We start from the raw sequence: 226,095 nt of genomic DNA, 5'->3' as shown, positions 1-226,095 counted from the left end.
CCATGCCGCCGAGGGTGTCGACGTTGAGCCGCGGGTCGTCGCTGACGCCGGAGGTGACCGAGGCGAGCGTGACGATCGGGGTGGCCAGCGCGCCGAAGGCGACCGGGGCGGTGTTGGCGATCAGGGCCACGGCGGCCGCCTTGATGGGCTGGAAGCCCAGCGCCATCAGCATCACCACGGTGATCGCGACGGGGGTGCCGAAGCCGGCGAGCGCCTCGAGCAGGGCGCCGAAGCAGAAGGCGATGATGATCGCCTGGATCCGCTGGTCGGGGCTGACCTTCTCGAAGGAGCGGCGCAGCACGTCGAAGTGCCCCGACGCGACGGTGAGGTTGTAGACCCAGATCGCGTTGATGACGATCCACAGGATCGGGAAGAACCCGAACGCCGCGCCCTCGGTGCCGGCGAGCAGCGCCTGGCCGACCGGCATCTCGAACAGCGCGATGGCGATGACCAGGGCCACGCCCAGGGAGATCAGGCCGGCGACCCACGCCTTGAGGCGCAGTCCGCCCAGGAGGACGAACAGGGTGACGAGGGGGACGGCGGCGCACAGGGCGGAGAGGCCCAAGGACCCGCCGACCGGTGAGAGATCCTGCTGGAACATGTCTTCTCCCGAAGGATGTGGGGGGCTGGGACGAGCGTCGTGCGGGTGCTGCTGGGGTGGTGCCTAGGGGGTCGTCGTGGGGGCGAACACGGACGCCGGGGCGCCCTGGATGGAGGCGTCGAGGACCTCGATGGTGTGGGCCATCCCCATCGGGTGGCCGGCGCGCTCGATCGCCGAGGTGACCTGCATCAGGCAGCCCGGGTTGGCGGTGACCAGCACCTGCGCCCCGGTCCGCACGATGTTGGCGGCCTTGCGGTCCCCGAGCTCGCGGGCGGGCTCGGGGTTGAGGATGTTGTAGATGCCGGCCGAGCCGCAGCAGATCTCCGCCTCGGCGATCTCCTTCAGCTCCAGGCCCGGGATCGCGTCGAGCAGCTGGCGCGGCTCGGAGCGCACGCCCTGGGCGTGGGCGAGGTGGCAGGCGTCGTGATAGGCGACCGTCATCTCCAGCGGGTGGCGCGGGGCCACCGGGCCGAGCTCGACCAGGATCTCCGAGACGTCGCGGACCCGCTCGGCGAAGCCGGCGGCGCGCTCGGCGTACGCCGGGTCGTCGGCGAGCAGCGCGGCGTACTCCTTCATCGTGGAGCCGCAGCCCGCGGCGTTGACCACGACCCGCTCCACGCCGGAGTCCTCGAAGGCGTCGACCAGCCTGCGGGCGAAGTCCTGGGCCTCGGGCTCGCGGCCGTTGTGCGCCGACAGCGCGCCGCAGCAGCCCTGCGAGGCGGGGACGACGACGTCGCAGCCCTCGGCCCGCAGCACCCGCGCGGTCGCGGAGTTGACCCCGGGGAAGAACGCTCCCTGGACGCAGCCGACGAGCATGCCGACGGTCATCCGCCGCTCCCCCGTCGCCCGGATGTACTCCGGCAGCGGCTGCGGCGCGCCCAGCTTCGGGGCCAGGCCCTCCATCGCGGCCAGCTGCGGGGCGAGCCGCTCCAGCAGGCCGGTGCGCCGCAGCGCGCGGTCGAGGCCGGTCCTCTGCACCAGCCGCAGCGGGCCGCGCACCAGCTTGAGCCGCTGGGGGTGCGGGAACAGCGAGAAGATCAGGCCGCGCAGCGCCCTGTCGGACGCGCTGCGCTGGTGGCGGCGCTCGACCTGGTTGCGGGTCTGCTCGATGAGGGTGTCGTACTGCACCCCCGACGGGCAGGCGGTCACGCAGGCCATGCAGCCCAGGCAGGCGTCGATGTGGGAGACGAGCTCGTCGTTCATGGGCTCGCCCTCGAGCCCCTCCTTCATCAGGTAGATGCGCCCGCGCGGGCTGTCCATCTCCTCGCCCCACAGGACGTACGTCGGGCAGGTCGGCAGGCAGAAGCCGCAGTGAACACAGTCGCCGATGAGGGCGGCGTCCGGCGGGCTCTGGTCGTCGAAGGCGCCGCCGGGGGCCGGGGTGCCCCAGTCGATCGCCCCCGCGTCGTGGCCGTCGCGGGTGCTGGGCTCGACGACCGCGCCCATCTCGCCGAGGGTGCCGCCCGTGCTGCTGCCGGACCCGGCGTCGCGGTGCTGGCTGGTGTCGGTCATGGTCAGAGGCCTCCCACGAAGCGTCCCGGCGCGAGCCGGTGGTCAGGGTCGAACTGGTCCTTCACGCGGCGCATCAGGTCCAGCGCCGGCACCGGGCCCCACACGTCGACGGCCGCCTTGACCGCGGCGGGGGCGTCGACGACGACCGCCGCGCCGCCCCGGCGGGTGCAGACCTCGCGGAGCCGCGCCAGCAGCGCCGCGACCTCCGCGGCCGGGGTGGCGGCGGGGAGCGCGGCGTACACCACGCCCGAGCCGGCAGAGCCGCGCAGCCGCGCCGGGGTGCCGGCCACGGCCGCGAGCACGTCGGCGAGGCCGGAGAGCTCGAAGCTCAGCTTGAGCGCTGTCTCGCGCTCGTCGCCGGCCACCCCCGTCGTCCAGGGGTACGCCGCGCCGCCGGCGGGCGGCTCGTCGGACTCCGACGACGCGGTGCCGAGCAGCTCGCGGGTGCTGGCCGCGCGACCGGCGACGCCGTCCTCGCGGCCCTCGAGCAGCACCGAGACCGTGCCGGCGCCGTCGGCCCACTCGACCTCGACGGCGGCCGGGACGACCTGGGCGTGGACGACCGACTGCGAGACCGCGAGCGCCTGCGCCGGGTCGGCGACCGGGACGCTGACCCAGCGGGACGCGGCGGGCACGGGGTGCAGCCGGAAGGTGGCGTCGACGACGACGCCCAGCGTGCCCATCGAGCCGATGAGCAGCTTGCCGAGGTCGTAGCCCGCGACGTTCTTGACCACCCGGCCACCGGCCTTGGCCACGACGCCGTCGGCGCGCACCATCGTGACCCCGATGAGCAGGTCGCGGGCGGTGCCGATGGCGGTGCGGCGGGGGCCGCTGGTGTTGGTGGCCAGCATCCCGCCCACGGTCGTGCCGGGGACGGTCTCGTCCAGGGCCAGCCGCTGGCCGCCCTGGGCCGCCACGCGCTGCACCTCGGCGAGCGGTGCGCCCGCCTGGGCGGCGACGATGAGGTCGCCGGCGGCGTGGTCGAGCACCTGGTCGAGCCCGCTCAGGTCGAGCAGCACGTCGGCGCGGCGAGGGGCGCTGCCCCACGACAGCTTGGTGCCGTTGCCGCGCGGCACCACGGCCAGGCCGTGGGCGGCGCAGGCCCGCAGCACCGCGGCCACCTGGTCGGTGTCGGTGGGGCGCGCCACCAGGCCCGTGGGGACGCCGTCGACCGCGTCCTGCGGACCGGCGTCGTCGACGCCGGCGCAGGCCGAGGAGACGGCCTCGCGGGCGGTGGTCCCGAGGGTGGCGACCATCAGAAGACCTCCGCCAGGCCGGCCTGCTGGAGCGGGTGGGCGCCCTTGTGGCGGCCGGGCACCTCGCCGCACAGCCGCGGGGTCGGGAACACCTTGCCGGGGTTGGAGATGCCCGCCGGGTCGAAGGCGCAGCGGACCAGCTGCATGGTGTCGAGGTCCTCGTCGGTGTACATCCGCGGCATGTACTTCGCCTTGTCCATGCCCACGCCGTGCTCGCCCGTGATGGAGCCGCCGTGCTCGATGCACAGGTCGAGGATGGCGCCGCTGACCTGCTCGGCCGCCTCCCCCGCGCCCTCGACCGCGTCGTCGAAGAGCACCAGCGGGTGCAGGTTGCCGTCGCCCGCGTGGAAGACGTTGGCCACCCGGACGCCCGAGGAGCTGGAGAGCTCGGCGATGGCGCGCAGCACCTCCGGCAGCGCGGTGCGCGGGATGACGCCGTCCTGGACGATGTAGTCGGGGCTGATCCGGCCCACGGCCGCGAAGGCGGACTTGCGGCCCTTCCAGATCAGCGCGCGGTCGACGGCGTCGGTGGCCAGCCGCTGCTCGAAGGAGCCGTTCTCCCGGCACAGCCGCTCGACCTCGGCGTACTCCTCCTCGACCTCGACGGACGCGCCGTCGAGCTCGATGACGAGCACCGCGCCGGCACCGTCGGGGTAGTTGCAGTGCACGGCCGCCTCGGCCGCCTCGATGGCCAGCGCGTCCATCATCTCGATCGCGGCCGGCACGATGCCGGCGGAGATGATCGCCGAGGTCGCCGCGCCCGCCTGGTCGGTCGACTCGAAGCCGACCAGGATGGTGCGCACCTCCTCGGGCAGCCGGACCAGCCGCACGGTGGTGGCGGTGACGATGCCCAGGGTGCCCTCGGAGCCGACGACCGCGCCGAGCAGGTCGTAGCCCGGGGCGTCGGGGGCGGCGCCACCGAGCGCCACGGTGTCGCCGTCGGGGGTGATCAGCTCGGCGCCGAGCACGTGGTTGGTGGTGAAGCCGTACTTCAGGCAGTGGGCGCCGCCGGAGTTCTCCGCGACGTTGCCGCCGATCGAGCAGATCTGCTGGCTCGACGGGTCCGGGGCGTAGTAGTAGCCGTGCGGCGTCGCCGCCCGGGTCACGTCGAGGTTGATCACGCCCGGCTCGACCACGGCGCGCTGGTCCTCGCGGCGCACCTCGCGGATGGTGCGCATCCGCGAGGTCACGAGCAGCACGCCGTCGGCGTGGGGCAGGGCGCCGCCGGACAGGCCGGTGCCGGACCCCCGCGCGACGTAGGGCACCCGGTGCTCGGCGCACACCCTCACCAGGGCGGCGAGCTGGTCGGCGTCCTCCGGGATCACGACCAGCGCGGGCGTGACGCGGTAGTGGGCCAGGCCGTCGCACTCGTAGGTGCGCAGCCGGGTCCGGTCGGTGATGACGCCCGACTCGGGGACCAGCCGGCGCGCCAGCGCGGCCACGGCGGCGATGCCCGCCTCGTTGCGGGTGGGGCCCGCGGGCGCGTCGCTGCCCGTGCCCGCCGTGCCCGTCGTCGCCGTGCCCGCCGTCGTCGCCGTCATCCTCGTCTCCTCAGTCCACCTGGGCCGTGAGGCCGGCGGCCTCGATGCCGGCCACGGCCGCGGCCTCGTCGTTGTCGGAGGTGTCGCCGGTGACGCCCACGGCGCCCACCAGGTCACCGCCCTCGTCGCGCACCAGCACCCCGCCGGGGACCGGCACCAGGGTGCCGCCCACGGCCGCGGTGACCGCGCCGATGAAGTAGGCCTGCTGCTCGGCGCGGGCCATGATCGAGCGCGAGCCCATGCCGAGCGAGAGCGCGCCGTAGGCCTTGCCGAAGCCGATCTCGAAGCGCTTCATCGAGGCGCCGTCCTCGCGCTCGACGGCGACGACGTGGCCGCCGGCGTCGAGGACCACGACGGTCAGCGGCTTGAAGCCCGCCGAGCTGCCGTGGGCGCGGGCGGCGGCGATGATGCTGCGGGCGGTGTCCAGGTCGAGCGCGGTCATCGGGCGGTCCCCTCGTCGGTGCCGGACGTGCCGGCGTGGTCGTGGGCCTTCCTGGCGGCCCGCTGGCGGTGCAGGATCGGCTCGGTGTAGCCGCTGGGCTGGGCGAGCCCGTCGAGGACCAGGGCGTGGGCGGCGGCGAAGGCCTCGCCGTCGAAGCCCGGGGCCATCGCGACGTACGTCGGGTCGCCGGCGTTCTGCTCGTCGACGACGCCGGCCATCCGGCGCAGCGTCTCCTCGACCTGCTCGCGGGAGACGACGCCGTGGTGCAGCCAGTTGGCGACGTGCTGGGCGGAGATCCGGCAGGTGGCGCGGTCCTCCATGAGCGGCTCGCCGGTGATGTCGGGGACCTTGGAGCACCCGACGCCCGCGTCGACCCAGCGCACGACGTAGCCGAGCAGGCTCTGCAGGTTGTTGTCGATCTCGGCCTGGCGGTCCTCCTCGCTCCACGAGGCGGGGTCGCCGAGCGGCACCTGCAGCAGGTCCTCGCGGCCGCGGCGGCGCCCGGCGGACCGGAGCTCCTCCTGGCGGGCGCGGACGTCGACCTGGTGGTAGTGCAGCGCGTGCACGGTCGCCGCGGTCGGCGAGGGCACCCAGGCGCAGCTGGCGCCGGCCTGGGGGTGGCCGATCTTGGTCTCGAGCATGTCCGCGAGGCTGTCGGGCGCGGCCCACATGCCCTTGCCGATCTGGGCACGGCCGAGCAGCCCGCACTCCAGGCCGATGTCGACGTTGAGGTCCTCGTAGGCCTTGATCCAGGTCTCGGACTTCATGTCGGCCTTGCGCACGACCGGGCCGGCCTGCATCGAGGTGTGGATCTCGTCGCCGGTGCGGTCGAGGAAGCCGGTGTTGATGAAGGCCACCCGCTCGCTGGCCTCGCCGATGCACGCCTTGAGGTTGAGGGTGGTGCGGCGCTCCTCGTCCATGATCCCGACCTTGATGCTGAGCCGGGCCAGCCCGAGCAGCTCCTCGACGCGGCCGAAGAGCTCGACCGCGAAGGCGACCTCCTCGGGGCCGTGCATCTTGGGCTTCACGACGTACATCGAGCCGGTGCGGGAGTTGTCGAGCTCGGAGTCGCCGCGCAGCGCCTTGACGCTGCCGAGGCCGGTCATGATCGCGTCGAGGACGCCCTCGGGCACCTCCTGGCCGTCGAGCAGGACCGCGTCGGTGGTCATCAGGTGGCCGACCTGGCGGATGAACAGCAGCGAGCGGCCGCGCAGCACGACCTCCTCGCCGGTCGGGCCGGTGTAGGTGCGGTCGGGGTTCATCGCGCGGGTGAAGGTCGTGCCGCCCTTGGTGACCTCCTCCGACAGGGTGCCGTCCATGAGCCGCATCCAGTTGCGGTAGCCGAGCACCTTGTCCTCGGCGTCGACGGCGGCGACGGAGTCCTCGAGGTCCATGATCGTGGAGACCGCCGACTCGAGCAGCAGGTCCTTGACCCCGGCGCGGTCGGTCGAGCCGATGCTGTCCTCGGGGTCGACCTGGATCTCGACGTGCAGGTGGTGGTGGACCAGCAGCACGCCCTCGGGGTGCTCGCGCGAGCCGCGGTGGCCGACGTGCTGGGCGGGGTCGGCGAGCCGGACGACCTGGCCGTCGACGGTGACCGCCACGCCCTCGTCGTCCACGGCGTACGCCGTCGCGTCGGCGTGGGAGCCCGACGCCAGCGGGAAGTGGGCGTCGAGGAACTCCCGGCCGCGACGGATGACCTCGTCGCCGCGAGCCCGGTTGTAGCCCTCGCCCGGCGCCAGGTCGCCCTCGTGGGGGACCACGTCGGTGCCGTAGAGGGCGTCGTAGAGCGAGCCCCAGCGGGCGTTGACCGCGTTGGTGGCGAAGCGAGCGTTGAGCAGCGGGACCACCAGCTGCGGGCCGGCGATCTCGGCGACCTCGGCGTCGACGCCGGAGGTGGTCACCGACACCTCCGCGGGCTCGTCGAGCAGGTAGCCGATCTCGCGCAGGAACGCCGTGTAGGCCTCGGCGTCGGGGGTGCCGGGGTGCGCGCGGTGCCAGTCGTCGAGCTGCGACTGGATCTCCTCGCGGCGGGCCAGGAGCGCGGCGTTGCGCGGCGCGAGGTCGCGCACCAGGGCGCCGACGCCGTCCCAGAAGGCCTGGGGGTCCAGGCCGGTGCCGGGCAGCGCCTCCTCCTCGACGAACCGGTGGAGGCGTTCGGCGACCTCGAGTCCGCCGGTCTGCACGCGCTGGTCCATGCCACTCCCTTGCTCGACTGCGGGGTCTCGGTCGTGGGTCTTGACACATTTCCACATCGTGGAAAGATCACCCACTGATAATGGAAACTAGGCAGTGACGGCGCTCGTGTCAACCGTCACACGACCTCAGGACCTCTCTATGCCCCACCAGCGCGAGGACAAGCACCCCGACCAGCGGTCGGGCGGCGTGCAGTCCGTCCACCGGTCGCTCGACCTGCTCGAGACGGTCGCCGCGCGCGGCGGGACGCTCACGATCGGCGAGATCGCGGCCGCGACCGGCGTACCCCTGCCGACGACGCACCGGCTGCTGCGCACCCTGGTCGACCGGGGCTACATGCGGCAGCTGCCGGACCGGCGGTACGCGCTCGGGTTCCGGGTGGTGCCGCTCGGGGCGGCGGCCAGCTCGATGGTGGGGGCCGGCGCCGAGCGGCTGCTGGCGCGGCTCGTGGACGCGCTCGGCGAGACCGCCAACCTGGCCATGCTCGACGGCGACATGGTCGCCTACGTGGCGCAGGTGCCGGGGCGGCACGCGATGCGCATGTTCACCGAGGTCGGGCGGCGGGTGCAGCCGCACTGCACCGCGGTCGGCAAGGCGATCCTCGCCGACTCCCCCGAGGTCGAGGTGCGGGCGCTGCTGGGGCGCACCGGGCTGGTGCGCCACACCGACCGCACCCTCACCGACCCCGAGGCGTACCTGGCCGCGCTCGAGCAGGTGCGGGCGCAGGGCTACGCCCTCGACGAGGGCGAGCAGGAGGTGGGGGTGCGCTGCGTGGCGGTCGCGCTGCCGCTGCGGCCCGGGTCGGCGCCGGTGCGGCTGGCGCTGTCGATCTCGGGGCCGGCGCCCCGGATGAGCGACGACCTGGTCGCCGAGGCGGTCCCGCTGCTGCGGCGCACGGCCGCCACGCTCGCCGACGACGTCGGCTGACCCTCGCGGGGGTCAGGAACCGGGCGGGACGCTCGCGTCGATCTGCTGGGCGAGGTAGCCCTGGACGCCGACGCGCTTGATGGCCTCGAGCTGCGCCTCGAACCACTCGGCGTGCTGCTCCTCGTCGCGGACGTACTCCTCGAAGACGGCGGCGGTGCCGTGGTCACCGAGGTCGTGGCACTCCTGGGCCGCGGCGTTGAACTGCTTGACGGCCGCCTTCTCGCTCTCGTAGGCGAGCGCGAGCATCTCCTCGGCGGTCTCGCCCACGGTGATGTTGCCCAGGCGCTGCAGGTTGGGGTGGCCCTCGAAGAGCAGGATGCGGTTGATGATCGCGTCCGCGTCCTTCATCTCGTCGATGGACAGGGCGTAGAACACCTTGCCCAGCTTCGGCAGGCCCCAGTTGTCGAGCATCCGGGCGTGCAGGAAGTAGGTGTTGGTCACGGTGAGCTCGAAGGTGAGCGCCTCGTTGAGGAGCTCCACCACGCGCGGGCTAACTGGCTGCAACGTCCACCTCCGGGTTGGTGACGACCTCCGCAGCCGCCTGGGCCAGATGGTCGCACACCACGCGACGCACCGCGAAGACGCACGACCCGCACTGCTGCCCGGCGCCCGTGGAGCGGCAGACCTGGGACACGGTGCGGGCGCCCGCGTCGACGGCCCGCTTGACGTCACGGTCGCCCACGACCGCGCAATGGCAGAAGATCACGGGGGCTCCTGGGGCGGGCGGTCGGCGGGCGGGCGAGCGGTCGGGCAGTGACGATGCGGCGATGCGTAGGTAAGGCTTGCCTAAGCATGCCACGACGTCAACCGGCTGTCCGCGTGATCCCGCACTCGGGCACCCCGCGGCGCCGTCCCCGGCCCTGTGAGACGGTCCGTGCATGGGAACGGTGCTGGTGGTCGGCGGGGTCAACCAGGACGTCACGGTGCGCGCACCCGTGCGTCCGGGCGGCGGGGAGACGGTGGTCGGCGACGGCCCCCAGGTCTCGGGCGGCGGCAAGGGCGCCAACCAGGCGGCAGCCGCGGCGTACGCCGGTGCGCGGGTGCTGCTGTGCGCCGTGGTCGGCGACGACGCAGCCGGTCGCGAGCAGCTGGCGCAGCTGCAGGCCGCCCGCGTGGACACCTCGCGGGTGCGCCGCGACCCCACCACCGCGACCGGCACCGCGCTGATCGTGCTCACCCCCGACGGCGAGAACTCCATCGTGGTCGGGGCCGGCGCCAACGCCCTGCTCTCGGGCGACGACGTGCGCGCGGCCCTGACCGACGGGTCCGGCGAGGCGGGCTCCCCCGCGGTCGACGTCGTCCTGGGCCAGAACGAGCCCGGCGCGGAGCCGGTCGACGCCGCGGCCCGCGAGGCCGTGGCGCGCGGGGTGCGGTTCGTGCTCAACCCCGCCCCGACCGCGGGCCTGCACCCGGACACCCTCGCCGCGGCCGACCCGCTGGTGGTCAACGAGCACGAGGCGGCCGACCTGCTCCGCGAGCACGGCGCGGACCTCGCCGCCCACGCCCCCGCCGCCGACCTGGCGCGGCCGCTGGCCGAGCGGCTGGGCTGCCGCTCGGTGGTGGTGTCCCTGGGCTCCCAGGGCGCCGTCGTGGTGACCGGCCGCACCGAGCTGCGGGTCTCGTCCCCGCGCGTCGCGGCCGTCGACACCACCGGGGCCGGGGACGTCCTGGTCGGCACCATCGCCGCGATGCTCGCCGACGGCACCCCCCTGGCCGAGGCGGTCACCGAGGCCTGCAGCGCCGCCGCCGAGGCGGTCACGAGCGAGGGGGCCCGGGGCTACCTGGGCTGAGGCGGCCCGGCCGGTCCCGGCGCCAGGTCAGCGCCGGCGCTGGGCGCGGCGCTCCTCGGCCTCGCGCCACCGGCGGCGCTGGTCCTCGTCGCGCAGCTCCAGCCGCGGCACCGGCACCGGGCGGCGCTCCTCGTCGAGGGCGACCATCGTGAAGTAGCAGCTGTTGGTGTGCCGGCGGCTCAGCTGGCGGACGTCCTCGGTGGTGACGCGGATGCCGACCTCCATCGAGGTGGTGCCGGTGTAGTTGACCGACGCGTCGAAGGTGACCAGCTCCCCGATGTGCACCGGCTCGCGGAAGGTGACGCGGTCCACCGACAGCGTGACGACGTACTGGCGGGCCCAGCGGCTGGCGCAGGTGAAGGCGACCTGGTCGAGGATCTTGAGGATGGTGCCGCCGTGCACGTCGCCGGAGAAGTTTGGCCATGTCCGGCGTCATCAGCAGCGTCATCGACAGCCGGTGGCGCTCGTGCTCGGGGACCGGCCCGAGCGGGTCGTGGGGCTGGTGCCCGTCCGGGCGGTGCTCCTGGTGCTGGTCCACGGCGGGGCCTCCTCGCGCGCCGGCGCACCCCCGGAACACACCGGGCGCCGGTCAGTAGTGGGTGATGCGCAGGCTCCGCATCTTGGCGTAGAGCGTCGTCCGGGAGATCCCGAGCGTGCGGGCCGTGCGCAGCTTGTTGCCGCCGTGCTCGCGCAGCGCCCCGATGATGGCGTCGCGCTCGGCCCGCTCGATCGGGGCGAGCTGGTGCGCCCGCTCCCGGGCGCGGTACTGCTCGGGCAGGTCGTCGATGGTGATCGCGCCGGTCGAGCGCTGCTGGGAGGCGTGGCGCACGACGGCGCGCAGCTCGCGCAGGTTGCCCGGCCACGAGTGGCGCGACAGCGCCGCCAGCGCGCTCGGCGTCAGGTGCAGCGAGCGGGGTGCACCGAGGTCGACCAGCATGGCCGCGACCAGGGCCGGGAGCTCGGTGAGCCGGGCCGAGAGGGGCGGCAGCTCCTCGCGGCGCAGGCACTCGGCGGCGAGGCCGGCGACCCGGCCCTCGAGGTGGTCGACCGGGCCCGAGACCAGCACCAGCCGGGGTGGCACCTGGAGCGCCACGTGGGAGGCGACCAGCTCGACGAGGTCGGGCGGCAGCAGGTCGACGCCGTCGATGCACAGCGTGCCCTGACCGGCGCGCACCATCGAGGCGAAGTCGCGCACCCACGCCTCGGGGCCGTCGAGCATGGCCGCGGCGGCGGTGAGCACCGAGACCGGCTCCTCGGCCAGCTGCCGCGCCCGGGTGCTGCGGCCGGTGCCGGGGGCTCCTGCCACGAGCACCGGGGCGTCGATGTCGACCGGGGGTCGCGCCACGGGCAGCGCCGCCGGCCGGGGCCGGGGCAGCGCGGGCTCGAGGTGGAGCAGCATCCCGCTGCGCGCCCCGGTGACCCGCTCGGCGCGCACCACCACGTCGGTGCCGCTGGCCAGGGTGAGGTCGATGGCGGTGCTGCGGCCGCGGGCCAGGTCGAGGCCGATCATCCGCAGCAGCGCGGTGTCGGTGGAGCCCAGCAGGTCGAGGGCCGCCTGGTTGCTCATCATCAGGTCCTCCCCGACGGCCACCACCGGGCGCCGCCGCGCGGAGGCGAGCTGGAAGGCCAGCAGCAGCTCCTTCTCGGAGATCCGGCTGCCGTCGAGCAACCGCTGCTCGATGTCGGCGACGGCGCGGGCCACGAGCGGCGGCAGCAGCGGGCTGGCGCGGTCGACGAGCGCGGTGATGTCGAGGACGCCCTCGATCCGCTTCGTCGTCGGGTGCACGATCGGGTGGCCGTAGCAGCTGAAGCGCTTGAGCGGCACGGCGTAGTGCTCCTCGCCGTGCACCGACAGCGCGCGCCGCGTCTCCAGGACCGTGCCGAGCGCGTTGGTGCCGACCGACTCCTCCAGCAGGTTGACGCCGAGGTCGACGCCCAGCTCGTCGAGGGCCGAGGCGGCCGCCCGGTCGCCGCACCAGCGCTGGGCGACCTGGCCCTCGCGGTCGACCAGCAGCGTGCAGAACATGGTCTCGCGCAGCCGCTCGTTGAGGTCGTCGAGCACCGGCGTGGCCGCGGCCAGCAGCGGCGAGGTCAGGTCGACGTCGCCGGGCCGCAGCCGCTCCAGCGCCGACTCCGGCTGCACCCCGGCCAGGCTGGCACGACGCCAGGACGCGGCGATGGGGTCGCGCAACGCGGTCGGGACGCCCGGCACCGCACCGGTGGAGCCGGTCGAGAGCGTCGTCATCGGGCCTCCGCAGCGAGTGGTCCACGTCACACTACCGACCACTGTCCAGTCCGCGATTGTCCAGTTCTTGAACAGTCGGCCCCCCGTCGGCGGTGTGAGTGTGGCGGGCGTCACGTAGTCCCCGCGACCCCACAGCAAGGAGCCCAGGTGAAGACCAAGGCAGCAGTCGTGATCGAGGCCGGCAAGCGCATCGAGATCGAGGAGCTCGACCTCGACAAGCCCCAGGAGGGCGAGGTCCTGATCCGCTACACCTACGCCGGGCTGTGCCACTCCGACGTCCACGTCGCCCACGGCGACCTCGAGGCGCGGCTGCCCATGGTGCTGGGCCACGAGGGCGCGGGCATCATCGAGGAGGTCGGTCCCGGCGTCACCCGCGTCAAGCCCGGCGACCACGTGGTGTGCTCCTTCATCCCCAACTGCGGCACCTGTCGCTACTGCGCCAACGGCCAGCAGTCCATCTGCGACATGGGCGCCACGATCCTCGAGGGCTACCTGCCCGGCGAGCGGTTCCCGATCACCGGTCCGCGCGGCCAGTACGGCGCCATGTGCATGCTCGGCACCTTCAGCCAGTACGGCGTGATCCACCAGAACTCCTGCGTCAAGGTCGACGACGACCTGCCCCTCGACAAGGCCGTGCTCGTCGGCTGCGGCGTCCCCACCGGGTGGGGCTCGGCCGTCAACACCGCCGAGGTCAAGGCCGGCCAGACCGTGGTCGTCATGGGTGTCGGCGGCATCGGCATCAACGCCGTCCAGGGCGCGGCGCTCTCCGGCGCCAAGAACGTCATCGCCATCGACCCGCTGGCCAACAAGCGCGAGAAGGCCATGGAGCTCGGCGCCACCCACGCCTTCGCCAGCGCCGGCGAGGCCATGGAGACGATCACCAACCTGACCCGCGGCCAGATGGCCGACTCGGCGATCCTCACCCCCGGCCTGATGACCAGCGAGATCGTGAGCGACGGCTTCAACTCCGTCGGCAAGGGCGGCGTGGTCGTGCTGACCGGCCTCAACAAGATCGAGGAGGCCAACATCCAGCTGTCCGGCTCGGTGATGACCCTCTACCGCAAGCAGCTGCGCGGCAGCCTGTTCGGCGACTGCAACCCCACCACCGACATCCCGCGGATCCTCGGGCTCTACCAGTCGGGCGACATCAAGCTCGACGAGATCATCACCAACACCTACACGCTCGAGCAGGTCAACGAGGGCTACGACGACCTCCTGGCCGGCAAGAACGTCCGCGGCATCGTGATCCACGAGCACTGAGCCGGACCCGCACGCCAGCACGACCCGTCCGTCCGACCCCGGGTGCCCACCACCCGGGGTCGGTCCTTCCCCGACGTGAGGACCACCACGTGACCGCACCCGCGGCCGTCACCGATCCCGACCGCCCCGGCGGCACCGAGCCCGTCGTCGACCCCGCCGTCGACCCCGTCGTCGACCGGGCCCGCGAGACCGAGCTGCTGGAGGCGGCGCTGCGGGCCGGCGCCCACGTCGTCCTCGAGGGCCCGCCCGGCACCGGCAAGTCGACGCTGCTGCGCGCCCTGGCCGGCCGCCGCTCCTCGGCGCTGGTGCTGGTCGAGGGCAACGCCGAGCTCACCCCGGCCCGGCTGGTCGGCCACTTCGACCCCGCGATGGTGCTCGAGCGCGGCTACGACCCCGCCGTGTTCGTCGACGGCCCGCTGCTGACCGCGATGCGCGGAGCCGGGCTGCTCTACCTCGAGGAGCTCAACCGGGTGCCGGAGGAGACCCTCAACGTGCTGCTCACCGTGATGAGCGAGCGCGAGATCTCGGTGCCGCGGCTCGGCACCGTCCGGGCCGCCCCCGGGTTCGGCATCGTCGCCGCGATGAACCCGTACGACGCGGTCGGCACCGCCCGCGTCTCGAGCGCCGTCTACGACCGCACCTGCCGGATCGTCATGGGCTACCAGTCGGCCGAGTCCGAGACCGCGATCCTCACCCAGCGGGCGCCGGTCGCCTCGCCCGAGTGGGCGGCGCAGGTCGTGGCCCTGGTCCGGGCCACCCGGGAGCACCCGGAGCTGCGGGTCGGCTCGTCGGTCCGCGGCACCATCGACCTGGCCGGCATGGTGCACGAGCTGGCCCGCTCGCGCGGCGTGTCCCCGACGCACTGGCGCACCGGCCTCGACGCCGCCCTGGTGGCGCTCAGCGGCCGGGTCAAGGTCGACGAGTCGTCGAACCGGACGCCGGAGGAGGTCGTGGAGGAGCTGTACGTCGCGACCTTCGGCGCCGAGCCGGCCGCCGACGCGGACCCCACCGGCGAGCGGTCGCAGGAGGCCCCGGGGGAAGCCTGAGCCCGCCCCCCGCCGGGGCGGGCTCACCCCAGCAGCCCGACGCGCCGCAGCCCTCGCGCCGCGGCCGTCCGCAGCGCACCACCGGGCGACCCGAGCTGGCCCGCCACGCCCGCTTCGAGGAGCTCTCGCCGGAGGTCGGCGAGCTGGACACCGAGGCCGTCCGCGACGCCGTCGCGGACGACGCCGACGAGGTGCTGCCGCTGCTGATGCTGATGTCGACGGCGACCGACCCGGCGCTGCGCGCCAAGGTGCAGTCGCTGGTGCCGCGCCTCGTGCTGGAGCGCGCCCGCGCCGGCACCCGCGGCGGGCAGGGCGCCGGCAAGCTGCGCCGCGTCCCCGCCGACCGCGGCGGCGACCTCGACGTGGACGCCTCGCTGGAGGCGATCAGCCGGGCCCGGGGCGAGCAGCGCCCGCCGGGGATGGACGAGCTCACCGCCACGACCTGGCACCGGCCCAGCACCGCCCTGTGCCTGCTGGTCGACCGCTCGGGGTCGATGGACGGCTCCCGCCTGGTGACGGCCGCGATGGCTGCCGCCGCCTGCGCGCTGCGCTCCGAGGGCGAGCTGTCGGTGATCGCCTTCGACCGCACCCCCGAGGTGCTGCTCGACCTGCACGCCCCCAGCCCGCCGCTGCGCACCGTGCAGCGCGTGCTCGGCCTGCGCGGCCACGGCATGACGTCCATGGACGCCGCCTTCCGCGCCGCCCGCACCCAGCTCGAGGGCGCCCGCGCCCACCGCCGGATCACCATCGTGCTGTCCGACTGCCGCGCCACCGACGAGGTCGACCCCGTCCCCGCCGCCCGCGCCCTCCACGAGCTGGTCGTCATCGCCCCCGCCAGCGACGACGACGAGGCCCGCCGGGTCGCCCGCGAGGCCGGGGCCCGGATGGCCCCCATCGAGTCCGTCGACGACCTCCCCCGGCTGCTCGACCAGCTGCTCGGGCACTGAGGGTCCGGACGGCTCGCCAGCCCGGGCTACCGGCCCCGGCGCACCACCCGCACGGCGAGGCCGCGGGGCTCGCGCAGGCGCAGCGCCCCGGCCCACAGGCCGGCACCGTAGGCGAGGTCGTCGAGGCGGCGGGCGACGAGCGTGGTGAGCGGACCGGCGCGGCGCACGACGTCGCGGTGGACGACCAGGTCGACCGCGACCGCCGTGCCGAGCGCCCGGCGTCCGGACGGGGAGGCGAGCGCCAGCACGCCCAGCGGCCACCAGTGGCGCAGCAGCAGGGCCGACTCCTGGCGCACCGCCCACCCGAGGCCGCGGACGGCGACCGAGCGGGCCAGGGCCGGACGCTCGGGGGCCGCGGGCAGCGAGGTGCCGAGCTGGTGGACGGCGCGGGCCAGGCCGAGCGCGACCACCGGCAGCGACCAGCGGCGCCGCAGCAGCACCGCCGCGCCGGCGGCCGCCATCGCCGGGGAGAGCACGGCCACGGCGCCGAGCGAGCCGTGCCGGGCGGCGAGGTCGGCGCCGCCGGTGCCGTAGAGGTACTTGCGGCCCAGCCAGTCGCGCACCGTCGACCGGGCGTCGTGCAGCGCGGTCTCGCCCGCCTCGTAGCGCACCACCGCGCCCGAGCCGACCAGGCGCCAGACCAGGTCCACGTCCTCCCCGACCCGCATCTGCTCGGAGAAGCCGTCGCCCAGCGCGGCCGTGCGCCCCACCAGGCAGGCGCTCGGCAGCCACGCGACCGCGGCGCCGGGCCGGACCGAGCAGCTGCGCGAGCCCAGCGCCAGGGAGGAGGACTGCTCGTCGTAGCGCTCGAACCACCGCGGCGGCACCGACCGGGCCCGGCTGCGCACCAGCGGTCCCACCAGCGCCACCCGCGGGTCGGCGCAGTGGCGGGCCAGGCGCAGCAGCACGGCGGCGTCGACCTGGACGTCGGAGTCGACGAACCCGACGTGGGTCGTCGCGACCTCGCGCAGGCCGGCGTTGCGGGCCCCGGCCGGACCGAGGTTGACCGGCAGCGCCAGCACCCGGGCGCCGTGGGCACGGGCCACCCGGGCCACCGCCGCGGGGTCGTGCGAGGCGTCGTCGACCACGACGACGTCGAGCCCGGCGAGCGGGGCCAGGGTGCGGGCCAGCTGCTCGGCCCGGTCGCGCACCGGCACCACGACGGTCAGCTCGTGGGCCGGCACCCGCACGTCGTCGAGCACGGGGTCGGCCAGGTTGGCGTCGAGCAGCCGGCGCGCCAGCTGCTCGGAGACCACGTCGGCCACTTCGACCCGGTCGGCGACGAGCAGCAGGCGGGCCCGCGCGGAGAGCCGCACGGCGCGCAGCGGCGATCCCCCGAGCAGCAGCGCCCCGCCCCCGGCCCGGCGGACGTCGTCGCGCACGGCGACCGTGAAGCCGGGCGGCAGCGGGCCGGCAGCACCCCGCGCCGCGTCACCGGGGAGCGGCTCGGCGCTCATCCGCCGAAGCCGCCGTCGGCGCTGACCACGCTGCCGTTGAGCGCGGCGCCGGCCGGCGAGCAGCAGAACGCGATCGTCTCGGCCAGCTCCTCGGGCCGCAGCGGGCGGCGCAGCAGCTGGTGGGCGGCGAGGTCGTCGGTGGTGGCGTCGTACAGCTCGGCCGTGGCCCGCAGCATCGCCGTGTCGGTGGACCCCGGCGAGACCGCGACCGCCGTGACGCCGGTGCCGACGAGGTCGGCCGCGAGGCCGCGCACGATGCCGACCACGGCGTGCTTGGCGGCGTTGTAGGCCGCCATCCGGAACAGCCCGTGCGCGCCGGCCGCCGAGGCCACCGCCACGAAGCGCGCGCCCGCGGGGTCGGGGCCGGCCAGCATCGCCGGCACCGCCGCCGCCGCGGTGTGCCACACGCCCTTGGCGTCGACCTCCCACAGCAGGTCGAGCTCGGCGTCCGGGGTCTCCCACAGCGGCCGGCCGCCGGCGACGACCCCGGCGCAGGCGACGGCCACGTCGAGGCGTCCCCACCGCTCCACGGCCCGCGCCACCGCCCGCTCGAGGGCGGCGCGGTCGCGGACGTCGGCGACCACCGCCTCGACCTCGGGGTACGCCGCGGCCACGCGCTCGAGGTCCGCCACCCCCGGCAGGGGGTACGCCGCGTGGCCCGGCCCGGCGTCGGGACCGGCGCAGGCGTCGAGCGCCAGCACGGCGTACCCCTCGGCCGCGAGCCGGTGGGTCGTGGCCGCCCCGATCCCGCGCGCGGCGCCGGTGACCAGCGCGACCCTCACGCCGGGCTCACCGGGCGGCCCCGGTCTCGACGGGCGCGAGGACTGCCAGCACCCGGGCGGCCATCGCGTCGAGCAGCTGCGCGCCCTCGGCGGCGCTGGCGCCGGTCGGGTCGCCGAGGACGCCGTTGGCCGAGACCGCGGCGGTGCCGCCGGCCCGCAGCCGCGGGAGCAGCTCGGCGGCGCTGCCGAGCGCACCGGGCTCGGCCCGGTCGAGGCGCACGGAGGCGGGTGCGAGGTGGAGCAGCAGCGAGGTCTCGGTGCGGCCGGCGTGCAGGTCCGCGCCCGCGACGGCGCACGGCACCCAGGCGACGTCGTGCTGCTCGGCGACCAGCTGGGCGACGGCCGCGCGCACCGCGTCGAGGTTGCCGCCGTGGCCGTTGACCAGCACGACCCGGCCCGCCCAGGTGCGCAGCGAGCGGACCAGCTCGACCAGGACGACGCGCAGCGCCTCGGTGCCGATCGAGGTGGTGCCGGCGAACGACTGGTGCTCGCCGCTGGCCCCGAAGGCGACGACGGGCGCGAGCACCACGTCGTGCGGCGCCAGCGCGGCCGCCCGTGCGGCGACCGCCTCGGCGACCACGGCGTCGGTGTCGAGCGGCAGGTGCGGGCCGTGCTGCTCCAGGGCGCCGACCGGCACCAGCACGGTCGCGCCCCGCGGCACCTCGGGCCAGGTCAGCTCGGCCAGGCGCACCGGACCCGCCTCACCAGCACGGCCTCACGAGGAGGCGGGGACGCCGAGCGGGCGGTGGAAGCCCTCGGGCACCACCAGCAGCTCGGGGCCGAGCTCGTCGATCGACTGCACGCCCATGCCGAGCAGGGCCGAGTCGATGCCCGAGCGCAGCACGTCGAGGACGTTCTCGACGCCGGCCTGCCCGTTGGCCGCGAGGCCCCACAGGTAGGCGCGGCCGATCATCACGGCCCGCGCCCCCATCGCGAGGGCCTTGACCACGTCGGAGCCGCGGCGGATGCCGCCGTCCATGACCACCTCGACCTGACCGCCGACCGCGTCGGCGACCGGCTTGAGCACCCGGATGCTGGCGGGGGTGCCGTCGAGGTTGTTGCCGCCGTGGTTGGAGACCGAGATCGCCGCGACGCCGCAGTCGACGGCACGCAGCGCGTCGTCGACGCGGCACACGCCCTTGAGCATGAACGGCCGGCCGGAGATCTGGTCCCAGGTCTCGCGCATCCAGGCGACGTCGTCCCACGAGGGCGGCGGCGTGGTCATCCACTCGTAGTAGGCGCCGAAGAAGGTCGGCGCCGGTCCCCCGTCGGGCGGGCTGAGGTTGGGCGCGGTCAGGTCCGGGATGGTGCCCGTGCGGCCGAACTGCCACAGCCACCTCGGCCGGAGCGCCACCTGCGGCGCCATCCGCACCATGGTCTTGAGGTCGACCTTCTCGGGGATCTCCGGGCTGCCCCAGTCGCGGCCCATCGAGAACGACCAGTCGAGGGTGGCGATGAGTCCCTGGGCGCCGGCGGCGTGGGCGCGCTGCATCCGCTGCACCATGGTGTCGCGGTCGCCGGTCCAGTACATCTGGAAGAAGGTCTGCGGGTTGGCCGCCACCACCTCCTCCACGGACTTGGAGGCGAAGTTGGACAGCCCGATGACCGTGCCCCGGGCGGCGGCGGCGCGGGCGACCGCGACCTCCCCGTCGGGGTGGACGGCCTGGACGCCGGTGGGGCTCATGATGACCGGCAGCGAGATCTCCTGGCCCATGACCGAGGTCGCCATCGTCCGGTCGGCCCGGTGGCCCGCGACGTGGGGCGCCAGCCCGAGCTCGGTGAACGCGGCCTGGTTGTCGGCGATCGTCTGGCCGCGCTCGGACCCGGCCACCAGGGCGCCGTAGACCGGCTTGGGCAGCCGCTTGCGGGCGCGCTCCTGGGCGACGGCGACGGCCTCGAACCAGGGGTTCTGCTTCCAGGGGTTCTCGATCCTGGAGAAGATCGCGGGGGTCGCCACCTCAGTGTCCCCCGCAGCCGCAGCCACCCGAGGGCACCACCGGGGCCACGACCGGGGTCGCCCCACCGAGCGGGGACGGGTCGAAGCCGGCCAGCGGGCTCTCGGCGCACGCGCTCACCGGCGGCGTGCGCTGGAGCGTGAGCATCACCGGCTCGTTGCGGGTCGGCGTCGAGCGGGAGTGGTCCTGGCTGGCGGCCGGGATGCTGCGCTCGCCGGCCAGCGCCAGCTCGCCGTTGCCCTTGACGCACTCCGGGTCGGGGCCGTCGAGCGGCAGGCCGGTGAAGAACTTCGCGGCCATGCACCCGCCGCGGCAGGCGTCGTACGCCGAGCACGACGCGCACGCCCCGCCGGTCTGCGGCGAGCGCAGCTCGGTGAACAGCGCGGAGTCCTGCCACACCCGCCGGAAGCCGCCCTCGTCGAGCAGGTTGCCGGCGAGGAACTGGTCGTGGATGGCGAAGGGGCAGGCGTAGACGTCGCCGATCGGGTCGATCAGGCACACCACCCGCCCGGCGCCGCACAGGTTGAGCCCGGGCAGGGCCTCGCCGAAGGCGGCGAGGTGGAAGAAGGAGTCGCCGGTCAGCACGCCCTCGCCGTGGGCCACCAGCCAGTCGTAGAGCACGCGCTGCTGCTCCGGGAGGGGGTGCAGCTCGTCCCACACGTCGGCGCCGCGGCCCGAGGGGCGCAGCCGGGTGAGCCGCAGCGTGGCGCCGAAGCGGTCGGCGAGGGCCTTGAAGTCGTCGAGCTGGCCGATGTTCTGCCGGGTGCAGACGACCGAGATCTTGGCGTCGGTGAAGCCCGCCTCCTGCAGGTTGGTCAGGGCGGTGAGCGCGGTGTCGTAGGAGCCGGGCCCGCGGACGTAGTCGTTGACCTCCGCGGTCGCGCCGTCGAGCGAGATCTGGACGTCGACGTAGCCCGCGCACGCCGGGCCGGCGAGGAAGGCCGCCCGCTCGGGGGTCAGCCGCACGCCGTTGGTGGAGAACTTCACGCCGACCTGGTGGTTGACGGCGTACTCCAGCAGGTGCCAGAAGTCGGGCCGGATGGTCGGCTCGCCGCCGCCGATGTTGACGTAGAAGACCTGCATCCGCTGGAGCTCGTCGATGACCGCCTCGGCCTGCGCGGTGCTCAGCTCGCGGGGGTCGCGCTTGCCCGAGGACGACAGGCAGTGGGCGCAGGCGAGGTTGCAGGCGTACGTCAGCTCCCAGGTCAGGCAGATGGGGGCGTCGAGGCCCAGCTCGAACTGCTCCACCAGGGTGCCGCCCTGCGGGCGCGCCGGGGCGCTCGCGCGCTCCGCGGGCCGGGTCGGGGTGAGGGTCATGCGAGCGCTCCTGCGTCGTGTCGGGGGCGGATCGTGTCGGTCGTGGCGAGGCCGCGCAGCGCCTCGGCGTACGCCTCGTGCTGGGAGTCGGGGATGCCGGCGGCGACGAGCGCGGAGCGGACGTCGGCGGCGTCGCCGAGGCCCCGGACCACTGCCACCAGCTCGGGCCGCTTGAGGAAGGTCAGCTTGCGGTTGCCGAAGTGGTAGGCCAGCGCACCGAAGGGCTCGGGGCGCAGCGCCACCGACGGTGACAGGGTCCAGGGCTCGTCGAGCATCAGTAGACGCCGCACATGCCGTCGATCGAGACCTCCTCGATGAGGCTCTCCGAGGTCAGCTCCTCGGCGGGGGTCGCGACGGACGTCGGGGCGGCGAGGTCGGTCTGGGGCTGCTCGGGTGCCATGGGTCCTCCTGGGGACGTAGCGCCCGGACCCCGTGCCCGGGCTGTGGTGCGCGCCACACTATTGGCACCAAGTGCCGAAAGTAACCCCTCCGGTCGGGTAGATTCCCCCCCGTCATGGTGGAGCGTCCGACGGTGCGAAGCGCTGCCCTCGGGCGGCCGGAGGCCACCACCCACGCCGCCATCGAGCAGGCCGCCTTCCGCCTCTTCGGGCGCCACGGCTTCGACCGCACCACCCTCGACATGATCGCCGCCGAGGTGGGCGTCGGGCGTCGCACGCTGTTCCGCTACTACGCCTCGAAGAACGACATCCCGTGGGGCCGCTTCGACCACACCCTGGCGGGGTTCCGCGAGGTCCTGGCCCGGATGCCGCCCGACCTCGAGGTCCACGCGGCGGTCCACCGGGCCGTGCTGCAGTTCAACGAGTTCCCCGCCGACTCCCGCCCCACGCACCGCGAGCGGATGCAGCTGATCCTCGGCACCCCGGAGCTCCAGGCCCACTCGGTGCTGCGGTACGCCGAGTGGCGCGAGGTCATCGCCGACTACGTCGCGGCCCGCCACGACCTGCCCGCGGGGAGCCTGCTGCCCCGCGTGGTGAGCCAGGTCTCGCTCGCGCTCGCGCTGGCGGCGTACGACGCGTGGCTGGCCGACCCGGACGCCGACCTGCAGGCGCTGCTCGACGAGTCCATGGGCCTGCTGCGGCGCCACCTCGGCTGAAGTTCACCCCACGGGGGGTGAGCGCCGTCGGGGTCGAGGGCGTAGTGTCGAGGACGTTGCACCGGGTTCTAGCCCCTAGACGGACAGTCGTTCAGCTGTCACAGGGCCCCTTGCGAGGCGCCACGCGCGCCACCTCTTCGCTGCAGCCACTCGGCGAGACCACACGCTACGAACGGTGGTGAGCCCAGCATGACTTCACTCCAGGACCGACCTTCCGAGACCTTCCCCCTCGTCTCCGTCCCGATGGACGCCAGCTCGCTCGACGAGCGCCCCCTGACCCCCTCGGAGGAGCGCCGCCGCGACCGGGCGGACGAGACCGCCGCACTGTTCTCCGAGGCCGCGGCGACCTCCGACCCCGAGGTCGAGCGCCGCCTGCTCGACCGCATCGTGGTGCTCAACCTCGGGCTCGCCACGGCCGTGGTCGCCCGCTTCCGCTCGCGCGGGATCCCGACCGACGACCTCCTCCAGGTGGCGCGGCTCGCGCTGGTCAAGGCCAGCCGACGCTTCGACCGCTCCACCGGCAGCGAGTTCGTCAGCTTCGCGGTGCCGACGATCCGTGGCGAGGTCAAGCGGCACTTCCGCGACGCCGGCTGGATGGTGCGCCCGCCGCGGCGCGTCCAGGAGCTGCAGGCGCGGATCTCCCCGGCCCGCAACGAGCTCGCCAACAGCCTGGGCCGCGACCCGGAGCCCCGCGAGCTCGCCTCGGCGCTCGAGGTCGACCTGCGCGACGTCACCGAGGCGATGAGCGCCCACGGCTGCTTCGTGCCCGCCTCGCTCGACGTGCCGGTGGGCGAGGACGCCTCGGTCCCGCTGGGCGACGTGCTCAGCTCCGAGAGCTCCGACCAGCCCGCCGCCGAGGCGCGGGTGCTGCTCGGCCCCCTGGTCCGCCAGCTCGGCGACCGGGACCGCCGCGTCCTCCAGCTGCGGTTCTTCGACGGGCTCACCCAGCGCGAGATCGCCGACGACATCGGTGTCACGCAGATGCAGGTCTCCCGACTGCTCGCCCGCATCCTCGGCGAGCTCCGCACCGGCATCGGCGACATGGACGCCCCCGACGCGGCACCCACCGCACCGCCGGCCCCCGGCGCCTGAGCCCCCTCCCGTCCTGACGCTCGTGTCTGGCATGATGAGAATGATTCTCATCTAGCCGACAGGAGCGTCATGCCGTCCCTCCCCGACCGCCGACCCGTCACCCTGCTGAGCGGCGTCTCGCCCGAGTCCCTCGCCGCGACCATGGTGAGCCTGCTGTGGGACCGACCGCGGTCGGTGGCCGTGCAGCACCACCTCGACGTCGACGCCCAGCGCCTGACCCGGACCGTCAGCGACGCCCAGAGCGTGGTGGAGCGGGTCGAGGTCGACCTCGAGCACGCGTGCGTCAGCTGCGCGGTGACCGAGGACGTCGTCCCGACCCTGGTGCGGCTCGCCGCGAGCGGGCGGTGGGACTGCGTCATCGCCCACCTGCCCGTCGGCGCCCCCGCCGCGGCCGTGTGCCACCTGCTCGAGACCGACGCCGACGCCGCCCGCGTGGTGCGCGTCGCATCCGTCCTGGCCTGCGTCGAGGGATCCGCCGTGGTCGACGACCTGCTCGGCGACGACCTGCTGCGCGAGCGCGGCCTGGCCTCGTCGGCCGACGACAGCCGCGGCGTCGGCGAGGTCGCGTGCGCCCAGGTGGAGCACGCCGACCACGTGGTGGTCACCGGCCCGGTCCAGGACGGCGGCGCCGACCTGCTCGCGGCGCTGCGGCGCCCCGGCGTGCCCGTCGTGCTGGGTCCCGAGCGGCTCCCCGGCGACCTGCTGGTGCGCCACGACCACCACCACGCCGCCACCCTCGGGTGGGTCGACCTGCACCGCGACGTGGTCGCGCCCCACGGCTCGGGGCGGGCGTGGACCCGCGACCTGGTCTCGGACCGGGCCTTCCACCCCGAGCGGCTGCTGCTCCACCTCGACCGCCTCGGTGGTGGGCGGCACCGCTCCCGGGGCTGGTTCTGGCTGCCGACCCGGCCCGGGCGCCGGCTGGCGTGGGACGGCTCGGGCGGGCAGCTGAGCGTGGGCGACCACGGCACGTGGGGCCGCGGCGGCCCGCGCACCCGGCTGCTGCTCACCGGTGTGGGCACGCCGCCCGACCACCTCGAGCAGGCCTTCGAGGACCTCCTGGTGGGACCCGCCGACAGCGCCGGGACCACCCCGTGGGCCGGCCGGTCCGGCGACGGGTTCGAGCCGTGGCTGGGGCCGGTGCGCCGGGTGGCCTGACCCGGCCCGCCGGCGAGGGCCACGTGAGGCTCAGGGCCGGTCGGGTACGACAGGGGGGTGCCTGACTCCTCCCCCTCCTCCCCCGACCAGACGGCCTCGGCCGCCTCCGCCCACGAGCAGCTGCCTCCCCACGTGATGGTCCTGTTCGGCGCGACCGGCGACCTGGCCGCCCGCAAGCTGTTCCCCGGCTTCTACCACCTCGCCGCGGCCGGCCGGATGCCCTCGGACTACCGCGTCATCGGCAGCGGGAGGCACTCCCCCGGCGACGACGAGGAGTTCCGCCAGCAGGTCCGCGAGGGCCTCGAGGACACCGTCGACGACCTCGACGAGCAGGTGGCCGCCGACCTGCTCGAGCGGATCTCCTTCCAGACCTCCGACTCCGACGACGGCAGCGAGCTGGCCGACCGGGTCCGCGAGGCCGAGGAGCAGCTCGGCGACGACGTGCGCCGCCTGGTCTACCTCTCGGTGCCGCCCGCGGCGATGCAGGACATGGTCGCGATGCTCGGACGCGAGCAGCTGACCGAGCGCGCCCGGCTGGTGCTGGAGAAGCCGTTCGGCCTCGACCTGGAGAGCGCCCGCAGCCTGGACGCCGCGCTCAAGGACGTCGTCGACGAGGACCAGGTCTTCAGGATCGACCACTTCCTCGGCAAGGAGGCGGTGCAGAACATCCTGGCGCTGCGCTTCGCCAACGGCCTCTTCGAGCCGGCCTGGGACAGCCGCTCCATCGCCTCGGTCCAGATCGACGTGCCCGAGGACCTCGGCATGGAGGGGCGCGGCAGCTTCTACGAGTCGACCGGCTGCCTGCGCGACATGATCTCGACGCACCTGTGCCAGCTGCTCGGCTTCGTGGCGCTGGAGGACCCGGGCAGCTTCGAGGAGGGCGCCGTGCGCGACGCCAAGCACGCGGTCTTCGAGGCGATGCGCCCGCTCGACCCCGAGCGCGTGGTCTTCGGCCAGTACGACGGCTACCGCGACGAGGACGACGTCGACGCGGACTCCGAGGTGGAGACCTTCGTGGCCATCGAGGCCTTCGTGGACAACGACCGCTGGCGCGACGTGCCGTTCTACCTGCGCACCGGCAAGCGGCTGGCACGCAGCGACCGCGTCATCACGCTCCGCTTCCGCGGGTCCGACTGCACCCTGTTCGACGACGAGCCCACCCGCCGGCCGCCGAACGACCTGGTCATCGAGCTGACCGACGACCCCAAGGTGCACGTCGAGCTGCGCGCCAAGAAGCCCGGTCCCGACATGGACCTGGTCGAGGCCGTGATGCACCTCGACGTCGGCGACGCCGCCCCCGAGGCCACCCCGCTGGAGGCCTACGAGCGGCTGCTGCTCGACGTGATGCGCGGCGACCAGACGCTGTTCACCCGCGCCGACGAGGTCGACCGGCTGTGGCAGGTCTGCGAGCCGGTGCTGCAGTCGCCCCCGCAGGTGCAGTCCTACGCCCCCGGCTCCTGGGGCCCGGAGGCCGCGCTGGAGATGCCGACCGGCGGGTGGCAGCTGCGTGGCTGAGCCCGACGAGCCGTCGCAGGAGGAGGCGCCGGGCTTCCTGCCGATCGCGCAGCACGGGCTGATCGGCGACCTGCGCACCTGCGCGCTGGTGGGGTCCGAGGGCACCATCGACTGGTTCTGCGCGACCCGCTTCGACTCGCCCAGCGTCTTCGGCAGCCTGCTCGACCCCGGGCGCGGCGGCTCCTGGCGGCTCGGGCCGAGCGTGCCCGACGCGCGGACCAGCCAGTTCTACTTCCCCGACAGCACCATCCTGGTGACGCGCTTCATGACCGAGCGCGGGGTCGCCGAGGTCCACGACTTCATGCCGGTGCTGCGCGCGGGCGACCCCGACCACCGGCAGCGGATCGTGCGCCGGGTGACGGCGGTCCGCGGCTCCACCGAGCTGACGATGTCGCTGGCCGCCCGGCCCGACTACGGCCGGGTCCACCCCGAGACCGAGGCGACCGAGCACGGCGTGCTCATCACCGGCGGCGACCTGCGGCTGGGCCTGACGGCCTCGGTCCCGCTCGACCTCGTCGACGGGGAGGTCTCGGCCGAGCTGCGCCTCGACCAGGGCCAGGAGGCGCTGTTCGTCCTCGAGGTGCTCGCGCCCGACCAGCCGGTGGCCTCGGCCGACGAGGTGGACAGCGACGACCTGTTCGCCCGCACCGCGGCGTTCTGGCGGGGCTGGATCGCCCGGTCGACGTACACCGGACGCTGGCGCGAGACGGTCAACCGCTCCGCGCTCACCCTCAAGCTGCTCACCCACGAGCCCAGCGGCGCGATCATCGCCTCGCCGACCACGAGCCTGCCGGAATCGATCGGCGGCGAGCGCAACTGGGACTACCGCTACGTGTGGATCCGCGACGCGGCGTTCAGCCTCTACGCGCTGCTGCGACTGGGGTTCACCGAGGAGGCCGCGGCGTTCATGCGCTGGCTCTCCGAGCGGATGGCCCACCCGCCCGAGGACGGCGGCTCCAGCGAGGACCTGGGCCCGCTGCGGGTGCTCTACGACATCGACGGCCACGTCCCCCACGAGTCGGAGCTGGAGCACCTGCGCGGCTACCGCGACTCGCGTCCGGTCCGGATCGGCAACGGCGCGGTGGACCAGCTGCAGCTCGACATCTACGGCGAGCTGATCGACTCGGTCTACCTGTTCAACAAGTACGGCGAGGGGATCAGCGCCGACGCCTGGAGCGACCTGACCCGGGCGCTGGAGTGGCTGATGGACCACTGGAGCCGCCCCGACGCCGGGATGTGGGAGGTCCGCGACGACCCGCGCCACCACACCACCTCGCTCCTCATGAGCTGGGTCGCCATCGAGCGGATGATGCGCACCGCCCGGCAGCGCGGCCTGCCCGGCGAGCTGGCCCGCTGGGCCGACGTCCGTGACGAGATCTACCAGCGGATCATGACCGAGCACTGGGACGACGAGGTGGGCGCGTTCATGCAGGCGCGCGGCTCCGACACCCTCGACGCCGGCGTGCTGCTGATGCCGATGGTCAAGTTCGTGGCCCCCAACGACCCGCGCTTCGTCTCCACCCTGGCCGCGGTCGAGGAGCGCCTGGTCTCCGACAGCCTGGTCTTCCGCTACGACGTCGAGGCCTCCCCCGACGGCCTCGACGGCACCGAGGGCACGTTCTCGCTCTGCTCGTTCTGGTACGTCGAGGCGCTGACCCGCGTCGGCCGCCTCGAGGACGCCCGCCTGGCCCTGGAGAAGATGTTCACCTACGCCAACCACCTCGGCCTCTACGCCGAGCAGATCGGCCTCGCCGGCGAGCAGCTCGGCAACTTCCCCCAGGCCTTCACCCACCTGTCGCTCATCTCCGCCGCCCTCAACCTGGACCGGGAGCTGGGGTAGGCGGGGCTGCCGGGGCCGCCGGTCTCCTCCTTTCGTCCACCGCCCTAGTCGCGGTGCCCCTTGAGCCGCCGGGAGAAGGCCTGCTCGACCTCGCGGGTGGCCTGGCGCTCGGCCAGGGCGTGGCGCTTGTCCCAGGTCTTCTTGCCGCGGGCCAGGGCGATCTCGACCTTGGCGCGCCCGCCGGAGAAGTAGAGCGACAGCGGGACCAGGGTGAGGCCGGGCTCGGCGAGGCGGCGCTCGATGCGGGAGATCTCGGTGCGGTGCAGCAGCAGCTTGCGCTTGCGGCGGACGGTGTGGTTGGTCCAGGTGCCCTGGGCGTACTGCGGGATGTGGACCTGGTGCAGCCACACCTCGCCGTCCTCGAGGTCGGCGAAGCCGTCGACCAGCGAGGCGCGTCCGGCACGCAGCGCCTTGACCTCGGTGCCCATCAGCACCAGGCCGGCCTCCCAGGTGTCCTCGAGGTGGTAGTCGTGCCGCGCCTTGCGGTTGCGGGCGACGACCAGCTCCTCCTCGCGCTTCTTCACCGGACCATGATGACGCTCAGGCGCCCTGCTCCGCGATCCGTTTGATCGCCGCGAGGGTCACCGGGATCCCGGAGAGCGCGGCGTCGGTGCGGTCCTGGACCTGGGCGTCGGCCTGGTCGGCGTACTTCTCGCGGAAGAACGCCAGGCCGGCGGGCAGGAAGTCCCACGACTCGGTCAGCAGCGTGCCGTCGTCGCCGTGGTCGAGGGTGAACCCCCAGCGCACGTAGCCCTCCCCGACGAGCCAGGCGAACTCGCGGCCCCGGGCCGCGGCGACGACCTGCGAGCGGGTCTCCCAGGTGCGCGTCGGGGTCACGTTGCGGCCGGTGAACCAGGCACCGACGGTCGCGGGGCGCGTCTCGTCGTCCCACCAGCAGGCCTGGCAGATCGGGCTCCACTCGCCGGTGCGGGTGACGTCGCTGACGAGGTCGTAGAGGTCCTCGGCCGAGGCGTGGACGACGATGGACTGCTGGTGGTGCAGCGGGGCGGGTGAGGTGGTCTGCTCGGACACGGGCACCAGCCTGGCAGACGCCCCGGAGCGCTGTCAGCGGTGCTGGCGCCTGCTGCCGCCGTGCCAGTCCTCCTGCTGGCCGACCTCGTCGACCGCGACCCCGAGCCCGGCCAGCTGCGGCCGTTCGCGCAGGCTGCGCTTGAGCTCGGCGAACCCCGCGAACCGGGCCAGGCCCACGACGTGGTCCCACAGCTCGACGGCCGCGTCCTCGTCGGGCAGCCGGCTGATGACCGGTCCGAAGAACGCCGCGCCGTGGGGCGGGTCGACCTGCAGGATCGGGGTGCCGACGTCCCTGCCGGTGAGCGCCAGCGCCTCGTCGGTCTCCGCCTGGAGGGCGGCGTCGCGGGACTCGTCGTCGAGGGCGTCGGCCAGCTCGGCCGGCAGGTCGCACGACGCGAGCACCGGGGCCAGGAAGTCGCGGGTGCCCCGCGCGTCGAGCTGGTGCGCGGCGTCGGTCCACGAGCCGTCGTGCGGGGTGTCGAAGATCGCCGCGCCGAGAGCGGCGTACAGCCTGCCCAGGGCCTCGCCGCCGTGCTCCTCGCGGGTGCGGGCGGCGACGCGGAGCAGCCGCAGGCCGGCGGTGTGCCCCGCGGCGTACTCCGGCGGGAACTGCGCGTCGTAGTCCACCGCCCGGTTGAGCAGGCGCAGCGAGATCAGCCGCCACTCGACCACCAGCGGGTCGCCGGCCGGCTCGCGCTGCCGCTGCACCACCCGCACCCACTGGCTGGTCATCCAGGCGAAGGGGCACACGGGGTCGAACCAGAAGCGGAGGTCGGCGTCGCTCACGCCGCGACCGTACGCCGCCGCAGCCCGGCGCCGACCGCCCGGAGGTGGGTGAAGCCGGCGCGGTAGGCCTCACGGGCGGTCACCTCGGCGTACGGCACCCCGGCGTCCTCGCAGAAGCGGCGCACCACGGGCTGGGCGTGCCGGAGGCTGGCGCGCGGCATGCTCGGGAACAGGTGGTGCTCGATCTGGTAGTTCAGCCCGCCCAGCGCCACGTCGACGAACCAGCCGCCGTGGATGTTGCGCGAGGTCAGCACCTGGCGCAGCAGCGGGTCGGCGGCCTGCTCGGGCCCGAGCACGGGCATCCCCTTGTGGCCGGGCGCGAACGACAGGCCGAGATAGATCCCCTGCAGGCTCTTGTGGAGCGCCGCGAAGGCCAGCGCCTGCGGCCAGGTGAGCGTGGTGACCAGCAGCGCGACGTAGCCGCCGAGGTGCAGCGCGAGCAGCACGGCCTCGGCGGCCCGGTCGCGCAGGTCGGGCTGGAAGACCCGCCGCACGCTGTGCACGTGCAGCGCCACCGCCTCGCCCAGCAGCATCGGCACGAACAGCAGCGCCTGGTGGGCGGTGACCCAGCCCGCCAGGCCACGACGCTCGTCGGCCTGCTCGGCGGTCCACACCAGCGCACCGACGGCGACGTCGGGGTCGGTCGCGAGGTCGTTGGGGTGCGCGTGGTGGGCGTTGTGCTTGGCCACCCACCAGCCGTAGCTCAGCCCCGCCAGGCCGTTGCCGACCAGGACGCCCAGCACCCGGGTGGGCACCCGGCCGCGCGTGACCTGGCGGTGGCCGACGTCGTGGCCCAGGAAGCCGAACTGGGTGGAGACCACCGCCAGCACGGGGGCCAGGAGCAGCAGCCACCAGGAGTCGCGCCAGGTGAGCATGGCCGCGACCACCAGGGCCGCCACCAGCAGCGCCGTGCCACCGGCCAGGGCGTAGAAGCGGCGCCGTGGGGCCAGCAGCCCCAGGGACCGGATCTCGCGTGCCAGCCCGGCGTAGCCGGCCGTCTCTGCTCGGGCTGTCGTCATGACGGCCACCTCTCGTGGCACCCGCCTGCGCCACGTCCTGCTGGACCGGGCCGAGGGGGGTGTCCTCACCACGGTACGCCGCGGCACGGCCGGCCTGCCAGGATCGGACGATGAGCGACTCCCCGCCCCCCGACGTCGTCGGCCTCGGCTCCTACCCCACCCCGGTCGAGCGGGCACCGCGCCTGGCGGCCGCCCTGGGCCTGGAGCCCGACGACCTGGTGGTCAAGCGTGACGACCTGCTCGGACTCGGGGCCGGCGGCAACAAGGTCCGCAAGCTCGAGCGCACCGTGGCAGTGGCGCTGCGACGGGGCGCGACCAGCCTGGTCACCACCGGCGCCGCCCAGAGCAACCACGCCCGGCTGACCGCCGCGGCCGGCGCCCGGCTCGGCCTCGGGGTCGAGCTGGTGCTCGCGGGCGACGAGCCGCCGCACGTCGCGGGCAACCTGCTCCTCGACCGGCTGCTCGGGGCCCGCCTGCACTGGGCCGGCGCGGTCGACACCCCGGGGCTCGAGCGGCTGGCGGCGCAGCGGGTGGCCGACCTGGCGTCCGCGGGCACCGTCGCCGAGCTGATCCCCTACGGCGGCTCCAACGCCGTGGGCGCCGCGGCGTACGCCGACGCGGGCCGCGAGCTGCTCGCCCAGGTGCCCGACGTGGCGCACGTGGTGGTCGCGGTCGGGTCGGGCGGCACCCAGGCCGGCCTGGTCGCCGGCCTCGGGACCGGACGCGTGCTGGGCGTCGACACCGGCGCCACGGCCGACCCCGTCGAGCGGGTCACCGGGCTGGTCCGCGAGCTGGGCGCCGACCCGACGGGGCTGCGGCTGCGGCTGGACCAGGTGGGCCAGGGCTACTCGACCTTCCCCGAGCCGGTGCGCGACGCGCTCGTGCTGGCCGCGCGCACGGAGGGACTGGTGCTCGACCCCGTCTACACCGGCCGGGCGCTCGCGGGGCTGGCGGCGGCCGTGCGCGACGGCGACGTGCGGCCCGGCGAGCGCACCGTGCTGCTCCACACCGGCGGCCTGCCCGGGCTCTTCGGGTCGGCGTCGGCGCCCGGGTGGGCGGCGGGGCTCGCCCCGGGGACCGGGTCGCGGGGCTGACCCTCAGCCCGCGACGTACGCCGCCAGGTGCTGCCCGGTGAGCGTCGACCGGTCGGCCACCAGCTGGGCCGGCGTGCCCTCGAAGACGACCCGGCCGCCGTCGTGGCCGGCGCCCGGACCGAGGTCGACGACCCAGTCGGCGTGGGCCATCACGGCCTGGTGGTGCTCGATCACCACGACCGAGCGGCCGGAGTCGACCAGCCGGTCGAGCAGGCCCAGCAGCTGCTCGACGTCGGCGAGGTGGAGACCCGTGGTGGGCTCGTCGAGCACGTAGACCTCGCCCTTCTCGGCCATCTGGGTGGCCAGCTTGATCCGCTGCCGCTCGCCGCCGGAGAGCGTGGAGAGCGGCTGGCCCAGGGTGAGGTAGCCCAGGCCCACGTCGGCCAGGCGTCGCAGCACCGCGTGGGCGGCGGGCGTGCGCGCCTCGCCCTCGGCGAAGAACGCCTCGGCACGGCTGACCGACATCGCGAGCACGTCGGCGATGTTCTCCCCGCCGAGGGTGTGCTCCAGGACGGCGGCCTGGAACCGGCGGCCCTCGCACTCCTCGCAGGTCGACTCGACGGTGTCCATGATGCCGAGCTCGGTGAAGATGACACCGGCGCCGTTGCAGGCCGGGCAGGCTCCCTCGGAGTTGGAGCTGAACAGCGCCGGCTTGACGCCGTTGGCCTTGGCGAAGGCCTTGCGGATCGGCTCCAGCAGCCCGGTGTAGGTCGCGGGGTTGCTGCGCCGCGAGCCCCGGATGGCGCCCTGGTCGACCACGACGACGCCGTCGCGGCCAGCGAGGTGACCGTGGACCAGCGAGCTCTTGCCGGAGCCGGCCACCCCGGTGACGGCGCACAGCACGCCGAGCGGCACGTCGACGTCGACGTCGCGCAGGTTGTGCTCGCGGGCACCGCGGACCTCGAGCACGCCGGTCGGCGTGCGGACGGACTCCTTGAGGCGGGCTCGGTCGTCGAGGTGGCGACCGGTGACGGTGTCGCTGGCCCGCAGCCCGGCCACGTCGCCCTGGTAGGTGACCTGGCCGCCCGCGGTGCCCGCCCCGGGCCCGAGGTCGACCACGTGGTCGGCGATCGCGATGGTCTCGGGCTTGTGCTCGACGACGAGCACGGTGTTGCCCTTGTCGCGCAGCTGGAGCAGCAGGGAGTTCATCCGCTCGATGTCGTGGGGGTGCAGCCCGATGGTCGGCTCGTCGAAGACGTAGGTCACGTCGGTCAGCGACGACCCGAGGTGGCGGATCATCTTGGTCCGCTGCGACTCGCCGCCCGAGAGCGTCCCCGACGACCGGTCCAGCGAGAGGTAGCCGAGCCCGATCTCCACGAAGGAGTCGAGCAGGTGCCGCAGGCCACCGAGCAGCGGCGCCACCGACGGCTCGTCGAGGTCGCGCAGCCAGGCGGCCAGGTCGCTGATCTGCATGGCGCACAGCTCGGCGATGTTGCGGCCCCCCACCCGGGAGGCGAGCGCCTCCCGGGAGAGCCGGGTGCCGCCGCAGTCGGGGCAGGCGGTGAAGGTGACCGCCCGCTCGACGAAGCGGCGCACGTGCGGCTGCATCGACTCGACGTCCTTGGTCAGGGTGGTCTTCTGCAGCTTGGTCAGCACGCCCTCGTAGGTGAGGTTGATGCCCTCGACCTTGATCTTGGTGGGCTCGGCACGCAGCAGCTTCTCGAGCTCGGCGGGCGTGAACTCCCCGACCGGCTTGTCCATCGGCAGCCCGGCGCCGGCGAAGATCCGGCCGTACCAGCCGTCCATGCTGTAGCCCGGCACCGTCAGGGCGCCGTCGGCCAGGCTCCTGGAGGCGTCGAAGATCGCGGTCAGGTCGATGTCGGTGACCGCGCCCGTGCCCTCGCAGCGCGGGCACATGCCGCCCTGGTAGACCGCGTCCTTGACCACCGTCTTCTGCTGGGTGCCGCCCTTCTCGGTCCTCATCACCCCGCTCGCGACGCGGGTCGGCACGTTGAAGGAGTACGCCGTCGGCGGGCCGACGTGGGGCTGCCCGAGCCGGCTGAAGAGGATCCGCAGCATCGCGTTGGCGTCGGTCGCGGTGCCGACCGTCGAGCGCGGGTTGGCGCCCATCCGCTCCTGGTCGACGATGATCGCCGTCGTCAGCCCGTCGAGCAGGTCGACCTCGGGGCGGGCCAGGGAGGGCATGAACCCCTGCAGGAAGGCGCTGTAGGTCTCGTTGATGAGGCGCTGGGACTCCGCGGCGATGGTCGCGAACACCAGCGAGCTCTTGCCCGACCCGGAGACGCCGGTGAAGGCCGTCAACCGCCGCTTGGGGATCTCGACGTCGACGTCGCGCAGGTTGTGCACGCGTGCGCCCTGGACCCGGATCAGGTCGTGGTGGTCGGCGGGGTGCTCGCTCACAGCCGCTCCAGCATCGTCACCAGGGTGGCGTGGTCGAGCCCGCCCTGGCCGAAGCCGGCCAGGGTCTCCAGCGGCATCGAGCCGATGACGGTCACCATCTGGGCGTCGGTGAGGATCCCGCCCCCGCCCGGCGCGGAGGCGGTCACCTCCTCGAGCAGCGCCCGGCCGCGCTCGTCGGCCAGCCACTCGTGCAGGCTCGACCACCCCGTGAGCGGCGGGGCCACCGAGGGGGCGTCGAGGTGGAGCGTCTCGGCGTGGGGCAGGTCGCGCGAGGAGGTGCCGACCCGCAGCACGAACTCGCCGGCCTCGACGGCCCAGCGCCCGAGCACCTCGGACCAGAACGAGAACGCACGGGCGTCCAGCCGCAGCCGGGCGGTCGCGGACTCCCCCGGGCCGAGGTGGACGCGCGCGAAGGCCCGCAGCTCCCGGTCGGGTCGCGCCACCGACGCCTCGACGTCCTCGACGTAGAGCTGCACGACCTCGGCGCCCGGACGGCTGCCCGTGTTGGTCACCTCCACGGCGACCTCGACGGCGAGGTCGCCCCCGGCGACCGAGCCGGTGACCTCGACCGCGGGGCGCCCCAGCGCGAAGGTCGTGTAGGAGAGGCCGAAGCCGAAGGGGTGGCTGACCTCCTGGTCGCGGTGGTCGTAGCCGCGGTAGCCGACGAAGACGCCCTCGCCGTAGACCACCCGCTGGGAGTCGCCCGGGAAGGACAGGTAGGACGGGTTGTCCTCCAGGCGCAGCGGCACGGTCTCGGCGAGCTTGCCGCCGGGCGTGGCCCGCCCGAGCAGCAGGTCGGCCGCGCCCCCGCCGGAGGCCTGTCCTCCCAGCCAGCACTCCAGGACCGCCCCGGCCAGGTGCTCCCAGGTCGAGAGCCGCACGACCGACCCGTTGGACAGCAGCACCACCACCCGGTCGTGGACCGCGGCGACGGCCTCGAGCAGCGCGAGCTGGGCCGGGGGCAGGTCGAGGTGGGTGCGGTCGAAGCCCTCGGACTCCGCGGCCGCCGGCAGGCCCAGGCTCAGCACGACGGTGTCGGCGTCCCGGGCCAGGGCCACCGCCTCCTGCACCAGCGCGGTGTCGGGCTGCTCGTCGTCGAGCCGGAAGCCGGCCGCGTGGCGGACCTCGACGCCCTCCGGGACCAGGGCGACCAGCTCGTCGAGCAGGGTGTCGACCCGGGTCGGGGCCACCTGCGAGCTGCCGGCGCCCTGGTAGCGCGGGTCGGTGGCGAACGCACCGACGACGGCGAGCGTGGTGCCGGCCGCGGGCTCCAGCGGCAGCAGGTCGCCGTCGTTCTTGAGCAGCACCGCGGCGGCGGCCGCCGCCCGACGGGCCAGGGCGTGGTGGCGGTCGACGGCCTGGGGCTCCGAGGCGTCGCTGCCGTGCTCGTCGAGGGTCGGCTGCGCCCTCGCGACCAGCTCGAGCACGCGTCGCACGCCCCGGTCCAGGACCTCGCGCGGGAGCGCCCCCGAGGCCAGCGCCTCGAGCACGGCGGTGTCGCTGTGGCCGTGCTGCGGCGGCATCTCGAGGTCGAGCCCCGCGGCGAGCGCGGCGACGCGGTCGTGGACCGCGCCCCAGTCGGAGACCACCAGGCCCTCGAAGCCCCACTCGCCGCGCAGCACCTCGGTGAGCAGCCACGGGTGCTGGGAGGCGTGCACCCCGTTGACGCGGTTGTAGGAGCACATCACCGTCCAGGGCTGGGCGGCGGTGACGACGCGCTCGAACGCCGGGAGGTAGATCTCGCGCAGGGTGCGCTCGTCGACCTCGGCCGAGACCCGCACCCGGTCGTCCTCCTGGTTGTTGGCCGCGTAGTGCTTGAGCGAGGTGCCGACGCCACCCTCCTGGACCGCGCGCACCATCGCCAGGGCGAGCTCGCCGGCGAGGTGGGGGTCCTCGGAGAAGTACTCGAAGTTGCGCCCGCACAGCGGGGAGCGCTTGATGTTGACCCCCGGCCCGAGCACGACCGACACGCCCTGCTCGCGCGCCTCGTGCGCCAGCGCGTGCCCGACCTCGGCCACCAGCTCGGGGTCCCACGACGACGCCAGGCCGGCCGCCGGCGGGAAGCAGGTGGCGGGCAGGCTGCCGCCGATGCCGGCGTGGTCGCTCTCCGCGGGCTGCATCCGCAGGCCGTGGGGGCCGTCGGCCACCATGATCGCGGGCAGGCCCAGCCGGGGCACGGCGGCGGTGTGCCAGAAGTCGCCCCCCAGCACGAGCGAGGCCTTCTCCTGGTCCGTCAGGTCGCGGAGCAGGGCGTCGACGTCGAGCGCGGGCATGGGTGCCTCCAGGTGCCGGGACGGGGGGTCGACGCCCACCATGCCCCACCGCGCGGCGACGCGCCGGGGACCGAGACGCGCGATGCCCGGTCTGTCACCATGTGCTCCGATCGGTCGAGGCAGGAGGTGGCAGTGCGCAGGTGGTGGGCCCGTCGGCGCCGGGCGGGACGGGTGACGGAGGTCGCCGAGCTGCGTCGCCGGCTGCAGCACTACGAGGCGCTGTTCGCCGACAACCCGCACGCGACCTTCACCCTCGACGCCACCGGCACCTTCGTGGAGGCCAACGAGGTCACCCAGGAGATCAGCGGCTACCCGCTGGAGCAGCTGCGACGGCTCAGCTTCGACCGGCTGCTGCCCGCGGACGTCGTGCCGGACGCCGCGAAGGCGTTCGCGGACGCCTGGTCGCGCGAGCCCCAGAAGGTGCACACGGCGATGCGGACCCGCACCGGCGAGGTGCTCGACCTCAACGTCGCGCTGGTGCCGGTCGTGGTCGACGGCGAGGTGGTGGCCGTGCACGGCGTCGCGGAGGACATGACGGTCGAGACCGGGATGCGGCGCGACCTCGAGGCGGCGCGGCGCACGGCCGAGCAGGCCGACCAGGCCAAGTCGATGTTCCTGGCCAACATGAGCCACGAGGTCCGCACCCCGCTGACCAGCATCCTGGGCAACAGCGAGCTGCTGGCCGACAGCGACCTCGACGACGACCAGCGCCGGCGCCTCGAGGTGGTGCAGCGCTCGGCACTGCAGCTGCTGCGCCTGGTCAACGACATCCTCGACGTCTCGCGGCTCGAGGCCGGCAAGCTGACCGTGACCGCCGAGCCGATGTCGGTGCCGGCGCTGGTCGAGGAGGTCCTGGTGTGGGCGGCGCCGGCCGCCGACCGGGCCGGCCTCGAGCTGGTCGGCGAGGTCGAGCCCGACGCGCCGCACCGGCTGCGGGCCGACCCGCTGCGGGTCACCCAGGTGCTGACCAACCTGGTCGGCAACGCCGTGAAGTTCACCGAGGCCGGCAGCGTGCGGCTGCTGGTCTCGCGCGCGGTCACGACCTCGGGCGAGCCGGCCGTCCGGTTCGTGGTCGCCGACACCGGCCCCGGCATCGACGACGGCCAGCTCGAGTCGCTCTTCGAGTCCTTCACCCAGGCCGACCCCACCCAGACCCGGCGCCACGGCGGGGCGGGCCTCGGCCTCGCGATCTGCCGCGAGCTCGTCGAGCTGCTCGGCGGCCGGCTCGAGGCGAGCAGCACCCCCGGGGTCGGCAGCCGCTTCGGGGTGACGCTCCCGCTCGACGCGGCCCCGTCGCGGGGCATGCTGGAGCGGTGATCGAGCTCCCCGGCTTCACCGTCCACGACGTCGACGTCCCCGCTCCCGACCTGGAGCCGGACGCCACCGTCCGGGTCCGGGCGCAGGTGGGGGGCTCCGGACCGCCGGTGCTGCTGCTGCACGGCTACCCGCAGACCCACGCGATGTGGCACCGGGTCGCCCCGGCCCTGGCCGAGCACCACACGGTCGTGGCCGCCGACCTGCGGGGGTACGGCGACTCCGCCAAGCCGCCCGGCGGGGGCGACCACGCGGCGTACTCCAAGCGGGCGATGGCCGCCGACCAGGCCGGCCTGATGGCGGCCCTGGGCCACGAGCGGTTCGCCGTGGTGGGCCACGACCGGGGCGCCCGCGTCGCACACCGGCTCTGCCTCGACCACCCCGCGCGCGTGACCCGGGCGGCGGTGCTCGACGTGGTGCCGACCCGGCACGTCTTCGGACACGTCGACCGGGCGCTCGCGCAGACCTACGAGCACTGGTTCTTCCTCAGCCAGGAGGGCGACCTGCCCGAGCGGATGATCGGCGCGGACCCCGCCCTCTACCTGCGCACCAAGCTGGGGCGCTGGTCGGCGGACCCGGACGCGTTCGGCGAGCGGGCCGTGGAGGAGTACGTCCGCTGCTTCTCCTCCCCCGAGGCGGTGCACGCGACCTGCGAGGACTACCGCGCGGCGGCCACCATCGACCTCGAGCACGACGAGGTCGACGCCCTCGCGGGCCACCGCGTCACCGCCCCGCTGCTCGCGCTGTGGGGTGCGCGCGGCTTCGTCGGCTCGGCGTACGACGTGCTGGGGGTGTGGCGGGCCTACGCCGACGACGTGCAGGGCGAGGCGCTCGACTGCGGCCACTTCCTCCCCGAGGAGGCGCCCGGGGCGACGACCGCGGCCCTGCTGGGGTTCCTGGCGGGCCGCTGATCACCCGGACGTCCGGGTAATCAGTCACTTGACGCGTGTTGCAACGGACGTCAGGTAGCTGGAAAGGACGTCCAGTGGCTCAGGCCGCCGCGCGCTCCTCGAGGGCGTCGGTGAGCAGGGCGACCAGGGCCTCGAGCTGTACGTCGACCGAGGTGGCGACGTCCTCGCCGGCGCCGTCGAGCGCGCGGGCGGCGAGGCCGGCCTTGCGGTCGATGACCTCGGCGATGCGGGTGTCGATGGTCTGGGTCGCGATGATGCGCCACGCCGTGACGGGCTCGGCCTGGCCGATGCGGTGCACCCGGTCGATCGCCTGGGTCTGCTCGGCGTCGGTCCACGACAGCTCCGCGAGCACCAGGTTGGAGGCGACCTGCAGGTTCAGCCCGACGCCGGCGGCGGTCAGCGAGCACACCACCACCTTGACCTCGGGGTCGTTGACGAAGGAGTCGATCTGCTCCTGGCGGTGCTTGGTGCTCTGGTCGCCGCGGATCGAGGTGTAGCGCAGGCCACGCTTGTCGAACAGCTCCTCGGCGGTGTCCATGACGTCGACGTGCTTGGCGAAGAACACCACCTTGCCGACGCTGCGGGCCAGCTGGGCGGCGTAGTCGGCCGCCAGCCCGGCCTTGGCCTGGCCGATGCGGCGCAGCATGCCGAAGACGTTCTCGCCGGTCTTGGTCGAGGAGTCCTCGCGCTCCCAGCCGGCGACGCGGCGGACCAGCTCGCGGTCGATGCCCTCGAGCACCGGCCCCGAGCTGCGGGTGGCCATGGCGCTGTCGTAGCGGTGCACCAGCCGACGGGCCAGCTCGCGCTCGGCGGCGCGGATCGAGCGTCCGGCCTCGTCGTCGAGCTCGACCGGCAGGTCGGCCACGCGGCGGGCGGGGATGTCGGCGGCGACGTCGACCTTGCGGCGGCGCACGATGCCGAGGTCGATGACGCTCTGCCGGGCCGCGGGGTAGAAGCCCGGGTCCTGGGGCGTCATCCCGGTCTCCTCGAGCGCCTCCATGAGGTCGCCCAGCGGGACCTTGTCGTTGATCCAGCCGAGGAACTCCCAGATCGCCTGGAAGTCCTCGATGTCGTTGATCAGCGGCGTGCCGGTCAGCGCCATCAGCAGCGGCGCGCCGGCCCGGGCCCGGATCTTCTCCGAGAGGTGGAGCACGTGCTGGGAGCGCTGCGACTGCTTGTTCTTGATGAAGTGCGCCTCGTCGACCACCATGCCGCGGAAGCCGAAGTCGCCGAGCCAGCCGACGTGGCGGTCGAGCACCTCGTAGTTGACGACGACGATGTCGGCGAAGCCGTCGACGCCGTGGCCGTCGCCGTGGATCACGGTGGCCGGGCGCTGCGGCGTCCACAGCCCGGCCTCGCGGGCCCAGTTGGTCTTGACGACGTTGGGCACCACGACCAGCAGCGGGAACGCGTCGGCGGCCTGGGCGGCCAGCAGCGCCTGCGCGGTCTTGCCCAGGCCCGGCTCGTCGGCCAGCAGGAAGGTGCGGTGGCCGGCGGCGGCCGAGGCGACCAGCTGCGCCTGGTGGGGCATCAGCTCGAGGCCGTCGGGCGCCTTGAAGGCGCCGGGGTCGGTCTCGAGGTCGGGCAGCGGCATGCAGGCGGCGGCGCCGGGGCCGGCGTACTCGAAGGAGCGGAACAGCGGGCCGAGCAGCTCCCAGCCGGAGAGCCGGCGCGCCTTGGCGCGGACCTGGCGGGCGTGGGTGAAGTCGGGGACGAGGAAGGGGTTGGCGAGCTGGCGCGAGATCACCGACTGCGGCACCACCTGGCGCTGCGTGGTCGGCAGGGCGTCCTCGACGACCTCGGTCTCGGCCTCCTCGGGAGCCTCGAGGCCGGCCTCCTCGAGCATCTCGCGCTTGAGGATCTTGGCCGACTCGGAGATCTCGGCGTGCTCGTCGAGCAGGGTGAACAGCGTGCTGTCGCGGGCAGCGGTGGTGGCCAGGATGGTCGCGATGCCGTCGAGGCGCTTGAGCTGCTCGGCGCGACGGGAGTCGTTGAGGGTGTTGTCCTGCTTGACGCGGGTGCGCTCGTCGCGGGCGAGCAGCGCGACGACCTGGAACTTCGTGCGGACCGACGGCATCACCGAGCCCTTGCCGACGGCGTTCTCGACCTCGCGGACCGTGCGCGCGAGCACCGGGATGATGCCCTCGTTGTCGCCCGGACGCACGCGGCGTCGCTGGCCGTTCCCCCCGCGCCTCGCGCCGGACTGGCGCTGGCCTCCTCGAGCCACAGGCTCCTCCTCCGTGTGCCCGTCACCGGCGCCGTCCCGGAGGACGTGGCGCCGGTCGTCGGACAGCGATCGTCCACCCCTGCTGGTCGGTCCGAACGGCCACGCCCGCGTTGGTCGGGCCTGGCGCGTGACTCCCGGGTCAGGCCGGGAACGGCCACGTCCGGGTGGGACCACGGCCGAGAGCTACGGCCGCTACGCCGTCATGCTACCCGCACCGGTGCTCGGACGCTTGGCGATGCCGCCTACCGTCGAGCAGTGACCGAAGCCGACCCGTCCCCCGTCCCCTCCACCCCCACCCGCGAGACCACCGCCGACACCGGCGGCACCGCCCTGGTCGTGGGCGCGACCGGCATCGCCGGCGGCGCGCTGTGCCGGCTGCTCGTCGCCCGGGGCTGGGAGGTCCTGGGCCTGTCCCGCAGCGGCCGCGAGCTGCCCGGGGTGCGCCCCGTGCAGGCCGACCTGACCGACGCGCGGTCCCTGCGCGACGCGCTCGCCGGGCACCGACCCACCCACGTCTTCGTCACCGCGTGGGCGCGCCAGGACTCCGAGGAGGAGAACATCCGCGTCAACGGCGCCATGGTGCGCGACGTCCTCGAGGCCGTGCGGCCCGCGGACGGCGAGGCCGCGTCGGTGCGCCACGTGGCGCTGCTGACCGGGCTCAAGCACTACCTCGGCCCGTTCGAGGCCTACGGCCAGGGCGAGGTGCCGGACACGCCGTTCCACGAGGACGAGGACCGCCTGCCCTACCCGAACTTCTACTACGCGCAGGAGGACGAGCTGTTCGCCGCCGCCGAGCGCGACGGCTTCACCTGGAGCGTGCACCGGGCGCACACCATCATCGGCTCGGCGCTGGGCAACGCGATGAACATGGGCCAGACCCTGGCGGCGTACGCCGCGATCTGCCGCGAGCTCGACCGGCCCTTCGTGTTCCCCGGCTCGCAGACCCAGTGGAACGGCGTCACCGACATGACCGACGCCGACCTGCTCGCCGAGCAGCTGCACTGGGCGGCCACCGACCCGGCCGCGGCGGACACGGCGTTCAACGTCGCCAACGGCGACGTCTTCCGCTGGCGCTGGCTGTGGCCCCGGCTCGCCGAGCGCCTCGGCGTGCGTCCCGAGGGCTTCGAGGGCGAGCCGCGCCCGCTCGAGGAGCAGATGGCCGACGCCGCCCCGACCTGGCGCACCGTGGCCGAGCGCGAGGGCCTCGCCGAGGCCGACCTCGACCGGGTCGCCTCCTGGTGGCACACCGACGGCGACCTCGGCCGCGACATGGAGTGCCTGACCGACCTGGCCCGCAGCCGACGGGCCGGGTTCACCGGCCACCGGGTCACCCTCGACGCCTTCCTCGACCTGTTCGACCGGCTCGAGGCCGACGGCGTCGTCCCGGCGCCCCGCACGTCGGCGCCGGTGGCAGGCTGAGCCCATGGCCTCCTCGCTGCTGATGTCGCGCCGCGACCTCGACTTCCTGCTCCACGACTGGCTGGGCGTCGAGCGCCTGGTCGAGCGGGAGCGGTACGCCGAGCACGACCGCGAGACCTTCGACGCCGTCCTCGACCTGGCCGAGCAGCTGGCGACCGAGCACTTCGCGCCGCTCAACCGGGAGGCCGACACCCACGAGCCCCACGTCGGCGAGGACGGGCGCGTCGTGCAGCCCGCGTCGGTGAAGGCCGCGCTGGCGGCGTACACCGCCTCGGGGCTGCCGACCAGCGTCTTCGACGCCGAGCTCGGCGGCATGCAGCTGCCGTTCGTGGTGCACCAGGCGGCGTCGAGCTGGTTCCAGGCGGCCAGCATCGGGGCCTTCGCCTACCCGTTCCTGGCCGAGGGCAACGCCAACCTGCTGGCGACGTACGGCACGCCGGAGCAGGTCGCGACGTACGCCGAGCCGGTGGTGGCGGGCCGCTGGTACGGCACCATGGCGCTCTCCGAGCCCCAGGCGGGGTCCTCGCTCGGCGACATCACCACCCGTGCCGTGCGGCAGGACGACGGCAGCTACCGGGTCACCGGCACCAAGATGTGGATCTCCGGCGGCGACCACGAGCTGGCCGAGAACATCGTCCACCTGGTGCTGGCCAAGACCCCGGACGCGGCGCCCGGCACCAAGGGCATCTCGCTGTTCATCGTGCCCAAGTGGCTCCCCGCCGACGACGGGTCGGTCGGCGAGCGCAACGACGTGGCGCTGGTGGGGCTCAACCACAAGATGGGCTACCGCGCCACCACGAACACGCTGCTCAACTTCGGCGAGGGCCTCGCCACCCCGGGCGGCCGGGCCGGTGCGGTCGGCCACCTCGTGGGCGAGGAGGGTCGCGGCCTGACCTACATGTTCCACATGATGAACGAGGCGCGCGTCAGCGTCGGCGCCGGTGCGATGGCGCTCGGCTACACGGGCTACCTGCACTCGCTGGAGTACGCCCGCGTGCGCACCCAGGGCCGCCCGCTCGACCGCAAGGACCCCACGACCCCACCGGTGGCGCTCGTCGAGCACGCCGACGTCCGGCGGATGCTGCTGGCGCAGAAGTCGTACGTCGAGGGCGCGCTCGCGCTGGTGCTGTTCTGCGCCCACCTCGTCGACGAGTCGCGGACCCACCCCGACGCCGACGCCGCCCGCGAGGCCGAGCAGCTGCTCTCGCTGCTCACCCCCATCGCGAAGTCGTGGCCCTCGCAGTGGTGCCTGGCCGCCAACGACCTCGCGATCCAGGTGCACGGCGGCTACGGCTACACCCGCGACCACCCGGTCGAGCAGCTCTACCGCGACAACCGGCTCAACCCGATCCACGAGGGCACCCACGGCATCCAGGCGCTCGACCTGCTCGGCCGCAAGGTCGTCGAGGGCGGTGGCCGCTCGCTCGGCGTGCTCGGCGCCCGGATCGCGACCACCGTCGAGGCGGCCCGGGCCGCCGGCGGCGAGCCCGCGGCGTACGCCTCGGCGCTGGGGGGCACCTGGGACGAGCTGGTCCGGGTGACCGGCGTGCTGTGGGAGAAGGGCGACCCGGCGCTCGCGCTGGCCAACGCCACGGCGTACCTCGAGGCGTTCGGGCACGTCGTCGTGGCGTGGCTGTGGCTCGAGCAGCTGGTCGCGGTCGGCTCCGCGCAGGGCAGGTTCCCCGACGGCAAGCGGGCCGCGGCGAGGTACTTCTACGCCGTGGAGCTGCCGCGCACCGGGCCGGTGCTGGCCCTGCTCGCCTCTCTCGACACCACCACGCTCGACCTCGACCCCGACGTGCTCTGACCGCCACGGGCCGCGTGGCGGCACCTCGCCAGCGCGGGGAGCCGTCCGCGGGTTCCGCTACCGGCGCGTCCGCCCTAGTCTCCGAAACAGGTGCCGATGACAACCATCGGCGCCCCGGACCTCGGGGGGACGAGATGGGTGGAGCAGCAGCACGCACGGCACGGTGGGTCGCGGTGGCCCTGGTCGCGGGGGCCGGCACGCTCGGCGCGGCCACGCCCGCCTCGGCGGCCCCGGGCGTGTGCGCCGGCGTCAGCGGGTGCCGGGTGGTGAGGTCGGCCGACGTCGACGGCAACGGCACCGCCGACCAGATCGGCGTCGTGCGCAAGGGCGGCTCGGGCGCTGACCAGGGCACCGTCACGGTGCGGGTCCGCACCCGGCCCGGCACGATCGTGAAGGCCACCCGCACCCTCACCAGCTGGAGCGGACCCGTGTGGCAGGGCAGCGCCACCCTCGACGAGCGCACGGGCAAGGACCTCGTCGTCGGGTTCACCCAGGGCGCGCACGCCGAGTTCTTCCGGGTGCTCACGTTCAGGGGCGGCAAGCTCGTCACGCTGCCCGCCCCCGGCGGCGGCACCTGGACCGTCGACGGCGCCCTGATGGACGACGTCGGCTGGGCCCGCAGCACGGACGACCCCCGCGGCCTGGTCCGCGCCCGCGTCGCCGAGCGCGACGCCGACGGCGTCATGCAGGGCACCGTGACCACGTGGCGGCACTCGTCGTCCGGCTGGAAGAGGGGCGCCGTCAAGAAGTACCCCGACATGACCGACGAGGCGGCCGGCGCCTTCGCCGGGTGGAAGGTCGCGGGGCTGCCGCGGTTCTGACCTGCTGCGGGGCGCGGCGCCGCGTCCCGGGGGCGTCCGGGGTCGTCCCGGGGCGCTCGGGGCAGGACGTCATGCGAGACGGCCGCCCCGACGACCACCTCGTACGACGCACGCCCCAGCCGTGGGACGTCATGCGAAGTGGGGGTCCAAGCCCACGATTCGCATGACGTCGCGCCGGGCCGAGGAAGACGTCATGCGAGCTGGCTGCTCTGACGACCACCTCGTACGACGTCGCGCCGGCTCGGGGCAGGACGTCATGCGAGACGGCCGCCCCGACGACCACCTCGTACGACGCACGCCCCAGCCGTGGGACGTCATGCGAAGTGGGGGTCCAAGCCCACGATTCGCATGACGTCGCGCCGGGCCGAGGAGGACGTCATGCGAGCTGGCTGCTCTGACGACCGCGTTGGATGACGTTGCGGCGTCGCGAGGCGGGAGGTCATGCGAGCTGGCCGCCCCGACGACCACCTCGTACGACGTCCGCCGCCCAGCCGCGGGACGCCATGCGAAGTGGGGGCCCAAGGCCACCATCCGCATGACGTTGCGTCACCCCTACAGCGCGTGGGCGACGAGCCGCTCGTAGACCGGCACCGCCCGGACGTACGCCGCGTGGAGGCGCGGCTGGTCGGGGCCGGGGGCGGGCGGGGGCGGGCGGAGCTCGCCGAAGCCGGTGGTGCGGGTGGTGGAGCCGTGCCACTCGCCCCACAGCTCCCACTCGGGGCGCATGCCGGGCTCCCAGGTGAGGGCGTCGGGGTCGGGCTCGAGGCCCATGGCGTCGCACCAGCGGCCGACGACGGCGGCGGGGTCGGCGCAGAGCCGGTCGGCGTCGACGACGACGAGGGGCTGGCCGAGGGACTCGACGATGTCGGCGGCCTCGTCGAGGTGGGGCCAGCCGGTCTCCTCCTCGGTGAAGTCGGGCCAGTGGCGTGCCAGCGAGGGCAGCGTGGCGGCCGGGTCGCGCACGAGGAAGCAGTTGCGGAAGCGGGCCAGCAGGTCGGGGCCGAGCAGCTCGACGGCCTGGTAGGCCATGTCCTTGACGAAGACGGGCCGCTCGCGAGCGGCGTCCTCGATCTCCTCGAGGATCTCCAGCGCCGCGCTGTGGGGCATCTCGGAGTCGTAGCGCTGCGAGCGCCGGTCGGGACCGTAGTAGTAGGCCCGCGAGAACGGCTCGTCGAGGACGGTGTGGTCGCCGCGCTCGCTCACCATGCGCTCGAACGACGTCGAGACGGAGCGGGGGACGGACCACAGGACCGTGATCGGGTGGCTCATCGGCGCACTCCTCGGGGGTCGGAGGCCCGCAGCGTGCCCAGGTGCGCCGAGCGGAAACCCGCGTGCGGGCTCAGGCGGGGGTGTCCTCCACCACGCGGCCGGCGGTGCGGCGTCCGCCCCAGCGCGCGACCTCGGCCGCGAGGTCGAGCCGCTCGGTGGTCGCGGAGTGCGCGAGCTCGCCCCAGTCGGCGCGGGGCAGCATCCACATGACCTCGAACTCGTTGCCGTCGGGGTCGACGCCGTAGATGCTCTTGGTGGCCCCGTGGCTGGACTCCCCGGTGCAGGCCCCCAGGCCGACCAGCGTGGTGCGGGCCTCCTCGAGGTCCTCGACCGTGTCGACCTGCCAGGCCAGGTGGTAGAGCCCCACCGTCCCGGGCTGTCGGGGCGGGGCGTCGGCCCCGACCCCGAACAGACCCAGGTCGTGGTGGTTCTCCGAGCGCGGCATCCGCAGGAACGCCGCGTCGGCCCGAGGCTCGCGGGCGACCACCTCCACGCCGAACGCCGCGGTGTAGAACTCCAGCGCCCGCTCCAGGTCGGAGACGAAGAGCACCGCGTGGTTCAGGCGTACGACGGGGACGGCCATGTCACTCCTCCTGGGAGCCTCGTGCAGGGGTGGTGGGACGGGCCCGCGAGGGCCGCGGGGTGAGTCAGGCGGACTTGATCGCGGAGACGTCGAACTCGAGCTTGATCTTCTCGGAGACGAGCACGCCACCGGTCTCGAGCGCGGCGTTCCAGGTGAGGCCGAAGTCCTTGCGGTTGATGGTGGTCGCGCCCTCGAAGCCGATGCGGGTGTTGCCGAACGGGTCGACGGCCGAGCCGGTGGACTCGAAGTCGATCGAGAGGGGCTGCGAGACGCCCTTGATGGTGAGGTCGCCGGCCAGGCGCCACACGTCGTCCTCGACGCGCTCGACCGAGGTGGTGACGAAGGTGATCTCGGGGTTGGCGTCGGCGTCGAAGAAGTCGCCCGAGCGCAGGTGGCCGTCGCGGTCGGCGGAGCCGGTGTCGATGCTGGCGGTCTTGATGACGACCTTGGCGTGGGAGGCCGACGGGTTGGCGGTGTCGACGTGGGCGGTGCCCTCGAAGTCGCCGAACGAGCCGCGGACGGTGGTGACCATCGCGTGGCGGGCGGAGAAGCCGATGCGGCTGTGGCTGGGGTCGATCGTGTACTCGCCCGAGATGTCGGACAGGTGCGTGGTCGGCGCGTCGAAGACGGCGGACGCGGCGCCACCGGTGCCGGTGACCTCGGGGGTGGTGTCGGACTTGTCGGAACGGTTGAACAGACCCATGACGAGCTCCTGTGCGAGGTAGGTGTGCAGTTGAGACTTCAACTACAGGACTCATCCTACGCGCAACATTTGAAATGTCAAGTGTCGATCCGGAGCGGGTCCGCCCGCGGCGCGCCACCGCCGAGCACGCTGCCGACCTGCTCCCCCGCCAGCACGCGGTACGGCGCCGCCGAGGTGGTCGCGCTGCGCTCCAGAGCCCGCCGCAGCCGGTCGTCCCCGCCCGCCACGAGCAGCAGGTTGCCCGGGCGGCGGCCCTTCAGCGTCGCGGGCTCGGCGCTCACGAGGACCTCGGCGAAGCAGGTGCGCAGCCCGGCCAGCACGTCGCGGGCCAGCGCGAAGGGGGCCCGGTCGGCCACGTTGGCGAGCAGCACCCCACCGACCCCCAGCACCCGGGCGTACGCCGCCGCCGCCTCGGCGCTGACCAGGTCCTCGGGCATCTCGCCGTCGCGGTAGGCGTCGAGCACCACCACGTCGACGGCGTCGTCGCGCACGGCCTCCAGGCCCTCGCGCCCGGCCACCGGACGGACCCGGATGCCGCTCCGTCGCGGCAGCGGGAGCTCCTCGCGGATCCGGGCGGTGAGGGCCTCGTCGGGCTCGAGCACCACCTGCCACGACGTCGGCCGCGTGGCGGCCACGTAGCGCGGCAGCGTCAGGCCGGCTCCCCCGACGTGGAGCACCCGCACGGGCCGGCCCGGCTCGCCCACCGCGTCCAGGACGTCGCCCATCCGCCGCACGTAGTCGAAGACGAGCCGCGTGGGGTCGCCGAGGTCGACGCACGACTGGTCGCGCCCCCCGACCCGCACCACGAACGCCCCCTCGCGCTCGGTCGGCAGGATCTCCACGTCGGCGTCGCCCATGCCCCCATCCTCCGGCACCGCTGGTCCAGTTCCTCTCCGCCCGGAGAACGTAGGATCCCGGCGTGCCCACCCCACCCGGACGCGCCGGGGCCGCCACCCGCTGGCTGCAGGCCCGCAGCCCCCTGGGCCTCGTGCTGGCCGTGCTGCTCCTCGACGCCACGCTGGCGCCGTCGCTGCTGGCCCGCACGTGGGTCTTCCAGGGCGTCCTGAGCGGGGTCGGCCTGGCCGTGGGGTACGCCGTCGGCGCGCTGCTGACGGCTGCCGGGACCCGGTTGCTGCGGCTGGTCGGGTGGGACCCGCCGCGGCTGGGCGCCCGGCCCCGGCTGGTGCTGGTCGTGGTGCTGCTCGGGGTGGCCGTCGTGGGCATCGCCCGCGCGGCCGGCCAGCACCGCTGGACCTGGGAGCGCCTGGGCTACACGCCCACCCTCACCGCCACGGCGTACGCCGGTGCGCTGGGCCTGGCCCTGGCCACCCTGCTCGTGCTGCTGGCGGTGGCGTGGCTGGTGCGCCTGCTGCACCGCCGCGTCACCGCCCTGGGGGCGCGCTGGCTGCCCGCCTCGGTGGCCGGCGTGCTCGCCCTCGTGGTGGTCGCGTGGGGACTGCTGGCGGCCAGCAGCACGTGGGTCCTCGACCGCACGCTGGAGGGGATGAACGACACCTTCGCGGCCCAGGACCTCCAGGTGCGCAGCAGCACCCAGGCCCCGGCCGCGGGGTCGCTGCGCTCGGGGGCTCCCGGATCGCTGGTCGACTGGGCCGAGGTCGGCCACCAGGGGCGCCGCTTCCTCAGCGGCGGGCCGACCGTCGAGGAGCTCGCGTCGCTGGCGCCCGATCCCGACGCGGTCCGCGAGCCGGTGCGGGTCTTCGTGGGCCGCTCCAGCGCCGACGACGTCGCCGGCCGGGTGCGGCTCGCGCTGGCCGAGATGGACCGCCTCGACGCGTGGGACCGCTCCGCGGTGCTGGTCGTGGTGCCGACCGGCACCGGGTGGGTCAACGAGCAGGTCGTCTCCCCGCCCGAGCACCTCCTCGACGGCGACGTCGCGACCGTCGCCGTGCAGTACTCCCACCTGCCGAGCCCGATGGCCTACCTCGCCGAGCACGAGGGCGCCGGCGAGACCGGTCGCCAGCTCGTGGGCGCGGTCCGCGCCCGCCTCGACGCCCTGCCGGCGGATCGGCGACCCGCGCTGCTGGTGGCGGGCGAGAGCCTGGGGAGCCACGGCGCCTCCGAGGCGTTCGCCGACCTCGACGACCTCGTGGCCCGCACCCGCGCCAGCCTGTGGATCGGGCCCCCGGAGTTCGTCCACCTGCGCCGCGAGGCCGAGCGCGAGCGCCGACCGGGCTCGACGCAGGTGCGCCCCGTGGTCGGCGACGGGCGCGACCTCGTCTTCGCCAACCGCCGCTCCGACCTCGAGGGCACCCGCCCCCGCGCGGTCTTCCTGCAGCAGGCCGACGACCCGATCGTGTGGTGGGACGCCCCGACCCTGTGGCAGCGGCCCGACTGGCTCGCGGAGCCCCTGGACCCGGCGGTCAACCCCGCCATGAGCTGGTGGCCCGCGGCGACCTTCCTCAACCTCACGGTGGACATGGCGGTCGGCAACGACTTCGACGAGGACCACGGCCACCTCTACGGCACCCAGCCGCTGGACGCCTGGGTCGCGATGCTCCACCCGGCCGGCTGGGACGCCGACCGCGTCGAGCAGCTGCGCGAGCGCCTGGCCCGGCTCTCCCGCTGAGCGGCGGACCGCCACGGTGCGGTCAGGCCGTGGCGAGGACCGCCTCGACCTCGCGGTCGGCGTACGCCGCCAGCGGGTCGTCGTGGCGCAGCCACAGGCTGCTCAGCACGCCGGCGCAGACGTGGACCAGCATCGCGGCGCTCACCTCGAGCGGGCGGCCACCGGTGACCTCGCCGTCCTCGAGCGCCTCGTCGAGGTGGGTCAGGGTGTACTCGCGCAGCTGGGTGACGCGCTCCCGGACCAGCGCCCGCACCCGGTCATCGGCGGCCAGCACGTCGGTGAGCCCGCTGAGGATCAGCCGGCTGGTCAGCAGCTCGGGGTCGTCGCCGACGAGGTCGGCGTACAGCAGCCGCAGCGCCGCGAGCCCGCGGGCCTCGCGGTAGCCGCGCAGCGTGAGGTGACCACTCAGCTGCAGCGCGGCGTCGACCACGAGCTGGTGGACGAGGTCGTCCTTGTCGGAGAAGTAGTGGCGGATGGCGCCGTGGGCGTAGCCGCAGCGCTCGGCCAGGTCGCGCATCCGGAGCGCGTCGAAGCCGCCCTCGGCCACCATCGCGCGGGCCTCCAGCAGGATCTCGCTGCGTCGCTTGTCGTGGTCCACGCGTCTGGGCACGCCGTGCTCCTCTCGTCCCCCCGGGCAGTCCCGGGGCGGGGCAGGGACCATGGTGCGGCCGGGGCCCCGGATCTCGGTACCCAGGGGGCGGCCTTCTCACGTGCAGGACAACCTCCCGGTCACCTCACGCGGCGCACCGGGGATGATGGGCGCCGAGACGAAGGAGCCCCCGTGACCGAGTTCGACCCCAGCGAGGACGGCATGAAGTCCTTCCTCGACCACATCGGCGCCCGCGTGAAGTCGGCCGTGGACGACGTGGTGGCCCACACCATCGACGAGGACCTCGAGACGGCCGTGAGCACGCTGCACGCCGTCCTCAACACCATCCCCGGGCTGGAGTTCGACCGCGCCTGGGCCCAGGAGGCCGTGGAGACGCTGCGGCGCGGCGACCCGCTGGAGATCCAGATCGGCTAGTCGGCGAGCCGCCGGGCGACCGTCAGCCACACGTCGGGGTCCAGGCCGAGCCCGAGGTGGGTCGAGCCCACCTCGACGTGGTCGACCCGCGGCGAGGCGTGGTCCACGCACGCCTGCCACGCGACCACCCCGTCGCGGCGGCTCAGCACCGCGGTGACGGGCACCCGCACCGGCCGGTCTCGGTCCAGGGCCCGGCCCTGCCGGGTGATGCGCTCGAGCTCGCGACGCGGGTAGGCGCGCGCGAGGGCGGTGTAGCGGGGGCCGCCGACGACCGGCGAGCCGTAGGTGACGACGCGGCGCACGGCCTCGGGCTCGCGGCGCGCGACCTCCCGGGCGATGACCCCGCCGAGGCTCCACCCGACCAGCGACACCGGGCCCTGCTCCTCGGCGATCGCCAGCACACGCGTGGCGACCCGGTCGGTGTCGCGCTCGGGGCTGCCGCCGTTGGTGCCCAGCCCCCACGAGCGGGCGTCGTACCCCAACCAGCGCAGGTAGGTGCGCAACCCCCAGGCCGTCGCCTCCGGCGCCCGCCAGCCGGGCAGGTCGATGACGACGTGGCCGTCGCCCCGGGGGGCGGTCGCGAGGCGCGGCAGGGCGGCGGGCAGGCGCAGCGCGGCGGCCGGGCCCAGCAGCTCGCCGAGCCCGAGGCGGTGCGACGGCGGCCCGGTGGGGCGCGCCAGGAGGGCGACGGGGCGTGCCCGCGAGGTGAGGCCGGTCTGGGCCAGCGCGCTGCGCGCCCGGGCGAGGGAGGACATCTGACGAGACTACGGATGCGTCGGCTACCGGCGGGTACGGTCGCCCCATGAGCAGCAGCAGCGTGCAGGGCAAGGTCGTCGTCGTCACCGGTGCCGGCAGCGGCATCGGCCGCGAGCTGGCCGTCGAGCTGAGCCGTCGGGGAGCCCGCGTGTCGGGCTGCGACGTGGACGAGGCGGGGCTGAAGGAGACCGCCACCCGCACCCGCGGCGAGCTCCACACCGCCGTGGTCGACATGGGCGACCGCGAGGCCGTCACGGCGTACGCCGCGGAGGTCGCCGCCCACTTCGGCGTCGTCCACCAGGTGTTCAACAACGCCGGCATCGCCTTCAACTCCTCGGTGCTCGACAGCGAGTGGTCCGACTACGAGCGGGTGCTGCGGGTCAACCTCAACGGCGTCATCCACGGCACCCAGGCGTTCCTGCCCCACCTGCTCGCCTCCGGCGACGGCCACGTCGTCAACGTCTCCAGCCTCAACGGCTACCTCGCCCAGCCCGGGCTGTCGCACTACTGCGCCGCCAAGTTCGCCGTGCGCGGCTTCACCGAGACGCTGCGCTCGGAGATGCTGCTGGAGGGGCACCCGGTCAAGGTGAGCGTCGTCCACCCGGGCGGCGTCGCGACGGCCATCTCCTCCAACGCCCTGGAGTGGGCCCGCGCCACCGGCCGCGAGATCACCCCGGCCCACGAGGCCCGGCAGCGCACCTACACCGAGAAGCTGCTCAAGCTCCCCGCCGACAAGGCGGCCCGGATCATCGTCGACGGCGTCGAGAAGGGCCGCGCCCGGATCCGGGTCGGCAACGACGCCATCGCCGTCGACCGCCTGGTCCGCCTCGCCCCCGCGACCGCGACCAGGGTCGCGGTGATGCTCGAGCGCCGGCTGCTCAGGAGCGAGCAGCAGGCCTAGGAGCCGGCGCGCTCGGCGACCCGGGCGGCCACGCCCGCGTCGGTGCAGAACCCCGCGCCGCTGCGCTTGAGGCACAGCAGCCCCACCAGCTCACCCGTGTCCGTGACGACGGCGCGGCGACGCTGGCCCGCCGCCCGCATCTCGTCGTGCGCCGCGTCCAGCGCGACGTCCGGCGCAACGGTGCGTCCGGCCGTCGTGGCCACCGCGAGGGCGGGGCCGTCGTGCGGCGCGGGCGCCAGGTCCTCGCGCGTCACCGTCCCGAGCAGCCGGCCGTCCTCGACGAGCAGCAGCAGGTGGACGTGGGTGTCGACCAGGATGTCGCGCGCATCGGCCAGGGTGGTGCCGCGTCCGTGGACGTGGGGCCGCGTGACCATCGCGTCGGCCACGCGGCGCCCCGCGAAGGGGGCGTTGCCCGTGCTGGTCACGCCACCCCCTCGAGCGGTGCGGCTCCCCATGAGCCCACGCCGCCATCGTGCCAGGCCGGCCCGGGCAGGCTCAGCCGGGCGGCCCCGGCGGGGTCCTCGCCTCCTCCATGACGTCGAAGCGCAGCGTCCGGGCGGGGGGCGCCAGCGACGGTCCTCGCCGGCGCTCCAGCCAGAGCACCGGTCGTCCGTGGAGGTCACGGGCCAGCGACCAGCGCCGGGTGAGCTCGATGCCGTTGCTGGGCACGGCGAGCGGGGCGACCTGGTGGCGCTCGAGCCCCTCGGGCGGCTGCAGGACGAGGGCCTGCGGGGCCGGCATCAACGTCGGCCGCTGCCGGGTCAGGTCGGCGAGGCGGCGCTGCACGAGCCGGCGCGGACCCTCCTCGTCCAGGGTGTACGGCGTCCACCAGGGTCCGATGCCCTGCGCGGGGACGTAGGCGTACTCCTTCGCCTCGCGGCTGTCGCCGGACGGCGCACCCTCGTTGAACGCCGGGCCGGTCGGCCGGTCCACGACGCGCGAGTCGACGTCGCGGCCGTCGACCACCCGCTCCACCGCCCACAGCAGGTTGGACTGCTCGTCCAGACCGAGCTGCACCCGCTCCACCGGCGCGCTCTCCAGCGGCAGCTCCGCGACGTGCCAGAGCACCAGCTCCTCGGGCGCGAGGCCGGCGTCGCCCGGCGTCACCGGGTCGACCGCGAACAGCGTCCAGTCCTCCGGCGGCCGCAGCCCGGCGTGCACCGTCTCGTCGTACGAGCGCCCGAAGGAGTCGCGCACCTGCAGCGACTCGATGGCCACCACGTGCCCGGCTGCGGCCAGCACCGGGAGGAGGAACCAGTCGTCGCCGTGGGAGAAGATCAGGTCGGTCAGCAGCGCCGTGGCGGCGTGCGCGCTGTCCGGTGGGTAGCCGCCGAGGTCGACGTCGGCGTTCTCGATCTGCCACCACCGCGTGTTCGGTGCCCCGGGATAGCCGAGCGGGGTCGGGATCGCCTCCCGCTCCTCCCCCACCTCCAGGGCGACGGGCGGGCCGGCGTCCACGGAGTGCCAGTCCAGCCGGCCGCCGCGGTGCCGGCGCACGGTCAGCGCCTGGCCGGACGCGCTGAACGACCTCGCCTCCGTCTGGTCGTAGAGCAGCTGCTCGCCGTCCCAGTCGGGCGTGCTGTCCGGTGGGACGTCCTCCGGGAACGCGTCGGGCGCCAGGCCCAGGGCGACTCGCGCGCGCCACACCAGCAGGCCGTCGGGGGCACCCTCGAACTGCTCGTACGGCGGCGGTGGACGACGCAGCAGCAGGGCGGGGTCGAGCGCCAGACCGAGGAAGCGACGCCCGATCCGCACCCGCCGTCCCATCGTCCACCAGTCGTCGACCTCGGACTCCACGATCGCCTCGGCCGGGACCTCGACCGGGTCGAAGCGGGGGTCGGCGGCGGCGATCGGTCGCTGCCGCAGCCGGTAGTCGACCCACACCGGCGAGGAGGCGTTCTCGCCCTGGTGCTCGCCCATCTGCCACTGCCGCGCCAGGAACCACACGGGGTCCTGCACGGCTGCGGCGAAGCCCTCGGCCAGGTTGCGCTCGTGCGGACGCGGCTCCAGGCGCAGGTGGGCGGTGACGGTCATCGACGCTCCTCAGGTCGTGAACAGCGGGTAGGGCTCGAGCCGGACCCGGGACGGGCCCGACGACTGCAGCCAGGTCGTCGGGGCGAGCGACTGCAGCTCGCCCAGGTCCTCCAGGTGCGCGGTCCGGGCGTGGGCCAGCTCGCGGGTCTCGACCAGGACCTGCAGCAGCAGGTCCTCCTCGAGGCGCTGCCGCACCACCGGGGGCACGGCGAGCAGGATCGCCTGCGGTGCCCGAGCGGCAGGCGCGTTGAAGCCGAAGGCGGCCGACGTGCTGCGCTGCGGCATCGGGACCGCCTCGGAGAAGCTGTCCACCAGGCCGACGGCGACGCGTTCGCCGGCCCACGCGCCGGGAGTGCCGTAGGCCGCGACGAAGCGCCGGTCCACCTCCAGGTCGGTGACCGAGGCCGAGGACCGGGTCGCGAGGTTGGCAGCCACGGTCGCGGTCAGGAACGGGTCGCCGGGCGCGCTCGACCAGGCGTCCAGGGGCGTGTCGAGGCCGAGCTGCAGCGCCTCCAGCCGGGCCAGCGCGGGGCGTACGGCGGCGACGACCGTCAGCCAGGACTCGTCGAGGTCCTCTGTCGCCCCGACCTCGAGCGCGGTGTCACCGATCAACGACGTCCGGCTCCAGCTGGCCGTGATGCCGAGCGTGCCGTCGGGCAGGGCGAGGTCGGCCAGCGCCCCGGCGAGGGTGGGCACGCCGTCGGGGTGCTGCACGCGCTTGCGGTCCTCGTGGTCGTCGAGCGGCGCGCCGAGGTCGGCGACCGGGGCCAGGTCGGCCGGCTGCGGGGCGTCGTCGAGCCGCTTCTGCAGCACGTCGGCGACCGCTGCGGCCAGGTCGGGCGCCGGGGTCGCGTCGGGGGACGGGGGCCGGTCGAGCAGTGCGGCCCAGAGCGCGTCGGCGTCGGCGCGCCGGCTGACCGGCGTGATGCCCCAGGCCAGCGCCCGGCGCAGCAGTCCCGGCCGCGAGACGTCGTCGGACGCGCGCAGGGCCGCGACCAGGTCGCGGCCGGCGACGTGCAGCGCGGCGTAGCGGTCGGCCAGCTCCTGGTAGACCTCGGCGTCGATCGCCTGCTGCGCCACGGGGTCCTGCACGACGTCGCGTCCTGCGGCGGGCCGGTTGCCGAGCGCAGCGGCGAGGTGCTGCGTGCGCAGGTGCTCGCCCGGCGGCGTCACCTCCGGGTCGACGACGCCGACCGCGAGGCGCACCCGGCGGTGCAGGGCGTCGACGTCGAGCGCGGTCACCTCCTCCGGCGTCGCCCCGAGCGTGCCCACGTCGGCCAGCCCGAGCAGGGCGCCGTGCGCATCGGTGACCACCCACAGCCGCAGATCGGCCGGCACCGCCTCCTGGACGCTGCTGTCGGCGGGCGCCGCGAGGTGGTCGCGGACCAGGGTGACCACGTCCTCCGGCGGCATCGCGGCCAGCGTCGCCGGGAGCACCTCCAGCTCGACGCGGTGCACGCGCCCGAGCTCGGCTCCCGCGGCGTCGACGACGAGCCACTCCCGGTTGTGGTCCTCGACCAGCACCGGCTCCGGCAGGTCGAGGTGGCGGCGCACCAGCTCGGCCAGGAGCTCCTCCGACAGCGCGAGCGTGTCGGTCGGGGTCAGCCGCAGGTCGGCCAGCGTCACCTGTCCGACGGCCGAGGAGTCGTCGCGGTTGCTGACCCGCCAGGTCCACGCGTCGCCGACGACGTCCTCCACGAAGGCGGCCAGCGACGGGTCCGCGAGCCGGACCGGCCCGGCGTCGAGCGGGACGTCGTCGAGGTCGACGTGCGGCACGGTCGCGAGCACCAGGCTCTGCACCTGGTAGCCCGACGGCGGCGTGCGCAGGAACTCGAAGGTGGGCGGCCGCGAGAAGCCGGCGGCCGCGTCCATCGTCTCCGCCGCCCGGTCCACCTGCCGCCCGACCAGCTGCACCACGCCGTCGGCCACCAGCAGGTCGCCGTAGGTGTCGAGGGCGTCGTGCAGCGTCTGCAGGGCCCTGGTCTGGTCGGCGTCGAGCGGGAAGGCGGGGTCGCCCGCGAGCAACCCGGCCAGGGCGTCGATGCCGTTGCAGACCTCGTGCGGGTCGCGGCGGTCGGGGCGCATGGCGTAGGTCGGGCTGGTGCGCAACGCCTTCACCTGCTGGTGGTTCCCCACCACGTGCTCGACGTGCCGCCCGACGATCTCGTAGACGTGGAAGCCGAGCCGGACCTCGTCGGCGATCTCCTCGGCCAGCCGCGCCCTGGCCGAGCTGATGTCCATCTGCCACGGGTTGCGGCCGCCCTCGCTGGTGGCCGCCTCGCGCTCCGAGGAGAGGAACTTGTCGCGGAGGACGACGGCCGCGAGCGTCTGGTCGTACGACGGGGTGTGCAGCCGTCCCGCGCCGGTCGGACCGGGCTCACCGAGGAACGGCCCGTCCACCCACCCGTAGGCGCCGAGCCGGTGGGCGTGCCGGTCGCTGCTGCTGTGCGCCTGCAGCCGCTGCCAGGCGAAGCCGGTGACCCACGGGTCGATCCGGTGCGCGGAGCTGTCGATCGTGGCCCGCAGCGCACGCTCGAGCTGGAGCCGTCGCGCGTCGGGGATCGTGAGGACGAAGCGCTCCTCGCCGGTGTCGGGGTCGCGGTCCTCCACGTTCCAGTCCGGCTGGTCGAGCTCGGAGGTGATCGCGCGCGTGGCCTCGACCTGGCCGCGCAGCACCCGCAGCGCCTCGTCGCCGCCGACCTGGCCGCGCATCCAGTCGGCGTCGATCTGCATCGCGTGCGTCAGCAGCCGGATCAGCAGGCTGTCGGGCAGCGACCGCAGCTGCCACTCGCTGCCGCGCTCGAGCACCCACCAGGTCGCGAACACCTCGCTCAGGTCCATCGGCCGGTCGGCGTCGAGCAGCAGCGACAGGAACCGGGTGATCCGGACGCGGCCGCCGACCTCGCGGTTCTGCACGCGGTGCAGGGTGCGCCGCGGCCGCACCAGCGGGAGCCGGCTGCGCCGGGAGTGGCCGTTGGTGAGGTAGGTCGTCCCCGGCACCGTGCCCACCAGGTCGATCACCCGGCCGTAGAGCGTGCGGGCCAGGTCGCCGAACTCCGCCAGGGCGTCGGGGCCGAGCTGGTAGGGCGTCGCCCACGCCTCCACCGGCAGGAACGACCGCTGGGAGTAGCTGCGGCTCGACGCCTCCCGGCTGAGCAGCTCCATGAACCGCTCGGTGCTCGCGCCGACGACGTTGCCGTCCCGGCGTGCGGCGGCCGCCCACTCGCCGCGCAGCGCGGCCAGCGCCTTCGCCATGCCGTCCTCGACCGCGAGCTGCTCCCCGCTCTGGGCCGGGTCGGCCGCCTGCCACAGCGACAACGCGGTCGTCGGCAGCAGGCCGTAGGGCTGGTCGCCGATCCGCAGCGGCATCAGCGGACCCTCCGGGGCGAACCGCGCCTCCGTCAGCACGACGGTCGGGTCCTCCGGATCACGGTGCAGCACGTCGCGGATGTCGGCCGGCGACGGCACCCCGTCGTCGACGGGCGGGAAGGCCCACCGGTTGACGCGGAAGGCGTCGTCGGGCCTCTCCCACAGGTCGGCCAGCCAGTGCCCGAGCAACGGCGGCCAGAGCGCCTGCGCCATCCGCTTGCTGTCCTGGGTGTCGTCGGGGACGCCGGCACCGGGGAAGGACGGCAGCACGCCGTTCGACCCCGTGAGGTGCTGCTCGATCGTGCGTCCGACGGTGTCGTCGCGCGTGCCTGCGAGCCGGGCCCGCGCCACCGAGCGCCAGCCGTCGGCGTCGAGCGCGAGGTCGGCCGCGGGCGCGCCGTGCACGGTGTTGGTGGGCGCGCCCAGCCGGAGCACGCCGAGCTCGCCGGCGTCGACCTGCGCCCGCAGGTGCTCGTCGGGGGTGTCGTCGCCGAGGCCCAGCACGAACAGCGCGTCCAGCGACTCCGGCGTGACGCCGACGTCGAGCAGCCACTCGCCGCCGAGGCCCACCGCCACGGCCGTGGTCCACGAGGACCACCAGGCCTCGCGCGCGGTGTCGGCCTGGTCGGGCAGCGCGATCACCAGCGCGTCGGGGTCGATCGTGGCGTCCGGGTCCATCGGCAGCCGACCGACCGGGAGCCGGTCCTGGTCGCGGGTGACGGCCCAGACGGTCAGCTGCGCGGGCAGCCCCCCGATCCGGTTGGGCTGCGGCGCCTCCGGCATGCCGGCGGGCGGCTCGACGACGAGGGCGTCGCCGTCCACCACCGGCTCGAGCACGGTCAGCAGCCAGGCCGCCCGCTCGGGTGCGACCTGCCGGCAGAGCTGGGCCCACGCGACCCCGGCGGCGTCGGAGTCGAGCCAGGCCGGGTCGAACGCACCCGGTCGGCGCGCGGCGGCCCAGAACCTCCGGACGCCCGCGAGCTCACCGGCGCTGACGTGGGCGTCGTCGCGGCGCACCGAGGCCTCGTCGGGCACGACCCGCAGCGACAGCTTCCACCGGTCGGGGTCGTCGTTGAGCTCCGTCGCGGGCCCGTCGAAGAGCGTCTCGAGCCGCAGCGGCAGCAGCACGCCGACGTCGTCGAGGGGATAGACCCGGTCGCCCTCCAGCCAGTCCGCCAGCGCTGCGTGCACCAGCTCGGTCACCACCGCCTCGTCGCCGTCGACCGCCTCGCGCACCCGGTCGAGGTAGCCGACCGGGGCGGGCCCGGGCCCCGAGCCGAGCGCCTCGACGGCCGAGGCCTGCGCCTCGTCGAGCAGCGGCGCACCTCCCAGCGCCGCCGTCACCGGATCGCCCCCGACAGCCGCCAGCAGCGACCCGGCCACCTCGCTGGTGCGCCACAGCCAGTCGGCCGTGACCACCAGCAGGGTGCGGTCCGCCACGGCCCAGCCATCGGTGGCGAGGGCCTCCCGCTCCCGCTCGAGACGCCCCCGGGACGCGTCGGGCGGCAGGGCGGCGAGGGCCTCGGCGACGCGCGGCGCCCGCAGGTCGCGATAGGTGAAGGTCATCCGGCCAGCCCCGCGTCCTCGAGCGCCTGGCCGCTGATCGCGACCCGGGTCGGCTGGTCGAGCGCGGTCCTCGCGACGGTCGCGGCGCTCGTGGTGTCGAGCGGCTGGTCGTTGCGGAAGCGCAGCTCGGCGGGCGGCTCGTCCAGCACCAGCCAGTACTGCTCCAGCGTGCTGGGCGTGACGTCGAAGGTGAAGAAGGTGAGCTCCGGCGTCAACGTCCCGGTGAAGACCGGGCCGACGTGCTCGCGGTCCCTGCGCCAGGCCTCGGGATCCGGGGTGCCCGGCGGCATGTCCAGCTGCGGCGGCGACGTCAGGCGCTCGGTGAGGACGGCGTCGTCCGTGTCGTCCTCGACCAGGTAGACCAGCGTGGACGGGTAGCGCCGGAACAGGTCGCTGCGGAAGACGACCACCAGCCGGCTGCCGTCCGGGTTGGCGGGGTCGTGCGGCTTGATCGTCTGGTGGCTCAGCGCACCCACCGGGTCGTCGGGCGCCGTGGCCCACTCGGCGAGCGGCTCGATGTCGGCCGAGCGCTGCTGCGTCGTGTGGTCGACCTGGCCCCAGAACATCCGCAGCGGCGTGCAGGTGCGCGCGACCGCGAGGTCGCGCCAGCGCATCTCGCTCATGAACTGCGTGTTGATCCCCACCATGAAGGCGTCGACGAACGTCGGGTTGGTCTGCAGGGCGGTGACGGAGTCCTGGTCGAGCGAGTCCGCCCCCGGCAGCAGCCACTCCCGGTCGTGCTGCTGGAGCAGGCTCCAGGTCGGGAAGTCGAGCCCGATCGGGAACTCGGTCGGCACCAGCGTCGAGCAGTCCACGCCGACCAGCCGGCTGCACAGCCGCACCTTGGCCGGCGGTCGCGGCCCGCGCGGGTCGACCGCCTGCGACACGATGCCGGACAGGCCGACCAGGTCGATCGGGCGCACGGTCTCGGTGTCCGGGCCCGGCGAGTGGTCGACGATGACCTCGCACGGGAAGCCGCGTCGGCGCTGACCGACCAGCTCGCGGCAGCGGCGACCGGCCATGCAGTGCCGGATCGCGTCCCGGACCAGGTCGTCCAGCTGCTCGCGCGCGCCGTCGTCGGACAGCACCTGCCCGAGGAACGCGAACAGGTCGTTGCCGGTCTGGCCGCCGATCCACGTCAGCATGCCGCTGGCGCTGCAGGGCAGGTCGCGCTCGCGCATCCGGGCCTCGAGCCGGTCCTGCAGCTCGGCGAACAGCGGCTCGGCCAGGTCCCGGCGCAGCTGGACCGGGTCCTCGCCGCTGCGGACGCCGTCGCGGTACTTCGCACGGAAGTCGTCGAGCAGCTGGTCGAGCTCGGCCATCACCTCCTCGAGCCACGTGTCGTCGATCTCGAAGAGCTCCTCGATCGTCGGCAGGCCGAGCTGCGCGGCGACGGCGTCGACGTGCGGCACGCCGTCGGGCGCGCGGTCGGCCGGCTGGTCGGGCTGGTTGGCCCACGCCAGCGCCCCCGTGCGGTCGACGCCACCCCCGGCGAGGTGGCGGGTGGTCGCCGTGCGGTCGCGGAGCAGTCGGTGCGCGGCGCTGGAGAACTGGCCCGGCACCAGCGGGCTGGTGTCGGAGGTGACCCGGTCGAGCACGGTGCCGCCGCCGGCCGCGGGCATCCGGGCGGTCATCGGGCCGAGCAGCGCGAGGCGTGCGTGCGGGTCGGTCGGCAGCCGCCGGTCCCAGAGCCGACCGCCGGCCAGCAGCCCCAGGGCCAGGAATCCGATCCGCTGTCCGGCCTCGCGGAGCGCGCCCGCCTGAGCGACGGCCGCGTCCATCAGCGCCTCCTGCGCCTCGACGCCCATCTGGACCCCGAGGCCGGTGCTGCCGCGGAACCGCGGGTCGTCGTTGAGGTCGTGCGGCCAGCCGACGGGAGCGTCGTCGGGCTCGGGCAGCCAGGGACGGCCGTAGTGCGGCAGCCCGATGGTGCCCTCGATCTCGTCGTCGAGCAGGTCGAGGTCGCTGGTGACGGCGGCGAGCAGGTCGGGCTGCACCGTCTCGGGCTGCTGCAGGGAGGTGATCGCACCGCGGACCTCCAGCGTGGCGTCGATGTCGACGCCGTCGGCGGGGACCTGGCGCCGGTAGTGCAGCCGGGCCTTGCCGACGTCGTGCGCCGGCGGCACCGTCAGGGCAGCGGCCAGGGTCTCGAAGTCGCCGGCCTCCGCGGTCCAGAACCGCCAGCTGTGGAAGGCCGGCAGGCTGCCGCGGGCGCCGGGCTGCAGCACTCCCGCCGCGGTCCACATCGGCTGCCCGGCGTCGTCGAACGTCGGCACCAGGACGGCGACGTGCTCCCGCTGCGGCTGCAGGCCGACGGGCTTCCCGTCCGCGCCCGGCTCGGTCCCGCGCGGCGACACGATCCGGGCGATGGTCTCCCCGGAGCCGGCCTGCTGGGTGTGCGCCCAGCGGTAGGACTGGGCCAGGTCGTGCGCGACCAGCACGCTCGGCTCGACGCGGGTGACCGTGCCGCCCTCGACGACCAGCTCCTCGACGGTGCCGACCAGGAGCGCCAGCCACGGGGCGAGCCGGTCGCCGGCGGCCAGGACCGGGCTGTAGCGCCAGGGCAGGTCCGGGTCGCGCAGGTCGAGGTGCACGAGCTTGGTGGTCTCGGCGTCGCGGACGTACGGCGCCGGCGCCATGTGCCTGATCGCGCCCGGCTTGAGGCCGCCGACGTCGGCCGCGGCCATCAGCGTGAAGGGCGCGTCGCCCGTGGCGGCCTGCCCGGTGTCGGTGTCGGTGAGGGTCAGCGCGAGCTTGCCGGCGAGCCGCGGGCCGACCCGCGTCGCCCGGTCGAAGACCTCGTTGCGCTGCCAGCTCGCGAAGTGCAGCTGGTCGTCGGCCATCAGACCACCCCGCTCAGGTCGAGCGCCGGCACGGCGGCGGCGACGCTGACACCGCCGTGACGCCGGGTGGCGGCGAAGGCCTGCGCCTCGTTGAGCTGCACGGCGACCGGTCCGCCGCCCTGCGCGGCGTGCACGTCGAAGGTCTCCTGCTTCACGGCGACCTCGGCCGGTCCGGGGGTGAGCACGGCGCCGGCCGCTCGCTCGCCGAGCAGGGCGGCCAGCGCCGCACCGACGTACATCGTGCTCACGATCGGGATCTTCGTCCGCACCGGCAGCGTGACCAGGTGGAGCGTGATCGCGGTCGACTCCACCGTGCTGCGGCGGACGTCGAGCGCACCGACCCGCAGGCCGGACTGCTGCTCCACGAAGCGGCTGGTGTTGAGCGCCTCGGAGTCGCCCATCTCCAGGTAGGTGCCGACCCCGAACCAGTCGCGCTCGGGCGTCTCCAGCCCGGCGCCGAGGCCAGAGGTGATCTGCAGCGTGTGCCAGCCGTCGAGGACGACGCCCTCGACCTTCTGGATCGCCAGCGCGAGGGGTGCGCGCTTCTGCTCCCAGACCAGCTGGCCGACCGGCGAGACGAGCGTGGCGGTGCCGTCCTGGGGCGCGAGGACGACGGCCGGGTCCTCGCCCTCCATGCGCAGGTTGTCCGGGGCGCTGAGCTCCTGGCGGAGGTGGTCGGGCAGGTTCGGGATCGTCACGACGTGCTCGGGCGGGTTGCTGCTGAGCTCGAGGGTGACGTTGCCGGACACCTTGACGAACAGCAGCCGCACGCTGGCGCGGGCCTTGAGCACCAGCGGTCCCGGGCCGCTGAGCTCGCCGCTGACGTGCACGCTGCACAGCGAGACGCCGGCGACCTCGACGTCGAAGCCGGCGTCGACGGAGGCCACGAACCAGAACGGCTTGAACTGGATCAGCGCGTCGAAGCCGAACCAGCCATGCGCGGAGATCGGGCCGATCTCGATGCCGGCCTCGGTGCGCGATCCGAGCTGGAAGGTGGTGGAGGTGATCGCGAGGTACATCTCCTGCTTGAGCCAGACCGGGCCGAGCGAGACCGAGACGCCGACCCGCGCGACCTGGGGCAGCTCCATCGCCCCGGGGTGGAACGACGGGTGGAAGCCGCCGACGGTGAACAGGAAGTAGCCGTTGGCGCCGTAGGAGATCCGCAGCGCCACGCCTCCGGTGATCCGGAAGATGCCGAGCACGTGGGAGTTGACGAGCGCGGCGTCGAAGAAGACCAGCGACTTCGTCAGGTCGACGCCGCCGACGAAGTCCATCCGCAGGTAGACCAGCGCGAACTCCTCCGAGCCCAGCACCAGTCGCGCCGACCCGGCCAGGAAGATCTTCCGCGGCCCCGGCAGCTCGATGAAGACGCCCAGGTCGAGCTTGAGGATCGAGGCCCAGTTGAGCTGCAGCGTCGGGCCGACCAGGAAGACGCCGGCCTCGTCGGGGAAGAACCGCGCCATGTCGCCGAGCAGCTTGGGCGCGTTCTTCATCGGGTCGTCGTTGAACAGCACGTCGCCGGCGGCCCCGCTCGCGAGCCGCTCTCGCAGCACGTCGGTGTCGGCCCGGCGGTTGACGCCGACCAGGCCGCCGAACCCCGAGATCGCGAAGCCGAGGCCGAGCTGCACGCCGGGCAGCGGCAGTCGGATGCCGATCAGGACGACGACCGACGGGTCGCCGCTGGGCAGCGCCTCGTAGAGGCCGTAGGCGAACGCGCCCACACCGAGGATCTTCAGCTGCAGACCGCCGGCGAACTCCCGGTCGCTGATGATCTGGAGGAAGCCGCCGCCGTCGACGGGACCGGCGTCCAGGCTGAGCCCGATCCCCTGCGGAGGGAGCAGGCCGCCGGTGCCGGTGGTCCAGCGCCCGATCCAGGCGCCAGCGCCGTCCATCACCGCGGACAGCGGGCCGAGCTCCGCGCTGGCGCTGTAGCGGAAGAGCACCCGGAACAGCAGCCGGCCACCGTCGAGGGCGACGTCGAGGTGCGTGACCACCTGGTCGAGCTCCACCCCCGCGCCCGCGCCGCCGATGCGCAGGTCGATCGGCGTCGCGAACTCCATGCTGAGCCCGATCCCGGCGCCGACGTCGGACTGGCCGGTGAGTCCCTGGCCCTGGGCGTAGGTCACGCGCACGTCGGAGCGGAACCGCAGCACCGCGGGGACGTCGAGGCCGAAGCTGATGAAGCCCAGGAAGTCGGGCTCGAGCACGAACTCGATGCCGTCGAGGGCGACGACCACGTCGAACAACGGGCCGCTGGTCCGCAGCTGCAGCCCGAACCGGACCGCCCGGACCGCGAGGTGGGTGCCGGCGACGTCGCCGACCAGCAGTGCGTCGGCGTCGGCCGGCTGCTTGCCGACGAATAGCCCGAGCTCCGCGCGGGGCACGGCCAGGTCGAGGTGGTCGGCGTCGAAGCGGAGCCGGTGGTGCTGGTCGCCGGTGCCGACCGGCACGAAGGACAGCACCCAGCCGCCGCCGAGGTCGACCTGCTCGGCCGCGAGCGCGGCGACGTCCACGAGGTGCAGGTCGATGGCGAGGTCCCGCAGCCGGTCGTACGCGTCCGGGCCGTCGAGCGTGATCGACCCCGCGGTGCCCTCCGGCGCCGCCGGTCCGGCCGCGGCCTCGAAGTCGTCGAGGTCGAAGTCGTCGGGGATCGGCAGCGGCAGTCGGACCGGCGAGTTCACCAGGGTGTCGACCAGGGCGAGCAGCTCGTCGGAGCTGATGCCCGGCGTGCCGTCGAGAGGCAGGCCGGCGAACCCCTGCTGGCGGTACTCCAGCTCGAGCAGTGCCTGCGGGGAGCTGACGAGCAGCAGCACCAGCACCTGCAGCGCCTTGACGTCCTCGAGCTTCTGCACCTTGCCCAGCAGCAGCCCCAGCGCCGTGCTCCCGGGGTCGGAGAGCAGGTCGTCGAGCCTGTCCCTGCGGATCCGGAAGGCCGACGGAACCGTCGTGTCGCCCGGGTCCCACTCGACCTCGACCACCCCGACCAGCGTCAGCGTCTCGGCCAGGCGCGGCAGCGTCATCTGGACCGCGCGCACCACCAGGGTGTCGCGGAGCCGCTCGTCACCGACGAGCGCGCGGAGCTGGGCGACCCACCGGTCGATGCCGGCACCACTGGGGTCGACGCTGACCGCGGTCAGCTGGTCGATCCGCGGGCCGAAGGTGGCGATGAGGGCCGGGGGCGGCGGGTCGCCCTCGAGGCACCGCTTCAGCAGGTCCGTGACGGACTGGAGGACGTTGGCCACCCCGCTCACCCCTCACGGAACGCTGCGGCGCGGTCGCGTCTCGCAATGCGCCTGCTCGCGCACTATCGACCCGTCTCACATGCTGGCGCAAGGCCGGGATAGCCCACCCCGCGGGCGGGTGGGTGACCAAGTCGGGCATGTCCGGACCTCACGCCCCGACGAGGTGGGGACCGGGCCTGGCACCGCCGAGGCGGGTCGCCGAGACTCGCGGGATGAGCGCCGAGGAAGCGACGACCCGGCTCCGCAGCGAACGGGCACGCGTCCTGCTGCTGGCGGGCTCGCTGCTCTCGATCGAGCTGCTCGCGGGGATGCAGCGCTACCTCTCGCAGACCGTGCTCCCGCTGATGGCCGCCGACCTCGACGGCCGTGATCTCTACGGCCCCCTGGACGCCGCGGCGCAGGCGCCGATGTTCCTCATGATGCCGATCGGCGCCTGGCTGCTCTCGCGCTTCCGGGTCGGTCGGCTGATGCTCGCCTTCACGCTGCTGACCGTGCTCGGCGCCGTCCTGTGCGCGCTGGCTCCGTCGGTCGAGGTGTTCGTCGCCGGGACCGCGGTGCGGGCCCTGGCCGCAGGAGCGCTGGCCACGATCGGCCTCGGGGCGATCAGCCGGGGGTTGCCGGCCCGCCATCGCCAGCTCGTGCTCGCGGGCATGTCCGGGGTGTGGGTGGTCTCCTCCGTCCTGGGTCCGGTGTACGCCGTGGCCGTCTCGTCCGCGCTCGACTGGCGGTGGGCGATGGTGCTCTACCTGCCGCTGCTCGTGCTGGCGCGCACCCTGGTCGCCCGGTCCGTGCCCGAGCGCTCCGAGGGGGTGCCCCACGAGCCGGCGCCCTGGGGATGGTCGCTGGCCCTGGCCGGAGGCTCGGCCGCGCTGTCGCTGCCCGTCGGCGCCTGGTCGGGGGCCGCGCTGGTGCTGGGGGCGGCGGTGGTGCTGTGGGCCACGCGGGCGCTGCTGCCCGGCGGCGTCATCGGCGCGCGCGAGGGACGGCGCGCGGCGCTGGGCGCCCTCGGGGTCACGGCATCGGTCTACTTCGGCGCGTCGATGGTCCTCTCCGTGGTCGCCCACGACGCGCTCGGGCTCTCGGCCGGCCGGTTCGGCGTCGTCATCGCCGCACCGGGCTTCTGCTGGGCGCTCACCGGGCTCTGGTGCGGCGCCCACCCGGCCGCCGACCAGGCGGCCCTGCGTCGTCGCGTCGTGCCCGCCGGCGCCGTCGTCACCGCGGGGGTGGTCGTCCTGCTCGCGACGACCACGACCACGACCGCCCGCGACCCGGGACCGGCGCTGGCCGGGCTGCTCGTCGGGGGCGCCCTGCTCGGGCTCGGCATGGGCTCGCTCTACCCAGACCTGCTGGGACGCCTCCTCACCCGACCGGAGGCCGGCGACGGCATCTCCGAGGACCGGATGGCGGCCGCGGTCGTCCTGGCCGAGACGGTCGGCATGGCGCTGGCGACGACCACGGCCTTCACCTGGCTCGGCACGGGCCTCGGCCTCGTCGAGGACCCCCTGGCCCGGGCCCGGGTGCTGTACGCCGCGCTGCTGCCGCTCGCCGCGCTGATGCTGCTCCGGCTGGCCGCCGCGACCCGGTCGCCGACCGACGGGGACCCGGCGATCGGGGCCGACCGATGAGGACGGCACCCGGGGTCGGTCTGCACCAGCGCGAGCCACGCCGACCGGGGCGTGACCGCGACCGGGGACCGGAGGACACGTGGGACGGCTCGTCTACTCGATGATCACCTCGCTGGACGGGTACGCCGTGACGGCCCCGGGTGACGACGGCGGCCTGGGCTTCGGGGCCGAGGACGACGAGGAGGTCCACACCTTCATCGGGGAGACCTTCCGCGACGTCGGGACCTATCTCTACGGCCGCCGGATGTACGAGACGATGGTGTTCTGGGAGACGGCCCACGCGCTCCCGGACGTCCCGGCCCACATCGCTCGGTTCGCCCGCGACTGGCAGGCCGCCGAGAAGGTCGTGCACTCCACGACGCTCGAGGAGGTCGCGAGCGCCCGCACCCGGATCGAGCGGACCTTCGACCCCGAGGCCGTGCGCCGCCTCAAGGCGACCAGCGACCACGACCTGACGGTCGACGGGCCCACCCTGGCGGCGCAGGCGATCCGCGCCGGACTGGTCGACGACTACCACCTGTTCGTCACCACCACGGTGGTCGGCGGCGGGACCCGCTTCTTCCCCGACGGGGTGCGCCTCGACCTCGAGCTGGTCGAGGAGCGGTCGTTCGCCAGCGGGGTGCTGCACGCCCACTACCGGGCCCGCTAGGGCCGACCGACCACCCCGGCGCAGGTGGGTGTCCGACGCCGTCGCCTCTTCGTCCGAGATACCTACGGGGGTATCATGGCACCTCCTCGTCCCCAGGAGTCCCGATGGAGCTCGACCCGACCCGGATGACCCCGGTCGTCAACCGCATCAAGCGTGCCCAGGGCCAGCTGGCCGGCGTGCTGCGCCTGCTCGAGGAGGGCCGCGACTGCGAGGACGTCGTCACCCAGCTCGCGGCGGTCTCCAAGGCGCTGGACCGCGCCGGCTTCGCGATCGTCGCCACCGGGCTGCAGCAGTGCCTGACCCAGGGCGACGGCGTGGACGGGGTCGACGTGAAGAAGATGGAGAAGCTCTTCCTCTCCCTCGCCTGAGCACCGGGGCGATCTCGACCCCCGGGCCGGCAACCCTGGCGCGGTCTCACGGGCCGCCGACGACCTCCAGCTCGTTGCCCTCCGGGTCCGCGACCCGCCAGCGCCCGGGCGACTGGTCCAGCAGCCGGCCCCCGGCGGCCAGGGCCACGGCGACGCGGGCCTCGGCGCGGTCGGCCGGCACGGCGAGCTCGACGTGGCTGCGGTTGCGCTGGCGACGGCGCTCGCCGTCCGACGCGTCGAGCTCCTGGAGCACCACCACGGGGCCGAGCCGACGGGGGTCGTGGAGGTCGGTGACGCCGTCGCGGCGGTCCTCGACGTACCCCAGCACGGCGGCCCAGAATTCCCGGACCGCCGCCACGTCGGCGGCGTCGAGGAACAGCTGGACGAACCGCGCGAGGCCCGGCTCGGGCACCGCCCCCAGCTCGCGAGCGGCAGCCTGGAGCCGTGCCGCGAGGTCGACGACGTCCACCTCGAGACCGTGGGCGTCGGCCTCCGCCTGGTCCTTGCCGCTGTCGAGCACCACCAGTCCGGGACGCAGGTCGACGAGCAGCGGGAAGCCCGCGGCGTCGGCCAGCGCCGCCGCCGCGCCGACCAGGTCGCCCTGCTGCGCCACCGAGGTGGTGCGGTAGCAGGCGATCGCGCTGAACACCGCCTGCCAGTCGGACGTCGCGTCCCCCTCGCCGAGCGGCCCGCCCGGCACCAGGTCGACCTCGTTGCCGTCGGGGTCGGCGTGGCGCACGCCGTAGGGTCCGGACGCCTCCCCCGGGCTCACCGCCTCGACGACGGCCGCCGGCCGCACGACGTCGAGGTGCAGCCGGTTACGCAGCGGCCGCGGCTCGTCCGCGCTCCGGACCCGCAGGCCGGGGTCGCGTCGCAACGGGTCCACGAGCCCGCCGTCGGCGGTCGGCACGTGGTCGAGCACGCCCTGCCAGAACGCCCGCGCACGCTGCGGGTCCGGGGACTCCAGCACCACGTCCACCTGCTGCAGGACGTCGGGGTCCGGGGCCAGTCCGAGCTCGCGGGCCGCGACCGAGACCGCCTCCGCGCGCTCCTGCAGGTGGTCGTCGGGGTCGAGGCGCACCCGCAGCCCGGTCGCCCGCAGGTCGACCAGGGCATCGCCCGAGAGCTCCACCACCCGACGGGCCAGCCCGGCACCCTCGCTCAGCGAGGGCGCGTCGAACCACGCCGTCGCCACGTCGTCGACCAGCCGCCAGTCCGTCCCGAGAGGTGCCATCTCGGCACTCTAGGTCCTGGGGACGACAGAAGGCCCGGACCAGTCGGTCCGGGCCTTCGTCATCTGTAGCGGGGGCAGGATTTGAACCTGCGACCTCTGGGTTATGAGCCCAGCGAGCTACCGAGCTGCTCCACCCCGCGTCGGTGAACACCACGTTACCGGCCCCCCGTCCCCCGCACCAAATCGAGGTGCCCCCGAGAGCCCGGGGCGCTGCGTGACGGTGGTCACTCCGGGCTCCGGCGCGGCCCCGGCCGGGGTCAGGACAGGACGAGCACCAGGACCAGGACCAGCAGCGCCAGGGCGAGGACCGGGGCCAGGACGGCGATCGCCACGCCCTGGGCGACGGCGGCCTTCTCGACCCGGGGCGGCTCCGTCCCGTCGTCGTCGCCCTCCGTGGCGGGCGGTGCGCCCGGGGTGGAGGCGGCTGCGGCCGGCTCCGGGGTCGGGGCCGCGCTCGGGGGCAGCCGCACCGGCACGACCGGGTCCAGCTCCCTGACCTCGACCACGAGGTCGCCCGCGGGGCCGCCGCGACGGCCGGGTGCGCCGTACCCCTCGAAGACGTGGCGCCCGACGGCGTCGACCGTGCCGACCTGCTCGCCCGTCACGTGGTCGACCACGACGGCTCCGGCCCGCAGCGTGGCGGCGTCGAAGAAGTGGGTCTGGTGGACGTCGTGGCCACGGCGCGAGGGGCCGGAGGACCGGCCGCCGGGGCGGTCGGAGGAGCGACTCGTGCGGGGGGCCTCGGACATGCCGCCAGCCTGCCCCACGCGCCCACACCCCGACCAGACGGGATAGCGGCGCGGAGCGACCCCGGACCCGTCATGATGTACGCCGTGCGCGCTTTGCCCGACTTCGCCGAGGTCACCCAGCTGGTGGCCGCGCCGCGCCGCCGCGTGCCCGGTGAGCTCGCCGACGGCAACGGGCACATGAACGTGCGCCACTACCTCGCGATCCTCGACGACGCGGAGTGGACGACCTTCGACGCCTTCGACGCGGGGTCGGCCGCCGCGGAGGCCGGCACCGGAGGGATGTTCGCCCTGGAGCAGCTGCTGACCTACCGCCACGAGGTGCTCGTCGGCGCCGAGGTCCAGGTCCACCTGCGGCTGCTGGAGCACGACGGGCGGATGCTGCACCTGGTCAGCTACCTCGTCGACCACACCCACGACCGGGTGGCGGCGAGCATGGAGTCGCTCGAGGCGTACGTCGACCACGGCACCCGCCGGATCTCGCCCTTCCCCGACCGCGCCGTGCGCGAGCTGGACCGCATCGTCGCCGCGCACGCGGCCCTGGACTGGCGCCCCGAGCTCTCGGGCGCGATCGCGCTGCCGCCCCGTCGGTCCTCGTGAAGCGGCCGCACCTGGGCGCCCCCACCGGAGGCGCCTACGGGTCGGTCCTGCTCGGACCCGCCCAGCAGCGCCCCCGCCGGTTGCGGGTGCGCGTGCAGCTGCTGCTCACCGTGCTGCTCGTCGGCACCAACGTCATCGGCGCGGGCATCGTGTTCGTGCTCTCGGCCCTGGTCATCCCGAGCCCGGCCGCCAACCGGGGGACGGTGCTGTCGCTGGCCATCGGCGTCCCGGTGTACGTCGTGGTGGCCGTCCTGGTCGGCGCCTCCTGGGGCACCGCCGGGGCGCTGCGGTCGCTGCGCTGGGCCACCCGCGAGGACGAGCAGCCCACCACCGAGCAGCGCGTCGAGGCCTTGGGCGTGCCGTGGTTCCTCACCAAGGTGCAGGCCACGCTGTGGGCCGCCGCGACGCTGCTGTTCACCCTGCTCGCCGTGGTGGTGCAGCCCGAGCGGGCGATCACCACCGCCTTCACGGTCGGCATCGCGGCCCTGGTGGTGACCGCGATCGCGTACCTGTTCAGCGAGTTCGCGCTGCGCCCGATCGCCGCCCGCGCCCTCTCGGGCGAGGAGAAGCTCCAGGTCCGCCGGGTCGGCGTACGCCGCCGGATGCTGCTCTTCTGGGGCCTGGGGACCGGGGCGCCGGTCGTCGGGCTGCTGTCGGTCGCGATCTTCTCGCTGACCCTGCGCCAGGGCGAGGTCACCCTGACCCGCCTGGCCGTGGTGATCCTGGCGCTGGGCGGCGTCGTGCTGGTGTTCGGCTCGCTCGTCACCTGGCTCAACGCCCGCGCCGTCGTCGCGCCGATCCTCGCGGTCCGCAACGCCATGGAGCGCGTCGAGGCCGGCGACCTCGACGGCGGGGTGCAGGTCTACGACGGCACCGAGCTCGGCCAGCTCCAGGCAGGGTTCAACCAGATGGTCGCCGGGCTGCGCGACCGCGAGCACCTGCGCGACATGTTCGGCCGCCACGTCGGCCGCGAGGTCGCCGAGGCGGCCGCCCGCGGCGAGGTCGAGCTCGGCGGCGAGACCCGCGTGGTCTCGGTCCTGTTCGTCGACATCGTCGGCTCCACCGAGCTGGCCACCGAGAAGGACCCGGCAGCCGTCGTCGAGCTGCTCAACCGCTTCTTCGCGGTCGTGGTCGAGGTCGTCGACGAGCGCGGCGGCCTGGTCAACAAGTTCATCGGCGACGCCGCGCTGGCCGTGTTCGGCGCCCCCGTCGAGCTCGCGGACCACGCCGGCCGGGCCCTGGCCGCGGCCCGCGAGATCGCCGCCCGGATCGCCGAGGAGGTGCCCGAGCTCAAGGCCGGCATCGGCGTCTCCACGGGCGAGGCGGTCGCCGGCAACGTCGGCGACCGGACCCGCTTCGAGTACACCGTCATCGGCGACGCCGTGAACTCCGCCGCCCGCCTCACCGAGCTCGCCAAGGACGTCGACGGATGCGTCCTCGCCTCGATGGCCGCCGTCGACGCCGCCTCCGACGACGAGGCCGGGCGCTGGCAGGAGCACGACACCGTCACGCTGCGCGGTCGGCGCACCCCCACGACGCTGGCGGTCCCGCGGGGCTGAGAGGCGGCGTGGCGGCGCGGCGGCGCGGCGGCGCGGCGGCGGGGCGGCGGGGCGGCGGGGCGGCGGGGCGGCGCATGTAACGCTCCGTTACCCGCGGCGTACACCCGTCGGGGAGGGCACTCGGACACAGCAACGGCGCGTTGCATGCGGCGGGACGGCGTACGGCGCCACGGCGGTCGACTTGACGGGCAGAACTGCCCGCCGGCGCCCGGATTGTCGGGCTCGGAGGGCAGTTTCCCCGGTCGACCGGGGAAACTGCCCTCGCGCGTCTAGTTGTCCCCGGACCCCGAATCGGACCCGGACCCCGAACCCGAGCCCGAGCCGGACCCCGACCCGGTCCCCGCCAGCGCCCGCTGGACGAGCGCCTTGGCCTCGTCGACGGCGGTGGCGTAGCCCTGCAGGTCGCCGTCGGTGAGCGCCTTGTCGGCGTCGGCGAACTTGGCGTCGGCCTGCTGGAGCAGCTGGAGGGCGTCGTCGGAGAGGTTCGTGCCGCCCGAGCCGCCCGAGCCGCTGCCCGCGCCGTCGCCGGAGCCGCCGGAGTCGCCGCCGGTGGAGCTGCCGCCGCCGTTCTCGACGATGTTGGCCAGCGCCTCCGACAGGGTGCTGCCGATGCCGACCTCGTTGCCGAAGGACGCCACGACGTAGCGCAGCAGCGGGTAGGTGCCGTCACCGCCGCTGCGCTCGGTGTAGAGCGGCTGGACGTAGAGCAGGCCGCCGCCGACCGGCAGGGTCAGCAGGTTGCCGTACTGGACGTTGGCGTCGGCCTGGATGAACGGCCGCAGCGCCGCCGCCACGCGGGTGTCGTTGGCGAAGTTGTTGGCGATCTGCTGGGGGCCGTCGACCCGGGTGCCGGGCAGCCGCAGGATCTGGAACTTGCCGTAGGTGTCGGGGTCGGACGCGTCCGCGCCGACCGACATGAAGGCGGCCAGGTTCTGCCGGTTGCGGGGCACGTACGTCGAGGTCAGCGAGAAGACCGGGTCGTCCGCGCCGGGAGCCGCCACCGAGAGGCGGTAGGCCGGCTGCTTGCGCGAGGACTGGTCGTCCACCGGGTCGGTCGGGACGATCCACTCGTCGGAGCCCTCGTAGAAGGTGCGCGGCTCGAGCACGTGGTAGCGCGCGAGCATCTCGCGCTGCACCTTGAACAGGTCCTCGGGGTAGCGCATGTGGTCGAGCACCTCGGCGGGGATGTCGCCCTTGGCCTTGACGACCCCGGGGAACGCCTTCTCCCACGTCTTGAGGATCGGGTCGGACTCGTCCCACTCGTAGAGGGTGACGGTGCCGTCGTACGCGTCCACGGTCGCCTTGACCGCGTTGCGCATGTAGTTGATGTTGTCCGTCGGCAGCGTGGCGTACGTCGAGCGCGGGTTGATCGCGTCGGAGGTCATCTCCTCCAGCGAGTTCTTCTCCGCCTGCGGGTAGCGGTCGCTGGTGGTGTAGCCGTCGAGGATCCAGACCATCTTGCCGTCGACCACCGCGGGCAGGGCGTCGCGGTCGACGGTGAGCCACGGGGCGACCTTCTGCACGCGCTCGCGCGGGGAGCGGTCGTAGAGGATCTTGCTGTTCTCGTTGACCCGGCCCGAGAGCAGGATGTTGGCGTCGCCGAACTTCGTCGCGTAGAGCAGCTTGTTGAACAGGTTGCCGACCGCGACACCGTCCTTGCCGGCGTACGTCGTCGACGTGGAGCCGCCCGGGTCGTCGGTCGAGCCGCTCGGCACGTCGAGCTCGACGTCCTTGCCGCCGGGCGCCTTGCCGACGATGGAGTAGGTCGGGCTCTGCTCGCCGAAGTAGATCTGCGCGCGGTAGGAGCCGTCGGGCTGGGAGTCGCTGATCGCACCGGTGGGCGGCAGGTTCTCCTCGGCCCAGACCGGCTCGCCGCCGGTCGCGGCGGGCTCGTCCTGCGCGTTGCGCTGGTTGCCGAAGGCGCCGATGAGGCCGTAGCCGTGGGTGTAGACGGTCTTCTCGTTGGACCAGTTCTTCTGGCCGTCGGGGATGCCGGCGAGGTTCATCTCGCGGGCCGCGACGACCACGTCGCGGGTGGTCCCGTCGATGTCGTAGCGGTCGACGTCGAGCACGCCCGGCACGCTGTAGTAACCGCGCACCTGCTGCAGCTGCTCGAAGGTGTCGGAGACCAGCTGCGGGTCGACGAGGCGCACGCCCTCGGTGGTGGCGGCGTCGTCGGCCAGCTCGCTCTCGGACAGCTCGGTCGAGGCGTCGTACGACGTGGACTCGCTGTCGGCGATCCCGAACGCGCTCCGCGTGGCCTTGATGTTCTGCCCGATGTACGTCGACTCGCGGTCCGCCTCGTTGGGCTTGACCTGGAAGCGCTGCATCAGGCCCGGCCACACGCCGCCGAGCAGGACGGCGCTGACGGCGAACAGGGCCAGCCCCACGCCGGGCAGCAGCCAGGTGCGGCGCAGCACGTTGGCGAAGAACAGCAGGGCGCAGATGATCGCGATGAAGATGAGGATGGTCTTGCCGGGCAGCACCGCGTTGTAGCGGGTGTAGGTCATGCCCGTCACCAGGCCGCCGGCCTGGGAGGTCAGGTCGAACCGGTCGAGCCAGTAGTCGCCCGCCTTGAGCAGCAGGAAGACGCCGAAGAGCACCGAGAGCTGACCCACGGCCGCGCCGGAGAACCGGTCGCTGGCCGACTGCAGCCGGATGCCGCCGTAGAGGTAGTGCACCAGGGCCGCGAGCGCGAGCGAGGTGAACACCACGGCCATGAGGAAGTCGACGATGAAGTGCAGCCACGGGAGGCTGAAGACGTAGAACCCGATGTCGTGGCCGAAGTAGGGGTCGGCCCGGCCGAAGTCCTCGCGGTTGCGCCACAGCAGGTAGGTCCGCCAGGTGCCGGTGGCCGAGATGCCGGCGAAGACGCCGAAGACGACCGAGACGGCGACCAGCAGCACCCGGCGCAGCGGGGTGACGACCTCGCGGTAGCGCTCCAGGTTGGCCTGCTCCGGGGAGTGCGGGCGGAACATCGGCCGCATCCGGAAGGCCAGCCACAGGTTGAGCCCGACGGTCGCGGCCATGACGCCGCCGAAGACGAGGAAGAGCCCGACCCGGGTCCACAGCAGCGTGCTGAAGACGCTGCCGTAGCCGATGCTGCGGAACCACAGCCGGTCGGTCCAGATGCCCGAGAACAGCGAGAAGGCCACGACCACGGCACCGACGACGGCGATCGTCAGCAGCAGCGGCCGCGGCCGGCGCGGGCCCCGCACCGGCGCTCCGGGGGCGCCCCCGGAGGCTCGTCCCCCACCTGCGGCGGAGGGCTGGTCGGCGAAGAAGTCACTCATGTAGGTACGGGATCTCCAGCGTCGGGATCGAGGGTCGCGTGCAGCAACTCTAGAAGGGCGGGGACAAGGTCGGGTCCGGTCATCACGAGGTCGTCCTCGTCGTGGGCGCGCTGGCGGATGGCGCACCAGCTCTCGCCGCCGCGCAGCACACCGGCGACGATGCGGGCCTCCTCGCGGTCCGGGTGCTCCGAGGCGTACGCCGCGGCGGCCTCCGGGTCGGCCGGCACGTCGGCGCCGGCACCGGCCTCCGCGGGGAGGGTGGTGGCCTCGAGCACGACCGCGCAGCCGACCACCTCGGGCGGCCACAGGATGCTCGGCAGCAGCTCCTCGAGGCTGTCGGCGGTGGTCTCCTGCTCGACGGGCGTCAGGCCCCCGGGTGGGGTGTCCCCCTCCTCGCTCTCCAGGCCCAGCACGGCGGCCAGGTGGGGCTCGCGGGCCAGCAGGTCGGCGGTGTCGACGAGGGCGAACAGCTGCGCGGGCTGCTCCCAGCCGGCGCGGGCGGCGTGCAGCTCGACCTCGCGCACGACGTCCTCGAGCGGCCCGCTCACCGGGTGCACCGCGGCAGGTCGGCGTCCGGGTCGGCCGCCCAGGCCTTCACGTCGGAGATCGCGTCGTCGAGCGTGCTCACCTTCACCAGTCGCATCCTGTCGGGGTCGTAGTTGCCGCCGAGCGCCTCGGCGCAGTTGCCGGCGGGCACGAGGAAGAGCCGGGCTCCGTCGGCCTGGGCGCCGACCAGCTTCTGCTGGATGCCGCCGATCTCGCCGACGTTGCCCTCGGGGTCGATCTCGCCGGTGCCGGCGATCACCTTGCCGTCGGTCAGCGACCCCGGCGTCAGCACGTCGTAGATGCCCGTGGCGAACATCAGCCCGCCCGAGGGACCGCCGATGTTCTGGCTGATCTGGAGCTGCACGTCGAAGGGGAAGTCGAAGCAGCACTCCCCCACGCCGACCCGCACGGCGCTCGCCTGCGGGTCGTCCTCGGCGGCCACGGTGCGCATCCGCTCGGTGACGTCGCGGCCGTCCCGGCGCACCCGCAAGGCGACCTGGTCGCCCACGGGGACCGCGCGCACCGCGCGGGTCAGCTCGCCGATGCGGTCGACCGCGCGGCCGTCGACCGACAGCACCTGGTCACCGACCTCGAGCTTGCCGTCGGCGGGCCCGTCGGGCTGCACCAGCGAGATGCCGACGCCGACGTCGTAGCCGATCCCCAGCGCCTTCAGGGCCGCGGCCACGGCGTTCTCCTGCGAGGAGGTCATCTGTGCCGCGGACTGCTGGCGCACGCTGGAGCGGGTGTCGTCGCTGCCGTAGATCGCCTCGTAGGGGTAGACGCTGCGGTCGGGGTCGAGCCACGCCGACACCAGCTCGGGCAGCGGCACCTTCTGCTCCGGGCCGCTCGGCACGACGGTGACCAGTCGCAGGCCGCCGTCGTCGTCGTAGGTCTCGCGGCCGGTCACCTTGATGATCGGCTTGGAGTCGAAGTCGCCCAGCACGTTGACGGTCGGCCCGGGGGCGAAGGTCACGTAGGGCACGGGCTGGCGCCAGGCGACGACCGCGAGCCCCACCACGAGGGCGAGCGCGAGCAGGCTCGCGGCGGTGCGACGGCTCGGCATGGCGACACCCTTTCACCCGTCGGCAAGCGGCGATCAGGCGGAGCGGCGGGTCTCCTCCGCGGCGTGGGCGCGCGCCGGCTCCTGGGAGGGCCGCACGGCGATGCCGGTGCTGCGGTCGCGGACCGGTCGCGGCGGCGTCTGGCGAGCCCGCGTGGGCAGCTCGCGCAGGATCGCGGCGGCGAAGCGCTCCTGGGCGGCCTCGGAGCGGTCGGGGGCCGTCGAGCGGGCCCGGCCCAACCAGCCGACCCAGACCATGGCGCCCGCGGTCACCAGGACGGGGGGCAGCCACCAGAGCAGGATCTCCACCCCTCCATGGTGGCCCGCACGCCTCGTCGCGGGCCGCAGGACACGCGGCCTACGGCGTGCCGACCCACTCGTCGTTGCCGTCGCTGAAGACCTGGTGCTTCCAGACCGGCACCTGGGCCTTGAGCCGGTCGATGAGGGCCCGGGACGCGTCGTAGGCCTGCCCGCGGTGGGCGGCGGAGGCGGCGACGAGCACGGCGGTGTCGCCCACCTCGAGGTGGCCGACCCGGTGCACGGCTGCCAGCGCCACCACCTCGAAGTCGCGGGCCACGCCCTCGGCGACCTCGCGGAGCCGCTCGAGCGCCGAGGGGTGGGCGGAGTAGTCGAGGTGGTCGACCTGCTCGCCGCCGTCGTGGTCGCGCACCACGCCCACGAACAGGTTGACGCCGCCGGCCGTCGGGTCGTCGACCGCCGCGAGCACCTCGGTGGCGTCCAGGGGGGTCTCGCGCAGGTCGAGCAGCCGGATGACGGGCGTCGCGGAGGTCACCGGCGCAGGGTAGCCCCCGCGTGCCGGGTTGCGCCGAGGGCGAACAGCCCCGCTCGCACAGGCGACGCTCAGACTCGAGCGGTAATTTGGGGGGCATGACCAACAACCCCGGCGGTCCCGACGACAACCCCTTCAAGGGCACCCCGTTCGAGCAGATCTTCAACGCGCTCGGCGGCGGCCCCGGCGGCCAGCAGGGCGGACCCGGCGCCGCGGGGGCGGGCGGCCTCGGCGGCATGCCCGACCTGTCGGCCCTGATGGGCCAGATGCAGGCCATGATGGCGCCGTACGACGGCCCGGTGAACTGGGCCCTCGCCACCGACATCGCCCGCAAGACCTCCGCGCAGGAGCCCGACCCGAGCCCCGACCGCCAGGACCAGACCCGCGTGGCCGACGCGCTGCGGCTGGCCGACCACTGGCTCGACAGCGCCACGGTGCTGCCCTCGGGGGTCACCACGACCGCCGCCTGGAGCCGGGCGGAGTGGATCGAGCAGACCACCGCGGTGTGGCGGGTCCTCGTGGAGCCGGTCGCCGAGCACGTCGTCGGCGCCATGGGCAAGGCGATGCCCGAGGAGGCCCGGGCGATGGCCGGCCCGCTCATCGGCATGCTCGGCAAGGCCGGCGGGGCGATGTTCGGCAGCCAGGTCGGCTCGGCCCTGGGCGGCCTGGCCGGCGAGGTGCTCTCGGCCAGCGACATCGGGTTGCCCCTGGGGCCGGCCGGCAAGGCCGCGCTGCTGCCCCACAACCTGCGGGCCTTCGCCGAGGGCCTCGACGTCACCGAGGACGACGTCTTCCTCTACGTCTCGCTGCGCGAGGCCGCCCACCAGCGGCTCTTCGCCCACGTGCCGTGGCTGCGCGCCCACCTGATCTCGGCCGTGGAGGACTTCGGCCGCGGCGTCACCATCGACGTCTCCGGCATCGAGCAGGCGATGGGCCAGCTCGACCCCACCAACATGGAGGCGATGCAGGAGGCCCTGCAGGGCGGTCTCTTCGAGCCCCAGCAGACCCCCCAGCAGAAGGCCGCCCTGGTCCGCCTCGAGACCACGCTCGCGCTCGTCGAGGGCTGGGTCGACGAGGTCGTCGGCCTCGCCACCGCCGAGCGGATGCCCGCCGCCTCCAAGATGCAGGAGGCCTTCCGCCGCCGTCGTGCCGCCGGCGGTCCCGCCGAGGAGACCTTCGCCGCGCTGGTGGGCCTCGAGCTGCGTCCGCGCCGGCTGCGCGACGCCTCCACGCTGTGGGGCTCGCTGCGCTCGCGCCAGGGCAACGAGGCCCGCGACGCCGTCTGGGCCCACCCCGACCTGCTGCCCACCGCGGCCGACCTCGACGACCCGCTGGGCTTCCGCGAGGACCTCGCCGAGCCTGCCGAGCTGAGCGACGAGGACTTCGACCGCGAGCTCGGCCAGCTGCTCGACGGCGACCAGCCGCAGGACCCCGACGGCCCCGGGGACGACGACGAGGGGTCCCCGAGGGCGTGAGCCTGCACGCGGAGGCGACGACGCTGCTCACCGGCTGGGTCGCCCCGACGCCGGCCCAGGAGCAGGACCGGCGCGACTACCTCGACCACCTGGCCGTGCACCCGGGAGGGGCGTGGCGCTCCTGCTTCCCGGCCCACCTCACGGCCGGGGCGCTGGTCGTCAGCCACGACGGCCGGCACGTGCTGCTCAACCTGCACCGCAAGGCGCAGCGGTGGTTCCACTTCGGCGGCCACCTCGAGCCCGACGACCCGACGCTGGTCGCCGCGGCGCTGCGCGAGGCCCGGGAGGAGTCGGGCCTGACCGGGCTCCAGGTCGACCCCGAGCCGCTGCACCTGTCGCGCCACGAGGTCGCCTTCTGCGACCCGCGGGGTCCGGTCCAGCACCTCGACGTGCGCTTCCTGGCGCGTGCCGACGCGCGCGCGGTCCCCCGGGTCAGCGACGAGTCGCTCGACGTCCGCTGGTTCGCCGTCGACGCGCTGCCGACGCAGGACGCCGACATGGTCGAGATGGTGGCGCTGGCGCAGGAGCGCGCCCGACGCACCCCGGCGACCTCCTAGCCCTCCACCTCGCGGGGCACGGTCGCGTCGACGTGCGAGACGCCCTCGAGGAAGCCCTTGGCCCTCTCCGCGCGGGGGTGGGCGTCGACCAGGGCCCAGAAGCTCGGTCCGTGGTGGGGCTCGACCAGGTGGGCCAGCTCGTGGAGCAGCACGTAGTCGACGACCCAGGCGGGCATCCCCCGCAGCCGCTCCGAGAGCCGGATCTCACCGGTGGTGGTGGTGCACGACGCCCACCGGCTCGTCATGGTGTCGACCCACCGCACGGACGTGGGGCGGGTGCCGGCGGGCAGGTAGGTCGCGGCCAGCTCGGCGCTGCGCCGCTCGAGGTCGTCGTCGCCGCGCCGCTTGCGGCGCTCGGAGCGCTCGAGGCGGCCGAGCATGGTGGCCACCCACTGCTCCTCCTCCGCCCGGCTGAACCGGTCGGGGATCATCACGATCACCCGGCCGTCGCGCTGGTACGCCGAGACGGTGCGCGTGCGCCGGCGCGAGCGGCGTACCTCCACGGGCACGTCAGGCGGGCCGCTCACGGGTTGGCCCAGGCCAGGAGCCGCTCGACCGGCCAGGTGTTGACGATGCGCTCGGGCTCCAGCCCCAGCTCCTCGGCGCGGGCACACCCGTGGACCTGGAAGTCGAGCTGGCCCGGGGCGTGGGCGTCGCTGTCGATGGAGAACAGGCAGCCGAGGTCCATCGCGAGCTGCAGCAGCCGGGTCGGCGGGTCGCGACGCTCGGGCCGGGCGTTGATCTCCACCGCGGTGCCGCTCTCGGCGCAGGCGGTGAAGACCTGCTCGGCGTCGAACTGCGACTGCGCGCGGGTGCCGCGGCTGCCGGTGACCAGCCGCCCGGTGCAGTGGCCCAGGACGTTGGTCAGCGGGTTGCGCACGGCCGCGACCATCCGCCGGGTCATGGCCTCCGGCTCCATGGCCAGCTTGGAGTGGACCGAGGCGACCCGCACGTCGAGGCGTCCGAGCATCTCGTCGGTCTGGTCGAGCGCGCCGTCGTCGAGGATGTCGACCTCGATGCCCCGGAGCAGGCGGAAGCCGGCACCGGTCTGTGCCAGGTGCTCGGTGACGGCGTCGACCACCTCCAGCTGGCGCCCCAGCCGGGCGGCGGAGAGCCCGTTGGCCACCTTGAGGCGGGGCGAGTGGTCGGTCAGCACCAGGTAGTCGTGACCGAGCTCGAGCGCGGTGAAGGCCATCTCCTCGATCGGGGAGCCGCCGTCGGACCAGTCGCTGTGGGAGTGCAGGTCGCCGCGCAGCGCCGCGCGCACCTGCTCCCCGCCCTCGACGAGAGGACCCCCGGTCTCGCGCTCCAGGGTCGCCAGCCGCTCGGAGGTGCGTCCCGCCACGGCGGCCTCGATGACCTCGGCCGTGGCCGCACCGATGCCGGGGAGCTCCCGGAGCGTGCCCGCCTCGACCCGCTGCGCGACCTCGTCGCCGAGCGGCAGGATCGTGGCGGCCGCCGCCCGGAAGGCCTTCACCTTGTAGGTCTCGGCCCGGCTTCGCTCCAGCAGGAAGGCGATCCGTCGCAGCGCCTCGACCGGGCCCGGTGAGCTGTTGGCGGCATCCACCCGCCGATCATCCCTCCCGGCACCGACACCCGCACCCCGGAGGCCCACCGGCCGAGGCCGACCCGCGGTTCCCGGGCCCGCGATCTCCACAGGCACGCCGGTGTCGTCCACGTCGTCCACACCGTCCTCCACACGTCGTCCACAGGTTTGTCCACAGGCGGTGCACAACCGCGGCACCACCTGCGCCGCCGACGTTGACCAACACACCGGCGGAGCCGTAGCGTGCGGCGCAGAAGGGGCCCTCGAGACCCACTTCTGCGTTCGCAAGGGGAAGGCAAGCGCAGCGGTGCTCTCGGGGGCCCCGTCTGCGCGTCCGGGCCCGCGACGGACGATTGTCGGGCGGGTTCCTCGTCAAAGTGCCGCGCTCGCCGCATCGACAAGGAAGACTGCGCGGGTGGGTCCGGTGACGCAATGAGTGAAGGAAGTGACGACGTGAGCACCTCTGGGAGTGGTGTGGCGAGCCTGGAGAAGTGCCCCAGCGGCATCTCCGGCCTCGACGACATCACCAACGGCGGTCTCCCGCGTGGGCGCCCGACCCTCGTCGCGGGCTCCGCGGGCGCCGGCAAGACCCTCTTCGGGATCGAGTTCCTGGTGCGCGGGGCCACGGACCACGGCGAGCCCGGGGTGCTGCTCGCCTTCGAGGAGGACGCCGCCGACATCGCGACCAACGTCGCCTCGCTCGGCTTCGACCTCCCCCAGCTCGAGGCCGACGGCCTGCTGGCGATCGACTCCTTCCACCTCGACCCGGCCGACTTCGTCGAGGCCGGGCAGTTCGACCTCACCGGCCTGTTCCTCCGGCTCCAGCTCGCGGTCGACTCGATCGGGGCCAAGCGGGTCGTGCTCGACACCATCGAGGTGCTCTTCGCCGCCCTGCCCAACCACGCCGTGGTCCGCAGCGAGCTGAGCCGCCTCTTCCGGTGGCTCAAGGAGCGCGACCTCACCGTCGTCATCACCGGCGAGCGCGGCGGGGGCACCGACCAGCTCACCCGGATCGGCATCGAGGAGTTCGTCTCCGACTGCGTCGTCGTGCTCGACCACCGCGTCGAGGACGGCCTGTCGACGCGGCGGATGCGCATCACCAAGTACCGCGGCTCGCTGCACGGCACCAACGAGTACCCCTTCCTCATCACCGCCCGCGGCCTGACCGTCGTGCCCATCACCTCGATGGGCCTGACCTACGAGGCGTCCGAGGAGCGGGTCTCGACCGGCGTCCCCGAGCTCGACGGGATGCTCGCGGGCGGCGTCTACCGCGGCTCGGCGATGATGATCAGCGGCTCCGCCGGCACCGGCAAGACGAGCATCGGCGCCGCGATGGCGGCAGCCGCCTGCGCCCAGGGCGAGCGGGTGCTCTTCGTGTCCTTCGAGGAGTCGCCGCTCCAGCTGGTGCGCAACATGCGCTCGATCGGCATCGACCTGCGGCGCTGGGTCGACGCCGGGCTGCTGCACCTGCACTCCGTGCGGGCCACGGCGTTCGGGCTGGAGGAGCACCTGGCCCAGCTCCACCGCCTGCTGGACGAGGTGGACCCGGCCCTGGCCGTCCTCGACGCCGTCGTGAGCCTGGGCCGCAGCGGCACCCAGGACCAGACCGCCTCGGTCCTGGCCCGCGACCTCGACCTGCTCAAGAGCCGTGGCGTGACCTCGGTGATGACGACCCTGACCCGCGGCTCCGCCGCCGAGAGCAGCGAGGTCGAGATCTCCTCGCTGGTCGACACCTGGCTGCTGCTGCGCAACCAGGAGTCCAACGGCGAGCGCAACCGGCTGATGTTCGTCATCAAGAGCCGCGGCACCTCCCACTCCAACCAGGTGCGCGAGTTCGTCCTGACCGACGACGGCCCCCGCCTGCTGGAGGTGTACGTCGGACCGCAGGGCGTGCTCACCGGCTCGGCCCGCCTCGAGCAGGCCGGTCGCGACGAGAGCGCGCAGCGGCTGCGCGTGGAGGAGCAGGAGCGCCGCCGTCGCGCCCTGGCCCAGCGGACGGCCGCCGTCGAGGCCCAGATCGCGACCCTGCGGGCCGAGCTCGAGGCCGAGGCCGACGAGCTCGACCACCTGGTCGCGGACGACGCGGCCTACACCTCCGGCGACGACGAGGCCCGCACCTCGGTCGCCCGGCACCGCAACCGGATGGACTCCTCCCCGACTGGAGCGCGACGATGAGCCAGACCTGGGGCTTCGGCGAGCCCACCGCCGAGGCGGACGCCGACGGCCAGATGTTCGACCTGCGGCTCTACGTCGCGGGCCAGTCGCCCCGCTCGGTGCGCGCGGTCGAGAACCTGCGCAAGGTGTGCGACGAGCACCTCGCCGGTCGCTACCGTGTCGAGGTGATCGACCTGCTGGTCAACCCGGCCCTGGCGCGCGGCGACGAGATCGTCGCGGTGCCCACGCTGGTGCGCAAGCTGCCCGACCCGATCCGCAAGATCATCGGCGACCTCTCCGACACCGACAAGGTGCTGGTGGGCCTGCAGCTGCGCGTGCCCGACGGGAGCGGCACGTGAGCGCCGGCCCCGGTCCCGCGCACGACGAGCCCGACCTCGAGGAGCTGCGCCAGCAGGTGGCCTACCTGCAGCGCAGCCTCGCGGCCATCGGCGGCGGCGCCGGTGTGGACGCCGTGGTGCTGGGCGAGGAGGACCACGAGCAGGTCTACACGCTGACCAGCGCCGACCGGCCCTACCGCGTCATCGTGGAGAACATGGGCGAGGGCGCGGTGACGGTCTCGGAGAACGGCGTGGTGCTCTACGCCAACCCCCAGATCGCCGACTTCCTCGGCGTCGACCGCAACAGCATGGCCGGGCGCGACATCACCGACTACGTCTCGATGGAGCAGCTGCCGGTCCTGGCCGACCTGCTCATGGGGCGCGAGACCGGCACCCGCCGGGCCGAGCTGACCGTGCCGCGCTCCGACGGGTCGGAGGTGCCCACGCTCGTGGCCGCCACCGACCTCGACGTCGAGGGCGTCACCGTGCGCTGCCTCGTCTTCACCGACCTCACCATGCAGAAGCTCGTCGAGCAGAAGGTCGCCGACGACTCCGCGCGCGCCGAGCGGATGCTCGTGGCCGCGGAGGTCAACGACACCATCGTGCAGGGCCTGGTGGCCGCCGAGATGGCGCTCGACCTCGGGCAGACCGACTTCGCCCGGAGCCTGGTGGCCCGCACCTCGAGCCACGCCCGCCACTGGATCGGCGAGCTGGCCGGGGGCCAGTCGGTCGAGCCCGGCACCGCCGTACGACGCGCACCCGCTCGCACCGGGACGGAGACACCATGACCGGAGCCCTCAACGTGATGGTCGTCGACGACTCCGACGACCTCCGCGACCTCATCAGCATGGTGATCCGTCGCCACCCCGACGGCTGGCGCGTGGTCGCCACCGCCACCGAGGGCCGCGAGGCCGTCGACGAGGCCCGGGCCAACCAGCCCGACCTGGTCCTGCTCGACATCGCGATGCCCGTGATGGACGGGATGGAGGCGCTGCCCCTGATCCGCGAGGCCGCCCCGGAGGCCCTGGTGGTGATGCTCTCGGGCTACCCCTTCGAGACGGCCGGGCCCGGCGCGATCGACGCCGGCGCCCACGGCTACCTGGAGAAGTCGGACCTGGTGAGGAGCCTGATCCCCCGCCTCGAGCAGATCATCGGCGACCGCGCCTGCTGACCCGCCGCGGCCTCACCGGCCGCGGAACACCGGGTCGCGCTTCTCCCGGGCCGCCCGGATGCCCTCCTGCAGGTCCTCGGTGGCCAGGGTGATCGGCTGGGCCATCGCCTCCCACTGCACGCAGGCCTCGAGGTCGGGGTGGCCCGAGCGCAGCGCGAGCGTGGTCAGCTTGCTGGCGATCGGGGCGGTGGCCGCGATCTCCTCGGCGACCTGCTGCACGGCGGCGGCCAGCTCCTCGCGGGGCAGCACCCGGGAGACCAGGCCCAGCCGCACGGCCTCCTCGCCCTGCACCAGGCGCCCGGTGAGCAGCAGCTCGCGGGCGTGCGCGCGGCCGACCACGTCGGGGAAGAGGTAGGTCGAGGCCATGCCGGGGTTCATCCCGAGCTTGACGAACGGCGCCCCCAGCTTGGCCCCCTCGGCGGCGTAGCGCAGGTCGCAGGCCAGCGCGACGCACAGCCCCGCGCCGATGGCGGCGCCGTTGACCGCCGCGATCGTGGGCACCTCCAGCGAGCGGATGTCGAGCCAGGCGCGGTAGAAGGCGATCATCCGCGTGCGCAGCCGGTCGACGCCCGCGTCGGGCTCGCTGGCGATCCAGCTGGTGTCGCCGCCGGAGCAGAACGCGCTGCCCTCGCCGGTCACCACCACCACGCGCACCGAGTCGTCGGCGCGCACCTGGTCGAGCGCGGTGGTCCACGACTCCGTCATGGGGGCGGACATGGCGTTGCGCTGGTCGGGGTTGTCGAGCACCAGCCTCACCACCCCCGGCGCCGGGCGCTCCACGCGCAGGTGGGGCAGGGCGGTGGTGGACCCGGCGGAGGCGGCGGAGGCGGCGGACGGGAGCGGCTGGTCAGGCATGCGCCGGAGGCTACCGGGGCGGCGTGGGGCGGCGCAGGGACGCCGGGGACACGCTGGGCGCCCGCATCGCCCCTGGACGGTGGCGAGCACCGGTGTGGACTAGGGTCGAGCGAGGTCCGGGCACCGGACCCCGGCGGGCCCCACCACCCGCCGACACGAGCCAAGAATGAAGGAGGCCGTCATGGCAGAGACCTGGAGCGGCGAGTTCTACTGCGTGAAGTGCAAGGAGAAGCGTGAGGCGGACGGCGAGGTCAAGGTGAACGACAAGGGCACCCGCATGGCCAAGGCCGTGTGCCCCGTCTGCGGCACCAACCTCAACCGCATCCTGGGCAAGGCCTGACCGCCTGGCACCACCTGGTCGATCGACCACGCAACGGCGGGACCCCTCCACGGGGGCCCGCCGTTCGCCGTTCCCGGGGGCCTGTGGACGACGGATTCGGCCCGGTCCCGCACCGCGCCTAGCGTGCCCGCATGACCGCGCGCGACCCCGGCCCCGGCCCGCTCCCGAGCCCCGCTCCCACCCCTGGTCCGACCTCCGGTCCGCTCCCCGCGCTGGCGCTCGCGCCCGGGCTGCGCGTCGTGCGTCGCGGCCGCTCGCAGCTCCAGGTCGGCCTCGACCCCGACCGCCGGGTGGTGCTCCCCCGCACGCCCGGCGTGCAGGACGTGCTGCGCCGCCTGGCCGAGCGTCGCCCGCTCGCCCCGGGCCCGACCACCGAGCGGGTGCTGGAGCGGCTGCGCGAGCGCGACTGCCTGCGGCCGGCCGCGTCGCCCGCGGTCGCCGAGGTGGCGCTGCTGGCCGACCTGCCCGACGGGGGTCGGTTGCTCGACGACCTCGTCGCCGGCTCCGCGTCGCTGCGGGTGACGGCCTGGCCCCACGAGGCCGACGTCGTGGTCGTGGTCGCGGCCGGGGAGCTCGACCGCGCGGTGCTCGACCCGCTCGTGCGGGCCTCGCGCCCCCACCTGGTGCTGCGGCTGCTCGACGGCGGCGCCGTGCTGGGGCCCTTCGTCGACCCGGGGCGCACCGCCTGCCTGCGCTGCGTCGACGCCCACCGCACCCTGGCCGATCCCGACCACCCCGCCGTCACCGACCGCTACGTCGAGGCCGGCACCCGGCCGCGCCCGGACGCGGCCGACGACCTCGTCGACCGGCCGCTGCTGGCCCTGGTGTCGGCGTGGGCCGTGCGCGACGTGGTGGCCCACGCGGCGGGCCGCGAGCCGAGCAGCTGGTCCACCGAGCGGTGGTGGCACCCCGGCAGCACGGAGCCCGAGGTGCGCCCGTGGAGCCGCCACCCGGCGTGCGGCTGCGCCTGGAGCGCGACCTGGCCCGAGGAGCTTCGCGACGACGTCCCCGCGGATACCCACAGGTCGGGCACCATGGAGGCATGACTGCGTGCCGCACCACCCGCCCCGTCCGGTCGCGGCGGCGATGAGCGAGCTGCCCCGTCGCGCCGTGCGTCGCACCGCCCGGCTCGCCGCCCTCCCCCTGGGGTACGCCGGCCGCACCGCACTCGGTCTCGGCAAGCGGATCGGCGGCGCCCCCGCCGAGACGGTGCTGAGCGAGGTCCAGCAGCGCACCGCCGAGCAGCTGTTCCGCACCCTCGGCGAGCTCAAGGGCGGCGCCATGAAGTTCGGGCAGGCGATGTCGGTCTTCGAGGCCGCGCTGCCCGAGGAGCTGGCGGGCCCCTACCGCGAGCAGCTGACCAAGCTGCAGGACTCCGCTCCCCCGATGCCGACGATGACCGTGCGCGAGATCCTCACCCGCGAGCTCGGCGCCGACTGGAAGCAGCACCTCGTCGAGCTCGACCCGGTGCCCGCCGCCGCGGCCTCCATCGGCCAGGTCCACCGCGGCACCTGGTCCGACGGGCGCGCGGTGGCCGTCAAGGTGCAGTACCCCGGCTCCGCCGAGGCGCTCACCTCCGACCTGCGCCAGCTCTCCCGCGTCGCCCGCGGCCTGGGCCCCCTGGTGCCCGGGCTCGACGTGAAGGCCCTCATCACCGAGGTCCAGGCCCGCGCGGTCGAGGAGCTCGACTACCAGCTCGAGGCGCAGGCCCAGCGCGCCTTCGCCGCGGAGTTCCGCGACGACCCGCGCGTGGTCGTGCCGGACGTGGTGGCCGACGCCGGCACGGTCCTGGTGACCGAGTGGATGGACAGCGAGGCCTCGCTCGCCCAGGTCATCCGCGAGGGCTCCCAGGAGCAGCGCGACCACTTCGGCGAGCTGTTCCTGCGGTTCATGTTCGACGCCCCCCGGCGCACCGGCCTGCTGCACGCCGACCCGCACCCCGGCAACTTCCGCGTCGTGCCGGACCCCGACGGCCAGGGGCCGGGCCGCCTCGGCGTGCTCGACTACGGCGCCGTCGCACGGCTGCCCGAGGGCGGTCTCCCCGCCTCGATGGGCGAGCTGATCCGCCTGATGCTCCAGGAGGACTACTCCGAGCTGGTCGCCACGCTGCGCCGCGAGGGGTTCATCCGCGACAAGATCCGGCTCGAGCCCGAGCTGCTGCGCACCTACCTGGCGCCGTTCACCGAGCCGGCCAGCCAGCCCGAGTTCCACTTCAGCCGCTCCTGGATGCAGGAGCAGTTCAAGCGGGCCAGCGACCCCCGCAGCGAGGCGTACGCCGTGGCGCTCAGGCTGAACCTGCCGCCGTCGTACATGCTCATCCACCGGACCTTCGCCGGGGGCATCGGCGTGCTCTCGCAGCTGGAGGCGACGGTGCCGTTCCGTCGCATCCTCGAGGAGTCGCTGCCCGGCTTCGACGCCTGAGCGCGGCCGGGTCGGCGGTGGCTCACCACCACTCGGAGTCGAGCTTGCCCTCCATCGCGCGCAGGTGACGGCGCGAGCAGACCTCGCAGAACACCCGGCGCTCGCCGCGCTCGACGGCGGTGGTCCACGTCAGGGGCACCGTCCCACCCTCGACGGAGGTGCCGCAGAGGTCGCACGTGGTCCGCAGGGCGTCCATGGCGCCACCCTAGGACCCCCGGACGTGCACGAGCCCCGGGAAGGGACGTCCTTCCCGGGGCTCGTGGCTCCCGGTGCTGCTGGTCGTGGTCGGGTCAGAGGACCTGGGCGACGGCGACGCGCGCCCGCGAGGCGGCCCGCTCGGCCCGGGCGGTGACCCGCTCGGCCCGCTGCGAGAGCCTCTCGGCCCGGCGCTGCAGCCGCTGGGCGGCGGCGACGCGACCGGCGCGACGACACTGCTCGGCCTCGGACCGGCGAGCAGCGTGCTGCTCCCGGACGAGCTCGATCGAGGTGGTGCTCATGGTGCTGCTCCTGGTGGTCGGTGGTGCGTGGGTTCATGGGGTGCTGGTCGGGTGGATCATCGGGTCGGGCTCCTCGGGTCGGTGGGTCAGGCGGCCGTGACGACGGCGTCCTTGCGGGGACGGCCACGGGGGCGCTTGCGCGGGATCACCGCTCCCTGCAGGAACAGCTCGCCGCCCCACACCCCCCACGGCTCGCGCCGCTCGAGCGCGCTGGCGAGGCAGGCCGTGCGGACCGGACAGGTCTGGCACAGCGCCTTGGCCAGCTCGACGTCGGCCGGGGACTCCGCGAAGTACAGCTCGGGGTCCTCGCGGTGGCACGGCAGCGCCGCCTCGTCGATCTCCCGGTGCTCGGACCGGTCGACAACGTGGGTGTTCATGTTCACCTCCTCGTGAACTCATGTCCTGCGTCTGGCTGGTTGCTCCGCGACGGATGAGTCTCGTGCCCGGGATGCACGAAGGCCGCGGAATCCCGGTGGGGGTTCCGCGGCCTCGAGGCTGCCGATCTGAGCCGGTGGCTCAGGTGATCGGTGGACTCGGGGGGCGAAGACCCAGGGGTGCGCCGATGGCGCTCATGACCGGGGTGACCTCGAAGGTCGGGGTGGCGTCGACGCGCCGACGGGCGCCGTCCTGCAGGCCCAGCTCGGGGCCCTGCTCGAGAACCTTCTCGAGACGGAGTCCTCCCACGACCGCGTCGAAGACGGGTGCGAGCGAGCCGGAGCGCTGAACGGTGCCGGTGGTGGCGCCGGTGGCGGCGTACACGTTCTTCATCTCGCACCTCCTTCGGTCGTCGTGGGCTCGTGGTGCGCCCGGGGCCAGGGTCGGCCGGTGCTCAGCACGGTAGTGCGCCCTCTCGCGGGGGCGCAAACGATTTATCGCAGAGATTTCGCGACCGGGTCCGGGACGGCCCGGGACGGGGGCTCAGGCCAGCAGGCCGAGCAGCTCGTCGGCGTACTTGTCGAGCTTCGCGCGACCGATGCCGTTGATGCCCTGGAGACCGGCCCGGTCGCGGGGCCGGACCTCGGCCAGGGCCTCCAGCGTGGCGTCGGAGAAGACCACGAAGGCAGGCACGCTCTCGGCGTCGGCCTGCTCCTTGCGCCACGCCTTGAGGACGTCGTAGAGCGCCTCGTCGTAGGGCACCGGGCACTGCGAGCAGTAGCCCCGGTTGCGCTCGCGGGAGGTCGCCAGCGGGGTCTGGCACTGCTGGCACACCGCGGCCCGCTTGGACGCGCGGACGGCGCGGCGGCCCGAGCCGGCGCCGGTGTCGGTCGCCGACGCGGGTCGCAGCCCGGCGAGGAAGCGCGAGGGGGTCCGTCGCGCCTGGCCGCCGGGGTTGCGGGCCAGGGACCACGAGACCCACAGGTGGCGCCGGGCCCGGGTGATGCCGACGTAGAGCAGCCGGCGTTCCTCCTCGACGCCCGCAGGGGTGTCGGCGTGCACGATCGGCATGGCGCCCTCCTGCATCCCGACCAGGAACACGGCGTCCCACTCCAGGCCCTTGGCCGCGTGGATCGTCGCGAGGGTCACCCCCTCGGCGACCGGGGCGTGCTGCTCGTGCGCACGCCGGTCGAGCTCGGCGACGAAGCCGGCCAGGGTGGCCGGCTCGTCGGCCGGTGCGGCCGCGGAGAAGTCGCCCGCCAGCGAGATCAGGGCCTGCATCGACTCCCACCGGTCGCGCGACTTCCCGCGGGCCGCGGGCGCCTGGGCGGTCCAGCCCATGCCCGACAGCACCGCCTGCACCTGGGTCACCAACGCGTCGTCGACCGGGCCGGCGAGCTCGCCGGCCTCCTGCGCCCGCTGGGCCGCCCGCACGTCGCCGCGCAGCAGGGCGGTGGCCTGCCGCACCTCCTGCCGCTCGAAGAACCGCACGGCCCCGCGCACGACGTAGGGGACGCCGGCGGAGGTGAGCGCCTCCTCGAAGACCTCCGACATGGCGTTGATGCGGAAGAGCACGGCCATCTCGCGCAGCGGGACGCCCTGGTCGCGCAGCTGCACCGCGCGGGCGGCGACGGCCTCGGCCTCGGCGACCTCGTCGGGGGCCTCGCGCCAGGTCACCTCGGCCCCGGAGGCCGACTGCGACTGCAGCCGGACGCTGCGGGTGCTGCTGCCCTGGAGCAGGCCGTTGGCCGCGGCGATCACCTGCGGTGTCGAGCGGTAGTTGCGGACCAGCTCGACGCTGGTCGCGCCCGGGAAGCGGGCCGTGAAGTCGGTGAGGAAGCCGGGCTGGGCACCGGCGAAGGAGTAGATGGTCTGGGCGGGGTCGCCGACGACGCAGATCTCGTCGCGACCACCGAGCCACAGGTCGAGCAGCGCGCTCTGGATCGGGCTGACGTCCTGGAACTCGTCGACCACGAACCAGCGGTACTGGCGGCGCACCTCCGCGGCGACCCGCTCGTCCTCGCTCAGCAGCGCCGCCCCGATGAGCAGGACGTCCTCCATGTCCATGCGGCCCTGCTCGCGCTTGAGCTCCTCGTAGCTGGCGAAGACGTGGGCGACGGTGGCGGCGTCCAGGCTGCCGACCGCGCGGCCACGGGCGGGGGCCAGCCGCAGGTAGTCCTCGGGCCGCACGTTGCTGACCTTGGCCCACTCGACCTCGCTCGCGAGGTCGCGCAGCAGGGACTGGTCGACCTCGACCCGGTTGCGCCGGGCGGCCGCGGCCAGCACGGGGACCTTGGAGTCCAGCAGCTGCGGGGGCTCGCCGCCGTAGACCTTGGGCCAGAACCAGCGGACCTGGCGCAGGGCGGCGGAGTGGAAGGTGCGGGCCTGGGTCTGCCCGGCCCCCATCGCGCGCAGCCGCCCGCGCATCTCCCCGGCGGCGCGGGTGGTGAAGGTGACGGCCAGGACCTCGGTGGGCTGGTAGACCCCGGTGGCGACGCCGTAGGCGATCCGGTGGGTCAGCGCCCGGGTCTTGCCGGTGCCGGCTCCGGCCAGGACCCGGACCGGTCCGCGCAGGGCCGTGGCGACCGCGCGCTGCTCGGGATCGAGGGCCGCGAGCAGGTCGTCGGACGAGGCCACGAAATGAACTCCCACTTCTCGGTGTTGCTCTGATCGACCCGAGCCTAGACGCGAGAGAGGACAGCCCGTGAGCGCCCACCAGGACGACCGGACCGGCACCCGATTCACGATGTACAGCACCCCGTGGTGCGGCTACTGCCACCGCCTGCGCGGTCAGCTGGACCGCGAGGGGATCGGCTACGAGGTCGTCGACATCGAGCAGGACCCGTCCGCCGCCGACCTGGTGATGAAGGTCAACAACGGCAACCAGACCGTCCCGACCCTCGTCTACAGCGACGGCTCGGCCCAGACCAACCCCTCGCTGCGCCAGGTCAAGGACAAGCTGGCCGCGCTGGCCTGACCGGGCCCACCACCGGTCGGCTCACCACTGGCCGGGCAGCGTCGCGCCGTACCAGCTCTCGATGAGGGAGCGGGAGATCGAGACGCCGCTCGGCAGCACGACCGTGCCCGCCTCCGCCTCGCTGCGGAGCTCGGCGCGGGTGAACCAGCGGGCGTCCTCGATCTCGCTGCCGTCGACGTCGATGGCGGTGCGGGTGGCGCGACCGGTGAAGCCGATCATCAGGCTCGCCGGGAGCGGCCACGGCTGGCTGCCGAAGTAGGCGACCTCCCCGACCACCACGCCGGTCTCCTCGGCGACCTCGCGGCGCACGGCGTCCTCCATGGTCTCCCCCGGCTCGACGAACCCGGCCAGGGTGGAGAAGCGACCCGCGGGCCAGGCGGGGCTGCGACCGAGCAGCATCCGCTCGTCGTCCGCGCCCGGCTCGCCGTCGGTGACGAGCATGATGACGGCCGGGTCGGTCCGCGGGAACTGGTCGCGGCCGCAGCCCGGGGAGTGCAGCACGTGGCCGGCCTGGCGCGGCTCGAGCACGTCGCCGCAGCGCGGGCAGAACGTCGTCGCCGCGTGCCACTCGGCCATCCCGATGGCGTGCATCACCAGCGGACCGTCGTCGATGGTGTCGTCGACCAGGCCCATCACCACCGAGCGCAGCGCGACCCACTCGTCGGGCTCGCCCGGGGCGTCGGCGGGATCGACGAGCACCGCGAAGTGCTCGACGCCGTCGCGCTCGCCGAGCAGCAGCCGCAGGCCGCCCGTGGGAGCCTGCGCCGAGGGCACCCACACGACCGCGCCGGCGACCGGGCGCAGCCGCGCGCCGGAGATGACGAGCACCCGGGTCGCGGGGTCCTTCCAGCGCTCGTCGAGCCACGTTTCGTCGCGCCGGAGGTCGCCGTGGCGGTCGTGCGCGTGCTGGGACAGGGCGACGTGCGGCAGGGTGCGGTCCACGTCTCGCAGGCTACCGAGCAGGTGTGCCGCTGCCGTCCGCACCGCCCCCCGCCAGCCACCGGGTGAAGGCCGTCGGGTCGTGGGGCCGGCCGAGGAAGGCCTCGACGAGGTCGGCGGCGTCGCGCGAGCCACCCGGCTCCAGCACCTCGCGGCGGTAGCGGGCCGCCACCTCCGGGGCGAACAGGTCGTCGGTGTCGAAGGCCGAGAAGAGGTCCTTCGCGATCACCCGGCTCCACGTGTAGGTGTAGTAGGCCGAGCCGTAGCCGACCAGGTGGCCGAACCCGGTGTGGAAGTGGGTGTCCGGGACCAGCCGGATCAGCGCGTGGCGGCCGAACAGCTCCCCGAGCGCGGCCGTGAGGTCGTCGGGCGGGTCCTGGTGGAAGCCGTGCGAGATCGCGGCGTACCCGAGCTGGGTGCGGGTGGCGAGGGCCTGCCCGAACGCGTCGGCGGCCCGCATCCGCTCCACCAGGTCGGCCGGGATCGGCTCTCCCCCGGCGTCGAGGGCGAAGCCCTGGAGCACCTCGGCGTCCCAGGCCCACTCCTCCAGCAGCTGGGAGGGCGCCTCGACGAAGTCCCACTCGGTGGCCACGCCCGAGAACGCGGCCCACTCGTGGCGACCGGCGAGCACGTGGTGCAGCAGGTGCCCGAACTCGTGGAACAGGGTGACGACGTGGTCGGGCTCCATCAGGCCGCGCGAGAAGTTGCACACCAGGGCGCCCTCGGGCAGCCGCCGGTCGCGCAGGCCGGAGACCAGCGTGAACTGCGCCGCGTGGTTGTACTTGCGCGGTCGCGGGTGCAGGTCGAGGTGCACGCGGCCCAGGCGCTGCCCGGTGGCCTGGTCGACGACGTCGTAGGTGTGCACCTCGTCGTGCCACGTGGGGGCGTCGACGGGGTCGTAGCGCAGCCCGAACAGCCGCCCCGTCACCCCGAGCAGGCCCTCGCGGACCCGCCCGGCGTCGAGGTAGCGGCGCACCTCCTGGGAGTCGACGCCGAAGCGCTGGCGCTTGAGCGTCTCGGTGAGGTGGCGCCACGACGAGTGGTCGACGACCGGCTCCTCGCCGGCGTCCCGGGCGACCTGCTCCAGCTCGGCCAGCTCGGCGCGGCCGGCGACCTCGGTCGCCGCAGCGACGTCCTCGAGGAACGCCGGGATGGCCGCTCCGGTGCCGACCATCTTGACCTCGGCGTCGTACGTCGGCCAGTCGGCGTACCCGACCAGCCGGGCCCGCTCCTGGCGCACGCGCAGCAGCTCCGAGAGGACCACGTCGTTGTCGGGCCAGCCCACCCGGTGCGCCGAGCGGGCGACCTCGCGCCGGGCGTCGGCGTCGCGGGAGTGCGTCAGGAAGGGCAGCGTGTCGGGGTAGTCGGTGCTGACCTCGACGAGCCCGTCGTCGCCGGGTCGGTGGGAGGCGCGGTAGTCCTCGGGCAGGCCGTCGAGCGACGCTGCGGGCACCCGGGTCACCAGCCGCCCCTCGCGCACGGTGCGCTGGAACCGCTGGCCCAGCTCGTCGGCGCGGCGGTCGAGTCCGCGCAGCCGCTCGCGGTCCGGCCCGTCGAGCGCGACCCCGGCGCGGCGCAAGGACCGCAGCGCGTGCTCGAGCACCCGGGCCGCGGCCGGGTCGAGGGCGGACGCGTCGACCGCGTCGAGCCGGGCGAAGACCGCGTCGTCGCGGCGCAGGTCGCCCGCCAGCTCCCGCGCCTCGACCTCGCGTCGCTCGGCGGCCTCGGTGACGGCCGGGTCGGGGTGGACGGCACCCATCAGCGAGGTCAGCGCCAGCACGTCGCCGAGCGCCACTTCTACCTCGTTCCAACGGTGCAGCGCGGCCGGGTCGCCCGGCGCCTCCTCCACCAACCGGGCGGCGTGGGCCCGTGCCTCGGCCAGGCCGGTCGCCGCGCGCTCCTCCACCCAGGGCAGCCAGTCCTGGTCACGGTCGGGCAGCTCGAGCGGGTGCGGGTCGGGGTGGATCGCCATGGCGGGGAGGGTAGCCAGCCGGGCCGACAGCCCCCACCGCGAGCGGGACCACGCACCTAGGCTCCCCCCATGAGCACCCACCTCGGCGCCGCCCCCGGCCAGATCGCCCCCACCGTGCTGCTCCCCGGCGACCCGCTGCGGGCGCGCTGGATCGCCGAGACCTTCCTCGACGACGCCGTCCTGCACAGCGAGGTCCGCGGCATGCTCGGGTTCACCGGCACCTGGCGCGGCCTCCCGGTGTCGGTCCAGGGGTCGGGCATGGGCCAGCCGTCGATGGCGATCTACGTCCACGAGCTGTTCTCCGCGTACGACGTCCAGCAGGTCGTGCGCGTCGGCTCCTGCGGCGCGCTCACCGAGCGGGTCGCGGTGCGCGACGTGGTCATCGCGTCGGGCGCCTGCACGGACTCCTCGATGAACCGGCTGCGGTTCCACGGCCTCGACTACGCGCCGGTGGCCGACTTCGGCCTGCTCCGGGCGGCGTACGACGCGGCGCAGCGGCGCGACGACGTCACCGCCCACGTCGGCCTGGTCTTCTCGGGCGACACCTTCTACAACCCCCGCCCCGAGCTGACCGAGCCGATGGTGGCCCACGGCGTGCTGGCCGTGGAGATGGAGGCCAGCGCGCTCTACACGCTGGCCGCGGCCCACGGCCGCCGGGCGCTGGCCGTGTGCACCGTGAGCGACCACGTGGTCACCGGGGAGGAGACCACCGCGGAGGAGCGCGAGCAGACCTTCTCCGCCATGGTGGAGATCGCGCTCGAGGCCGCCCTGGGGCCGGCCGACGACGGGCTCAGCGCGCCGGTGGCCTGACCAGGGCCTCCAGCGCGGCCCGGTCGGGCAGCGCGTCCGGCACGACCGTCTCGGCGGTGCGGACGTGGTGGAAGGCCGCCCCGACCCGGTCGAGCCCCACGCCCTGCAGCTCGGCCCAGGCGAGGCGGTAGAGCGCGAGCTGGAGCGGGTCGGCCTCCTGGGTGGCGCTGGTCTTCCAGTCGACGACCAGCCAGCGGCCGTCCGGCTCGGCGTACACCGCGTCGATGCGCCCGCGCACCACCTGCCCGGCGAGCACCAGCGAGAAGGGCGCCTCGACGGCGTGGGGCACCCGGTCGGCGAAGGGACCCGACTCGAAGGTGGCGACCAGCTCGCGCAGGTCGTCCTCGTCGTCGATGCCCTCGTCGCCCCGGCCCGCGAGCTCGTCGGGGTCGAGCAGCGCCTGCTGGTCGAAGCGGGCCTCGACCCAGGCGTGGAAGCGAGTGCCGAAGCGGGCGGCCGGCGAGGGCCGGCGCGGCATCGGCCGCGCCAGGTCGCGGGCGAAGCCGGCCGGGTCCTCGCGCAGGCGCACGACGGCCGTCGCCGACAGGCTCGCCGGCAACGGCACCTCGACCACGTCGGCGCGGTCGGCCCGTGCCTCGGTGAGCAGCCGCTCGATCTCGGCGTCCCAGTCGGCCACCCGGGCGGTCTCGATCATGTCGAGCCCGTGGTCCTCGGCGTCGGGGTCGGCGGCCCGGACCACCTCGGCGGCGGCCAGCCGCAGCGACGCCTCGCGGCCGACGCCGGTGAGCGGCCACGGGGAGGACTGGTCGACCTGGTCGTAGGGGTTGGCCGCACCCTTCTCGGGCTTGTCGAGCCAGACCACCTCCTCGCCCCACGCCTCGACCTGGGACCGCAGCTGGGCCTGGTAGGACGAGGGCCCGAACGGCGTGGCCCGGGTGCCCCACAGGTGGGAGGTGACCGAGAGCCGCCGGGCGGCGCGGGTGAGGGCGACGTACCCCAGGCGCAGCTCCTCCTCGGCGTCGTGGGCGCGGGTGTCGGCGCGGTAGGCGTCGAGCGCCGCCTTGTCGTGGCCGCGCAGCTGCGGCTGGTCGCCGGCGTCGCCGCGCAGCGGCGCGGGCAGCACCGCCGGCGAGGAGGTCCACAGGGTGCGCGAGCGGTTGGAGGGGAACCGCGTCTCGCAGACCCCCACCAGGAAGACCGAGTGCCACTCCAGGCCCTTGGAGCGGTGCACGGTGAGGAGCTTGACCGAGTCGGCCTCGGTCGGCGTGGCGACGTCGAGGCCGTTGCCCTGGTCGTCCTCGGCCGTGAGGTAGGCCAGCAGCGCCGGCAGCGTCACGTCGCCGTCGATGGCCTGGAACTCCGCCACGGCCTTGAGGAACAGGTCGAGGTTGTCGCGACGCGCGCCCGCCGCGGGGCTGACGGCCGACGCGAGCTCGACGTCGACGCCGGTGACGTCGACGATGCGCCGCACCACGTCGAGGATCGGCTCGCCGACCGCCGAGCGCAGCCCGCGCAGCTCGCCGGCCAGCAGGCCGAAGCGCTCGCGCGCCTCCGGGGAGTACGCCGCCTCCCCCGGGTCGGTCAGCGCGTCGGAGAGCGCCGCCGTCTCCGCGGGGTCGATGCCGTCGGCGATCTCGGTGAGCTCGCGCGCGATCGGGACCGGGCCGTCGGTGCGGGCCCGGCGCCCGGCGATCTCGGCCGCCCGCTCGCCCAGCAGCTTGAGGTCGCGCGGTCCCACGGCCCACCGAGGCCCGGTCAGCAGGGTCAGCAGCGCGGGGTTGGCGGTGACGTCGTGCAGCAGCGTCAGCACGGCCACCACCTCGGCCACCTCCGGCAGCCGGAGCAGGCCGGACAGGCCGACGATCTCGACCGGCACGCCACCGGCGGTGAGGGTGTCGAAGACCGCCTCGGCGGTGCTGTTGTCGCGGGTCAGCACGCCGATGTCGGACCACGCGGTGGCGGCGTCGGGCCCGCCCTCGGGGTCGTGGGTCGCGCGCACCTCCTCGAGCAGCCAGTCCAGCTCCTCGTCGGCGGTCTCGAAGACCCGCGTGGTGACCCGGCCCTCGCGACCGCTGGCCGGGGTGAGCGGTGCGACGTCGGGCAGCGCGTCGTACAGCGGCTGGGCCAGGGCGTTGGCGGCCTCGAGGATGCGGCGGTCCGAGCGCCGGTTGACCGTCAGCGGCAGCACCGGGACCCGTCCGTCGAGCGCGGGGAAGGTCTCGGCGAAGCCGAGGATGTTGGAGACCGAGGCGCCGCGCCAGCCGTAGATCGCCTGGTTGGGGTCGCCCACCGCGGTGACGGCGTGGCCCAGCCCCTGCGCGGCCGAGGGGCCCGAGAACAGCCGCGCCAGCATCTGCGCCTGGGCGACCGAGGTGTCCTGGTACTCGTCGAGCATCACCACCGTGAACCGCTGCCGCTCCAGCGCCCCCACCTCGGGCTGCTCCCGGGCCAGGCGCGCGCCGAGCGCGATCTGGTCGGCGAAGTCCATCAGGCCGAGGTCGGCCTTGAGCCGGCGGTAGGAGCGCACCAGGCCCATGAGGTCGCCGCGGCGGTCGATGGCCGACATCGCCTTGGCCAGCGGCTCCCGGTAGGTCTTGCGGTCCTTGCCGGCCGCCTCCTCCTCGAGCGCCCGGGCGAAACCCGCCCGCGCCTCGGCGTCGAGCGCGAGGACCTGCTCGGGGGTGACGAGGTGCTCGGTCATGGCGCCGTCGAGGGCGAGCAGGTTCTGGATGACCGTGGGCGGGTGGTCGGAGAGCACCTGCACGTCGCCGGTGTAGCGCTCGACCGCCCGCGCACCGAGCTGGTAGCGCGAGGCGTCGGTGATCACCCGGGTGTCGGGCTCGTGGCCGATCCGCAGGCCGTGGTCGGCCAGCAGGTTGGCGGCGTAGGCGTTGTAGGTGACCACCGTCGGCTCCAGGACGTCCTCGACGTCCTCCCCCGGAGCGGTGGGGGCGGGCCGCTCGGGCCCCAGGACGCCCGCGGTCACCAGGGCCTGGCGGATCCGGGCGCGCAGCTCGCTGGCCGCTTTGGTGGTGAAGGTCAGGCCGAGCACCTGGTCGGGCCGCACCTGGCCGGTCACCACGAGGTAGACGACGCGGGCCGCCATCAGGGTGGTCTTGCCCGACCCTGCCCCGGCGATGACGACCGCGGGCGAGAGCGGCGCCGAGATCGCCTGCCACTGCTGGGGGCTGACCTCGTAGTCGCTGCGCATCACCTCGCGCAGGTCGGCCGGGGAGTCGATGCGCCTCACTGCTGGACCACCGAGCCGGCGCTGCGGGCCGGGCACACGGCCACGAACGAGCAGTCCTGACAGTGCGGCCCGGGGGTCGCCGGGAACGACTCGGCGCGCAGGAAGGCCGCGGCCCGGGCCAGCTCGCCGCGCAGCTGGTCGCGCTCGCGACCGCCCTCCGGCTGCACCTGCTGCTGCTGGACCACGGCGTCGGTCGAGTCGTCGAGCCTGCCCAGCTGCACCAGCTCGGCCCCGCCGCTGCGCCCGGGGAGCGCCAGCCCGGCGTCGGCGAGCACCGGGTCGACGGCGCCGTGGTCCACGGCGTACTGGTAGAGCCCGAGCTGGCGGTGCTTCTGCACGGCCACCCCGCTGGGCACCGTGCGGCCGGTCTTGAGGTCGACGACCACCACCTGGCCGTCGGCGTCCACCTCGACCCGGTCGGCGTAGCCGCTGATCCGGACCCGCTCGCCGTCGTCGAGCACGACCTCGGTCGCGAAGTGGGTCTCGGTGCCGAGCAGGCGGCGCGGGTTGTCGCGGTGCCAGCGCAGGAAGCGGCCCAGCGCGGCCCGCACCCGGGCGTGCTCGCGGGCCCGGGACCAGGGAGTGCGGAACTCCAGGCGGTCCCACACCGCCTCGACGTGCGCCATCAGCTCCTCGACCGCCTCCGGGTCCCCGGGCAGCTCGCCGGTGGCGACGCGGTCGGCCAGGGCGTGCAGCAGCTGGCCCAGGTTGGCCGACTGGTGGACCCGGTCGGTGCCGCCGGCCTCGCGCTGGAGGAACCACTGGGTGGGGCACTGGGCCATCGACTCGAGGACGCTCGCCGAGACCGGCACCGGCTGCTGCGGGTCGCGCACGGGCTGCTCGGAGCGGGTCGCGGCCCGGGTGCCCCACCACGTGGCCGGGTCGGCCTGCGGGACGGTCGGGCGGCCGTGGCCCTGCTCCCGGGCCAGCCGGGCGAGCCGGGACGCCGCGGCGTCCCGCAGCGCCGGCGGGGTCTCCGGGTCGGTGACGGTCCGACGCAGCTCGCCGACCAGCCCGGCCATGGACAGCGGGCGCGGCGGCCGGCCGACGACCCGGCGCGGCTCGAGGCCCAGCTCCTCCAGGAAGCGGCTGGGCTGCTCGCCGTCGTCCTCGGGCGAGGCCACCGCGGTGACGACCAGCCGCTCGCGGGCGCGGGTGCAGGCGACGTAGAACAGCCGCCGCTCCTCGACCAGCAGCTCGCGGCTGCTCAGCGGGGGCACGAGCTCGTCGACGCCGATGCGGTCGGCCTGCAGCAGCGTGGTGCGGCGCCGCAGGTCGGGCCAGCCCTCGGCCTGGACGTGGGCCACCACGACCAGGCGCCACTCCAGGCCCTTGGAGCGGTGCGCGGTCAGCAGCCGCACGGCGGACCCGCGCACCCCCTGCTCGGCCAGCGTGTCGGCCGGCAGCTGCTGGGCGACCAGGGTCGCCACGAAGGTCTCGACGCCGTGGTGGTCGCGCTGCTCCTCGGCCCGGGCGGCCGCGGCGAACAGCGCCACCACCGAGTCGAGGTCGCGGTGGGCGCGGCGGGCCGCACCCCCGCCGGCCTCGACCGAGCGCCGCAGCCGTGCGGGCCAGGTGGTGCCGGACCACAGCGTCCAGAGCAGCTCCTCGGCGGTGGCGCCGTCGTCGAGCTGGCCGCGCGCCCGGTGGAGCAGCTGCTGCAGCGCCCGGGCCCGCAGCACCTCCGGCCCCTCGGGGAGACCGGCGAGGAAGCCGGGCCGCAGCACGGCCTCGCGGAGCAGCTCGCGGGAGGTCCGGGGGCGGGGGGCGTCCGCCTCGCCGACCTCGACCGCCTCCTTCTCGCGCGCCCGGAGCGCCCGCGACAGCCGTCGCACGTCACCCGCGTCGAGCCCGCCGAGGGGTCCGGTCAGCAGCGCCTCGACCCGGCCGGGGTCGAGGAAGCCGACGTCGTCGGGGTCCTCGTCGTCGAGGTGCAGCACGGCGCGCAGCGCGTCGAGCAGCGGTCGCACCGACGGGTCGCGCACGAGCGGCACGTCGTCGCCGGCGACCTCCACCGGCACGCCCGCGGCGCCGAGCGAGCGGCGCAGGCCGGGGATCGAGCCGCGGCCGGAGCGGACCAGCACGGCCATGTCGTGCCAGGCCACGCCGTCCTCGAGGTGGGCACGGCGCAGCAGGTCGGCGAGGTGCTCGGCCTCGGCCCGCTCGGTGTCGAAGGTCGCCACCTCGACCCGACCGGTGCTCCCGGCCGCGGCCACGGGACGCAGGAACGCCTCGCGCGCCTGCTCGGGCAGGCCGCCGGGCAGCGGCAGCCGGTGGGCCACCCGCTGCGTCGCGGCGAGCACGCGCGGCCCGAAGCGTCGGGTGGTGCCGAGGGCGACCACGTCGGCCGGACGGCCGTCGGCGCGCGGGAACGCGTGGGGGAAGTCGAGGATGCCGCGGACGTCGGCGCCGCGGAAGCCGTAGATGGACTGGTGCGGGTCGCCCACCACGGTGAGGTCGCGGCCGTCGCCGGCCAGGGCCCGGAGCAGCGCCACCTGGCCGGGGTCGGTGTCCTGGTACTCGTCGACGAACACGTGGCGCAGCTCGCGCCGCAGCTCCTCGCGGTGCACCTGGGCCTCGAGGGTGGCCCGGCGGATCAGGTCGGAGTAGTCGGTGGCGCCGAGGTCGTCGAGGATCGTGAGGTACTGGTCGAGGAAGTGGCCCGCGGCCACCAGCTCGGGGGCGTCGTGACGCCGCCCGAGCTCGCTCAGCTGCTCGCCGTCGAGCCCCTTCTCCCGCGCCCGGCCGAGCACGGCCGCCACCTCGTGGGCGAAGCCGCGCGTCTGGGCCGCCCGGCGCAGCGCCTCGGGCCAGCGGACCGACTCGGGGGTGTCGACCAGCAGCTCGCGCAGCACGACGTCCTGCTCCGGGGCGCTGAGCAGCCGCAGCGGGCCCAGGTAGAGGTCGGCGGGTGCGTAGCGCCGGATCAGCCCGTAGGCGAAGGAGTGGAAGGTCGCGCAGGTGGTGGTCGAGGTGGTGCGGCCCAGCCGCGCGGTGACCCGGTCGCGCAGCTGCTCAGCGGCCTTGCGGCTGAAGGTGAGCGCGAGGACCTGGTCGGGCGAGGCACCGCCGGTCTCGACGCGCTCGACGATGGCCTCGACCAGCGTCGTGGTCTTGCCCGTGCCCGGTCCGGCCAGCACCAGCAGCGGCCCGCCGGGGTGGTCGACGACCGACTGCTGGGCGGCGTCGAGCGGCGGCCGCCCGACCGCGACGTGCTCGGTGCGCGCGAGCCGGTAGCGGGGGGCGTCGGGCTCGGCTCTCACGCCTCCACCCAAACACCCGGCGCCGACAGCCGGACCCGCACCCGGGCCGGCACCCCGTCCGCGCTCACGCGGGCGCCTCCCCCGGCTCCCAGTACGCCGCCGGCATGTCGATGCGGCCCGACGGCCGCAGCGGCGTGCCCTCGTCGAGGTAGTGGGCCCGGGCCTCGTCGTCGTGGCTGGGCGGCAGCGACCCGTCGGCCCGCACCACCCGCCACCACGGGACCGAGCCGCCGTGCAGGGACATCACGCGCCCGACCGAGCGCGGCCCCCGGCGCCGGGGGTCGGCGACGTGCGTGGCGATGGCGCCGTACGTCGTCACCCGCCCGCGCGGCACCAGCTCGACCGTCGCGAGCACGTGCTCGACGTAGTCCTCGGGGTCCACGCCCCCGATCCTGCCAACCCGGCCGGCGAACGACGGCGGCGCCCCGAACCCCTCGATCGGGACGCCGCCGCAGCCAGGGCGGGCGACCTCAGAGGATCGGGTCGAACGGCTCGGTGCCGTTCTCCAGCTGCAGGCCGGACAGGCCGGAGTGCTGCTGGGCGAAGGCCAGCTCGCGCGACAGGTCGCCGATGTTGTTGGACGCCGGCAGCGGGGCCAGGCCCAGGGTCGAGAGGGTGCCGACGGCCTTGCCGCCGGCGGACAGGAAGCCCGAGCCGGAGTCGCCCGGGATGCCCGGGGTGACGGTGTAGAGCGGGTGGCTCCAGCCCTCGTCGGCGGCGTCGTCGCCGAGGCTGGCGCCGGTCTTGGGCGAGAGCGGCTCGAGCCCGGCACGCAGGCTGGAGTTGCCGTAGCTCCACACCCGGTCGCCCGCGGCGGTGCCGTCGGTGTCGATGCCGACCGGACCGCCCCAGAACGGCACGGACGGGTTGACCTCCGCGACGTCGTCGGCGTCCACCCGGACCAGCGCGAAGTCGTTGTAGGCGCAGGTGGCGGCGTCGGTGGTGCCGATCGCGTCCATGGTGGCCCACGAGCTGTAGGCCAGCGTGCCCTCGCCCACGGTGGTGCCCTCGGAGGCCAGGTTGCCGCCCTCGGCGAAGCGGACCCGGGTGCCCAGCGGCAGCGAGTCGGACGCGCAGCCGTCGGTGTCGGTCGCGGCGCCGGTGCCGGCGCAGTGCGCGGCGTAGCCGACGTACGTCGCGCCGGAGCCGTCGGTGAACACGAAGTTGGCGGTGCACTGGGCGCCGTCGGTGTACATCATCGTGCCGGGGTGGATGGCCGCGGTGTCGGCCGGCGCCCACGAGGGCGCGGCGTCCGCGGCACCGGTCGTAGCGGCGAGGCCGGCGACGGCGAGCGTCGCGGCGGAGGCGGTGGTGAGCAGCGTGCGGGACAGGCGCATGGAGGCGGGCCTTCCGGGTCGCGGTCAGGGCGTGATGCAGGACACAACGCACGAACCCCGCCCGGGTTACGCCGGACGCGACGGACGGCCCGCCCCCAGGGGGGACGGGCCGTCCGGGTGGAGCGGTGGGGCGTGGGTCAGTACGACGGCTGCGAGGGGTCGATCTGGTTGACCCAGGCGACCACGCCGCCGCCCACGTGGACCGCGTCGTCGTAGCCGGCGCCCTTGAGCACGGCCAGCGCCTCGGCCGAGCGGACACCGGACTTGCAGTGCAGCACGACCGGCTTGTCCTGGCCGAGCTGGTCGAAGACGTTGCCGTTGAGGAACTCGCCCTTGGGGATGAGCACCGAGCCGGGGATCCGATTGATCTCGAACTCGTTCTGCTCGCGCACGTCGACCAGGACGAAGTCGCGGCTGCCCTCCTCGCGCTCCTTGAGCATGTGCTCGAGCGTGGTGACGGAGATGGTGGAGCCCGCGGCGGCGTCGGCCGCCTCCTCGGAGACCGCGCCGCAGAACGACTCGTAGTCGATCAGCTCGGTGACGTCGGCGTTCGGGCCGCACAGCCGGCAGTTGGGGTCCTTGCGGACCTTGAGCGTGCGCCACTCCAGCTCGAGGGCGTCGTAGATGACCAGCTTGCCGACGGCGGCGTCGCCGATGCCGGTGAGCAGCTTGATGGCCTCGTTGACCTGGATCGAGCCGATGCTCGCGCACAGCACGCCCAGGACGCCGCCCTCCGCGCAGCTCGGCACCATGCCCGGCGGCGGGGGCTCGGGGTAGAGGCAGCGGTAGCAGGGGGCGTCGGCACCCTCGAGGGTCGGCCAGAAGACGCTGGCCTGCCCGTCGAAGCGGTAGATCGAGCCCCAGACGTACGGCTTGCCCAGGAAGTACGCCGCGTCGTTGACCATGTAGCGGGTCGCGAAGTTGTCGGTGCCGTCCACGATCAGGTCGTACTGGGCGAAGATCTCCAGCACGTTGTCGTTGTCGAGGCGCTCGTCGTGCAGGACCACCTCGACCAGCGGGTTGGCCTCGGCGATCGACTCCTTGGCCGAGAGCGCCTTGGACTTCCCGATGTCGGACTGCCCGTGGATGATCTGGCGCTGCAGGTTGGACTCGTCGACCTCGTCGAACTCGGCGATCCCCAGCGTGCCGACGCCGGCGGCGGCCAGGTAGAGCAGTGCGGGGCTGCCGAGACCGCCGGCGCCGATGACCAGCACCTTGGCGTTCTTGAGCCGCTTCTGCCCCGTCATGCCCACGTCGGGGATGATCAGGTGGCGGCTGTAGCGGCGTACCTCGTCCGTCGTGAGCTCGGCGGCCGGCTCGACCAGAGCGGGAAGGGACACGGCTGGATCTCCTCGTGTTGGGGGCGTCTTGCGGCACAACGCCGGTCGCCGGCGGGGTGTTCCCGCGCCGCGGCCCGTGGGTGCCGACCCCCCATGCTCCCCGCCCGGCGCGCCGGGCCGCCACCTGCCCGCGATCCGGACGCCCGTCCCGCCGCGGGGATCGCCGGACCGGGGCCGACCCGGACCTGCTTGTAGTGTTCCGCGGGTGAGCAGCATCGACGAGTCTCGGACGGACCACCGCGAGGAGCTGCCCGCGCCCGCGTCCACCGGACGTGGGGTGCGGCTGCCGCGGAGGGCCCGGCGCGCCCAGCTGTTGACCGCAGCCCGTGAGGTCTTCGTCGCGCAGGGCTACCACGCCGCCGCGATGGACGACATCGCCGAGCGGGCCGGCGTCTCCAAGCCGGTGCTCTACCAGCACTTCCCCGGCAAGCTCGACCTCTACCTCGCGCTGCTCGACGAGTCGTGCGACGCGATGATCAACGCCGCTGCCGCCGCGCTGGAGTCGACCGACGACAACAAGCACCGCGTGACCGCGACGATGCACGCCTTCTACCAGTACGTCGCCGGCGCCGAGGGCGCCTTCCGGCTGGTCTTCGAGTCCGACCTGACCAACGAGCCGGCGGTCCGCGCCCGCATCGACCGGGTCACCACCGAGTGCGCCAAGCTGATCGCCCACGTGATCCGCGACGACACCGGCCTGCCGGCCGAGCAGTCGCAGCTGCTGGCCGTGTCGCTGGTCGGAATGGGTCAGGTCAGCGCACGGTTCTGGCTCCAGGAGACCGGCACCATCTCGCAGGGCGACGCCGCCTCGCTGGTCGCCGGGCTGGCCTGGCGCGGCATCGGCGGCTACCCCCGCACCGACGAGCGCTGACCGTCCCCCACCGGCTCCACCCGCCCCACGCCCACCCCCACCACCTCAGGAGGCCCTCCGCATGGAGGTCAAGATCGGCGTCCAGAACGTCACCCGCGAGATCGTCATCGACACCACCCTCGACTCCGACGCGGTCGAGCAGGCCGTCTCCGCGGCGCTCGCCGACGACGGCGGCGTGCTCGCGCTGAGCGACGCCAAGGGCCGCCGGGTCGTCGTGCCCGGCTCCAAGCTCGCCTACGTCGACATCTCCACCAGCGTCACCGGGACGGTCGGCTTCCGCTCCTGACGCCCCGGCCGTCCCCGACGCCCCCGCTGCCCTCGCCGGGCGCGGGGGCGTCGTACGCCGCCCGGGCCTGCTCGATCACGTCGATGTGCTCGACGGCCCAGGCCTCCAGCACGGCCAGCGGCCCGCTGAGCGAGCGACCGAGGTCGGTCAGCTCGTAGTCGACCCGCACGGGCACCGTCGCGTGCACCGTGCGCACCACCATGCCGTCGCGCTCGAGGTGGCGCAGCGTCTGGGTCAGCATCTTCTGGCTCACGCCCTCGACGGCCCGCGCGATCTCGCCGTACCTCCGCGGCGACTGCGTCAGCACCCCGAGCACGAGCACCGTCCACTTGTCGCCGATCCGGTCGAGGAGCTGCCGGCTCGGGCAGGCGGCGGAGTAGGGGTCGGCGGCGGGCGTCACGGGCGTGGTCGGCATGGCTTTCCTCGGGGTGGCTACGGCACTTCAAGGTGCCTGCTCTCCAACGGGAAGCAGCCGTCGGGTGTTCCCGTTGCGCCGGTGCCGGGTCGCACCGTGCGGCCCCCGCACCGAGAGGAACCACCATGTCCATCGTCGTCACCGGAGCCACCGGCCAGCTCGGCCGCCTCGTCGTCGAGTCGCTGCTCGCCCGGGGCGCCGACCCCGCCGGGATCGTCGCGACGGGTCGCCGCACCGAGGCGCTGCAGGACCTCGCCGACCGTGGCGTCGACGTGCGCCGCGCCGACTACGCCGACCCCGCGTCGCTGCGCGAGGCGCTCGACGGTGCCGAGCGGGTGCTGCTGGTCTCCGGCAACGAGTTCGGCCAGCGGGTCGCCCAGCACACGGCCGTGGTCGAGGCCGCCGTCGACGCCGGGGTGTCGCTGCTCGCCTACACCTCCGCGCCGCACGCCGCCACCACGCCGCTGCTGCTCGCCGCCGAGCACGCCGGCACCGAGGCCGTCGTCACCGCCTCCGGCCTGCCCCACGTGCTGCTCCGCAACGCGTGGTACGTCGAGAACTACACCGCCCAGCTGCCGACCTACCTCGAGCACGGCATGGTCGGCGCCGCCGGCGAGGGACGCGTCAGCCTCGCCCTGCGCCGGGAGTACGCCGAGGCCGCCGCCACCGTGCTGCTCGAGGACGGCCACGCGGGCGCGACGTACGAGCTGGGCGGGCCGGCCGTAACGCTGGCCGAGCTGGCCGCGGTCGTGAGCGAGGTGTCCGGCGCGCAGGTCGCCTACACCGACGTGCCGCAGGCGCAGCTGGTCGAGGTCCTCGTCGGCGCCGGCCTCCCGCGGCCCGCCGCCGAGACCTTCGCCGACGTCGACCGCGGCATCTCCGCGGGCGAGCTGCTGGTCCCGACCGACGACCTCGCCCGGCTGCTGGGCCGCGAGCCGCTGCCGACGGCCGAGGCCGTGCGCGAGGCCCTGGCCGGCTGAGCCACAGCACCGCCGCTCCCCCGGCACGCCACGAGGCCCCCGTCCACCGGGACGGGGGCCTCGCTGCTGCTGCGGGTGGCGTGGACGGCTCAGACGAGCGCGTCCTCGACCGGGCGGTCGGCCTCCTGCGGCTCGGTCTTGCGGATGGTGGTGCGCAGCTCGCTGACGGGCATCAGCACGACCGCGACCAGCGTCACCAGGGCGACCAGGCCGGCGATCATGAAGACCTCCGCGGTGGAGTCGGCGTACGCCGCCCGGATGGTCTCCACGACCGGGGCGGGCAGGCCGCTGAGGTCGAGCGTGCTGCCGGTGCTGCCGGTGCCGCCGCTGGTGCCCAGCGCGGTGGCGATCCGGTCGCTGACGCTGCTGGCGAGGACCGCACCGAGCGCCGCGACACCGATGGTGCCGCCGAGCGAGCGGAAGAAGGTCACCACGCCGGAGGCGGCGCCGACGTCGGTGACGTCGACGGTGTTCTGCACGACCAGCACGAGGTTCTGCATCAGCGCGCCGGTGCCCAGGCCCATCACGACCATGTACGCCGACAGGTGCCACAGCGGGCTGGTGTGGGTGACCGTGCCCATGAGCAGCAGGCCGCCGGACAGCAGCACCCCGCCGAGGACCATGACGCCCTTCCAGCGGCCGGTGCGGGTGATGTACTGCCCCGACCCGGTGGCGCCGAAGAGGTTGCCGACGATGAGCGGCAGCATCAGCAGGCCGGCCTCGGTGGGCGTGTGGCCCCGGGCGACCTGGAAGTACTGCGACAGGAAGACCGACGCGCCGAACTGCGCGACGCCGACGGCCAGCGAGCCGGCGATCGAGAGCATCGTCATCTTGTCGGCGATGATCCGCGGCGGCACGAGCGGGTCGGAGTGGCGACGCTCGACGACGACCGCGCCGACGAGGGCGACCAGGGTGCCGACGAGGAAGCACGCCGTGGCGCTGGACCACCAGGCGAAGCTGGTGCCGGCGAAGGAGACCCACACGAGCGGCAGGGCGGCGGCCACGGTGATGAACAGCGCGCCCAGGACGTCGATGCGGACCTCGCGGCGGATGGTCTCGACCTGGAGGAACTTCTGCAGCATCGCCAGGCCGGCGACCGCGAACGGCACGGCCACCCAGAAGCACCAGCGCCAGCCGAGGCTGTCCACGATCAGGCCGCCCAGGAGCGGGCCCGAGACGGTGGCGACGGCCATGACGCCGGCCATGTAGCCGCTGTAGCGACCGCGCTGCCGGGGCGGGATGATCGAGGCGATGATCGACTGGGTGAGCGCGATCAGGCCACCCATGCCGAGGCCCTGCACGGCGCGGGCGGCGAGCAGCTCGGGCACGTTCTGCACGGCGCCGGCGGCCAGCGAGCCGACCACGAAGATGCCGATGGCCAGCTGGACGAGCAGCTTCTTGTTGTAGAGGTCGGAGAACTTCGCCCAGATCGGGCTGGTCACCGTCATCGCGAGCAGCGAGGCGGTGACGACCCAGGTGTACTGCGTCTGGGTGCCGTCGAGGTCGGCGATGATCGTGGGCAGGGCCGTCGAGACGATCGTGGTGCTCAGGATGGCCACGAACAGGGCCGAGAGCAGTCCGATCAGCACCTCGACGATCTCCTTGTGGGAGTAGTCCGTGGTGGGCGCGACGGCGGGTCGTGTCGCGGTGTCGGTCATGGGGTGTCCTTCGCTGCTGCGGTGGTGCGGGTGGAGTGGTCGGTGGTCGTGCCGGCGACCGGGGGGCGGGCGAGCGGCTCGTGGAGCCGCTGGCCGAGGTCCTCGACCATGGCGGTCGCGGTCCGGACCTCGTCGAGGCCCCAGTGGTCGAGCCGGTCGGCGAGCGCGGCGCACATGGCGTCGCGCGCCTGGAGCAGCCGCTCGCGCCCGGTGGCGGTGAGGCTGATCAGCTCGGCGCGCCGGTCGGCGGGGTCGGGCCCCCGCTCGACCAGGCCGAGGCGGTGCAGGCCGGCGAGCTGCCGGCTGACGACCGAGGGGTCGACGGACAGCTTGGCCGCGATGTGGCCGGGGCGGATGCTCCCGTGGGCGTCGAGCACGCCGAGCGTGACGATGTCGCCACGGGACAGGTCGTCGGACAGCTGGGACCAGTCGGCCCCCCGCGCCTTCAGCGACCTGCTGAAGGCGATCAGGGCGTCGAACAGGCCCGAGACGGCCTCGGTGCGCTCACGGCCGGCCCGGGAGAGCTCGACAGTGGTTGACATAGGTCAACTATAAGATTAGTTGGTTGCTGCAAGCAACTTCTCTGCGGGTGACCCGCGTCACGCGCTACGACGCGAGGCCGAGCTCGGCCATCCGCTTGGCGTGGTTCTCGGTGAGCCGGCTGAACATCCGGGCGAGGGCGGCGAGGTCCATGCCGGGGCGGTCGACGCCGCCGGCGAGCAGGGCGGCCAGCGAGTCGCGCTCGGCGGCGACGCGCTGCGCCTGCGAGAGCGCCTCCCCCATCAGGCGGCGGCCCCAGAGCGCGAGGCGGCCCCCGACCCGGTGGTCGTCCTCGATGGCGCGGCGGACCCGGTCGACCACGAAGTCGGCCTGGCCGGCGTGGGCCAGCGAGTCGATCACCAGCTGGCGGGTGCCCGCGTCGAGGAACATCGCGATCTCGACGTAGAAGTCGGCGGCGAGGCCGTCGCCGACGTACGCCTTGACCAGGCCCTCGAGCCAGTCGTTGGGCGCGGTCGCGGCGTGGAAGACGTCGAAGGGCGTCGTGAACGGCGCCATCGCCTCGATGGGGTCGGCCCCCAGGGTGGCGATCCGGTCCATCAGCGGCTGCACGTGGCCGAACTGGACGGTCGCCATCTGGCGCAGCGCCAGCTTGTCGGCCAGGCGCGGGGCCAGCTTCGCGTCGTCGGCCAGGCGCTCGAACGCCGAGATCTCGCCGTAGGTGATGACGCCGAGGAGGTCGACGACCGCGGCCCGGTAGGCGGGGTCCTCGAAGGCCACCGAGTCGACCTCGTCGGCGGCCCCGGGGGTCTCGTCGGGGGTGTCGTCACGCGACGGTTCGGTCATGGGCGCACCCTACCGATAGACTCGGGGCGGGCCGCAGGCTTGATGCCCCCGCACCGCCTGGACAGCGGCGTCGCGGTTGCACCCCCGGGTGCGCCTGCTGACGAAGTTCTGCGAGTGGCTCGCCAGTGGTCGTGACACGACCCCTCAGACGATCGACCCGCGTGTCGGGTCAGCACAGAACAGGCCAAGATCCTGACCACCTTCCGAGAGCTCGGGGTCCACCCCGAGATTGCCGCCGCACTCGAGAGCGTCAACATCACGACGCCCTTCCCCATCCAGGAGATGACCCTCTCCGTCGCCCTCATGGGCACCGACCTGATCGGCCAGGCCCGCACGGGCACCGGCAAGACCCTGGCCTTCGGCATCCCCGTCCTGCAGCGCGCCGTCGCGCAGCAGGACCCGGACTTCGACGACCTCGCCGCCCCCGGCAAGCCGCAGGCGCTCGTCGTCGCGCCGACCCGCGAGCTCGCGCTCCAGGTCAGCAAGGACCTGACGCTGGCGGGCTCGCTCCGCGGCCTGCGCGTGCTCACCGTCTACGGCGGCGTGCCCTACGAGGGCCAGCTCGACGCCCTCGCGTCGGGCGTCGACGTCGTCGTCGGCACCCCGGGTCGCCTCATCGACCTGATGAACCGCCGCGCCCTCGACATCTCGCACGTGAAGTCGCTCGTGCTCGACGAGGCCGACGAGATGCTCGACCTCGGCTTCCTGCCCGACGTGGAGCGGCTGCTCAAGCAGACCCCGGAGACCCGCCAGACGATGCTGTTCTCGGCGACCATGCCGGCCGCGATCGTGGCCCTGGCGCGGACCCACATGCGCCACCCGATGAACATCCGCGCCGAGTCCGGCGAGGACAACCAGATGGTGCCGGCCACGGCCCAGTTCATCTACCAGGCCCACGACCTCGACAAGCCGGAGATGCTCGGCCGGCTGCTGCAGGCCGAGGGCGCCGACCTGATGATCGTGTTCACCCGCACCAAGCGCCAGGCGCAGCGGATCTCCGACGACCTCGAGATGCGCGGCTTCGTCAGCGCGCCGCTGCACGGCGACATGGCGCAGGCCGCCCGCGAGAAGGCCATGACCAAGTTCCGCGAGGGCAAGCTCCAGGTGCTCGTGGCCACCGACGTCGCCGCCCGCGGCATCGACGTCACCGGCGTGACCCACGTCGTCAACTACACCTGCCCCGAGGACGAGAAGACCTACGTCCACCGGATCGGCCGCACCGGCCGCGCCGGCGCCACCGGCATCGCGATCACCTTCGTCGACTGGGCCGACCTGCACCGCTGGAAGATGATCAACAAGGCGCTCGACCTGCCGTTCGACGACCCGGCCGAGACCTACTCCAGCTCCGAGCACTTCCTCCACGACCAGGGCATCCCGAAGGGGATCAAGGGTCGCCTCATCCCCGAGGGCCAGGTCGTCATCGAGCGCCAGCCCCGCACCGACGGGCGCGGCGGCAGCGGTGGCCGCGGCGGTCGTGACGGCGGTCGTGACGGGGGTCGCGACGGCGGCCGTGGTCGCTCGCGCAGCGGTCGCAGCGAGGGCGGGCGCTCGTCCGACTCGGCTGCCCCGGCTCCCGCGGCCACGACGACCGGTCCCGCCACCGACGGCGGCGAGTCCGGCGACCGCCCGGCGCGCAAGCGCAACCGCAACCGTCGCCGCACCCGTGGCGGCAGCAGCGACAGCGCGCCCGCCTCGGGCACCGGCTCCGACGGCTGACCTGCCCGGACCTGCTCCGGTCGGACCCCGCTGGACGCCCGCTCAGGCGGTGACGACCACCGGGGTGCCGACCGGCGCGAAGTCCCACAGCGCCCGCGCATCCGGTCGGGCCTGGCGGATGCACCCGTGCGAGAGCGGGGTGCCGAGCTGGGCCCGGCTCTGCACCGGCTCGCCGTCGTGGACGGGGATGCTGTGGAAGCCGATCGCGGCGTTGGCGCCGCGGGTGAACCGCACGAAGTACTCCATCGTCCCGGAGTCACCGATGCCGACGGCGTGGCGCGAGCGCGAGTAGACCTCGTAGGTCCCGGGCTGCAGGTTGTCGTAGACGCTGCCTGAGGCCAGGTAGGTGCGACGCACGACGTCCTCGGCGCCGGCCGCGCCGGCCTGGACCAGCCACACCCGCTGCTCGCCCATGTCGAAGACCACCCGGGTGCCCGCGCCGCTGGCACCCAGCACGGCGGGCGCCTGCTCCTGCTGCCGCCGTCCGGGCGGGCGGGCGTCGGGCAGCACCTGTCCCGACGAGAGCGACGCCACCTCGGCGGGAGCCGGGCGGGCCGCCGCGGCGGGGCCACCGGCCGGGATCACCCCCAGGCTGCCGAGCAGCGAGACCGCCGTCGTGGCGCCCGCGAGCACGACCAGCGACGGCCGGCCCCACGAGCGGGGCCGACGCGGGGCGGGCCGCACGCTCAGGCCCGGGCCCGCAGGGCGGTGGCGACGTCGCGGTAGGCCTGCGCACCCTTGTTGCTGCGCGAGGTCTTGAGGATCGAGCGACCCGCGGCCGGGGCCTCCGCGAAGCGGATCGACTTGGGGATCGGCGGCTCGATCACGGCCAGGTCGTAGGTCTCGGAGATGGTCTCCAGGACCGTGCGCGAGTGGGTGGTGCGGCCGTCGAACATCGTCGGGAGCACGCCCCAGACCTCGAGGTCGCGGTTGGTGAAGCGGCGCACGTCGTGGACGGTGTCGAGCAGCTGCCCGACGCCGCGGTGCGAGAGCGTCTCGCACTGCAGCGGGATCAGCACGCCCGTCGCCGCGGTCAGGGCGGCGACGGTCAGCACGCCCAGCGACGGCGGGCAGTCGAGCAGCACCCAGTCGTAGCCGGAGGTGTCCTCGATCGCGCCGCGGATGACGTACTCGCGGCCGGTGCGGGTCAGCAGGTCGGCCTCGGCGCGGGCCAGCTCGATGGTCGCCGGCAGCAGGTCGACGCCGTCGTCGGTCTCGATGATGACCTCGGTCGGGTCCAGGCCCTTGGTCAGCACGTGGTGCACCGACAGCTCCAGGTCCTCGGGGTCGATGCCGAGGCTGAAGGTGAGGCAGGCCTGGGGGTCGAGGTCGACGAGCAGGACCTTCTGGCCCTGCTCGGCCAGGGCAGCGCCGAGCGAGGCGACGGTGGTGGTCTTGGCGACCCCACCCTTCTGGTTGGCCACGGCCAGGACGTGAGTGGTCATCGCCGCCTATTGTGCCCCAGGCGAGGGGGCCCTGCGGGAGCGTCCAGGCCCCGGAGCGGCGTGGCGCCCCGCGGTGGGGCGTGCCGTCTCACCAGGTGGGTCGATCGCCCCCGAACGGCATCTCCAGCGCCTCCGGCCCGAAGCCCGTCACGTCGGCCAGCAGCCACTCGTCGTGGAGCAGCAGCGCCGCCGACGCCGGCCGGATCACCAGCCACAGCCAGCGACCGTCGGCCTCGCCGGCGAACACCGCCCGGGCGAGCACCTCGTCGTCTGGAGCGTCCCCGTCCGGGTCGACCAGCCACATCGGGACGCTGCGACCGCCGGCCCGCACGTGGACGGCCGGCGGGCCGTTGCTGATCTGCGGTCCCGGGTCGTCGTACGCCGTGCCGCTGCAGCGCGCGCCGAGCCCCACGCCGGGGTCCTCCGAGACGAGCGTGACCCCGACGTCGCCGTCGAGGTCGCTGACGCCGACGGTCGTGGTGACCGTGGCCTGCACGCGGTCACCGGCGCCGACGCAGCCGAAGTCGGCGATCGACCAGCCCGGGCTCATCGGCCAGGGCAGGTACGTCGGGAAGTCGTCGATGCGGCCGACGAGCTCGGCGAAGGCGTCGTAGTCGGCGTGCGCGGGGCGCCACAGCGGCTGGGTCGGGCCGTGCACCGAGCAGGCGAACTCCTCCGCCTCGCCGGAGACCGGCGAGGTGCAGCGGGGACACGAGGCCGCGAGCGACACGACCACACCGTAGTGCTCAGGCGTTCCAGCGCGCCACGGCCGGCGACTCCCGTTCCCAGGCCAGGGTCGAGAGGGTCGCGGTGCCGAGCACGAAGTGCCGGCCGTCCTCCGGGGGCAGCCCCAGCCAGCGCGCGGCCAGCACGCGCGAGGCGTGGCCGTGGCTGAAGACGATCGCCCGCACCCCCGCGTCCTGCACGCGCGCCACGACGCGGTCGAGCCGCTCGGCCACCTGGGCCGCGGTCTCGCCTCCGGGGCAGGGGTGGGACCAGACCGTCCAGCCGGGCACCTGCTCGCGGATGTGCGGCGTGGTGAGTCCCTCGTAGTCGCCGTAGTCCCACTCGGCCAGGTCCTCGGTCGTCTCCACCTCGGCGAAGCCGGCCAGCTCGGCCGTCACCCGGGCCCGCAGCCGCGGGCTGCTCAGCACCAGGTCGAACTCCTCGCCGGCGAGGCGCCCGGCCAGGCCGCGGGCGACCTCGGCCCCCTCGGCGGTCAGGTCGAGGTCGGTGGTCGAGGTGTGCCGCCCGTCGCGGCTCCACTCGGTCTCCCCGTGGCGCACCACCCACAGCTCGGAGTCCTGCGGACCCCGGGGGCCGCTCACGTGGCGTCCGCCGCGTGCCCGGGCCAGGACCTGTCGGGCTGCGGCACCGGCCGACCGGGCTGCTCGCCGCCGCGCGCGGTCAGGTAGCTGTCCTTGGGCACCATCACCTTGCGGCGGAACAGGCACACGACCTTGCCGTCCTGGTTGTAGCCGATGGTCTCGACGTGCACCACGCCCCGGTCGTCCTTGCTCGTCGACTCCCACTTGTCGAGCACGGTGGTCTCGCCGTACAGGGTGTCGCCGTGGAACGTCGGTGCCACGTGGCGCAGCGACTCGACCTCCAGGTTGGCGATCGCCTTGCCGGAGATGTCGGGCACGCTCATGCCGAGCAGGATCGAGTAGACGTAGTTGCCCACCACGACGTTCTTCCCGAACTGCGTGGTCTCCCCCGCGTAGTGGGTGTCGAGGTGCAGCGGGTGGTGGTTCATCGTCAGCAGGCAGAACATGTGGTCGTCGAACTCCGTGACCGTCTTGCCGGGCCAGTGCCGGTAGATCGCCCCGACCTCGAACTCCTCGTAGCTGCGGCCGAACTGCATGCGGATCTCCTCGTGACGACGACGGTGACGACCGGCTCATCCTGTCGGACCCGGCCCGGCACCGGGAGGGGCCGTGGGATTCCTCACGCCGCGCCGCGCGACAGCGGGGAGGACCACTGCCACCAGGTGGCAGTGGTCCTCCCCGATCGTGGTGCGGGTCAGCTGCCGCCCCCGCCGGCCTTGCGGCGGTGCATCTTGGGGGCGCCGCCGACGACCTCGGAGCCGTGGGCCTTGGCCTTGGCGCCGGCGCTGTCGTCGGGGTGGAGGTGTGCCTGCTTGCGGTCGAGCGCCTCGCGCATCTTGGCCTTGATCTCGTCCTGGGTCGGCTGGTGATCAGGTGTCTGGTCGGCCATGGTGCCTCCTCGCGTCGGGACGGCCGGGGGTCCCGGCCGGGGGTCCACCGTCGCACCCGGACCCCCACGGGGGCGAGGACTTTTCGCCCGCGCCGAGCCGCCTCCGACCCGTCACCGGCCCACCACCGGACCGGTCAGAGCCAGGTGGTGGGCATCCCGTGCGCCACCGAGCGACCGACCACGACCTCCTCGGGCGGGCCGGGCCAGGTGCGCAGCACCACCCAGAAGTCGTGGGGCGTGCCGGCCCCGCGACGCCGGGGCTCCAGGGCCAGGTGGACCAGCGGGTCGTGGGGACCGGCCGCCCGCCCCAGCTCCTCCAGCCTCCGCACCACGTGGTCCTGCTCGGCCACGTCGAGGTACTGCCACATCACGCTGTGCCACACCACCGTCGTGCACCCCTCGCGCAGCTCGAGGGCGTCGACCAGCTCGGCGGCCGTGCTGCGGCGCACGTCGACCGGGTGGTCGGCGGCCACGGCCAGGGCACCGCGCAGCCGCTCGAGACGGTGCACCTGGTCGGGCCAGACGTACGCCGTGAGCGCCAGTCGGCCCTCGGTGGTGGTCGGGTCGACGGGGTGGGGGTCGCAGCCGAGGCGCTCGACCACCTCGAGACCGGGCCAGGGACGCAGCTCGCGCCCGGCCCACGCCCCCTCCAGCCGTACGCCGGACGCCGGGTCGCCCTGGAGCACCCGACCGCCCGCGCCGCCGGGTCCGGGGCCCTCGGTCACCACGAACCGGTCGGCCAGCAGGTTGAGCCCGGCCGAGGCGCCCAGCTCGACCAGCTGCACCGGCAGCCGGAGGGCGTCGGGCAGGTGCAGCAGCCCGCCGAGCAGGGCGCAGGCGCGGCCGACCTCGTTGGTCTGGGGCGGGCGGTCCAGCCGGGCGCGGACCTCGTCGGGACGCTCCTCCAGCAGGGCCAGCACCGCGGCGGCCCCGGTCCCGGGCTCCCAGGTGCCGCCGACGCTGGGCCAGCTGAGCGCGAGCGCGCCGGCGCGACGCTCGAGCACCAGGCGGTGGACGCTGCCGAGCAGCCGCAGGGCGACCGCGGTCGGACCGGGGACGTCCTGGTGGTCGCGCAGCACCCGGGCCGTGGGCCCACCGGCGGCGCAGTCGTCGGCCAGCCGGTCGAGCAGGTCGGCGTACATCGGCGACCCGAGCGCGGCGCACGACCGGGCCTGGTGCCGCAACGCCTCCGCCGCCTCCACGCGCCGAGTCTCCCACCCGCCCTTCTGCCCGCGGCCGGCGTCGAGGGGTGTCGGCAGGGCCCGCCGAGGCCTACCCTCGGCGCATGCCGCACCTGCGTGGTCACCGCACGGTCCGGGCCGGCGCCGCGGCCCTCGCGGTGCTCGCGCTCGCCGCGTGCTCGAGCACCCCGGCGGGCACCGGCACCGGCACCGACCCCGGCACGAGCGCTGCACGGGCGACCGGGACGACTGCGCTGAGCGGAGCGACGTCGTCCCCGACCCCCGTGGTGCGACGCGGGCCCGGGTGGGCCCTGGACCGCATCGACCAGCGCGCCCGACCCCTCGACTCCGCGTTCACCGTCCGCAGCCAGGGCGAGGGCGTGACGGTCTACGTCGTCGACGGCCGCTTCGACCCGACCAACGCCGAGCTCGGCGACCGGGCCTCCGTCGGCCTGCGCAACGGTCGCGGCTGCATCCTGGAGTCGGGCATCGACCACGGGCTCTTCGTCGCCGGCATCATCGGCGGCCGCAGGACCGGCGTCGCCCCGAAGGCCCGCCTGGTCTCGGTCGGCGCCTTCGACGGCTGCGAGGGCGGCTCCGGGGACGCCACCGAGGCGCAGCGCGTGAGGCGCATCGTGCGGGCCCTCGACTGGGTCGCCGACCACGCGACGCGTCCCGCGGTCGCCAACCTGTCGCTCAACGTCGAGCAGCCGGCCCCGACGGTCCGGGCCGCGGTCGCACGCGTCGTGGCCCGGGGCGTCACCGTCGTGGCCGCCGCGGGCAACGCCGGCGAGGACGCCTGCCGCTTCCCGCCGGCGGGGTTGCCGTCGGTGGTCACGGTGACCGCCTCGACCCGCACGGACCGCGACGCCGGGCTCGACCACGGACGCTGCGTCGACCTGTTCGCGCCGGGCGAGCAGGTGACCTCGGTCGTGAGCCCGATGATCGACCCCGACAGGATCGTCACGGCCGACGGCGCGGCCACGTCGTGGGCGGCGCCGTACGTCAGCGGGGCGGCAGCGCTCCACCTCTCGACCCACCCGAAGGCCGGCCCCGCGAAGGTGCGGCGCTGGCTCCTGCGGCACGCGACGACCGGCGCCCTGAGGGGCGACCTGCACGGGTCGCCGGACCGGTTGCTGTTCGTGGGCGACCTGTGACCCCGCCCCTGCCCGACGACGAGCGGACACACCCTGTCCGCGGTCACGGGTAGGACGGACCCATGAGCCTGCGCTGGTACAGCACCGTCATCGACTGCCACGACATCGCCGCCCAGTCTCGCTGGTGGGCCGAAACCCTGGGCTGGCAGGTCGTGTTCGAGGACGACACCGAGGTGGCCCTGGTCCCCGCCCACGTCACCCTGGAGTCGGTCCGGTCCACCCCCTGGGACCAGGTCGGCCCGGGTCTGGTCTTCGTGCCGGTCGCCGAGGGCAAGCAGGTCAAGAACCGGCTCCACCTCGACCTCGCCCCGCACCTCGACGACGACCGCGACGCCCTCGTCGCGGGCCTGGTCGAGCGCGGCGCGCAGCGCACGTCGGTCGGCGAGGGACCCGACGCGACCTGGACCGTGCTCCTCGACCCCGAGGGCAACGAGTTCTGCGTGCTGTCGGCGCGCGAGCTCTGAGCAGGCTCGCGCGGGCCGGGTGCCTCAGCCCTTGAGCGCGTAGTCCTTGAGCAGGCTGCGGCCGATGATCATCTTCTGGATGTCGGCCGTGCCCTCGCCGATGAGCATGAACGCCGCCTCGCGGTACAGGCGCTCGATCTCGTACTCCTTGGAGTAGCCGTAGCCGCCGTGGATGCGGAAGGACGCCTCGACGACCTCGTTGCAGTACTCCGCGGCGAGGTACTTCGCCATGCCGGCCTCGACGTCGTTGCGCTCGCCCTTGTCCTTGAGGCGGGCGGCCTTGACCATCATCGCGTGGGCGGCCTCGACCTTGGTCGCCATCTCCGCGAGCCGGAACAGGATCGCCTGGTGCTGGCTGATCGGCTTGCCGAAGGTCTCGCGCTGCTGGGAGTAGGAGATGCCCAGCTCGAACGCGCGGTTGGCGATGCCGCAGGCACGGGCGGCGACGTTGACGCGACCCACCTCGACGCCGTCCATCATCTGGTAGAAGCCGCGCCCGGCCTCACCACCCAGGACCTGGTCGGCCGAGATCCGGTGTCCCTCGAAGATCGCCTCGGTGGTGTCGACGCCCTTGTAGCCCATCTTGTCGATCTTGCCGGGGATGGTCAGGCCCTGCGCGGTCTCGCCGAAGCCGGACTCCTTCTCCACCAGGAAGGTCGTCATGTTCTTGTAGACGCTGTCGGAGCCCTCGTCGGTCCTGACCAGCACCGCGATCAGGTTGGACGAGCCGCCGTTGGTCAGCCACATCTTCTGGCCGGTGATCGAGTAGCCGTCACCCTCGCGCACGGCCTTGGTCGAGATCGCCGAGACGTCCGAGCCCAGCCCGGGCTCCGACATCGAGAACGACCCGCGCACCTCGCCGGTCGCCATCCGCGGGAGGTACTTCTCCTTCTGCTCCTGCGTGCCGTGGTGCATCAGCATGTAGGCCACGATGAAGTGGGTGTTGATGACGCCCGAGACGCTCATCCAGCCGCGGGCGATCTCCTCCACGGCCAGGGCGTACGTCAGCAGCGACTCCCCCAGGCCGCCGTACTCCTCGGGGATCATCAGCCCGAAGATGCCGAGCTCCTTGAGGCCCTCGACGATCTCGGTGGGGTACTCGTCGGCGTGCTCGAGCTCGGTCGCGACAGGGATGATCTTGGCCTCGACGAAGGACCGCACCGCCTTGAGGATCTCGACCTGGATGTCGGTGAGGCCTTCGGTCTCGCACAGGCGGCTCATGCGTGGGGTCCTTCGCTCTCGGCAGCGCTCCGGGCGCCGGAGCGAGGGGGACGTTACGCAAGAGTAGGTCGGGCTGCCATGACCAATTTCACTCCGCAGCCAGCACTGCGCCACGCGTATAGGCTCCCCTCACGTGAGCACCACTCCCCTGCGCGTCTTCGCGGCCCGGCTGGCCGGACTGCCGGTGTTCGACCCCGCGGGCGACCAGGTCGGCAAGGTGCGCGACGTCGTGGTGGTGCTGCGGGCCGACGTCCGCCAGCCCCGCGTGGTCGGCCTCGTGGTGGAGGTCTTCGGGCGCCGCCAGATCTTCGCGCCGATGACCCGCGTGACCGGCATCGACCCCGGCCAGGTCATCACCACCGGGCTGCTCAACATGCGCCGCTTCGAGAAGCGCTCCACCGAGACGCTCGTCATCGCCCAGATGCTCGACCGCCCGGTCACGGTCCGCAGCAGCGGCGTGCAGGGCACCGTGTTCGACGTCGCGATGGAGCAGCTGCGCACCCGCGACTGGGTGCTGTCGCGGGTGGCGATCACCGAGGGCGCGAAGGGCTTCCGCCGCCGCTCCCAGACCCACGTCGTGGAGTGGGACGACGTCGAGGGCCTCCACGAGCGCTCCTCGACCCAGGGCGCCGAGCACCTCGCCGCCTCCCTGGCCGACCTGCGACCGGCCGACGCGGCGAGCGTGATCCACGACCTGACCCCGGAGCGGCGCACGCAGGTGGTCGCGGCCCTCGACGACGAGCGGCTGGCGCAGGTGCTCGAGGAGCTCCCCGAGGAGGACCAGGTCGAGATCCTCGAGCGGCTCGACTCCGAGCGCGCCGCCGACATCCTCGAGGAGATGTCGGCCGACGACGCCGCCGACCTGATCGCCGAGCTGCCGCCCGAGACCGCGCAGACCCTGCTGGGCCTGATGGAGTCCGAGGACGCGGCGTCGGTGCGCCGGCTGATGGTCTACGGCCAGGAGACCGCCGGCGGCATGATGACGCCCGAGCCGGTGATCCTGCCGCCCGACGCGACCGTCGCCGAGGCGCTGGCCCGGGTCCGCAACGAGGACCTGACCCCGTCGCTGGCCGCGCTGGTCTACGTCTGCCGCGCCCCGCTCGAGACGCCGACCGGCAAGCTGCTCGGCATCGCCCACATCCAGCGGCTGCTGCGCGAGCCGCCGTCCTCGCTGGTGGCGGGCGCCCTCGACACCGACATCGACTACCTGCGGGCGGGCGCCAGCCTGGAGGACGTCGCGACCTTCCTCGCGACGTACAACCTGGTCGCGGCCCCGGTCGTCGACGACGAGGGCCGGCTGCTCGGCACGGTCACCGTCGACGACCTGCTCGACCACCTGCTGCCCGAGGGCTGGCGCGACCGCAACGCCGGACGGAGCGCACGGTGATGAGCGAGCGGGACAAGCGCACCGACCGCGAGAAGCGCGGCGACCCCCACAAGCGGTCCGACCGCCGCCCCGAGCACGCCCGCACGCCCCGGCTGGACACCCCGACCGACGTGCGCCGCCCGATCGTGCGGCGACCCCAGGTGCGCCAGGACGCCTTCGGCATCTTCGCCGAGCAGTTCGCCCGCTTCATGGGCACCGCGCGCTTCCTGCTCTACATGACCGGCTTCGTCATCTTCTGGGTGGCGTGGAACCTCGTCGCCCCGGCGTCGCTGCGCTTCGACGAGTACCCCTTCATCTTCCTCACCCTGATGCTCAGCCTCCAGGCGTCGTACGCCGCGCCGCTGATCCTGCTCGCGCAGAACCGGCAGGAGGTCCGCGACCGGGTGGTCAACGAGCAGGACCGCCAGGCCAACGCCCGCGCCCACGCCGACATGGAGTTCCTGGCCCGCGAGGTGGCCTCGCTGCGGATGGCCGTCGGCGAGGTCGCCACCCGCGACTTCATGCGCTCGGAGCTGCGCAACCTGGTCGAGGAGCTGCAGGCCGACGAGGACGACGACTCGGCGGAGGACGACTCGTGACGCGACGTAGGCTGGCGCCATGACTTCCCCTGACATCGCCTCGATCAGGGCTGCCCTCGCGAAGGTCCACGACCCCGAGATCAAGCGCCCGATCACCGAGCTCGGCATGCTCGACGACGTCACCGTCGACGACACCGGCCTGGTGACCGTGACCGTGCTGCTCACCGTCTCCGGCTGCCCCCTCAAGGACACCATCACCCGCGACGTGACCTCCCACGTCTCGCCGATCGCCGGGGTCACCGGCGTCGACGTCAAGCTGGGCGTGATGACCGCGGAGCAGCGCTCCTCGCTGCAGGAGCTGCTGCGCGGCGGCCAGGCCCAGCGCGACATCCCCTTCGCCCTGCCCGGCTCGCTCACCAAGGTGATCGCGATCGCCTCCGGCAAGGGCGGCGTCGGCAAGTCGTCGGTGACGGTCAACCTCGCCGTCGCGATGGCCCAGCAGGGCCTCAAGGTCGGCATCGTCGACGCCGACATCTACGGCCACTCGGTCCCCGCCATGCTCGGCGTGGCCGACACCCGGCCCACCCAGGTCGAGGACCTGATCATGCCGGTCCCCACGCCCAGCGGCGTCTCGGTGATCAGCATCGGCATGCTCAAGCCGCGGCGCGACCAGGTCGTCGCCTGGCGTGGCCCGATGCTCGACCGGGCGCTGGTGCAGATGCTCGCCGACGTCTACTGGGGCGACCTCGACGTGCTCCTGCTCGACCTGCCGCCCGGCACCGGCGACGTCGCCATCTCGCTGGGCCAGCACCTGCCCAGCGCCGAGGTGGTCGTGGTGACCACCCCGCAGGACGCCGCCACCGAGGTCGCCGAGCGCGCCGGCACGATGGCCTCGATGATGCACCAGCGCGTCATCGGCGTCGTGGAGAACATGTCCTGGCTGCCCTGCCCCCACTGCGAGGCCGAGGGCGTCGAGCACCGCCTCGAGATCTTCGGCGCCGGCGGCGGCGCCCGGGTGGCCAGCACGCTCGGCAGCCGCTTCGGCTACGACGTGCCGCTGCTCGGCACCATCCCGATCGACGTGAGCCTGCGCGAGGGCGGCGACGTGGGCAAGCCCATCGTCGAGTCCGACCCGACCGCGCCCGGCGCCGTGGTGATGCGCAAGATCGCCACCGACCTCTCGGCCCGGGGCCGCGGACTGGCCGGCATGCAGCTCGGCCTGAGCCCCACCGCGAAGGGCTGACCTGCGGTGTTCGGGATCGGGCTGCCGGAGCTCGCGGTCATCATGCTGGTCGCGATCTTCGTCTTCGGTCCCGAGCGCCTGCCCGAGTTCGCCCGCCAGGCGGGCCGGATGGTGCGCCAGGTCCGCAATCTGGCCAACAGCGCGCAGAACCAGCTCCGCGAGGAGCTGGGACCGGAGTACGCCGACCTCAAGCTGACCGACCTCGACCCACGCGTCGCGATCCGCAAGCACATCCTCGAGGCCATGGAGGACGACGACGACGCGCCCGCGCAGCGTCGTGGCCTCGCGCCCGCCGAGGACGTCCTCGCGCAGGGCGAGCGGCCGCCGTACGACGCCGAGGCGACCTGAGCGGACCGCTGGTCGCTCAGGCGGCGTGCGAGCGACCGGCCCGGGCCACCGGGCGCCTGGCCGCACCCACCGCGGTGACCGTCGCGTGGCCCACGCCGGTGTCGCGGCCGCGGCTCCGGAGACGCTCGGCGAGGAGCACCACCCGGTGCACCGCGAAGGCGAGGAGCAGCAGGCTGAGCGCCCACCGGGTCGCGTGGTGGTCCTGGCCGTACGCCGTCAGCGCCGTCGCGAGCCAGGCGACGACGGCCACCACGAGGACGCCGTCGACGATCGTCGTCCAGCGGCGCTCGCGACGACCGTGGGCGAGGCCCAACCGGGTCGCGACGGCCTGTCGATCATCTCGCATGTGTCCAGTATGCCTGTTTAGCGAGATTTGAACAGGGAAACCGCCGCTCAGCCCGTCTTGGCGTCGAGCCCGACCTCGACCTCCTGGGTGCGGCCGTCGCGCTCGATGGTGAGCGTCACCTTCTCCCCCGGGACGTGGGACCGCACGGCCACCACGACGTCGATCGAGGTGGTGACGGGCTGGTCGTCGACGCGGCGCACGACGTCACCGACCTCGAGGTCGGAGCGGGCCGCGGGCGACCCCGGGGAGATGGACTCCACGCGGGCGCCGTCGAGGCTGTCGGTGCCGCGGACGTTGGCGCCGATCACGGGGTACTGCGCCTTGCCGGTCTTGAGGATCTGCGTCGCGGTCACCTCGACCTGCTCGATGGGGATCGCGAAGCCCACGCCGATGTTGCCGCCCTGGTCGCTGGTGAGCGACGAGCCCAGCGAGGCGATCGCGGAGTTGACCCCCACGACCTGGCCCTGCAGGTTGACCAGCGGACCGCCCGAGTTGCCGGGGTTGATGGCGGCGTCGGTCTGGACGGCGTTGATGTAGGAGCTGTCGCCCTCGCCCTGGCCGGTGGTGACCGGGCGGTTGACGGCGCTGATGATGCCGGAGGTGACGGTCGCGGCCAGCCCCAGCGGCGACCCGATGGCGACCACGGTCTCGCCGACGCGCATCTGCTCGGCCGACCCGACGGCGGCAGGCGTGAGCTCCTTGGCGCCCTCGGAGCGGAGCACGGCGATGTCGTAGACGGTGCTGCGACCCACCACGGTGGCGCGCGAGCGGTTGCCGTCCTGGTCGACGACCTGGATGCGGCCACCGGCCTTGGCCGCCTCGGCCACGACGTGGTTGTTGGTGATGACGTGGCCCTGCTGGTCGTAGACGAAGCCCGAGCCGGTGGCGCCCTGGGCGGAGCCCGAGCTGCTCGTGCCGCCCGACTCGGCGATGATCTGCACCGTCGAGGGCAGCACCTCGGCCGCCACGGAGGCCACGCTGTCGTTGTCGGAGGGCAGCGGCTGGGCGGTGCGGCGCTCGATCTCCACCGTGCTGGTGTCGCCGCCGACGAGCGAGCCGCCGATGAGGCCGCCCACCACGCCCAGCAGCAGCGACAGCAGCGCCACCACGGGCCAGGTCCACCGGGGCAGCCGGCGTCCCGGGGTCGCCGAGCCGCTCTGCGGGGGCTCGGGCGGCCCGTAGGGCAGGGGCTGCTGGGGGTGGCCGGGCAGGTAGGGCTGCTGGAAGGTCGGGTGGCCGGGCCGCGGCTGGCCGATCCCGGGCCACGGCGGGGTCGGCGACGGGTAGGGCTGCTGCTGCGGCCCCACCGGCTGGCCGACCGGCTGGCCGACCTGCTGGCCGACCTGCTGGGGCGGCGGCTGCTGGCCCCACGACGGCGGCGGACCCTGCTGGTCGGGCTGCCGTCCCGGCGGCGGGGCCAGCGGGGCGGTGGGCTCGTCGTCGGGTCGCTCGGAGGTCACCCGCCTATCTTGACCTACGCGTCCATGCCGTGGTGGCGGTCCGCTCGGCTCCGGTCGGGGTCCCGACGACGCCACCCCCGCGCTGCGCGAGGTCGCCGCGGATGCTCGCCGGCGACGGCCGGACCGGCACGTCGCCGCGCAGGCCGGGCGTGCCGGTGACGGCCATCAGGCCGATCACCGAGGCCGCGACCGCCCCGCCGCCCACGACGGCGACCGTGCGCCGTCGGCGCGGGCGGCGCTCCTCGCGGTCGACGCCGGCCCAGTCCGACCACGGGCCGGGAGCACTCAGCAGGCCGGCCGGCGGGCTCGGCACGGCGGCCGCCCGCTGCGGGGTCGCCCAGGCCCCGAGCGCCTGCTTGGTCCAGGTCTCGTGCTCCACGAGGCGGCGACAGCCGGGGCACGCCAGCACGTGCGCCCAGGCGCGCTCCTCCTCGGCCGCACCGAGCTGGCCGTCGACCAGGGCGCTGACCTTGTCGCCGAGGTGGCCGCTCAGCGACAGCATCACCGCAGCCGACCGGCGCCCGCGACGACCGGCTGGCGCAGCAGCGGGCCGGCGATGCGGGTGCTGCCCGGACGGGGCGCGCGGTGGGCCAGGGCCTTGCGCAGCTGGGCGCGGCCCCGGTGGATGCGCGAGCGCACGGTGCCGAGCTTGAGGCCCAGGACGTCGGCGATCTCCTCGTAGGTCAGCCCCTCCACGTCGCACAGCACCACGGCGGCGCGGAACTCCGGCGACAGCGAGCCGAGCGCCTGCTCGACGTCGGCGTCGAACATCCGGTCGGCCTGCGCCACCTCGGGCGTGGGCAGCCGGCTCGGCAGCCGGTGGGCCGCCTCGTCGGTGAGGGCGTCGAAGCGGATCCGCTGCTTGCGCCGGGCCTGGTCGAGGAACAGGTTGGTGGTGATCCGGTGGAGCCAGCCCTCCATGGTGCCGGGCGTGTAGGTGTGCAACGACCGGAAGACCCGCACGAAGACCTCCTGGGTGAGGTCCTCCGCGTCGTGGCCGTTGCCCGTGAGGCGGTAGGCCAGCCGGTACACCCGCGCGAAGTGGTCGTGGACGATCTGCTCCCAGCTCGTCTCGTCGAGCGCGTCCGCGGGCGTCTCGACGGCGAGGGCGGGGGGCGGGGGGGTCACCATGGGTCAACGCTAGGCAGCGTTGCTGAGACGGGCCTGAGCAAGCGCCGTCAAGCTGCCCAGGGTCCGGCGCCCGGGTCGGACGGAGGTCGGGGAGGCCGGCTCGCGGGCGGTAGGGTCTCACCCGCACGCACCACACGTCAGGAGACCGTCATCGTCACGCCGCTGAAGCCCCAGAGCTGGACCTACGCCGAGGAGTTCGTGCCCGAGGACGAGGTGATCGCCGCCGCCCGCGCCCGCGCGGACGAGGTCGGCGTCACCGCCATCGGCAGCGGCGGGGGCGCCGCGCTGGGCTTCATCGCCTCGCTGCTGGAGGCCCGCTCGGTCGTCGAGATCGGCACCGGCACCGGCGTCTCGGGCCTGTGGCTGCTGCGCGGCATGCGGCCCGACGGCGTCCTCACCACGGTCGACACCGAGGCCGAGCACCAGCGGCTGGCCCGCAAGGGGTTCGTCGAGGCCGGCATCGCCTCGCAGCGGGTCCGGCTGATCCCGGGCTCGGCGCTCGAGGTGCTGCCCCGGCTGACCGACGGCCACTACGACCTGGTGTTCTGCGACGGCGACAAGCAGGAGTACGCCGACTACCTCACCGAGGCGGTGCGCCTGCTCCGTCCCGGCGGCGTGGTGGCCTTCGACAACGCGCTGTGGCACGACAAGGTCGCCGACCCCGCGCAGCGCGACCCCGAGACGGTGGCCATCCGCGAGCTCGGCCGCACCGTGCTCGAGCACGAGTCGCTGGTGCCGGCGCTGCTGCCCGTCGGCGACGGCCTGCTGGTCGCCAAGAAGATCTGGACGCCCGAGGCCTGAGCGGTCGGGGTCCCGCCCCGGCTCAGCCGCCGACGCCCGCCAGCGGCTCCTCGCCGGCCAGCCAGTCGAGCAGCAGCCGCACGCCGAACCCGGTCGGGCCCTCGGTGTACTCGAAGGACTCCTTCGGGGCGTCCCCGACCGAGGCGATGTCGAGGTGTGCCCACGGCTTGCCACCGGTGAAGGGCTGGAGGAACAGCGCCGCGGTGATGGCGGGCGGCCCGCCGGGTGCGTTGTCGGCGTCGGCGATCTTGGAGGACAGCTTGCCGGCGTACTCCTGGGACAGCGGCAGCCGCCACAGCGGCTCACCGGAGCGGGCGCCGGCGGCCGCCAGCGCCCCGGCCAGGGCGTCGTCGGTGGCGAACAGGCCGCCGAGGTGCTGGCCCAGGGCCACCTTGACGCCACCGGTGAGCGTGGCGATGTCGACCAGGGCGTCGGCGTCGAGCTCCTGCACGGCGTACGCGAGCGCGTCGCCGAGCACGAGGCGACCCTCGGCGTCGGTGTTGGTGACCTCGGTGGTGCGACCGCCGAAGTGCGTCAGCACGTCACCGGGACGCATGGCGCGACCGCCGACGGCGTTCTCCGCCAGCGGCAGCAGGCCCGTGACGCGCACGGGGCAGCCGACCGCGGGCAGCGCGGCCATCACGCTGGCCACGACCGCGGCGCCGGTCATGTCGCGCTTCATGCTCACCATCGCGGCGCCCGGCTTGATGGACAGGCCGCCGCTGTCGAAGGTGATGCCCTTGCCGACCAGCACCACGTGGGGCGCCTTGCGGGCCCCCCGGCCCTGCGGGCGGTAGTCGAGGCGCACGAACCGCGGCGGGGTCGCCGAGGCCTGGCCGACGCCCACGATGCCGCCGAAGCCCTGGCGGCGCAGCTCCTCGTCGTCGAGGACGGTGGCGCTCAGCCCGGCCGCCTCGGCCGCGGTGACGGCCTGGTCGGCCAGCCAGGCGGGGTTCTTGGTGTTGGAGGGCACCGAGGCGAGCAGCCGCGCCCGCCAGGCGGCGCGGGACCGGGCCACGGCACGGGCCAGCACCTCGGTGGCCTCGGCGTCGGCGGGGCTGCCCGCCAGCACGACGTGGGCCACGGGACGGGTCTCGGGGCCGTCCTGGCGCAGGCTGAAGGTGAACGAGCCGAGGGTCGCCCCCTCGACGAACGCCGTGAGGCCGTCGAGGTCGCCGACCGCGGCCACCGAGGAGGCGACCTCCTCGACGTCGCGCACCCGCCGGGCCAGGGCCGCACCCGCGCGACGCAGGTCGCCGGGGGTGGCGTCGCCGACACCGACGAGCAGCACCCGCAGCGGCGACTGGTCGGCGGCGGCGTCGCCACGACGGGCGCCGGGGAGCTCGGTGACCTCGCCGGCCTCGCCGCTCGCGCCGGCCGCCTCGAGCACGTCGAGCAGGTCGGGCCCGTCGAGGGCCTCGTCGAGCTCGGTGCCACCCGGGCCGACCTGCACGCCGACGCCGCTCTCGGGGCCGCTCTCGGGGCCGTCGGGGCCGTCGGTCGCGGGCAGGACGGCCAGCGCCACGACGCGGGCCCCCTCGACCTGCGACACGGGGTGCTCGGAGAGCGAGAAGTCGGGCGGCGGGACCTGCGGTGCGAGCGACACGCCGTCGACCCTAACCGAAGGCCCCCGCCCTCCCGGGTGGGAGTGCGGGGGCCCAGATCTCGGGTGCCTGTCACGGGTCCTGTGCTCCGGGACCCGGGTGGAGAGAGGTCAGCCGGTGACGCCCTTGAGGGCGTCGCCCAGAGCGGTGGCTTCGTCGGCGTTGAGCTCGACCACGAGCCGTCCACCGCCCTCGAGGGGAACCCTCATCACGATGCCACGACCCTCCTTGGTGACCTCGAGCGGGCCGTCGCCCGTCCGCGGCTTCATGGCCGCCATGTGCACACCTCTTCCCATGTCATCCGTGCGCACCTCGCGCATTTGCACGGCCATTATTCCCCATCGCACCCGAGCGTGGAGCAGTCCTCGTCAGCCGACCCGCAGGTGATCGCCGCGGACCCGCTCCCGCGCGGCCACCAGGAGCCCCGGAGCGCGTCGTGGGGCAGACTCGGCAGGGCCTGGCCGAGGCGTCCCCGCCCGGCCCCGAGACGAGGAGCCCCCGCATGTCCGAGAGCGCTGCCGCCGCCGGTCACGAGACCGTCCGCCACGAGGTCCGCGACGGGGTCGCGACCATCACGCTGGCGCGGCCGGAGGCCATGAACGGGCTCGACGTGGCCACCAAGGTGGCGCTGCTCGACGCGGTGCGCACCGCCGCCGACGACGAGGCCACCCGCTGCGTCGTGCTGACCGGCTCGGGCCGCGCCTTCTGCGTGGGCCAGGACCTCAAGGAGCACCAGCAGGTGCTGGCCGACACCGGCAGCGAGCGGCTGTTCAACACCGTGGAGGAGCACTACAACCCGATCGTCACCGCGCTGGCGACCATGCCCAAGCCGGTCGTGGCCGCGGTCAACGGCGTCGCTGCGGGCGCCGGCGTCAGCCTGGCGCTGGCCTGCGACCTCCGGGTGATGGCCGAGCCCGCCGGGTTCAACCTCGCCTTCGCCGGCATCGCGCTGTCGTGCGACACCGGGTCGTCGTGGACGCTGCAGCGCCTGGTGGGCCGGGCGCGGGCGCTGGAGCTGCTCTACTTCCCGCGCACCATCGGCTCGGCCGAGGCGCTCGAGCTGGGCCTGGTCACCCGCGTGGTCCCCGCCGAGGAGCTCGACGCGGCGGTGGCGGAGCTCGCCGGACGCCTGGCCGCCGGCCCGACCGTCGCGTACGGCGCCATCCGCCGCTCGGTCGAGCACGCCGCGGGGCACTCGTTCACCGAGGCGCTGGAGTTCGAGTCGTCGATGATGACGCTCACCGGCGGCACCGAGGACCACCGCCGCGCCGTCGAGGCGTTCGTGGCCAAGCAGAAGCCGGTCTTCGAGGGCCGCTAGGCCTCCGGGGCGGACGCGGGCGGGCGGCGGTCGAGCTCGGCCGCGAGCCGGTCGAGCAGGGCGTCGACGTCGTCGGCGCGGTAGCCCCGCACGGCGGTGTCGAGCCGCAGCCCGCGGAGGTCGTCGCCGGTCAGCGGCCGCTCGGGCAGCTCGAGGCCGGCGCGGTCGGCGTACGCCGGTCCGAGGTGCGCCTCGCCACGCGCGGCGACCACGGCCACCACCCCGACGAGCAGCACCACCAGCACCGCGAAGAACCAGCTCACGGGCGCACCGTCCCGGCTGCCACGAGCGCGACCGCCTCCTCGACGTCGTCGGTCAGGGCGAGCAGGTCGAGGTCGGCCGGCGAGATCTTGCCGTCGGGCAGCACCGTGGTGCGCAGCCAGTCGAGCAGGCCCGACCAGTAGTCGACGCCGAGCAGCACGATCGGGAACGACGTCACCTTCTGCGTCTGGACCAGCGTCACCGCCTCGAAGAGCTCGTCGAGGGTGCCGACGCCGCCGGGGAGCACCACGAAGCCGCGGGCGTACTTGACGAACATGGTCTTGCGGGCGAAGAAGTAGCGGAAGTTGACCCCGACGTCGACCCACGGGTTGAGGCCCGACTCGAAGGGCAGCTCGATGCCGAGGCCGACCGAGACCCCGCCGGCCTCGCTCGCGCCCCTGTTGGCCGCCTCCATGGCGCCGGGACCACCGCCGGTGATGACGGCGAAGCCGGCCTCGACGAGGCGGCGCCCGACCTCCACCCCCTGGGCGTACGCCGGGTCGTCGACCGCGGTGCGCGCCGAGCCGAAGACCCCGATCGCGGGTCCGAGCTCGGCCAGGGCGCCGAAGCCCTCGACGAACTCGCTCTGGATGCGGAGCACCCGCCACGGGTCGGTGTGGACCCAGTCGGTCGGTCCGCGGGAGTCGAGCAGCCGCTGGTCGGTGGTGGTCAGGTCGACCTGGTCGCCGCGCAGCAGGGTGGGTCCGCGGCGCTTCTCGCGGCGCCCGCTCACGCGCCCGCCTCCCCCGCCTGCGGCACCGCGCCGAGCCAGGTGCGCAGCGTCTGCTCGCACTCGCGCAGCTGCGCGAGGGGCACGAACTCCTCCTGCTTGTGGGCCAGCATCGGGTCACCGGGACCGTAGTTGACCGCCGGGACGCCGAGGCCGGTGAAGCGGGCCACGTCGGTCCAGCCGAACTTGGGGTTGACCGTGCCGCCGACGGCCTCGACGAAGGCCCGCGCCGCGGGTCGCTGCAGCCCCGGCAGCGCCCCGGGGGCGGAGTCGGTGACCACGACGTCGTAGCCGTCGAAGAACTCCTGGACGAACACCAGCGCCTCGGACTCGGAGCGGTCGGGGGCGAAGCGGAAGTTGACCGTGACCACGCACTCGTCGGGGATCACGTTGGTCGCGACGCCGCCGGAGATCGCGACGGCGTTGAGGCCCTCGTGGTACTCCAGGCCGTCGATGACCGGGGTGCGGGCGACGTACTGCTCCAGGCGGCGCAGCACCTCGCCGGCGGCGTGGACCGCGTTGGAGCCGCGCCACGAGCGGGCCGAGTGGGCGCGCTCGCCGCGGGTGCGGACCTCGACGCGCAGGGTGCCCTGGCAGCCCGCCTCGACGACGGCGTCGCTGGGCTCCATGAGGATGGCGAAGTCGGCCTCGACGAGGTCGGGACGCTCGCGGGCGACGATGCCGAGGCCGTTGTAGACGTCGTCGATCTCCTCGGCCTCGTAGAAGACGTAGGTGACGTCGCGCACCGGCTCGGTGAGGTCGTGGGCCAGCCGCAGCGCCACGGCGACCCCGCCCTTCATGTCGCAGGTGCCGAGGCCGTGGAGCCGCTCGCCGTCGTTGCGCGAGGGCAGGTTGTGGTTGAGCGGCACGGTGTCGAGGTGGCCCGCGACCACGACGCGCTCGCCGCGTCCGAGGTCGGTGCGCGCCACGACGGAGTGGCCGATGCGGGTGACCTCCAGGTGCGACAGGCGCCGCAGCGCCGCCTCGACGGCGTCGGCGAGCTCCTGCTCGTCGCGGCTGACCGACTCGATGTCGACCACCGCCTGGGTCAGCGCCACCACGTCCGAGCTGAGGTCGAGTCCCATGCGTCCCATCCTGTCACCCGGGCGCGGGTCGGCGACGGGCTACTCCGAGGCGAGCATGGTGGCGCCGAGGCCGACCATCATGAGGCCGCCGCCGGCCCCCAGCGCGTCCAGCCGCGTCGGCGTCCGGGCGAACCAGTCGCGGGCCCGGGAGGCGGCCAGCGCCCAGATGCTGTCGGAGCAGCACGCGAGCACGCCGAAGACCAGGCCGAGCAGCGCCACCTGGAGCCCGGTGCGGCCGGCCCCCTGGTCGACGAACTGCGGCAGGAAGGCCACGAAGAACACCAGCGTCTTGGGGTTGGTCAGGCCGACGACCAGCCCGGTGAGCACCGAGCGCCGGGCGGTGCCGGCGACCGGCGCGCCCGCGGGGTCGGGACCCGCGGCGGCGAGCATCGCGCGCCGGGCGTCGCCGCGGTGGCGGACGGCCTGCACGCCCAGCCACACGACGTACGCCGCGCCGCCGACCTTGACGGCCGTGTAGACCGTCGCGCTGGCCGCCACCAGCGCCCCGAGCCCGAGCGCCACGAGCAGCACCTGGCCGACCACGCCCAGGGCGTTGCCGACGACCGAGAGCAGGGCGTCGCGGCGCCCCACCGTCAGCGCCCGTCCGATGGTGAACAGCAGGCTGGGTCCGGGGACCTGGATGAACAGGAGCGAGGCCACGACGAACGCGAGCCACTGGTGGGTCGAGGGCACGGGATCAGTGTGGGGCCACGACGGGGGTCCGGCCAGCCGGTTCCGCCTCCGGGGCCGCGACGACCGTCGGGGGGCTCCGTCGCGGCGGTCGCAGCGCCACGAGCACGCCCAGGAGCATCACGGCACCGCCGACCACCTCCGCGACGCCGGGCACCTCGTCGAGCAGCAGCCAGGCCGAGGTCATCGCGACGGGCGGCACCAGCAGCACCCACGGCACCACCGCGGCCGCCGGGTTGCGGCCCAGCAGCGTGTTGAAGATGCCGTAGCCGACCAGCGAGGCCAGGCCCGCGGTGTAGAGCGTGGAGAGCCCGGCCTGCCAGCCGAAGGCGGCCAGGCCGTCGGCCACGGCGGTCGGCCCGTCGAGCAGCAGCGACAGCGCGAGGGCCGGCACCGGCACCACCAGCGCCGACCACACGGTCAGGGACAGCCCGCCCGGCACCCCCGACGCCCGGGACAGCACGTTGCCGATCCCCCAGCTCAGGGCCGCACCCAGGCACAGCAGCAGCGCGGCGGCGGGCACGTGGCCCCCGCGTCCCAGGCCGACCACGACCAGGCCCACGACGCCGACCGCGATGCCCGCGAGCTGGGCCCCGGTGGGCCGCTCGCGCAGCGCACCGGCCGCGATCACCACGGTGAAGATCACCTGCGCCTGCAGCACCAGGGCGGCCAGGCCGGGCGGCATGCCGGCGTCGATCGAGGCGTAGAGCAGGCCGAACTGGCCCAGCGACATGAACACCCCCACCAGCGCGACGGTGCGCCACGGAGCCGCCGGCCGCGGCACCAGGAGGACGGCGGGCAGCACCACGAGCACGAAGCGCAGGGCCAGGAAGAGCAGCGGCGGGACGCCGGTCATGCCGACGTCGATGACCACGAAGTTGAGCCCCCACAGCAGGGCGACGAGGGCGGCGAGGGCGCAGTCACGGCGGGTCACGGACCCAGCCTGGACCTCGCGACCGTGAAGCACCAGCGAACAGAAGTGTGGTCCAAGCGGTAGCAGTGCTGCATGATCGTCTCGTGATCGACCTCGACTCGCTCGACGCCCTGGCCGCCGTGGACGCCCAGGGCTCGGTGCACGCCGCCGCCCTGGCGCTGGGCTTCACCCCCAGCGCCGTCTCCCAGCAGGTCAAGCGTCTCGAGCGCCAGGTCGGCCTGCCGCTGCTGGAGCGGGTGGGTCGCGGCGTCATCCTCACCGGCGCGGGCCGCCAGCTGGTCGACGACGCCCGCGGGGTGCGCGACCGGCTGGAGCAGATCACCGCGGACCTGCACCGGTCGGCCGACCAGGTCGCGGGGCGGCTGCGGATCACGGCCTTCTCCACCGCCGTGCGCGGCCTGGTGGCGCCGGCCGTGCGCCGGGTGCTGGCCGAGCACCCCGACCTCGCGCTGGCCCTGCACGAGCACGAGCCCTGGGAGGCGGTCGACCTGGTCGCCACCGGTCGCTTCGACCTCGGCATCGTGCACAGCTGGGGCGACCTGCCGCTGAGCGTGCCCGAGCACGTCGTGGCCACGACGGTCGCCCACGACGTGGCCGACGTGGTGGTGCCCGTGGGCCACCCGCTCGCGGGGCGCGACCACGTCACGCCCCACGACCTGCTCGAGGTCGAGTGGGTCGCCACCGCCGAGGGCACCATCTGCCGGCAGTGGCTCACCCGGATGTACGTCGGCACCGGGGCCTCCCCGCGCATCGCCCACGTCTCGGGTGAGTTCGCCAGCCACCTCGCCCTGGTGCGCGCGGGCCTCGGGGTGGCGCTGGTGCCGCGGCTCGGGCGCGAGGACCTCCCCGACGACCTGGTCGCCGTGACCGCGGTCGACCCCGTGCCCGAGCGGACCGTCAGCGTGCTGCACCGCCGCACCATGGCGGGCTCGCCGGCCGTGCGGGCGGTGGTCGCCGCGCTCCGGCCCGACGCGGGGTGACGCGCTGGGTCAGCGGCGGGCGGCCGCGAGCCGGCCGCGCAGCAGCGCCTTGACCGGGTGGGGCGAGTCGCCCATGACGGCCAGGCAGACCTCGACGACCTCGGTGTCGTACGGCGCCAGCTCGGTGTAGCGCGCCACCGCCTGCGGCTGCGGGTCGGCCAGCAGCGCCTCGCGGACGGCGACCGCGACGTAGTCGGCCAGCTCCACCAGGGCGGGCGACTCGGTGCCGGGCATCAGGTCGCCGCCGTACGCCGCGACGGCCGCCCGCACCTGGCCGCGGCGCACCAGCCGCATCACCTCGTCGACGTCGACGCGCACGGGCAGCTCGAGCCGGTAGGGCCGCGACGCGAGCTGGCCGCCCAGCGCGCTGCGCAGGTGGGAGACCTCGGCCTTGAGGGTGGAGAAGGTGACGGCCTGGTCGCCGTAGAGCTGGGCGTGCAGCGCCTCGAGCGAGAGGCCCGAGGGGTTGAGCGCCAGCAGCGCCAGGATCTCGGTCTGGCGCCGGTTGAGCAGCAGCCGGCGGCCGTCGAGCCGGGCCTCGGCGGCGCCCAGCAGGGTCAGGTCGAGGCCCTCGACCGCCGAGCCGGCTAGCTGGCCGGGCAGCCCGGCGACGCCGGAGGTCTCGGGCATCGCTGTCTCGATGAGGCGGGCCATCACCCGGGCGGTGGCCAGGCCGATGGGGTGGGAGCGGTCCCAGGTGGTCGACAGGTCGAGGACGCCGAGCTGCTCGCCGCTGACCGGGTCGTGCACCGGCGCCGCCCAGCAGACCCAGTTGTGGACCATCGGGGCGTAGTGCTCGGCGCTGAAGACCATCGACGGCGCGTCGTTGCGGCAGGCGAGGTCGAGGGCGTTGGTGCCGACGCTGGCGTCGTCCCACCGACCACCGGCGACGAAGTTGACCGACTCGGCCTTGCGGCGCATCACCCGGCCGCCGTAGGTCCACAGCACCCGGGTCTCGGCGTCGGTGACCGCGACCACGAGGTCGCCGTCCTCGGCGGTGCGCCGCAGCTCCGACTCGACCCGCTCGACGGCCACCTGCAGCACCGAGCCGTGCCAGAAGGAGCGGGTGTCGGACTCGTCGGCCAGCGGCGCCTCGGCGACGTCGACCTGCACGCGGGGCGCCGAGCGCTCCCACGAGCGCAGGATCTCGGGCCGGACCAGGCCCTCGGCCCGGTCGCCGTGCTCCACGAAGGCCGTCCAGGCGTGCACCGTGTTGAGGCGACGCACGTGCAGCTCGTCGTGGGTGCTCGTCATCGTGGGTGCCAGCCTCCGGGCCGCCTGCGGCATCTGGTCGAGGGGGTGATGTGGGCCACACGGTAGCCCGCGCGTCCAGCCCTGCCCAGCGAACGGCCCCGAGGCGGGGGCGGGGGTGGCCTCAGGCACGCAGCCGGCGTCGCAGGAACCGCACCGTGCGGTCCATCGACTGCTGCCACTGGGGGATGAACGCGTGCTGCTCGCCCTCGTAGACCCGCAGCACCGACGCGACGCCGTCGCGGACCAGGAGCCGCTGGGTCTGCTCGGACCAGCGCAGCGGGCAGGTGTCGTCGAGGCTGCCGTGGTGGATCAGCACGGGCGCGGCGACCCGGTCGAAGTAGGTGCGCGAGGACAGCCCGGCGTAGAAGGTCGGCTCCTCGGCGGGGGTCCCGAACCGGTCGTAGAGCCGGCGGGCGGCCTCGGGCCGCCCGGGGATCGTGAACTGCTCGAGGTTGTCGACGAAGCGCGAGCTGACCGAGGCGTAGAGGACGGCCGCGCGCACGGCCCCGGGCTGGGCGACCAGGGCGTTGAGGGTCACCCCGCCGCCCATCGACCGGCCGAGCATCGCGACGCGGTCGGGGTCGACGTACGGCAGCCGCTTGACCGAGCCGACGGCGTGCAGCGTGTCGCGGGTGTAGCCCAGGCGGGTCTCGCGCTCGAGCTCGCCCGCGGCGTCGGAGCCCGCGTGGCCGCGGTAGTCGGTGTGGAGCACCACGAACCCCGCCCGGGCGAGGGCGTCCTGCTCGCGGCTCAGGCCCTGGCCGGTGACGTAGACCGACGGCTCGATGTAGCCGTGGTTGAGCACCACCGCGGGGAACGGGCCGGGTCCCGCCGGCCGCAGCAGCACCCCGGAGACGGTCGTGCCGCCGGCGGGGTAGGTGACCTCCCAGCGCGTGTAGGCGTCGGTCACCGCGACCTGGCGGACCCGCGTGACGCGGCCGCCCGCGAAGTCCTCGCGCATCAGCGTCGGCAGCGAGACCCGGTCGGGAGGCTCGGGGAGCGGGGGCGCGGTGGGGCTGGCGCTCGGGCTGGTCGTCGGGCTGGTGGTGGGCGCCGTCGTGGCGCTGGGTGACGTCGTCGGAGCGGGGGTCGGGCCGTCCTGGGCCGCGGGGTCCTCCCCCGCGCAGGCCGTCGCGGCGAGCCCGAGCACGCCCGCCAGCGTCGTCCGTCGCGTCACCGCCTCCACGTGGCCATGGTGACCCCGGCGGCCAAGCCCGCCTACGGTGTGCCGGTGGAGCGACCCGTGCCGGACCCCGTGCGCGAGCCGCACTGGCTGCGCGAGACACGCAGCACCTACGACCGCGTCGCGACGTCGTACGCCGACCTGCTGGCCGACGCGCTGGAGCACTCGCCCACCGACCGGGCGGTGCTGGGCCTGTTCGCCGACCTGGTCGGCCCAGGCGCCCGGGTGGCCGACCTGGGCTGCGGGCCCGGTCGCCTCACCGCCCACCTCGTCGACCGCGGGCTGGCCGCCCGCGGGATCGACCTGTCCCCCGGGATGGTCGCGACCGCCCGGGAGCGGCACCCGGGGGTGGAGTTCGAGGTCGGCGACCTGCGCGCGCTGCCGCTCGGGGACGCCACGCTGCACGGCGCGCTCGCGTGGTACTCCCTGATCCACGTCCCGCCCGACGTGCGGCCCGCGGTGGTGGCCGAGCTCGCCCGGGTGCTGCGCCCCGGCGGCGAGCTGGTGGTCGCCTTCCAGGTCGGCGACGACGTGCGCCGGCTGCGCGAGGCCTACGGCCACACCGGTCTCGGCATGGACGCCTGGCGCCTGGAGCCCGACGAGGTGACCGGGCTGCTGGCCGGCGCCGGGATCCACGTCCACCTGCGGCTCGTGCGCGACCCCGAGGGCATGGAGAAGACGCCCCAGCCCTACCTGGTCGGGCGCCGGGACTAGCCGGCCGCGGGCGCGTCGGCTGCGGCCTCGTGCTCCTCGTCGAGGCGTCGCCGGATGCGTCCCATGCCCGGCAGGCGGCCCACCCGGCGCACGAGCGACCCGACGTCGGTCACGACGCGGGCGGCGCGGCGCACCACGGCCTCGGCCTCGCCCCGGGTGACCTCGATGCGACCGACGAGCGCCTCGACCCGGACCGGTACCCGGTGTCCCACGTCGTGGACACGTGGCCGGCGGCGGGTGGACGTCAGCGGGCGCGCGGCTCCCCGGCGTAGGTCCCGAAGGACCACAGGTTGCCCTCGGGGTCGGCCAGGGAGAACTCGAGGCCGCCGTAGCCGGGCGCCGACGGGGGCCGCGTGATGGTGGCGCCGGCCGCGACGGCGCGGTCGTGCACGGCCTGCGGGTCGGCGGTGACGACGTAGAACCCACCCGTGCCGGGCTGCCGCGACCAGCCGTCGTCCTTGACCGACCCGAACATCACGCCGCCGCCCTCGGGCCAGTCGAGCTGGCAGTGGGCGACCTCGTCGCCCTCGCCGTAGGTGGCGGTCTCCTCGAAGCCGAGGGCGACCAGGAACGCGATCATGGCGCGGGCGTCGCGGGCCGCGAAGGCGGGCCAGACCGTGGGGGCGGGTGTCGGGCCGGGTGTCGGGCCGGGTGTCGGGGTCATGGGGACGACCCTGGCGCAGGAGCGGGCCCGTCGTCTTGGAGGTTTCGGCGCTCCTCGGCCAGCCAGGCCGTCGGGGCGCAGCCGGCCATGGCGGTGAACTCGCGGGCGAGGTGGGCCTGGTCGGCGAACCCCGCGTCCAGCGCGAGCCCGGCCAGCCCCGCGGGGGCGTCCCGGGGACCGGTCCTGAGGCGGGCCACGACGTGGTCGAGACGGGCCGTGCGGACCAGCTGCTTGGGCGAGACCCCCACCTCGGCGCGCACCTGCTCGCGCAGCCGCCGGGGGCTGAGGCCGACCTCGCCGGCCAGGTCCTCGACCCGCACCCGCCCGCGGCTGGCCAGGACCCGCTGGTGGACCCGCACCACCTCGGGCCGGACCCGGCGCCGGCGGTCCTCGGTGGCCGCCAGCCGCGCCTGCGCCCAGGCCCGCACCACCGCGAGCCGGTCGTCCGGCCCGGCCAGCGCGACCTGCTCGTGGAGCCGCTCGACGTCGGGCCCCAGCAGCTCGCGGGCGTCGGTGCCGTGACCGGTGAGGTCGGCGGCGCGGCACCCCAGCAGCCGCCGCGCGGCGAGGGGGTGCACGGCCAGCTGCACCCCGCTCTGCTCCACCGGCTGCTCGACGCGGGTGGCGACCGGGTGCAGCCCGGCGACCAGGACGTCGGCCGAGGCGACCGGCCCGGCCGGCCCGCCGACGGTCCCGAGGGTCCGCACCGGTCCCCGGGTCGAGACCACCAGGGTCACCCACGGCGAGGGCAGCCCGCGGTGGACGCCGGGCTCCAGCCCGCACTGGTCGTACGCCGCGGCGCGCGCGACGAAGCCCGGGAGCAGGTCGTGTTGCTGCCGGGAGCCGGTCACCGCCCCATCATGCGCCCGATCGGGCGCCGGCGGTCCCTTCAGCCGACGACGACGTCGCGGGCCGCGTGGGCGTGGATCCGGCCGTCGACCGTGGAGAGCCGGTCTCCGGTGCCGCCCCAGCGTCCCGCGATGATCTCGGCCGCGATGCTGACCGCGGTCTCCTCCGGGGTGCGGGCGCCGAGGTCGAGGCCGATCGGGCTGGAGAGCCGGGCGAGCTCCTCGGGGCCGAGCCCGGCCTCGCGGAGCCGGTCGAGCCGGTCCTCGTGGGTGCGCCGCGAGCCCATCGCGCCGACGTACGCGACGTCGGGCAGCCGCAGCGCCTTCTCCAGCACCGGGACGTCGAACTTCGGGTCGTGGGTGAGCACGCAGATCACCGTGCGGCGGTCGACCCGGTCGGCGGCGACCTCCTCGGCGAGGTACTTGTGGGGCCACTTCACGACGACCTCGTCGGCCTTGGGGAAGCGCGTCGCGGTGGCGAACACGGGCCGGGCGTCGCACACGGTCACGTGGTAGCCGAGGAACTTGCCGACCTCGGCGACCGCGGCCGCGAAGTCGATGGCGCCGAAGACCAGCATCCGGGGCGCGGGCGCGAAGGCCCACACGAAGACCCGCATCCCCTCGCCGCGGCGCTCGCCGTCGGGGCCGTAGGTCAGGGTCGCGTTGTGGCCCGAGGCCAGCAGGCCGCGGGCGTCGTCGACCACCGCGTCGGTGGCCCGGTCGCTGCCGAGCGCGCCGTCGACCGCCTCCGGGCGGACCACCAGCCGGCGGCCGCGCCACGCCTCGTCGGGGTGCTCGATCACCGTGGCCAGGGCCACGGGGCGACCGGCCTCGATGTCGGCCGCGATGTCGGCGAGCTCGGGGAAGGTCTCGCGGTTCACCTTCTCGACGTACACGTCCAGGATGCCGCCGCAGGTCAGGCCCACGGCGAACGCGTCGTCGTCGGAGACGCCGTAGCGCTGCAGCACGGGAGCGCCCGACTCGACCACCGACTGGCCGAGCTCGTAGACCGCGCCCTCGACGCAGCCGCCCGAGACCGAGCCGACGGCCTCGCCCCCCGGACCGACGAGCATCGACGCGCCGGCGGGACGCGGGGCGGACTGGAAGGTCGCCACGACCGTCCCGACCCCCACGGTCTCGCCGGCCTCCCACCACCGCACCAGGTCGGAGAGCACCTCACGCACGACCGATCACCTCCAGCACCTCGTCGAACGCCTGCAGCGAGTGGCCGGCCACGAAGTCGTCGCAGTGCGGCAGCGCCGCGGCGATCCCCTGCTGCACCGGCTCGTAGCCGTCCTTGCCGCGGTGCGGGTTGACCCACACCACGCGTCGGGCGAGCCGCTGCAACCGCTGCATCTGCTCCCCCAGCTCGACGGCGTCGCCGCGCTCCCAGCCGTCGCTGAACACGACGACCACGGCGCCGCGCGCCATCCCCCGGGCGCCCCAGCGGTCGAGGAAGGCGCCGAGCGTCTCCCCGAGCCGGGTGCCGCCGGACCAGTCGGGCACCTGCTCGCCGGCGCGGACCAGCGCGCGCTCGGGGTCGGCGGTGCGCATCGCGTCGGTCACGCGGGTCAGGCGGGTGCCGAGGGTGAAGACCTCGACGCGGCGCCGACCCTGCTCGCCGCTGCGGGCGAGCAGGTGGCACAGCCGCAGGAGCGCGTCGGCGTACGGCTTCATGGAGGCGGAGACGTCGACCAGCAGCACCACCCGGCGCGGGGCGGTGCCGCGGCGGCGGTGCTCGACCCGGGCGGGCTCGCCCATCCGGCGCAGCGTGGTGCGCAGGGTGCGGTGGAGGTCGACCTCGCCGCGCCGCCAGGGGGTGCGTCGCGTCGCGCGGCGTTGCGGCATCCGCGGCCGCAGGGCGCGGATCATGGCGTCGAGCAGCGCCTTCTCGTCGGGTCGCAGGGTGGCGACGTCGCGGCGGCTCAGGACCTCGGCGTCGCTGGCCGCCGCCTGGATCGTCTCGGGGGTGTCCTCGCCGCCGGCCTCGCCGCCCTCGCCGACCGGGAGCGGCGAGCGCAGCTGGCGCGGCTTCTCCGAGGGGATGCTGCGCGGCAGCCGCTCGCGGGCGCCGAACCACGCCTCGAAGACGTGGGCGTAGCGCTCGAGGTCGTCGGGGCTGCTGCACAGCGTGGCCCGGCCGGCCCGGAAGACCGCCTGCGCGTCGCCCGCGCCGACCAGGGTGGCGGCCTGCACGAAGCCGGTCGCGCGGTCGTGGGTGACGCGCAGCCCGGCCGACCGCAGCGCCCGGGTGAATCCGAGGAACACCTCGTCGGCCGGGTGCGCCGGTCCCGGCGGGGCCTGCCTCGTGCCGGCCGTCACCTCAGCCCGCCAGCATCCGGTCGAGGGCCTGCTTCACGCGGTCGGTGTCCTCGCGGTACTTCACGACGGCCCCCAGCGTGCGCGACGCCGTGTCGAGGTCGAGCTCCTCGGCGCCCAGGCGCTGCAGCGCCCGCGCCCAGTCGAGGGTCTCCGCGACGCCGGGCGGCTTGAGCAGCGACTCCGAGCGCAGCTGCTGCACCACGTGGGCCACCTGCGCGCCGAGCCGCTCGCTGACCTCGGGCAACCGGCTGCGCACGATCGCCACCTCGCGCTCCAGGCCGGGGTGGTCGATCCAGTGGTAGAGGCAGCGGCGCTTGAGCGCGTCGTGCAGCTCGCGGGTCCGGTTGGAGGTCAGCACCACCAGCGGCGGCGTCGCCGCGGTCACGGTGCCGAGCTCGGGGATGCTCACCGACCAGCTCGAGAGCACCTCGAGCAGGAACGCCTCGAACTCGTCGTCGGCCCGGTCCACCTCGTCGACCAGGAGCACCGCCGGCGCCTCGCGCAGCGCCTGCAGCACCGGCCGGGCCAGCAGGAACCGCTCGTCGAACAGCGACTTCTCGGCCTCGCCCGCGTCGAAGCCCCCGGCCTCCCGGCCCGACGACGCCGCGGCCTCGAGGGTGCGCAGGTGCAGGATCTGGCGGGGGAAGTCCCAGTCGTAGAGCGCCTGGCTGGCGTCGATCCCCTCGTAGCACTGCAGCCGGATCAGGGGCACGCCGCGCAGCTCGGCGAGCGCCTCGGCCAGCGCGGTCTTGCCCGTGCCCGGCTCGCCCTCGAGCAGCAGCGGGCGCTGCATCGACCCCGCGAGGAAGACGACCGTCGCCAGGTCGTCGTCGGCGAGGTAGCCGGTCGTCGCGAGCGCAGCCGTGACCGCGTCGGGAGAAGTGAGCTCCATGTGACGCAGGTTACGGACGCCCGGTTGGTCCGGGGTTGGGTCCCGCCGAGCGGGACGACGGGGGTGGGTCGAGGAGGAGCTCGGCGGTGCGCAGGAAGCGGCTGCCGAGGTCGTGGGCGCCGAACCCGCAGACGTACAGGCCGGTGGACACGCGCTCGAGGAAGGCCCAGGCCCAGATCCGGTCGCGGTCGCAGCCGGAGCGCTCGGCGACGCGGTCGCACCAGGCCTCGAGGAGCGGGCGACCACCGGCCTCGAGGCGGGCGTTCCACTCGCGCAGCGTCACCCCCAGGTCGTACGCCGGGTCGCAGGCGAAGCCGTCCGGGTCGACCAGGACGTGGCCCGAGGACGGGACGGGCGCACCGACCCGCGGCTCCGGGACCCGCAGCGCGTTGGCCGGGTGGGCGTCCCCGTGCACGACGACCTCGCCGTCGGGCCCGGGGTCGGCCAGCCGCTCGGCGCACGTCAGCGCCTGCCGCCGCACGTCGGGCCGGCAGGCACCGCCCAGCCGGTCGTCGGTCGTCGCGACCAGCCGGGCCAGCTGCCGCGCCCTCGGCTCCCCGCCCGGACCGCTCGACCCGCCCGTCCCCACGGCCGCCACCGGGACCGTCCAGGCCTCCCGCAGGGTGTCCACCAGCACGTCGAGCACGACCTCGGGCTCGGCCGGCGCCTGCTGCAGCGAGCGGCCGAGCGACTCGAGCAGCAGCGCGCGGTGCTCGGGGGCGTCGTCGTGGAGCAGGGCGTAGCCCCGTCCTCCCGCTGCCCGCAGCACCGCCGCCTCCGCCTCGAGCGGCTGCTCCTCGTCGAGGTCGGGGACGCCGACCTTGACCACCCGGGCCTCGCCGGACGGCGTCCGCCCGCGCACGACGTACGACGCGCTGCCGCCGGGCAGCGGGCGCTCCCAGGTCAGCTCCCAGCGCTCGGCCAGCTCGTCGAGCACGCGCGGCAGGTCGGCCAGCCAGGCCCGCCCGGGCTCCCCCAGCGAGGCCACCTTGCGTCGGGTCAGCGGCTGCAGCCGGACCACGCCGGTGGCCCCGGGGCCGTGTCGCTCCACGGGGGAGATCATCCACCTGCGGGGTCTTCGGAGCCCCGGTACCGTCGAGAGCGGCGCCCACCGTCGAGCGCCGACGCCCCCTCACCTCGATCGAGTGCCCATGAGCGACCTGTCCCCCGCCCGCCCCCAGCCCGACCCCCGTCGGGTCGTCGCCGGCGGCTCGTCCGCGGCGTACCACCCCCTGACGATGCGGCTGTTCATCGGCTCCGGCGTGCTCGTGCTCGGCTTCGCGCTGCTCAGCCCGCTGCTCGGACCGGCAGCGCTGCCGCTGGCCGTGCTCGCCTCGCTGGTCACCACGCTGGGTCTCTCGCGCTCGTTCATCAGCCACGACGGCTGGCGCGCGATCGGCGCGGCGACGGTGGTGCTCTCGGGCCTCGTGGTCTGGATCTCCTGACCCGTGGCCGCCCCGCCCGAGGACAAGACCTGCGCGTCGTGCGGGCGCCGCATCGAGTGGCGCAAGAAGTGGGAGCGCGACTGGGACCAGGTCCGCTACTGCTCGACGGGCTGCCGCCGCCACGGCGTCACCGCCCAGGACGAGCAGCTCGAGCAGGCGATCCTCGACCTGCTCGCGAAGCGCAAGGGCGGCGCCACCATCTGCCCGTCCGACGCCGCGCGCGTGGTGGGGCCGGCCGAGGACGAGGGCTGGCGCGAGCTGATGGAGCCCGCCCGCCGCGCGGCCCGCAGGCTCGTGGCCGCCGGCCGGGTCGAGATCACCCAGGGCGGTCGGGTCGTGGACCCGTCGACCGCCAAGGGCGCCATCCGGATCAGGAAGGCCCGCTGAGGCGCTGCCGCCCGAGCTCCTGCGGGGTGTCGACGTCGACGCCCGCCGCGAGGTCGCCGCACTCGACCAGCACGACGTCGCGCGCCCGGAGGTAGTCGCGGGCGCCCTGGTCGCCCGCCGCCGAGTCGGCCACGCCCGCCCAGTGGTCGCGACCGAGCAGGACGGGGTGGCCCGGCACCGCGTCGTACGCCGCCCGCGCGAGGACGCCCGCCTCCCCCGGCACCGCGAGCAGGCGCGCCACCACCTCGGCCGTGACGTCCGGCAGGTCGACCAGCGTCACCACGCAGCGCCGCGACCCGCCGTCGGCGAGCGCCCGCAGACCGGTGCACAGCGAGGCACCCATGCCCTGCTCCCAGTCCTCGGCCACCACCACGCGCGGACCGGGCGGCACCAGCGGCCGGGCCCGGTCGGCCTGCGCCCCGAGCACCACGACCACCTCGTCGCACCCGGCGAGCGAGGCCACCGCGCGGGGCAGCCAGCCCTCGACCAGCGCCTTGGGCCGCCCCATCCGCCGACCGGCTCCCGCGGCCAGCAGCAGTCCCGTCGTCCGCGATCGCCCGTCCACGGGTCGATGATGGCACTGCCGCGCGACGCCGGACGAGGTTCGCACACGTGTTCGAACGGCGTGCTAGCGTCGCTCCATGAGCGTGGACTTCCAGGCCTCCCTCTTCGGCTCCCTCGACACCGACCCCGCGACCGACACCCAGGTCGGCGTCGGTCCCCTGGCCGGGCGCGTGCAGCGCACGACGCTGGGCCACGGCGCCTGGATCGACGTGCTGCCCGGGTGGTTCGCGGGCGCCGACGCCGTCTTCGCCGACCTCGTCGCGGCCGTCCCGTGGCGCGCCGAGCGACGCCAGATGTACGACGCCGTCGTCGACGTCCCCCGGCTGGTCCACACCTACGGCATCGCCGAGGCGCTGCCCCACCCCGCGCTGGTCGAGGCCCGCGACGCGCTGTCGGCCCACTACGCCCCCGAGCTCGGCGAGCCCTTCGTGACGGCCGGCTGCTGCTACTACCGCGACGGGCGCGACTCGGTCGCCTGGCACGGCGACGACCTGGGACGCGGACGCACCCAGGACACGATGGTCGCGATCGTGTCGTTCGGCTCCCCCCGCAAGCTGCAGCTGCGCCCGGTCGGCGGCTCGGTCGCGGTCAGCCACGCGCTGGGCCACGGCGACCTGGTCGTGATGGGCGGCTCGTGCCAGCGCACCTGGGAGCACGCCGTGCCCAAGACCGCGCGTCCGGTCGGCCCGCGCATCAGCGTGCAGTTCCGCCCGCGCAACGTCTTCTAGCAGCCGCCGCCCGGCGGCGCCGGGGCGTCGAGGTGCTCGCGCGCCCACGCCATCAGGTCCTGCAGCACGGGCACCAGGGCCTCCCCGCGCGGCGCCAGGTGGTAGCGCACCGACACCGGCGGCCCCTCGTCGACCTCGCGCACCACGAGCCCGGCCGCCGTCAGGCCCGCCAGGCGCTCGGCCAGCACCGAGTCGCTGATGCCCGTGGCCCGGCGCACCTCGGCGAAGCCGGCGGCGCCGTCCATGAGGGACCCGAGGATGACGCCGTTCCAGCGCTTGCCCAGCAGCTCGAAGGCGTGCGACAGGGCGGCGTCGCAGGCCGGCGCGGAGTGCTCCGCTGCCCGCGCTCCCGCTGCGACGTCCCCGGCCATGGCCGAAGGATAGAGGACCCGGGAACAAGACTTCGTGTGACGATGTTGCTTCTGATTTGAAAGCGTCGTCACGCCGACGGCGCCCCGGAACCCGACCCAGGAGACCCCCATGACCCTGCTGCGCATCGACGCGAGCATCCTGCCCGCCACGTCCTCCAGCCGCGAGATCGCCGACATCGTCGAGCAGGAGTGGACCACCACCCACCCGCACGACGAGGTCGTCCGCCGCCACCTCGGCTCGCAGCCGCTGCCGGCACAGGCGTGGGCCGACGCGGTCACCGCGGCCTTCACCCCCGAGGACCAGCGCACCGAGGGCCAGCAGCGTGCCGTCGCCCTCGCCGCCGAGCTGGTCGAGGAGCTCACCAGCGCCGACGCCGTGCTCCTGGCCGTGCCGCTCTACAACTTCGGCGTCTCCCAGCACGTCAAGGCCTGGATCGACCTGGTCATCGCCGGCTCCGAGGCGGGGGCGCCGCTGCTCGAGGGCACCCCGGTCGTGCTCGCCACCGTCCGGGGCGGGTCGTACGCCGCGGGCACCCCGCGCGAGGGCTGGGACCACTCCACGGCGTACCTGCGCCGCATCCTCGAGGACGTCTGGCAGGCCGACCTGACCCTGGTCGAGCGGGAGTTCACCCTCGTCGGCGTCAACCCGGCGCTCGACGCGTTCACCGACCAGGCCGCCGAGATGCAGGAGCAGGCCTTCTCCGCGGCCCGCGAGGCCGGCGCCGCCCTGGGCGTGCCCGCGGAGGACCTCGCCTCCTGAGGCGCACCCCGGCGCCGCTGCGGCGCCGCACGTGAGTGAGGTCGTGAGGCGCGTGAGCCCGTGAGGACAAGTTGACGCAGGCGTCTCGTCGCGCGTGACGGACCCGAAACACACGACGACGAGCGTGGGCCCTCCCCGAGCAGACCGGCCGACCGACCGCGGCCGAACTCCCAGGAGAGCGCACCATGGCCACGACGCACTCGCAGCCCGACCTCACCGCGGCGCCGCAGCCCACCCCACCCAGCCCCCGCCGCACCGGGCGCTGGATCGACGACTGGCGTCCCGAGGACACCGGCTTCTGGGAGGACGGCGGCCGCCAGGTCGCCCGTCGCAACCTGGTCTGGTCGATCTTCGCCGAGCACCTCGGCTTCTCGGTCTGGCTGATCTGGAGCGTCAGCTCGGCGTTCCTGGTCGCCCAGGGCTTCGCCTTCACGCCGCAGCAGCTGTTCTTCCTGGTGGCGCTGCCCAACCTGGTCGGCTCCCTGCTGCGCCTGCCCTACACCTTCGCGGTCCCGGTCTTCGGCGGCCGCAACTGGACGATGATCAGCGCGGCCATGCTCCTGGTCCCGACGGTCGGGTTCGCGATCGCGGTCGGCAACCCCGACACCCCCTACTGGGCGTTCTGCCTCATCGCCGCCACGGCGGGCTTCGGCGGCGGCAACTTCGCCAGCTCGATGGCCAACATCAACTTCTTCTACCCGGCCGCCAAGAAGGGCGCCGCGCTCGGCCTCAACGCCGCCGGCGGCAACCTCGGCGTCTCGCTCATCCAGTTCTTCCTGCCCGTCGTCGTCGGCGGCGCCGGCGTCTTCGGCCTCGTCAAGGCCAGCGAGGGCGGCATCCACCTGGAGCGGGCCGGCTGGCTGTACGCCGCCCTGGCGATCGCCGCGACCGTCGCGGCGTACCTGTGGATGGACAACCTGGGCACCGCCCGGTCCAAGCCGCGCGAGCAGCTCCGGGTCGTCAGCGAGAAGCACACCTGGGTGATGGCGATGCTCTACATCGGCACCTTCGGCTCCTTCATCGGCTACTCCGCCGCGATGCCGCTGCTCATCAAGCTCACCTTCTGGGTGCCCGAGCCGGCCCCGCTCGGCACCGGCATCTACTTCGCCTACTTCGCCTTCCTCGGCGCCCTCGTGGGCTCCCTGACCCGGCCCCTCGGCGGCTGGCTGGCCGACCGGCACGGCGGCGCGCGCGTGACGCTCGGCGCCTTCGCCGGGATGATCGTGTTCACCCTCGGCGTGCTGGTCACGCTGCTGCAGCTGACGCCCAACCCGACCGCGGACCCCGGCATCGCCGCCGACAACCAGCGCTGGTTCCCGATCTTCCTGGGGTTCTTCCTGCTGGTCTTCGCCTCCACCGGCATCGGCAACGGCTCGACCTACAAGATGATCCCGGCGATCTGGCGGTCGCGGGCCGTCGCGACCACCACCGAGGGCACGCCCGAGCAGAGCCGCGCGCTGCTCACCTCGACCCAGCAGGCCTCGGCCGCGCTCGGCGTCATCGGCGCCGTCGGCGCCCTGGGCGGCTTCCTGATCCCGCTGGCCTTCAGCGCCCCGTGGGTCGAGAGCCCGCTGTCGGCGACCACCGGCGCGTTCGTGGTCTTCGCCGGCTACTACGTGGTGTGCGCGGTCGTCGTGTGGGCGGTCTACCTGCGCCGCTCCGCCACCGCCGACCGGGTCTGAGCAGCCGTGCCCCAGACGCGCACCCACTGCCCCTACTGCTCGCTGCAGTGCGGCATGACCCTTCGAGACGGGCGCGGAGCGCCCTCCTCAGGGGCCGGGGGCGGGCGCGGAGCGCCCTCCTCGGGGACCGGGGGCGGGCGGGGGACGCTCGAGGTGCTGGCCTGGCCGGAGTTCCCGGTCAACGAGGGCGGGCTGTGCCGCAAGGGCTGGACGGCGACGGGGCTGCGCGGGCACCGCGAGCGGCTGACCACGCCGCTGGTGCGCGACCGGTCGACCGGTGAGCTCCGGGCGGTCGGCTGGGACGAGGCCCTCGACCTGGTCGCCTCCCGGCTGCTCGCGCTGCAGGCCGAGTCGGGCCGGGACGCGGTGGGCGTCTTCGGGGGCGGCGGGCTGACCAACGAGAAGGCCTACCAGCTGGGCAAGCTCGCCCGGGTCGCGCTGGGCACCAGCCAGGTCGACTACAACGGCCGCTGGTGCATGAGCTCGGCCGCCTCGGCGGGCAACCAGGCCTTCGGGATCGACCGCGGGCTGCCGTTCCCGCTGGCCGACCTCGAGCAGACCGACGTGCTGGTCCTGGTCGGCTCCAACCTGGTCGAGACGATGCCGCCCGCCTCGCGCCACCTCGACCGGCTGCGTGCCCGCGGCGGCACCGTCGTGGTCGTCGACCCGCGGCGCACCCCGACCGCCGACCGCGCCGACGTGCTCCTCCAGCCCGTCCCCGGCACCGACCTGGCGCTCGCGCTCGGCGTGCTGCACCTGCTCGACGCGGCGGGCGCCGTCGACGAGGCGTACGTCGCGGAGCGCACCACCGGCTGGGAGGACGTGCGCCGGGTCGCGGCCGGGTGGTGGCCCGAGCGCGTCGAGCGCGTCACCGGCGTGCCGGCCACCGAGCTGCGCGCGCTGGCCACCCTGCTGGCGGGCGCCGGCACCGTCACCGTGCTGACCGCTCGCGGCGCCGAGCAGCACGCGCAGGGCACCGCGACCGTGCTCGGCTGGATCGGCGTCGCGCTGGCGCTCGGGATGCCCGGCAAGCCGCACGCCGGCTACGGCTGCCTCACCGGCCAGGGCAACGGCCAGGGCGGGCGCGAGCACGGCCAGAAGGCCGACCAGCTGCCCGGCTACCGGATGGTCGACGATCCCGCCGCCCGCGCCCACGTCGCCCGGGTGTGGGGGGTGGCGCCGGAGTCGCTGCCGGGCGCCGGCCGCTCGGCGTACGAGCTGCTCGACGCGCTGGGCCGACCCGGCGGTCCCCGCGCGCTGCTCGTCCTCGGCTCCAACATCGTGGTCTCCGCTCCGCGCGCCGGCCACGTCGCCGAGCGGCTCGAGGCGCTCGACCTGCTCGTGGTGTGCGACCTGGTGATGAGCGAGACCGCGGCGCTGGCCGACGTGGTGCTGCCGGTGACCCAGTGGGCCGAGGAGACCGGCACCATGACCAACCTCGAGGGCCGCGTCGTGCTGCGCCAGCAGGCGGTCCCCCCGCCGACCGGCGTCCGCTCCGACCTCGAGGTGATCGCGGCGCTGGCCGAGCGGGTCGGGTCCCCCGTGGCCTTCTCCGCCGACCCCGAGGAGGTCTTCGCCGAGCTCGGCCGGGCCTCCGCGGGCGGGCGGGCCGACTACAGCGGCATCACCTACGACCGGATCCGCGAGGAGCACGGGGTCTTCTGGCCCTGCCCCGCGACCGACCCGGCCGACGCCGGCGCCGCGCCCCACCCGGGCACGCCGCGGCTGTTCGGCGACGCCTTCGCCCACCCCGACGGCCGGGCCCGCTTCGTCGCGGTCGACCACCGGGGCACCGCCGAGCCCACGGACGCGGCGTACCCCCTGCACCTGACGACCGGCCGGGTGCTCGCGCAGTACCAGTCCGGCGCCCAGACCCGCCGCATCCCCGACCTGCCCGACGCCGGGCCGTTCGTCGAGCTGCACCCGATGCTGGCCGCCCGGATCGGTGCCGTCGACGGCCGGCGCGTGGTGGTCACGACCCGCCGCGGCGCGCTCGAGGCGCCGGCACGCGTGGTCGACACCATCCGTCCCGACACCGTCTTCGTGCCCTTCCACTGGGTCGGCGCCAACCGGCTCACCAACGACGCGCTCGACCCGTCGAGCCGGATGCCGGAGTTCAAGGTCTGCGCCGCGGCGGTGCACGCGTGACGGCGCGGCGGATCGTGGTCGTGGGCTCCGGGATGGCCACCACCCGGCTGGTCGAGGGCCTGGTCGAGCGCGGCGTCACCACCACCGACCACGTGACGGTGCTCGGCGACGAGGCGCACGCGCCGTACAACCGGATCCTGCTGTCGGCCGTGCTCGAGGGCACCCACCGGCCGGAGGCGCTGACGCTGCGCTCCCCCGACTGGTACGCCGCCCACGACGTCGACCTGCGCCTGGGCGCCCGCGTCCTCGACGTCGACCGCGAGCGGCGCGAGGTGATGCTCGTCGACGGCCGGCGGTTCGGCTTCGACGTGCTGGTGCTGGCCACCGGGTCGATCCCGAGCCTCCCGCCGATCCGCGGGCTGGTCCGGATGGACGGCACCCTGCACCCGGCCGTGCACGCCTTCCGCAGCCTCGACGACTGCCTGCGCCTCGACGCCGCGGTCGCCGACGCCGAGCGCGCCGTGGTGGTCGGCGGCGGCCTGCTCGGGCTCCAGGTCGCCCGGGCGCTGAGCGTGCGCGGGCTCGCGGTCGAGGTCGTCGAGGGCGGCGAGCACGTGCTGCGCAGCCAGGTCGGCGCGGCGGCGGGCCGGATCATCGCGCGCGACCTGCAGCGGCTCGGCACGGCCGTCTACACCGGCGCCCGGGCCGTGCGGCTCGGCACCGAGGGCGGCGTGACCGGGCTGCGGCTCGACAACGGCTACACCCTCGAGACCGACCTGGTCGTGCTCACCGCCGGCGGCCGGCCCTCGACCGCGCTGGCCAGGCGGGCCGGGCTCACCACCCGCCGGGGCATCGTCGTCGACGACCGGCTCCGCAGCAGCGACGAGACCGTCCACGCCCTGGGCGACTGCGCCGAGCACGAGCAGCAGGTCACCGGCTTCGTGCCGCCGGCCTGGGAGCAGGCCGGCGTGCTGGCCGCCCACCTCGCCGGCGAGGAGGTCACCTACCCCGGGGCCCGCACCGTCGCCCGGCTGCGCGCGACCGACCTCGAGGTCGCGGTGCTGGGCGACCCCGAGACCGCGGTCGGCGAGGTGGTCGAGGTCAGCAACCCCGTCGTCGGCTCCCACCGCAAGCTCGTGGTCCGCGACGGCGTCGTGGTCGCGGCCTCGCTGGTGGGCGACCTGTCGCGGATCGGCCTCATCACCCAGCACTACGACCGCGGCACCGTGCTCGGCCCCACCGAGCCGGGCGAGCTGCTCATGAGCGAGCGCCGCGCCCGGCCCAGCGTGCTGCCCGACGACGCCGAGGTCTGCACCTGCGCCGGCGTCACGGCCGGCGCCGTGCGGGCCTGCCGCTCGCTGGAGCAGGTGCGCGAGACCACCCGCGCCACCACCGGCTGCGGCGGCTGCGCCGAGGCCGTCCGCCAGCTGCTCGCCACCCGCCCCGCCCTCGCCCCCACCTGACCCACCTGCCACCCCTGGCCAGCCCCTGGCCAGCACCCCCGCTGCACCAACCGAAGGGACCCCTCCCGTGATGGCACACCTGCGCAAGACCCTCGTGGTCGTCGGCCACGGCATGGTCGGCCACCGCTTCGTCCAGGCGGCCGTCGAGCGCGGCCTCACCGAGACCCACGACGTCGTGGTCGTCGGCGAGGAGGTGCGGCCGGCGTACGACCGGGTCGCGCTCACCTCCTTCTTCGAGGTCGGCGCCGACGCGCTCTCCCTGCTCCCGACCGGGGCGTACGACGACCCGCGGGTCCGCCTCGTCCTGGGCACCGAGGTCACCGCGGTCGACGTCGGGGCCCGGACGCTGACCTTCGCGACGGGCGAGGAGCTGGCCTACGACGAGCTGGTGCTGGCCACGGGGGCCGCGCCCTTCGTGCCCCCGATCCCCGGCAGGGACCTCGACGGCTGCTTCGTCTACCGCACCGTCGAGGACCTCGAGGCGATCCGCGAGGCCGCCGCCGGAGCGAGGGTCGGTGCCGTGGTCGGCGGCGGCCTGCTCGGGCTGGAGGCCGCCAACGCGCTGGCCCAGCTCGGCCTGGAGACCCACGTGGTCGAGATGGCACCGCGCCTGATGGCGGTGCAGGTCGACGACGCCGGCGGCGCCACCCTGGCCCGCCACGTCGAGCAGCTCGGCCTGGTCGTGCACTGCGGCGCCGCGACGAGCGAGGTGCTCGGCCACGACGGTCGCGTCACCGGCCTGGCGCTCAGGGACGCCGACCCGGTGCCCGCCGAGGTCGTCGTCTTCTCCGCGGGCATCCGCCCACGCGACGCCCTGGCCCGCGGGGCCGGGCTGGCCGTCGCCGAGCGCGGCGGGGTGCTCGTCGACGAGCAGTGCCGCAGCTCGGACCCGCACGTGTGGGCCATCGGCGAGTGCGCCGCGCCCGCCGGCCGGATGTACGGCCTGGTGGCGCCCGGCTACGCCATGGCCGAGGTGGTGGCCGACGCCCTGACCGGCGGCCCGGGCACCTTCACCGGGGCCGACACGTCCACCAAGCTCAAGCTGCTGGGCGTCGACGTGGCCTCCTTCGGCGACGCGTTCGCCACCACTCCCGGCGCGCTCGAGCTGGTCTTCGCCGACGCGGTCGCCGGCGTCTACAAGAAGCTGGTGGTGGCCGAGAGCGACGCCGGCGACGGCTCCCACGTGCTGCTCGGCGGGATCCTGGTCGGCGACGCCACGGCGTACGGCGTGCTGCGGCCGATGGTGGCCTCGGGGATCGCGCTGCCGGAGAACCCCGAGTACCTGATCCTGCCCGCCTCGCGGGGCGGCACCAGCGGTGTCACGCTGCCCGACGAGGCGGTGGTCTGCTCGTGCAACAACGTCACCAAGGGCGAGATCGTCGACCACGTGGCGCGCGACGAGGAGCCGTGCGAGAGCCCGTCGTGCGTGACGGCCTGCTCGGGCGCGGGGAGCACCTGCGGGTCGTGCAAGCCGGTGGTGAAGAAGATCGTCGAGGACTGGTTCGCCGAGCAGGGCCGGGAGGTCGACACCAGCCTGTGCGAGCACTTCGCGATGACCCGGGCCGAGCTCTTCGAGGTGGTGGCCATCCACGGCCACACCCGCTTCGACGACGTCGTCGCGCGCCACGGCACCGGTCGCGGGTGCGAGGTCTGCAAGCCCGCGGTGGCCTCGATCCTGGCCAGCCAGCTCAACCACCACGTGCTCGACGCCGGCAACCGCACCCTGCAGGACACCAACGACGCCTACCTGGCCAACATCCAGAAGAACGGCACCTACTCCGTGGTGCCCCGGATCGCCGGCGGGGAGATCACGCCCGAGAAGCTGATCGTCATCGGCGAGGTGGCCCGCGACTTCGACCTCTACACCAAGATCACCGGCGGCCAGCGCATCGACCTGTTCGGTGCCCGGCTCGAGCAGCTGCCCGCCATCTGGCGCCGGCTGGTCGACGCGGGCTTCGAGTCCGGGCACGCCTACGGCAAGTCGCTGCGCACCGTGAAGTCGTGCGTCGGCTCGACGTGGTGCCGCTTCGGGGTCCAGGACTCGACCAGCCTGGCGATCATGCTCGAGGAGCGCTACCGCGGGCTGCGCTCGCCCCACAAGCTCAAGGGCGGGGTCAGCGGCTGCGCGCGGGAGTGCGCCGAGGCCCGGGGCAAGGACTTCGGCGTGATCGCCACCGAGAAGGGCTGGAACCTCTACGTCGGCGGCAACGGCGGCGCCACCCCGGTCCACGCCCGGCTGCTCGCCGGCGACCTCGACACCGAGACGCTGGTGCGCTACCTCGACCGGTTCCTCATGTACTACGTCCGCACCGCCGACCGCCTGCAGCGCACCGCCCCCTGGGTCGACAGCCTCGAGGGCGGCCTCGACCGGCTGCACGCCGTGGTGGTCGACGACGTCCTCGGCCTCGGGACCGAGCTCGAGGCGGCAATGGCACGCCACGTCGACACCTACTTCGACGAGTGGGCCGCGACCCTGGAGGACCCGGCCAAGCTGGCGCGGTTCGTGTCGTTCGTCAACGCCCCCGAGGTGCCCGACCCGCACATCAGCTTCACCTCCAGCCGCGACCAGGTCCAGCCGGCCGAGAGCCAGGGCCCGGTCTCGCTCGGCGCGACGATCCCCGTGGGAGCCCCCCGATGACGACGCGCCCCTCCCCCGTGGCCGAGCCCGCCGGGCCCGCCACGCCCGCCGGGACCTCCTGGACCCGCGTCTGCCGGGTCGAGGACATCGAGGTCGAGGGCGGGGTCGCCGCCCTCGTCGAGGGCCGGGCCGTCGCGGTGTTCCGCACCCACGCGGGCGAGCTGTTCGCCCTGTCCAACTACGATCCCTTCTCACGGGCGTCGGTGCTCTCCCGCGGCATCGTCGGGTCGAGGACCTTCCGTGGGGAGGCGGTGCCGTTCGTGGCCTCGCCGATGCACAAGCAGGCCTTCGACCTCCGCACCGGCCACAGCCTCGACGACGATGCGGTCCGGGTGCCGACGTACGACGTCCGCGTCGAGGCCGGAGTCGTCCTCGTCGGACCGCAGCGGGAGACCGGCGAGAGCCCGGAGGAGGAGCGCGAGTGAGCCAGACCGGTGGGACGAGCACGACCGACGAGCCGGCCGAGGGACCGGTCGACGCGCCGGTCGTGGGACCCCTCACGGGCTACCGCGTCGGGGTCACCGCCGCCCGCAAGGTCGACGAGCAGGCCGCCCTGCTGACCAGGCGCGGTGCCCAGGTCGTGGTCGCGCCGGCGCTCTCGCTCGACCCGCACCGCGTCGACGACGCGCAGCTGCACGCGGCCACCGAGGACGTGCTGGCCCGCCCGGTCGACCTGTTCCTGGCCACCACCGGCATCGGGATGCGCGCGTGGTTCGAGGCCGCCAAGGGCTGGGGCCTGCTCCGCCGCCTGCTCGACCACCTCGGCGACGCGGAGATCCTCGCGCGCGGGCCCAAGAGCGTCGGCGCGCTGCGCCGCTACGGCCTGCGCGAGCTGTGGGCGCCGGAGTCCGAGGAGTTCGAGGACGTGCTCGACCACCTGCGCGGGCGCGACCTGACCGGCCGCCGGATCGTCGTGCAGGAGCACGGCCAGTCGCTGTCGATGGTCGGCCACGCGCTGCGCCGCCGGGGCGCCGAGGTGAGCACGGTCAGCGTCTACCGCGTGGTCGCGGCCGAGGACCCCGAGCCGATCTTCCGCATGATCGACCTGATCGCCGAGCGCGACCTCGACGCCGTCACCTTCACCTCCGCCCCCGCGGTGGCCGCCCTGATGGACGCCGCGGGCTCGACCGGGCGCCGCGACGAGGTGGTCTCGGCGTTCCAGGCCGACGTCGTCGCGTCGTGCGTCGGCCCGGTCACCTCGGCGGCGTTCGAGATGTGGGGCGTGCCGACGATCTTCCCCGAGCGCTCGCGGCTGGCTGCGATGGTCAAGCAGCTCGAGACCGAGCTGCCCTCGCGGCGCGAGGGCCTGACCCTGGAGCTCGTCGGCGGCCACCAGCTGCTGCTGCACGGCGACGAGGTGCTCGTCGACGGGGTCGAGGTCAAGCTCTCGGCCGCTCCGGCCGCCGTGCTGCAGGCCCTGGTCAGCAACCCCGGCAACGTGATCTCGCGGCAGGCCCTGCTGGCGATGCTGCCCAGCGGCACCGCCGGCTCCGAGCACGCCGTCGAGATGGCCGTGGCCCGGCTGCGCGCCGCCCTGGGCACCCGGTCGGTGCAGACGGTGGTCAAGCGCGGCTACCGCCTGGCCGTGGCCCCGTGACCGGCCCCGTGACCGGCCCCGTGACCGGCCCCGTGACCGGCCCCGTGAGCGGCCGCGCCGGGGCGGCCCGGTGAGCGTCGCGCCGCGCCTGGTGACCGTCGCCCACGGCACCCGCACCGCCTCGGGCAACCTGGTCGCCGCCGAGCTCACCCGGCTCACCGCCGACCGGCTCGGCCTGGAGGCGGTCACCTCCTACGTCGAGCTGTGCGAGCCGCTGCTGGCCGACGTGCTGAAGTCGTCCGCGGCGCCCACGGTCGTGGTGCCGCTGCTGCTCTCGACCGGGTTCCACCTGCGCCAGGACCTGCCCGCGGCCGTGGCGGGCGCCGGCGGGCCGGCCTTCCTCGGCCGCTCCCTCGGCCCCCACGCGCTGCTCGCCGACGCCCAGGTCGAGCAGCTGGTCGCCGCCGGCGCCCGGCCCGGACAGCCGCTGGTGATGGTGGCCGCCGGCTCCAGCGACGTGCTGGCCACCCGCGACCTCGACCGCGCCGCCGAGCTGCTCGCCCGCGCCTGGGGCGGCCCCGTCCGGGTGGCCACCCTGTCCGGCCTCGGCCAGCGGGTCGAGGACGTCGTCCGGCCGGGCGACTGCGTCTCGACGTACCTCCTCGCGGGCGGGTACTTCGCCCGCAAGGCCGCCACCCTCGCCCGCGACGCCGGCGCCCGGGCCGTCGCCGACGTCATCGGCCCCCACCCCCGCGTCGTCGACCTCGTCGTGCGGCGGGCCGACGCGCTCATCGGTGCGGGGTTGCTGGGGGTCTGAGCCGGTGGCGGGTGGCGGGCAGCACGCCGCGAGGTGGCCCGGGGCGGGCACGCTCGGCTAGCCTGGTCGTGCTCAGGGGTTCTGCGCGTCAGTGGTGGGGTGGCGTGCGCCGCACCCGTCGCACCCGGAGCACCGCATGACCCAGCTGACCCCCACCACCCCGGACAGCAGCCACGACGCTGCCGTCCCCGCGCCCGCCGGCCACCCGCCGCGCACCTCGCTGCGGACGGTCCTGGCCTCGGTCGACCGCCCCTTCCTCGCGCTGGACGCCACGGTCCGGTTGCCGACGGCGATGTTCCCGCTCGGCATCCTGCTGTACGTCGCCTCGCTCACCGGCTCCTACGGCCTCGGCGGCCTGGCCGTCGCGGCGCTGAGCATCGGCGGCGGCGTCGGCGGGCCGCTGGTCGGGATCGCCTCCGACCGTTTCGGCCAGCGTCCCGTCGCGCTGGCCGCCACCGCGCTCCAGGTGCTGGCGCTCGGCACGGTCCTGGCGCTCCACGGCACCGAGCCGCTGACCGTGACGGTCGCGCTGGTCGCCGTGGTCGGCCTGGCCAACCCGCAGGCCGGCGCGATGGCCCGCAGCCGCTGGTCGGTGCTCGCGCGGCGGGCACCGGGGGGCCGGCCCGGCGCGGGCCCTGGCCCCGGCGCGGGCCACGACCACCGCGGCTTCGTCTCCTCGGCGATGGCCTTCGAGGGCGCGGTCGACGAGACCATGTTCGTCGTCGGCCCGGTCCTGGTCAGCACGCTGGCCGCGCTGGGGTCGCCCACGCTGGGCCTGGTCGTCGCGCTGGTGCTCGCCGCTGTCACCCAGACCGGCTTCGGTCTGCACCCGAGCGCCCTGCCCGGCCGGGTCCGCACGGACGGCTCGGTGGCGGAGCACCGCGCGCCGCTGCCGACGGCGTACGTCGTGGCGCTGCTCGTGGCGACGGGGTCGGTCGGCCTGGTCTTCGGCGCCACCTCGACCGGGGTCGCGGCGCGGATGGCGCTGGCCGGCACCGACGAGCTGACCGGGCCGGTCTACGCGCTGATGGGCATCGGCTCGGCCGTCACCGGGCTGCTCACCACCCGGCTGCCGCGCGGCTTCGTGCTGGAGCTGCGGATCGCCGTGGCCGGGCTCCTGCTCGTGCTGGCCGGCCTGCTCGCCGCCTCGGTGTCGGCGCCCGTGCCGCTCGCCCTGGCCAACCTGCTGCTGGGCGTGGCCCTCGCGCCGGCGCTGGTCACGTCGTACGCCCTGGCCGACCGGGTCGCCCCGCCCGGTCGCGGCACCACGATGATGACGGCGCTGGCGACCGCCAACGTGGTCGGCGTCGCCGCCGGCTCGGCCGTGGCCGGCCGCCTCGTCGACGGGCCCGGCCCGGGTGCCGCCCTGCTGGTCGACGCCGTCGCCGGTGCGCTCGTGCTCGGTGCGGGACTGGCCGCGCTGGCGCTGGGCCGGCGCAGCACCACCCACGGGTGACCCCAGGGGGTCAGCGCCGACCCGCGCGCCAGGCCCACCAGATGAGCGGCAGCTGCAGCGGCAGGCGCGCGACGGTCCCGGCCAGCCACCCGGCGCTGTCCTCGCCCGCCCGGTAGCCCTGCCACGCATCCACCGTCATCGCGACGTTGGCCGGGAAGATCGCCACCAGCAGGGCCGCCGAGGCCGGTCCGGCGAGCAGCCGGGTGCGTGGCCAGACCAGCCCCGCGGCGCAGAGCAGCTCGGCCACCCCGGAGGCGAGCACCAGCTCGGTCGCGCCGGGCAGCAGGTCCGGCACCATCGGCTCGAACACCGAGGGCCGCACCAGGTGGACCACGCCCGACGCCGCGAACAGGGTCGCGACCAGCCCGGCCCCGATGCCCAGCGGGCCGGGAGCCTGCGCGAGGCGCTCGCGCAGGACGCTCACGCCACCGTCTCGAGGTCGGACTTGAGGGCCGCCAGCGTCCGGGAGATGTTGCGGCGCTGGAAGTCGGAGAACAGCCGGCCCCCGGTCACCGTCTTGTCGAACGCGCCGGCCAGCCAGTCGGGCCAGCCGCGACGGCCGTCGCTCCACGTCTCGGTCACCCGGGTGCCGCCCTCGACGGCAGCGAAGGTGTAGTCCCACCGCGCGATCCGCCCCGGCAGCAGCGGCCGCGACACCGACCCGATCCGGCGCACGTCGAAGCAGAACCGCTCCCCCGGCACCGAGTGCCGCACCACGCACTCGGTCGACCAGCGCGCCCGTCCGCGCCGGTTGGTGCCCTCGAAGACCTCGCCCTCGGTCAGCGGCCGCACCTCCGCGCGGGTGCGGGCCCCGGTGTTCTCCGGGCTCCACCGCGCCATCTGCGTCGGGTCGGCCACCTGGGCCCAGATCGTGGCCGCGTCGGCGGCGATCACGACGCTGTCGCTGACGGTCATCTCGCGGGTCATCAGGCTCCTCGGGTGGATGGATCGGCGGGGGACGGCGGCGGGCGGATCGGGCGGGCGCCGCGTCGGCGTACCCCTGCCTGCGGAGGTCGGTCGCTGCTCGCACGGACCGAGCCGGCGACCCCGCCGCCACTGTCCCACGTCGCCGTACGACGCCCGACTGGACGTCCTTTCCAGCTGCTGGACGTCTGTTGCAACAGACGTCCAGCAGATGATTACCCGGACGTCCGGGTGATCAGCGCCCCCGACGCCACAGGACCCCGACCCGGAAAACCGGATCGGGGCCCTGCGAGTGGAGCTGGTGGAACGGGGGCTGGACTCAGAAGTCCATGCCGCCCATGCCGCCGGACGGGTCGCCACCACCCATGGGGGCGGCCTTCTCCGGCTTGTCGGCCACGACGGCCTCGGTGGTGAGGAACAGCGCGGCGATCGACGCGGCGTTCTGCAGCGCGGAACGCGTGACCTTGGCGGGGTCGATGATGCCCTCGGCGATCATGTCGACGTACTCGCCGGTCGCGGCGTTGAGGCCGTGACCCGGGGTCAGGTTGCGCACCTTCTCCGCCACGACGCCGCCCTCGAGGCCGGCGTTGATGGCGATCTGCTTGAGCGGGGCCTCGGCCGCGAGGCGCACGATGTTGGCACCCGTGGCCTCGTCGCCGACCAGCTCGAGCTTCTCGAACGCCGAGGCGGAGGCCTGGACGAGCGCCACGCCACCGCCGGCGACGATGCCCTCCTCGACGGCCGCCTTGGCGTTGCGGACGGCGTCCTCGATCCGGTGCTTGCGCTCCTTGAGCTCGACCTCGGTGGCCGCGCCGACCTTGATGACCGCGACACCGCCGGCCAGCTTGGCCAGGCGCTCCTGCAGCTTCTCGCGGTCGTAGTCGGAGTCGCTCTTGTCGATCTCGTTGCGGATCTGGTTGACGCGACCGGCGATCTGGTCGGCGTCGCCGATGCCCTCGACGATGGTGGTCTCGTCCTTGGTGACGACGACCTTGCGGGCCTGGCCGAGCAGCTCGATGCCGGTCGACTCGAGCTTGAGGCCGACGTCCTCGGAGATGACCTGGCCACCGGTGAGGATCGCGATGTCCTGCATCATGGCCTTGCGACGGTCACCGAAGCCGGGGGCCTTGACGGCGACCGACTTGAAGGTGCCGCGGATCTTGTTGACGACCAGGGTCGAGAGGGCCTCGCCCTCGATGTCCTCGGCGATGATCAGCAGGGGCTTGCCCGACTGCATGATCTTCTCGAGCAGCGGCAGCAGGTCCTTGACCGTGGAGACCTTGGAGTTGGCGATGAGGATGTAGGGGTCGTCGAGGACGGCCTCCATCCGCTCCGGGTCGGTCATGAAGTACTGCGAGATGTAGCCCTTGTCGAAGCGCATCCCCTCGGTCAGCTCGAGGTCCAGCCCGAAGGTGTTGGACTCCTCGACCGTGATGACGCCTTCCTTGCCGACCTTGTCCATCGCCTCGGCGATGGCCTCGCCGACGATGGCGTCAGCGGCGGAGATCGACGCGGTCGCGGCGATCTGCTCCTTGGTCTCGACGTCCTTGGCCATCCCGAGCAGCTGCGCGGAGACGGACTCGACGGCCTTCTCGATGCCGCGCTTGAGCGCCATCGGGTTGGCGCCAGCGGCGACGTTGCGCAGGCCCTCGCGGACCATGGCCTGGGCCAGGACGGTGGCGGTGGTGGTGCCGTCGCCCGCGACGTCGTCGGTCTTCTTGGCGACCTCCTTGACGAGCTCGGCACCGATCTTCTCGTAGGGGTCCTCGAGCTCGATCTCCTTGGCGATGGACACGCCGTCGTTGGTGATCGTGGGGGCTCCCCACTTCTTCTCGAGGACGACGTTGCGGCCCTTGGGGCCGAGCGTGACCTTGACCGCGTCGGCGAGGGTGTTCATCCCACGCTCGAGACCGCGGCGGGCCTCTTCGTTGAAAGCAATCAGCTTCGGCATGCTCTTGGCGATTCCTCACGCTCAAGTGAATGGATGGCCGACCGCGTCGCCCGCGACGGACGGTCGGGACCGGGCCCGGTGAACCCTTCTCACCGGCGCTGCCTGACCTCGACGGGGACGGCCATGGGATGGTGCCGCTGTCACTCTCGGCATGAGAGTGCCAGCACCCCCATTTTTAGCACTCGCCCTGGTCGAGTGCAAACGTCGGGCCCACCTCGTGGGGACGGCTCAGACGACCTCGTCGCCGCCGAGCCGGGAGGTGACCTCGCGGTCCGAGACGCCGGGTGCGAGCCGCGAGTGGGTGCGGCCGTAGACGAAGTAGATGACCAGGCCCAGCGCGAGCCACACCAGGAACCGCAGCCAGGTCTCGACGGCGAGGCTGGCCATCAGGGCCAGGCACGACAGCGCGGAGGCGGCCGGCAGCCACGGCACCGACGGCGTGCGGAAGGGCCGCTCCATGCGGGGCTTGGTGCGCCGCAGCACCACGACCGCGATCGCGACCACCAGGAAGGCGAACAGGGTGCCGATCGAGACCATCTCGGCCAGCGTGGCCAGCGGGACGAACGCGCCCAGCAGGCACACGGCCGCCGTGGTCGCCAGCGTGATCCGCAGCGGGGTCTGGAAGCGCTCGTGGATGCGGCCGACCGACGCGGGCAGCAGGCCGTCGCGGCACAGCGCGAAGCCGATGCGACCCATGGCGACGATGTCGACCAGGATCACCGAGCTCAGGCCCGCGATGGCGGCGATGTTGATGAGGATCGACGCCCAGCCCAGCCCGACCTGGTCGAAGGCGTCCGAGATCGGCGCCCCCTCGGACAGGCCGGTGTACTTCACCATGCCGGTGATGACGAAGCAGACCCCGAGGTAGAGCACCGTGCAGACCACGAGCGTGCCGATCAGTCCCTTGGGCATGTCCTTGGCCGGCTCCTTGGTCTCCTCGCCGAGGTTGGCCACGGCCTCGAAGCCGCTGTAGGCGAAGAACACGACCGCGGCGGCCACGAACACCCCCGCGACGCCGTACGACGCGGGCTGGATGCCGGTGAGCAGCTGCCACAGCGGCTGCTTGAGGCCGCCGGCGTCCTCGCCGGGCTGGCTGGGGGGCACGAAGGGCTTCAGGTTGGCCGCCTTGACGAAGAACAGCCCCGCGGCGATGACGAAGACGCAGACGCTGACCTTGATCACGACCAGGGCGTTGGTGACCAGCTTGGACTCGCGGATGCCCACGGCCGCGACCACGCCGAGGACCAGCGCGATCGCCACGGCCCCCAGGTTGACCACGGAGTTCTCCTCGCCGAAGAACGCCTGGGGCAGCCCGAACAGCTGCTGCAGGTAGCCCGACCAGCCGCGGGCCACCACGGCCGCGCCGAGCGCGAACTCCAGGATCAGGTCCCAGGCGATGATCCAGGCGAAGATCTCGCCGATGGTCGTGTAGGCGTAGGTGTAGGAGCTGCCCGCGGTCGGCACGGCTGCGGCCAGCTCGGCGTAGCACAGCGCCGCCAGCATGCTGACGACGCCGGCGATGGCGAAGGAGATGACGATCGCGGGACCCGCGTGGTTCTTGGCCTCCGTGCCGGTGAGGGTGAAGATCCCGGTGCCGATGACGATGCCGATCCCGAACCCCATCAGGTCCCAGGCGCTCAGCCGCTTGGCGAGGCCCTGACCGGCGTGGGCCTCGTCGTTCTGGTGCAGGACGGTCTCGATGTCCTTGGTGCGGGTCACCCCGGTCTTGTCGCTCACCCGCTCACGATGTCGTTGTGAGGGGCAACTGTCCAGTCCCTGTGACCGCGTCCACCAGCCGCGGGAGCAGCGCGCGGGCCGCGTGGCGGTAGCCCAGCGACGAGGGGTGGAACCCGTCGAGGCTGAACATCAGGTCGGGATCGCGGCGGAAGTGGTCGCCCACCGCGTCCGACAGCGAGACCACCGAGGCGCCCAGCGGCAGCACCGCACGGGCCTGGGCCAGGGCCAGCTGGCGGGAGGCCCGGCCGGCCAGGGTCCGCAGCGGCTGCGGCACGGGGCGGAGCACCCCGAGGTCGGGGCAGGTGCCGACCACGACGTGGGCGCCGCGGCGCTGCAGCTCGGCGACGCACGCGACCAGGTGCGCCACCGACGTGGCCACCGGCACCCGGTGCGTGACGTCGTTGCCGCCCACCACGACCACCGCCAGGTCCGGGCGGTACGCCGCCGGCAGCGCCGCGAGCTGGGCCGCCAGCGCGCTGCTCTCGGAGCCGACCACGGCCGCGGTCCGCAGCCGCACGGCCCGCCCGGTGCGCTTGGCCAGCTTGCGCGCGAGCCGGGCCCCGAGGGTGTCGCGCGGCCGCTCCGCGCCCAGGCCGGCGGCGATGGAGTCACCGAGGACGACCAGCTCGAGGCGGTCGCCGCGCTTCTTGCGCCAGGTCCGGTCGGCGGCGAGCGCCTGCTCCCCCAGCGGCTTGCCGATCAGGGTCCGGGCGGTGGCCGCCTGGCGGTCGAGCAGCCCGCGACCACCGGCCGCGGCGCCCCCGAGCAGGCCGAGGACACCGGCCCCGAGCAGGGCGGCGAGCGCGGGGCGGCGTACGTCCACGCCTCTACTGCACCGGGGCGGTGCGACCGGCACGGGAACGGCGGCCGACCCCAGGCTGAACGGCGGCGGTCGGACCGGGCCCGGCGGTGCGTCAGTGCTGCGCCGCGTCGGCCACCCGCCGGGCCACCAGGGCGGCGAAGGCGGTGGCGTTGCCGGGCAGCACGTCGAGGTAGAGGCTCGGCTCGGTCACCTCGAGCTCGCTGACCGCGAGCCGGCCGTCGGCCAGGCGCATCTGGTCGACCCGGGCGTAGTCGAGCCGCTCCCCGAGCAGCGACTCCGCCGCGGCGACGGCCGCGAGCGCGACCTCGGCGGCCTCGGCGGTGACCTCGGCGGCGACGGTGGAGCCGCCGTACTGCTGGTGGACGCGGATCTCGTCGCCCGCGGGCACCTTGCGCGCCTGCGACACGACCTCGCCGTCGAGGACGAAGACCGAGGTCTCGCCCTCGGTGCGGATCGAGTCGACCAGCGGCTGCACCACCCACGGTCCGGGGCCGAGCTCGGCCTCGTCGAGGCCCGACGGGCCGCCGTCGAGGCCGTCGAAGACGACCACGCCGCGACCACCGGCACCGACGCGCGGCTTCACGACGGCCCGTGGCGCCTCGGCGGGCGAGACCTCCGCGATGGCGGCCGGCAGCGCCGACTCGTCGGAGACCAGCAGGGTGGGCACCACGGCCGCCCCGGCCTGCTCCAGGAGCGGCAGGTAGGCCTTGTCGGTGTTCCAGGTGAAGGTGGACGCCGAGTTGAGCAGCCACGGCAGCCGGTGCGCCCAGGAGAGGAACTCCTCGCGACGGGTCTCGTAGTCCCAGGTGGAGCGCACGGCGACGACGCCCTGCGACCAGTCCACGTCGGCGTCGTCCCAGACCACCCAGCGGGCGCGCAGGCCCACGGCCTCCAGGGCCGGGACGAGCAGGTGGGTGCCGGTCCACTCCTCCCCGCCGGGGAGGGCGGCGCACGTGGCGAGCAGGACCTCCGGGCGGACGGGCAGGGCGGTGTCGGCGGTGACGGCGGTGTCGTCGGGCACGGTCCGACCCTAGGCGGGCGCGGTCGCGACGCGGGTGACGGGCTCGTGGCGCACCGGGAAGGACACCGAGGAGGCGATGAAGCAGGCGGCGGCCGCCTCGGCGTGGATCTCGGTGGCCAGGCCGACGTGGGCGGCGTCGGCGACGGTGACCACCGGGCGCAGCACCACCTCGGTGAAGCGGCCTCCGATGCCGTGCTGCTCCATCGAGCCGCTGGCGTCGTCGCGGTAGTCGGTCACCACCACCCCGTGGGTGACCGCGACGTGGAGGTAGGACAGCAGGTGGCACTGCGAGAGGGCGGCCAGGAGCAGCTCCTCGGGGTTCCAGCGCTCGGGGTCGCCGCGGAACGGCCGGTCGGCGGACCCCTGGAGGTCGGGCTTGCCCGACGACCGCAGGGTCACGTCGCGGGCGTAGTCGCGGTAGCCGCTGGTGCCGGTGCCGCGGTTGCCCGTCCAGGTCGTGGCGAGCCGGTAGTGGTGGGTGGCCACCGCGCCTCCTCAGTCGTCGGCGTGCTCGGGCGGGAAGCCGCCCGTCGCGATCGGTCCCCACCGCTCGATGGTGACCCGGACCAGCGACTTGCCCTGCTTCTGCATGGCGTCGCGGTACTCGTCCCAGTCGGGGTGCTCACCGGAGATGCTGCGGAAGTAGTCGACCAGGGGCTCCCGCGCCTCCGGCATGTCGATCACCTCGGCGGTGCCGTCGAGCTGCACCCACGGCCCGTCCCAGTCGTCGCTCTGGATCATCACCGTGGTGCGGGGGTCACGGCGCAGGTTGGCGACCTTGGCCCGCTTCGGGTACGTCGAGATGACGACCCGGCCCTCCTCGTCGACCCCGCACGTGACCGGCGACAGCTGGGGGCTGCCGTCCTGGCGCGTGGTCACGAGCACGGCGCGGTGGCGCGGGCGGACGAAGTCGAGCAGCTCGTCGCGCTCGACGCGGTCGTTGGTGGCGATCTTGCGAGGCATGGGCGCCAGTGTGCCGGACGCCGGTGACCGCCGCCGGACAGGTCGGCTCAGCCGCCGGCGACGGCCGGGATGATGCTGATCTGGGTGCCGTCGGGCGTGGGGCTCTTCAGCCCCTCGAGGAAGCGCACGTCGTCGTTGCCGACGTAGACGTTGACGAAGCGGCGCAGCGCGCCGTTGTCGTCGAGCACGCGGGCGCGGATGCCGGTGTGGTGCGCCTCGAGGTCGTCGAGCACCTCGGCCAGGGTCGCGCCGTCGGCGCTGACCTCCGAGTCGCCACCGGTGTAGGTGCGCAGGATGGTGGGGATGCGGACGCTGACGCTCATGCGAGGGCTCCTCGGGGGTCGCTGGGTGCGGGGGTCAGAGGACGCCGCTGCCGGTGAAGGCGGCGTACGACGGCTCGATGGTCGCGGCCGGGCCGACCTGGTCGCTGATCGCGTCGAGGGTCTTCAGGCCCATGCCGGTGTTGATCACCACGGTGTCCAGGGTGGGGTCGAGCTGCCCGGTGTCGACCAGCTTCTTGAGCACGCCGATCGTGGTGCCGCCCGCGGTCTCGGTGAAGATGCCCTCGTGGCGGGCCAGCAGCAGGATGCCCGCGCGGACCTCGTCGTCGGTGATGTCCTCGACGGCACCGCCGGTCTCGCGGCAGATGTCGAGCACGTAGATGCCGTCAGCCGGGTTGCCGATAGCCAGGCTCTTGGCGATCGTGTCGGGCTTGACCGGGCGGATGGCGTCGGTGCCGGCCTTGTAGGCGACCGAGACGGGCGAGCAGCCGGTGGCCTGCGCACCGAAGACGCGGTAGGGCTTGTCCTCGACCAGGCCGAGGGAGATGAGCTCCTGGAAGGCCTTGTGCACCTTGGTCAGCTGCGAGCCCGAGGCGACGGGGATGACGATCTGGTCGGGGAGCCGCCAGCCGAGCTGCTCGGCGATCTCGTAGCCGAGCGTCTTGGAGCCCTCGGCGTAGAAGGGGCGCACGTTGACGTTGACGAACGCCCAGCCCTCCTCCTCGCCGGCGATCTCCGAGGCGAGCCGGTTGACGTCGTCGTAGTTGCCGTTCACGGCGACCAGCGAGTCGGTGTAGACGGCCGAGTTGACCTGCTTCGGCTTCTCGAGGTTGCTGGGGATGAACACCACCGTGCGGATGCCGGCCCGGGCGCCCGCGGCGGCGACGGCGTTGGCCAGGTTGCCGGTGGAGGGGCAGGCGAAGACCTTGCTGTGGAACTCCACGGCGGCGCTCAGCGCGCACGCCACCACCCGGTCCTTGAAGGAGTTGGTGGGGTTGGTCGAGTCGTCCTTGACCCACAGGTGGTCGATGCCGAGCTCGCGGCCGAGGTTGTCGGCCTTGAGCAGGCGGGTGAAGCCGGGCTCCATGTTGCGGCTCTGCTCGATGTCGTCGGGCACCGGCAGCAGCGCCTTGTAGCGCCAGATGTTGCGGGGGCCGGCCTCGATCTGCTCGCGGGTGACGGCCGGGAAGGCGTAGGCGACCTCGAGCGGCCCGAAGCACTCCGGACAGGCGTAGTGGGGACCCAGCGCGACCTGGTGGCCGCACTCGCGGCAGGCCAGCCCGGTGGCGTTGCCGAAGGCTCCCTCGCGCAGTCCGTCGCCGGGCGTGGCGTCGGCGATCTCGGGTGCTGCGGGACTGCTGGCGTCGGTGACGATGCTCAAGGAGGCCTCCTTCTCATCTTCCCCGGGCCGACTCTCGGCGCGGGACGGATGTAGCACCACTTCCGCACGCGGGTCCGATGACGTCGGAGGTCTCGTGCGGCGGTTGCCGGGGCTTCAGCGGGCCGTGTCCCTCTGCCCCTCTCGATGAGCTGTGCGTCAGCCTAGGAGCCGGGCCCGGGACTCCCCACATCCGTCCCGACATGTGGGACGTGCGTCTCGCGATGCGGGACGTGCTGCCCTGTGCAGGTCAGACGCGGGCGTCGCGGATGTCGGCCGTGAGCTCGCGCAGCGCCTCCAGGATGCCGCCGGGTCCCGCCACGACGACGTCGGCGCGGTCGGCGAGGACGTTCTCCTCCTCCGAGGCCGAGCACAGCAGCAGGCCGGGCATCCCCTGCCCGCGCAGCTCCTCGACGGCCTTGAACGCCTCGACGTCGCCGAGGTCGTCACCGCCGAACACCACGGCCCTCGCCCCGAGCTCGGCCACCAGCCGGTGCACCGAGGCGCCCTTGTGCATGCCGTGCGCACGCACCTCGATCACCGAGCGCCCGGGCTCGACATCGAGGTCGTGGGCGCGCGCCTGCTCGGTCAGCAGCGGGAGCAGCCGCTCGTACGCCGCCTCCGGGTCCTCGAGCCGGCGGGTGTGGACCGCGACGGCGAGCCCCTTCTCCTCGATCCAGGCGTCCCCCGCGTCCGCGCGGCGCAGCAGCCGCGGCAGCCCGCTGGTGAAGGTGGCCAGGCCGCGGGGCGGCTTGGGCGAGATCACCCGCCGCTCGACCGAGGTCCAGCGCTCGTTGCCGTACTGGCCGAGCACGAACAGCTCGCGGCCGTGGTCGCCGATCTCGTTGCCGACCTCCTCGAGGCCGCCGAGGGCGAGCACCTGGCGGGCGGGGCGTCCGGTGACCACGGCCACCGCGCGGACCTGCTCGGCGAGGTCGACCAGGACCTGCGGGGCGTCGGGGTGGATGTGGGCGTTCTCGGGGTCGTCGACGATCGGCGCCAGGGTGCCGTCGAAGTCCAGCCCGACGACGAGGTCGGAGGCGGCCCGGACCACCGCGGCGTACTGCTGCTCACCGGCGACCGAGCTGAAGTCCATGCGGCCATGGTCCCAGCCGCGGCGAGCGGTTGTCGAAGCAGGTGCCCACGCCCGGGCGCGGGCCCGACGGGGTGGGTCAGCTGTAGTCGTCGGTGAGGATGACCGTGAGGCGGTCGAACTGCATGGGCTCCTCGGACGGCTTGAGCCGGGTGATGCCCAGGTCGCGGCCCAGGGCCTCGGCGGCCTGCTTGAGCCGCGGCGGGTAGTAGACGCTGGTGCCGTCGACGGTGCCGTACCAGTTGTCGGAGCCCACGACGTTCCAGCCGGCGACCTTGGCCTTCTCGGCGACCGTGCCGGCCAGGCCGGCGGTGCGGGTGTTGTTGAAGACCACGACGTAGGTCTCGGCCGGCTTCACCGGCGTCGGCTTCCTGGTCAGCGGCGCGGTCGAGGGGGCGACGGTGGCGCTGGGCGAGGGCGTCGCGCTCGGGGTGCTGCGCACGGCGGTGGCCTGGTCGGGGCGGACCTCGTCGGGGTCGTTGGCCAGGTAGACCAGGCCGGCCATGGCGACCGCCGAGATGCACAGCGCGAGCAGGCGCGTGGACAGCACGACGCCGCGCTCGTCGCGGGAGCGAGGGGCACGAGGGGGAAGGGACATGCTCACTCCGAGACGTCGAAGCCGAGGCGGCGGGCCGACCGCTGCCGCTGGCGGGTGGCGCGCAGCCGGCGGAGGCGACGCACGAGCAGGGGGTCGTGGGCCAGCGCCTCGGGACGGTCGATGAGGGCGTTGAGCACCTGGTAGTAGCGCGTCGAGGACATGTCGAAGTTGTCGCGGACGGCCTGCTCCTTGGCGCCGGCGTACTTCCACCACTGCCGCTCGAAGTCCAGCATCGCGGCGTCGCGCTCGCTGATCTCCCGGGCGCCCTCGGGCTCGGAGCTGCTGTGAGCGGGGCTGGCGACCATGTGGGACTCCTCGGTCGGACGCGGGCGAGACGGTGCCGAGACGGGGTCGGCGCCGCCCAGTGTAGGCGAGGAACTACACGGGTGTCATTCGTGCGCGCAGGTGGGTCGCTACGGTGCTCGCATGACCACGACGCACGGCGAGACCATCGGCTGGGGCGTGCTCGCCCCCGGGCGCATCGCCCGCAACTTCGTCAAGGACCTGCTGCTGCTCCCCGACGCCCGCCTGGTCGCCAGCGGCTCGCGGTCGCTGGAGCGGGCCCAGGCCTTCGCCGACGAGTTCGGCGGCCGTGCCCACGGCAGCTACGCGGAGCTGGTGGCCGACCCCGAGGTCGACGTCGTCTACGTCGCCTCCCCCCACGCCTTCCACGAGGAGCACGTGATGCTGGCGCTCGACGCCGGCAAGGCCGTGCTGTGCGAGAAGGCGATGACGCTCGACGCCGCGTCCACCCAGCGGCTCTTCGACGCCGCCGCCGAGCGCGGGCTGTTCCTCATGGAGGCCATGTGGATGGCCACCAACCCGCTGGTCCGCAAGGTCTGCGCGCTGCTCGGCACCCCCGAGGAGCCGGGCCCGTACGGCGTGCCGAAGCAGGTCCACGCCGACCTGGGCTTCGTCGTCGACCGGGACCCCTCCGACCGGCTGCTGGACCCCGCGCAGGGCGGCGGCGCGCTGCTCGACATGGGCGTCTACCCGCTCACCTTCGCCCACCTGGTGCTCGGGGAGCCCGAGCGCGTGGTCGGCGTGGGGGCGCTCTCCGAGCGCGGGATCGACCTCGACGTGTCGATCGCCGGGCTCTACCCCCACGGGGCGACGGCTGCCCTGTCGTCCTCGCTCACCTCCAACTCGACCCGGTCGGCGACGATCGCCACGACCACCGGCTCCTTCGAGCTCGGTCGCAACTTCCACTCCCCCACGCGGGTCCGCTGGACGGCGTACGACGGGAAGACGGAGCTCGAGGGCCGCTGGATCGAGCTCGTGCCCGGGGAGGACGAGGCCCTGGTCGGACGCGGCTACGGCAACGAGGCGATGGAGGTGCACCGCTGCCTGCGCGCCGGCGCCACCACCAGCGCCCTGGTGCCGCCGGAGCAGACGGTGTCGCTGATGCGCCAGATGGACGACCTGCTCGCGCAGCTGGGCGTGCGCTACGACCGCTGAGGCCCCCGCGGGGGACCGCCCGCACCGCTGATCGGTGTCCGCCGCCCCGGGTACTGTCCCCGGCGTGAGCAGATCCAGCACCCAGCAGTCCAGCGCCGCGGATCTCCTCGTCGTCGCCAACCGGCTCCCCGTCGACCAGGTCGTCGAGGCCGACGGCAGCACCTCGTGGCGACCCTCCCCCGGTGGCCTCGTCTCGGCCCTGGCGCCGGTGATGCGCCGCAACCAGGGCGCCTGGATCGGCTGGCCCGGCAACGCCGGCGAGGAGATGGAGCCCTTCGAGGAGGACGGCCTCACCCTGGTGCCGGTGGCGCTCTCCGAGGAGGAGGTCGCGGAGTTCTACGAGGGCTTCTCCAACGACACCCTGTGGCCGCTCTACCACGACCTCGCGGCCAAGCCGTCCTTCCACCGCGAGTGGTGGGACTCCTACGTCCGGGTCAACCAGCGCTTCGCCGACGCGGCCGCCGCCAACGCCGCCGAGGGCGCGACCGTGTGGGTGCAGGACTACCAGCTGCAGCTCGTGCCGGCCATGCTGCGCGAGCTGCGCCCCGACCTGCGGATCGGGTTCTACCTCCACATCCCCTTCCCCCCGGCCGAGCTGTTCTCCCAGCTGCCGTGGCGCCGCCAGATCCTCGAGGGCCTGCTCGGCGCCGACCTGGTCGGCTTCCAGCTCTCCGGGGCGGCGCAGAACTTCGTGCGCCTGGTGCGCCAGCGGGTGGGCCACAAGACCCACCGCGACACCGTCTACCTGCCCGACGGCCGCGTGGTGCGGGCTCGGGCCTTCCCGATCTCCATCGACACCGAGGGCTTCGAGGAGCTCGCCGCCTCCGAGGAGGTCCAGGCCCGGGCCGCGGAGATCCGCCGCGACCTCGGCAACCCCCGGACGCTGTTCCTCGGCATCGACCGGCTCGACTACACCAAGGGCATCCACGCCCGGCTGCGCGCCTTCAGCGAGCTGATCGCCGACGGCCACCTCGACGTCGAGGACGCCGTGTTCGTCCAGGTCGCGACGCCCTCGCGCGAGCGCGTCGACCAGTACCGCCAGCTCCGCGACGACATCGACCAGCTCGTGGGCCGCGTCAACGGCGACCTCGGCCGGATCGGCCGCCCCGCGATCTCCTACCTGCACTCCTCGTTCCCCCGCGAGGAGATGGCGGCGCTCTACCGCGCCGCCGACGTCATGGTCGTCACGCCCTTCCGCGACGGCATGAACCTCGTCGCCAAGGAGTACGTCGCCTGCCGCCTCGACGGCGACGGCGCCCTGGTCCTCTCGGAGTTCGCCGGCGCCGCCGACGAGCTGCGCCAGGCCTACCTGGTCAACCCCTACGACATCAACGGCATGAAGGCCACCATGCTCGAGGCCTCCCGGGCCCAGCCCAAGGAGGTCGCCCGCCGGATGCGCGCGATGCGCAAGACCGTCTCCGAGCACGACGTCTCCCACTGGGCCTCCACCTTCCTGACCTCCCTGGCCGGCGACCCCGAGTCCCACACCAAGCAGACCCACCCCGCCGAGGAGTCCTAGCCGCGCCGTCCCCTCCCCTTCGAGACGGGCGCCAGGGCGTCCTCCTCGGGGAACGACGGCCGACCGGTCGCCCCGGATGGCGGGTGGGGCCGTCTCAGGGGCCGTCTCAGGGGCCGGTCGGGCCCGCTCTCCCGAACGCCCGGCACCTCGGCGACGGCGTGTCGCGTGCCGGGTGGTCGGACAGCTCACGAGACGGGCCCGAACCGCCTCGCTGGCTGGAGCAAGGCCGCCAGGCCGGCACCACATCGCTGGCTGAGGAGGGCCGCCCGGCCCGTCTCGACGCCCCGTCCCCCGCCTGTCCGCGGATCCCACTCACCAGGTGCGTGCGATCCGCGGACCTGACGACACCGGCCCTTCGAGACGGGCGCCAGGGCGCCCTCCTCAGGGACCGAGCGAGGCGACTGCCGCCAGGGCGCCCTCCTCAGGGACCGGACACCACTTCGCTGGCTGAGGAGGGCCGCCAGGCCCGTCTCGAAGCCCCCAGACGCGTCACCACCCCTTCGAGACGGGCGCCAGGGCGCCCTCCTCAGGGACCGAGCGAGGCGACTGCCGCCAGGGCGCCCTCCTCAGGGACCGAGCGAGGCGACTGCCGCCGGGGCGCCCTGCTCCGGGACCGAGGGCCGCCCGGCCTCAGCCGGGGGTGGTGAAGGTGGTGGGGCCGAGGTCCTTCTCGCCCTCGCCCTGCTCGGCGGAGGTGCGCTCCCGGGGGGCGGACTCGCTGGAGCGGGACTCGGCGTGCTGGCCGTCGGGGGCCATCAGGGTGGTGATCGACGCGGCCAGCCCGGGGCCGAGGCGACCCCAGCCGTCGCGGTAGCCGTAGACCTCGCGCAGCGAGCGGGCCTGGAAGTCGCCGACCAGGACGTCGACGTCGTCGACGGTGACGAGACCGGGGTGGGCGACGCCGACGGACTCGCTCACCTTGACCATCTCGGCGCGGAAGGTGCGCAGGTACTGCGCGCAGCGCTCCCCCTTGCTCACCGGCTCGAGGCCGCGGGTGAGCCAGGCGTTCTGCGTGGCGACGCCGGTGGGGCAGTGGTCGGTGTGGCACTTCTGCGACTGGATGCAGCCGATGGCCAGCATCGCCTCGCGGCCGACGTTGACCAGGTCGGCGCCCAGGGCGAAGGCGACGGTCGCGTTCTCGGGCAGGCCGAGCTTGCCCGACCCGGTGAAGACGACGTCGTCGGTGAGGCCGGCCTCGGCGAAGGCGGCGTACACCCGGGAGAAGCCGAGCCGGAAGGGCAGCGCGATGGAGTCGGCGAAGACCCGGGGCGCCGCTCCCGTGCCGCCCTCGCCGCCGTCGACGGTCACGAAGTCGACGCCGCGATCGCCGCGCGCCATCAGCCGGGTCAGCTCGTGCCAGAACCCCAGCTCGCCGACCGCCGACTTGATGCCCACCGGCAGCCCGGTCGCGTCGGCGACCAGCTCCACGAAGTCGAGCAGGCCGTCCTCGTCGGTGAAGGCCGTGTGGCGGGCCGGGCTGGCGCAGTCCTGGCCCATCGGGATGCCGCGGATCTCGGAGATCTCGCGGCTCACCTTGCCCGCCGGCAGCAGCCCCCCGAGCCCGGGCTTGGCGCCCTGTGAGAGCTTGACCTCGATCGCGCGCACCGGGTGCTGGGCGACCAGGTCGACGAGCCGGGCGAGGTCGAAGCGGCCGTCGTCGGTGCGGCAGCCGAAGTACGCCGTGCCCAGCTGCAGCACCAGCTCGCCGCCCTGCTGGTGGTACGGCGAGAGGCCGCCCTCGCCCGTGTTGTGCAGGCAGCCCGCCTCCTTCGCGCCCCGGTTGAGCGCGGTGACCGCGGCACCGGACAGGGCGCCGTAGCTCATCCCCGAGATGTTGACCACCGACGCCGGCCGGAACGCCTGCGCCCGGCCGCGCGGACCGCCGAGCACCTTGGCGCAGGGCAGCCCGGCGCGGCCGTGGTCGGCGGGCAGCGACTCGGGGAAGGTGCGGTGCTTGACGATGGCGTAGCCCGAGGTGTGCTCGACGTCGTTGTCGGTGCCGAACCCGGAGTAGTTGTCCTCCTGCTTGGCCGAGGCGTAGACCCAGGCCCGCTGGTCGCGGCTGAAGGGCCGCTCCTCGTCGTTGCTGGTGACGATGTACTGCCGCAGCTCGGGGCCGATCGTCTCGAGCAGGTAGCGGGCGTGGGCCACCACGGGGAAGTTGCGCAGCAGCGCGTGGCGCTTCTGCGTGAGGTCGCGGACGGCGACGGCACCGAGCGCGAGGCCCGCCCCACCGAGGACACGGGTCAGCTTCATGGCCCCTGCCTACTCCCCCGCGCCGCGGGCTGTCCATGAGGCGGACCCGGGTCGGCGAGACGACCGCCCGGCGGGCGACCGGCCGGTAACCTCCGGTCATGGACTTGATCCCGAAGCCGGACCAGGTCGCCTCGGCCGCCAGCAACGTCGCCCACAAGGTGCTCTACGGCGGTCTCGCCGACCTGCGCCCGATGCCGCGCACCCTCATCGACGACGGTCCGCTGCGCGAGGTCTACCACTACCGCCCGCAGAAGACGACGCGCGAGTCCGGCGACCCGGTGCTGCTGGTGACGCCGCTGGCCGCCCCGGCGATCTGCTTCGACCTGCGACGGGGCTGCTCGCTGGTGGAGCACCTCGTGCAGCAGGGCCGGCGCACCTACCTGGTCGAGTACGGCCAGATCTCGTTCAAGAACCGCGGCCTCGGCATCGAGCACTGGGTCGAGGAGGTCATCCCCGAGGCGGTCAAGGCGGTCTCCGAGCACGCGGGCGGACGCCCCGTGCACCTGGTCGGCTGGAGCCTGGGCGGCATCTTCGCCACCCTCGTGGCCGCCGACCGCGCGGACCTCCCGATCGCCTCCCTCACCGTGCTGGGCTCGCCCTTCGACGTCGAGAAGGTGCCGCTGGTGGCGCCGCTGCGCCCGATCCTCAAGCTCACCGACGGCGGCCTGGTGACCCGGCTCTACCGCCTCCTGGGCGGCGCTCCGCGCCCGCTCGTGCGCCGGGCCTTCCAGCTGTCCTCGGGCACCAAGCTGGTCACCAAGCCGATCGCCACGCTCCAGCACCTCGACGACACCGAGTGGCTGGCCCAGATCGAGGCGGTCGACCGCTTCACCGCCAACATGATCGCCTACCCCGGCCGCAGCTTCGGGCAGCTCTACCACCGGATGCTGAAGAACAACCAGCTGCTCACCGGCCGGGTCCAGGTCGGCGACCGCGAGGTCGCCGTGGCCGACGTGACCGCGCCGGTGCTGGTCTTCGCCGGCAACACCGACGGCATCGCGCCCATCAACGCCGTGCGGGCGCTGATCGGCCTGCTCACCAGCGCCCCCGAGGTCCGCTTCGAGATCGTCCCCGGCGGCCACCTCGGCATGCTGACCGGCCGCGCGGCCCGCACCACCACCTGGGTCGTGCTCGACGAGTGGCTCGACGAGCACGCGACCCCCGACGCCCCGCCCCGGCCCGCCCGGAAGACGGCCCGGAAGAAGACCACCGCGAAGAAGACCACTGCCGAGAAGGCCACCACCAAGAAGGCCGCCACCAAGAAGGCCGCCACCAAGAAGGCCGCCACCAAGAAGCCGGCGTCCTCGGGCGCCCCCGACCGCACCGCCATCGGCTCCAACCCCGACCGTCGCTTCGCCTCGGCCAGCTCGCGCAACCTGGCGCGCAAGCCCTGAGCCAGCTGCCGACCCCGCCACCGACGCAGCCGTCGACCCCGCACCCGTGACCGACACCCCCGCGGGCCCCGGCCGCTCGGGCACCCTCGTGCGCACCGCCCTGGTGGTGCTGGTGGTCGTGCTCGCCGGCCTCGCCGCGCTGGCCGGCGCGCCCGGACCGCCGGCGCCGACGTACGCCCGCTACGTCGCGCTGGGCGACTCCTTCACCGCGGCGCCGTTCGTGCCGGTGAGCGACATCGCCTACGGCTGCTACCGCAGCACCAACAACTACCCCCACCTGGTCGCCCGCGAGCTGCGCATCGACGACCTGCGCGACCGCTCCTGCAGCGGGGCGCAGACGGCCGACCTCACGGGCTCGCAGCGCACCGCGCGCGGCATGGCGGTGCGGCCGCAGCTGGAGGCGCTCACGCCCGAGACCGACCTGGTGACGATGGGCATCGGCGCCAACAACTACCGGCTCTACGCGCGGCTCGCGACCGTCTGCCGCAAGCTGACGACCATCTGCCCGCTCGACGACCAGCGGGCGCTGTTCGGCGCGATCCTCGACCGGCTGCGCCCCGCCCTGGTCGCCAGCATCGAGCAGGTGCGGGAGCGCGCGCCACGGGCCCGCGTGCTGCTCGTGAGCTACCCGCAGCTGCTGCCCGACCGCGGCGACTGCGCGAAGCTGCCGCGGATGCGGCCCCAGGACCGCGAGACCTTCCGCGACGTCAACCGCCGCCTCGTCGAGGAGATGGCGGCGGCGGCCGACGAGGCCGGGGTCGAGTTCGTCGACTACTACACCGCCAGCCACGGCCACGACATCTGCTCGGCCCGGCCGTGGGTCCAGGGCCGCGTCGGCAACGCCCGCCAGGCCGCGGCGCTGCACCCGCTGCCCGCCGGCCAGGAGGCCGTGGCGCAGCTGGTCGCGGCGCGGCTGCGCACCCCGCTCGAGCGCTGAGGACGGTTCGGGGGCACGGGCCCCGACCGCGCGGAGCTCAGGCCGGCGGGCCGCCCGAGCCGGCGCGCCCCCGCTGCGCCAGCTCCTCGCGCAGCCGGCGCACCTCCTCGCGCAAGGCCTGGACGTCGGTGGCGGTGGCCGGGGCGTTGCCGTGCTCGAGGTCCTCCTGCTCGCCCTCGTCCTCGACCCGCTCGACCAGCCACGAGGCGATGCCGGCCGTCACCGTGCCGAGGACGCCGATGCCGGCGAGCATCAGCAGTCCCGCGACGACGCGACCGGTGGTGGTGACGGGGTAGAGGTCGCCGTACCCGACCGTGGTGACGGTCTCCAGCGACCACCACAGCGCGTCGCCGTAGGTCTGGATCGGGCCCGTCGACCCGCGCTCGGCGTCGAGCACGGCCAGCGAGCCGGTGAACACGATCAGCGTCACGGACGCGGCGACGTAGAGCCCCACCCGCCCGCGCAGCGAGCCCCGGCCGACCCGGTCGAGCAGCGTCAGCAGCGACAGCAGCCGCAGCAGCCGCAGCGGGCGGAAGATCGGCAGCGCCGCGGCCGCCAGGTCGAGCGGGTGGTGGCGCAGGAAGGCCCACCGGTCGCGGGCGAGCAGCAGCCGGGTGACGAACTCGCCGGTGAGCACCACCCAGGTGAGCGTCACGACGGTGGACAGCGAGCGCTTGACGCCCCGCGAGAGCTCGGGGTCCAGGATCGGCCAGGCGTACGCCGCCACGAAGACCAGCGAGACGACGACCAGCGGCCACTGGACCCGTCGGTCCCACCCCTGCTCGGAGGGTCGTCGCAGGGTCGCCATGGCCAGTGATTGTGGCACCCGTCGGGGCGGCCACACCGACTGCGACGCGCTCAGGCCAGGGAGGCCGGCGCCAGGAAGGTCAGCCAGGCCAGGCCGGGGCCCGCGACGACCACCACGCCGGCGTACCCGAGCATCCGGCGGTACATCGCGTCGCGGTCGACCTCGGGCACGTTGGCCAGCACCAGGGCGCCGTTGGTGGAGAACGGGCTGACGTCGACCACCGTGGCCGCCACCGCCAGCGCGACGGTGAAGGCGATCGGGCTGACCGACCCCTGCTCGAGGAACGGCACGGCGAGCGCGACGGCGACGCCGATGATGCCCAGCGAGGACGCCACCGCCGAGGTCACCCCCGCGAGGTAGCACAGCAGCAACACCGCGAGCAGGGGGGCGCCGATGCTGGTGATCGCCTCGCTGACGTAGTCGACGGCGCCCGCGGTCTCCAGCACGTTGATGTAGGTGAGGATGCCGCAGATGAGCAGCATCACCGACCAGCTGACGCCGTCGAGCGCCCGCTTGGAGTCGGCCGGCGCGAGCAGCGCGAACAGGGCGCCGATGCTGAGGGCCACGACACCCGTGTCGAGGTCGGTGGCGACCGAGAGCACGGCCAGCAGCAGCAGGCCGGCCAGGGTCAGCGCCTGGTAGGCACCGAGCCGCTGCGGGCCCGACGCCGGCGCCCCGTCACCCGGCTGGTCACCCGAGGCCAGCGCCTCGGTGTCGACCCGGCGGCCGAGCAGCTCGCGGCCGCCCAGGAAGACGTAGACGAGCACGCCGATGACGAGGTTGAACGCGAAGGGGCCGAGGAACAGGGGGAGCGGCGAGATCGGCAGGTCCTGCCCGCGGAGGTAGCCCGCGATGAAGCTGCCGTAGACGCTGATCGGCGAGAACGCCCCGGCCAGCGCCCCGTGCACGACCATCAGCCCCATCATCAGCTGGTCGATGGCGTAGCGACGGGCGAAGGGGATGGCCAGCGGCGCCACGATGGCGACCGCGAACAGGGCGCCGACCGAGATCAGCGCCGCGGTGAGGACGAAGAAGATCCAGGGGGCGGCCGCGACCCGGCCGCGCACCAGCCGCATCCCAGCCGCCACGATCCAGTCGATCGTGCCGTTGTGCTGCGCGAAGCCGAACATGAAGGTGAGCCCGACCAGGATCAGGAAGATGTCGGCGGGGAAGCCCGCCAGGACGTCGGCCTGCGACATGCCCGCGGCGCCCAGGCCGACGGCGAAGGCCGCGGTCAGCGCGAGCACGCCCATGTTGACGGAGCGGGACGTGGCGACCACGAAGATCACCGCGAGGACGACGATGGACAGGACTGCTGCGGACACGGGATCGGCCTCCTGGGCCCCCGGCGGCGGCCGGGGTCGTCGGGTTGCGGGTCGCGGCTGTGCTCACGTCCCGGGGACGGGCTCAGGTCGTGGGTACCACGGACCGGGTGCCGCCGCGGGCCGCGCGCACTAGATTGCCGCCATGCGGACCGAGGTGCTGTCGACCCGGACCCGCATCGGCTACGGCCTCGGCTCCGTGGCGACCGGCACCTTCGGGACCGTGCCCGGGCTGATGCTGCTGCCCTATCTGACCGACACCCTGGGGGTGGGCGCGGCGCTCGCCGCCGTGGTGGTCTTCGCGCCCAAGGCCTGGGACGTCGTGCTCAACCCGGTCGCCGGGCGGGTCACCGACCGCACCGTCGACCCGCGCGGGGCGCGCCGGCCCTGGCTGCTGCGGGCAGGCCTGTCGATGGCGGCCTGCTTCGCGCTCGTCTTCGCCGGGCCCGACCTGGGGTCCACCGGCCTGGAGGTCGCATGGGTGCTGGTGGCGTACGTCGCGTGCGCGACGGCGTACGCCTTCTTCCAGGTGCCCTACGTCGCGATGCCCGCCGAGATCACCGACTCCTACGACGAGCGGACCCGGCTGATGACGTGGCGGGTGGCGATCCTGGCGCTGGCGATCATGGCCAGCGGGGCGTCCGCTCCGGCGGTGGTCAACGCCCTGGAGGGCCGCACGGGCTACCGCGTGATGGGCCTGCTGGTGGCGGTGCTGCTGGTGGTCGGTGTCGTCGGGGCGTACGCCGGCACCCGCTCGGCACCCGTCGGCCGGGTCGGCCCGGGCACCGGCACCCTGCGCGACCAGCTGCGGGTGGTGGCCGGCGCCCGCGACTTCCGGCTGCTCCTGACGACCTTCGTGGTGCAGGCCCTGGCCGTGGGCGCGATGCTCGCCGGGGTGGCGTACGTCGCCCGCTGGGTGCTGGTCGACCGCTCCGCCGCGACCCTGCTCTTCGTCTGCTTCGTCGGCCCGGCGCTGCTGCTGACCCCCGCCTGGGCCGCGCTCGGGCGCCGGGTCGGCAAGCGCCGGGGCTACGAGCTGTCCTCGCTGGTGCTGGCGCTCGCCGCGCTGGTGCTCGTCGGCGCCGGGCACGTCCCCGTCGCGCTGGTGTACGCCGCGACGGCCCTGGTCGGAGTGGGGTACGCCGGCGTCCAGGTCTTCCCGCTCGCGATGCTGGCCGACGCGGCCGCCGTCGACGCCGCCCGCACCGGCGAGAACCGCACCGGCGTCTACACCGGCGTGTGGACCGCCGGTGAGACGCTCGGCCTCGCGCTCGGACCTGCGGTGTACGCCGGCGTGCTGGCGCTGGGCGGCTACGTCTCCACCGACCAGCCGGCCGACTGGATGACCCAGCTCCAGCCCGGCTCGGCCGTCACCGCGATCACCCTGGGGTTCTCCCTGCTCCCCGCCGCGCTGGTGCTGCTCAGCCTGCTGCCGCTGCGCGGCTACGCCCTCGACGCGGCGACCGTCGTCGTGTCCGCCCGACCGGAGGACCGACGTGGATGACGTGCTGGCGCGGCTGCGCGCGATGCAGGCGGCCGACGTGCCGGTGACCGGGGGCCGCACGCTGGCCTACGTCTACGACTCCGGGCTCGAGGAGGCCGACCGGGTCGGGCGCGCGGCCGTGGCGGCGTACGCCGGGAGCAACGGGCTGGACCCGACCGCCTTCCCCAGCCTGCTGCGGATGGAGAACGAGCTGGTCGGGGTGACCTGCGACCTGCTCGACGCGCCGCCGAGCACGGTCGGCACCATCACCTCGGGCGGCACCGAGTCGGTCCTGCTGGCCGTGCAGTCGGCCCGCGACGCCCACCCGGAGGTCGAGCGGCCGCGGATGGTGCTGCCCTCCACCGCGCACGCCGCCTTCCACAAGGCGGCCCACTACTTCGGCGTCGAGGTCGTCACGGTCGCCGTCGGCGAGGACTTCCGGGCCCGTCCCGACGCCACCGCCGCGGCGATCGACGACCGCACCGTGCTCGTGGTGGCCAGCGCCCCGTCGTACGCCCACGGCGTGGTCGACCCCGTGGGGCCGATCGCGGCCGCGGCCGCCGCGCGCGGAGTCCGCTGCCACGTCGACGCCTGCATCGGCGGCTGGGTGCTGCCGTACGCCGCCCGGCTGGGGCGGGCGGTCACACCCTGGACCTTCGCGGTCGACGGCGTCACGAGCATCTCGGTCGACCTGCACAAGTACGCCTACGCCCCCAAGGGCACCTCGGTGCTGCTGCACCGCACCGCGGAGCTGCGTCGGCCGCAGTACTTCGCCAGCGCCCGCTGGCCCGGCTACACGATGCTGAACCCCACGATGCAGTCGACCAGGTCGGGCGGCCCGCTGGCCGGCGCCTGGGCCGTGGTGAGCACCATCGGCGACGCGGGCTACCTCGCGCTGACCGCGCAGGTGCTCGACGGCGTCGACCGGCTGGTGGCGGGCGTCGCCGGCATCGAGGGCCTGCGGGTGGTCGCGCGCCCCGACTCGACGCTGGTCGCGCTGGCCACCGACGCGAGCTGCGACGTCTTCACGATCACCGACGCCATGACGCGGGCCGGCTGGTGGGTGCAGCCGCAGCTGTCCCACGACGGCCGGCCGCCGACGGTGCACCTGTCGCTGAGCGCCGCCACCGCCCCCCACGTGGAGGAGTTCCTCGAGGCGCTCCGCGCGGCCACCGCGGCGGCGGTCGCCTCCGGCCCGGTGGTGGTCGACGCCGAGGTGGTCGCCTTCGTGCGGGCGCTCGACCCCGCCCAGCTCGGGGAGGACGACTTCGACGGGCTGCTCGCGGCGGTGGGCATGGCGGGCGACGGCTCGGAGCTCCCGACCGAGATGGCCGAGGTCAACGCGCTGCTCGACCTGGCCTCCCCCGACCTGCGCGAGGCGCTGCTGAGCCGCTTCCTCGACCGGCTGCAGCGTCCGCTGCGCGGGGTGGCGGCCGAGCCGCCCACCGGGTGACGACTGGTTGAACGTCGTACGACTTCTGGGGCGAGGCGTTAGTCCCGCGGGGGCGCGGGGTACGACCAGGACCGCGGTGCACACGTGTGCCGGTCCACGACCCCCCTCGGAGAAAAGGTGATGACGTGCCCCAGGTGACTGCCAACGGGATCTCGCTCAACTACGACGACACCGGCGGTGACGGGCGCCCCGTCGTCCTCATCCACGGCTGGCCGCTCAGCGGCGCCTCGTGGTCCGAGCAGGTGCCGGCCTTCGCCGAGGCCGGCCACCGCGTGATCACCTACGACCGCCGTGGCTTCGGTGACTCCGACAAGCCCGGCTCGGGCCACGACTACGACACGTTCGCCGCGGACCTCGCCGGTCTCCTCGAGGCCCTCGACCTGCGGGACGTGGCCCTGGTCGGGTTCTCGATGGGCGGCGGCGAGATCGCCCGCTACATCGGCACCTTCGGCGAGGACCGGGTGCGCGCCGCCGTCTTCGCGGCCGCCGTCCCGCCGTACCTGCTCAAGACCGACGACAACCCCGAGGGCGGCCTCGCCCCCGAGGACGTCGAGGGCATGCAGCAGGGCGCCCGCGACGACCGCGAGGGCTTCCTCGACGGCTTCACCACCGACTTCTTCTCCTCCGGCGGCGAGCTGAAGGTGACCGAGGAGCAGCGCCAGGAGGCGCTGGCCCTGGAGGCCAAGGCCGAGGACCGGGCGCTGGTCGACTGCATCGCGGCGTTCGGCACCACCGACTTCCGCGCCGACCTGGCCAAGGTCACCGTGCCGACGCTGGTCATCCACGGCGACGGCGACGCCACGGTGCCGTTCGAGGTCTCCGGCGAGCGCACGGCCAGGGCCGTCGCCGGCGCCCGGCTGCACGTGGTGCAGGACGGCCCGCACGGCTTCAACGTGAGCCACGCGGAGGAGTTCAACCGCGAGGTGCTGGCCTTCCTGGCCTGAGCACCACCACGACGCCCGGACCTCCGCCAGGTCCGGGACACCGGGCCGGTGGCCCTGGGAGCCCCTTGGGAGGGAGCCCAGGCCGCCGGCCCGTCCTGGTGTCCGGCCACCTCCTAGGCTGGCGCGATGAGCACCCTGGCGTCCCTGACCGAGCGCGGCCTCGTCGCCGCCGACTGGGCCGAGGCGCTGGCACCGGTCGAGGAGCAGATCGCCCGGATGGGCGGGTTCCTGCGCGACGAGCTGGCTGCGGGGCGCGGCTACCTGCCCGCCGGCGACCACGTGCTGCGCGCCTTCCAGCGACCCCTCGCCGAGGTCAAGGTGCTGGTCGTGGGGCAGGACCCCTACCCGACGCCCGGCCACCCCGTGGGGCTGAGCTTCTCCGTCGCGCCGGGCGTGGCGCCGCCCAGGAGCCTGGTCAACATCTACCGCGAGCTGGTCGACGACCTCGGCGTCGCCCAGCCCACCACCGGCGACCTCTCCCCGTGGGCCGACGCCGGCGTGATGCTGCTCAACCGCTGCCTGACCGTGACGCCGGGCGCCGCCGCCTCCCACCGGGGCCGCGGCTGGGAGCCGGTGACCGACCAGGCGATCCGGGTGCTCGCGGCCCGGGCCGAGGCGGGCGCCCCGCTGAGCGCCATCCTGTGGGGCCGCGACGCGCAGTCGCTCAAGCCCGAGCTGCGCCCGGTCCCCTGGGTCGAGTCGGCCCACCCGAGCCCGCTCTCGGCCCACCGCGGCTTCTTCGGGTCCCGGCCGTTCAGCCGGGTCGACCGGCTGCTCGAGGAGCAGGGCGGCACCCCGGTGGACTGGCGTCTGCCCTGATCAGGGCCTACACTTGAATCCTCAAGTGTGAGGAGCAGCATGACCACGACCACCACCCCCTCCGGACGGATGCCGGCGCTCTACCTCGGTCACGGCGCCCCGCCGCTGCTGGACGACCCGGTGTGGTCGGGCCAGCTGCGGGCCCTCGCGGCCGACCTGCCGCGGCCGACGGCGATCCTCATCGTCAGCGCCCACTGGGAGTCCGCCCCGCTGACGCTGAGCGCCTCGGGCCCCGGCGTCGACCTGGTCTACGACTTCGGCGGCTTCGCCGAGCGCTACTACCGGATGACCTACCGGACGCCGGCGGCCGACGCCCTGGCCCAGCGGGTCGCGGCTCTGATGCCCGACACCGAGACCGTCCACCAGCACGCCTCGCGCGGGCTCGACCACGGCGCGTGGGTGCCGCTGCGGATCATGTACCCCGAGGCCGACATCCCCGTGCTGCAGATGTCGCTGCCCACCCACGACCCCGAGAAGCTGCTCGCGCTCGGCGCCCGCCTCCGGGAGCTGCGCGACGAGGGCGTGCTGGTCGTCGGTTCGGGCTTCCTCACCCACGGCCTGCCCTTCCTCACCGAGTTCCGCATCGACGCCGCCGCCCCCGGCTGGTCGACGGACTTCGACGGCTGGGCCTCCGAGGCGATCGCGCGCGGCGACGTGGCCGAGCTGGCGGCGTACCGCTCGAAGGCCCCGGGCATGCCGTACGCCCACCCGACGGTCGAGCACTACACCCCGCTCTTCGTGGCGCTCGGCGCCGCCACCGACCCCGGCGCGCCCGCCGACCAGGTCATCGACGGCTACTGGATGGGGCTCTCGAAGCGGTCGCTGCTGATCGCCTGAGGGTGGTGCGTGGCGGCGACCACCCCCACCCCGTGCGCCAGACTGACGCCATGGAGCTCCTGACCATCCAGTCCTCGGTGGCCTTCGGGCACGTCGGCAACAGCGCGGCGGTCTTCCCGCTGCAGCGGCTCGGGATCGAGGCGTGGGCGGTCAACACGGTCCACTTCTCCAACCACACCGGGTACGGCGCGTGGCGCGGTCCGCTGCTGTCGGCCGACGACCTGCGCGAGGTGGTCCGCGGCGTCGAGGAGCGCGGGGTGCTCGAGCGGGTGAGCGCGGTGCTGAGCGGCTACCAGGGCGCCGAGGACGTGGGCGCGGTCGTGCTCGAGACCGTCGCCCGGACCAAGGAGCTCAACCCGGCCGCGGTCTACTGCTGCGACCCGGTGATGGGCGACGTGGGGCGCGGGATGTTCGTGCGCCCGGGCATCCCCGAGCTGATGCGCGACCGGGTGGTGCCGGCGGCCGACGTCATCACGCCCAACCACTTCGAGCTCGACTTCCTGGCCGGCACCACCACCCGCACCACCGCCGAGCTGCTGGCCGCCGTCGACGCCGTGCGCGCGGCCGGGCCGCGCACCGTGCTGGTGACCAGCGTGCTCACCGAGGACACCCCCGAGGGCTCGGTCGACGTGCTCGCGGTCTCCGACGCCGGCGCCTGGACGGTGCGCACCCCGCTGCTCCCGATCAGCCCCAACGGCTGCGGCGACGTGACGGCGGCGGTCTTCCTGGCGCACCTGCTGCGCACCGGCGACGCCGCGACGGCCCTGCCGCGCGTGACCTCCACCGTGTTCGGCATCCTCGAGGAGACCCTGGCCGCCGGCACCCGCGAGATCGCGCTCGTGGCCGCCCAGGACGTCATCGCCGCGCCGCCGGAGCGGTTCACACCCACGCGCCTGCGATGACCAGGTCCGACTGACCCGACTGCCCGACCGGGCAGGCGTTCGGGCACGTCCGGACCTCGATCGGGGGACCCGGATCCGTATTGCGGCGCATTGGCACGCTCCAATGCCGCATCCGGGACCCGGAACCCCCGCCAACCGGGCACGACTCGGTCAGGTCCGGGCGCCCATCCGGGCTCCCCCTCTGCCCGCACCCGGGTGCACACTGCTCCCAGAGCAGGTGACCCCCGTCACACCGACGCACGAGTCGGTCGGCTCGGACTCGGGAAGGGGCAGGCCGTGGAGGCAGACGAGCGGCAGCGCCAGATCCTGGCCCTGGCCCGCCACGACGGACGGGTCGAGGTGGCGCGGCTGGCCGACGACCTGCACGTCGCCCCCGAGACCGTGCGCCGCGACCTGCGCCAGCTCGTGGAGCGCGGCATGCTGCACCGCGTCCACGGCGGCGCCCACCCCGTCGAGGGGGTCGGCTACGAGAGCGACGTCGACCAGCGCAAGAGCTCGATGGTCGCCGAGAAGCGACGCATCGCCACCGCCGCCGCCGCCCGGCTCGAGGGCGCCGAGTCGGTCTACATCGACGAGGGCGTCACCCCGCAGCTGGTCGCCGAGGCGATCGCCCTGGCCCACCCCGCGGACGCCCGGCTGACCGTCGTCACCTCCTCGCTGCTCGCCGCCGGCACGCTCGCGCCGTACCCCCACATCACGGTGGTGCTGCTCGGCGGCCGGCTCCGGGGCCTGACGATGGCCACCGTCGACCACTGGGCCACCCGGATGCTCAAGGAGCTGGTCATCGACCTGGCCTACCTGGGCGCCAACGGGATCTCCCGCGAGCACGGCCTCACCACCCCGGACCCCGCCGTGGCCGCGGTGAAGTCGCAGGTCGTGGCCAGCGCCCGCCGCCGGATCTTCGTCGGGGTGCACACCAAGTTCAACGTCTCGAGCTTCTGCCGCTTCGCCGACTTGCCCGACTTCGAGGCGCTGGTGACCGACACCGGCGTCAGCGCCGCCGACGCCCACCGGTTCGGCGTGATGGGCCCCCACGTCATCCGGGCCTGAGACCCCCCGATCCACCGACTCCCGAGCGGCACCGGGCCAGCGCCGCACACCTCTCCAACCGAACACACCATCCCATCCGAGGGCAGGCACCGCCCGCCCGCACACCCATGGAGGAACCCGTGACCCCACGGTCCAGCACCCGCCGGCTCGCGATCGCCGGCACCGCGGCCCTGAGCCTCGTCCTCGCCGGATGCGGCGCCGGGGCCGGAGGCGGCGGCGCCAGCGACGACGCCAAGTCGATCAACGTCCTGATGGTCGGCAACCCGCAGATGGTCGACATCGAGAAGCTCACCAAGGACAGCTTCACCAAGGACACGGGGATCAAGGTGAACTACACGATCCTCCCCGAGAACGAATTGCGCGACAAGGTCACCCAGGACATCGCCACCAAGGCCGGGCAGTACGACGTCGCGACCATCGGCGCCTACGAGGTCCCGATCTGGTCGGAGAACGGCTGGCTGGCCCCCCTCGACGAGTACGCCGACGCCAGCGGCTTCGACAAGGGCGACCTGATCGAGCCGATCGTGCAGTCGCTCTCGGGCCAGGACGGCAAGCTCTACGCCCTGCCGTTCTACGGCGAGTCCTCCTTCCTGATGTACCGCAAGGACGTCTTCGCCAAGGAGGGCATCGAGATGCCCGACCAGCCCACCTGGGACCAGGTCGCGGCCGCCGCGGCCAAGGTCGACGGCGCCGAGCCCGGCATGAAGGGCATCTGCCTGCGCGGCCTCCCCGGCTGGGGCGAGATGTTCGCGCCGCTCACCACCGTGGTCAACACCTTCGGCGGCACCTGGTTCACCAAGGACTGGCAGCCCGAGGTCGACAGCCCGGAGTTCAGCGAGGCCGTCAACTTCTACGTCGACCTGATCAAGGAGCACGGCGAGCCCGGAGCCGCCCAGGCCGGCTTCACCGAGTGCCTCAACGCCATGAGCCAGGGCAAGGTCGCCATGTGGTACGACGCCACCTCGGCCGCCGGCTCGCTCGAGGACCCGTCGGTCAGCAAGGTCGCCGGCAAGGTCGGCTACGCCTTCGCCCCCGTCAAGGAGACGAAGTCCGCCGGCTGGCTGTGGACCTGGGCCTGGGCGATGCCCAAGACCACCAAGAAGGCCGACGCCGCCGCGGAGTTCATGACCTGGGCCTCCGGCAAGGACTACGAGAAGCTGGTCGGCGAGAAGCTCGGCTGGGCGCGGGTCCCCGCCGGCAAGCGCGAGTCGACGTACGCCCTCCCGGAGTACGAGAAGGCCGCCGCCGCGTTCGGTGACAAGACCCTGCAGGCCATCGAGTCCGCCGACCCGACCAACCCGGGCGTGCAGCCGCGTCCCACGGTCGGCGTGCAGTTCGTCGCCATCCCGGAGTTCCAGGACCTCGGCACCAAGGTGTCCCAGGACATCGCCGCCGCCATCGCCGGTCGCGGCACCGTCGAGGACGCCCTGAAGAAGGGGCAGAGCCTGGCCGAGGACGTCGCGAAGGACTACCAGTGACCTCCACGGTCGAGAACGACCGTCCCGCCGCGGCTCCGGCCGCGGCGGGCGGTCCCGCCCCCCTCGCCCGCTCCAGGAAGGAGGGGTGGGTCCGCCGGGCGCCGCTGCTGCCGGCGCTCGTGTTCACGATCGTGGTCACGCAGATCCCGTTCCTGGTGACCATCGCGGTCTCGTTCCTCGACTGGAACATCCAGCGCCCCGGCGCGAAGAGCTTCCTCGGGCTGGGCAGCTACCAGTCCTTCGCCGGGCTCTCCAACTTCGCCACCGTCTTCACCGACAGCCGGCTGCGCTCGGCGGTGCTCAACACCGTCGTGCTGACGGCCTCGGTGGTCGTGATCAGCCTGCTGCTGGGCCTGGCGATCGCGGTCCTGCTCGACCGCAAGTTCCCCGGCCGCGGCGTGTGCCGCACCCTGCTGATCGCGCCGTTCCTGGTGATGCCGGTGGCCTCCGCGCTGCTGTGGAAGCACGCCCTCTACAACCCCGACTACGGCCTGTTCAACGGCGTCCTCAACTGGGTCTGGCAGCTCTTCGGCGCCGAGGAGGGCCCGGTCGTCGACTACATCTCCTCGACCCCGATGCCGGCCGTCGTGGCCGCGCTGGTGTGGCAGTGGACGCCGTTCATGATGCTGATCCTGCTGGCCGGCCTGCAGTCGCAGCCCGGTGACGTCCTCGAGGCGGCCCGCATCGACCGGGCCAGCCCGACGCAGATCTTCCGCCACATCACGCTGCCGCACCTGCGGCGCTACATCGAGCTCTCGACGCTGCTCGGCTCGGTGTACGTCGTGCAGACCTTCGACGCGATCTACACGATCACCCAGGGCGGCCCCGGGTCGGCGACGACCAACCTGCCCTACGAGATCTACCTGACGATGTTCCGCAAGTTCGAGTACGGCGAGGCCGCCGCGGCCGGCGTGGTGGTGGTCGTGGGCACGATCGTCGTGGCCACCTTCGCGCTGCGGACGATCTCCTCGCTGTTCAACGAGGAGGAGATGGCGCGATGAGCCAGACCATGGAGCCGGCGACCGACACCGAGGAGACCAGCGACGTCGGCCGCGCGCTGCCGCCCGCCGAGCGCCGCCGCCGCCGGCGCAAGGCCAAGGACGACTCGTCGGCCCCGGCCGGGATCGGCTGGACCGTGCTGGCGTGGGTGGTGACGCTGCTGTTCTTCGCCCCCGTGGCGTGGATGGTACTGACCTCGCTGCACATCGAGGCCGACGCGGCGACCAACCCGCCGTCGATCCTGGCCCCGCTGACCCTCGAGAACTACGGCGCCCTGTTCGACCGCAACGTCACGCCGTACCTCATCAACTCGGCCATCGCGAGCATCACCTCGACGCTGCTCGTGCTGCTGCTCGCGGTGCCCGCGGCGTACGCCCTGAGCATCAAGCCGGTCGAGAAGTGGACCGACGTGATGTTCTTCTTCCTCTCGACCAAGTTCCTGCCGCCGATCGCCGCGCTGCTGCCGATCTACCTGCTGGTCAGCAAGGCGGGGATGCTGGACAACATCCTCACGCTGGTGGTGCTCTACACCTCGATGAACCTGCCGATCGCGGTGTGGATGATGCGCTCGTTCCTGGCCGAGGTGCCGGTCGAGATCCTCGAGGCCGCCCGGATGGACGGCGCGGGGTTCGTCCGCACGCTGCTCTCCGTGGTGGCGCCGATCGCCGCGCCCGGCCTGGCGGCGACCAGCCTGATCTGCTTCATCTTCAGCTGGAACGAGTTCATGTTCGCGGTCAACCTGACCTCCACCACGGCCGCGACGGCGCCGATCTTCCTGGTCGGCTTCATCTCCAGCCAGGGCCTGTTCCTGGCCAAGCTGTGCGCCGCCGCCACGCTGGTGTCGCTGCCGGTGCTCATCGCCGGCTTCGCGGCGCAGGACAAGCTGGTCCGCGGCCTCTCGCTGGGGGCGGTCAAGTGAGCACGACGGCGCACGACACCACCCGGCTGCACCCCGACGCGCTCGGCGGGCTCGACCCGTCGATCTCGGTGCCCGGCTACGACCGGTCGCGGGTGCGCACCGGCATCGTCCACCTCGGCGTGGGCGGCTTCCACCGCGCGCACCAGGCGATGTACGTCGACCGGCTGCTCGAGCAGGGCGTCCCCGGCGCCGAGGAGTGGGGCATCACCGGCGTCGGGGTGCTCCCCCAGGACGCACGGATGGCCGAGGTGCTGACCGACCAGCAGGGGCTCTACACGCTGGTCGTCAAGCACGCCGACGGCAGCCGCGACCGGCGGGTGGTCGGCTCGATGGTCGACTACCTGCACGCACCCGCCGATCCCGAGGCGGTGCTGGCGCGGATGACCGACCCGGCCACCCGGATCGTGTCGCTGACGGTCACCGAGGGCGGCTACCACGTCAACCCGGTCACCGGCGGCTTCGACGACCGCGACGAGGGCATCCAGGCCGACCTGCGTGGCGAGGGCCTGCCGGTGACCACCTTCGGGTTCCTCACCGAGGCCCTGGCTCGGCGACGCGCCGCCGGCACGGCGCCGTTCACGGTGATGTCGTGCGACAACATCCAGGGCAACGGCCACGTCGCCCAGCGGATGCTGACCGCCTTCGCGTCGCGGCGCGACCCCGAGCTCGGCGCGTGGATCGGGGAGCACGTCGACTTCCCCAGCTGCATGGTCGACCGGATCACCCCCGTCACGACCGACGCCGACCGCGAGGAGCTGACCGAGGCCACCGGCCTGGTCGACGGCTGGCCCGTGGTCTGCGAGGAGTTCACGCAGTGGGCGCTGGAGGACCGCTTCAGCCAGGGTCGTCCGGCGTGGGAGGAGGCGGGCGTCCAGGTCGTCGAGGACGTCGAGCCCTACGAGCTGATGAAGCTGCGGCTGCTCAACGCCAGCCACCAGGCGCTGTGCTACCTGGGTTACCTCAGCGGCTACCGCTACGCCCACGAGGTCTGCCAGGACCCGCTGTTCGCGGGCTTCCTGCTCGACTACATGGAGCGCGAGGGCTCCCCCACGCTGGCGCCGGTGCCGGGCGTCGACCTCGCCGACTACCGCCGCCAGCTCGTGGAGCGGTTCGCCAACCCCGAGATCCGCGACACCCTGGCCCGGCTGTGCGCCGAGAGCTCCGACCGGATCCCGACCTGGCTGGTGCCGGTCGTCCAGCACAACCTCGCCCACGACGGGGAGGTGCGCCGCTCCGCCCTGGTCGTCGCGGCCTGGGCCCGCTACGCCGAGGGCGTCGACGAGGACGGGGCCGCGATCGAGGTGGTCGACCGCCGCCGCGACGACGTCATGGCCCGCGCCGCGCGGCAGCAGCAGGAGCCGCTGGCCTTCCTGGAGGACCGCGACCTGTTCGGCGACCTGGCCGACCAGCCCCGCTTCACCGAGCCCTACCTCGAGGCGCTGGCGTCGCTGCACGACCGCGGTGCCCGCGCGACCCTGGTGCGCTGGCAGGGCTGAGCTCGACGGGGCGTCGGCGGGGGGACCCCTGCCGACCCCCTGACGCACCGACGGGCGGTGCCGACCGGTCTCCCGGTCGGCACCGCCCGTCGGCGTCGTGCGTGGGTGCCCTACGGGGCGCCGGTGACCTCCTCGACCACCACGTCGCCCGAGCCGATCAGGACGCCGGCGTCGGTGCGGACCTGCACCGCGCCGAGCAGCTCGCGACCGGCCCCGGGTGCCGCCAGGGCGGTGACCGTCGCCGGGACCGTCCAGGTGCTGCCCGCCGGCCGGAGCGCGTTGGCGTCCTGCACCGCGACCGAGCCGAACGCCGGGTTGGTGAACACGTCGGTGTAGGAGTACTGCGTCGAGCCCGACGGGACCGAGTAGCCGTCGACGACGACCCGGTAGGTCCCCGCCTTCGGGTTCGCGATCGTCACCGACTCCTCGGAGTCGCCGTCGGCCGAGGTGCCGGCCACGACGCAGGTGCCGGTCGTGCAGTCGAGGACCGTGAGGTCCAGGTCGGCCGCCGTGTCCGACGTCGAGCCGATCGTGGCGCGCAGCGACGTGGCGCCCGCGGTGACCTGCACCGGGAACACCTTCTGCTCGCCGCTGGCGATCGTCTCGGTGCCCCGCTTGGCGCTGCCGAACGTCGTCCCGACCGCTCGCGCCGTCACGTCACCGAACAGGTTCTCGATCGTGTACGTCCGCTGCAGGGGCGTGCCGGCCGCCGCCGACTCGATCACGTCGGGGTTCGGCGAGACCTCCGCGCCGAGGACCGAGGCCGTCAGCGTGTACGGCGCGCGCACCGCGTCCGAGGTGCGTCGCGCCTCGACCGTGACCTCCCAGACACCGGCCTGCGGGTCGCTGACCGTGCGGCTGGACGGACCGCCGCCGGGGCAGCCCGCACCCGCGTCGGGGTTGTAGCAGTACGTCGTGGAGTTGGTGTCCACGCCGACGCCGTACGGGTGGAAGCGCAGGAACCGGATCTGCCCGGCCCCCGGCGTCGCCCCGCCGCCCTGCAGGTCGACCTTGAACGCCGGCGTCCCCTTCGGCACGTCGAAGAAGTAGGAGCGGGTCTGGTTGCGGCCGATCTCGCCCTGCGTCTTGTAGGTGTAGTTGCCGGCCGCGGTGAAGCGCTCGGCGGCGACGACGGTGTTGAGGGTCTGGTACTCGATGCCCGGGGTGCGGGCGTCGTCCAGGTTGAGCACGGCGGAGTGGGCGCCCGAGCTCTTCGGGTTGACCCGCACCGGGACCGTGACGGGCGTGCCGAGCGGCAGCGAGACCGAGCGCGGCGCGGTGAAGGTGCCGTCGTTGCCGACCCAGCCGAGGTCGTAGGTCACCGTGCCCGAGCGGCCCGAGAACCGGGTGAAGGTGTAGGAGCGGGTGTAGCTGTCGCCCGCCTCGACGCCCTCGCGGTCGTAGATGCCGGTGCCCTTGCCGGGCGTGGCCAGGAAGGCCGAGAGCGCGGTGCTCACCGGCACCGAGGAGGTGATCTCGACGGTCTTGAGGTTCTGCTTGAGCAGCTTCCAGGCCTTGACGGTGTCGATGAGGCCGTTGCCCTGCTCGTAGGCGCCGTAGCGGTCGAAGAACCGGGCCGTGGAGGTCATCGCCTCGCGGATCTGGGCCGGCTTGTACTGCGCACCGGACTGCTTGGCCGCCGAGACCAGCAGCGCGGCCGAGCCGGCTGCCTGCGGGGAGGCCATCGAGGTGCCGTTGAACATCGCGTAGCCGGGCGGGCAGGCGTACGGCAGGCAGGCGCCCGTCGGGTTCTGCCACTGCGGCACGGTCGAGACGGCCGAGCCGGGGGCGACGACCTGGGGCTTGAAGCCGCCGTCCTCGCGGGGACCGCGGGAGGAGAAGCCGTGCAGGTTGTCGGCGTACTCCGAGTCGGAGCCGTAGTTGGAGCGCCAGGTGTCGTCGCTGATCGAGGAGCCGACGCTGACGACCTTGGTCGCCACCGAGGGGTCACCAACGGTGTTCATGCCCGACCCGCTGTTGCCGGCCGAGATGAAGATCTGCACCTTGTAGGTGTCGACGAGGCGGTCGTAGAGCACGGCGCGCGCGTTGTTGCCGTCGTTGAGGGCCGGGAGGCCTCCGATCGACATGTTGATGACGTCGGCCTTGCCCTCCTTGGCCAGCCACGACATGCCCTCGATGAGGGCGTGGGCCGTGCAGCCGTCGACGAACAGGCACACGCGGGCCGACTTCAGGGTCGCGCCCGGGGCGGCACCCGACATCGCGCCGCCGAACATCTGGTTGGCCGCGGTGATGCCGGCGACGTGGGAGCCGTGGGCGCCCGAGACGATGCCGATGTTGACGAAGCCCGACTTCTTGTCCGTCTGCACGACGAAGGGCATCGTCTCCTTGACGGCCGTGCCGGGGCGGTCCTGGCCGAAGTGGCCGATGTCGTAGTCGTCGGAGTAGTCCGACATGGCCTGCTCGTCGGAGAAGTCGTCGTCCTGGTCGGTGTCGACGTACACCTCGTCGGCGCGGGTGTCCCACAGCACCGGGAACTTCCCGTCGCTGCCGGCCGGGTTGCCGTCGCGGTCGACGTCGTTGCCGACCTCGCCGCCCAGGCGCGGGTCGCGCTCGTCGAACACGTCGATCCGGTAGGAGCGGTTCTTGGGCGCGGTGTAGGTCGTGCCGTCGAAGACGAACGACGTGCCGCTGACCGAGTCCGTCATGTCGAGCCAGGTCGGGTCGTCGTCGTCGACCGGGTCGGTGAAGGTGCGCCACTCGGTGACCTTGCGCTCGCCGGTGGTGGTCTGCTGCAGCGCCGGGTGGTCGAGGTCGATGCCGCTGTCGACGATGCCGATGGTGACGTCGCGGCCGTCCCACTTCTTGTTGCCGGCGGTCAGCTGCGCGGCCTGGGTCTCCCCGATGGGCATGTAGGGGTTGACCTTGGGCGTCGACCTCCCCGGCGGGGTGTACGCCGTGGGCGGCTGCGAGCCCTCCGGACGCGGGTCCTCCAGCGGGATCACCTGGTCGAGGTCGACCGCCTGCACGCCGGTGACCTTCGCGGCCCGCTTGGCCTCGCCGGTGGGCACCGAGACGCGGAGGTAGCCGAGCTCGGCCTGCTCCTTCTCGACCCGTCCGCCGACGGCCTGCAGCCGGTCGGCCACGGCAGCGGAGTCGCCCTCCGTGGCGGCCACGAGCAGCGTCACGCGCTTCTCGCCGTTGGCGCGCGCCTCGCCGAGGAGGGCGCGGTCCTGCTTGTCGAGCCCGGCGCCGGAGGCGGCGCGGGCGTCGGGCCGGGCGTCCGGCCGGGGGTCGGGGGCGGCCGTGGCCGCCGTGGACGTGAGGGCCAGTCCGGTGGACGCCAACGACGCCACCGCCAGACCCACCAGGCCCCGAGAAAACCTGTGGTTCACGATGTTCCCTTCGCTGCGGACCACCCCCGCCAGGGGACGGCCGGGCCCCGCCCGAGTGCGACGCCCGCGCCAGCACACCTCCGCCCCGCCGTACGACGTAAGGGCCCGACGGCAATCGTTATGCGAGGGAGACCTCGGGACCGGCCCTTCGAGACGGGCGCCAGGGCGCCCTCCTCAGGGACCGAGGTGGTCCGGTCCCTGAGGAAGGACGGAGTCCTGTCTCGAAGGGTCCGAGGTGGTCGGTCCCTGAGGAAGGACGGAGTCCTGTCTCGAAGGGTCCCGTCCTCAGGCGGCGTCGAGCTCCACGGGGAACAGCCGGCGGACGATGTCGGTGAGGGTGACCACGCCGACCGGGACCCCGTCGTCCTCGACCACCGCGAGGTGCTGGCGCAGCTGGCGCATGGTGGTGAGCGCCTCGTGGAGGGTGGTCTCGGTCTCGAGGTGGGCCACGGCGCGCATCACCTCTCCGGCAGCCCGGTCGTCGGGCTCCTGCATGGTGTCGCGGACGTGCACCGCGCCGAGGACGCGGCCGCCCTGGCGCACCAGCACGCGCAGGTGGCCCGAGGTGCGGGTGACCTCGCGGACCGCGGTCATGTCCTGGTCGACGGTGACCGCGGCGGCGCGGTCGCCCGGCCGCACCAGGTCGCCCACGGTCAGGTGCTGCAGCTCCAGGGCCCGGGTCAGCTGGGTGGAGCGGTGGGTGTCGAGCGTGCCGGCGTCGACCGAGTGCTCGACGAGGTGGCGCAGGTCGTCGGCGCTCTGGCCGGTGTGCGGGCTGTCCTGGGGCTCGACGCCGACCCGGCGCAGGCACCAGTTGGCGGCGCTGTTGAGGGCCACCAGCAGCGGCCGGGTCACGAACATGAAGGCCCGCATCGGGAGCGCCAGCGCGGTCGCGGCGGTCTCCGGGTGGGCGATGGCCCACGACTTGGGGGCCATCTCCCCCACCACGAGGTGCAGGAACGTCACCAGCAGCAGCGCCAGCACGAAGCCGAGCGTGCCGGCCAGCCAGCCCGGGGCGCCCCAGCCCTCGAAGACCGGGGTGAGGGTGTGGTCGAGGGCGGGCTTGGTGACCGCACCCAGGCCCAGGGCCGCCGCGGTGATGCCGAGCTGGCAGCCCGCGAGCAGCACGGTCAGCTCGTCGAAGCTGCGCAGCGCGGCCCGGGCGGAGCGGCTCGAGCCGGCGTTGTCCTGCAGCCGGTGGCGCTTGACCGCGAGCAGCGCGAACTCGGCGGCGACGAACAGGGCGCTGAAGACGATCAGCAGGACCGTCACGAGGACGACGACCAGGGGGCTCATCGCTGCTCCTCCGGGATCGGGGCGGCGACCGGGTCGTCACCGTGGGGGTCGGACGAGCGCGGGGGCAGGGTCACCCGCACGGTCGAGGGCACGTGGTGCTCGACCTCGAGCACCTCCAGCACCAGGTGGTCGGCCGGCACGTCGCCCTCCTCGAGGAGGGTCGAGGGGTCCGGGGACAGCTCGACGTGGACCCGCGTCCCGACCTCGGGCAGGTCGCCGTGGGCGGCGGTGACCAGGCCGCCGACGGTCTCGACGTCGCCCGGGGGCAGCTCACGACCGACGGTGCGCTCGAGCTCGTCGACGTGCACGTCGCCGGCCAGGGTCCAGGTGCCGGGCTCGGCCTCGCCGAGGGGGACCTCGCGCGGGTCGTGCTCGTCCTCGATCTCGCCGACGACCTCCTCGGCGAGGTCCTCGCCGGTCAGCACGCCCGCGAAGCCGCCGTACTCGTCGAGCACGCAGACCAGCTGCGCGCGCTCCCGGGCCATGGTGCGCAGCACGTCGGGCAGGCTCATCACGGTCGGCACCAGGACCGGCTCGCGCATCAGGGCCTCCGCCGTGGTCGCACCGTCGCGTCCGGCGGCCAGGACGTCCTGGAGGTGGACCACGCCCACCGCGCGGCCGTCGACGTCGACGACCGGGTAGCGGGAGTGCCCGACGCTCATCAGGTCCCACAGCGTCGCGACGTCGTCGTCGAGGTGGACCACGTCGACGCGTGCCCGCGGCACCATGGCGTGCTCCGCGTCGTCGTCGGGGAAGTCGAGCACCCGGTCGAGCAGCACCGAGAGCTCCTCGGGCAGGTCGCCGCTGTCGCGCGAGTCGGCCACGATGTGCTCGAGGTCGCGGGCGGTGGCGGCGTGCTCGACGTCGTGGACCGGCTCCATGCCGAACAGCCGCAGCAGCCGGTTGGAGGCCTTGTCGAAGAAGGTGATCAGCCAGCCGAAGGCACCGAGGTAGAGGGTCGTCGAGGTGGCCAGCCGGATCGCGACCGGCTCGGGCCGCGCGATGGCGAGGTTCTTGGGGAACAGCTCGCCGAAGATCATCTGCACGAACGTCGAGAACAGCAGGGCCAGCACGGTGCCGATCCCGACACCGACGCCGGTCGGCACGCCGACCCCGCCGAGGGCCTCGCCGAGCGACTCCCCGATGAGGGGCTCGGCGACGTACCCGACGAGCAGGGCCGTGACGGTGATGCCGAGCTGGGCGCCCGACAGCATGAAGGAGGTGCGCCGGGTGACCCCGAGGGCGCGCTCGGCCGCGGCGTCACCGGCCTCGGCGCGGGAGCGCAGCCGGGAGCGGTCGACCGCCATGTAGGAGAACTCCTGGGCCACGAAGTAGCCCGTGGCGGCGGTGATCGCGAGCACGACCAGCACGCCGAGGAGCAGGGACAGCACCCACATCAGCGCACCACCTCGCCGGGCGAGGACCACGCGGTGCAGCAGGTGGTCGGGGGGACGGTCGAGCCGGCGGAACGGCTACGGACTCGTGGGGCACGGGAACGGGGACTGTCGGTCTCCATCGGGTGCGGCGGGTCTCCTCGTGAGGCGGGACGTGGGGCAGGAGTCTGACGCACCCACCTGAGCGGTTGCTGAACACGGGCGGGACCCGCGCCCGGCCGCGACGTAGCCTCGGTCCATGACCGTCGCCCCCGTCCCGACCGTCAGCCTCTCGCACCGCTTCGCCGACGAGCTGCCCGAGCTGGCGCTGCCCTGGCGGGCCGCCGAGGCCCCGGAGCCCGCGCTGCTCGTGCTCAACGAGCCGCTCGCTGCCGAGCTGGGTCTCGACCCCGCCGCGCTGCGCACCGACGCCGGGGTGCGGCTGCTGCTCGGCCTCGAGCTGCCCGAGGGCGCGACCCCCGTCGCCCAGGCGTACGCCGGCCACCAGTTCGGCGGCTACAGCCCGCGCCTCGGCGACGGCCGGGCGCTGCTGCTCGGCGAGCTCCGCGACCGTGGGGGCCGGCTGGTCGACTGGCACCTCAAGGGCTCGGGCCGCACGCCGTTCTCGCGCGGCGGCGACGGCTTCGCCGCCGTCGGGCCGATGCTGCGCGAGCACGTCGTCAGCGAGGCGATGCACGCCCTGGGCATCCCCACGACGCGGTCGCTGGCCGTGGTGGCGACCGGTCGCGGCGTACGACGCGAGACCGTGCTGCCCGGCGCCGTGCTGGACCGCGTGGCCAGCAGCCACCTGCGGGTCGGCAGCTTCCAGTACGCCCGCGCCACCGACGACCCCGCCCTGCTGCGGCGCCTGGCCGACCACGCGATCGCCCGCCACCACCCGGGAGCCACGTCGGCCGAGCAGCCCTACCGGGCGCTGTTCGAGGCGGTCGTGGACGCGCAGGCCGACCTGGTGGCGCGGTGGATGCTGGTGGGCTTCGTCCACGGCGTGATGAACACCGACAACATGACCATCTCCGGCGAGACCATCGACTACGGCCCGTGCGCGTTCATGGAGGCCCACGACCCCGCCACCGTCTACAGCTCCATCGACGAGACCGGTCGCTACGCCTACGGACAGCAGCCGGCGATCGCGCAGTGGGACCTCGCCCGGCTGGCCGAGGCGCTGCTGCCGCTGCTCCACGACGACCAGGAGCAGGCCGTGGCGCTCGCCGTCGAGTCGCTCGGGAGGTTCGCCCCCCGCTACACCGCGGCCTGGACCGACGGCGTGCGGGCCAAGCTCGGGCTCGCGGGCCGCGAGGACGTGGACGACGCGACGCTCACCGCCCTCGCCACCGACCTGCTGGCGTGGATGCAGTCGGGCCGGGTCGACCACACCTCGTGCTTCCGCCACCTCGCCCGGGCGGCGCGCGGCGACGCCGAGCCGCTGCGCGGGCTCGTGCTCGACCTCGAGGCCGTCGACGCCTGGCTCGACCGGTGGCGGGCGCTGTCCCCCGACGCCGACGCCATGGACCGGGTCAACCCGGTCTACGTGCCCCGCAACCACCTCGTCGAGGAGGCGCTCGCCGCCGCCACCGCGGGCGACCTCGACCCGCTGGCGCGGCTGCTGGCCGCCGTCACCGCGCCGTACGACGAGCGGCCGGGCCTGGAGGCGTACGCCGCCCCCGCGCCGGCCGACTTCGGCGACTACCGGACCTTCTGCGGCACCTGAGCCCCGAGCCGCGACCGGCACGGACCCGGCCCGCACACGGGGCGGGACGACAGCAGGCCCCGCCGGGTGGCGGGGCCTGCTGGTCGAGCGGGTGCGGAGGTGGGGACTAGCGGGTCCCGACCACGCGGTACTGGCGGAAGCCGGAGACGACCCGGTCGGGCGTGGCCGCGGTGACGGCCTGCTCCTTGCCCGCGGTGCCGCTGGCGCGGAACTTCAAGGTGGCCTCGACCTCGTTGTTCTTCGGGCCGGCGGCCATGTCCTTCAGCACGCCGGGAAAGGTGTCCTCCGACGGGGCCGGGAACTCGTCGAACGCCTCGTCCTCGTAGAAGAAGAACTCCTCCGAGTCGTAGGAGCCGGCGTTGCCACCGGTGACGGTGAGCCAGCCCGGCCGCGAGACGGCCTTGCTGGGCACGGTCACCGAGGTGGTGAGCGTGCGGGGGTCACCCTCGCGCGAGGTCAGCAGGATCTTCATCGCGACCTTGCCGGCCTTGAGCTTGTTGGTCTTCGAGGACGACAGCGTCCGCCAGGCACCGGACTGGTAGGCCTGGACCTTCGAGACGACGTAGGTCTCGTAGACGTCGCTGAGCTCGGCCGAGGACTCCACCGAGGTGATCTTCACGACCTCGCCGGGGTTCTCCTGGATGGTGAACAGGTCCTCGGCCAGGCCGATCGCGGTGGCGACCGAGATGTCGCCCTGGTCGGCGTACAGGTCCTGGCGGGTGAAGCTGAACGGCGTGCCGTTCTTGCGGGTGCCCCTGATCGTCCAGCCGGCCGTGGCGGTGCCCTGGCCGATCCGGTCGATGGCCTGGTCCTGGGCGGCGATCAGGTTGCTGAAGCCCATCTCGGCGAGCAGCCCCTGCACCGTGACGTCGGTGCTGGCCTGCTTGGTGACGCCGCCGGACGTGGCGGTGGCCGTGAGCGGGTACGCCGTGGGCAGCGCGCCCTTGACGCCGTGCAGCCCGGCCATCCGGTCGCCGTCGATGGTGCCGATGGGCGCACCGAGGTTGGCGACCTTGAAGCCGCTGACGGTCTGGTCGTCCTGGATGTGGGTGGCGCGGGCGCCGTGCAGGCTCATCGTCGAGGGACCCGAGAACGTCATCGGGTGCCCGAAGCCGAGCACCTCGTCGCCGCAGACGGCGGTCGCGGTGCCGACGCCGGCGGCCGTGATGGTGCCGTAGGCCAGCGAGGCGGCCAGGTTGCCGCCGGCCGTGACGTCGATGGGCTCCTGGGAGGTGGGGCCGCCGGCCACGTCGGCCACGTGGACGCCACGGCCGTTGAGGGCCGGTGCGAGCTGCTCGAGGCGGGTCGAGCTGAGGCCCGACAGGCCGACCGGCACGCGGAGCCGCTTCATGGTGGTGCCGGTGGCTCCCGTGGCCGCGACGGCCCGCTCGAGCGAGGCCGGCAGGGCGACCTTGGTGCGGGCGCTGCGCTGGACGGCCGACGAGGTGCGCAGGGCGTACATGCTCTCGGCGGGCGTGATGCCGGCGATGGTCGAGGGGCCGACGCCCAGGCTGTAGGAGACGGCGCCGACCAGGCGACCGTCGGCGGCGTACACCGGCGAGCCGGACATGCCGCTCCAGATGCCCACGCGGTCGATGGTCGAGGAGTCGAGGTCGGCCAGGATCATGTCCGTGCCGGGTGCGATGCCGTCCTCCAGCACGCCGATGACGGTGCCGCCGAAGCCCTCGGGCGCGGTACCGGTGGTGACGGTCTTGCCGACGACCGGGTCGCCAGCGGTGAGCGCGGAGAGCGGCAGCGCCTCCGGACACTCGCTGCTGTCGGCCCCCTGGGCCGCTGGCGTGGAGCCGAGCCCGACGCCGACCAGGACGGCCGAGGCCGTCGTGGCGATGGCGACCCGGCGCCGTGTCCCCGAGATGTGCAGTCTGCTCACGGTGTTCCCCCGTATCCGATCCAGGTCCCGATGACCCGGCGGGAGCAGATCATCACCCCTGCGAGCCCCCCGTGGAGGGCTGATCGGCGTTTCAACCAGAACCGTGCCCCGGGTGGTGTCGGCCACCCGCCACCGCACGGTCAGTGACGCCTTACGGCGTACGTCTCCGGTCTAGACCAATACGGCGCTGGAGCACGTCCGTCGGGAGCCGGTGACAGGAGTCGAACCCGCGACATCCTCATTACAAGTGAGGCGCTCTACCTGCTGAGCTACACCGGCGTGCGCCGCATTGCGGGCGCGACGGACATCGTAGGTGAGCCCGCCGGCGTCCCCGGTGGTCGGCTCGGGCGGCCCGTCGGGTCGTCGGCTCAGGCCCGCCGCACGTCGACGAGGACCGCGACCTTGTCGATGCGGTGCTCGGGGTTGCCGTGCTCGTCGGACCAGTAGTTGCCCGCCGCGTGGTCCTCGGGGGTCGCGCACGTCGACAGCGTCAGGGCCGGTCGGGTCGCCTCGACCCCCGGGCGGCCCGGCACGGGTGCCGCCTGGGCGCGCAGCGACGCGGGCTCGCGGAACGACGTCCGGCGGGTGGCGGTGACGCGGTAGACGAAGACCCGCGTCCCCGACCGCACCTCGACGCGGTCGCCCGCCACCAGGGAGGGGAGCTCGGCGAGCGGGGCGCCGTGGGAGGTCCGGTGACCGGTGACGATGAAGTTGCCGACCTCCCCCGGCCCGACGCCGCCGGCGGGGCCGCGCGGGGAGGCCATCACCCCGGTGTCCTGGATCGCGGTGCCGGGCCCGTCGTCGGGGCGGCCGCGGTAGCGCTCGACCGGCACGTCGACCAGGCCCAGCGCCGGCACCGAGACGAAGGAGCGGCGCGGCTCGGGCACCGGGGCCGGAGTCGGTGCCGGGGTCGGGGTCGGGGCCGGCGTCGTGGTGGCCGCGGGGTCCTCGACGGCCGGGCCGGTGACCCACGGCGGCGCCTGGCCCTGCGGCACGACGCCGGTGTCGTCGGTGACCACCGAGCGGGTCGGCTCCGGGGGCTGGGTCGGCGCCGGTGCGGCCGAGCGGGGCGCGGCGTCCGGCGACTCGATCGCCTCCGACGGGGGCCGGGTCGAACACCCCGCCAGCCCGACGACCAGCGCGAGGACCGGCACGGCCGTCGCGACGGCCGTGCTCAGCATCCGGGCGGGGCTCCCCACGCGACCACGGTAGGCCGCCCCCTCAACGTCAGGGACCCGCGCCGGGCCCCGCGTCAGGGTCCGCGGTGGGACCCGGTGCGGGCTCCGGCGTCGGATCGGGCGACGCACCGGTGGGGGCGCCGCCCCGCAGGTCGAGCGGCACGTAGTCCTGCACGACCAGCTCCCCGGTCGTCCGCACGGTGACGGGCTGCAGGCCGGCGGGGCGGCCGCCGGCGTACGTCACGAGGGTGAACTGGGCGTCGCGGCGCAGCTTGCTCCCGATCGCCAGGGCGTACGCCGCGCCGCCGGTCGTCCCGTTGGTGTAGCTGTAGCCGGCGGAGCCGTCCTCCCCCACCACCCGGTCGGGACCGACCTGCACGTGGAGGTGCCCGGCCAGCACCAGGTCGGTGCAGCCGCGGGCCAGGGCCGGCTTGCCGAGGTTGGCGTCGTGGAGCAGCAGCGTGGCGACCCGCTCGCCCGCGTCGTCGAGCTCGCAGACGTCGTCGGCGATCTGCTCGGCGGTCTCGGCGAAGCTCAGGCCGGTGGCGTCGCGCCAGCTGCCCAGCCCGCTCGAGCGCGGGTCGTCGACGCCGCTGACCCGGACGTCGCCGAACTCCTCGACCGGGGTCCCGTCGAGGTGGGTCCAGCCGTGGTCGGCGAGGTAGCGGCTGACGAAGCTGCCGTTGTCGTGGTTGCCCGCGATGGCGAGCCGGGCGTCGTACCCCTCGAAGGCGGCGTCGAGCGAGTCGAGGCTGAACGCCTCCCAGGTCTCGCCCGTCGAGGTGTCGTCGCCGGCGTCGAGCACCACGGTGGCGCCGGCCTCGTCGGCGACCGCCCGGACCACCTGGTCCATGCCGATGTTGTCGTGCCGGTCGCTGACCAGCACCGCGACCGTCTCGTCCTCGGCGGGCGCGCGCAGCTGCCCCGCCACCTCGGGCACCCCCGCGACCACCTCGTCGTAGAAGACCGTGCTCTTGCGGAAGGTGTCCAGGGCGCTCTCCAGCAGCCGGCGGGTGCCGCTGGTGAACAGTCCGCCCTGCACCTGCCAGGCCGCCAGCTCGGTCGGCACCTGCACGTCGGGGTAGGCGTCCTGCAGCGAGATCCAGGTGCTGTCCTGCACCCGGTCGGGCTCGGCCTCCCAGGGCCGGGCGAGGACCACGACGACGCCGGCGACCAGGGCCAGCACGGCCACCGGCGCGACGGCCGTGCGCGGGTGGCGGACCCGCTCGCGCAGGCCGCGGGCCAGCTCCGAGCGGCGTCGCGGGCCGACGAGCAGCCACGCCCCGACCGGCACCAGCCCGACGGCCGCGCCCCAGCCGGCCGCGCGCCAGGCCAGGCCGGTGACGGCCTCGGTCACGCGGCGCTCCTCGGCCTGCGGCCGGGCGGCGATGGCGGCGTACCGCTGGGCCAGCTCGCCCCCGGTGTCGGCCGTGGTCTTGCCGACCTCGACGTCGACCCCGACCCGTCCCTGGGCGGGGAACCTCAGGTCGGGCAGGTAGGGCCCGAGGTCGAGGTGCACCCGGCCGTCGAGGGTGGGCCGCAGCTCGGCGTCGTGGCTGGCCACGACCGTCTCGACGCTGGTGTGGGTGAAGCACCACACGGTCGCCGGCAGCGCGACGAGCAGCCACACCAGGACGCCCGTGGCGACCTCCAGCAGCCGCCCCGGTGTCGTGCGGGGACGCGTGCGCTCAGCCGCCGGACTGCTCCTGCGCCAACTCCCGGGCCCGCTCCTGGGCGACCGCGTAGAGCGTGATGCTCGCTGCGACACCGGCGTTGAGCGACTCCAGCGAGCTCGCCATCGGGATCGAGACGAGCTGGTCGCAGGTCTCGGCGACCAGGCGCGAGAGGCCCTTGCCCTCCGAGCCGACCACCACGACCAGGGGTCCGCGGGCGAGGTCGAGCGCGGGCAGGGTGACCTCGCCGTCGGCGGCCAGGCCGATCACCATGCAGCCCGCCTCCTGGTAGGCCCGCAGCTGCCGGGTCAGGTTGACGACCTGCGCGACGGGGACCCGCGCGGCCGCCCCGGCCGAGGTCTTCCAGGCGCTGGCGGTCATGCCGGCCGCGCGCCGCTCGGGGATGACCACGCCGTGGGCGCCGAAGCCGGCCGCCGAGCGGACGACCGCGCCGAGGTTGCGGGGGTCGGTCACCGAGTCGAGCGCGACGACCAGCGGCTGCTCGTGGTTGGCGGCCGCGGCGTCGAGGAACTCCATCGGGTCGGCGTACTCGTAGGCGGGGACGCGGGCGGCCAGGCCCTGGTGGACCGCGCCCCGGGTGAGGCGGTCGAGCTCGACGCGCGGCACCTCGAGCAGCGAGAGGCCCTTGTCGGCGGCGATGCCGAAGACCTCCTTGAGCCGACCGTCGCGCTCGGCGCCCTCCGCGACGTAGATCGCGGTGACCGGCAGCTCGGCGCGCAGCGCCTCGACCACCGAGTTGCGACCGGCGATCCACTCCTGGTCGCCGCTGCCCGGCTTGCGCCGCGGCTTACCGGGACCACCGCCGCGGGCGGACTCCTTCTCGGCGCGCTTGGCCTGCTTGTGGGCCTGGTGGTAGGGCCGGTCGGTGGCCTTGGGCGTGGGGCCCTTGCCCTCGAGGCCGCGCCGCACGCGGCCGCCGGAACCGGCGGTGGGGTTGCCCTTGCCGGACTTCTTGATGGCGCCGCGGCGCTGGGAGTTACCTGGCATCGGTGGCGATGCTCCACTTCGGTCCGTCGGGGGTGTCGTCGATCTCGACGCCGGCGGCCTTGATCCGGTCGCGGATCGCGTCGGCCGTGGCGAAGTCCTTGCTCGCCCGCGCCGCGGCCCGCTGCTCCAGCAGGCCGTGGACGAGGGCGTCGACCACGGGGGTGAGGTCGTCGGCCGCGCCCCCGCTGGTCCAGTGGGGGTCGGCCGGGTCGAGCCCGAGCACGTCGAGCATGGCCCGCACCTCGCCCGCGGCCCGGCGCGCCCCGGCGAGGTCGCCCTCGCCGAGCAGCCGGTTGCCCTCGCGCACGGTGTCGTGGATCGCGCCCACGGCGACCGGCGTGGCCAGGTCGTCGTCGAGGGCGTGGGTGAAGCGCTCCGGCAGCGACGCGGCGACCTCGTCGCCGGGGCTCGCCACGGGCACCCGGGCGAGGAAGCCCTCGACGCGCCGGAACGCCGACGCGGCCTCCTCCAGCGCCTCGAAGCTGAACTCGACCGTGGAGCGGTAGTGCGCGGCGACCATGTAGTAGCGCAGCTCGATGCCGCGCACGCGCTGGAGCACGGCCGGCACGAGCAGCGAGTTGCCGAGCGACTTGCTCATCTTCTCGCCGCTGGTGGTGATCCAGGCGTTGTGCATCCAGTACGACGCGAAGCCGTGCCCGGCGGCCCGCGACTGCGCCTGCTCGTTCTCGTGGTGGGGGAAGCGCAGGTCGACGCCGCCGCCGTGGATGTCGAAGGCGTCGCCGAGGTACTTCCCGGCCATGGCCGAGCACTCGACGTGCCAGCCCGGTCGGCCGCGTCCCCACGGGGAGGGCCACGACGCGGTCGGCGGCTCGGAGTCCTTGCGGCCCTTCCACAGGGCGAAGTCGCGCGGGTCGCGCTTGCCGCGCGGGTCGGCGTCGGCGGCGGGCTCCATGTCCTCGACGGACTGGCGGGTCAGCTCGCCGTACGACGGCCAGGAGCGCACGTCGAAGTAGACGTCGCCCGAGCCGTCGGTGGCGGCGTAGGCGTGCCCGCGCTCGACCAGCAGCAGGATCAGCTCGACCATCTCGGGGACGTGGCCGGTCGCGGCCGGCTCGTAGGTCGGCGGCAGGACGTGCAGCGCGTCGTAGGCCCGGTCGAGCTCGCGCTTCATGTCGTAGGCGAGGTTGTACCAGTGGCGGTCCTGCTCGGCCGACCTCGCGAGGATCTTGTCGTCGATGTCGGTGACGTTGCGGATGAAGTCGACCGCGTAGCCGCTGGCCAGCAGCCAGCGCCGCAGCACGTCGAAGTTGACCGCCGATCGGACGTGCCCGACGTGCGGCTCGGACTGCACCGTCAGCCCGCACACGTAGACCCCGACACGGCCCTCGTGCAGGGGGACGAAGTCGCGGACCGCGCGCGTCGCGGTGTCGTAGAGCCGGAGGGTCACCCGGTGATTCTAGAGGTCCGAGGTGGTCGCCCCGACCACCGCCGACCGTCACGAATGTGGCGAAATCGCCCTGGAGTGACGGATGGGACCTACCCTCGGTGGCATGTCTTCTCGGCCAGCTGCTCGTCGGGGCGGTCGTGCGCCCTCCCGCGTGCCCGCCCGTCTCCAGGCGCTCGCCGCGGGAGCCGTGGTCCTCTCGGTGGTGGCCGCGGCCCTCACCGGGCTCGACGGCCGCGGGGTCCCGCCGGTCGAGGCGCGCTGGGCCGCGTCGGCCACCTCCACCGCCGCACCCAGCCACACCTTCCGCCAGCTCACCAGCGACGCCCAGCTCCGGACCGGCACCGCCGAGGCGGTCAGCGTCGCGGGCGGCTCGGCCCGGCTGGTGCCGAGCAGCTCGCGCCCCGCCGGCACCACGACGTACGCCGGCCGCACCTGGTCGTGGGGCCGCTGGACCTCCCCGGTCAGCACGCCGGCCCGCGCCTTCGACGAGCTCGTCCCGTCGTGGTCGGCCGAGACCCCGGCGAACACCTTCGTGCGGGTGCTGGCGCGGGTGACCTCGACGACCGGTCGCACCAGCGGCTGGAAGGTGATGGGCAACTGGTCCCACCGCGACACGACGTTCCGCCGCACCAGCGCGGGCGCGCAGCGCGACGCCGTCGCCTCGGTCGCCACCGACACCCTGCGGGCGGCCCCCGGCACCACGCTGCGCAGCTACCAGCTCCGGGTCACGCTCTTCCGCGCCGCCGGCAGCACCGCGACGCCCGCGCTGCGCTCGGTGCAGGCCGTGGCCAGCCGCGCCGGCGCCACCCAGCCGACCAGCCGGCCGCTGCTGGGCGCGCGGACGCTGGCCGTGCCGGCGTACAGCCAGATGACGCACCGCGGCGAGTACCCCCAGTACGGCGGCGGCGGCCAGGCCTGGTGCTCGCCCACCTCGCTGTCGATGCTGCTCGGCTACTACGGCCGGCTCCCGGCTCCCGGCTCCTACGCCTGGGTGGCGGCCGGCGACACCGACCGCTTCGTCGACCACGTCGCCCGCACCGTCTACGACCACGGCTACCGGGGCGCCGGCAACTGGGCCTTCAACACGGCGTACGCCGCCAACCGCACCGGCGACGCCTTCGTCACCCGCCTCTCGAGCCTGCGCGACGCCGAGCGCTTCGTCGCCGCCGGCGTGCCCCTGGCCGCCTCGATCTCCTTCTCCCGCGGCGGCCTCGCCGGCGCCCCCATCGGCGCCACCGCCGGCCACCTCGTCGTGATCGCGGGCTTCACCAGGACCGGCGACGTGGTCGTCAACGACCCCGCCGCCTCCACGAACGCCGGCGTGCGCCGCACCTACGACCGCGGGCAGTTCGAGCGCGCCTGGCAGTCCGGCTCCCGCGGCACCGTCTACGTCGTCCACGACGCCGACCACCCGTTGCCGGCGGGGTTCTGAGGGTGGCGGCGCCGACCCCGCGCCGACCCCCTCAGCCCACCCGGAACCGCCGCGAGTCCCAGCCGGTGGCGCCGTCGGGGACGACGTCGGTCTCGACGGGGGTCTGGGTGTAGCCGCTCTTGTCCGTGGCGCGCACGACGACCTCGTGGTCGCCCTCGTCGAGGTCGGTGCGCAGCAGCCACTGGACCCAGGTGTCGTCGTCCGGCACGCCGCCCAGCTCGGCCTCCTGCCACGCTCCCCCGTCGACCTGCACCTCGACCTTCGCGATGCCGGTGTGCTGGGCCCAGGCGACGCCGCCCAGGGCGACGCGGCCCGCGGCGAGGCTCTCGCCGTCGCGGGGGACGTCGATGCGCGACTGCGTCTTGACCGGGCCCCTCTCGCCCCAGCCGCGCTCGGTCCAGAAGGCGGTGACGTCGGCGAAGCGGGTGACCTCGAGGTCGACGACCCACTTGGTCGCCGAGACGTAGCCGTAGAGGCCGGGCACCACGACCCGCACCGGGAAGCCGTGCTCCACGGGCAGCGGCTGGCCGTTCATGGCCACGGCCAGCAGGGCGTCGCGGTCGTCGGTGAGGGCCTCGAGCGGGGTGGAGCAGGTCCAGCCGTCGTCGGAGGTCTGGAGCACGCAGTCGGCCGAGGCGTCGACGCCGGCCCGCGCCAGCAGCTCGCGCACCGGCACGCCGGACCAGAAGGCGTTGCCGACGAGGTCGCCGCCCACCTCGTTGGACACGCAGCACAGCGTCACCCAGGCCTCGGTGAGCTCCCGCCCGACGAGGTCCTGGTAGCCGACCCGCACCTCCCGGTCGACGAGCCCGTGGATGCGCAGCTCCCAGTCCTCGGGGCGGATCGTGGGCGAGGCCAGGGCGGTGTGGATCTGGTAGAAGTCGGCGTTCGGGGTCCGCCACGGGCTGATGCCGACCTTGAGGTCGGCGGCCTGCGGCACGTCGCCCGCCCGCACCGGCAGCCGCAGCAGCCGTCGGGACTGCTCGACCTGGCGGCGCGCGCCCCCGGCGAAGCGGCCCGCGGCCGTCACCGCCGCGGCGCCCACGACGACCAGGCCGACCCGGCGCAGGAACTGGCGGCGGGCGTCGGCGTCGGTGCCGTGGCGGTCGTCGAGCAGCGGGCCGGTCAGCAGCCGCAGCGACACCACCCAGGTCATCAGGCCGACCAGGACGGCCAGCGGCGCCCCGACGCCGCCGGGTCGCTGCGACATCACCGCGGCGAGCCCGACGCCGCCGAGCGCGAGGAACACGAGGTCGGGCACCAGCGGGACCCGCCGCACCCAGCTGGCGGCGTACCCGATGACCGCGAGCAGGACCAGCACGGTGCCGCCGAGCAGCAGCGGCTTGTCGAGGGTGCCGACCAGCCCGATGAGGGCCTCGGCGAGGCGGCCCGGCGTCGCGTCGCGCACCACCGCGGCGACCGCGCCGACCGGCGAGGTGTCGAGCCGCAGCGCCCACGCGGTGGCCTGGCTGAGCGCGATGCCGCTGGCGCCGGCGACGACCCCCGCGACCGCGAGCACGCCCCGCGACGGCGGCGTCCGGGCGACGCCGACGTCCGGCTGCTCCACGGTCGTCGTCACCCCGCCATCGTCTCACCCCGACCACGGGACCGGCCCGGGCGCCGACGGCGTGGGCCGTCGCGCGCGATGATCGACCCGTGACCTCCTCCCCGCCCCCCGCCGGAAGCCCGAGCGGGAGCCCCACCCACGGCACCGACGACAGCACCGCCGAGCGCCGAGGCGAAGGCCCCGCCGAGGCTCGACCCACCGGCCTGCGCGTCGGTCTGCGCATCGGTCTGGGCACCGACGTCCACCGCCTCGCCGCCGGGCGCCCGATGCGCATCGCCGGGCTCGACTGGAGCGACGAGGAGGTCGGCCCCGAGGGCCACTCCGACGGCGACGTGGTGCTGCACGCGATCTGCGACGCGCTCTTCTCGGCCAGCGGTCTCGGCGACCTCGGCAGCAACTTCGGCACCTCGGAGCCGCAGTGGGCCGGAGCGGCCGGCCACGACCTGCTCGCCGAGGCGCTGCGCCGGGTCCGGGAGGCCGGCTGGGAGGTCGGCAACGTCGCCTGCCAGCTCGTCGGCAACCGGCCGCGGTTCTCGGCCCGCCGCGCCGAGGCGGAGGCGGGCATCCGCGAGCGGCACGGCATCGACGTCTCCCTGACCGCCACCACCACCGACGGCCTCGGCCTCACCGGCCGGGGCGAGGGTCTCGCGGCGCTGGCGACGGCCCTGCTGGTGCGCGCCGGCTGAGCCCCGGCGGAGCGTCGTCGGGTGTCAGCCGGGCGGGCCCCTGACGCGCCCCCCTCCGGGGTGTCACGATGGACCATGCAGCCCGCCCGCGGATCCCTCCTGATCTCCTCGGCGACCCTGCAGGACCCCCGCTTCGCCCGCACCCTCGTCCTGGTCCTCGACTCCGACGACTCGGGCTCGCTCGGGGTCGTCCTCAACCGGCCCGCCACCACGCCCGTCGGCGAGGTGCTCGCCTCGTGGAGCGACCTCACCAGCGCGCCCCAGGTGCTCTTCGAGGGCGGTCCGGTCGAGGGCAACGCCGCGCTCGCCGTCGCCCGCCTCTCCGGCGCCGGCGTCCCCGAGGCCTGGCAGCCGCTGTCGGCCACGCTGGGCATCCTCGACCTCGACCGGCCGCCGGAGGAGTACGTCGGACTGATCTCGGCGCTGCGCGTCTACGCCGGGTACGCCGGCTGGGGCCCGGGCCAGCTCGACGACGAGATCGACTCCGGCAGCTGGCACCTCGCGCCGGCCGAGGACCACGACCTGTTCAGCGACGATCCCGGCGGCCTGTGGCGCCAGGTGCTGCGCCGCCAGCCCGGACCCGTGGCGATGCTCTCGACCCTGCCCGAGGACGCGAGCCTCAACTAGGCGCTAGAAAGGACCCGTGCGCACCTTCGACGGACTGCGGCTGGCGGTCACGACGTACGGCCCCGACGACGCGCCGCTGACCGTCTTCCTCGCCCACTGCTGGACGCTGAACCAGCAGGACTGGCACTACCAGGTGCGCGACCTGATGCGGGAGTTCGGCCACGACGTCCGGATCGTCACCTGGGACCACCGCGGCCACGGCGAGTCGAGCCCGGTGACCCGCGCCGGCGCGCGCATCGACCTGCTCGCCCGCGACTGGGGTGACCTCGTCGACGCCCTGGCCCCGACCGGTCCGCTGCTGCTCGCGGGCCACTCCATCGGCGGCATGGCCCTGATGGCGCTCGCTGAGCAGCGTCCCGAGCTGTTCGAGCGGGTGGTGGGCGTCGCCCTGGTCTCCACCTCGAGCGGGCAGCTCGACACCGTCACGCTCGGCCTGCCCGACGCCGGCCCGCTGCTGCGGTCGCAGATCCCGCGGGTGCTGGCGCTGCGCTCACGCACCCTGTCGCGCCGCGCCCGGCGCCGGGCGCCGATCGTGGAGCGGCTGCTGCTGCGCACCTTCCTGTTCGGCACCCCGATGCGGCTGGCCGACGCCGCGCTCGCCGTGGAGGGGCTCATCAGCTGCCCCGGCGCCACCGTCGTGGGCTACTACGAGGACTGCCTGCGCCACGACCGGGCCGACGCCCTCGCGGTCCTCGCGGGCATCCCGGTGCGGGTGCTCGTCGGGAGCCGCGACGTCCTCACCCCGCCGAGCCACGCCCGGCGGCTGCTGGAGCGGCTGCCCGACGCCCACCTGACCGTGGCCCCCGGCGCCGGCCACATGCTGCCGCTGGAGCGCGAGCGCGTCGTCTCGGCCGCCCTGGCGACGCTGGCGCGCCCGCACGTGCGCCGGGACGCGGCCGCCAGCCGGGACCGCGCCTCGTGAGCGCCCCGACCCCCCGCACCGCCGCCGTGCTGCTGGCGGCGGGCTCCGGCACCCGCGTCGGCGCCGAGGTCAACAAGGTGCTGCTCCCCCTCGGCGACGTGCCGGTCCTGGTGTGGTCGGTGCGCACGGTGCTCGCGCTCGAGGGCGTGCACCGGGTCGTGCTGGTGGTGCGCCCCGCGGACCAGGACGCGGTGCGCGAGGCCGTCGCCCCGCACCTGGGGTCGCACGACCTGTGGGTGGTGGCGGGCGGCACCCAGCGCCACGACTCCGAGTGGCGGGCGGTGCAGGTGCTGCGACCCGACATCGAGGCGGGCGAGCTCGACGTGGTGGCGATCCACGACGCCGCCCGGCCGCTGGCCCCGGCGTCGCTGTGGCGCCAGGTCGTCGCGGCCGCCGTCGAGCACGGGGGCGCCATCCCCGTCACCCGGGTGCCACCGCTGCTGACCCGTGCCGGGCGGGCCGCGCCGGCCCTGGTGGCGGTGCAGACCCCGCAGGCGTTCCGGGCCGCGGAGCTGCTCGACGCGCACTCCCGCGCCCACGAGGACGGCTTCGTCGGCACCGACACGGCAGCCTGCCTGGAGCGCTACTCCGAGGTCGCCGTGGTGGGGGTGCCCAGCGACGCGGCCAACCTCAAGGTCACCTTCGCCGAGGACGTCGCCCTGGCCGGGGAGCTGCTCAGCCGGGGCCGTCCGGACTGAGCCCACCGTCCGGCAGCCCGTCCGGCAGCCCGTCCGAGTCGACCCCGACGGATCCCGAGGAGGTGGCCGTGGCGGCGCTCAGCGCGGCCAGGACCGCCAGGTCGGACTCGTCGACCACCCGGCGGCCCAGCGCGGGGGCCAGCAGGTGGCGCACCGGGAACCGCTCCGAGAGGGAGGCCACCAGCGCGGCCAGGTCGTCCACCTCGAGCGAGTCCAGGGCGGCCAGCACGGCGGCGGGCAGCACGACGGGCGAGGTCGGGCAGACGAGCGTCTCGCGGTCGACGGTCGCGCCGAGCCGGAGCACGCCGGACGCCTCGGCGGCGTACGCCTTGACGGTGTCGGTCACCGGGCGCACGCCGACCACGACGGCGCCGGTCCGCTGGGCCTCGGTCACGCACTCGGCCAGGAAGGACGCCGGCGTCAGGGGGCACAGCGGGTCGTGGACGACCAGCACCAGCCCCGCCTCGCGGACCTGCTCGAACGGCACGGACAGGTCGTAGAGGTCGATCCCGGCGGTGCTCAGCGCCCACGACGCCGACGCGACCAGGGACTCGCCGTGGACCAGCGCGAAGGGCAGCGAGCCACGCCCCTCGACGGGGACCAGGCCGAGGACGGCCGGCGTCTCGTCGTACGGGTCCCAGCCCTGGCTGCTCATGGCGCCCACCCTAGGGCGCAGACGCGACGAGCCCCCGGGAGTGGTCCCGGGGGCTCGTGGTGACGCAGGTGAGGGTGTCGCCTAGGAGGCGAGGACCTCGTCGAGGATGGTCTCGGCCTTGTCCTCGTTGGTGTGCTCGGCCAGCGCCAGCTCGGAGACGAGGATCTGGCGCGCCTTGGCCAGCATCCGCTTCTCGCCGGCCGACAGGCCACGGTCACGCTCGCGGCGCCACAGGTCGCGCACGACCTCGGCGACCTTCATGACGTCGCCGGAGTGGAGCTTCTCCAGGTTGGCCTTGTAGCGACGCGACCAGTTGGTCGGCTCGTCGGGCACGACCGCCCGGAGCACCTCGAAGACGCGGTCGAGACCGGCCTTGTCGACCACGTCGCGGACCCCGACGAGGTCCAGGTTGCAGGCGGGCACCCGCACGACCAGGTCCTGCTGGGCGACGATGCGGAGCACGAGGTACTGCTTCTCCTCGCCCTTGATGGTGCGCATCTCGATGTTCTCGATGACCGCGGCCCCGTGATTCGGATAGACAACCGTTTCGCCGACAGTGAAAGTCATATTGATGTGTTCCCCTTTCGAGGTGACCAGTCTAACACGGTTGCCAGGGTCGCCTATCCCCTGTTTCCGCAGGTCAGAGCCGTTTTCGGGGCTTGACAACTCCGCATATCGTGTGTTCCTCGCGTGCGGTGGGAACGGTGTGGCCCCGCTCCGCGATCTCTCCCGTCGCGTCGCCGGCACCCCTGGGAGCACCCCCGCGGACCCCCCTCCCGTCGCCCCCGGGGACGCCCGACGGGCCGTCCCGGCGGCGCTTGGCCGAAAGGCTCCTCATCGGCGGCGCGATGGTCGATACTGCGCTGCGTGAGCGCACGATGAGCACGCCCTCGACCGGCACCGACGGCGACACCGACAGCTCCGGCGGGACGCGGCAGCGGACGGTGCGGCCCTCCGACAAGCCCGCGCGGACGCCACCGCCCCGCCCCGGATCGCCGGGCTCGGCGGCGCGCACCCCCGGGGAGCCGCCCCGCACCTCGCTCGTGGGGCAGCTCCGGGCGGTCGTGAGCGCGATGCACCCGCGGCAGGCGCTGGCCTTCGGCGTCGCGGTCGCCGTGCTGGTCGCCCTGATGGGCCGGCCGCCGCGCGAGTGGCTGGTCAGCGGCGCAGCCGTGCTGGTCGTGCAGCTCGCGCTCGGCCTCATCGACGACCTCGTGGACACCGAGGAGGACCGGCAGACCCAGGCGCCCGGCAAGCCGCTGGCGTCGGGGCTGGTGCCGCGCGGCAACGCGACGTACGCCCTGGCCGTGCTGGTGCTGCTCGCCGTCCCGCTGTCGCTGCAGAACGGCCTGGTCGCCGGAGCGCTGCTGCTGGCGAGCCTGGTCGTGGGCGTGGTCCACGACCGCTGGCTGCACCGCGGGCTGCTGTCGTGGGTCGGGTGGGCGGCGACGTTCGCGCTGCTGGCGGGCTTCGTCAGCTTCGGCGGGTGGGGCCGCGAGGCGGAGGGCACCGCGCCCGTGACGTCGTTCGTGGTGCTGGTGGCGGTGCTGGGCGTGCTCGTGCACGTGCTGGTGGCACTGCCCGACCTGGTGACCGACCACCGCGGCACGGTGCGCCACCTGCCGCTGCGGATCGCGCTGCGCACGGGCACCCCGAGGCTGCTGCTGGCGACGGCGGCGCTGACCGCGCTCGTGCTCGCGGGGTGCGCCTACGTGGCCCTCACCGCGGGCATCGCCCGCTGAGCGATAGGCTCGCCCCTGCCTTCCTGACCGCGCGAGAGGACCTCCGCCATGTTGACGCCCGTACGCCGACGTCTTGCCGCCGCCTCGCTCGCCCTGCTGGTGCCCGCACTGGGTGCCTGCGGCTTCGACGCGCAGACCGACCAGGTCTACCAGCCGGGGGTCGGCGCCAACGAGCGCGGCGACTCCGTCGACGTGCTCGGGGCCGTCGTGGTCTCCGAGGAGGAGGGGTCCGGCCGCTTCATCTCCTCGCTGGTCAACACCGAGCTCGACCAGGAGGACCAGCTCGACACCATCACCGGGTCCGACGTCCAGGTCGAGCTGACCAGCCCGGTGGCGCTGGACCCCGACAGCATCGTCAACCTCGCCGACGACTCCGTCGACCAGATCGCCGTGACCGGCGAGGGCATCAAGGCCGGTGGCTACACCCGGCTGACGCTCACCTTCCAGAGCGGGCAGACCACCGAGATCAACGTGCCGGTCGTCGCCGCGGAGGAGGAGTTCTCCAGCGTCGGGCCGAGCCCGTCGGAGTCGGCCTCCCCCTCCGAGTCGCCGTCCGAGTCCCCCTCCGCGTCCCCGTCGGAGTCCCCGTCGGCGTCGCCCTCGGAGTCGGCTGCGCCGTAGCCCGACCGAAGTCTTCCGCACCCGCTGGCCCGACCCGCCCGCGCTCGCCGCGGCGTACGCCTGGCCGGAGCCCGTCTAGGATCCGTGCCATGAGCCAGACCCGGACCCTGATCCTGCTCCGTCACGGCGAGAGCGACTGGAACGCCAAGAACCTGTTCACCGGCTGGGTCGACGTGGCCCTCACCGAGAAGGGCCGCTCCGAGGCCGCCGCCGGTGGCGAGCAGCTCGTCGAGGCCGGCCTGCTCCCCGACGTCGTGCACACCTCGCTGCTGCGCCGCGCCATCACCACCGCCCACCTGGCCCTCGACGCGGCCGACCGCCACTGGATCCCGGTGCGCCGCTCGTGGCGCCTCAACGAGCGCCACTACGGCGCGCTGCAGGGCAAGGACAAGAAGCAGACCCTCGAGCAGTACGGCGAGGAGCAGTTCATGACCTGGCGCCGCAGCTTCGACGTGCCCCCGCCGCCGATCGAGGACGGCGACCAGTGGTCCCAGGCGGGCGACCCGCGCTACGCCGACCTCGGTGCCGAGATGCCCGCCACCGAGTGCCTCGCCGACGTGATCGTGCGGATGCTGCCCTACTGGGAGTCCGCGATCGTGCCCGACCTCGACGCCGGCCACACCGTCCTCGTGGCCGCCCACGGCAACAGCCTCCGCGCCATCGTCAAGCACCTCGACGGCATCAGCGACGAGGACATCGCCGGCCTCAACATCCCCACCGGCATGCCGCTGGTCTACGAGCTCGACGAGGACCACCGACCCGTCACGCCCGGTGGCCGCTACCTCGACCCCGAGGCCGCGGCCGCCGCGGCTGCCGCGGTGGCCAACCAGGGGCGCTGACCGCCGGTCCCGGTGGGGCCGGCCGGTCGGCCCGGGGGACCCGGTCGGCCGGGGCCCCGGGAGCGCTACAGCGTGGCGGCGTTGCCGGCGTACTGCGGGTGCTCGCCGGTGACGAGGAAGACGACCCGGCGGGCGATCGAGACCGCGTGGTCGGCGATGCGCTCGTAGTAGCGGCCGAGCAGGGCGATGTCGACGGCCGGCTCGACGCCGTAGGTCCAGTCGGAGCCCAGGAGCTCGCGGAAGGAGTTGCGGCGCAGCTTGTCCATCTCCTGGTCGACCTGCTCGAGCTCCTCGGCAGCGGCGACGTCGGACTCGGCGATGATGTGCTCGACCTTGGCGATCATCACCTCGGCGACGGCGGCCATCCGCTCGATCATCGGGACCACGGAGGTCGGCACGGCGATCTCGGGGACGCGCAGCCGGGCGATCTTGGCGACGTGGACGGCCAGGTCGCCCATCCGCTCGAACTCGCTGACCATCCGCAGCGACGCGACCAGCATCCGCAGGTCGCCGGCGACGGGGTTCTGCAGGGAGAGCAGCTCGAAGCTGTGCTCCTCGAGCTTCTCGCGCAGCGCGTCGATCTGGGCGTCGCCGGAGATGACCTGCTCGGCCCGCTGGGCGTCGCCCTCGAGCAGCGCGGTCGTGCCCTCGGTGACCGCCTCGCGGACGAGGCGGGCCATGCCCACGAGGTCGTCGCGGATCGAGTCGAGCTGGTCGGTGTAGGCATCGCGCATGGACCCAACCTAAGCCGAGACGGATGAAGTGTTGGCGACGTTGCGTGAACGAGGCGTGAACAGCCCTGGAAAGGGCTCCACGGTGGCGAAACCCCAGGTGAAACTCTGCGTACGATCGAGGACGTGAGCCCGACGGTCCAGGCCCTCCTCTTCGCGCTGCTCGGGGCAGTGCTGGGTGGGGGCACGGTGCTCGCGTTCCGCGTGAGCGAGCGCCAGCGCCGCCCCGCCCCGGTCCTCGAGCCGCCGCTGCCTCCCGGTGTCGCCGCAGTGCTCTCGGTGCTGCGCAGCAGCGCGCTGGTGGTCGACGGCAGCGACGCGGTGCTCAAGGCCTCGGCGCCCGCGATCGCCATGGGGATCGTGCGCGGGCAGGAGATCACCGAGCGCGAGCTCGCCGACCTGGTGAGGCAGGTGCGCCGCGACGGCCAGATCCGCGAGACCGAGCTGCTGATGCAGCGACCGGGGTTCCCCTCGCGCCACGTCACCGCCCGGGTCGCCCCGCTCAGCTCCCAGCTGGTGCTCGCGCTGGTCGAGGACCGGACCCGCGAGCGCCGCGTGGAGTCGATCCGCCGCGACTTCGTCGCCAACGTCAGCCACGAGCTCAAGACGCCCGTGGGCGCCATCAAGCTGCTCTCGGACGCCGTCATCGACGCCGCCGACGACCCCGAGGCGGTGCAGCGCTTCGCCGGGCGGATGCACAAGGAGAGCGACCGGCTGGCGCGGCTGGTGCAGCAGATCATCGAGCTCTCGCGGCTGCAGGGCGACGACCCGCTGGTCGAGCCGCTCGCCGTCGAGGCCGATGCCATCGTGGCCCGGGCCATCGACGAGTCGGCGACCGACGCCCAGGCCCGCCGCATCACCGTGGTCCACCAGGGCACCCGGGGCCTGTGGCTGCTCGGCAACCGCGAGCAGATCTCGGTCGCGCTGGGCAACCTGGTCGCCAACGCCGTCACCTACTCCCCCGAGGGCTCGACCGTCGTCGTCTCGGCCACCGGCCACGACACCACCGTCGACCTCGCGGTCACCGACCAGGGCATCGGCATCCCGTCCTCCGAGATCGACCGGATCTTCGAGCGCTTCTACCGCGTCGACCCCGCCCGCCACCGCTCCACCGGCGGCACCGGCCTGGGCCTGTCGATCGTCAAGCACGTGGCCGCCTCCCACGGCGGCGAGGTCCGGGTCTGGTCCGTGGAGGGCCAGGGCTCGACCTTCACCCTCACCCTGCCCCGCAAGCCGGGCCTGCCCCCTGCGTCCGCCCCGGACGCCACCGAACCGCTCAAGGAGAACGCATGACCCGCGTACTGGTCGTCGAGGACGAGGAGAGCTACAGCGACGCCCTCGCCTACATGCTGCGCAAGGAGGGCTTCGAGGTCGCCATCGCCGCGACCGGGCCCGACGCGCTCACGGAGTTCGACCGCGCCGGCGCCGACATCGTGCTGCTCGACCTGATGCTGCCCGGGCTGCCCGGCACCGAGGTCTGCCGCCAGATCCGCCAGACCTCCAACGTGCCGGTCATCATGGTCAGCGCCAAGGACGACGAGGTCGACAAGGTGGTCGGTCTCGAGCTGGGCGCCGACGACTACGTCACCAAGCCCTACTCGCCGCGCGAGCTGGTCGCCCGGATCCGTGCCGTGCTGCGCCGCGGCGCCGAGCCCGACCTGGCCCCGATGACCCTCGAGGTCGGCGCCGTGCGGATGGACGTCGAGCGCCACCTGGTGACGCTGGCCGGCGACGAGGTGCGGCTGCCGCTCAAGGAGTTCGAGCTGCTCGAGATGTTCCTGCGCAACCCCGGTCGGGTGCTGACCCGCGGGCAGCTCATCGACCGGGTGTGGGGATCGGACTACGTCGGCGACACCAAGACCCTCGACGTGCACGTCAAGCGGCTGCGGGCCAAGCTCGAGGACAACCCCGCCGAGCCCCAGCTGCTGACGACCGTGCGCGGCCTCGGCTACAAGCTCGACCTCTGAGCGGACCCGCGGCGCGACGCGGCCGTCCCCGCAGGGCAGACTCACCCGCGTGGGCGTGCGCAAGGTGGGGGTCGAGGAGGAGCTGCTGCTCGTCGACCCCGCGACCGGCTGCCTGACCGCGGTCTCCCGCCAGGCGGTCCGCGCGCACGACGAGCGGATGTCGACGCCCGGCGAGACCGCAGCCGACGCCCCCGTCGAGGCCGAGCTGTTCCTCCAGCAGATCGAGAGCCAGACGCCGCCGACCACCTCGATGGACGAGCTGGCCGCGCACCTGCGCGAGAGCCGCCGGGCGGTCGGGGAGGCGGCCCGGGCGGCCGGCGCCGCCGCGGTCGCGGTGGCCACGCCCGTGCTGGTCGACGGCGAGGTCACGGTGACGCCGCAGCCGCGCTACCTCCAGATCCGCCAGCAGTACGCCGAGCTGGCCCGCTCCTCGCTCGCCTGCGCGATGCACGTCCACGTCGACATCGACAGCCGCGTGGAGGGCGTCCGGGTCCTCGACGCGATCGCCCCGTGGCTGCCGCTGCTGCTCGCCGCCAGCGCCAACTCGCCGTACGCCGAGGGCCGCGACACCGGCCACGCCAGCTGGCGCTCCCAGATCTGGGGCCGCTGGCCCTCCCACGGCACCGGCGAGCCGTTCGGCGACCCCGCGACGTACGACCGGGTGGTGGAGCAGCTGGTCGGCTGGGGGGCTGCGCTGGACCCCGCCATGGCCTACTTCGACGCGCGGCTGGCCGCCGAGTGGCCGACGGTCGAGGTGCGGGTCGCCGACGTCTGCACCGAGGTGGAGGACGCCGTCCTGGTCACCGCGCTCACCCGTGGGCTGGTCACGACCGCGGCCGGGGCCGAGCCGCAGCCGTCGTGGCGCAGCGACCTGCTGCGCGCCGCGAGCTGGCGCGCCGCGCGCCACGGCCTGGCCGAGCGGCTGGTCGACCCGGCCGTCCAGGAGCTGGTGCCGGCCCGCGCGGCGATGGCCTCGCTGCTGCGCCACGTCGGTCCCGCGCTGGAGGAGGCCGGCGACCTCGCCCTGGTCGAGGACGGCCTCGAGGACCTGCTGGCCCGCGGCACCGGCGCCACCCGGCAGCGCGCCCGCTTCGAGGGCACCGGCTCCCTGGAGGCCGTCGTGGCCGACCTGGTCGAGCGCACCGAGGCGTCCTGGAGATGAGCGACGCCGCTCCTGTGCCCACCGTCCCCCGCTGGCTGCCGCTGGCCGCCATCGGCGTCACGCTGCTCTTCTGGGCCTCGGCCTTCGTGGCCATCCGCCACCTCGCCGCCGACTTCACCCCGGGCGCGCTCTCGCTGGGTCGGCTGCTCGTCGGCTCGCTGTGCCTGGGGGTCGTGGCGCTGGCGCAGGGCCTGCCCACCGGCGAGGCCCGGCCCCGCCGGGCCGACTGGCTCCCGGTGCTCGCCATCGGGGTGCTGTGGTTCGGCGTCTACAACGTCGCGCTCAACGCCGGCGAGCGGCTCGTCGACGCCGGCACGGCGTCGATGCTGATCCAGGTGGCGCCGGTGCTGATCGCGCTGCTGGCGGCGCTGTTCCTCGGCGAGCGGTTCACCACCACCCTGGCGCTCGGCCTGGCCCTGTCCTTCGGCGGCGTCGCGCTGATCGCGGCCTCCAGCCACGGCAGCGGGGCGCCCGGCACCTCCGACGACGCCTCCCCCGTCCTGGGCGTGGCGCTGTGCCTGCTGGCCGCGGTCGTGTACGCCGTCAGCGTGGTCCTCCAGAAGCCGCTGATGGGCCGCCTCAAGGCCGTCCACGTGACCTGGATGGCCTGCACGACCGGTGCCGTGGTCTGCCTGCCCTTCGCCGGCGACCTGGTCCGCCAGGTCGGCGACGCGCCGACGTCGTCGCTGCTGTGGCTGGTCTACCTCGGCGTCTTCCCCACGGCCGTCGCGTTCACGACGTACGCCGTCGCGCTGCGCCACACGAGCGCGTCGAGGCTCGGCGTGACGACCTACCTGGTGCCGCCGATCACCATCGTGCTCGGCCTGGTGTTCCTCGGCGAGGCGCCGCCGGCCCTGGCGTACGTCGGCGGCGTGACCGCGCTGGTCGGCGTGGCCGTCGCGCGGCGGGTGCCACGGCCGCGGGCGTCGGCCGAGGTCGCCGCGCGGCCCCCCTCCTAGGAGGACTCGCCGCTCGGCGTGCCGAGCCGGTCGAGCCCGAGCGGGCCGCGGAAGGCCTCCAGGTTGCGCACCGACTCGCCGCGCGAGATCCGCCACTCCCACTCCTTGCGGATCGAGGTGGCGAACCCGAGCTCGAGCAGGGTGTTGAACGAGCCGTCGGCGTACTCCAGCACCGCGCCGAGCAGCCGGTCGACGGTCTCGGGCGTGGTCGCCTCGAGGGGCAGCTTGGCGTCGAGGTAGACGTCGCCCACCCCGTCGAGCGCGAACGCGAACGCGAACATCTTCATGTTGCGCTCCAGCATCCAGCGGTAGACGCCCTCGAAGTTCTCGTCGGGGCGACGGCACACGAAGGCGTGCACGGCCAGCGCGTGGGTGCCGACGTCGAAGCGGGCCGGGGTCTGCAGCTTCTTCTCCCCGGGCAGCTCGACCATGAGGGAGGTCGGCGAGACCTGCGTCCACTCCAGCCCGGCCTCGCGCAGCACCCGGACCAGCGCGTCGAGGGCGTCGCGGCGGGCCGGGGCGAGGTCGTCGGGCTGCAGGTCGCCGGGGGCCTGCGGGGTCGGGGTGGTCGGGTCGGTCATGGGCCCCAGCCTGGCAGGTGGACCCGCAGGCACCTCAGAGCGCGAGGCCGCTGAGGTCGGCGCGCATCTTCTCGTGCGCCGCGGCGTACACCTCGATCATGGCCTCGGCCGTGCGGTCCCAGCCGAACTGCGCGGCGTGGACGCGGGCCCCCTCGGCCAGCCGGTCGCGCAGTCCGGGCTCGAGCAGCACGCGGGCGAAGGCGGCGGCGTACGACGCGGGCTCGTGGCCCTCGACCAGCAGCCCGGACCGCTCGTGGGCCACCGCGGTCGTCAGCCCGCCGACGGCCGCGGCGACGACCGGGGTGCCGGTGGCCTGCGCCTCGACGGCGACCAGCCCGAAGCTCTCGTTGTAGGACGGCACGCAGACCAGCGAGGAGGCGGCGTACCAGTCGACCAGGCCGGCCTGCGCCACCGGCGGCACGAACCGCACGGAGTCGGTGATGCCGAGCTCGTCGGCCAGCCGGACCAGCACGTCGGGGCGCTCCAGGCCCGAGCCGGACGGGCCGCCGACCACCGCGACGGTCAGGCGCGAGCGCAGCTCGGGCCGCTCGCGCAGCAGCACCGCGACGGCGCGCAGCATCACGTCGGGGGCCTTGAGCGGCTGGATCCGGCCGACGAAGGTGATCAGCTCGCCGTCGACGGGCAGGCCGAGGCGCTCGCGGGCCGCGCGGGTGCCGACGTCGCGGAAGGTGTCGAGGTCGACGCCGGGGTGGACGACCTGCACCCGGCCGGGGTCGGCGCCGTAGAGGTCGACCAGCTGGCGGGCCTCGTCGTCGGTGTTGGCCACCAGCATGTCGGCGGCCTCGACGACCTGCTCCTCCCCGATCAGCCGCGCCATCGGCTCGGGGGTGTCGCCCTCGGCGAGCGCGGCGTTCTTGACCTTGGCCATCGTGTGCATCGTGTGCACCAGCGGCACGCCCCAGCGGTCGCGGGCCAGGGCGCCCACCTGGCCGCTGAGCCAGTAGTGGCTGTGCACGAGGTCGTAGTAGCCGACCGGGTGGTAGGCCTCGGCGCGCAGCACCTCGCGGGCGAAGACGCACAGCTGGGCAGGCAGCTCGTGCTTGGTCAGGCCCTCGTAGGGGCCGGCGGAGACGTGGTGGACGCGGATGCCGTCGGTGACGTCGACGACGGGGTCCAGGGTGCTGTCGGTGCTGCGGGTGAACACGTCGACCTCGACCCCGCGGGCGGCGAGGCGGCGCGAGAGGGCCAGGACGTAGACGTTCATGCCGCCGGCGTCCCCCGTGCCCGGCTGGTCGAGCGGGGAGGTGTGCAGGCTGACCATGGCGACGCGGTGGAGCGTGCTCACCACCCTTGCCCCTCTCGTCCGGGGCCACGTGCGCGCGCGTCCGGCCCGGTGGTCGCGACGTGTGCCGTCCGACCTCGCTGCTGCGCTGCCTATCATGACGCGCGGACCCCACCGGTCCGCAGCCGATCCCCCTGGAGGACTCCGTGAGCACCCCCGCCACGACTTCTGGCACGACTTCTGGCACGACCCGCACCGCCCTGGTGACCGGCGCCAGCAGCGGCATCGGCGCCGCCACCGCGCGCGCCCTGGCCGGCGACGGCTTCCACGTCGTGTGCGCCGCGCGGCGCGCCGAGCGGATCGAGGAGCTCGCCGCCGAGATCGGCGGCACCGCGATCGTCTGCGACGTCACCGACACCGCCGCGGTCCAGGCCCTGGGCCGGCAGGTCGCGGACTCCCACGGCTCCCTCGACGTGCTGGTCAACAACGCCGGCGGTGCCTTCGACGCGGCCACCGTGGAGCAGGCCGACGCCGACACCTGGGCCCGGATGTACGACGTCAACGTGCTCGGGGTGCTGCGCGTCACCCAGGCCCTGCTGCCCGCCCTGCGCGCCGACGGCGGCGGCCTGGTCGTCAACATCGGCTCCACCGCTGGCCGCGTCGCCTACGAGGGCGGGGCGGGCTACGTCGCCGCCAAGCACGGCGTCGCCGCCCTGACCCGCACGCTGCGCCTCGAGCACGTCGCCGAGCCGCTGCGCTTCACCGAGGTCGCCCCCGGCATGGTCGCCACCGACGAGTTCGGGCTGGTGCGCTTCGCCGGCGACGAGGCCAAGCGCGACGCGATCTACGCCGGGGTGGCCGAGCCGCTCACCGCCGGCGACGTCGCCGAGATCGTCCGCTGGGTGGCCTCGCTGCCGCCCCACGTCGACATCGACGAGGTCGTCGTGCGCCCCCGCGCGCAGGCGGCGCAGCACAAGGTGCACCGGGAGGGCTGAGCCCCCGGCGGCCCACCGGGTGGGTCAGCCCCGGTCGAAGACCGTGCCGCGGACCTTGCGCAGCGGGTCCAGGCCGTCGACGGCGAAGCAGCTGGCGACGTAGACGCCCTGGTCGTTGGGCCACTGGTCGACCGCGCCCGGGTAGGCCCGGCCCACGATGTCCTCGCGGCCGGTCGAGACGGTCCGGTAGAGCGTCTGGCAGACCCGGTCGAGGCGGGCGTACTCCGCGTCGCTGAGCGCGACGTACCTCCCGTCGGTGCCGGTGCGCACCGCCCGCTCGCCCTGCACGTCGCCCCGCGCGACCGCGGTGTTGAGGATCATCTCGCCGATCTCCTCGCCCTGGTGGGGCTGGCGGCACGCGACGCTGCGGCCCGGGGTGTCGAGGCAGACGCGCGCGCCGACCGGGGTGCGCCGCGTCGCCAGGTCGGCGAAGGCGAGGGTGCCGGGCTCGTCCTGCTCGAAGGTGCACACGAACTTGCGCTGGCCCTGCTCCCACAGGTCGGCCGGGAACGGGTCCCAGGCCAGGTGCAGGCCGCTGTCGGGGGCCAGGGAGGGGCCGAGCTGGACCGGGAGGTCGCCGGCGCGCCGCTGCGCCCTGCCGTACGTCGAGCCGGCCAGGCAGCGGTCGTTGACCTGGTCGCGGACCCGGTCGTGGAGGGCGGAGTCCTGGTCGAGCAGGTCGGCGTACGACGTGACGCGGCGGTCGAGGGCCGCGGGGAGCTCCACCACGTCGTACAGCTCGAGGGCGTGCGCCCGGTCGCAGTCGACCTCGTCGGTTAAGGCCGCGTCGTCGCGCATCGACTCGGCGAGGTCGGCGTCGCCTCCGGCGTACTTCTCGGACCAGGCGGTGAAGCCCTCCTCGCCGAGCGCCTGCGGGAGCTGCTGGTCGCCCCAGCAGGTGCCGGCGCGCAGCTCCCGGGTGGCCTCGGGCGAGGCCGACGCGCTGCTCCGGGGCGCGGCCGGGGCGTCGTCGCCGGAGCCGCCGCAGGCGGTGGTGAGGACCAGCAGCAGGAGCAGCAGCGGGGTCGCGGGCCGCAGGGCGGAGCGGGCGGCCCGGAGGGAGGCGGGGCGGAGCAGGGGTCGAGCGGGCATGCCGTCCAGCGTCGCACGGCCGCCTGGCGCCCGGCCAAACCGGCTCCTGGTCCTAGGGCGCCAGCGCGGCGACGACGCGGCGGACCGCGGCGTCGATCTCGGCGGCCGCCTCGGCGTGGACCTCGCTGCCGCGGCGGTAGGGGTCGACGACGTCGTAGCGCTCGAGCTGCGCCCGCGACCGCTCCTGCGCGGCCGCCCGCACCAGCGCGGCGGGACCCGCGCCCGGGTCCTCGACCAC

At 74.3% G+C, this 226,095-nt stretch carries 213 protein-coding genes, 2 tRNA genes and 1 riboswitch (2 of these 216 running past the window's edge); of the genes, 90 read left to right on the top strand and 125 right to left on the bottom strand.

What is annotated here, in order from left to right; genetic code table 11:
* The 6 genes from BLU55_RS17725 to BLU55_RS17700 all read right to left on the bottom strand — a co-directional run.
* Positions 1-601, bottom strand: partial view of an L-lactate permease gene (locus BLU55_RS17725; RefSeq protein WP_091732473.1) — the start only. It extends 1,145 nt beyond the left edge of the window; only the first 601 of its 1,746 coding nucleotides appear in the window; the start codon lies at positions 599-601; its stop codon lies off the left edge, out of view.
* A 63-nt stretch (positions 602-664) separates the two neighbouring features.
* A complete protein-coding gene (gene glcF / locus BLU55_RS17720; protein WP_231916941.1) occupies positions 665-2,113 on the bottom strand; it encodes a glycolate oxidase subunit GlcF in 1,449 nt (482 codons plus the stop codon).
* A 2-nt stretch (positions 2,114-2,115) separates the two neighbouring features.
* Complete coding sequence (locus BLU55_RS17715; RefSeq protein ID WP_091732470.1) at positions 2,116-3,369, bottom strand: FAD-binding oxidoreductase; 1,254 nt, start codon at positions 3,367-3,369, stop codon at positions 2,116-2,118.
* Complete coding sequence (locus BLU55_RS17710) at positions 3,369-4,910, bottom strand: FAD-linked oxidase C-terminal domain-containing protein (RefSeq protein WP_091732468.1); 1,542 nt, start codon at positions 4,908-4,910, stop codon at positions 3,369-3,371. Before BLU55_RS17710 ends, BLU55_RS17715 begins: the two co-directional genes overlap by 1 nt.
* Before the next feature lie 10 nt (positions 4,911-4,920).
* A complete protein-coding gene (locus BLU55_RS17705; RefSeq protein ID WP_091732465.1) occupies positions 4,921-5,352 on the bottom strand; it encodes a GlcG/HbpS family heme-binding protein in 432 nt (143 codons plus the stop codon).
* Entirely contained in the window at positions 5,349-7,550 is a 2,202-nt protein-coding gene (locus tag BLU55_RS17700) for a malate synthase G (RefSeq protein WP_091732463.1), read from the bottom strand. Before BLU55_RS17700 ends, BLU55_RS17705 begins: the two co-directional genes overlap by 4 nt.
* 139 nt (positions 7,551-7,689) lie before the next feature.
* On the opposite strand from BLU55_RS17700, the gene BLU55_RS17695 reads away from it, so the two are divergent.
* Positions 7,690-8,475: an IclR family transcriptional regulator gene (locus BLU55_RS17695; protein ID WP_091732459.1), complete on the top strand. Its 786-nt coding sequence runs from the start codon at positions 7,690-7,692 to the stop codon at positions 8,473-8,475.
* Between the two features lie 12 nt (positions 8,476-8,487).
* On the opposite strand, the gene bfr is transcribed toward BLU55_RS17695, so the two are convergent.
* Together bfr and BLU55_RS17685 are read right to left on the bottom strand one after the other, a co-directional pair.
* Complete coding sequence (gene bfr, locus BLU55_RS17690) at positions 8,488-8,955, bottom strand: bacterioferritin (protein WP_231916940.1); 468 nt, start codon at positions 8,953-8,955, stop codon at positions 8,488-8,490.
* Positions 8,956-8,965: 10 nt separating this feature from the next.
* Positions 8,966-9,181: a (2Fe-2S)-binding protein gene (locus BLU55_RS17685; protein WP_091732452.1), complete on the bottom strand. Its 216-nt coding sequence runs from the start codon at positions 9,179-9,181 to the stop codon at positions 8,966-8,968.
* Positions 9,182-9,353: 172 nt separating this feature from the next.
* Between BLU55_RS17685 and BLU55_RS17680 the strand changes: the two genes are divergently transcribed.
* Positions 9,354-10,265: a PfkB family carbohydrate kinase gene (locus BLU55_RS17680; RefSeq protein WP_197681037.1), complete on the top strand. Its 912-nt coding sequence runs from the start codon at positions 9,354-9,356 to the stop codon at positions 10,263-10,265.
* A 27-nt stretch (positions 10,266-10,292) separates the two neighbouring features.
* Here the strand turns inward: BLU55_RS17680 and BLU55_RS17675 are convergent, their stop codons facing one another.
* Entirely contained in the window at positions 10,293-10,667 is a 375-nt protein-coding gene (locus BLU55_RS17675; RefSeq protein WP_197681036.1) for an acyl-CoA thioesterase, read from the bottom strand.
* 187 nt (positions 10,668-10,854) lie between these two features.
* Positions 10,855-12,510, bottom strand: coding sequence for a sigma-54-dependent Fis family transcriptional regulator (locus BLU55_RS17670; RefSeq protein WP_091732447.1), 1,656 nt, complete (start codon positions 12,508-12,510; stop codon positions 10,855-10,857).
* 147 nt (positions 12,511-12,657) lie between these two features.
* Between BLU55_RS17670 and BLU55_RS17665 the strand changes: the two genes are divergently transcribed.
* From BLU55_RS17665 to BLU55_RS17655, 3 genes are all read left to right on the top strand, one after another.
* The gene (locus tag BLU55_RS17665) at positions 12,658-13,770 is read left to right on the top strand and encodes an NDMA-dependent alcohol dehydrogenase (RefSeq protein WP_091732444.1); all 1,113 of its coding nucleotides are present in this window, start codon (positions 12,658-12,660) and stop codon (positions 13,768-13,770) included.
* 89 nt (positions 13,771-13,859) lie between these two features.
* Entirely contained in the window at positions 13,860-14,816 is a 957-nt protein-coding gene (locus BLU55_RS17660; RefSeq protein WP_091732441.1) for an AAA family ATPase, read from the top strand.
* A gap of 191 nt (positions 14,817-15,007) precedes the next feature.
* Positions 15,008-15,763: a vWA domain-containing protein gene (locus BLU55_RS17655; protein WP_197681035.1), complete on the top strand. Its 756-nt coding sequence runs from the start codon at positions 15,008-15,010 to the stop codon at positions 15,761-15,763.
* Between the two features lie 26 nt (positions 15,764-15,789).
* Here BLU55_RS17655 and mftF read toward each other — a convergent pair whose 3' ends face one another.
* From mftF to mftA, 7 genes are read right to left on the bottom strand one after another with little or no spacing between them, the layout of a single operon-like run.
* The gene (gene mftF / locus BLU55_RS17650; protein WP_091732439.1) at positions 15,790-17,220 is read right to left on the bottom strand and encodes a mycofactocin biosynthesis glycosyltransferase MftF; all 1,431 of its coding nucleotides are present in this window, start codon (positions 17,218-17,220) and stop codon (positions 15,790-15,792) included.
* Positions 17,217-18,002 (bottom strand): mycofactocin-coupled SDR family oxidoreductase, encoded by a 786-nt coding sequence (locus BLU55_RS17645; protein WP_091732436.1) that lies wholly within the window; start codon positions 18,000-18,002, stop codon positions 17,217-17,219. The genes mftF and BLU55_RS17645 overlap by 4 nt, the downstream gene beginning before the upstream one ends.
* A gap of 7 nt (positions 18,003-18,009) precedes the next feature.
* The gene (mftE, locus tag BLU55_RS17640; protein WP_091732434.1) at positions 18,010-18,693 is read right to left on the bottom strand and encodes a mycofactocin biosynthesis peptidyl-dipeptidase MftE; all 684 of its coding nucleotides are present in this window, start codon (positions 18,691-18,693) and stop codon (positions 18,010-18,012) included.
* 24 nt (positions 18,694-18,717) lie between these two features.
* Entirely contained in the window at positions 18,718-19,959 is a 1,242-nt protein-coding gene (mftD, locus tag BLU55_RS17635; protein ID WP_231916939.1) for a pre-mycofactocin synthase MftD, read from the bottom strand.
* A gap of 1 nt (position 19,960) precedes the next feature.
* Positions 19,961-21,274, bottom strand: coding sequence for a mycofactocin radical SAM maturase (gene mftC / locus BLU55_RS17630; protein ID WP_091732432.1), 1,314 nt, complete (start codon positions 21,272-21,274; stop codon positions 19,961-19,963).
* Positions 21,271-21,549, bottom strand: coding sequence for a mycofactocin biosynthesis chaperone MftB (gene mftB / locus BLU55_RS17625; protein ID WP_172833933.1), 279 nt, complete (start codon positions 21,547-21,549; stop codon positions 21,271-21,273). Before mftB ends, mftC begins: the two co-directional genes overlap by 4 nt.
* On the bottom strand, positions 21,549-21,674 hold the full coding sequence (mftA, locus tag BLU55_RS17620) for a mycofactocin precursor MftA (protein WP_091732427.1): 126 nt from the start codon (positions 21,672-21,674) through the stop codon (positions 21,549-21,551). Before mftA ends, mftB begins: the two co-directional genes overlap by 1 nt.
* Positions 21,675-21,806: 132 nt before the next feature.
* Here mftA and mftR point away from each other — a divergent pair, with 132 nt between their 5' ends.
* From mftR to BLU55_RS17595, 5 genes are all read left to right on the top strand, one after another.
* Entirely contained in the window at positions 21,807-22,388 is a 582-nt protein-coding gene (mftR, locus tag BLU55_RS17615) for a mycofactocin system transcriptional regulator (protein WP_231916938.1), read from the top strand.
* A gap of 243 nt (positions 22,389-22,631) precedes the next feature.
* Complete coding sequence (locus tag BLU55_RS17610) at positions 22,632-23,480, top strand: sigma-70 family RNA polymerase sigma factor (RefSeq protein WP_091732421.1); 849 nt, start codon at positions 22,632-22,634, stop codon at positions 23,478-23,480.
* A gap of 69 nt (positions 23,481-23,549) precedes the next feature.
* On the top strand, positions 23,550-24,638 hold the full coding sequence (locus BLU55_RS17605; RefSeq protein WP_091732417.1) for a CobW family GTP-binding protein: 1,089 nt from the start codon (positions 23,550-23,552) through the stop codon (positions 24,636-24,638).
* A 57-nt stretch (positions 24,639-24,695) separates the two neighbouring features.
* Entirely contained in the window at positions 24,696-26,153 is a 1,458-nt protein-coding gene (gene zwf, locus BLU55_RS17600; protein WP_231916937.1) for a glucose-6-phosphate dehydrogenase, read from the top strand.
* On the top strand, positions 26,146-27,993 hold the full coding sequence (locus BLU55_RS17595) for a glycoside hydrolase family 15 protein (RefSeq protein ID WP_091732414.1): 1,848 nt from the start codon (positions 26,146-26,148) through the stop codon (positions 27,991-27,993). Before zwf ends, BLU55_RS17595 begins: the two co-directional genes overlap by 8 nt.
* Positions 27,994-28,037: 44 nt before the next feature.
* Here BLU55_RS17595 and smpB read toward each other — a convergent pair whose 3' ends face one another.
* From smpB to BLU55_RS17575, 4 genes are read right to left on the bottom strand one after another with little or no spacing between them, the layout of a single operon-like run.
* Positions 28,038-28,517, bottom strand: coding sequence for an SsrA-binding protein SmpB (gene smpB / locus BLU55_RS17590; RefSeq protein ID WP_091732411.1), 480 nt, complete (start codon positions 28,515-28,517; stop codon positions 28,038-28,040).
* A gap of 16 nt (positions 28,518-28,533) precedes the next feature.
* Positions 28,534-29,025: an SRPBCC family protein gene (locus BLU55_RS17585; protein ID WP_231916936.1), complete on the bottom strand. Its 492-nt coding sequence runs from the start codon at positions 29,023-29,025 to the stop codon at positions 28,534-28,536.
* Between the two features lie 33 nt (positions 29,026-29,058).
* Positions 29,059-29,811, bottom strand: a complete 753-nt coding sequence (locus BLU55_RS17580) for a mycothiol-dependent nitroreductase Rv2466c family protein (protein WP_091732408.1) — start codon at positions 29,809-29,811, stop codon at positions 29,059-29,061.
* Entirely contained in the window at positions 29,808-30,830 is a 1,023-nt protein-coding gene (locus BLU55_RS17575) for an acyl-CoA desaturase (RefSeq protein WP_091734186.1), read from the bottom strand. Before BLU55_RS17575 ends, BLU55_RS17580 begins: the two co-directional genes overlap by 4 nt.
* A gap of 110 nt (positions 30,831-30,940) precedes the next feature.
* Between BLU55_RS17575 and BLU55_RS17570 the strand changes: the two genes are divergently transcribed.
* Positions 30,941-31,924 (top strand): pyridoxal-phosphate dependent enzyme, encoded by a 984-nt coding sequence (locus BLU55_RS17570; RefSeq protein ID WP_091732406.1) that lies wholly within the window; start codon positions 30,941-30,943, stop codon positions 31,922-31,924.
* Positions 31,925-31,927: 3 nt separating this feature from the next.
* On the opposite strand, the gene BLU55_RS17565 is transcribed toward BLU55_RS17570, so the two are convergent.
* Complete coding sequence (locus BLU55_RS17565; RefSeq protein WP_091732403.1) at positions 31,928-34,285, bottom strand: ATP-binding cassette domain-containing protein; 2,358 nt, start codon at positions 34,283-34,285, stop codon at positions 31,928-31,930.
* A complete protein-coding gene (locus tag BLU55_RS17560) occupies positions 34,282-36,558 on the bottom strand; it encodes a glycoside hydrolase family 3 C-terminal domain-containing protein (RefSeq protein WP_091734184.1) in 2,277 nt (758 codons plus the stop codon). The genes BLU55_RS17565 and BLU55_RS17560 overlap by 4 nt, the downstream gene beginning before the upstream one ends.
* A gap of 171 nt (positions 36,559-36,729) precedes the next feature.
* On the opposite strand from BLU55_RS17560, the gene BLU55_RS17555 reads away from it, so the two are divergent.
* Positions 36,730-37,875 carry a sensor histidine kinase gene (locus tag BLU55_RS17555; protein WP_157682935.1) on the top strand — a complete coding sequence of 382 codons (1,146 nt, stop codon included), beginning with the start codon at positions 36,730-36,732 and terminating at the stop codon, positions 37,873-37,875.
* Positions 37,872-38,783, top strand: a complete 912-nt coding sequence (locus BLU55_RS17550) for an alpha/beta fold hydrolase (protein ID WP_091732398.1) — start codon at positions 37,872-37,874, stop codon at positions 38,781-38,783. Before BLU55_RS17555 ends, BLU55_RS17550 begins: the two co-directional genes overlap by 4 nt.
* 79 nt (positions 38,784-38,862) lie before the next feature.
* On the opposite strand, the gene BLU55_RS17545 is transcribed toward BLU55_RS17550, so the two are convergent.
* The gene (locus BLU55_RS17545; RefSeq protein ID WP_331713568.1) at positions 38,863-40,947 is read right to left on the bottom strand and encodes a DEAD/DEAH box helicase; all 2,085 of its coding nucleotides are present in this window, start codon (positions 40,945-40,947) and stop codon (positions 38,863-38,865) included.
* Between the two features lie 318 nt (positions 40,948-41,265).
* Between BLU55_RS17545 and BLU55_RS17540 the strand changes: the two genes are divergently transcribed.
* The 3 genes from BLU55_RS17540 (at position 41,266) to BLU55_RS17530 (ending at position 45,057) form a co-directional block, all read left to right on the top strand.
* A complete protein-coding gene (locus BLU55_RS17540; protein ID WP_091732393.1) occupies positions 41,266-42,429 on the top strand; it encodes an SDR family oxidoreductase in 1,164 nt (387 codons plus the stop codon).
* Between the two features lie 4 nt (positions 42,430-42,433).
* Entirely contained in the window at positions 42,434-44,236 is a 1,803-nt protein-coding gene (locus BLU55_RS17535; protein ID WP_091732390.1) for an acyl-CoA dehydrogenase, read from the top strand.
* A 173-nt stretch (positions 44,237-44,409) separates the two neighbouring features.
* On the top strand, positions 44,410-45,057 hold the full coding sequence (locus BLU55_RS17530) for a hypothetical protein (RefSeq protein WP_091732388.1): 648 nt from the start codon (positions 44,410-44,412) through the stop codon (positions 45,055-45,057).
* 552 nt (positions 45,058-45,609) lie between these two features.
* Here BLU55_RS17530 and BLU55_RS17525 read toward each other — a convergent pair.
* The 4 genes from BLU55_RS17525 to BLU55_RS17510 form a co-directional block, all read right to left on the bottom strand.
* Positions 45,610-46,326: a sulfotransferase-like domain-containing protein gene (locus tag BLU55_RS17525; protein ID WP_091732385.1), complete on the bottom strand. Its 717-nt coding sequence runs from the start codon at positions 46,324-46,326 to the stop codon at positions 45,610-45,612.
* 70 nt (positions 46,327-46,396) lie between these two features.
* On the bottom strand, positions 46,397-46,909 hold the full coding sequence (locus BLU55_RS17520) for a VOC family protein (protein ID WP_091732382.1): 513 nt from the start codon (positions 46,907-46,909) through the stop codon (positions 46,397-46,399).
* A 64-nt stretch (positions 46,910-46,973) separates the two neighbouring features.
* Positions 46,974-47,612 (bottom strand): YceI family protein, encoded by a 639-nt coding sequence (locus BLU55_RS17515; protein WP_091732380.1) that lies wholly within the window; start codon positions 47,610-47,612, stop codon positions 46,974-46,976.
* A gap of 77 nt (positions 47,613-47,689) precedes the next feature.
* Positions 47,690-48,469 (bottom strand): spermidine synthase, encoded by a 780-nt coding sequence (locus BLU55_RS17510; RefSeq protein ID WP_091732377.1) that lies wholly within the window; start codon positions 48,467-48,469, stop codon positions 47,690-47,692.
* 62 nt (positions 48,470-48,531) lie between these two features.
* Between BLU55_RS17510 and BLU55_RS17505 the strand changes: the two genes are divergently transcribed.
* Entirely contained in the window at positions 48,532-50,199 is a 1,668-nt protein-coding gene (locus BLU55_RS17505; protein WP_091732375.1) for an alpha/beta-hydrolase family protein, read from the top strand.
* Positions 50,200-50,221: 22 nt separating this feature from the next.
* Here BLU55_RS17505 and BLU55_RS17500 read toward each other — a convergent pair whose 3' ends face one another.
* On the bottom strand, positions 50,222-50,809 hold the full coding sequence (locus tag BLU55_RS17500; protein ID WP_157682934.1) for a TetR/AcrR family transcriptional regulator: 588 nt from the start codon (positions 50,807-50,809) through the stop codon (positions 50,222-50,224).
* A 171-nt stretch (positions 50,810-50,980) separates the two neighbouring features.
* On the opposite strand from BLU55_RS17500, the gene BLU55_RS17495 reads away from it, so the two are divergent.
* Positions 50,981-51,223 (top strand): hypothetical protein, encoded by a 243-nt coding sequence (locus BLU55_RS17495; RefSeq protein WP_091732369.1) that lies wholly within the window; start codon positions 50,981-50,983, stop codon positions 51,221-51,223.
* Here BLU55_RS17495 and BLU55_RS17490 read toward each other — a convergent pair.
* Positions 51,220-51,978, bottom strand: a complete 759-nt coding sequence (locus BLU55_RS17490; protein ID WP_091732366.1) for an esterase/lipase family protein — start codon at positions 51,976-51,978, stop codon at positions 51,220-51,222. The genes BLU55_RS17495 and BLU55_RS17490 overlap by 4 nt on opposite strands.
* Positions 51,979-52,025: 47 nt before the next feature.
* Here BLU55_RS17490 and BLU55_RS17485 point away from each other — a divergent pair, with 47 nt between their 5' ends.
* The gene (locus tag BLU55_RS17485; RefSeq protein WP_091732364.1) at positions 52,026-52,880 is read left to right on the top strand and encodes an SDR family NAD(P)-dependent oxidoreductase; all 855 of its coding nucleotides are present in this window, start codon (positions 52,026-52,028) and stop codon (positions 52,878-52,880) included.
* On the opposite strand, the gene BLU55_RS17480 is transcribed toward BLU55_RS17485, so the two are convergent.
* The 5 genes from BLU55_RS17480 to BLU55_RS17460 form a co-directional block, all read right to left on the bottom strand.
* The gene (locus BLU55_RS17480; RefSeq protein ID WP_157682933.1) at positions 52,877-53,305 is read right to left on the bottom strand and encodes a CBS domain-containing protein; all 429 of its coding nucleotides are present in this window, start codon (positions 53,303-53,305) and stop codon (positions 52,877-52,879) included. The two genes, BLU55_RS17485 and BLU55_RS17480, sit on opposite strands and share 4 nt — an antisense overlap.
* A 70-nt stretch (positions 53,306-53,375) precedes the next feature.
* A complete protein-coding gene (locus BLU55_RS17475) occupies positions 53,376-54,914 on the bottom strand; it encodes a hypothetical protein (RefSeq protein ID WP_091732358.1) in 1,539 nt (512 codons plus the stop codon).
* Positions 54,915-54,923: 9 nt separating this feature from the next.
* On the bottom strand, positions 54,924-59,849 hold the full coding sequence (locus BLU55_RS17470) for a hypothetical protein (RefSeq protein WP_091732355.1): 4,926 nt from the start codon (positions 59,847-59,849) through the stop codon (positions 54,924-54,926).
* On the bottom strand, positions 59,846-62,692 hold the full coding sequence (locus BLU55_RS17465; protein ID WP_091732352.1) for a hypothetical protein: 2,847 nt from the start codon (positions 62,690-62,692) through the stop codon (positions 59,846-59,848). Before BLU55_RS17465 ends, BLU55_RS17470 begins: the two co-directional genes overlap by 4 nt.
* Positions 62,692-65,934, bottom strand: coding sequence for a DUF6603 domain-containing protein (locus tag BLU55_RS17460; RefSeq protein ID WP_091732349.1), 3,243 nt, complete (start codon positions 65,932-65,934; stop codon positions 62,692-62,694). Before BLU55_RS17460 ends, BLU55_RS17465 begins: the two co-directional genes overlap by 1 nt.
* A gap of 212 nt (positions 65,935-66,146) precedes the next feature.
* Here BLU55_RS17460 and BLU55_RS17455 point away from each other — a divergent pair, with 212 nt between their 5' ends.
* The 3 genes from BLU55_RS17455 to BLU55_RS17445 all read left to right on the top strand — a co-directional run bounded on the left by BLU55_RS17455 (position 66,147) and on the right by BLU55_RS17445 (position 68,576).
* The gene (locus BLU55_RS17455; RefSeq protein WP_157682932.1) at positions 66,147-67,559 is read left to right on the top strand and encodes an MFS transporter; all 1,413 of its coding nucleotides are present in this window, start codon (positions 66,147-66,149) and stop codon (positions 67,557-67,559) included.
* 79 nt (positions 67,560-67,638) lie between these two features.
* The gene (locus BLU55_RS17450; protein WP_091732345.1) at positions 67,639-68,208 is read left to right on the top strand and encodes a dihydrofolate reductase family protein; all 570 of its coding nucleotides are present in this window, start codon (positions 67,639-67,641) and stop codon (positions 68,206-68,208) included.
* A 104-nt stretch (positions 68,209-68,312) separates the two neighbouring features.
* On the top strand, positions 68,313-68,576 hold the full coding sequence (locus tag BLU55_RS17445; protein WP_091732343.1) for a metal-sensitive transcriptional regulator: 264 nt from the start codon (positions 68,313-68,315) through the stop codon (positions 68,574-68,576).
* A gap of 46 nt (positions 68,577-68,622) precedes the next feature.
* Here BLU55_RS17445 and BLU55_RS17440 read toward each other — a convergent pair whose 3' ends face one another.
* The 3 genes from BLU55_RS17440 to BLU55_RS17430 form a co-directional block, all read right to left on the bottom strand.
* Positions 68,623-69,810 carry a VOC family protein gene (locus tag BLU55_RS17440; protein WP_091732341.1) on the bottom strand — a complete coding sequence of 396 codons (1,188 nt, stop codon included), beginning with the start codon at positions 69,808-69,810 and terminating at the stop codon, positions 68,623-68,625.
* Between the two features lie 66 nt (positions 69,811-69,876).
* Positions 69,877-69,950, bottom strand: a tRNA-Met gene (locus tag BLU55_RS17435).
* A gap of 117 nt (positions 69,951-70,067) precedes the next feature.
* A complete protein-coding gene (locus BLU55_RS17430) occupies positions 70,068-70,559 on the bottom strand; it encodes a hypothetical protein (protein ID WP_091732338.1) in 492 nt (163 codons plus the stop codon).
* An 84-nt stretch (positions 70,560-70,643) separates the two neighbouring features.
* Here BLU55_RS17430 and BLU55_RS17425 point away from each other — a divergent pair, with 84 nt between their 5' ends.
* Positions 70,644-71,156: a thioesterase family protein gene (locus tag BLU55_RS17425; RefSeq protein ID WP_157682931.1), complete on the top strand. Its 513-nt coding sequence runs from the start codon at positions 70,644-70,646 to the stop codon at positions 71,154-71,156.
* A complete protein-coding gene (locus BLU55_RS17420) occupies positions 71,153-72,715 on the top strand; it encodes an adenylate/guanylate cyclase domain-containing protein (RefSeq protein WP_197681034.1) in 1,563 nt (520 codons plus the stop codon). The genes BLU55_RS17425 and BLU55_RS17420 overlap by 4 nt, the downstream gene beginning before the upstream one ends.
* 269 nt (positions 72,716-72,984) lie before the next feature.
* Here the strand turns inward: BLU55_RS17420 and BLU55_RS17415 are convergent, their stop codons facing one another.
* The 5 genes from BLU55_RS17415 to BLU55_RS17395 are packed head-to-tail and all read right to left on the bottom strand — an operon-like array spanning position 72,985 to position 78,407.
* Positions 72,985-76,008 (bottom strand): UPF0182 family membrane protein, encoded by a 3,024-nt coding sequence (locus tag BLU55_RS17415; protein WP_091732333.1) that lies wholly within the window; start codon positions 76,006-76,008, stop codon positions 72,985-72,987.
* Positions 76,005-76,556 (bottom strand): PPA1309 family protein, encoded by a 552-nt coding sequence (locus BLU55_RS17410; protein ID WP_197681033.1) that lies wholly within the window; start codon positions 76,554-76,556, stop codon positions 76,005-76,007. The genes BLU55_RS17415 and BLU55_RS17410 overlap by 4 nt, the downstream gene beginning before the upstream one ends.
* A complete protein-coding gene (locus tag BLU55_RS17405; RefSeq protein WP_091732329.1) occupies positions 76,553-77,617 on the bottom strand; it encodes a YlbL family protein in 1,065 nt (354 codons plus the stop codon). The genes BLU55_RS17410 and BLU55_RS17405 overlap by 4 nt, the downstream gene beginning before the upstream one ends.
* Positions 77,618-77,650: 33 nt before the next feature.
* Positions 77,651-77,923 carry a hypothetical protein gene (locus BLU55_RS17400; protein ID WP_172833932.1) on the bottom strand — a complete coding sequence of 91 codons (273 nt, stop codon included), beginning with the start codon at positions 77,921-77,923 and terminating at the stop codon, positions 77,651-77,653.
* A gap of 49 nt (positions 77,924-77,972) precedes the next feature.
* Complete coding sequence (locus BLU55_RS17395; RefSeq protein ID WP_091732328.1) at positions 77,973-78,407, bottom strand: molybdenum cofactor biosynthesis protein MoaE; 435 nt, start codon at positions 78,405-78,407, stop codon at positions 77,973-77,975.
* Positions 78,408-78,502: 95 nt separating this feature from the next.
* Here BLU55_RS17395 and BLU55_RS17390 point away from each other — a divergent pair, with 95 nt between their 5' ends.
* Both BLU55_RS17390 and BLU55_RS17385 read left to right on the top strand, forming a co-directional pair.
* Complete coding sequence (locus BLU55_RS17390) at positions 78,503-79,879, top strand: zinc-dependent metalloprotease (protein WP_091732326.1); 1,377 nt, start codon at positions 78,503-78,505, stop codon at positions 79,877-79,879.
* Positions 79,876-80,436 carry an NUDIX hydrolase gene (locus BLU55_RS17385; RefSeq protein WP_091732325.1) on the top strand — a complete coding sequence of 187 codons (561 nt, stop codon included), beginning with the start codon at positions 79,876-79,878 and terminating at the stop codon, positions 80,434-80,436. The genes BLU55_RS17390 and BLU55_RS17385 overlap by 4 nt, the downstream gene beginning before the upstream one ends.
* Here the strand turns inward: BLU55_RS17385 and BLU55_RS17380 are convergent.
* Both BLU55_RS17380 and BLU55_RS17375 read right to left on the bottom strand, forming a co-directional pair.
* Positions 80,433-80,963 carry a M48 metallopeptidase family protein gene (locus tag BLU55_RS17380; protein ID WP_231916934.1) on the bottom strand — a complete coding sequence of 177 codons (531 nt, stop codon included), beginning with the start codon at positions 80,961-80,963 and terminating at the stop codon, positions 80,433-80,435. The two genes, BLU55_RS17385 and BLU55_RS17380, sit on opposite strands and share 4 nt — an antisense overlap.
* Positions 80,960-82,003, bottom strand: a complete 1,044-nt coding sequence (locus BLU55_RS17375; protein ID WP_091732323.1) for a PHP domain-containing protein — start codon at positions 82,001-82,003, stop codon at positions 80,960-80,962. The genes BLU55_RS17380 and BLU55_RS17375 overlap by 4 nt, the downstream gene beginning before the upstream one ends.
* Positions 82,004-82,435: 432 nt before the next feature.
* Between BLU55_RS17375 and kaiC the strand changes: the two genes are divergently transcribed.
* Genes kaiC through BLU55_RS17355 form a run of 4 tightly spaced genes read left to right on the top strand, consistent with a single transcriptional unit; the run spans position 82,436 to position 85,645 of the window.
* The gene (kaiC, locus tag BLU55_RS17370; protein ID WP_197681032.1) at positions 82,436-84,157 is read left to right on the top strand and encodes a circadian clock protein KaiC; all 1,722 of its coding nucleotides are present in this window, start codon (positions 82,436-82,438) and stop codon (positions 84,155-84,157) included.
* Positions 84,154-84,495 carry a circadian clock KaiB family protein gene (locus BLU55_RS17365; RefSeq protein WP_091732319.1) on the top strand — a complete coding sequence of 114 codons (342 nt, stop codon included), beginning with the start codon at positions 84,154-84,156 and terminating at the stop codon, positions 84,493-84,495. The genes kaiC and BLU55_RS17365 overlap by 4 nt, the downstream gene beginning before the upstream one ends.
* Complete coding sequence (locus BLU55_RS17360; protein ID WP_091732317.1) at positions 84,492-85,262, top strand: PAS domain S-box protein; 771 nt, start codon at positions 84,492-84,494, stop codon at positions 85,260-85,262. Before BLU55_RS17365 ends, BLU55_RS17360 begins: the two co-directional genes overlap by 4 nt.
* Positions 85,259-85,645: a response regulator transcription factor gene (locus BLU55_RS17355; RefSeq protein WP_091732315.1), complete on the top strand. Its 387-nt coding sequence runs from the start codon at positions 85,259-85,261 to the stop codon at positions 85,643-85,645. The genes BLU55_RS17360 and BLU55_RS17355 overlap by 4 nt, the downstream gene beginning before the upstream one ends.
* Before the next feature lie 12 nt (positions 85,646-85,657).
* On the opposite strand, the gene BLU55_RS17350 is transcribed toward BLU55_RS17355, so the two are convergent.
* Positions 85,658-86,500 (bottom strand): enoyl-CoA hydratase/isomerase family protein, encoded by an 843-nt coding sequence (locus BLU55_RS17350; RefSeq protein ID WP_091732313.1) that lies wholly within the window; start codon positions 86,498-86,500, stop codon positions 85,658-85,660.
* Positions 86,501-86,681: 181 nt separating this feature from the next.
* Between BLU55_RS17350 and BLU55_RS19670 the strand changes: the two genes are divergently transcribed.
* The 3 genes from BLU55_RS19670 to BLU55_RS17335 all read left to right on the top strand — a co-directional run bounded on the left by BLU55_RS19670 (position 86,682) and on the right by BLU55_RS17335 (position 89,261).
* A complete protein-coding gene (locus BLU55_RS19670; RefSeq protein WP_091734176.1) occupies positions 86,682-86,840 on the top strand; it encodes a DUF5679 domain-containing protein in 159 nt (52 codons plus the stop codon).
* Positions 86,841-86,971: 131 nt separating this feature from the next.
* On the top strand, positions 86,972-87,886 hold the full coding sequence (locus BLU55_RS17340) for a hypothetical protein (protein WP_091732312.1): 915 nt from the start codon (positions 86,972-86,974) through the stop codon (positions 87,884-87,886).
* Positions 87,887-87,926: 40 nt separating this feature from the next.
* Entirely contained in the window at positions 87,927-89,261 is a 1,335-nt protein-coding gene (locus BLU55_RS17335) for an ABC1 kinase family protein (protein WP_091734174.1), read from the top strand.
* 22 nt (positions 89,262-89,283) lie between these two features.
* Here BLU55_RS17335 and BLU55_RS19665 read toward each other — a convergent pair whose 3' ends face one another.
* The 5 genes from BLU55_RS19665 to BLU55_RS17315 all read right to left on the bottom strand — a co-directional run bounded on the left by BLU55_RS19665 (position 89,284) and on the right by BLU55_RS17315 (position 92,770).
* Positions 89,284-89,457 (bottom strand): hypothetical protein, encoded by a 174-nt coding sequence (locus BLU55_RS19665; RefSeq protein ID WP_172833931.1) that lies wholly within the window; start codon positions 89,455-89,457, stop codon positions 89,284-89,286.
* A 94-nt stretch (positions 89,458-89,551) separates the two neighbouring features.
* The gene (locus BLU55_RS17330; protein ID WP_091732311.1) at positions 89,552-89,758 is read right to left on the bottom strand and encodes a hypothetical protein; all 207 of its coding nucleotides are present in this window, start codon (positions 89,756-89,758) and stop codon (positions 89,552-89,554) included.
* Positions 89,759-89,844: 86 nt separating this feature from the next.
* Positions 89,845-90,135, bottom strand: coding sequence for a WhiB family transcriptional regulator (locus tag BLU55_RS17325; protein WP_091732309.1), 291 nt, complete (start codon positions 90,133-90,135; stop codon positions 89,845-89,847).
* Between the two features lie 139 nt (positions 90,136-90,274).
* Entirely contained in the window at positions 90,275-90,526 is a 252-nt protein-coding gene (locus tag BLU55_RS17320; protein ID WP_091732308.1) for a hypothetical protein, read from the bottom strand.
* 150 nt (positions 90,527-90,676) lie between these two features.
* The gene (locus tag BLU55_RS17315) at positions 90,677-92,770 is read right to left on the bottom strand and encodes an ATP-dependent helicase (protein WP_091732306.1); all 2,094 of its coding nucleotides are present in this window, start codon (positions 92,768-92,770) and stop codon (positions 90,677-90,679) included.
* A 109-nt stretch (positions 92,771-92,879) separates the two neighbouring features.
* Here BLU55_RS17315 and BLU55_RS17310 point away from each other — a divergent pair, with 109 nt between their 5' ends.
* Positions 92,880-93,110 (top strand): mycoredoxin, encoded by a 231-nt coding sequence (locus BLU55_RS17310; protein WP_091734172.1) that lies wholly within the window; start codon positions 92,880-92,882, stop codon positions 93,108-93,110.
* Positions 93,111-93,131: 21 nt separating this feature from the next.
* On the opposite strand, the gene nudC is transcribed toward BLU55_RS17310, so the two are convergent.
* Together nudC and BLU55_RS17300 are read right to left on the bottom strand one after the other, a co-directional pair.
* A complete protein-coding gene (nudC, locus tag BLU55_RS17305; RefSeq protein ID WP_091732305.1) occupies positions 93,132-94,052 on the bottom strand; it encodes an NAD(+) diphosphatase in 921 nt (306 codons plus the stop codon).
* Between the two features lie 10 nt (positions 94,053-94,062).
* The gene (locus tag BLU55_RS17300; protein ID WP_091732304.1) at positions 94,063-96,021 is read right to left on the bottom strand and encodes a M3 family metallopeptidase; all 1,959 of its coding nucleotides are present in this window, start codon (positions 96,019-96,021) and stop codon (positions 94,063-94,065) included.
* A 69-nt stretch (positions 96,022-96,090) separates the two neighbouring features.
* On the opposite strand from BLU55_RS17300, the gene deoD reads away from it, so the two are divergent.
* On the top strand, positions 96,091-96,831 hold the full coding sequence (gene deoD / locus BLU55_RS17295) for a purine-nucleoside phosphorylase (protein ID WP_091732301.1): 741 nt from the start codon (positions 96,091-96,093) through the stop codon (positions 96,829-96,831).
* Here deoD and BLU55_RS17290 read toward each other — a convergent pair.
* From BLU55_RS17290 to moeZ, 5 genes are all read right to left on the bottom strand, one after another.
* A complete protein-coding gene (locus BLU55_RS17290; protein WP_231916933.1) occupies positions 96,812-100,042 on the bottom strand; it encodes an ATP-dependent helicase in 3,231 nt (1,076 codons plus the stop codon). The two genes, deoD and BLU55_RS17290, sit on opposite strands and share 20 nt — an antisense overlap.
* Positions 100,039-103,305 carry an ATP-dependent helicase gene (locus BLU55_RS17285; protein ID WP_091732298.1) on the bottom strand — a complete coding sequence of 1,089 codons (3,267 nt, stop codon included), beginning with the start codon at positions 103,303-103,305 and terminating at the stop codon, positions 100,039-100,041. The genes BLU55_RS17290 and BLU55_RS17285 overlap by 4 nt, the downstream gene beginning before the upstream one ends.
* Positions 103,306-103,369: 64 nt before the next feature.
* Positions 103,370-103,687, bottom strand: a complete 318-nt coding sequence (locus BLU55_RS17280) for an MGMT family protein (RefSeq protein ID WP_197681031.1) — start codon at positions 103,685-103,687, stop codon at positions 103,370-103,372.
* An 88-nt stretch (positions 103,688-103,775) separates the two neighbouring features.
* Entirely contained in the window at positions 103,776-104,642 is an 867-nt protein-coding gene (locus tag BLU55_RS17275; protein ID WP_091732296.1) for a chymotrypsin family serine protease, read from the bottom strand.
* Positions 104,643-104,779: 137 nt separating this feature from the next.
* Positions 104,780-105,982 carry an adenylyltransferase/sulfurtransferase MoeZ gene (gene moeZ / locus BLU55_RS17270; RefSeq protein ID WP_091732293.1) on the bottom strand — a complete coding sequence of 401 codons (1,203 nt, stop codon included), beginning with the start codon at positions 105,980-105,982 and terminating at the stop codon, positions 104,780-104,782.
* 214 nt (positions 105,983-106,196) lie between these two features.
* Between moeZ and BLU55_RS17265 the strand changes: the two genes are divergently transcribed.
* Positions 106,197-106,853: a TetR/AcrR family transcriptional regulator gene (locus BLU55_RS17265; protein WP_231917201.1), complete on the top strand. Its 657-nt coding sequence runs from the start codon at positions 106,197-106,199 to the stop codon at positions 106,851-106,853.
* Between the two features lie 61 nt (positions 106,854-106,914).
* Positions 106,915-107,139: a DUF3107 domain-containing protein gene (locus BLU55_RS17260; protein WP_091732291.1), complete on the top strand. Its 225-nt coding sequence runs from the start codon at positions 106,915-106,917 to the stop codon at positions 107,137-107,139.
* Here BLU55_RS17260 and BLU55_RS17255 read toward each other — a convergent pair.
* Complete coding sequence (locus tag BLU55_RS17255) at positions 107,111-107,554, bottom strand: winged helix-turn-helix transcriptional regulator (protein ID WP_091732288.1); 444 nt, start codon at positions 107,552-107,554, stop codon at positions 107,111-107,113. The two genes, BLU55_RS17260 and BLU55_RS17255, sit on opposite strands and share 29 nt — an antisense overlap.
* 125 nt (positions 107,555-107,679) lie before the next feature.
* On the opposite strand from BLU55_RS17255, the gene BLU55_RS17250 reads away from it, so the two are divergent.
* Positions 107,680-108,534, top strand: coding sequence for an SDR family oxidoreductase (locus BLU55_RS17250; protein WP_091732286.1), 855 nt, complete (start codon positions 107,680-107,682; stop codon positions 108,532-108,534).
* An 89-nt stretch (positions 108,535-108,623) separates the two neighbouring features.
* On the opposite strand, the gene BLU55_RS17245 is transcribed toward BLU55_RS17250, so the two are convergent.
* From BLU55_RS17245 to BLU55_RS17235, 3 genes are all read right to left on the bottom strand, one after another.
* Positions 108,624-110,192, bottom strand: a complete 1,569-nt coding sequence (locus BLU55_RS17245; RefSeq protein ID WP_091732284.1) for an MDR family MFS transporter — start codon at positions 110,190-110,192, stop codon at positions 108,624-108,626.
* The gene (locus BLU55_RS17240) at positions 110,189-110,734 is read right to left on the bottom strand and encodes a MarR family winged helix-turn-helix transcriptional regulator (RefSeq protein WP_091732281.1); all 546 of its coding nucleotides are present in this window, start codon (positions 110,732-110,734) and stop codon (positions 110,189-110,191) included. Before BLU55_RS17240 ends, BLU55_RS17245 begins: the two co-directional genes overlap by 4 nt.
* Before the next feature lie 64 nt (positions 110,735-110,798).
* Entirely contained in the window at positions 110,799-111,536 is a 738-nt protein-coding gene (locus BLU55_RS17235; RefSeq protein WP_091732279.1) for a ferritin-like fold-containing protein, read from the bottom strand.
* 282 nt (positions 111,537-111,818) lie between these two features.
* Between BLU55_RS17235 and BLU55_RS17230 the strand changes: the two genes are divergently transcribed.
* Complete coding sequence (locus BLU55_RS17230) at positions 111,819-113,252, top strand: DEAD/DEAH box helicase (protein WP_091732276.1); 1,434 nt, start codon at positions 111,819-111,821, stop codon at positions 113,250-113,252.
* 42 nt (positions 113,253-113,294) lie between these two features.
* Here the strand turns inward: BLU55_RS17230 and BLU55_RS17225 are convergent, their stop codons facing one another.
* The 7 genes from BLU55_RS17225 to BLU55_RS17195 all read right to left on the bottom strand — a co-directional run bounded on the left by BLU55_RS17225 (position 113,295) and on the right by BLU55_RS17195 (position 118,116).
* Positions 113,295-113,936 (bottom strand): L,D-transpeptidase, encoded by a 642-nt coding sequence (locus BLU55_RS17225; protein ID WP_091732273.1) that lies wholly within the window; start codon positions 113,934-113,936, stop codon positions 113,295-113,297.
* 2 nt (positions 113,937-113,938) lie between these two features.
* On the bottom strand, positions 113,939-114,697 hold the full coding sequence (locus BLU55_RS17220; RefSeq protein ID WP_091732271.1) for a ParA family protein: 759 nt from the start codon (positions 114,695-114,697) through the stop codon (positions 113,939-113,941).
* An 88-nt stretch (positions 114,698-114,785) separates the two neighbouring features.
* On the bottom strand, positions 114,786-115,427 hold the full coding sequence (locus BLU55_RS17215) for a DUF6758 family protein (RefSeq protein ID WP_091734164.1): 642 nt from the start codon (positions 115,425-115,427) through the stop codon (positions 114,786-114,788).
* Positions 115,428-115,443: 16 nt separating this feature from the next.
* Positions 115,444-116,025 (bottom strand): histidine phosphatase family protein, encoded by a 582-nt coding sequence (locus BLU55_RS17210; RefSeq protein ID WP_091732268.1) that lies wholly within the window; start codon positions 116,023-116,025, stop codon positions 115,444-115,446.
* On the bottom strand, positions 116,022-116,561 hold the full coding sequence (locus BLU55_RS17205) for a MaoC family dehydratase (protein ID WP_091732266.1): 540 nt from the start codon (positions 116,559-116,561) through the stop codon (positions 116,022-116,024). Before BLU55_RS17205 ends, BLU55_RS17210 begins: the two co-directional genes overlap by 4 nt.
* A 158-nt stretch (positions 116,562-116,719) precedes the next feature.
* The gene (locus BLU55_RS17200) at positions 116,720-116,914 is read right to left on the bottom strand and encodes a DUF5302 domain-containing protein (RefSeq protein ID WP_091732263.1); all 195 of its coding nucleotides are present in this window, start codon (positions 116,912-116,914) and stop codon (positions 116,720-116,722) included.
* Between the two features lie 134 nt (positions 116,915-117,048).
* A complete protein-coding gene (locus BLU55_RS17195) occupies positions 117,049-118,116 on the bottom strand; it encodes a DUF2332 domain-containing protein (protein ID WP_091732261.1) in 1,068 nt (355 codons plus the stop codon).
* A gap of 83 nt (positions 118,117-118,199) precedes the next feature.
* Between BLU55_RS17195 and BLU55_RS17190 the strand changes: the two genes are divergently transcribed.
* Entirely contained in the window at positions 118,200-119,252 is a 1,053-nt protein-coding gene (locus BLU55_RS17190; protein ID WP_091732258.1) for a S8 family serine peptidase, read from the top strand.
* 62 nt (positions 119,253-119,314) lie between these two features.
* On the top strand, positions 119,315-119,716 hold the full coding sequence (locus BLU55_RS17185) for a VOC family protein (protein WP_091732255.1): 402 nt from the start codon (positions 119,315-119,317) through the stop codon (positions 119,714-119,716).
* 24 nt (positions 119,717-119,740) lie between these two features.
* Here the strand turns inward: BLU55_RS17185 and BLU55_RS17180 are convergent, their stop codons facing one another.
* A complete protein-coding gene (locus BLU55_RS17180; RefSeq protein ID WP_091732252.1) occupies positions 119,741-120,937 on the bottom strand; it encodes an acyl-CoA dehydrogenase family protein in 1,197 nt (398 codons plus the stop codon).
* Between the two features lie 133 nt (positions 120,938-121,070).
* Here BLU55_RS17180 and BLU55_RS17175 point away from each other — a divergent pair, with 133 nt between their 5' ends.
* From BLU55_RS17175 to BLU55_RS17160, 4 genes are read left to right on the top strand one after another with little or no spacing between them, the layout of a single operon-like run.
* The gene (locus BLU55_RS17175; protein WP_091732249.1) at positions 121,071-122,324 is read left to right on the top strand and encodes a magnesium transporter MgtE N-terminal domain-containing protein; all 1,254 of its coding nucleotides are present in this window, start codon (positions 121,071-121,073) and stop codon (positions 122,322-122,324) included.
* Complete coding sequence (locus BLU55_RS17170; RefSeq protein ID WP_091734162.1) at positions 122,324-122,902, top strand: DUF1003 domain-containing protein; 579 nt, start codon at positions 122,324-122,326, stop codon at positions 122,900-122,902. The genes BLU55_RS17175 and BLU55_RS17170 overlap by 1 nt, the downstream gene beginning before the upstream one ends.
* Positions 122,903-122,921: 19 nt before the next feature.
* Entirely contained in the window at positions 122,922-124,085 is a 1,164-nt protein-coding gene (locus BLU55_RS17165) for an Mrp/NBP35 family ATP-binding protein (RefSeq protein ID WP_091732245.1), read from the top strand.
* Between the two features lie 6 nt (positions 124,086-124,091).
* Positions 124,092-124,433 (top strand): sec-independent translocase, encoded by a 342-nt coding sequence (locus BLU55_RS17160; RefSeq protein ID WP_091732242.1) that lies wholly within the window; start codon positions 124,092-124,094, stop codon positions 124,431-124,433.
* A gap of 16 nt (positions 124,434-124,449) precedes the next feature.
* On the opposite strand, the gene BLU55_RS17155 is transcribed toward BLU55_RS17160, so the two are convergent.
* Genes BLU55_RS17155 through sigE form a run of 4 tightly spaced genes read right to left on the bottom strand, consistent with a single transcriptional unit; the run spans position 124,450 to position 127,370 of the window.
* The gene (locus BLU55_RS17155; protein WP_157682930.1) at positions 124,450-124,779 is read right to left on the bottom strand and encodes a hypothetical protein; all 330 of its coding nucleotides are present in this window, start codon (positions 124,777-124,779) and stop codon (positions 124,450-124,452) included.
* Positions 124,780-124,826: 47 nt separating this feature from the next.
* Positions 124,827-126,239, bottom strand: coding sequence for a S1C family serine protease (locus BLU55_RS17150; protein ID WP_091732236.1), 1,413 nt, complete (start codon positions 126,237-126,239; stop codon positions 124,827-124,829).
* A 4-nt stretch (positions 126,240-126,243) separates the two neighbouring features.
* Complete coding sequence (locus BLU55_RS17145; RefSeq protein ID WP_157682929.1) at positions 126,244-126,741, bottom strand: anti-sigma factor; 498 nt, start codon at positions 126,739-126,741, stop codon at positions 126,244-126,246.
* Positions 126,741-127,370 carry an RNA polymerase sigma factor SigE gene (gene sigE / locus BLU55_RS17140; RefSeq protein ID WP_091732230.1) on the bottom strand — a complete coding sequence of 210 codons (630 nt, stop codon included), beginning with the start codon at positions 127,368-127,370 and terminating at the stop codon, positions 126,741-126,743. Before sigE ends, BLU55_RS17145 begins: the two co-directional genes overlap by 1 nt.
* Positions 127,371-127,532: 162 nt before the next feature.
* Between sigE and BLU55_RS17135 the strand changes: the two genes are divergently transcribed.
* The gene (locus BLU55_RS17135) at positions 127,533-128,171 is read left to right on the top strand and encodes an O-methyltransferase (protein WP_091734160.1); all 639 of its coding nucleotides are present in this window, start codon (positions 127,533-127,535) and stop codon (positions 128,169-128,171) included.
* 22 nt (positions 128,172-128,193) lie between these two features.
* On the opposite strand, the gene BLU55_RS17130 is transcribed toward BLU55_RS17135, so the two are convergent.
* Positions 128,194-129,777: a leucyl aminopeptidase family protein gene (locus tag BLU55_RS17130; protein ID WP_091732228.1), complete on the bottom strand. Its 1,584-nt coding sequence runs from the start codon at positions 129,775-129,777 to the stop codon at positions 128,194-128,196.
* Between the two features lie 108 nt (positions 129,778-129,885).
* On the bottom strand, positions 129,886-130,053 hold the full coding sequence (locus BLU55_RS17125) for a DUF3117 domain-containing protein (protein ID WP_197681030.1): 168 nt from the start codon (positions 130,051-130,053) through the stop codon (positions 129,886-129,888).
* A gap of 224 nt (positions 130,054-130,277) precedes the next feature.
* Between BLU55_RS17125 and BLU55_RS17120 the strand changes: the two genes are divergently transcribed.
* Positions 130,278-131,093, top strand: coding sequence for an enoyl-CoA hydratase/isomerase family protein (locus tag BLU55_RS17120; protein WP_091732223.1), 816 nt, complete (start codon positions 130,278-130,280; stop codon positions 131,091-131,093).
* On the opposite strand, the gene BLU55_RS17115 is transcribed toward BLU55_RS17120, so the two are convergent.
* Genes BLU55_RS17115 through BLU55_RS17095 form a run of 5 tightly spaced genes read right to left on the bottom strand, consistent with a single transcriptional unit; the run spans position 131,090 to position 134,793 of the window.
* Entirely contained in the window at positions 131,090-131,356 is a 267-nt protein-coding gene (locus BLU55_RS17115; RefSeq protein ID WP_091732220.1) for a DivIVA domain-containing protein, read from the bottom strand. The two genes, BLU55_RS17120 and BLU55_RS17115, sit on opposite strands and share 4 nt — an antisense overlap.
* Positions 131,353-132,087, bottom strand: coding sequence for an LOG family protein (locus tag BLU55_RS17110; RefSeq protein WP_091732217.1), 735 nt, complete (start codon positions 132,085-132,087; stop codon positions 131,353-131,355). The genes BLU55_RS17115 and BLU55_RS17110 overlap by 4 nt, the downstream gene beginning before the upstream one ends.
* Positions 132,084-133,169: a succinyl-diaminopimelate desuccinylase gene (gene dapE / locus BLU55_RS17105; protein ID WP_407938395.1), complete on the bottom strand. Its 1,086-nt coding sequence runs from the start codon at positions 133,167-133,169 to the stop codon at positions 132,084-132,086. The genes BLU55_RS17110 and dapE overlap by 4 nt, the downstream gene beginning before the upstream one ends.
* A 39-nt stretch (positions 133,170-133,208) precedes the next feature.
* The gene (locus tag BLU55_RS17100; RefSeq protein WP_091732211.1) at positions 133,209-133,862 is read right to left on the bottom strand and encodes a LysE family translocator; all 654 of its coding nucleotides are present in this window, start codon (positions 133,860-133,862) and stop codon (positions 133,209-133,211) included.
* 4 nt (positions 133,863-133,866) lie between these two features.
* Positions 133,867-134,793: an EamA family transporter gene (locus BLU55_RS17095; protein ID WP_091732209.1), complete on the bottom strand. Its 927-nt coding sequence runs from the start codon at positions 134,791-134,793 to the stop codon at positions 133,867-133,869.
* Between the two features lie 83 nt (positions 134,794-134,876).
* Between BLU55_RS17095 and BLU55_RS17090 the strand changes: the two genes are divergently transcribed.
* On the top strand, positions 134,877-135,773 hold the full coding sequence (locus BLU55_RS17090; protein WP_091732206.1) for a LysR family transcriptional regulator: 897 nt from the start codon (positions 134,877-134,879) through the stop codon (positions 135,771-135,773).
* Positions 135,774-135,782: 9 nt separating this feature from the next.
* On the opposite strand, the gene BLU55_RS17085 is transcribed toward BLU55_RS17090, so the two are convergent.
* Entirely contained in the window at positions 135,783-137,027 is a 1,245-nt protein-coding gene (locus tag BLU55_RS17085) for a sigma-54-dependent transcriptional regulator family protein (RefSeq protein WP_091732203.1), read from the bottom strand.
* A 121-nt stretch (positions 137,028-137,148) separates the two neighbouring features.
* The gene (locus tag BLU55_RS17080; RefSeq protein ID WP_197681029.1) at positions 137,149-138,213 is read right to left on the bottom strand and encodes an alpha/beta hydrolase family protein; all 1,065 of its coding nucleotides are present in this window, start codon (positions 138,211-138,213) and stop codon (positions 137,149-137,151) included.
* Positions 138,214-138,258: 45 nt separating this feature from the next.
* Here BLU55_RS17080 and BLU55_RS17075 point away from each other — a divergent pair, with 45 nt between their 5' ends.
* Positions 138,259-138,924: a class I SAM-dependent methyltransferase gene (locus BLU55_RS17075; protein WP_231916932.1), complete on the top strand. Its 666-nt coding sequence runs from the start codon at positions 138,259-138,261 to the stop codon at positions 138,922-138,924.
* On the opposite strand, the gene BLU55_RS17070 is transcribed toward BLU55_RS17075, so the two are convergent.
* The 7 genes from BLU55_RS17070 to BLU55_RS17040 are packed head-to-tail and all read right to left on the bottom strand — an operon-like array spanning position 138,921 to position 144,701.
* Positions 138,921-139,136 (bottom strand): hypothetical protein, encoded by a 216-nt coding sequence (locus BLU55_RS17070; RefSeq protein ID WP_091732196.1) that lies wholly within the window; start codon positions 139,134-139,136, stop codon positions 138,921-138,923. The genes BLU55_RS17075 and BLU55_RS17070 overlap by 4 nt on opposite strands.
* 32 nt (positions 139,137-139,168) lie before the next feature.
* A complete protein-coding gene (locus BLU55_RS17065) occupies positions 139,169-139,588 on the bottom strand; it encodes a VOC family protein (RefSeq protein ID WP_091732193.1) in 420 nt (139 codons plus the stop codon).
* Positions 139,585-140,439, bottom strand: coding sequence for a helix-turn-helix domain-containing protein (locus BLU55_RS17060; protein ID WP_157682928.1), 855 nt, complete (start codon positions 140,437-140,439; stop codon positions 139,585-139,587). The genes BLU55_RS17065 and BLU55_RS17060 overlap by 4 nt, the downstream gene beginning before the upstream one ends.
* A 38-nt stretch (positions 140,440-140,477) precedes the next feature.
* Entirely contained in the window at positions 140,478-141,620 is a 1,143-nt protein-coding gene (locus tag BLU55_RS17055; protein WP_091732191.1) for an XdhC family protein, read from the bottom strand.
* Positions 141,613-142,704, bottom strand: coding sequence for a vWA domain-containing protein (locus tag BLU55_RS17050; RefSeq protein ID WP_231916931.1), 1,092 nt, complete (start codon positions 142,702-142,704; stop codon positions 141,613-141,615). The genes BLU55_RS17055 and BLU55_RS17050 overlap by 8 nt, the downstream gene beginning before the upstream one ends.
* A 55-nt stretch (positions 142,705-142,759) precedes the next feature.
* Entirely contained in the window at positions 142,760-143,650 is an 891-nt protein-coding gene (locus BLU55_RS17045; RefSeq protein WP_091732185.1) for an AAA family ATPase, read from the bottom strand.
* A 10-nt stretch (positions 143,651-143,660) separates the two neighbouring features.
* Positions 143,661-144,701 carry an aminoglycoside phosphotransferase family protein gene (locus BLU55_RS17040; protein ID WP_157682927.1) on the bottom strand — a complete coding sequence of 347 codons (1,041 nt, stop codon included), beginning with the start codon at positions 144,699-144,701 and terminating at the stop codon, positions 143,661-143,663.
* A gap of 100 nt (positions 144,702-144,801) precedes the next feature.
* Here BLU55_RS17040 and BLU55_RS17035 point away from each other — a divergent pair, with 100 nt between their 5' ends.
* Together BLU55_RS17035 and BLU55_RS17030 are read left to right on the top strand one after the other, a co-directional pair.
* Positions 144,802-145,095 (top strand): hypothetical protein, encoded by a 294-nt coding sequence (locus BLU55_RS17035; protein WP_091732179.1) that lies wholly within the window; start codon positions 144,802-144,804, stop codon positions 145,093-145,095.
* A 3-nt stretch (positions 145,096-145,098) separates the two neighbouring features.
* The gene (locus tag BLU55_RS17030) at positions 145,099-145,482 is read left to right on the top strand and encodes a DUF2256 and DUF3253 domain-containing protein (protein ID WP_091732177.1); all 384 of its coding nucleotides are present in this window, start codon (positions 145,099-145,101) and stop codon (positions 145,480-145,482) included.
* On the opposite strand, the gene BLU55_RS17025 is transcribed toward BLU55_RS17030, so the two are convergent.
* Positions 145,466-146,047, bottom strand: coding sequence for a nucleotidyltransferase family protein (locus BLU55_RS17025; protein WP_231916930.1), 582 nt, complete (start codon positions 146,045-146,047; stop codon positions 145,466-145,468). The two genes, BLU55_RS17030 and BLU55_RS17025, sit on opposite strands and share 17 nt — an antisense overlap.
* Before the next feature lie 76 nt (positions 146,048-146,123).
* On the opposite strand from BLU55_RS17025, the gene BLU55_RS17020 reads away from it, so the two are divergent.
* A complete protein-coding gene (locus BLU55_RS17020; RefSeq protein WP_091732170.1) occupies positions 146,124-146,774 on the top strand; it encodes an alpha-ketoglutarate-dependent dioxygenase AlkB in 651 nt (216 codons plus the stop codon).
* Here BLU55_RS17020 and BLU55_RS17015 read toward each other — a convergent pair.
* The gene (locus BLU55_RS17015; RefSeq protein ID WP_091732168.1) at positions 146,771-147,145 is read right to left on the bottom strand and encodes a winged helix-turn-helix transcriptional regulator; all 375 of its coding nucleotides are present in this window, start codon (positions 147,143-147,145) and stop codon (positions 146,771-146,773) included. The two genes, BLU55_RS17020 and BLU55_RS17015, sit on opposite strands and share 4 nt — an antisense overlap.
* A gap of 109 nt (positions 147,146-147,254) precedes the next feature.
* Here BLU55_RS17015 and BLU55_RS17010 point away from each other — a divergent pair, with 109 nt between their 5' ends.
* The 9 genes from BLU55_RS17010 to BLU55_RS16970 all read left to right on the top strand — a co-directional run bounded on the left by BLU55_RS17010 (position 147,255) and on the right by BLU55_RS16970 (position 159,586).
* Positions 147,255-147,905: an FMN-dependent NADH-azoreductase gene (locus BLU55_RS17010; protein WP_091732165.1), complete on the top strand. Its 651-nt coding sequence runs from the start codon at positions 147,255-147,257 to the stop codon at positions 147,903-147,905.
* A 185-nt stretch (positions 147,906-148,090) separates the two neighbouring features.
* A complete protein-coding gene (locus BLU55_RS17005) occupies positions 148,091-149,587 on the top strand; it encodes an MFS transporter (protein WP_091732162.1) in 1,497 nt (498 codons plus the stop codon).
* A 6-nt stretch (positions 149,588-149,593) separates the two neighbouring features.
* Positions 149,594-151,735: a molybdopterin oxidoreductase family protein gene (locus BLU55_RS17000; protein ID WP_269457925.1), complete on the top strand. Its 2,142-nt coding sequence runs from the start codon at positions 149,594-149,596 to the stop codon at positions 151,733-151,735.
* On the top strand, positions 151,732-153,138 hold the full coding sequence (locus BLU55_RS16995) for an FAD-dependent oxidoreductase (RefSeq protein ID WP_231916929.1): 1,407 nt from the start codon (positions 151,732-151,734) through the stop codon (positions 153,136-153,138). The genes BLU55_RS17000 and BLU55_RS16995 overlap by 4 nt, the downstream gene beginning before the upstream one ends.
* Before the next feature lie 70 nt (positions 153,139-153,208).
* Entirely contained in the window at positions 153,209-155,776 is a 2,568-nt protein-coding gene (gene nirB, locus BLU55_RS16990; protein ID WP_091734152.1) for a nitrite reductase large subunit NirB, read from the top strand.
* Positions 155,773-156,201 (top strand): nitrite reductase small subunit NirD, encoded by a 429-nt coding sequence (gene nirD / locus BLU55_RS16985; RefSeq protein WP_091732160.1) that lies wholly within the window; start codon positions 155,773-155,775, stop codon positions 156,199-156,201. Before nirB ends, nirD begins: the two co-directional genes overlap by 4 nt.
* Positions 156,198-157,373, top strand: a complete 1,176-nt coding sequence (locus tag BLU55_RS16980) for a uroporphyrinogen-III synthase (protein WP_231916928.1) — start codon at positions 156,198-156,200, stop codon at positions 157,371-157,373. Before nirD ends, BLU55_RS16980 begins: the two co-directional genes overlap by 4 nt.
* 70 nt (positions 157,374-157,443) lie before the next feature.
* Complete coding sequence (locus BLU55_RS16975; RefSeq protein ID WP_091732157.1) at positions 157,444-158,130, top strand: sirohydrochlorin chelatase; 687 nt, start codon at positions 157,444-157,446, stop codon at positions 158,128-158,130.
* 136 nt (positions 158,131-158,266) lie between these two features.
* On the top strand, positions 158,267-159,586 hold the full coding sequence (locus tag BLU55_RS16970; protein WP_091732152.1) for an MFS transporter: 1,320 nt from the start codon (positions 158,267-158,269) through the stop codon (positions 159,584-159,586).
* Positions 159,587-159,596: 10 nt separating this feature from the next.
* Here BLU55_RS16970 and BLU55_RS16965 read toward each other — a convergent pair whose 3' ends face one another.
* From BLU55_RS16965 to BLU55_RS16905, 13 genes are all read right to left on the bottom strand, one after another.
* Complete coding sequence (locus tag BLU55_RS16965; RefSeq protein WP_231916927.1) at positions 159,597-160,010, bottom strand: DoxX family protein; 414 nt, start codon at positions 160,008-160,010, stop codon at positions 159,597-159,599.
* On the bottom strand, positions 160,007-160,513 hold the full coding sequence (locus tag BLU55_RS16960; RefSeq protein ID WP_091732149.1) for an SRPBCC family protein: 507 nt from the start codon (positions 160,511-160,513) through the stop codon (positions 160,007-160,009). The genes BLU55_RS16965 and BLU55_RS16960 overlap by 4 nt, the downstream gene beginning before the upstream one ends.
* Before the next feature lie 316 nt (positions 160,514-160,829).
* A complete protein-coding gene (groL, locus tag BLU55_RS16955; protein WP_091732147.1) occupies positions 160,830-162,461 on the bottom strand; it encodes a chaperonin GroEL in 1,632 nt (543 codons plus the stop codon).
* A 228-nt stretch (positions 162,462-162,689) separates the two neighbouring features.
* Entirely contained in the window at positions 162,690-164,198 is a 1,509-nt protein-coding gene (locus BLU55_RS16950; RefSeq protein ID WP_231916926.1) for an APC family permease, read from the bottom strand.
* A 4-nt stretch (positions 164,199-164,202) separates the two neighbouring features.
* The gene (locus BLU55_RS16945) at positions 164,203-165,021 is read right to left on the bottom strand and encodes an SGNH/GDSL hydrolase family protein (RefSeq protein WP_197681028.1); all 819 of its coding nucleotides are present in this window, start codon (positions 165,019-165,021) and stop codon (positions 164,203-164,205) included.
* A 91-nt stretch (positions 165,022-165,112) separates the two neighbouring features.
* A complete protein-coding gene (locus BLU55_RS16940) occupies positions 165,113-166,042 on the bottom strand; it encodes an ATP-grasp domain-containing protein (protein ID WP_091732145.1) in 930 nt (309 codons plus the stop codon).
* A gap of 9 nt (positions 166,043-166,051) precedes the next feature.
* A complete protein-coding gene (locus BLU55_RS16935) occupies positions 166,052-166,528 on the bottom strand; it encodes an OsmC family protein (protein WP_091732142.1) in 477 nt (158 codons plus the stop codon).
* 9 nt (positions 166,529-166,537) lie between these two features.
* Positions 166,538-167,005 carry a PPOX class F420-dependent oxidoreductase gene (locus BLU55_RS16930; protein WP_091732139.1) on the bottom strand — a complete coding sequence of 156 codons (468 nt, stop codon included), beginning with the start codon at positions 167,003-167,005 and terminating at the stop codon, positions 166,538-166,540.
* A gap of 47 nt (positions 167,006-167,052) precedes the next feature.
* A complete protein-coding gene (locus BLU55_RS16925) occupies positions 167,053-167,328 on the bottom strand; it encodes a MoaD/ThiS family protein (RefSeq protein WP_091732138.1) in 276 nt (91 codons plus the stop codon).
* 34 nt (positions 167,329-167,362) lie between these two features.
* Positions 167,363-168,625: a threonine synthase gene (gene thrC, locus BLU55_RS16920; protein WP_091734141.1), complete on the bottom strand. Its 1,263-nt coding sequence runs from the start codon at positions 168,623-168,625 to the stop codon at positions 167,363-167,365.
* A gap of 52 nt (positions 168,626-168,677) precedes the next feature.
* Positions 168,678-168,818: riboswitch (SAM riboswitch) on the bottom strand.
* 96 nt (positions 168,819-168,914) lie between these two features.
* Complete coding sequence (gene otsB / locus BLU55_RS16915) at positions 168,915-169,760, bottom strand: trehalose-phosphatase (RefSeq protein ID WP_091732135.1); 846 nt, start codon at positions 169,758-169,760, stop codon at positions 168,915-168,917.
* 76 nt (positions 169,761-169,836) lie between these two features.
* Positions 169,837-170,355 carry a LytR C-terminal domain-containing protein gene (locus BLU55_RS16910; protein ID WP_091732132.1) on the bottom strand — a complete coding sequence of 173 codons (519 nt, stop codon included), beginning with the start codon at positions 170,353-170,355 and terminating at the stop codon, positions 169,837-169,839.
* Positions 170,356-170,357: 2 nt separating this feature from the next.
* Positions 170,358-170,660 (bottom strand): DUF3263 domain-containing protein, encoded by a 303-nt coding sequence (locus BLU55_RS16905; RefSeq protein WP_091732130.1) that lies wholly within the window; start codon positions 170,658-170,660, stop codon positions 170,358-170,360.
* A 121-nt stretch (positions 170,661-170,781) separates the two neighbouring features.
* Here BLU55_RS16905 and BLU55_RS16900 point away from each other — a divergent pair, with 121 nt between their 5' ends.
* Positions 170,782-171,813 (top strand): Gfo/Idh/MocA family protein, encoded by a 1,032-nt coding sequence (locus BLU55_RS16900; RefSeq protein ID WP_091732126.1) that lies wholly within the window; start codon positions 170,782-170,784, stop codon positions 171,811-171,813.
* A gap of 64 nt (positions 171,814-171,877) precedes the next feature.
* Positions 171,878-173,332, top strand: coding sequence for an alpha,alpha-trehalose-phosphate synthase (UDP-forming) (locus BLU55_RS16895; protein WP_091732124.1), 1,455 nt, complete (start codon positions 171,878-171,880; stop codon positions 173,330-173,332).
* Positions 173,333-173,962: 630 nt separating this feature from the next.
* Here the strand turns inward: BLU55_RS16895 and BLU55_RS16890 are convergent.
* On the bottom strand, positions 173,963-175,588 hold the full coding sequence (locus BLU55_RS16890) for an FMN-binding glutamate synthase family protein (protein WP_091732121.1): 1,626 nt from the start codon (positions 175,586-175,588) through the stop codon (positions 173,963-173,965).
* 98 nt (positions 175,589-175,686) lie between these two features.
* Between BLU55_RS16890 and BLU55_RS16885 the strand changes: the two genes are divergently transcribed.
* A complete protein-coding gene (locus BLU55_RS16885; RefSeq protein WP_091732118.1) occupies positions 175,687-176,982 on the top strand; it encodes an alpha/beta fold hydrolase in 1,296 nt (431 codons plus the stop codon).
* Positions 176,983-177,028: 46 nt separating this feature from the next.
* Entirely contained in the window at positions 177,029-177,919 is an 891-nt protein-coding gene (locus BLU55_RS16880) for an SGNH/GDSL hydrolase family protein (RefSeq protein ID WP_091732115.1), read from the top strand.
* A gap of 37 nt (positions 177,920-177,956) precedes the next feature.
* On the opposite strand, the gene BLU55_RS16875 is transcribed toward BLU55_RS16880, so the two are convergent.
* Together BLU55_RS16875 and BLU55_RS16870 are read right to left on the bottom strand one after the other, a co-directional pair.
* Positions 177,957-178,727, bottom strand: a complete 771-nt coding sequence (locus tag BLU55_RS16875) for a potassium channel family protein (protein WP_091732112.1) — start codon at positions 178,725-178,727, stop codon at positions 177,957-177,959.
* Between the two features lie 50 nt (positions 178,728-178,777).
* Positions 178,778-180,052 carry an SLC13 family permease gene (locus BLU55_RS16870; RefSeq protein ID WP_091732111.1) on the bottom strand — a complete coding sequence of 425 codons (1,275 nt, stop codon included), beginning with the start codon at positions 180,050-180,052 and terminating at the stop codon, positions 178,778-178,780.
* Positions 180,053-180,194: 142 nt separating this feature from the next.
* On the opposite strand from BLU55_RS16870, the gene BLU55_RS16865 reads away from it, so the two are divergent.
* From BLU55_RS16865 to BLU55_RS16815, 11 genes are all read left to right on the top strand, one after another.
* Entirely contained in the window at positions 180,195-181,553 is a 1,359-nt protein-coding gene (locus BLU55_RS16865) for an MFS transporter (RefSeq protein ID WP_091732108.1), read from the top strand.
* On the top strand, positions 181,546-182,985 hold the full coding sequence (locus tag BLU55_RS16860; protein ID WP_197681027.1) for a pyridoxal phosphate-dependent decarboxylase family protein: 1,440 nt from the start codon (positions 181,546-181,548) through the stop codon (positions 182,983-182,985). Before BLU55_RS16865 ends, BLU55_RS16860 begins: the two co-directional genes overlap by 8 nt.
* Before the next feature lie 125 nt (positions 182,986-183,110).
* The gene (locus tag BLU55_RS16855) at positions 183,111-183,929 is read left to right on the top strand and encodes an alpha/beta fold hydrolase (protein ID WP_197681026.1); all 819 of its coding nucleotides are present in this window, start codon (positions 183,111-183,113) and stop codon (positions 183,927-183,929) included.
* Positions 183,930-184,055: 126 nt separating this feature from the next.
* On the top strand, positions 184,056-184,748 hold the full coding sequence (locus BLU55_RS16850; protein WP_091732106.1) for a uracil-DNA glycosylase: 693 nt from the start codon (positions 184,056-184,058) through the stop codon (positions 184,746-184,748).
* 39 nt (positions 184,749-184,787) lie between these two features.
* Positions 184,788-185,585, top strand: a complete 798-nt coding sequence (locus tag BLU55_RS16845) for a dioxygenase family protein (protein WP_091732100.1) — start codon at positions 184,788-184,790, stop codon at positions 185,583-185,585.
* A 50-nt stretch (positions 185,586-185,635) separates the two neighbouring features.
* Positions 185,636-186,487, top strand: coding sequence for a pyridoxal kinase PdxY (pdxY, locus tag BLU55_RS16840; RefSeq protein WP_091734134.1), 852 nt, complete (start codon positions 185,636-185,638; stop codon positions 186,485-186,487).
* Positions 186,488-186,763: 276 nt separating this feature from the next.
* Positions 186,764-187,537 (top strand): DeoR/GlpR family DNA-binding transcription regulator, encoded by a 774-nt coding sequence (locus BLU55_RS16835; RefSeq protein ID WP_091732097.1) that lies wholly within the window; start codon positions 186,764-186,766, stop codon positions 187,535-187,537.
* A 119-nt stretch (positions 187,538-187,656) separates the two neighbouring features.
* Positions 187,657-189,015, top strand: coding sequence for an ABC transporter substrate-binding protein (locus BLU55_RS16830; RefSeq protein WP_231916925.1), 1,359 nt, complete (start codon positions 187,657-187,659; stop codon positions 189,013-189,015).
* On the top strand, positions 189,012-190,016 hold the full coding sequence (locus BLU55_RS16825) for a carbohydrate ABC transporter permease (protein ID WP_091732092.1): 1,005 nt from the start codon (positions 189,012-189,014) through the stop codon (positions 190,014-190,016). Before BLU55_RS16830 ends, BLU55_RS16825 begins: the two co-directional genes overlap by 4 nt.
* Complete coding sequence (locus tag BLU55_RS16820; protein ID WP_231916924.1) at positions 190,013-190,933, top strand: carbohydrate ABC transporter permease; 921 nt, start codon at positions 190,013-190,015, stop codon at positions 190,931-190,933. The genes BLU55_RS16825 and BLU55_RS16820 overlap by 4 nt, the downstream gene beginning before the upstream one ends.
* Positions 190,930-192,429, top strand: a complete 1,500-nt coding sequence (locus BLU55_RS16815; protein ID WP_091732090.1) for a mannitol dehydrogenase family protein — start codon at positions 190,930-190,932, stop codon at positions 192,427-192,429. The genes BLU55_RS16820 and BLU55_RS16815 overlap by 4 nt, the downstream gene beginning before the upstream one ends.
* A gap of 110 nt (positions 192,430-192,539) precedes the next feature.
* Here the strand turns inward: BLU55_RS16815 and BLU55_RS16810 are convergent, their stop codons facing one another.
* The 3 genes from BLU55_RS16810 to BLU55_RS16800 form a co-directional block, all read right to left on the bottom strand.
* Complete coding sequence (locus BLU55_RS16810; RefSeq protein WP_407938393.1) at positions 192,540-195,743, bottom strand: S8 family serine peptidase; 3,204 nt, start codon at positions 195,741-195,743, stop codon at positions 192,540-192,542.
* A 324-nt stretch (positions 195,744-196,067) separates the two neighbouring features.
* On the bottom strand, positions 196,068-197,078 hold the full coding sequence (locus tag BLU55_RS16805; RefSeq protein ID WP_091732086.1) for a hemolysin family protein: 1,011 nt from the start codon (positions 197,076-197,078) through the stop codon (positions 196,068-196,070).
* Positions 197,075-198,475 (bottom strand): hemolysin family protein, encoded by a 1,401-nt coding sequence (locus tag BLU55_RS16800; protein WP_091732083.1) that lies wholly within the window; start codon positions 198,473-198,475, stop codon positions 197,075-197,077. Before BLU55_RS16800 ends, BLU55_RS16805 begins: the two co-directional genes overlap by 4 nt.
* A 235-nt stretch (positions 198,476-198,710) precedes the next feature.
* Between BLU55_RS16800 and BLU55_RS16795 the strand changes: the two genes are divergently transcribed.
* Positions 198,711-200,180 carry a protein adenylyltransferase SelO gene (locus BLU55_RS16795; protein ID WP_091732081.1) on the top strand — a complete coding sequence of 490 codons (1,470 nt, stop codon included), beginning with the start codon at positions 198,711-198,713 and terminating at the stop codon, positions 200,178-200,180.
* A gap of 106 nt (positions 200,181-200,286) precedes the next feature.
* On the opposite strand, the gene BLU55_RS16790 is transcribed toward BLU55_RS16795, so the two are convergent.
* The 6 genes from BLU55_RS16790 to cysS all read right to left on the bottom strand — a co-directional run bounded on the left by BLU55_RS16790 (position 200,287) and on the right by cysS (position 207,338).
* Complete coding sequence (locus BLU55_RS16790; protein WP_091732078.1) at positions 200,287-202,071, bottom strand: hypothetical protein; 1,785 nt, start codon at positions 202,069-202,071, stop codon at positions 200,287-200,289.
* Positions 202,072-202,277: 206 nt separating this feature from the next.
* Positions 202,278-202,350 (bottom strand) — tRNA-Thr (locus tag BLU55_RS16785).
* A gap of 89 nt (positions 202,351-202,439) precedes the next feature.
* Positions 202,440-203,270, bottom strand: a complete 831-nt coding sequence (locus BLU55_RS16780) for a class E sortase (RefSeq protein WP_231916923.1) — start codon at positions 203,268-203,270, stop codon at positions 202,440-202,442.
* A gap of 28 nt (positions 203,271-203,298) precedes the next feature.
* Positions 203,299-204,879: a metallophosphoesterase family protein gene (locus tag BLU55_RS16775; protein ID WP_091732072.1), complete on the bottom strand. Its 1,581-nt coding sequence runs from the start codon at positions 204,877-204,879 to the stop codon at positions 203,299-203,301.
* Positions 204,880-204,937: 58 nt separating this feature from the next.
* The gene (rlmB, locus tag BLU55_RS16770) at positions 204,938-205,930 is read right to left on the bottom strand and encodes a 23S rRNA (guanosine(2251)-2'-O)-methyltransferase RlmB (RefSeq protein WP_091732069.1); all 993 of its coding nucleotides are present in this window, start codon (positions 205,928-205,930) and stop codon (positions 204,938-204,940) included.
* Entirely contained in the window at positions 205,920-207,338 is a 1,419-nt protein-coding gene (gene cysS / locus BLU55_RS16765; protein WP_091732067.1) for a cysteine--tRNA ligase, read from the bottom strand. The genes rlmB and cysS overlap by 11 nt, the downstream gene beginning before the upstream one ends.
* Before the next feature lie 151 nt (positions 207,339-207,489).
* Here cysS and BLU55_RS16760 point away from each other — a divergent pair, with 151 nt between their 5' ends.
* The gene (locus BLU55_RS16760; RefSeq protein ID WP_157682926.1) at positions 207,490-208,770 is read left to right on the top strand and encodes a peptidase C39 family protein; all 1,281 of its coding nucleotides are present in this window, start codon (positions 207,490-207,492) and stop codon (positions 208,768-208,770) included.
* A gap of 31 nt (positions 208,771-208,801) precedes the next feature.
* Here the strand turns inward: BLU55_RS16760 and BLU55_RS16755 are convergent, their stop codons facing one another.
* A complete protein-coding gene (locus tag BLU55_RS16755; protein WP_231916922.1) occupies positions 208,802-210,349 on the bottom strand; it encodes a molybdopterin-dependent oxidoreductase in 1,548 nt (515 codons plus the stop codon).
* 191 nt (positions 210,350-210,540) lie between these two features.
* On the opposite strand from BLU55_RS16755, the gene ispF reads away from it, so the two are divergent.
* The 4 genes from ispF (at position 210,541) to BLU55_RS16735 (ending at position 213,270) form a co-directional block, all read left to right on the top strand.
* Positions 210,541-211,023: a 2-C-methyl-D-erythritol 2,4-cyclodiphosphate synthase gene (gene ispF, locus BLU55_RS16750; protein ID WP_091734127.1), complete on the top strand. Its 483-nt coding sequence runs from the start codon at positions 210,541-210,543 to the stop codon at positions 211,021-211,023.
* A 75-nt stretch (positions 211,024-211,098) separates the two neighbouring features.
* Positions 211,099-211,650, top strand: coding sequence for a YqgE/AlgH family protein (locus BLU55_RS16745; protein WP_091732062.1), 552 nt, complete (start codon positions 211,099-211,101; stop codon positions 211,648-211,650).
* Positions 211,651-211,666: 16 nt separating this feature from the next.
* Positions 211,667-212,572: an alpha/beta fold hydrolase gene (locus tag BLU55_RS16740; protein WP_091732059.1), complete on the top strand. Its 906-nt coding sequence runs from the start codon at positions 211,667-211,669 to the stop codon at positions 212,570-212,572.
* Positions 212,569-213,270, top strand: a complete 702-nt coding sequence (locus BLU55_RS16735) for an IspD/TarI family cytidylyltransferase (RefSeq protein ID WP_091732056.1) — start codon at positions 212,569-212,571, stop codon at positions 213,268-213,270. Before BLU55_RS16740 ends, BLU55_RS16735 begins: the two co-directional genes overlap by 4 nt.
* On the opposite strand, the gene BLU55_RS16730 is transcribed toward BLU55_RS16735, so the two are convergent.
* Together BLU55_RS16730 and BLU55_RS16725 are read right to left on the bottom strand one after the other, a co-directional pair.
* On the bottom strand, positions 213,248-213,925 hold the full coding sequence (locus BLU55_RS16730; RefSeq protein WP_157682925.1) for a glycosyltransferase family protein: 678 nt from the start codon (positions 213,923-213,925) through the stop codon (positions 213,248-213,250). The two genes, BLU55_RS16735 and BLU55_RS16730, sit on opposite strands and share 23 nt — an antisense overlap.
* Positions 213,926-214,006: 81 nt before the next feature.
* Positions 214,007-214,492 (bottom strand): CarD family transcriptional regulator, encoded by a 486-nt coding sequence (locus tag BLU55_RS16725; protein WP_056541086.1) that lies wholly within the window; start codon positions 214,490-214,492, stop codon positions 214,007-214,009.
* Between the two features lie 311 nt (positions 214,493-214,803).
* On the opposite strand from BLU55_RS16725, the gene BLU55_RS16720 reads away from it, so the two are divergent.
* From BLU55_RS16720 to BLU55_RS16710, 3 genes are all read left to right on the top strand, one after another.
* Complete coding sequence (locus tag BLU55_RS16720) at positions 214,804-215,667, top strand: UbiA family prenyltransferase (protein ID WP_157682924.1); 864 nt, start codon at positions 214,804-214,806, stop codon at positions 215,665-215,667.
* A gap of 48 nt (positions 215,668-215,715) precedes the next feature.
* On the top strand, positions 215,716-216,288 hold the full coding sequence (locus BLU55_RS16715) for a hypothetical protein (protein ID WP_091732049.1): 573 nt from the start codon (positions 215,716-215,718) through the stop codon (positions 216,286-216,288).
* Between the two features lie 89 nt (positions 216,289-216,377).
* Positions 216,378-217,127 (top strand): phosphoglyceromutase, encoded by a 750-nt coding sequence (locus BLU55_RS16710; protein ID WP_091732046.1) that lies wholly within the window; start codon positions 216,378-216,380, stop codon positions 217,125-217,127.
* Between the two features lie 65 nt (positions 217,128-217,192).
* On the opposite strand, the gene phoU is transcribed toward BLU55_RS16710, so the two are convergent.
* Entirely contained in the window at positions 217,193-217,861 is a 669-nt protein-coding gene (phoU, locus tag BLU55_RS16705) for a phosphate signaling complex protein PhoU (RefSeq protein ID WP_091732043.1), read from the bottom strand.
* Between the two features lie 123 nt (positions 217,862-217,984).
* On the opposite strand from phoU, the gene BLU55_RS16700 reads away from it, so the two are divergent.
* The 4 genes from BLU55_RS16700 to BLU55_RS16685 are packed head-to-tail and all read left to right on the top strand — an operon-like array spanning position 217,985 to position 221,946.
* Positions 217,985-219,151 carry a sensor histidine kinase gene (locus BLU55_RS16700; RefSeq protein ID WP_091732040.1) on the top strand — a complete coding sequence of 389 codons (1,167 nt, stop codon included), beginning with the start codon at positions 217,985-217,987 and terminating at the stop codon, positions 219,149-219,151.
* Positions 219,148-219,825: a response regulator transcription factor gene (locus BLU55_RS16695; RefSeq protein WP_091732037.1), complete on the top strand. Its 678-nt coding sequence runs from the start codon at positions 219,148-219,150 to the stop codon at positions 219,823-219,825. Before BLU55_RS16700 ends, BLU55_RS16695 begins: the two co-directional genes overlap by 4 nt.
* 49 nt (positions 219,826-219,874) lie before the next feature.
* On the top strand, positions 219,875-220,987 hold the full coding sequence (locus tag BLU55_RS16690) for a carboxylate-amine ligase (protein ID WP_091732034.1): 1,113 nt from the start codon (positions 219,875-219,877) through the stop codon (positions 220,985-220,987).
* Complete coding sequence (locus BLU55_RS16685) at positions 220,984-221,946, top strand: DMT family transporter (RefSeq protein WP_091732031.1); 963 nt, start codon at positions 220,984-220,986, stop codon at positions 221,944-221,946. Before BLU55_RS16690 ends, BLU55_RS16685 begins: the two co-directional genes overlap by 4 nt.
* On the opposite strand, the gene BLU55_RS16680 is transcribed toward BLU55_RS16685, so the two are convergent.
* Both BLU55_RS16680 and mshA read right to left on the bottom strand, forming a co-directional pair.
* A complete protein-coding gene (locus tag BLU55_RS16680; protein ID WP_091732028.1) occupies positions 221,943-222,527 on the bottom strand; it encodes a type III secretion system chaperone family protein in 585 nt (194 codons plus the stop codon). The two genes, BLU55_RS16685 and BLU55_RS16680, sit on opposite strands and share 4 nt — an antisense overlap.
* 34 nt (positions 222,528-222,561) lie before the next feature.
* Positions 222,562-223,833, bottom strand: a complete 1,272-nt coding sequence (mshA, locus tag BLU55_RS16675) for a D-inositol-3-phosphate glycosyltransferase (RefSeq protein WP_407938392.1) — start codon at positions 223,831-223,833, stop codon at positions 222,562-222,564.
* Positions 223,834-224,030: 197 nt separating this feature from the next.
* Here mshA and BLU55_RS16670 point away from each other — a divergent pair, with 197 nt between their 5' ends.
* Complete coding sequence (locus tag BLU55_RS16670; protein ID WP_231917197.1) at positions 224,031-224,765, top strand: SDR family oxidoreductase; 735 nt, start codon at positions 224,031-224,033, stop codon at positions 224,763-224,765.
* Positions 224,766-224,789: 24 nt separating this feature from the next.
* On the opposite strand, the gene BLU55_RS16665 is transcribed toward BLU55_RS16670, so the two are convergent.
* Entirely contained in the window at positions 224,790-225,857 is a 1,068-nt protein-coding gene (locus tag BLU55_RS16665) for a hypothetical protein (protein ID WP_091732020.1), read from the bottom strand.
* A gap of 52 nt (positions 225,858-225,909) precedes the next feature.
* Positions 225,910-226,095: the final stretch of an arsenate reductase/protein-tyrosine-phosphatase family protein gene (locus tag BLU55_RS16660; protein ID WP_091732017.1), read on the bottom strand. The gene runs 378 nt beyond the window's last position; the window shows 186 of its 564 coding nt (coding positions 379-564); the start codon falls outside the window, past its right edge; it ends in the stop codon at positions 225,910-225,912.

Origin of the sequence: Nocardioides scoriae (assembly GCF_900104965.1) — a bacterium.
Taxonomy (GTDB): Bacteria; Actinomycetota; Actinomycetes; order Propionibacteriales; family Nocardioidaceae; genus Marmoricola; species Marmoricola scoriae.
Note: the sequence above shows the minus strand (reverse complement) of the source record. Positions and strands in the feature narration are given on the sequence as shown.

Excerpts from the sequence above, each read along its gene's own strand:
- glcF (WP_231916941.1), bottom strand. The coding sequence starts at position 2,113 with ATGACCGACACCAGCCAGCACCGCGACGCCGGGTCCGGCAGCAGCACG.
- BLU55_RS17715 (WP_091732470.1), bottom strand. The coding sequence starts at position 3,369 with ATGGTCGCCACCCTCGGGACCACCGCCCGCGAGGCCGTCTCCTCGGCC.
- BLU55_RS17710 (WP_091732468.1), bottom strand. The coding sequence starts at position 4,910 with ATGACGGCGACGACGGCGGGCACGGCGACGACGGGCACGGCGGGCACG.
- BLU55_RS17705 (WP_091732465.1), bottom strand. The coding sequence starts at position 5,352 with ATGACCGCGCTCGACCTGGACACCGCCCGCAGCATCATCGCCGCCGCC.
- BLU55_RS17700 (WP_091732463.1), bottom strand. The coding sequence starts at position 7,550 with ATGGACCAGCGCGTGCAGACCGGCGGACTCGAGGTCGCCGAACGCCTC.
- BLU55_RS17695 (WP_091732459.1), top strand. The coding sequence starts at position 7,690 with ATGCCCCACCAGCGCGAGGACAAGCACCCCGACCAGCGGTCGGGCGGC.
- BLU55_RS17680 (WP_197681037.1), top strand. The coding sequence starts at position 9,354 with ATGGGAACGGTGCTGGTGGTCGGCGGGGTCAACCAGGACGTCACGGTG.
- BLU55_RS17670 (WP_091732447.1), bottom strand. The coding sequence starts at position 12,510 with ATGACGACGCTCTCGACCGGCTCCACCGGTGCGGTGCCGGGCGTCCCG.
- mftF (WP_091732439.1), bottom strand. The coding sequence starts at position 17,220 with ATGAGCGCCGAGCCGCTCCCCGGTGACGCGGCGCGGGGTGCTGCCGGC.
- mftC (WP_091732432.1), bottom strand. The coding sequence starts at position 21,274 with ATGACCCTCACCCCGACCCGGCCCGCGGAGCGCGCGAGCGCCCCGGCG.
- mftB (WP_172833933.1), bottom strand. The coding sequence starts at position 21,549 with ATGCTCGACGAGCCCTGGACCCTGTCACCGTCGGTGGCGCTGCGCCCC.
- mftA (WP_091732427.1), bottom strand. The coding sequence starts at position 21,674 with ATGGCACCCGAGCAGCCCCAGACCGACCTCGCCGCCCCGACGTCCGTC.
- BLU55_RS17610 (WP_091732421.1), top strand. The coding sequence starts at position 22,632 with ATGGACGCCAGCTCGCTCGACGAGCGCCCCCTGACCCCCTCGGAGGAG.
- BLU55_RS17605 (WP_091732417.1), top strand. The coding sequence starts at position 23,550 with ATGCCGTCCCTCCCCGACCGCCGACCCGTCACCCTGCTGAGCGGCGTC.
- BLU55_RS17575 (WP_091734186.1), bottom strand. The coding sequence starts at position 30,830 with ATGACGACAGCCCGAGCAGAGACGGCCGGCTACGCCGGGCTGGCACGC.
- BLU55_RS17570 (WP_091732406.1), top strand. The coding sequence starts at position 30,941 with ATGAGCGACTCCCCGCCCCCCGACGTCGTCGGCCTCGGCTCCTACCCC.
- BLU55_RS17560 (WP_091734184.1), bottom strand. The coding sequence starts at position 36,558 with ATGCCCGCGCTCGACGTCGACGCCCTGCTCCGCGACCTGACGGACCAG.
- BLU55_RS17535 (WP_091732390.1), top strand. The coding sequence starts at position 42,434 with ATGGCCTCCTCGCTGCTGATGTCGCGCCGCGACCTCGACTTCCTGCTC.
- BLU55_RS17525 (WP_091732385.1), bottom strand. The coding sequence starts at position 46,326 with ATGAGCCACCCGATCACGGTCCTGTGGTCCGTCCCCCGCTCCGTCTCG.
- BLU55_RS17520 (WP_091732382.1), bottom strand. The coding sequence starts at position 46,909 with ATGGCCGTCCCCGTCGTACGCCTGAACCACGCGGTGCTCTTCGTCTCC.
- BLU55_RS17515 (WP_091732380.1), bottom strand. The coding sequence starts at position 47,612 with ATGGGTCTGTTCAACCGTTCCGACAAGTCCGACACCACCCCCGAGGTC.
- BLU55_RS17510 (WP_091732377.1), bottom strand. The coding sequence starts at position 48,469 with ATGGGCGACGCCGACGTGGAGATCCTGCCGACCGAGCGCGAGGGGGCG.
- BLU55_RS17490 (WP_091732366.1), bottom strand. The coding sequence starts at position 51,978 with ATGTCCTCCCTCGCCCGGGCGCGCAGCGCGCTGGCCCAGACCGGCCTC.
- BLU55_RS17485 (WP_091732364.1), top strand. The coding sequence starts at position 52,026 with ATGAGCAGCAGCAGCGTGCAGGGCAAGGTCGTCGTCGTCACCGGTGCC.
- BLU55_RS17475 (WP_091732358.1), bottom strand. The coding sequence starts at position 54,914 with ATGACCGTCACCGCCCACCTGCGCCTGGAGCCGCGTCCGCACGAGCGC.
- BLU55_RS17470 (WP_091732355.1), bottom strand. The coding sequence starts at position 59,849 with ATGACCTTCACCTATCGCGACCTGCGGGCGCCGCGCGTCGCCGAGGCC.
- BLU55_RS17465 (WP_091732352.1), bottom strand. The coding sequence starts at position 62,692 with ATGGCCGACGACCAGCTGCACTTCGCGAGCTGGCAGCGCAACGAGGTC.
- BLU55_RS17455 (WP_157682932.1), top strand. The coding sequence starts at position 66,147 with ATGAGCGCCGAGGAAGCGACGACCCGGCTCCGCAGCGAACGGGCACGC.
- BLU55_RS17445 (WP_091732343.1), top strand. The coding sequence starts at position 68,313 with ATGGAGCTCGACCCGACCCGGATGACCCCGGTCGTCAACCGCATCAAG.
- BLU55_RS17440 (WP_091732341.1), bottom strand. The coding sequence starts at position 69,810 with ATGGCACCTCTCGGGACGGACTGGCGGCTGGTCGACGACGTGGCGACG.
- BLU55_RS17430 (WP_091732338.1), bottom strand. The coding sequence starts at position 70,559 with ATGTCCGAGGCCCCCCGCACGAGTCGCTCCTCCGACCGCCCCGGCGGC.
- BLU55_RS17415 (WP_091732333.1), bottom strand. The coding sequence starts at position 76,008 with ATGAGTGACTTCTTCGCCGACCAGCCCTCCGCCGCAGGTGGGGGACGA.
- BLU55_RS17405 (WP_091732329.1), bottom strand. The coding sequence starts at position 77,617 with ATGCCGAGCCGTCGCACCGCCGCGAGCCTGCTCGCGCTCGCCCTCGTG.
- BLU55_RS17390 (WP_091732326.1), top strand. The coding sequence starts at position 78,503 with ATGACCAACAACCCCGGCGGTCCCGACGACAACCCCTTCAAGGGCACC.
- BLU55_RS17365 (WP_091732319.1), top strand. The coding sequence starts at position 84,154 with ATGAGCCAGACCTGGGGCTTCGGCGAGCCCACCGCCGAGGCGGACGCC.
- BLU55_RS17355 (WP_091732315.1), top strand. The coding sequence starts at position 85,259 with ATGACCGGAGCCCTCAACGTGATGGTCGTCGACGACTCCGACGACCTC.
- BLU55_RS17350 (WP_091732313.1), bottom strand. The coding sequence starts at position 86,500 with ATGCCTGACCAGCCGCTCCCGTCCGCCGCCTCCGCCGCCTCCGCCGGG.
- BLU55_RS19670 (WP_091734176.1), top strand. The coding sequence starts at position 86,682 with ATGGCAGAGACCTGGAGCGGCGAGTTCTACTGCGTGAAGTGCAAGGAG.
- BLU55_RS17340 (WP_091732312.1), top strand. The coding sequence starts at position 86,972 with ATGACCGCGCGCGACCCCGGCCCCGGCCCGCTCCCGAGCCCCGCTCCC.
- BLU55_RS17335 (WP_091734174.1), top strand. The coding sequence starts at position 87,927 with ATGAGCGAGCTGCCCCGTCGCGCCGTGCGTCGCACCGCCCGGCTCGCC.
- BLU55_RS19665 (WP_172833931.1), bottom strand. The coding sequence starts at position 89,457 with ATGGACGCCCTGCGGACCACGTGCGACCTCTGCGGCACCTCCGTCGAG.
- BLU55_RS17330 (WP_091732311.1), bottom strand. The coding sequence starts at position 89,758 with ATGAGCACCACCTCGATCGAGCTCGTCCGGGAGCAGCACGCTGCTCGC.
- BLU55_RS17325 (WP_091732309.1), bottom strand. The coding sequence starts at position 90,135 with ATGAACACCCACGTTGTCGACCGGTCCGAGCACCGGGAGATCGACGAG.
- BLU55_RS17320 (WP_091732308.1), bottom strand. The coding sequence starts at position 90,526 with ATGAAGAACGTGTACGCCGCCACCGGCGCCACCACCGGCACCGTTCAG.
- BLU55_RS17310 (WP_091734172.1), top strand. The coding sequence starts at position 92,880 with ATGTACAGCACCCCGTGGTGCGGCTACTGCCACCGCCTGCGCGGTCAG.
- BLU55_RS17300 (WP_091732304.1), bottom strand. The coding sequence starts at position 96,021 with ATGGCGATCCACCCCGACCCGCACCCGCTCGAGCTGCCCGACCGTGAC.
- deoD (WP_091732301.1), top strand. The coding sequence starts at position 96,091 with ATGAGCACCCACCTCGGCGCCGCCCCCGGCCAGATCGCCCCCACCGTG.
- BLU55_RS17275 (WP_091732296.1), bottom strand. The coding sequence starts at position 104,642 with ATGCGCCTGTCCCGCACGCTGCTCACCACCGCCTCCGCCGCGACGCTC.
- BLU55_RS17260 (WP_091732291.1), top strand. The coding sequence starts at position 106,915 with ATGGAGGTCAAGATCGGCGTCCAGAACGTCACCCGCGAGATCGTCATC.
- BLU55_RS17255 (WP_091732288.1), bottom strand. The coding sequence starts at position 107,554 with ATGCCGACCACGCCCGTGACGCCCGCCGCCGACCCCTACTCCGCCGCC.
- BLU55_RS17250 (WP_091732286.1), top strand. The coding sequence starts at position 107,680 with ATGTCCATCGTCGTCACCGGAGCCACCGGCCAGCTCGGCCGCCTCGTC.
- BLU55_RS17245 (WP_091732284.1), bottom strand. The coding sequence starts at position 110,192 with ATGACCGACACCGCGACACGACCCGCCGTCGCGCCCACCACGGACTAC.
- BLU55_RS17240 (WP_091732281.1), bottom strand. The coding sequence starts at position 110,734 with ATGTCAACCACTGTCGAGCTCTCCCGGGCCGGCCGTGAGCGCACCGAG.
- BLU55_RS17235 (WP_091732279.1), bottom strand. The coding sequence starts at position 111,536 with ATGACCGAACCGTCGCGTGACGACACCCCCGACGAGACCCCCGGGGCC.
- BLU55_RS17230 (WP_091732276.1), top strand. The coding sequence starts at position 111,819 with ATGACCCTCTCCGTCGCCCTCATGGGCACCGACCTGATCGGCCAGGCC.
- BLU55_RS17220 (WP_091732271.1), bottom strand. The coding sequence starts at position 114,697 with ATGACCACTCACGTCCTGGCCGTGGCCAACCAGAAGGGTGGGGTCGCC.
- BLU55_RS17205 (WP_091732266.1), bottom strand. The coding sequence starts at position 116,561 with ATGCAGTTCGGCCGCAGCTACGAGGAGTTCGAGGTCGGGGCGATCTAC.
- BLU55_RS17200 (WP_091732263.1), bottom strand. The coding sequence starts at position 116,914 with ATGGCCGACCAGACACCTGATCACCAGCCGACCCAGGACGAGATCAAG.
- BLU55_RS17190 (WP_091732258.1), top strand. The coding sequence starts at position 118,200 with ATGCCGCACCTGCGTGGTCACCGCACGGTCCGGGCCGGCGCCGCGGCC.
- BLU55_RS17185 (WP_091732255.1), top strand. The coding sequence starts at position 119,315 with ATGAGCCTGCGCTGGTACAGCACCGTCATCGACTGCCACGACATCGCC.
- BLU55_RS17180 (WP_091732252.1), bottom strand. The coding sequence starts at position 120,937 with ATGAGCCGCCTGTGCGAGACCGAAGGCCTCACCGACATCCAGGTCGAG.
- BLU55_RS17170 (WP_091734162.1), top strand. The coding sequence starts at position 122,324 with ATGAGCGAGCGGGACAAGCGCACCGACCGCGAGAAGCGCGGCGACCCC.
- BLU55_RS17165 (WP_091732245.1), top strand. The coding sequence starts at position 122,922 with ATGACTTCCCCTGACATCGCCTCGATCAGGGCTGCCCTCGCGAAGGTC.
- BLU55_RS17155 (WP_157682930.1), bottom strand. The coding sequence starts at position 124,779 with ATGCGAGATGATCGACAGGCCGTCGCGACCCGGTTGGGCCTCGCCCAC.
- BLU55_RS17145 (WP_157682929.1), bottom strand. The coding sequence starts at position 126,741 with ATGCTGTCGCTGAGCGGCCACCTCGGCGACAAGGTCAGCGCCCTGGTC.
- sigE (WP_091732230.1), bottom strand. The coding sequence starts at position 127,370 with ATGGTGACCCCCCCGCCCCCCGCCCTCGCCGTCGAGACGCCCGCGGAC.
- BLU55_RS17125 (WP_197681030.1), bottom strand. The coding sequence starts at position 130,053 with ATGGCGGCCATGAAGCCGCGGACGGGCGACGGCCCGCTCGAGGTCACC.
- BLU55_RS17120 (WP_091732223.1), top strand. The coding sequence starts at position 130,278 with ATGTCCGAGAGCGCTGCCGCCGCCGGTCACGAGACCGTCCGCCACGAG.
- dapE (WP_407938395.1), bottom strand. The coding sequence starts at position 133,169 with ATGGGACTCGACCTCAGCTCGGACGTGGTGGCGCTGACCCAGGCGGTG.
- BLU55_RS17085 (WP_091732203.1), bottom strand. The coding sequence starts at position 137,027 with ATGACGAGCACCCACGACGAGCTGCACGTGCGTCGCCTCAACACGGTG.
- BLU55_RS17065 (WP_091732193.1), bottom strand. The coding sequence starts at position 139,588 with ATGACCCCGACACCCGGCCCGACACCCGGCCCGACACCCGCCCCCACG.
- BLU55_RS17045 (WP_091732185.1), bottom strand. The coding sequence starts at position 143,650 with ATGGAGCTCACTTCTCCCGACGCGGTCACGGCTGCGCTCGCGACGACC.
- BLU55_RS17035 (WP_091732179.1), top strand. The coding sequence starts at position 144,802 with ATGAGCGACCTGTCCCCCGCCCGCCCCCAGCCCGACCCCCGTCGGGTC.
- BLU55_RS17020 (WP_091732170.1), top strand. The coding sequence starts at position 146,124 with ATGAGCGTGGACTTCCAGGCCTCCCTCTTCGGCTCCCTCGACACCGAC.
- BLU55_RS17015 (WP_091732168.1), bottom strand. The coding sequence starts at position 147,145 with ATGGCCGGGGACGTCGCAGCGGGAGCGCGGGCAGCGGAGCACTCCGCG.
- BLU55_RS17010 (WP_091732165.1), top strand. The coding sequence starts at position 147,255 with ATGACCCTGCTGCGCATCGACGCGAGCATCCTGCCCGCCACGTCCTCC.
- BLU55_RS17005 (WP_091732162.1), top strand. The coding sequence starts at position 148,091 with ATGGCCACGACGCACTCGCAGCCCGACCTCACCGCGGCGCCGCAGCCC.
- nirB (WP_091734152.1), top strand. The coding sequence starts at position 153,209 with ATGGCACACCTGCGCAAGACCCTCGTGGTCGTCGGCCACGGCATGGTC.
- nirD (WP_091732160.1), top strand. The coding sequence starts at position 155,773 with ATGACGACGCGCCCCTCCCCCGTGGCCGAGCCCGCCGGGCCCGCCACG.
- BLU55_RS16970 (WP_091732152.1), top strand. The coding sequence starts at position 158,267 with ATGACCCAGCTGACCCCCACCACCCCGGACAGCAGCCACGACGCTGCC.
- BLU55_RS16960 (WP_091732149.1), bottom strand. The coding sequence starts at position 160,513 with ATGACCCGCGAGATGACCGTCAGCGACAGCGTCGTGATCGCCGCCGAC.
- groL (WP_091732147.1), bottom strand. The coding sequence starts at position 162,461 with ATGCCGAAGCTGATTGCTTTCAACGAAGAGGCCCGCCGCGGTCTCGAG.
- BLU55_RS16930 (WP_091732139.1), bottom strand. The coding sequence starts at position 167,005 with ATGCCTCGCAAGATCGCCACCAACGACCGCGTCGAGCGCGACGAGCTG.
- BLU55_RS16925 (WP_091732138.1), bottom strand. The coding sequence starts at position 167,328 with ATGAGCGTCAGCGTCCGCATCCCCACCATCCTGCGCACCTACACCGGT.
- otsB (WP_091732135.1), bottom strand. The coding sequence starts at position 169,760 with ATGGACTTCAGCTCGGTCGCCGGTGAGCAGCAGTACGCCGCGGTGGTC.
- BLU55_RS16910 (WP_091732132.1), bottom strand. The coding sequence starts at position 170,355 with ATGTCCCTTCCCCCTCGTGCCCCTCGCTCCCGCGACGAGCGCGGCGTC.
- BLU55_RS16905 (WP_091732130.1), bottom strand. The coding sequence starts at position 170,660 with ATGGTCGCCAGCCCCGCTCACAGCAGCTCCGAGCCCGAGGGCGCCCGG.
- BLU55_RS16900 (WP_091732126.1), top strand. The coding sequence starts at position 170,782 with ATGACCACGACGCACGGCGAGACCATCGGCTGGGGCGTGCTCGCCCCC.
- BLU55_RS16890 (WP_091732121.1), bottom strand. The coding sequence starts at position 175,588 with ATGAAGCTGACCCGTGTCCTCGGTGGGGCGGGCCTCGCGCTCGGTGCC.
- BLU55_RS16885 (WP_091732118.1), top strand. The coding sequence starts at position 175,687 with ATGGACTTGATCCCGAAGCCGGACCAGGTCGCCTCGGCCGCCAGCAAC.
- BLU55_RS16875 (WP_091732112.1), bottom strand. The coding sequence starts at position 178,727 with ATGGCGACCCTGCGACGACCCTCCGAGCAGGGGTGGGACCGACGGGTC.
- BLU55_RS16865 (WP_091732108.1), top strand. The coding sequence starts at position 180,195 with ATGCGGACCGAGGTGCTGTCGACCCGGACCCGCATCGGCTACGGCCTC.
- BLU55_RS16850 (WP_091732106.1), top strand. The coding sequence starts at position 184,056 with ATGAGCACCCTGGCGTCCCTGACCGAGCGCGGCCTCGTCGCCGCCGAC.
- BLU55_RS16845 (WP_091732100.1), top strand. The coding sequence starts at position 184,788 with ATGACCACGACCACCACCCCCTCCGGACGGATGCCGGCGCTCTACCTC.
- pdxY (WP_091734134.1), top strand. The coding sequence starts at position 185,636 with ATGGAGCTCCTGACCATCCAGTCCTCGGTGGCCTTCGGGCACGTCGGC.
- BLU55_RS16820 (WP_231916924.1), top strand. The coding sequence starts at position 190,013 with ATGAGCCAGACCATGGAGCCGGCGACCGACACCGAGGAGACCAGCGAC.
- BLU55_RS16805 (WP_091732086.1), bottom strand. The coding sequence starts at position 197,078 with ATGAGCCCCCTGGTCGTCGTCCTCGTGACGGTCCTGCTGATCGTCTTC.
- BLU55_RS16800 (WP_091732083.1), bottom strand. The coding sequence starts at position 198,475 with ATGTGGGTGCTGTCCCTGCTCCTCGGCGTGCTGGTCGTGCTCGCGATC.
- BLU55_RS16795 (WP_091732081.1), top strand. The coding sequence starts at position 198,711 with ATGACCGTCGCCCCCGTCCCGACCGTCAGCCTCTCGCACCGCTTCGCC.
- rlmB (WP_091732069.1), bottom strand. The coding sequence starts at position 205,930 with ATGCCAGGTAACTCCCAGCGCCGCGGCGCCATCAAGAAGTCCGGCAAG.
- BLU55_RS16745 (WP_091732062.1), top strand. The coding sequence starts at position 211,099 with ATGCAGCCCGCCCGCGGATCCCTCCTGATCTCCTCGGCGACCCTGCAG.
- BLU55_RS16730 (WP_157682925.1), bottom strand. The coding sequence starts at position 213,925 with ATGAGCAGCCAGGGCTGGGACCCGTACGACGAGACGCCGGCCGTCCTC.
- BLU55_RS16725 (WP_056541086.1), bottom strand. The coding sequence starts at position 214,492 with ATGACTTTCACTGTCGGCGAAACGGTTGTCTATCCGAATCACGGGGCC.
- BLU55_RS16720 (WP_157682924.1), top strand. The coding sequence starts at position 214,804 with ATGAGCACGCCCTCGACCGGCACCGACGGCGACACCGACAGCTCCGGC.
- BLU55_RS16715 (WP_091732049.1), top strand. The coding sequence starts at position 215,716 with ATGTTGACGCCCGTACGCCGACGTCTTGCCGCCGCCTCGCTCGCCCTG.
- BLU55_RS16710 (WP_091732046.1), top strand. The coding sequence starts at position 216,378 with ATGAGCCAGACCCGGACCCTGATCCTGCTCCGTCACGGCGAGAGCGAC.
- phoU (WP_091732043.1), bottom strand. The coding sequence starts at position 217,861 with ATGCGCGATGCCTACACCGACCAGCTCGACTCGATCCGCGACGACCTC.
- BLU55_RS16695 (WP_091732037.1), top strand. The coding sequence starts at position 219,148 with ATGACCCGCGTACTGGTCGTCGAGGACGAGGAGAGCTACAGCGACGCC.
- BLU55_RS16685 (WP_091732031.1), top strand. The coding sequence starts at position 220,984 with ATGAGCGACGCCGCTCCTGTGCCCACCGTCCCCCGCTGGCTGCCGCTG.
- BLU55_RS16680 (WP_091732028.1), bottom strand. The coding sequence starts at position 222,527 with ATGACCGACCCGACCACCCCGACCCCGCAGGCCCCCGGCGACCTGCAG.
- BLU55_RS16665 (WP_091732020.1), bottom strand. The coding sequence starts at position 225,857 with ATGCCCGCTCGACCCCTGCTCCGCCCCGCCTCCCTCCGGGCCGCCCGC.